223 protein-coding genes, 2 tRNA genes, 1 pseudogene and 1 riboswitch (2 of these 227 cut by a window edge) are annotated in these 224,183 nt (G+C 65.9%); of the genes and pseudogenes, 120 read left to right on the top strand and 106 right to left on the bottom strand.

The genetic code is table 11. The annotated features are described in order from the left end of the window. Positions 1-1,419: the 3' portion of an acetolactate synthase large subunit gene (locus QX128_RS13310; protein ID WP_316177445.1), read on the top strand. It extends 129 nt beyond the left edge of the window; only the last 1,419 of its 1,548 coding nucleotides appear in the window; its start codon lies beyond the left edge, outside the window; its stop codon occupies positions 1,417-1,419. Between the two features lie 138 nt (positions 1,420-1,557). Further along, a complete protein-coding gene (locus QX128_RS13305) occupies positions 1,558-2,073 on the top strand; it encodes a hypothetical protein (RefSeq protein WP_316177447.1) in 516 nt (171 codons plus the stop codon). Positions 2,074-2,250: 177 nt separating this feature from the next. On the opposite strand, the gene QX128_RS13300 is transcribed toward QX128_RS13305, so the two are convergent. Further along, entirely contained in the window at positions 2,251-2,451 is a 201-nt protein-coding gene (locus tag QX128_RS13300; protein WP_315803201.1) for a hypothetical protein, read from the bottom strand. 391 nt (positions 2,452-2,842) lie between these two features. Here QX128_RS13300 and QX128_RS13295 point away from each other — a divergent pair, with 391 nt between their 5' ends. Together QX128_RS13295 and QX128_RS13290 are read left to right on the top strand one after the other, a co-directional pair. Beyond that, the gene (locus tag QX128_RS13295; protein WP_315803202.1) at positions 2,843-3,070 is read left to right on the top strand and encodes a hypothetical protein; all 228 of its coding nucleotides are present in this window, start codon (positions 2,843-2,845) and stop codon (positions 3,068-3,070) included. A gap of 131 nt (positions 3,071-3,201) precedes the next feature. Further along, the gene (locus QX128_RS13290; protein ID WP_316237653.1) at positions 3,202-4,551 is read left to right on the top strand and encodes a ferric reductase-like transmembrane domain-containing protein; all 1,350 of its coding nucleotides are present in this window, start codon (positions 3,202-3,204) and stop codon (positions 4,549-4,551) included. Positions 4,552-4,647: 96 nt separating this feature from the next. Here the strand turns inward: QX128_RS13290 and QX128_RS13285 are convergent, their stop codons facing one another. From QX128_RS13285 to QX128_RS13215, 15 genes are all read right to left on the bottom strand, one after another. Further along, positions 4,648-5,706, bottom strand: a complete 1,059-nt coding sequence (locus QX128_RS13285; RefSeq protein ID WP_316237652.1) for a nickel/cobalt efflux transporter — start codon at positions 5,704-5,706, stop codon at positions 4,648-4,650. A 7-nt stretch (positions 5,707-5,713) separates the two neighbouring features. Next, positions 5,714-5,992 (bottom strand): metal/formaldehyde-sensitive transcriptional repressor, encoded by a 279-nt coding sequence (locus tag QX128_RS13280; protein ID WP_315714001.1) that lies wholly within the window; start codon positions 5,990-5,992, stop codon positions 5,714-5,716. 275 nt (positions 5,993-6,267) lie between these two features. Beyond that, a complete protein-coding gene (locus QX128_RS13275) occupies positions 6,268-6,798 on the bottom strand; it encodes a hypothetical protein (protein ID WP_316237651.1) in 531 nt (176 codons plus the stop codon). Positions 6,799-6,840: 42 nt separating this feature from the next. Further along, entirely contained in the window at positions 6,841-7,656 is an 816-nt protein-coding gene (locus tag QX128_RS13270) for a TIR domain-containing protein (protein ID WP_316237650.1), read from the bottom strand. Between the two features lie 301 nt (positions 7,657-7,957). Beyond that, positions 7,958-8,380, bottom strand: a complete 423-nt coding sequence (locus QX128_RS13265) for a hypothetical protein (RefSeq protein ID WP_316237649.1) — start codon at positions 8,378-8,380, stop codon at positions 7,958-7,960. Between the two features lie 576 nt (positions 8,381-8,956). Beyond that, complete coding sequence (locus QX128_RS13260; RefSeq protein WP_316237648.1) at positions 8,957-9,388, bottom strand: helix-turn-helix transcriptional regulator; 432 nt, start codon at positions 9,386-9,388, stop codon at positions 8,957-8,959. 12 nt (positions 9,389-9,400) lie between these two features. Then, positions 9,401-9,649 (bottom strand): type II toxin-antitoxin system RelE family toxin, encoded by a 249-nt coding sequence (locus QX128_RS13255; RefSeq protein WP_316237647.1) that lies wholly within the window; start codon positions 9,647-9,649, stop codon positions 9,401-9,403. 318 nt (positions 9,650-9,967) lie between these two features. Further along, positions 9,968-10,684 carry a Spy/CpxP family protein refolding chaperone gene (locus tag QX128_RS13250; RefSeq protein ID WP_316237646.1) on the bottom strand — a complete coding sequence of 239 codons (717 nt, stop codon included), beginning with the start codon at positions 10,682-10,684 and terminating at the stop codon, positions 9,968-9,970. A gap of 146 nt (positions 10,685-10,830) precedes the next feature. Continuing rightward, positions 10,831-14,001: a CusA/CzcA family heavy metal efflux RND transporter gene (locus QX128_RS13245; protein WP_316237645.1), complete on the bottom strand. Its 3,171-nt coding sequence runs from the start codon at positions 13,999-14,001 to the stop codon at positions 10,831-10,833. Continuing rightward, entirely contained in the window at positions 13,998-15,422 is a 1,425-nt protein-coding gene (locus tag QX128_RS13240) for an efflux RND transporter periplasmic adaptor subunit (protein ID WP_316237644.1), read from the bottom strand. The genes QX128_RS13245 and QX128_RS13240 overlap by 4 nt, the downstream gene beginning before the upstream one ends. 76 nt (positions 15,423-15,498) lie before the next feature. Beyond that, positions 15,499-15,891 (bottom strand): FixH family protein, encoded by a 393-nt coding sequence (locus QX128_RS13235; RefSeq protein ID WP_316237643.1) that lies wholly within the window; start codon positions 15,889-15,891, stop codon positions 15,499-15,501. A 96-nt stretch (positions 15,892-15,987) separates the two neighbouring features. Then, positions 15,988-16,353, bottom strand: a complete 366-nt coding sequence (locus QX128_RS13230; protein ID WP_316237642.1) for a hypothetical protein — start codon at positions 16,351-16,353, stop codon at positions 15,988-15,990. A 171-nt stretch (positions 16,354-16,524) separates the two neighbouring features. Continuing rightward, positions 16,525-16,599 (bottom strand) — tRNA-Val (locus QX128_RS13225). Positions 16,600-16,839: 240 nt separating this feature from the next. Then, complete coding sequence (locus QX128_RS13220; RefSeq protein WP_316237641.1) at positions 16,840-18,126, bottom strand: hypothetical protein; 1,287 nt, start codon at positions 18,124-18,126, stop codon at positions 16,840-16,842. Positions 18,127-18,258: 132 nt separating this feature from the next. Continuing rightward, entirely contained in the window at positions 18,259-18,903 is a 645-nt protein-coding gene (locus QX128_RS13215) for a DUF1134 domain-containing protein (RefSeq protein ID WP_316177471.1), read from the bottom strand. A 119-nt stretch (positions 18,904-19,022) separates the two neighbouring features. Between QX128_RS13215 and QX128_RS13210 the strand changes: the two genes are divergently transcribed. Further along, entirely contained in the window at positions 19,023-19,529 is a 507-nt protein-coding gene (locus QX128_RS13210; RefSeq protein WP_316237640.1) for a YHS domain-containing (seleno)protein, read from the top strand. 19 nt (positions 19,530-19,548) lie between these two features. Here the strand turns inward: QX128_RS13210 and cysQ are convergent, their stop codons facing one another. After that, positions 19,549-20,382, bottom strand: a complete 834-nt coding sequence (gene cysQ / locus QX128_RS13205; RefSeq protein WP_315803215.1) for a 3'(2'),5'-bisphosphate nucleotidase CysQ — start codon at positions 20,380-20,382, stop codon at positions 19,549-19,551. Positions 20,383-20,619: 237 nt separating this feature from the next. Between cysQ and chpT the strand changes: the two genes are divergently transcribed. From chpT to QX128_RS13160, 9 genes are all read left to right on the top strand, one after another. Continuing rightward, complete coding sequence (gene chpT, locus QX128_RS13200; protein ID WP_315752676.1) at positions 20,620-21,282, top strand: histidine phosphotransferase ChpT; 663 nt, start codon at positions 20,620-20,622, stop codon at positions 21,280-21,282. Positions 21,283-21,524: 242 nt separating this feature from the next. Then, positions 21,525-24,299 (top strand): hybrid sensor histidine kinase/response regulator, encoded by a 2,775-nt coding sequence (locus QX128_RS13195; protein ID WP_316237639.1) that lies wholly within the window; start codon positions 21,525-21,527, stop codon positions 24,297-24,299. 26 nt (positions 24,300-24,325) lie between these two features. After that, entirely contained in the window at positions 24,326-24,796 is a 471-nt protein-coding gene (locus QX128_RS13190; RefSeq protein ID WP_315714012.1) for a chemotaxis protein CheW, read from the top strand. A 68-nt stretch (positions 24,797-24,864) separates the two neighbouring features. Next, complete coding sequence (locus QX128_RS13185) at positions 24,865-25,230, top strand: PleD family two-component system response regulator (protein ID WP_006613312.1); 366 nt, start codon at positions 24,865-24,867, stop codon at positions 25,228-25,230. A 74-nt stretch (positions 25,231-25,304) separates the two neighbouring features. Continuing rightward, positions 25,305-26,495, top strand: a complete 1,191-nt coding sequence (locus tag QX128_RS13180; protein WP_316177476.1) for a chemotaxis response regulator protein-glutamate methylesterase — start codon at positions 25,305-25,307, stop codon at positions 26,493-26,495. Beyond that, positions 26,492-27,361 (top strand): protein-glutamate O-methyltransferase CheR, encoded by an 870-nt coding sequence (locus QX128_RS13175; RefSeq protein WP_316237638.1) that lies wholly within the window; start codon positions 26,492-26,494, stop codon positions 27,359-27,361. The genes QX128_RS13180 and QX128_RS13175 overlap by 4 nt, the downstream gene beginning before the upstream one ends. 220 nt (positions 27,362-27,581) lie before the next feature. Next, positions 27,582-29,336 (top strand): circadian clock protein KaiC, encoded by a 1,755-nt coding sequence (gene kaiC, locus QX128_RS13170; protein ID WP_316237637.1) that lies wholly within the window; start codon positions 27,582-27,584, stop codon positions 29,334-29,336. Beyond that, complete coding sequence (locus tag QX128_RS13165) at positions 29,333-29,629, top strand: circadian clock KaiB family protein (protein WP_315803219.1); 297 nt, start codon at positions 29,333-29,335, stop codon at positions 29,627-29,629. The genes kaiC and QX128_RS13165 overlap by 4 nt, the downstream gene beginning before the upstream one ends. Positions 29,630-29,640: 11 nt before the next feature. Continuing rightward, a complete protein-coding gene (locus tag QX128_RS13160; protein ID WP_316237636.1) occupies positions 29,641-31,128 on the top strand; it encodes a sensor histidine kinase in 1,488 nt (495 codons plus the stop codon). 31 nt (positions 31,129-31,159) lie between these two features. Here the strand turns inward: QX128_RS13160 and QX128_RS13155 are convergent, their stop codons facing one another. The 6 genes from QX128_RS13155 to QX128_RS13130 all read right to left on the bottom strand — a co-directional run bounded on the left by QX128_RS13155 (position 31,160) and on the right by QX128_RS13130 (position 35,937). Then, on the bottom strand, positions 31,160-32,272 hold the full coding sequence (locus tag QX128_RS13155; protein WP_316237635.1) for a DUF2252 family protein: 1,113 nt from the start codon (positions 32,270-32,272) through the stop codon (positions 31,160-31,162). A 36-nt stretch (positions 32,273-32,308) separates the two neighbouring features. Continuing rightward, positions 32,309-32,701 carry a hypothetical protein gene (locus tag QX128_RS13150; RefSeq protein ID WP_316237634.1) on the bottom strand — a complete coding sequence of 131 codons (393 nt, stop codon included), beginning with the start codon at positions 32,699-32,701 and terminating at the stop codon, positions 32,309-32,311. Positions 32,702-32,809: 108 nt separating this feature from the next. Then, a complete protein-coding gene (locus QX128_RS13145; RefSeq protein WP_316237633.1) occupies positions 32,810-33,970 on the bottom strand; it encodes a glutathionylspermidine synthase family protein in 1,161 nt (386 codons plus the stop codon). Between the two features lie 339 nt (positions 33,971-34,309). Next, positions 34,310-34,705 carry a hypothetical protein gene (locus QX128_RS13140; protein ID WP_316216658.1) on the bottom strand — a complete coding sequence of 132 codons (396 nt, stop codon included), beginning with the start codon at positions 34,703-34,705 and terminating at the stop codon, positions 34,310-34,312. A gap of 2 nt (positions 34,706-34,707) precedes the next feature. Continuing rightward, entirely contained in the window at positions 34,708-35,112 is a 405-nt protein-coding gene (locus QX128_RS13135; RefSeq protein ID WP_315757399.1) for a DUF350 domain-containing protein, read from the bottom strand. A 69-nt stretch (positions 35,113-35,181) separates the two neighbouring features. Then, entirely contained in the window at positions 35,182-35,937 is a 756-nt protein-coding gene (locus tag QX128_RS13130) for a GntR family transcriptional regulator (protein ID WP_316216659.1), read from the bottom strand. A 204-nt stretch (positions 35,938-36,141) separates the two neighbouring features. On the opposite strand from QX128_RS13130, the gene QX128_RS13125 reads away from it, so the two are divergent. From QX128_RS13125 to QX128_RS13100, 6 genes are all read left to right on the top strand, one after another. Further along, positions 36,142-37,143, top strand: coding sequence for an ABC transporter substrate-binding protein (locus QX128_RS13125; protein ID WP_316237661.1), 1,002 nt, complete (start codon positions 36,142-36,144; stop codon positions 37,141-37,143). Position 37,144: 1 nt separating this feature from the next. Next, positions 37,145-37,954, top strand: a complete 810-nt coding sequence (locus QX128_RS13120; protein ID WP_316237632.1) for an ABC transporter permease — start codon at positions 37,145-37,147, stop codon at positions 37,952-37,954. 2 nt (positions 37,955-37,956) lie between these two features. Then, positions 37,957-38,727, top strand: a complete 771-nt coding sequence (locus tag QX128_RS13115; protein ID WP_316237631.1) for an ABC transporter ATP-binding protein — start codon at positions 37,957-37,959, stop codon at positions 38,725-38,727. Positions 38,728-39,067: 340 nt separating this feature from the next. Further along, a complete protein-coding gene (locus QX128_RS13110) occupies positions 39,068-39,796 on the top strand; it encodes an aspartate/glutamate racemase family protein (RefSeq protein ID WP_316177496.1) in 729 nt (242 codons plus the stop codon). A gap of 19 nt (positions 39,797-39,815) precedes the next feature. Then, positions 39,816-41,219: a dihydropyrimidinase gene (gene hydA, locus QX128_RS13105; protein ID WP_316237630.1), complete on the top strand. Its 1,404-nt coding sequence runs from the start codon at positions 39,816-39,818 to the stop codon at positions 41,217-41,219. 526 nt (positions 41,220-41,745) lie between these two features. Then, positions 41,746-43,830 carry a phospholipase D-like domain-containing protein gene (locus QX128_RS13100; protein WP_316237629.1) on the top strand — a complete coding sequence of 695 codons (2,085 nt, stop codon included), beginning with the start codon at positions 41,746-41,748 and terminating at the stop codon, positions 43,828-43,830. A 1,276-nt stretch (positions 43,831-45,106) separates the two neighbouring features. Here the strand turns inward: QX128_RS13100 and ctrA are convergent. After that, positions 45,107-45,808 carry a response regulator transcription factor CtrA gene (gene ctrA / locus QX128_RS13095; protein ID WP_012046382.1) on the bottom strand — a complete coding sequence of 234 codons (702 nt, stop codon included), beginning with the start codon at positions 45,806-45,808 and terminating at the stop codon, positions 45,107-45,109. Between the two features lie 440 nt (positions 45,809-46,248). Between ctrA and fliI the strand changes: the two genes are divergently transcribed. The 4 genes from fliI (at position 46,249) to QX128_RS13075 (ending at position 49,905) form a co-directional block, all read left to right on the top strand. Beyond that, entirely contained in the window at positions 46,249-47,571 is a 1,323-nt protein-coding gene (gene fliI, locus QX128_RS13090; RefSeq protein ID WP_315803231.1) for a flagellar protein export ATPase FliI, read from the top strand. Positions 47,572-47,680: 109 nt separating this feature from the next. Then, entirely contained in the window at positions 47,681-48,100 is a 420-nt protein-coding gene (fliJ, locus tag QX128_RS13085; protein ID WP_315714036.1) for a flagellar export protein FliJ, read from the top strand. 153 nt (positions 48,101-48,253) lie between these two features. After that, the gene (locus QX128_RS13080) at positions 48,254-48,802 is read left to right on the top strand and encodes a sigma-70 family RNA polymerase sigma factor (protein ID WP_315714037.1); all 549 of its coding nucleotides are present in this window, start codon (positions 48,254-48,256) and stop codon (positions 48,800-48,802) included. Positions 48,803-48,855: 53 nt separating this feature from the next. Further along, positions 48,856-49,905 (top strand): anti-sigma factor domain-containing protein, encoded by a 1,050-nt coding sequence (locus tag QX128_RS13075; protein WP_316237628.1) that lies wholly within the window; start codon positions 48,856-48,858, stop codon positions 49,903-49,905. 131 nt (positions 49,906-50,036) lie between these two features. Here the strand turns inward: QX128_RS13075 and QX128_RS13070 are convergent, their stop codons facing one another. Then, entirely contained in the window at positions 50,037-50,237 is a 201-nt protein-coding gene (locus tag QX128_RS13070; protein ID WP_315803233.1) for a hypothetical protein, read from the bottom strand. 361 nt (positions 50,238-50,598) lie between these two features. Beyond that, complete coding sequence (flhA, locus tag QX128_RS13065; RefSeq protein ID WP_316237627.1) at positions 50,599-52,725, bottom strand: flagellar biosynthesis protein FlhA; 2,127 nt, start codon at positions 52,723-52,725, stop codon at positions 50,599-50,601. A gap of 1,005 nt (positions 52,726-53,730) precedes the next feature. Between flhA and QX128_RS13060 the strand changes: the two genes are divergently transcribed. Both QX128_RS13060 and QX128_RS13055 read left to right on the top strand, forming a co-directional pair. Beyond that, positions 53,731-53,898: a hypothetical protein gene (locus QX128_RS13060; RefSeq protein WP_315803235.1), complete on the top strand. Its 168-nt coding sequence runs from the start codon at positions 53,731-53,733 to the stop codon at positions 53,896-53,898. Between the two features lie 82 nt (positions 53,899-53,980). Continuing rightward, positions 53,981-54,496: a cytochrome family protein gene (locus QX128_RS13055; RefSeq protein ID WP_315803236.1), complete on the top strand. Its 516-nt coding sequence runs from the start codon at positions 53,981-53,983 to the stop codon at positions 54,494-54,496. Between the two features lie 225 nt (positions 54,497-54,721). Here the strand turns inward: QX128_RS13055 and QX128_RS13050 are convergent, their stop codons facing one another. After that, positions 54,722-55,732, bottom strand: coding sequence for an NAD(P)-dependent alcohol dehydrogenase (locus tag QX128_RS13050; protein ID WP_316237626.1), 1,011 nt, complete (start codon positions 55,730-55,732; stop codon positions 54,722-54,724). An 85-nt stretch (positions 55,733-55,817) separates the two neighbouring features. On the opposite strand from QX128_RS13050, the gene QX128_RS13045 reads away from it, so the two are divergent. Continuing rightward, positions 55,818-56,165 carry a MerR family transcriptional regulator gene (locus QX128_RS13045; RefSeq protein ID WP_316177507.1) on the top strand — a complete coding sequence of 116 codons (348 nt, stop codon included), beginning with the start codon at positions 55,818-55,820 and terminating at the stop codon, positions 56,163-56,165. 33 nt (positions 56,166-56,198) lie between these two features. After that, positions 56,199-56,870 (top strand): maleylacetoacetate isomerase, encoded by a 672-nt coding sequence (gene maiA / locus QX128_RS13040; RefSeq protein ID WP_316237625.1) that lies wholly within the window; start codon positions 56,199-56,201, stop codon positions 56,868-56,870. 83 nt (positions 56,871-56,953) lie between these two features. On the opposite strand, the gene QX128_RS13035 is transcribed toward maiA, so the two are convergent. Then, positions 56,954-58,123: a TAXI family TRAP transporter solute-binding subunit gene (locus tag QX128_RS13035; protein ID WP_316237624.1), complete on the bottom strand. Its 1,170-nt coding sequence runs from the start codon at positions 58,121-58,123 to the stop codon at positions 56,954-56,956. A 350-nt stretch (positions 58,124-58,473) separates the two neighbouring features. Continuing rightward, on the bottom strand, positions 58,474-60,705 hold the full coding sequence (locus QX128_RS13030; RefSeq protein ID WP_316237623.1) for a tetratricopeptide repeat protein: 2,232 nt from the start codon (positions 60,703-60,705) through the stop codon (positions 58,474-58,476). 868 nt (positions 60,706-61,573) lie between these two features. On the opposite strand from QX128_RS13030, the gene QX128_RS13025 reads away from it, so the two are divergent. Together QX128_RS13025 and QX128_RS13020 are read left to right on the top strand one after the other, a co-directional pair. Continuing rightward, positions 61,574-61,867 (top strand): DUF1493 family protein, encoded by a 294-nt coding sequence (locus QX128_RS13025; RefSeq protein WP_316237622.1) that lies wholly within the window; start codon positions 61,574-61,576, stop codon positions 61,865-61,867. 98 nt (positions 61,868-61,965) lie between these two features. Next, positions 61,966-62,421, top strand: a complete 456-nt coding sequence (locus tag QX128_RS13020) for a hypothetical protein (RefSeq protein WP_316237621.1) — start codon at positions 61,966-61,968, stop codon at positions 62,419-62,421. A gap of 304 nt (positions 62,422-62,725) precedes the next feature. On the opposite strand, the gene QX128_RS13015 is transcribed toward QX128_RS13020, so the two are convergent. From QX128_RS13015 to QX128_RS13000, 4 genes are all read right to left on the bottom strand, one after another. Beyond that, complete coding sequence (locus QX128_RS13015) at positions 62,726-63,367, bottom strand: hypothetical protein (protein ID WP_316237620.1); 642 nt, start codon at positions 63,365-63,367, stop codon at positions 62,726-62,728. A 218-nt stretch (positions 63,368-63,585) separates the two neighbouring features. Next, on the bottom strand, positions 63,586-63,879 hold the full coding sequence (locus tag QX128_RS13010; protein ID WP_315803244.1) for a DUF1330 domain-containing protein: 294 nt from the start codon (positions 63,877-63,879) through the stop codon (positions 63,586-63,588). Between the two features lie 190 nt (positions 63,880-64,069). Continuing rightward, entirely contained in the window at positions 64,070-64,279 is a 210-nt protein-coding gene (locus QX128_RS13005) for a 4-oxalocrotonate tautomerase family protein (protein WP_315803245.1), read from the bottom strand. 56 nt (positions 64,280-64,335) lie between these two features. After that, the gene (locus tag QX128_RS13000; protein WP_315803246.1) at positions 64,336-65,076 is read right to left on the bottom strand and encodes an SDR family oxidoreductase; all 741 of its coding nucleotides are present in this window, start codon (positions 65,074-65,076) and stop codon (positions 64,336-64,338) included. Positions 65,077-65,179: 103 nt separating this feature from the next. Here QX128_RS13000 and QX128_RS12995 point away from each other — a divergent pair, with 103 nt between their 5' ends. Then, a complete protein-coding gene (locus QX128_RS12995) occupies positions 65,180-66,073 on the top strand; it encodes a LysR family transcriptional regulator (RefSeq protein ID WP_316237619.1) in 894 nt (297 codons plus the stop codon). Positions 66,074-66,207: 134 nt separating this feature from the next. Here QX128_RS12995 and QX128_RS12990 read toward each other — a convergent pair whose 3' ends face one another. From QX128_RS12990 to QX128_RS12965, 6 genes are all read right to left on the bottom strand, one after another. Next, a complete protein-coding gene (locus QX128_RS12990) occupies positions 66,208-66,504 on the bottom strand; it encodes a copper-binding protein (protein WP_316237618.1) in 297 nt (98 codons plus the stop codon). Between the two features lie 133 nt (positions 66,505-66,637). Beyond that, positions 66,638-67,099, bottom strand: coding sequence for a cupredoxin family protein (locus QX128_RS12985; RefSeq protein WP_316177525.1), 462 nt, complete (start codon positions 67,097-67,099; stop codon positions 66,638-66,640). A 43-nt stretch (positions 67,100-67,142) separates the two neighbouring features. Beyond that, entirely contained in the window at positions 67,143-68,477 is a 1,335-nt protein-coding gene (locus tag QX128_RS12980) for a copper oxidase (RefSeq protein ID WP_316237617.1), read from the bottom strand. Positions 68,478-68,490: 13 nt separating this feature from the next. After that, positions 68,491-69,903 (bottom strand): TolC family protein, encoded by a 1,413-nt coding sequence (locus tag QX128_RS12975; protein WP_316237616.1) that lies wholly within the window; start codon positions 69,901-69,903, stop codon positions 68,491-68,493. A gap of 10 nt (positions 69,904-69,913) precedes the next feature. Next, on the bottom strand, positions 69,914-70,204 hold the full coding sequence (locus QX128_RS12970) for a hypothetical protein (RefSeq protein ID WP_316237615.1): 291 nt from the start codon (positions 70,202-70,204) through the stop codon (positions 69,914-69,916). A 70-nt stretch (positions 70,205-70,274) separates the two neighbouring features. Beyond that, complete coding sequence (locus QX128_RS12965) at positions 70,275-70,739, bottom strand: hypothetical protein (protein ID WP_316237614.1); 465 nt, start codon at positions 70,737-70,739, stop codon at positions 70,275-70,277. A gap of 167 nt (positions 70,740-70,906) precedes the next feature. On the opposite strand from QX128_RS12965, the gene QX128_RS12960 reads away from it, so the two are divergent. Together QX128_RS12960 and QX128_RS12955 are read left to right on the top strand one after the other, a co-directional pair. After that, the gene (locus QX128_RS12960; protein ID WP_316217530.1) at positions 70,907-72,145 is read left to right on the top strand and encodes an MFS transporter; all 1,239 of its coding nucleotides are present in this window, start codon (positions 70,907-70,909) and stop codon (positions 72,143-72,145) included. Between the two features lie 309 nt (positions 72,146-72,454). Continuing rightward, positions 72,455-73,771 carry a TAXI family TRAP transporter solute-binding subunit gene (locus QX128_RS12955; protein WP_315803255.1) on the top strand — a complete coding sequence of 439 codons (1,317 nt, stop codon included), beginning with the start codon at positions 72,455-72,457 and terminating at the stop codon, positions 73,769-73,771. A gap of 19 nt (positions 73,772-73,790) precedes the next feature. Here QX128_RS12955 and proC read toward each other — a convergent pair whose 3' ends face one another. Further along, on the bottom strand, positions 73,791-74,618 hold the full coding sequence (gene proC, locus QX128_RS12950) for a pyrroline-5-carboxylate reductase (protein ID WP_316237613.1): 828 nt from the start codon (positions 74,616-74,618) through the stop codon (positions 73,791-73,793). A 163-nt stretch (positions 74,619-74,781) separates the two neighbouring features. Next, positions 74,782-75,282: a YbjN domain-containing protein gene (locus QX128_RS12945; protein WP_316237612.1), complete on the bottom strand. Its 501-nt coding sequence runs from the start codon at positions 75,280-75,282 to the stop codon at positions 74,782-74,784. A gap of 394 nt (positions 75,283-75,676) precedes the next feature. Then, a riboswitch (FMN riboswitch) is annotated at positions 75,677-75,870 on the top strand. Between the two features lie 77 nt (positions 75,871-75,947). On the opposite strand from QX128_RS12945, the gene QX128_RS12940 reads away from it, so the two are divergent. From QX128_RS12940 to QX128_RS12905, 8 genes are all read left to right on the top strand, one after another. Next, positions 75,948-76,553, top strand: a complete 606-nt coding sequence (locus tag QX128_RS12940) for a 6,7-dimethyl-8-ribityllumazine synthase (protein ID WP_315803257.1) — start codon at positions 75,948-75,950, stop codon at positions 76,551-76,553. A 296-nt stretch (positions 76,554-76,849) separates the two neighbouring features. Next, positions 76,850-78,058 (top strand): MHYT domain-containing protein, encoded by a 1,209-nt coding sequence (locus QX128_RS12935; protein WP_316237611.1) that lies wholly within the window; start codon positions 76,850-76,852, stop codon positions 78,056-78,058. Positions 78,059-78,386: 328 nt separating this feature from the next. Beyond that, positions 78,387-79,250, top strand: coding sequence for a xanthine dehydrogenase family protein subunit M (locus QX128_RS12930; protein WP_316237610.1), 864 nt, complete (start codon positions 78,387-78,389; stop codon positions 79,248-79,250). Between the two features lie 283 nt (positions 79,251-79,533). Beyond that, positions 79,534-80,034: a (2Fe-2S)-binding protein gene (locus tag QX128_RS12925; protein WP_008961550.1), complete on the top strand. Its 501-nt coding sequence runs from the start codon at positions 79,534-79,536 to the stop codon at positions 80,032-80,034. After that, positions 80,031-82,451 carry an aerobic carbon-monoxide dehydrogenase large subunit gene (locus QX128_RS12920; protein WP_316237609.1) on the top strand — a complete coding sequence of 807 codons (2,421 nt, stop codon included), beginning with the start codon at positions 80,031-80,033 and terminating at the stop codon, positions 82,449-82,451. Before QX128_RS12925 ends, QX128_RS12920 begins: the two co-directional genes overlap by 4 nt. A gap of 313 nt (positions 82,452-82,764) precedes the next feature. Beyond that, positions 82,765-83,634, top strand: a complete 870-nt coding sequence (locus QX128_RS12915) for a MoxR family ATPase (RefSeq protein ID WP_316237608.1) — start codon at positions 82,765-82,767, stop codon at positions 83,632-83,634. Continuing rightward, positions 83,631-84,836: a VWA domain-containing protein gene (locus QX128_RS12910; protein WP_316237607.1), complete on the top strand. Its 1,206-nt coding sequence runs from the start codon at positions 83,631-83,633 to the stop codon at positions 84,834-84,836. Before QX128_RS12915 ends, QX128_RS12910 begins: the two co-directional genes overlap by 4 nt. Before the next feature lie 214 nt (positions 84,837-85,050). Next, positions 85,051-85,866, top strand: coding sequence for an XdhC/CoxI family protein (locus QX128_RS12905; protein WP_316217519.1), 816 nt, complete (start codon positions 85,051-85,053; stop codon positions 85,864-85,866). 6 nt (positions 85,867-85,872) lie between these two features. Here QX128_RS12905 and QX128_RS12900 read toward each other — a convergent pair whose 3' ends face one another. From QX128_RS12900 to QX128_RS12880, 5 genes are all read right to left on the bottom strand, one after another. Then, entirely contained in the window at positions 85,873-86,967 is a 1,095-nt protein-coding gene (locus tag QX128_RS12900) for an HWE histidine kinase domain-containing protein (protein WP_316237606.1), read from the bottom strand. Positions 86,968-87,240: 273 nt separating this feature from the next. Further along, positions 87,241-88,065, bottom strand: coding sequence for a carbohydrate ABC transporter permease (locus tag QX128_RS12895; protein ID WP_315803265.1), 825 nt, complete (start codon positions 88,063-88,065; stop codon positions 87,241-87,243). Continuing rightward, positions 88,062-88,997, bottom strand: a complete 936-nt coding sequence (locus tag QX128_RS12890) for a sugar ABC transporter permease (RefSeq protein WP_316177547.1) — start codon at positions 88,995-88,997, stop codon at positions 88,062-88,064. Before QX128_RS12890 ends, QX128_RS12895 begins: the two co-directional genes overlap by 4 nt. After that, positions 88,994-90,313, bottom strand: coding sequence for a sugar ABC transporter substrate-binding protein (locus tag QX128_RS12885; protein WP_316217516.1), 1,320 nt, complete (start codon positions 90,311-90,313; stop codon positions 88,994-88,996). Before QX128_RS12885 ends, QX128_RS12890 begins: the two co-directional genes overlap by 4 nt. 124 nt (positions 90,314-90,437) lie before the next feature. Continuing rightward, a complete protein-coding gene (locus tag QX128_RS12880; protein ID WP_316237605.1) occupies positions 90,438-91,670 on the bottom strand; it encodes a benzoate/H(+) symporter BenE family transporter in 1,233 nt (410 codons plus the stop codon). A 237-nt stretch (positions 91,671-91,907) separates the two neighbouring features. Between QX128_RS12880 and QX128_RS12875 the strand changes: the two are divergent. Beyond that, positions 91,908-92,438, top strand: a pseudogene (locus tag QX128_RS12875) (REP-associated tyrosine transposase). Positions 92,439-93,491: 1,053 nt separating this feature from the next. On the opposite strand, the gene QX128_RS12870 reads toward QX128_RS12875, so the two are convergent. The 5 genes from QX128_RS12870 to lgt all read right to left on the bottom strand — a co-directional run bounded on the left by QX128_RS12870 (position 93,492) and on the right by lgt (position 98,139). Next, positions 93,492-94,445: a ribose-phosphate pyrophosphokinase gene (locus QX128_RS12870; RefSeq protein WP_315803270.1), complete on the bottom strand. Its 954-nt coding sequence runs from the start codon at positions 94,443-94,445 to the stop codon at positions 93,492-93,494. Between the two features lie 186 nt (positions 94,446-94,631). Then, a complete protein-coding gene (locus tag QX128_RS12865) occupies positions 94,632-95,264 on the bottom strand; it encodes a hypothetical protein (RefSeq protein WP_316177552.1) in 633 nt (210 codons plus the stop codon). A gap of 126 nt (positions 95,265-95,390) precedes the next feature. Continuing rightward, positions 95,391-96,137: a peptidoglycan editing factor PgeF gene (gene pgeF / locus QX128_RS12860; protein ID WP_410053148.1), complete on the bottom strand. Its 747-nt coding sequence runs from the start codon at positions 96,135-96,137 to the stop codon at positions 95,391-95,393. A 20-nt stretch (positions 96,138-96,157) separates the two neighbouring features. Next, entirely contained in the window at positions 96,158-97,285 is a 1,128-nt protein-coding gene (locus QX128_RS12855; RefSeq protein ID WP_316237603.1) for a class I SAM-dependent methyltransferase, read from the bottom strand. Next, positions 97,282-98,139: a prolipoprotein diacylglyceryl transferase gene (gene lgt, locus QX128_RS12850; RefSeq protein WP_315803274.1), complete on the bottom strand. Its 858-nt coding sequence runs from the start codon at positions 98,137-98,139 to the stop codon at positions 97,282-97,284. The genes QX128_RS12855 and lgt overlap by 4 nt, the downstream gene beginning before the upstream one ends. Before the next feature lie 256 nt (positions 98,140-98,395). Between lgt and QX128_RS12845 the strand changes: the two genes are divergently transcribed. The 4 genes from QX128_RS12845 (at position 98,396) to ychF (ending at position 101,385) form a co-directional block, all read left to right on the top strand. Continuing rightward, complete coding sequence (locus QX128_RS12845) at positions 98,396-98,686, top strand: accessory factor UbiK family protein (RefSeq protein WP_315714079.1); 291 nt, start codon at positions 98,396-98,398, stop codon at positions 98,684-98,686. Positions 98,687-98,881: 195 nt separating this feature from the next. Further along, entirely contained in the window at positions 98,882-99,571 is a 690-nt protein-coding gene (locus QX128_RS12840) for a 50S ribosomal protein L25/general stress protein Ctc (protein WP_315714080.1), read from the top strand. A gap of 72 nt (positions 99,572-99,643) precedes the next feature. Continuing rightward, the gene (gene pth / locus QX128_RS12835; RefSeq protein WP_316177557.1) at positions 99,644-100,249 is read left to right on the top strand and encodes an aminoacyl-tRNA hydrolase; all 606 of its coding nucleotides are present in this window, start codon (positions 99,644-99,646) and stop codon (positions 100,247-100,249) included. Between the two features lie 38 nt (positions 100,250-100,287). Beyond that, complete coding sequence (gene ychF, locus QX128_RS12830; protein ID WP_315803277.1) at positions 100,288-101,385, top strand: redox-regulated ATPase YchF; 1,098 nt, start codon at positions 100,288-100,290, stop codon at positions 101,383-101,385. Between the two features lie 14 nt (positions 101,386-101,399). Here ychF and QX128_RS12825 read toward each other — a convergent pair whose 3' ends face one another. Beyond that, entirely contained in the window at positions 101,400-101,690 is a 291-nt protein-coding gene (locus tag QX128_RS12825) for a DUF4282 domain-containing protein (protein WP_315714083.1), read from the bottom strand. A 220-nt stretch (positions 101,691-101,910) separates the two neighbouring features. Here QX128_RS12825 and QX128_RS12820 point away from each other — a divergent pair, with 220 nt between their 5' ends. The 3 genes from QX128_RS12820 to QX128_RS12810 all read left to right on the top strand — a co-directional run bounded on the left by QX128_RS12820 (position 101,911) and on the right by QX128_RS12810 (position 103,110). Then, positions 101,911-102,372, top strand: coding sequence for a MaoC family dehydratase (locus QX128_RS12820; protein ID WP_316237660.1), 462 nt, complete (start codon positions 101,911-101,913; stop codon positions 102,370-102,372). Continuing rightward, a complete protein-coding gene (locus QX128_RS12815) occupies positions 102,372-102,851 on the top strand; it encodes a MaoC family dehydratase (RefSeq protein ID WP_316237602.1) in 480 nt (159 codons plus the stop codon). Before QX128_RS12820 ends, QX128_RS12815 begins: the two co-directional genes overlap by 1 nt. A 109-nt stretch (positions 102,852-102,960) precedes the next feature. Continuing rightward, entirely contained in the window at positions 102,961-103,110 is a 150-nt protein-coding gene (locus QX128_RS12810) for a hypothetical protein (protein WP_315714401.1), read from the top strand. A 56-nt stretch (positions 103,111-103,166) separates the two neighbouring features. On the opposite strand, the gene QX128_RS12805 is transcribed toward QX128_RS12810, so the two are convergent. The 6 genes from QX128_RS12805 to QX128_RS12780 form a co-directional block, all read right to left on the bottom strand. Further along, positions 103,167-103,304, bottom strand: coding sequence for a hypothetical protein (locus QX128_RS12805; protein ID WP_315803280.1), 138 nt, complete (start codon positions 103,302-103,304; stop codon positions 103,167-103,169). 157 nt (positions 103,305-103,461) lie between these two features. Then, on the bottom strand, positions 103,462-103,875 hold the full coding sequence (locus QX128_RS12800; protein WP_315714086.1) for a hypothetical protein: 414 nt from the start codon (positions 103,873-103,875) through the stop codon (positions 103,462-103,464). Between the two features lie 151 nt (positions 103,876-104,026). Further along, positions 104,027-104,956, bottom strand: coding sequence for a hypothetical protein (locus tag QX128_RS12795; protein WP_315803281.1), 930 nt, complete (start codon positions 104,954-104,956; stop codon positions 104,027-104,029). 130 nt (positions 104,957-105,086) lie between these two features. Further along, positions 105,087-105,527, bottom strand: a complete 441-nt coding sequence (locus QX128_RS12790; protein WP_315803282.1) for a nuclear transport factor 2 family protein — start codon at positions 105,525-105,527, stop codon at positions 105,087-105,089. A gap of 192 nt (positions 105,528-105,719) precedes the next feature. Continuing rightward, positions 105,720-105,986, bottom strand: coding sequence for a hypothetical protein (locus tag QX128_RS12785; protein ID WP_315803283.1), 267 nt, complete (start codon positions 105,984-105,986; stop codon positions 105,720-105,722). 134 nt (positions 105,987-106,120) lie between these two features. Next, a complete protein-coding gene (locus QX128_RS12780) occupies positions 106,121-106,567 on the bottom strand; it encodes a nuclear transport factor 2 family protein (RefSeq protein WP_316237601.1) in 447 nt (148 codons plus the stop codon). 328 nt (positions 106,568-106,895) lie between these two features. On the opposite strand from QX128_RS12780, the gene QX128_RS12775 reads away from it, so the two are divergent. The 5 genes from QX128_RS12775 (at position 106,896) to QX128_RS12760 (ending at position 110,158) form a co-directional block, all read left to right on the top strand. After that, positions 106,896-107,117, top strand: a complete 222-nt coding sequence (locus QX128_RS12775; RefSeq protein ID WP_316237659.1) for a hypothetical protein — start codon at positions 106,896-106,898, stop codon at positions 107,115-107,117. Between the two features lie 153 nt (positions 107,118-107,270). Further along, complete coding sequence (locus tag QX128_RS12770; RefSeq protein WP_316237600.1) at positions 107,271-107,663, top strand: hypothetical protein; 393 nt, start codon at positions 107,271-107,273, stop codon at positions 107,661-107,663. Positions 107,664-108,420: 757 nt separating this feature from the next. Continuing rightward, positions 108,421-108,594: a hypothetical protein gene (locus tag QX128_RS12765; RefSeq protein WP_316217505.1), complete on the top strand. Its 174-nt coding sequence runs from the start codon at positions 108,421-108,423 to the stop codon at positions 108,592-108,594. A 341-nt stretch (positions 108,595-108,935) separates the two neighbouring features. Then, on the top strand, positions 108,936-109,529 hold the full coding sequence (locus tag QX128_RS33235; RefSeq protein ID WP_410051438.1) for a papain-like cysteine protease family protein: 594 nt from the start codon (positions 108,936-108,938) through the stop codon (positions 109,527-109,529). A gap of 26 nt (positions 109,530-109,555) precedes the next feature. Further along, positions 109,556-110,158, top strand: coding sequence for a hypothetical protein (locus QX128_RS12760; protein WP_316237599.1), 603 nt, complete (start codon positions 109,556-109,558; stop codon positions 110,156-110,158). A gap of 79 nt (positions 110,159-110,237) precedes the next feature. On the opposite strand, the gene uvrB is transcribed toward QX128_RS12760, so the two are convergent. From uvrB to QX128_RS12740, 4 genes are all read right to left on the bottom strand, one after another. Further along, on the bottom strand, positions 110,238-113,642 hold the full coding sequence (uvrB, locus tag QX128_RS12755; protein WP_316237598.1) for an excinuclease ABC subunit UvrB: 3,405 nt from the start codon (positions 113,640-113,642) through the stop codon (positions 110,238-110,240). A gap of 164 nt (positions 113,643-113,806) precedes the next feature. Continuing rightward, the gene (locus QX128_RS12750; protein ID WP_315714095.1) at positions 113,807-113,989 is read right to left on the bottom strand and encodes a hypothetical protein; all 183 of its coding nucleotides are present in this window, start codon (positions 113,987-113,989) and stop codon (positions 113,807-113,809) included. Positions 113,990-114,192: 203 nt separating this feature from the next. Beyond that, positions 114,193-114,405, bottom strand: a complete 213-nt coding sequence (locus tag QX128_RS12745) for a hypothetical protein (protein ID WP_315803493.1) — start codon at positions 114,403-114,405, stop codon at positions 114,193-114,195. 66 nt (positions 114,406-114,471) lie between these two features. After that, positions 114,472-115,395, bottom strand: a complete 924-nt coding sequence (locus QX128_RS12740) for a LysR substrate-binding domain-containing protein (protein WP_315803292.1) — start codon at positions 115,393-115,395, stop codon at positions 114,472-114,474. A 90-nt stretch (positions 115,396-115,485) separates the two neighbouring features. On the opposite strand from QX128_RS12740, the gene QX128_RS12735 reads away from it, so the two are divergent. From QX128_RS12735 to QX128_RS12725, 3 genes are read left to right on the top strand one after another with little or no spacing between them, the layout of a single operon-like run. Beyond that, on the top strand, positions 115,486-116,247 hold the full coding sequence (locus QX128_RS12735; RefSeq protein ID WP_316237597.1) for a sulfite exporter TauE/SafE family protein: 762 nt from the start codon (positions 115,486-115,488) through the stop codon (positions 116,245-116,247). A 7-nt stretch (positions 116,248-116,254) separates the two neighbouring features. After that, the gene (locus tag QX128_RS12730; RefSeq protein ID WP_316177581.1) at positions 116,255-116,494 is read left to right on the top strand and encodes a hypothetical protein; all 240 of its coding nucleotides are present in this window, start codon (positions 116,255-116,257) and stop codon (positions 116,492-116,494) included. A 30-nt stretch (positions 116,495-116,524) separates the two neighbouring features. Then, complete coding sequence (locus tag QX128_RS12725) at positions 116,525-117,220, top strand: glutathione S-transferase family protein (protein WP_316237596.1); 696 nt, start codon at positions 116,525-116,527, stop codon at positions 117,218-117,220. On the opposite strand, the gene QX128_RS12720 is transcribed toward QX128_RS12725, so the two are convergent. Beyond that, complete coding sequence (locus QX128_RS12720; protein ID WP_316237595.1) at positions 117,217-118,005, bottom strand: crotonase/enoyl-CoA hydratase family protein; 789 nt, start codon at positions 118,003-118,005, stop codon at positions 117,217-117,219. The two genes, QX128_RS12725 and QX128_RS12720, sit on opposite strands and share 4 nt — an antisense overlap. A gap of 92 nt (positions 118,006-118,097) precedes the next feature. Between QX128_RS12720 and QX128_RS12715 the strand changes: the two genes are divergently transcribed. Beyond that, positions 118,098-118,727, top strand: coding sequence for a helix-turn-helix domain-containing protein (locus tag QX128_RS12715; protein ID WP_316237594.1), 630 nt, complete (start codon positions 118,098-118,100; stop codon positions 118,725-118,727). Here the strand turns inward: QX128_RS12715 and QX128_RS12710 are convergent. From QX128_RS12710 to QX128_RS12695, 4 genes are all read right to left on the bottom strand, one after another. Further along, complete coding sequence (locus QX128_RS12710) at positions 118,702-119,184, bottom strand: hypothetical protein (RefSeq protein ID WP_316237593.1); 483 nt, start codon at positions 119,182-119,184, stop codon at positions 118,702-118,704. The two genes, QX128_RS12715 and QX128_RS12710, sit on opposite strands and share 26 nt — an antisense overlap. Positions 119,185-119,198: 14 nt before the next feature. Further along, entirely contained in the window at positions 119,199-119,696 is a 498-nt protein-coding gene (locus QX128_RS12705) for a hypothetical protein (RefSeq protein WP_316217496.1), read from the bottom strand. 342 nt (positions 119,697-120,038) lie between these two features. Then, on the bottom strand, positions 120,039-120,722 hold the full coding sequence (locus tag QX128_RS12700) for an HAD family phosphatase (RefSeq protein WP_315803300.1): 684 nt from the start codon (positions 120,720-120,722) through the stop codon (positions 120,039-120,041). Beyond that, positions 120,719-120,940 carry a cysteine-rich CWC family protein gene (locus QX128_RS12695; protein WP_315803301.1) on the bottom strand — a complete coding sequence of 74 codons (222 nt, stop codon included), beginning with the start codon at positions 120,938-120,940 and terminating at the stop codon, positions 120,719-120,721. Before QX128_RS12695 ends, QX128_RS12700 begins: the two co-directional genes overlap by 4 nt. 145 nt (positions 120,941-121,085) lie before the next feature. On the opposite strand from QX128_RS12695, the gene QX128_RS12690 reads away from it, so the two are divergent. From QX128_RS12690 to QX128_RS12675, 4 genes are all read left to right on the top strand, one after another. Further along, a complete protein-coding gene (locus tag QX128_RS12690) occupies positions 121,086-122,606 on the top strand; it encodes a DUF1800 family protein (protein WP_316237592.1) in 1,521 nt (506 codons plus the stop codon). Next, positions 122,603-123,826, top strand: a complete 1,224-nt coding sequence (locus QX128_RS12685; RefSeq protein ID WP_316237591.1) for a DUF1501 domain-containing protein — start codon at positions 122,603-122,605, stop codon at positions 123,824-123,826. Before QX128_RS12690 ends, QX128_RS12685 begins: the two co-directional genes overlap by 4 nt. Before the next feature lie 134 nt (positions 123,827-123,960). Next, a complete protein-coding gene (locus tag QX128_RS12680) occupies positions 123,961-124,281 on the top strand; it encodes an antibiotic biosynthesis monooxygenase (RefSeq protein ID WP_315803304.1) in 321 nt (106 codons plus the stop codon). Positions 124,282-124,384: 103 nt separating this feature from the next. Next, the gene (locus QX128_RS12675) at positions 124,385-124,828 is read left to right on the top strand and encodes an endonuclease domain-containing protein (protein ID WP_316177599.1); all 444 of its coding nucleotides are present in this window, start codon (positions 124,385-124,387) and stop codon (positions 124,826-124,828) included. 264 nt (positions 124,829-125,092) lie between these two features. Here QX128_RS12675 and QX128_RS12670 read toward each other — a convergent pair whose 3' ends face one another. The 5 genes from QX128_RS12670 to QX128_RS12650 all read right to left on the bottom strand — a co-directional run bounded on the left by QX128_RS12670 (position 125,093) and on the right by QX128_RS12650 (position 128,400). Further along, complete coding sequence (locus tag QX128_RS12670; protein ID WP_316177600.1) at positions 125,093-125,554, bottom strand: GNAT family N-acetyltransferase; 462 nt, start codon at positions 125,552-125,554, stop codon at positions 125,093-125,095. A gap of 61 nt (positions 125,555-125,615) precedes the next feature. Then, positions 125,616-125,810: a hypothetical protein gene (locus QX128_RS12665; protein WP_316237590.1), complete on the bottom strand. Its 195-nt coding sequence runs from the start codon at positions 125,808-125,810 to the stop codon at positions 125,616-125,618. 67 nt (positions 125,811-125,877) lie between these two features. Continuing rightward, on the bottom strand, positions 125,878-126,129 hold the full coding sequence (locus QX128_RS12660) for a hypothetical protein (RefSeq protein WP_316237589.1): 252 nt from the start codon (positions 126,127-126,129) through the stop codon (positions 125,878-125,880). A 194-nt stretch (positions 126,130-126,323) separates the two neighbouring features. Next, on the bottom strand, positions 126,324-126,974 hold the full coding sequence (locus tag QX128_RS12655) for a glutathione S-transferase family protein (protein ID WP_315803309.1): 651 nt from the start codon (positions 126,972-126,974) through the stop codon (positions 126,324-126,326). A gap of 193 nt (positions 126,975-127,167) precedes the next feature. Further along, entirely contained in the window at positions 127,168-128,400 is a 1,233-nt protein-coding gene (locus QX128_RS12650) for a glycosyltransferase family 87 protein (RefSeq protein ID WP_316237588.1), read from the bottom strand. A 192-nt stretch (positions 128,401-128,592) separates the two neighbouring features. Between QX128_RS12650 and QX128_RS12645 the strand changes: the two genes are divergently transcribed. The 8 genes from QX128_RS12645 to QX128_RS12610 all read left to right on the top strand — a co-directional run bounded on the left by QX128_RS12645 (position 128,593) and on the right by QX128_RS12610 (position 137,371). After that, positions 128,593-129,795 (top strand): pyridoxal phosphate-dependent aminotransferase, encoded by a 1,203-nt coding sequence (locus QX128_RS12645; protein ID WP_315733933.1) that lies wholly within the window; start codon positions 128,593-128,595, stop codon positions 129,793-129,795. Between the two features lie 121 nt (positions 129,796-129,916). Further along, complete coding sequence (locus QX128_RS12640; RefSeq protein ID WP_315803311.1) at positions 129,917-130,441, top strand: DUF992 domain-containing protein; 525 nt, start codon at positions 129,917-129,919, stop codon at positions 130,439-130,441. A 183-nt stretch (positions 130,442-130,624) separates the two neighbouring features. Beyond that, complete coding sequence (locus QX128_RS12635; protein ID WP_315803312.1) at positions 130,625-131,098, top strand: DUF992 domain-containing protein; 474 nt, start codon at positions 130,625-130,627, stop codon at positions 131,096-131,098. 176 nt (positions 131,099-131,274) lie between these two features. Continuing rightward, positions 131,275-133,323 carry an elongation factor G gene (locus QX128_RS12630; RefSeq protein ID WP_315803313.1) on the top strand — a complete coding sequence of 683 codons (2,049 nt, stop codon included), beginning with the start codon at positions 131,275-131,277 and terminating at the stop codon, positions 133,321-133,323. A gap of 206 nt (positions 133,324-133,529) precedes the next feature. Further along, positions 133,530-133,832, top strand: coding sequence for a helix-turn-helix transcriptional regulator (locus QX128_RS12625; protein WP_315757334.1), 303 nt, complete (start codon positions 133,530-133,532; stop codon positions 133,830-133,832). Positions 133,833-133,925: 93 nt separating this feature from the next. After that, positions 133,926-135,689, top strand: coding sequence for a SulP family inorganic anion transporter (locus QX128_RS12620; RefSeq protein WP_316177611.1), 1,764 nt, complete (start codon positions 133,926-133,928; stop codon positions 135,687-135,689). Positions 135,690-135,805: 116 nt separating this feature from the next. Continuing rightward, the gene (locus QX128_RS12615; protein WP_316237587.1) at positions 135,806-136,648 is read left to right on the top strand and encodes a shikimate dehydrogenase; all 843 of its coding nucleotides are present in this window, start codon (positions 135,806-135,808) and stop codon (positions 136,646-136,648) included. Positions 136,649-136,792: 144 nt separating this feature from the next. Further along, positions 136,793-137,371, top strand: a complete 579-nt coding sequence (locus QX128_RS12610; protein ID WP_316237658.1) for a hypothetical protein — start codon at positions 136,793-136,795, stop codon at positions 137,369-137,371. Between the two features lie 315 nt (positions 137,372-137,686). Here QX128_RS12610 and QX128_RS12605 read toward each other — a convergent pair whose 3' ends face one another. Further along, positions 137,687-138,823 carry an alpha-hydroxy acid oxidase gene (locus QX128_RS12605; RefSeq protein WP_316237586.1) on the bottom strand — a complete coding sequence of 379 codons (1,137 nt, stop codon included), beginning with the start codon at positions 138,821-138,823 and terminating at the stop codon, positions 137,687-137,689. Between the two features lie 404 nt (positions 138,824-139,227). On the opposite strand from QX128_RS12605, the gene glmM reads away from it, so the two are divergent. The 4 genes from glmM (at position 139,228) to QX128_RS12585 (ending at position 143,326) form a co-directional block, all read left to right on the top strand. Next, complete coding sequence (gene glmM, locus QX128_RS12600) at positions 139,228-140,580, top strand: phosphoglucosamine mutase (protein ID WP_315803317.1); 1,353 nt, start codon at positions 139,228-139,230, stop codon at positions 140,578-140,580. A gap of 397 nt (positions 140,581-140,977) precedes the next feature. Further along, positions 140,978-141,820 carry an outer membrane protein gene (locus tag QX128_RS12595; protein WP_316217483.1) on the top strand — a complete coding sequence of 281 codons (843 nt, stop codon included), beginning with the start codon at positions 140,978-140,980 and terminating at the stop codon, positions 141,818-141,820. Positions 141,821-142,014: 194 nt separating this feature from the next. Next, positions 142,015-142,842, top strand: coding sequence for an outer membrane protein (locus QX128_RS12590; RefSeq protein WP_316237585.1), 828 nt, complete (start codon positions 142,015-142,017; stop codon positions 142,840-142,842). A gap of 28 nt (positions 142,843-142,870) precedes the next feature. After that, on the top strand, positions 142,871-143,326 hold the full coding sequence (locus QX128_RS12585; RefSeq protein WP_316237584.1) for a GNAT family N-acetyltransferase: 456 nt from the start codon (positions 142,871-142,873) through the stop codon (positions 143,324-143,326). On the opposite strand, the gene QX128_RS12580 is transcribed toward QX128_RS12585, so the two are convergent. Continuing rightward, positions 143,327-144,178: an amidohydrolase family protein gene (locus tag QX128_RS12580; protein ID WP_316237583.1), complete on the bottom strand. Its 852-nt coding sequence runs from the start codon at positions 144,176-144,178 to the stop codon at positions 143,327-143,329. Further along, on the bottom strand, positions 144,175-145,161 hold the full coding sequence (locus tag QX128_RS12575) for an aldo/keto reductase (RefSeq protein WP_316237582.1): 987 nt from the start codon (positions 145,159-145,161) through the stop codon (positions 144,175-144,177). Before QX128_RS12575 ends, QX128_RS12580 begins: the two co-directional genes overlap by 4 nt. Before the next feature lie 106 nt (positions 145,162-145,267). Here QX128_RS12575 and QX128_RS12570 point away from each other — a divergent pair, with 106 nt between their 5' ends. The 6 genes from QX128_RS12570 to QX128_RS12545 all read left to right on the top strand — a co-directional run bounded on the left by QX128_RS12570 (position 145,268) and on the right by QX128_RS12545 (position 154,318). Next, the gene (locus QX128_RS12570; protein ID WP_315803323.1) at positions 145,268-145,558 is read left to right on the top strand and encodes a hypothetical protein; all 291 of its coding nucleotides are present in this window, start codon (positions 145,268-145,270) and stop codon (positions 145,556-145,558) included. 144 nt (positions 145,559-145,702) lie between these two features. After that, entirely contained in the window at positions 145,703-146,875 is a 1,173-nt protein-coding gene (locus QX128_RS12565; protein WP_316237581.1) for a phosphoserine transaminase, read from the top strand. A 202-nt stretch (positions 146,876-147,077) separates the two neighbouring features. Next, positions 147,078-148,667, top strand: coding sequence for a phosphoglycerate dehydrogenase (gene serA, locus QX128_RS12560; RefSeq protein ID WP_316237580.1), 1,590 nt, complete (start codon positions 147,078-147,080; stop codon positions 148,665-148,667). Between the two features lie 192 nt (positions 148,668-148,859). Next, entirely contained in the window at positions 148,860-150,527 is a 1,668-nt protein-coding gene (locus tag QX128_RS12555) for a mucoidy inhibitor MuiA family protein (RefSeq protein ID WP_316237657.1), read from the top strand. A gap of 130 nt (positions 150,528-150,657) precedes the next feature. Next, a complete protein-coding gene (gene ftsH, locus QX128_RS12550) occupies positions 150,658-152,514 on the top strand; it encodes an ATP-dependent zinc metalloprotease FtsH (RefSeq protein WP_316237579.1) in 1,857 nt (618 codons plus the stop codon). A gap of 118 nt (positions 152,515-152,632) precedes the next feature. After that, positions 152,633-154,318 (top strand): methyl-accepting chemotaxis protein, encoded by a 1,686-nt coding sequence (locus QX128_RS12545; protein WP_316237578.1) that lies wholly within the window; start codon positions 152,633-152,635, stop codon positions 154,316-154,318. 24 nt (positions 154,319-154,342) lie between these two features. On the opposite strand, the gene QX128_RS12540 is transcribed toward QX128_RS12545, so the two are convergent. The 3 genes from QX128_RS12540 to mgtA all read right to left on the bottom strand — a co-directional run bounded on the left by QX128_RS12540 (position 154,343) and on the right by mgtA (position 159,022). Further along, positions 154,343-155,275 (bottom strand): DMT family transporter, encoded by a 933-nt coding sequence (locus tag QX128_RS12540; RefSeq protein WP_316177627.1) that lies wholly within the window; start codon positions 155,273-155,275, stop codon positions 154,343-154,345. Positions 155,276-155,389: 114 nt separating this feature from the next. Beyond that, positions 155,390-156,313 (bottom strand): DMT family transporter, encoded by a 924-nt coding sequence (locus QX128_RS12535; RefSeq protein ID WP_316217476.1) that lies wholly within the window; start codon positions 156,311-156,313, stop codon positions 155,390-155,392. A gap of 147 nt (positions 156,314-156,460) precedes the next feature. Next, positions 156,461-159,022: a magnesium-translocating P-type ATPase gene (mgtA, locus tag QX128_RS12530; RefSeq protein WP_316237577.1), complete on the bottom strand. Its 2,562-nt coding sequence runs from the start codon at positions 159,020-159,022 to the stop codon at positions 156,461-156,463. A gap of 210 nt (positions 159,023-159,232) precedes the next feature. On the opposite strand from mgtA, the gene QX128_RS12525 reads away from it, so the two are divergent. From QX128_RS12525 to QX128_RS12500, 6 genes are all read left to right on the top strand, one after another. Next, the gene (locus QX128_RS12525; RefSeq protein ID WP_316237576.1) at positions 159,233-160,501 is read left to right on the top strand and encodes an efflux RND transporter periplasmic adaptor subunit; all 1,269 of its coding nucleotides are present in this window, start codon (positions 159,233-159,235) and stop codon (positions 160,499-160,501) included. Further along, positions 160,498-161,724 carry an ABC transporter permease gene (locus tag QX128_RS12520; RefSeq protein WP_315803332.1) on the top strand — a complete coding sequence of 409 codons (1,227 nt, stop codon included), beginning with the start codon at positions 160,498-160,500 and terminating at the stop codon, positions 161,722-161,724. Before QX128_RS12525 ends, QX128_RS12520 begins: the two co-directional genes overlap by 4 nt. Continuing rightward, complete coding sequence (locus tag QX128_RS12515; protein WP_316237575.1) at positions 161,717-162,400, top strand: ABC transporter ATP-binding protein; 684 nt, start codon at positions 161,717-161,719, stop codon at positions 162,398-162,400. The genes QX128_RS12520 and QX128_RS12515 overlap by 8 nt, the downstream gene beginning before the upstream one ends. A gap of 347 nt (positions 162,401-162,747) precedes the next feature. Next, a complete protein-coding gene (locus tag QX128_RS12510; RefSeq protein WP_315803334.1) occupies positions 162,748-164,040 on the top strand; it encodes an adenylosuccinate synthase in 1,293 nt (430 codons plus the stop codon). A 36-nt stretch (positions 164,041-164,076) separates the two neighbouring features. Further along, positions 164,077-165,729: a hypothetical protein gene (locus QX128_RS12505; protein WP_316237574.1), complete on the top strand. Its 1,653-nt coding sequence runs from the start codon at positions 164,077-164,079 to the stop codon at positions 165,727-165,729. A 54-nt stretch (positions 165,730-165,783) separates the two neighbouring features. Continuing rightward, positions 165,784-166,221, top strand: coding sequence for a DUF5413 family protein (locus tag QX128_RS12500; protein ID WP_316237573.1), 438 nt, complete (start codon positions 165,784-165,786; stop codon positions 166,219-166,221). Positions 166,222-166,249: 28 nt separating this feature from the next. On the opposite strand, the gene QX128_RS12495 is transcribed toward QX128_RS12500, so the two are convergent. Then, positions 166,250-166,498 (bottom strand): GCG_CRPN prefix-to-repeats domain-containing protein, encoded by a 249-nt coding sequence (locus tag QX128_RS12495; protein ID WP_315803337.1) that lies wholly within the window; start codon positions 166,496-166,498, stop codon positions 166,250-166,252. Positions 166,499-166,530: 32 nt separating this feature from the next. After that, positions 166,531-166,776 carry a hypothetical protein gene (locus QX128_RS12490; RefSeq protein WP_316177639.1) on the bottom strand — a complete coding sequence of 82 codons (246 nt, stop codon included), beginning with the start codon at positions 166,774-166,776 and terminating at the stop codon, positions 166,531-166,533. 260 nt (positions 166,777-167,036) lie between these two features. On the opposite strand from QX128_RS12490, the gene QX128_RS12485 reads away from it, so the two are divergent. Next, positions 167,037-167,996 carry an AraC family transcriptional regulator gene (locus tag QX128_RS12485; protein ID WP_315803339.1) on the top strand — a complete coding sequence of 320 codons (960 nt, stop codon included), beginning with the start codon at positions 167,037-167,039 and terminating at the stop codon, positions 167,994-167,996. 63 nt (positions 167,997-168,059) lie between these two features. Further along, complete coding sequence (locus tag QX128_RS12480; protein WP_316237656.1) at positions 168,060-168,611, top strand: DUF4112 domain-containing protein; 552 nt, start codon at positions 168,060-168,062, stop codon at positions 168,609-168,611. Positions 168,612-168,711: 100 nt separating this feature from the next. On the opposite strand, the gene QX128_RS12475 is transcribed toward QX128_RS12480, so the two are convergent. The 3 genes from QX128_RS12475 to msrA all read right to left on the bottom strand — a co-directional run bounded on the left by QX128_RS12475 (position 168,712) and on the right by msrA (position 170,587). Beyond that, positions 168,712-168,996: a hypothetical protein gene (locus tag QX128_RS12475; RefSeq protein ID WP_315733902.1), complete on the bottom strand. Its 285-nt coding sequence runs from the start codon at positions 168,994-168,996 to the stop codon at positions 168,712-168,714. Between the two features lie 396 nt (positions 168,997-169,392). After that, complete coding sequence (gene msrB, locus QX128_RS12470; protein WP_315803340.1) at positions 169,393-169,803, bottom strand: peptide-methionine (R)-S-oxide reductase MsrB; 411 nt, start codon at positions 169,801-169,803, stop codon at positions 169,393-169,395. A gap of 70 nt (positions 169,804-169,873) precedes the next feature. Further along, the gene (msrA, locus tag QX128_RS12465; protein ID WP_316237572.1) at positions 169,874-170,587 is read right to left on the bottom strand and encodes a peptide-methionine (S)-S-oxide reductase MsrA; all 714 of its coding nucleotides are present in this window, start codon (positions 170,585-170,587) and stop codon (positions 169,874-169,876) included. A gap of 1,027 nt (positions 170,588-171,614) precedes the next feature. Between msrA and QX128_RS12460 the strand changes: the two genes are divergently transcribed. Both QX128_RS12460 and QX128_RS12455 read left to right on the top strand, forming a co-directional pair. After that, complete coding sequence (locus tag QX128_RS12460) at positions 171,615-171,872, top strand: hypothetical protein (protein WP_316237571.1); 258 nt, start codon at positions 171,615-171,617, stop codon at positions 171,870-171,872. A gap of 158 nt (positions 171,873-172,030) precedes the next feature. Beyond that, positions 172,031-172,282: a hypothetical protein gene (locus tag QX128_RS12455; protein WP_315803343.1), complete on the top strand. Its 252-nt coding sequence runs from the start codon at positions 172,031-172,033 to the stop codon at positions 172,280-172,282. Positions 172,283-172,292: 10 nt separating this feature from the next. Here QX128_RS12455 and ppk2 read toward each other — a convergent pair whose 3' ends face one another. The 7 genes from ppk2 to napE all read right to left on the bottom strand — a co-directional run bounded on the left by ppk2 (position 172,293) and on the right by napE (position 179,167). Continuing rightward, complete coding sequence (gene ppk2, locus QX128_RS12450) at positions 172,293-173,447, bottom strand: polyphosphate kinase 2 (protein ID WP_316237570.1); 1,155 nt, start codon at positions 173,445-173,447, stop codon at positions 172,293-172,295. Positions 173,448-173,593: 146 nt separating this feature from the next. Continuing rightward, on the bottom strand, positions 173,594-174,703 hold the full coding sequence (locus QX128_RS12445) for an ATP-dependent RecD-like DNA helicase (RefSeq protein WP_315803345.1): 1,110 nt from the start codon (positions 174,701-174,703) through the stop codon (positions 173,594-173,596). Positions 174,704-174,989: 286 nt separating this feature from the next. Then, the gene (locus QX128_RS12440; protein ID WP_316182347.1) at positions 174,990-175,652 is read right to left on the bottom strand and encodes a NapC/NirT family cytochrome c; all 663 of its coding nucleotides are present in this window, start codon (positions 175,650-175,652) and stop codon (positions 174,990-174,992) included. Further along, the gene (locus QX128_RS12435) at positions 175,649-176,101 is read right to left on the bottom strand and encodes a nitrate reductase cytochrome c-type subunit (RefSeq protein ID WP_316237569.1); all 453 of its coding nucleotides are present in this window, start codon (positions 176,099-176,101) and stop codon (positions 175,649-175,651) included. The genes QX128_RS12440 and QX128_RS12435 overlap by 4 nt, the downstream gene beginning before the upstream one ends. Before the next feature lie 23 nt (positions 176,102-176,124). Next, positions 176,125-178,629: a nitrate reductase catalytic subunit NapA gene (gene napA / locus QX128_RS12430; protein ID WP_316237568.1), complete on the bottom strand. Its 2,505-nt coding sequence runs from the start codon at positions 178,627-178,629 to the stop codon at positions 176,125-176,127. A gap of 15 nt (positions 178,630-178,644) precedes the next feature. Next, the gene (locus QX128_RS12425; protein ID WP_316182352.1) at positions 178,645-178,965 is read right to left on the bottom strand and encodes a chaperone NapD; all 321 of its coding nucleotides are present in this window, start codon (positions 178,963-178,965) and stop codon (positions 178,645-178,647) included. A gap of 16 nt (positions 178,966-178,981) precedes the next feature. Continuing rightward, positions 178,982-179,167, bottom strand: a complete 186-nt coding sequence (napE, locus tag QX128_RS12420) for a periplasmic nitrate reductase, NapE protein (RefSeq protein WP_316182353.1) — start codon at positions 179,165-179,167, stop codon at positions 178,982-178,984. A 374-nt stretch (positions 179,168-179,541) separates the two neighbouring features. Between napE and QX128_RS12415 the strand changes: the two genes are divergently transcribed. The 6 genes from QX128_RS12415 to QX128_RS12390 all read left to right on the top strand — a co-directional run bounded on the left by QX128_RS12415 (position 179,542) and on the right by QX128_RS12390 (position 184,209). Further along, entirely contained in the window at positions 179,542-180,498 is a 957-nt protein-coding gene (locus QX128_RS12415) for an aliphatic sulfonate ABC transporter substrate-binding protein (protein ID WP_316217465.1), read from the top strand. Between the two features lie 35 nt (positions 180,499-180,533). After that, the gene (ssuD, locus tag QX128_RS12410; RefSeq protein ID WP_316237567.1) at positions 180,534-181,709 is read left to right on the top strand and encodes an FMNH2-dependent alkanesulfonate monooxygenase; all 1,176 of its coding nucleotides are present in this window, start codon (positions 180,534-180,536) and stop codon (positions 181,707-181,709) included. Then, positions 181,706-182,512 (top strand): aliphatic sulfonate ABC transporter permease SsuC, encoded by an 807-nt coding sequence (ssuC, locus tag QX128_RS12405; protein ID WP_316182359.1) that lies wholly within the window; start codon positions 181,706-181,708, stop codon positions 182,510-182,512. The genes ssuD and ssuC overlap by 4 nt, the downstream gene beginning before the upstream one ends. Before the next feature lie 10 nt (positions 182,513-182,522). Continuing rightward, positions 182,523-183,383, top strand: coding sequence for an ATP-binding cassette domain-containing protein (locus QX128_RS12400; protein WP_316237566.1), 861 nt, complete (start codon positions 182,523-182,525; stop codon positions 183,381-183,383). Positions 183,384-183,397: 14 nt separating this feature from the next. Then, positions 183,398-183,973, top strand: coding sequence for a flavin reductase family protein (locus QX128_RS12395; RefSeq protein ID WP_315803355.1), 576 nt, complete (start codon positions 183,398-183,400; stop codon positions 183,971-183,973). A gap of 80 nt (positions 183,974-184,053) precedes the next feature. Next, positions 184,054-184,209 carry a hypothetical protein gene (locus QX128_RS12390; protein WP_284421132.1) on the top strand — a complete coding sequence of 52 codons (156 nt, stop codon included), beginning with the start codon at positions 184,054-184,056 and terminating at the stop codon, positions 184,207-184,209. Positions 184,210-184,653: 444 nt separating this feature from the next. Here QX128_RS12390 and QX128_RS12385 read toward each other — a convergent pair whose 3' ends face one another. The 8 genes from QX128_RS12385 to QX128_RS12350 form a co-directional block, all read right to left on the bottom strand. Further along, positions 184,654-186,033, bottom strand: coding sequence for a sigma-54 dependent transcriptional regulator (locus QX128_RS12385; RefSeq protein WP_316237565.1), 1,380 nt, complete (start codon positions 186,031-186,033; stop codon positions 184,654-184,656). A 53-nt stretch (positions 186,034-186,086) separates the two neighbouring features. Then, the gene (gene fliN / locus QX128_RS12380) at positions 186,087-186,434 is read right to left on the bottom strand and encodes a flagellar motor switch protein FliN (protein ID WP_015669138.1); all 348 of its coding nucleotides are present in this window, start codon (positions 186,432-186,434) and stop codon (positions 186,087-186,089) included. Between the two features lie 30 nt (positions 186,435-186,464). Continuing rightward, positions 186,465-187,088 (bottom strand): FliH/SctL family protein, encoded by a 624-nt coding sequence (locus QX128_RS12375; protein WP_316182367.1) that lies wholly within the window; start codon positions 187,086-187,088, stop codon positions 186,465-186,467. Further along, positions 187,088-188,182, bottom strand: coding sequence for a flagellar motor switch protein FliG (gene fliG, locus QX128_RS12370; protein WP_315714167.1), 1,095 nt, complete (start codon positions 188,180-188,182; stop codon positions 187,088-187,090). Before fliG ends, QX128_RS12375 begins: the two co-directional genes overlap by 1 nt. A 44-nt stretch (positions 188,183-188,226) precedes the next feature. Beyond that, the gene (gene fliF, locus QX128_RS12365; protein ID WP_316182368.1) at positions 188,227-189,825 is read right to left on the bottom strand and encodes a flagellar basal-body MS-ring/collar protein FliF; all 1,599 of its coding nucleotides are present in this window, start codon (positions 189,823-189,825) and stop codon (positions 188,227-188,229) included. Positions 189,826-190,160: 335 nt separating this feature from the next. Beyond that, positions 190,161-190,436, bottom strand: coding sequence for a DUF1153 domain-containing protein (locus tag QX128_RS12360; RefSeq protein WP_002714638.1), 276 nt, complete (start codon positions 190,434-190,436; stop codon positions 190,161-190,163). A 249-nt stretch (positions 190,437-190,685) separates the two neighbouring features. Then, positions 190,686-191,384: a flagellar hook capping FlgD N-terminal domain-containing protein gene (locus tag QX128_RS12355; protein ID WP_315803359.1), complete on the bottom strand. Its 699-nt coding sequence runs from the start codon at positions 191,382-191,384 to the stop codon at positions 190,686-190,688. 12 nt (positions 191,385-191,396) lie between these two features. Beyond that, the gene (locus QX128_RS12350; protein WP_316237564.1) at positions 191,397-193,001 is read right to left on the bottom strand and encodes a flagellar hook-length control protein FliK; all 1,605 of its coding nucleotides are present in this window, start codon (positions 192,999-193,001) and stop codon (positions 191,397-191,399) included. Here QX128_RS12350 and QX128_RS12345 point away from each other — a divergent pair. The 5 genes from QX128_RS12345 (at position 192,988) to QX128_RS12325 (ending at position 195,960) form a co-directional block, all read left to right on the top strand. Beyond that, the gene (locus QX128_RS12345) at positions 192,988-193,215 is read left to right on the top strand and encodes a hypothetical protein (RefSeq protein WP_316237563.1); all 228 of its coding nucleotides are present in this window, start codon (positions 192,988-192,990) and stop codon (positions 193,213-193,215) included. The two genes, QX128_RS12350 and QX128_RS12345, sit on opposite strands and share 14 nt — an antisense overlap. A 142-nt stretch (positions 193,216-193,357) precedes the next feature. Then, positions 193,358-194,554: a tRNA 2-thiouridine(34) synthase MnmA gene (gene mnmA, locus QX128_RS12340; protein WP_316182371.1), complete on the top strand. Its 1,197-nt coding sequence runs from the start codon at positions 193,358-193,360 to the stop codon at positions 194,552-194,554. A gap of 27 nt (positions 194,555-194,581) precedes the next feature. Continuing rightward, the gene (locus QX128_RS12335; RefSeq protein WP_316217459.1) at positions 194,582-195,217 is read left to right on the top strand and encodes a class I SAM-dependent methyltransferase; all 636 of its coding nucleotides are present in this window, start codon (positions 194,582-194,584) and stop codon (positions 195,215-195,217) included. A gap of 76 nt (positions 195,218-195,293) precedes the next feature. Then, entirely contained in the window at positions 195,294-195,644 is a 351-nt protein-coding gene (locus QX128_RS12330) for a hypothetical protein (RefSeq protein WP_316237562.1), read from the top strand. A gap of 239 nt (positions 195,645-195,883) precedes the next feature. Continuing rightward, positions 195,884-195,960, top strand: a tRNA-Met gene (locus QX128_RS12325). 77 nt (positions 195,961-196,037) lie between these two features. Here the strand turns inward: QX128_RS12325 and QX128_RS12320 are convergent. Continuing rightward, entirely contained in the window at positions 196,038-196,889 is an 852-nt protein-coding gene (locus QX128_RS12320; RefSeq protein ID WP_315803365.1) for a LysR family transcriptional regulator, read from the bottom strand. A 134-nt stretch (positions 196,890-197,023) separates the two neighbouring features. On the opposite strand from QX128_RS12320, the gene QX128_RS12315 reads away from it, so the two are divergent. Both QX128_RS12315 and QX128_RS12310 read left to right on the top strand, forming a co-directional pair. Beyond that, positions 197,024-198,013, top strand: coding sequence for a zinc-dependent alcohol dehydrogenase family protein (locus tag QX128_RS12315; protein ID WP_316237561.1), 990 nt, complete (start codon positions 197,024-197,026; stop codon positions 198,011-198,013). Between the two features lie 244 nt (positions 198,014-198,257). Then, the gene (locus QX128_RS12310; RefSeq protein ID WP_316182395.1) at positions 198,258-198,587 is read left to right on the top strand and encodes a hypothetical protein; all 330 of its coding nucleotides are present in this window, start codon (positions 198,258-198,260) and stop codon (positions 198,585-198,587) included. Positions 198,588-198,729: 142 nt separating this feature from the next. Here QX128_RS12310 and QX128_RS12305 read toward each other — a convergent pair whose 3' ends face one another. From QX128_RS12305 to QX128_RS12295, 3 genes are all read right to left on the bottom strand, one after another. Next, positions 198,730-199,473, bottom strand: a complete 744-nt coding sequence (locus QX128_RS12305) for a response regulator transcription factor (RefSeq protein ID WP_316237560.1) — start codon at positions 199,471-199,473, stop codon at positions 198,730-198,732. Beyond that, on the bottom strand, positions 199,470-200,291 hold the full coding sequence (locus tag QX128_RS12300; protein ID WP_315803369.1) for an alpha/beta hydrolase: 822 nt from the start codon (positions 200,289-200,291) through the stop codon (positions 199,470-199,472). Before QX128_RS12300 ends, QX128_RS12305 begins: the two co-directional genes overlap by 4 nt. 189 nt (positions 200,292-200,480) lie before the next feature. Next, positions 200,481-201,380, bottom strand: coding sequence for an AraC family transcriptional regulator (locus QX128_RS12295; RefSeq protein WP_315803370.1), 900 nt, complete (start codon positions 201,378-201,380; stop codon positions 200,481-200,483). A gap of 238 nt (positions 201,381-201,618) precedes the next feature. Between QX128_RS12295 and QX128_RS12290 the strand changes: the two genes are divergently transcribed. After that, a complete protein-coding gene (locus tag QX128_RS12290; protein ID WP_315803498.1) occupies positions 201,619-202,584 on the top strand; it encodes an MBL fold metallo-hydrolase in 966 nt (321 codons plus the stop codon). Between the two features lie 20 nt (positions 202,585-202,604). On the opposite strand, the gene QX128_RS12285 is transcribed toward QX128_RS12290, so the two are convergent. After that, positions 202,605-203,594 carry an AraC family transcriptional regulator gene (locus QX128_RS12285; RefSeq protein WP_316237559.1) on the bottom strand — a complete coding sequence of 330 codons (990 nt, stop codon included), beginning with the start codon at positions 203,592-203,594 and terminating at the stop codon, positions 202,605-202,607. 85 nt (positions 203,595-203,679) lie between these two features. On the opposite strand from QX128_RS12285, the gene QX128_RS12280 reads away from it, so the two are divergent. The 5 genes from QX128_RS12280 to QX128_RS12260 all read left to right on the top strand — a co-directional run bounded on the left by QX128_RS12280 (position 203,680) and on the right by QX128_RS12260 (position 207,809). Then, positions 203,680-205,053 carry a PLP-dependent aminotransferase family protein gene (locus QX128_RS12280; protein WP_316182401.1) on the top strand — a complete coding sequence of 458 codons (1,374 nt, stop codon included), beginning with the start codon at positions 203,680-203,682 and terminating at the stop codon, positions 205,051-205,053. A gap of 93 nt (positions 205,054-205,146) precedes the next feature. Beyond that, positions 205,147-206,424 (top strand): sulfite dehydrogenase, encoded by a 1,278-nt coding sequence (gene soxC, locus QX128_RS12275; RefSeq protein ID WP_316182403.1) that lies wholly within the window; start codon positions 205,147-205,149, stop codon positions 206,422-206,424. Then, positions 206,411-206,950, top strand: coding sequence for a cytochrome c (locus tag QX128_RS12270; RefSeq protein WP_315803374.1), 540 nt, complete (start codon positions 206,411-206,413; stop codon positions 206,948-206,950). Before soxC ends, QX128_RS12270 begins: the two co-directional genes overlap by 14 nt. A 104-nt stretch (positions 206,951-207,054) precedes the next feature. Then, positions 207,055-207,468 carry a DUF302 domain-containing protein gene (locus QX128_RS12265; RefSeq protein WP_315803375.1) on the top strand — a complete coding sequence of 138 codons (414 nt, stop codon included), beginning with the start codon at positions 207,055-207,057 and terminating at the stop codon, positions 207,466-207,468. A gap of 11 nt (positions 207,469-207,479) precedes the next feature. Then, positions 207,480-207,809, top strand: a complete 330-nt coding sequence (locus QX128_RS12260) for a hypothetical protein (RefSeq protein WP_315803376.1) — start codon at positions 207,480-207,482, stop codon at positions 207,807-207,809. 350 nt (positions 207,810-208,159) lie between these two features. Here the strand turns inward: QX128_RS12260 and QX128_RS12255 are convergent, their stop codons facing one another. Then, positions 208,160-208,858, bottom strand: a complete 699-nt coding sequence (locus QX128_RS12255) for a helix-turn-helix domain-containing protein (RefSeq protein WP_316217453.1) — start codon at positions 208,856-208,858, stop codon at positions 208,160-208,162. Between the two features lie 197 nt (positions 208,859-209,055). Here QX128_RS12255 and QX128_RS12250 point away from each other — a divergent pair, with 197 nt between their 5' ends. The 11 genes from QX128_RS12250 (at position 209,056) to QX128_RS12200 (ending at position 222,824) form a co-directional block, all read left to right on the top strand. Then, complete coding sequence (locus QX128_RS12250; protein ID WP_316217452.1) at positions 209,056-211,797, top strand: MFS transporter; 2,742 nt, start codon at positions 209,056-209,058, stop codon at positions 211,795-211,797. A gap of 11 nt (positions 211,798-211,808) precedes the next feature. Continuing rightward, complete coding sequence (locus QX128_RS12245; protein WP_316237558.1) at positions 211,809-215,561, top strand: nitrate reductase subunit alpha; 3,753 nt, start codon at positions 211,809-211,811, stop codon at positions 215,559-215,561. Next, on the top strand, positions 215,558-217,078 hold the full coding sequence (gene narH, locus QX128_RS12240; protein WP_316237557.1) for a nitrate reductase subunit beta: 1,521 nt from the start codon (positions 215,558-215,560) through the stop codon (positions 217,076-217,078). The genes QX128_RS12245 and narH overlap by 4 nt, the downstream gene beginning before the upstream one ends. Then, on the top strand, positions 217,078-217,788 hold the full coding sequence (gene narJ, locus QX128_RS12235) for a nitrate reductase molybdenum cofactor assembly chaperone (RefSeq protein WP_316182414.1): 711 nt from the start codon (positions 217,078-217,080) through the stop codon (positions 217,786-217,788). The genes narH and narJ overlap by 1 nt, the downstream gene beginning before the upstream one ends. A gap of 11 nt (positions 217,789-217,799) precedes the next feature. Continuing rightward, complete coding sequence (narI, locus tag QX128_RS12230) at positions 217,800-218,522, top strand: respiratory nitrate reductase subunit gamma (RefSeq protein WP_316217448.1); 723 nt, start codon at positions 217,800-217,802, stop codon at positions 218,520-218,522. A gap of 63 nt (positions 218,523-218,585) precedes the next feature. Next, positions 218,586-219,350 (top strand): peptidylprolyl isomerase, encoded by a 765-nt coding sequence (locus tag QX128_RS12225; protein WP_316237556.1) that lies wholly within the window; start codon positions 218,586-218,588, stop codon positions 219,348-219,350. Between the two features lie 11 nt (positions 219,351-219,361). Beyond that, entirely contained in the window at positions 219,362-219,655 is a 294-nt protein-coding gene (locus QX128_RS12220; protein WP_316237555.1) for a hypothetical protein, read from the top strand. A gap of 45 nt (positions 219,656-219,700) precedes the next feature. After that, positions 219,701-220,306, top strand: a complete 606-nt coding sequence (locus QX128_RS12215) for a DUF2478 domain-containing protein (RefSeq protein ID WP_316217446.1) — start codon at positions 219,701-219,703, stop codon at positions 220,304-220,306. Between the two features lie 349 nt (positions 220,307-220,655). Next, positions 220,656-221,993, top strand: a complete 1,338-nt coding sequence (locus QX128_RS12210) for a hypothetical protein (RefSeq protein ID WP_315803385.1) — start codon at positions 220,656-220,658, stop codon at positions 221,991-221,993. A 10-nt stretch (positions 221,994-222,003) separates the two neighbouring features. Then, the gene (locus tag QX128_RS12205; RefSeq protein WP_316182423.1) at positions 222,004-222,513 is read left to right on the top strand and encodes a DUF2249 domain-containing protein; all 510 of its coding nucleotides are present in this window, start codon (positions 222,004-222,006) and stop codon (positions 222,511-222,513) included. Beyond that, a complete protein-coding gene (locus QX128_RS12200) occupies positions 222,510-222,824 on the top strand; it encodes a metal-sulfur cluster assembly factor (RefSeq protein WP_316182424.1) in 315 nt (104 codons plus the stop codon). Before QX128_RS12205 ends, QX128_RS12200 begins: the two co-directional genes overlap by 4 nt. 168 nt (positions 222,825-222,992) lie before the next feature. Here QX128_RS12200 and QX128_RS12195 read toward each other — a convergent pair whose 3' ends face one another. Next, entirely contained in the window at positions 222,993-223,625 is a 633-nt protein-coding gene (locus tag QX128_RS12195) for a UbiX family flavin prenyltransferase (RefSeq protein WP_316182426.1), read from the bottom strand. Further along, positions 223,622-224,183, bottom strand: the 3' portion of a protein-coding gene (locus QX128_RS12190; protein WP_316237554.1) for a UbiD family decarboxylase. The gene runs 965 nt beyond the window's last position; 562 of the gene's 1,527 nt are visible here — the last part of the coding sequence; its start codon lies beyond the right edge, outside the window; the stop codon is at positions 223,622-223,624. The genes QX128_RS12195 and QX128_RS12190 overlap by 4 nt, the downstream gene beginning before the upstream one ends.

Genomic DNA, 224,183 nt, shown 5'->3' with positions numbered 1-224,183 from the left:
CTCGGCCTGTTCGAGGGCGTGGTCACCGGCGCCGCCGACGGCTATTTCCGCATGAAGGGCACGCCGGCCTCGACGCTTCTCCATCTCGGCCCCGGGCTCGCCAACGGCCTCGCCAATCTGCACAACGCCAAGAAGGCGCGCTCCGGCATCGTCAACATCGTCGGCCAGCACGCCACCTACCACATCGGCTTCAACGCGCCGCTGACCTCGGACATCGAGGGCCTGGCGCGGCCGATGTCGGACTGGGTGCGGACCTCGCCGAGCGCCAAGGCCGTGGCCGCCGACGGCGCCGCGGCGATCGCCGCCGCCAAGAGCGCGCCGCCGCAGATCGCGACCCTGATCCTGCCCGCCGACACCGCCTGGAACGAGGCCGACGGCATCGCCCAGGTTCCGGCGGAGACGCAGCGCCCGAGCTACTCGGCCGATGCGGTCGAGAAGGCCGCCAAGATCCTGCATGCCCACGGTCCCGAGACCCTGGTGCTGATGACCGCGGGCGCGCTGACCGAGCAGGCGCTGACCTTCGCTCAGCAGATCGCCGGCAAGACCGGCTGCCGCGTGATGGGCCAGACCTATCACCCGCGCATGGCGCGCGGCGCCGGGCGGTTCTCGATCGACCGCATTCCCTACGTGATCGAGCAGGCGCTGCCGATCCTGAAGAACTACAAGCACATCGTGCTGGTCGAGGCCAACGACCCCGTCGCCTTCTTCGCCTATCCGAACAAGCCGAGCATGCTGAAGGCCGAGGGCACCGAGGTCCACCGCATGACGGCGTGGGGCGAGAACTCGGCCGCCGCGCTCGAGGCGCTCGCCGGCCATCTCGGCGCCAAGGCCGCGGACGTCAAGCCGCAGCCGCTCGCCGAGCTGATCAAGCCCACTGGGGCGCTCAACCACGCCACCATCGCGCAGGCGATCGCCTATGCGATTCCGGAGAACGCGATCGTGGTCGACGAATCCATCACCACGGGTCGCGGCTTCTTCCCGCCGACGGCGGCCGCCAAGCCGCATGACTGGCTGCAGAACATGGGCGGCTCGATCGGCTTCTCGACCCCCGTGGCGACCGGCGCCGCGGTGGCCTGCCCGGATCGCAAGGTGATGTGCCTCGTCGGCGACGGCAGCGCCATGTACACGATCCAGTCGCTGTGGACCCAGGCGCGCGAGAACCTCAACGTCGTCACGGTGGTGTTCGCCAACAGGATCTATCAGATCCTGCGCGGCGAGTTCGACGGCGTCGGCGCCGGAGAGCCCGGCCAGCGCGCCCAGGACATGCTCAAGATCGACCGCCCGACGCTCGACTTCGTCGCCATGGCCAAGGGCATGGGCGTCCCCGGCCGCGCCGTGACCTCGGCCGACGAGTTCAATGCCGCGCTGGCCGAGGCCAATGCCGAATACGGTCCGCGCCTGATCGAAGTGCAGATGTAGGTTCCTCCGCCCGCAACCCGGCGGCCGCAAATCGGCCGCCGGTTGATGGCAGCGTCATGTCAGCATTTATGTGGTTGGCGACTCAGCACGATCGCGTGTTGATGGTGACGTCTCCATCGTTTGTTTTGTTTGGGCGGCATGCACAGCGAATTGAACCGGCTGATCTCCGCGTTGCAGGAGTTCTATGCGCGCGAGCGCTTCATCCTCGACCGCGATCTCGGTGAGCGCGCTTTGACGCACCGGCTCTCGGTGCATCTGGAGCGCAACTTCCTCGGCTGGGACGTCGATTGCGACTACAACCGGCTCGGCGACCGCGCCATGCTGCTCCCGCGCGGCACCATCGTCTCGACCGACGACGAGCTGGGAAAATCGATCTACCCCGACATCGTCGTGCACAAGCGCGCCGTGCCCGACAATCTGCTGGCGATCGAGGTCCGCAAGGCCGGCAACCACCAGCCATTGGCGCACGACCGCCACAAGCTGATGGCGCTGACCGACCCGCATCTGTGGTTTGCCTATTGGATCGGCGTGCTGGTGATTCTCGACCGCCGCCACGTGATCACGCCGGAGGTCTATGTCGGGGCCCGAATCGACCCGGTACTGTCGGCCTGGTTCGCGGGGCGATTGCAGCAGATGGGGCTGGCGGCCGCATAGACACGTCAGATCACGGGCGCTGAGACCCGCATCGTGAGAGGCGCCGCCAGCGGCGCGTCCATGAGGCGCGGGAAGAAGAGATCAGACGCGATTGCGCTCTCCAGACGGGACCGGGACCGACCGGTCCGAGCCACTGGCAGCGCCGGGCGTGCCCCTTGAGGCACGCCCGCGCTGGATCTACTTCGACATGCCGTCGCCGGACGTCTTCTTGGCCGACTTCTTCTTCGTCTTGCTCATCTTCATGGTGTCGCCCCCGCCCATGGCGTCGCCGCTCTTCGCCGACTGGCCGGTGGTCGTCATCGGCTTCTCCGTGGACTGGGCAAGAGCGGCCGACGAGACGAACGCGAGGGCGGCGGTGGCGATGATCAGTTTACGCATGCGGAAAACCTCCGTGGGTTGGAAACGCGCCGGACCATAGGCGAATTCGACCCGCGGCGTTCTGACGCAGGAATCAGGAAAACGTGAGAGTTCCGCCCCGCAAAAGCCGACTTGACCGGCGGCACGGGCAGCGGCGAGGGCGTTCTGTGACGATTGTGCCGGGCGCAGGGAGCCCATGCGCGGGTGAGCGAGGCCAATTTGGCCGAGTGCATCTACGCAGCAGCCTCCACCTGCGGCTGCGGGCTTCGGGCTCGCATCGCGATGCGGTGGCCTCGTGGCGTCATGGGAATGAATGTCATGCCAAAAGGTTTAGCGCCCGGTTCTCTCTTCCAAGGAGATCGCGAGGTTCGCGCACCGCGCTCTCGCTGACGCTCAGGCGGAGCGCCGTGACATGGCGGTGCCGACGCTCGCGCCCTTGCGGACGGCGCAGTCTCGCCAGCCCGAAGCGGCCATGGCGCTGCTATGGATCGTCGATCAGTTCTGCCTGCAGCGCGACGTCGCAGCCGAGATCCCGGCCGAGGTTGCTCGAGCCCACGATCAGGCATCGGCATTCTCGCCAAGCTCGGGCGCTGCCTCGAGGCCTTCCGGATCAGCTATCAACGGTCATCAGCCAAACTAACTGAACGAGAACACCCTGCGAGCCCTGTTGAAGTTGGCTTGCAGCTCATGACGATCAGCCTTGAGCCAGCTCAAGGCTGCGCCGCTTAATCAGTCCAGGATTGCGTCGATGTCGTCGTGAGAGAAGCCCGCATGCAAAATCTCAAGCGAGCATTTTGGGGGACCCTGGCGGTTCTCTCGCTGCTGTGGCTGGTTGCGGAACCAGATCCATTTGGACCGGGCGCCTTCTTTCCACTCCGTGAAAGGATGGTGCAGCTGAGTGGCGTCCTGGCAATCGGTTGCATGAGCATGGCGATGATCCTCGCATTGCGACCGCGCTGGCCGGAGGCATGGCTGGGCGGCCTCGACAAGATGTACCGCCTGCACAAATGGTTCGGCATCGCGGCCCTTGTGACCGCCATCGTCCACTGGCTCTGGGCCAACGGTCCGAAATGGGCGGTCGGCTGGGGTCTGCTGGCGCGGCCGGAGCGTGGGGCAAGGCCGCCCATCGCGAATCCCGTCGAGTCTCTGTTTGCGAGCCTGCATGGATCGGCCGAGGGGCTCGGCGAGTGGGCCTTTTACGGCACGGTGGTGCTGATTGCCTTGGCGCTCGTTCAGTCCTTCCCGTATCGGCTGTTCTACAAGACACATCGGCTTCTCGCCCTGGCGTACCTGGTGTTGGTCTTTCATGCGGTCACGCTGACAAAGTTCAGCTACTGGATGTCGCCGCTCGGCTTGACCATGGCGGCGATGCTTGCCTGCGGGACGTGGGCGGCCGCGATTACGCTGCTGCAACGCGTCGGCGCCGGGCGGCAGGTCAAAGGCAGGATCACGTCGCTCAAATACTATCCCGGCGTCAGAGCCATGGAGACCGAAATCGAGGTGTCCCATGGCTGGCCCGGGCACAAGCCGGGCCAGTTCGCCTTTGCCACGTCGGACGTCTCCGAGGGCGCACATCCGTACACAATTGCGTCCGGCTGGAACGGTGAGGATCCCCGGATCACCTTCATCACCAAGGAGCTCGGGGACCACACGAGCCAGTTGCGGGAGAAGCTCCATGTCGGGCAGGAGGTGAAGGTCGAAGGCCCCTATGGCTGCTTCACCTTCGACGACGATTGCACACACCAGATCTGGATCGGTGGTGGCATCGGTATCACGCCTTTTGTCGCCCGCATGAAAGAGCTGGCTATGCGGAAGGGGAGCCCCGATTGCCCCGTCGCGACGGTGGACTTGTTTCACACCACGGCGGATGTCGACGAGGAGGCATTGGGAAAGCTCGCTGCGGACGCGCGTTCAGCCAATGTCCGCCTGCACGTTCTCATCGACGCCCGCGACGGGCGGCTGACGGGCGATCGTGTTCGCCGGGCAGTGCCGGACTGGCAAAACGCAAGCATCTGGTTCTGCGGTCCGACCGCCTTCGGCGAGGCGCTCAGGCGCGATTTCGCTGCGCAACACTTTCCTATCAGAGAGCGCTTCCACCAGGAGCTCTTCGCGATGCGCTGACAGAGAGGGCTGCGCTCAGGGCATGTCCTTGGCGCAATTGGACCCGCTGCGAACGTGCTGCTGCTCGGGCTTTGCCCCCCCCGGCGCGCCTCCGCCTCAGATCATCAGTTCGTGCAGGCCCAGCCAACCCGTATAGGTCCCCACCAGCACGATCAGAGCAGCCGAGAGATAGGGCGCCCGGTGCGCGAAGCGGCTGAAGCCGGACCAGTGGCGTTCGACATGCCGAAGGCTGAGTGCGGCGAGCACGCCGGCGGACACCATGGTGATGGCCAGGCCGATGCCGAAGCAGAGCACCAGGACGAAGCCCAGGCTGAACTGCTTCAGTTGAATGCACAACAGCAGGACCGTGATGGCGGCGGGGCAAGGGATCAGGCCGCCGCTCAGTCCGAAGAGGACGATCTGTGCGGTCGTGACCGTACGGCCGGCGAAGCGCCTGCGAATGTCGTCGGCGTGGGCGCGCGCATGGGCATCGTCCTCGTCGCCGAGGTCCATGTGATCGTGCGTGTGCTCCTCGAACAGCATCTCCACGGAGTCCCCGGCAAGCGTGATGCGTGCCTTGAAGGCGTGCGGCTCCGGGATCTCCTCGATGCTCTCCAGGACGTCGCCGCTGGTCCGGAAGCTGAACCGCTGCTCGCGGCCGTCGTCGCGGACGGTCGTGACGTGGAGCGTGTCGGCGGCCGGGAGTGCGGTCTCGTCCCGGATCCGCCAACGCGGCGGCACGCCGTCTTCGAAGATCTCGACCGACAGCGCGTGGCCGGCGAGCGCGACCGATCGCGGCTCGTCGTGATGATGATGGTGATGGTGCCCATTCTGGTCGCGCCAGGTGCGCCAGACCATCCAGGCCGCGATGCCGATGATGATGACGGCCGAGATCAGTTGCAGGAAGGCTTCGCTGCGCTCGCCCGAAAGCTCCCGGCCGAAGTGAAGGCCGGCGAGTGCGACCACCCATACGATCGCGGTGTGGGAGATGGTCGCTGAGAGGCCGAGCAGAACGGCCTGCAGGACGGTGCCGCGGATCGCGACGATGAAGGCGGCCATCATGGTCTTGGAATGGCCGGGCTCCAGGCCATGCAGCGCACCCAGGGCAATCGCGCTGGGCACGAACAGCCACGCATGCGCGCTGCCTTGCTGGAGCAGTTGAGCCAGATCGGTCATGCCAGTCTCACTTCAGATAGGTCCGCACGACCTCGATCAGGTCGGCGGCGCCCTTGGCCTTGTCGGGATCGCTTTCGTGGGCGGGGTCCACGACATGGTGCCGGATGTGATCTTCCAGCAGCTCGGTGGTCAGGCCTCCGATGGCGCCCCGGACCGACGCGACGAGCATCAGCACGTCGGCGCAGCCGAGCTCCGCCTCGAGCGCGCGTTCCACCGCGTCGATCTGGCCCTTGATGCGCCGGACGCGCGCGAGAAGCTTGGACTTGTGCTTGATGGTATGCGACATTGAGATAATATAGGGGGGTACCCTATATAGGTCAACGTCGCACGGCGGCCGGCGAGCGAAAATGGCGCTTGCGGCAACCGAAAAGCCGATGCTGATGACAGCTTCGCGCCGGCAGTGGTCTGGAGAAGAAAGAGACCGTTGGCCACGCTTGAGAACGGAACACAGCTCCGACAAGTCCCAAGTGTTCTGAAGCGTATCCCGGTGAGGACAGATGGTGGGCGCACAAGGGATCGAGCCTTGGACCTCTCCCGTGTGAAGGTAGGGGAGGTCTTAGGCTATCGTTTTGTTATTGCGTTACTTTCGTCGTGTGTTGTGGCGCCTGGGCGGATTTCGGGCGGCTCTGGCTCCGGAGGGGAGCCATATTGGACGTGTAGAGGAAAGCCGCCACGTATCGCGGCCCGGACCGCAACGAGCAGCTTGACGACGCACGGCTCGAACGGCTCGATGAGAAAGACTGGGCCTGCTTCCTTCATTGGATATCGTGGCCAATAGCCTGTATGGGCTGCGTGCAGCTTTTCCAACTCGGCTCGTTCTTGAGGTCCAATCTCTAGCCCGCGCTCATCCGCCTCCTTTAGCAGGGCGTCGAGTTGATGTCCGAATATCTGATTGCTTTCGAGGTCCTTGAGCGGCACGCCGTGAGCGAGCAGAAAAGCCTTGAGCGCAAGTTCGACTGCATGGCAGAGCATGAAGTAGCGCGGCCACGAGATTGGAAGCCCCGAGGGCGCCTTTTCCGGGAGGTCTCGGAAAGCTTGGTAGAAGTCTTCCGCCAAATCCAGAAATCGGTGAGATTCGATGGGGCTCGTCATCTGATCGCGATGGCTCTCGTGAGGAGGTGCTTTGCTGGCTAACTAACCCCATGCCTTGTTTGCGTCGAAATCCATGCCTGCCGCCTTTAGCTCCTTTACGAGCTTCATTTTCCAACCGTCCGCCGGATCAAAATCGGAATAGATGACCCCGAAAAGGTCCGACGGAATTTCGACATCGCCTCTGCGCAAAAGGCAGGTGCGACCACGGCCGAGCTTGCCGGCAAAATAGCCGAGCTCAAAGATCACGTTTTGACGAGCGCGAGCCGCAGGGGCTGATGCGCTTCCTGCGACATCGTCCGGAGTGAGTAGCACAACTGCAAAACCTACCCGGTTGGCGCAATCTTCGAATTTCTCGATGATTGTACGACCCTCGTCAGGCTGCTCACGCAGGACGATGGCCTGCAATTCGAGCCGTTCGAGGAAGCGAGCAACGGCTTGCAGCGCCGCCTCGTCGTGGCCGTGCACGACAAAAACCTCATTCTTTGGAGCCCGCCGGATCTCCTTAATATTCGAGGGTGGGAGCTCTTGTTGATCGGCAATTTCGTCTTCAAGAAAGCGGATCGCCTCGCCGAGAAGCGCGATCGATTTCGCTTTCCCTTGGGTTAGATAGTGCCGCACTTTGTTCAGTTCCGCTGGATCTGGACCCAGCATGCGCCGCCCCACGACAATGGGCACGCTCATTGGGCCGTTATCCAGCCGCGTGGCTGCGCTGTAGCGCTTGTATTCGATCGTATCGTGCCCAAAGGCCGAAGAGAGTGTTCCCTCGATAGCGGTTTCAAGTGCCAACACGCTGGGGTCAAAACGGATTTCTATTGCCTGTGGATCGAAGGCTTCGAGATCGGCGATCCGCTCGCGCAACCGACTTATGCATCGTCGCCGCTGATCGTTCGATAGAGAAGGACGTGGAGTAGGTGGGGGTGGTTGTGTGGGGCGAGCCATTCGATCATCCCAACTAATATAGTAATAACGAGGGCTATATCAGACATTGGAAGTTGCGGGGGCTATGATTATGCCATCACCTCGCGGGACCGGAAACCCGCAATTCGATGTCTGTAGCTAAATTGAACGGAATCGATGCAAGAAGGCCCCGTCGAACTACGGATTTCCTTTCTCTGGTTCACGCGGTCTTTCAGCCTACGGTGCCTCCTTGCGGCCGGCCTCATAGGCATCGCGAAGCGCTGCAGAGCTCGCCGCACGCCTCGGGAGAGAGCAACGGCAAGCCGTGCTCACGCTTCCACGCCGCGACGATGGCGGCCGCCTGGTCGATCGTGGTGCCGGTGGGTTCGTCTTCGAACAGGCCGGCGGCGATCGCCTCGCCGAGGGTGATGCTGTTTTGATTGGGCGCGCTCGCCGGCCGCTCGTCTGCCGTGCAAAACTCGATTGGCGATCGTTGGCTCGTCCGCGGGCTCGCGGCGCGAGCGAAGGCTTGCGCCGCCGATTGCGCCGCCTTGCGATCCGGCCGGCCGTTGATCGACCGCCGGCCGGCGTTGTCGTCAAAGTAGAAATAGCGACTGATCCGCACATCGAAACTCTCCTCGTGCGGAATCAACCGTACCGTCGTTTGCTCTAGGGTGGCCTTCATGATGTGGCCCAATGAGTTGATTACGCTTGAATGATGCGGTCGAGACTCTGCGTCTGGCGACGTTGCAGGTCAGATGCAGCGACACTCCCGATCATCAATCATCGAGATCTATTTCCTGTCTTACACAGGGACTGGTCGGATGTTTGGGCATCCAAAATCCACCCCTGTATCCGGGCGCCCATTCTTTCATGGATACGGCGAATAGCGATATCTGCTATCTCTTCTCGCTCCCAGTGAGCATCCGTTCTGCTCGGATCGTTAAGTACTGACTGCCTGACCTGCTCCTCGAAATTATTGCAGCCTCCGAATACTGACCCCACTAAGGTTGATGGTGGGTCGCACTTGCTCGCGCCGGCCACAATGGCCCTCGTCCAATAGCAGATAACGATGGGAGGACTACCTTCCTCTGGAGGAGGCGTCAGAGCCAAGCAGCTTGTCGCCCACAACAGCCCAAACAGAAGTCCGAGACAAACCCTCAACATGACGCTCTCTCCGACGGCGCGCCCCCCCTGCTCGCTCAAGAGCTACCCGACGGCCCGTGTGAACATAGCTAAGTAGTGGGGATCTCGCGTGTTCTCATATTGCCTTGCGTTTTTTGGCAGTCCGGCGCGGTGCGTCTTCCTCGCTTGGCCCATCTGACACCAAACTATCGATTGTCACTTTCAGCGCATCCGCCAGCTTGCGCAACGTTTGAACGTCGCCGCTTTTGCGTCCGACCTCGATCTCGGACAGGTAGCCTTGCGTGATGCCCGCGCGTTTGGCGAGTTCATCTTGGCTCAAGCCGCGCTTCTTACGGAAGAATGCAAGCGGCGTTTTCGCCGCAAGGAATGCATCAACCTCGGCGCTGCTAAAGGTCTCTTCCTCACCGCTCTCCACGCGAGCGATCGAGCGGCGCAGGGTTTTCGCGTCAGCGGCGTCTTCATTGGCTGCGGCGAGCAGTTCATCGTATTCCTTGCGGGACAAGATCACGATGTCGTCGCCTTGCGGGGTTTTGGTCATCACGGGCATGTCGGTTTGTCCTTAGTCGTAGATCCCGCCGCGCGGGCCGATGTCGTGAATGGTGATGGTGTCGGCAGTCTCCGTAAACAGGATGCGGAAATCCTGAACGCGCAACCGCAAACGATCGCTTCCGACTAGCGCTTTGACGTTGCGGGCCTGCGTTTCCGGGTTAGCCGCATACTGTTCGATCTTAGCGCGGATCAGCTTAGCTTTGTTGGCGTGACGCTTGAGGGCGGTCATCGCGGTGAGGGTGTAAGCGATCGCTTTCATGACCCTAATATCGCCTATAGCAATATAGCCGTCAATTGCTATGAGCGATAATTTCGGATGTTGGCCAGGCGTTTATTCCGGCTGGTCCAAAGTTCGGTCTCACTGCAAAACCCACTCGGACTCTAAATGCTGCTGGATGAAACTTCGGTGGCAGGTCACTCCTTGCCGTCTTGGCCGCAGACACCTTCAGCGCCTTCGCCTTGCTGGTCCCAATTGACGGCATCTTGTCGTTGCACGAAACCCACGAGCGCAGCGGATCCCCCGTTCGGATCGAGGACTGCCAAGTGGGGGCGACGGCTTCACGCAGCGGATCCTCTCCTAATGGCCCCGCTGCATCCGCATGGAGCTCATTCGGCCGCCCCGCGTCCCCATCGGCGGCATGCCGAGATTGGGCGCGAGCAGTTCGTCGGCCACCTTTCGCTGCTCGTCGGAAAAGGTTGCGACGAGGTCGCTCAGGGTGGTCTTGATCGCTCGCGTGGCGTCGAGGCGAGCCGATAGCGATTTTTCCTTTGCGGTCAGCTGGTCGAGCACCGTCTCCGAGCCGGACTGCGACATCATCGCAATCCTGAGATCACCGAGCGTCTTCGCACGCGCGCGAAACGCATCGGCGAAACCGTTCCATGCCGGCATCTGGGCGTCCGTGATCTTGAGCTCCGCCCGCAGGAACGCGATCCGTCCCTCCACATGATCGAGCACCTCCATGCCGCCCATGCCATCGTCGGACGGCCGCGTCATGCCGGACATCATCGGCATCATGTTGGACATCGGCATGCCGTCCATCATCTTCATCATGCCGCCGCCCATCATGGTCTGTGACGAACTCGCCCCGCTGGTCGATTTGCCGGCATCCGTTGCTGGCGCTTCCTTCTGATCAGGATGATGGGCCGAATGGTCAGTGGAGGATTGAGCAAAGGCGGGATGCGCCAAAGCCGAAAACGCCAACAGAAAAGCCAGGGGCAATCTTTGCATGACCAAGTCCTCCTTCAGGGGGCGATCAACAATGGCCGGACGTAGGCCATTCAGGTTGATCCACATCAACGACCGGCGGGCTCAGGGGGGACGATCGTTCGTCTTCAGCGCCGGTACGGCTAGTCGCTGACCATGATCGGGCGCCTTCGCCTGCGACCACCGGGGCTCCTGTCGCGAAATTTTTCATCGTCTCTCCTCTCGCTGTCGGTGGATCAGGCTGCCCTTTGCACGCCCTGCGACCCGCTTAAGGCGTCCGCCGTCGTCCCTGTTCTGGTCGACAGGCTGCGTCCCTTCACCAGACCGAAGATGGCCGGAATCACGATCAGGGTGAGAAGGGTCGACGAGATCATGCCGCCGATCATCGGCACGGCGATGCGCTGCATGATCTCCGAGCCCGTGCCGGTGCTCCACATGATCGGCAGGAGGCCCGCCATGATGGCGACGACGGTCATCATCTTCGGGCGCACACGCTCGACCGCGCCCTCCATGATCGCGTCCTGGAGATCCTGCCGGTTCAGGGGGCGACCTTCGGCATCGCGCCTCGCCTTCACCGCAGCCAGCGCGTGATCGAGATAGATCAGCATCACCACGCCGGTCTCTGCGGCGACGCCGGCAAGCGCGATGAAGCCGACGGCGACGGCGACCGACAGATTGAAGCCGAGCCACCACATCATCCAGATGCCACCGACGAGCGCGAAGGGCAGCGACAGCATCACGATCAGGGTCTCGGTCATGGCCCTGAAGTTCAGATACAGCAGCAGGAAGATGATGGTGAGCGTCACCGGAATGACGATCTTGAGCCGGGCCGCCGCGCGCTGCAGATACTCATACTGCCCGCTCCAGAGCACATAGGTGCCGGCCGGAAACCGGATGCTCTCGGCGACGGCACGCTGCGCGTCCGCGACGTAGCTGCCGATGTCGCGGTCACGGATGTCGACATAGATGTATGTCGCGAGCTGTCCGTTCTCGGTCCGGATCGACGTGGGACCCCTGGCCGGCTCGACCTTCGCGACCTCGCCGAGCGGCACGGCGCCGCCGGACGGCATCGGCACCAGCACCTCGCTGGCGATGGCCTTCGGATTGTCGCGGAGATCGCGCGGATAGCGCATGTTCACGCTGAAGCGCTGGCGGCCCTCGACGGTCGTGGTGATCGTCTGGCCGCCGAGGGCCGCTGCGATCGTATCCTGAACGTCCTGGACCAGGAGGCCGTAGCGGGCGAGAGCCTCGCGATCGGGCGTGATCTCGAGGTAATAGCCGCCGATGCCGCGCTCGGCATAGGCCGAGGAGGTTCCGGGAACGGTCTTGATCACCCGCTCGATCTGCTTGGCCAGACGATCGATCTCGGCGAGGTCCGTGCCCATCACCTTGACGCCGATCGGCGTGCGGATGCCGGTCGAGAGCATGTCGATGCGCGCCTTGATCGGCATCGTCCAGGCGTTGGAGACGCCAGGGAATTGCAGCGCCTTGTCCATCTCGGCAACGAGGCCGTCGATGGTGACGCCGGGACGCCACTGCTCCCTCGGCTTGAGGTTGACGACCGTCTCGAACATCTCGGTCGGCGCAGGGTCGGTGGCGGTCGCCGCGCGTCCGGCCTTGCCATAAACCGAGGCGACCTCCGGGAACGACTTGATGATCCGGTCCTGCATCTGCATCAGCTCTGCCGCCTTGGTCACGGAGATGCCGGGCAGGGTGGTCGGCATGTAGAGCAGCGTGCCCTCGTTCAGGCTCGGCATGAACTCGGTGCCGAGCTGGCGCGCCGGCCAGATGGAGACGGCAAGAACGACCATGGCTGCGAGGATCACGAGCGTTTTCGCTTGCAGCACGCCCTTGATGACCGGACGGTAGATCCAGATCAGGAAGCGGTTGATGATGTTGCGATGCTCAGGAACGATCCTGCCGCGCACGAAGATCACCATCAGCGCCGGTACCAGCGTCACCGAGAGCAGCGCCGCTGCCGCCATCGAGAACGTCTTGGTGAAGGCGAGCGGACTGAAAAGGCGTCCTTCCTGCGACTCCAGCGTGAAGATCGGCATGAACGACACCGTGATGACCAAGAGGCTGAAGAACAGGGCGGGGCCGACCTCCGCGGCCGCGTCGATCAGGATCTGGACGCGTGATGCGTCGGGCGCGGCGCGCTCCAGATGCTTGTGTGCGTTCTCGATCATGACGATCGCGGCATCCACCATGGCGCCGATCGCAATTGCGATGCCCCCCAGGCTCATGATGTTCGAGCCAAGTCCGAGCAGCTTCATTGCGCCGAACGCCATCAGCACGCCGACCGGCAACATCAGGATCGCGACCAGGGCGCTGCGCACGTGCAGCAGAAACACGATGCAGACGAAGGCAACGACGATGCTCTCCTCAAGCAGCGTGTGCTTGAGCGTGCCGATCGCGGCATAGATCAGGTTCGAGCGGTCATAGACCGGAACGATCTCGACCGATTTGGGCAGACTGCTCGCGATGTCCTTGAAGCGTTTCTTGACGTTCTCGATCACGTCGAGCGCATTGACGCCGAAGCGCTGCAGCACGATGCCGCTGGCGACCTCGCCCTCGCCATTGAGCTCCGCGATGCCGCGCCGCTCGTCGGGACCGAGCTCGACATGGGCGACGTCGCGCAGCAGCACCGGCGTTCCGCCGGACGTCTTGAGCACGATGTTGCTGAGATCGTCGATGCTCTTCAGATAGCCCTTGCCGCGGATGACGTATTCGAACTCGGACAGCTCGACCGTGCGGCCGCCGACATCGGCATTGCTGGCGCGGATCGCGTCGCGGATCTTCTGCAGGCTGATGCCGCGGTCGCGCATGCGCTGCGGGTCGAGCACGACGTTGTATTGCTTGACGAAGCCGCCGATGCTGGCGACCTCGGCGACGCCCTCGGCCCTGGCGAGCGCGAATTTCAGGTTCCAGTCCTGGATCGTGCGGGTGTCGGCGAGATTGAGCTCCTTCGACATGACCGCATATTGATACACCCAGCCGACCCCGGTCGCGTCCGGGCCGATCGTCGGTGTCACCCCCGCCGGAAGCCTCGAGGCCGCGCTGTTCAGGAATTCCATCACGCGCGAGCGTGCCCAGTAGATGTCGGTGCCGTCCTCGAAGATGACGTAGACGAACGACACGCCGAAGAACGAGAAGCCGCGTACGACCTTCGACTTCGGCACCGTGAGCATGGCGGTCGTGAGGGGATAGGTGACCTGGTCCTCGATGACTTGAGGCGCCTGACCGGAATATTCGGTGTAGACGATCACCTGGGTGTCCGACAGATCGGGGATCGCGTCGAGCGGGAGGTGAATGAGCGCGTAGAAGCCGGCCGCGGCGGCGAATCCGGTGCCGAACAGGACCAGCAGCAGGTTGCGTGCCGACCAGGCGATGACGCGGGCGATCATTTGTGCTCTCCCATGCCGGCGTGGTCGCCGCCGGCGGATTGCGCTCCGTCGGCGTCCGCGAAGCTCTTCAGCGCGGCCTTCAGGTTGCTTTCGGCGTCGATCAGGAAGTTGGCGGAGGTAACGACCGCCTCGCCATCCGACAGGCCGTCGCGCACCTCGACATAGCTGGCATCGCGGCGGCCGAGCCTCACGGCGCGCGGCTCGTAGCGACCGTCGCCCTTGTCGATCAGGACAGCCTGGCGGCTGCCGGTGTCGAGCACGGCATCGGCCGGCACGGCCAACAGCGGCGCCGGATCCGCGGTGTCGATCTCGGCGTCGACATACATGTCCGGCAGCAGCGCGAGGTCGGGGTTGGTGAGCTCGATCCGCACCCGCGCGGTACGCGTATCCTTGTTCACCTGGGGATAGATCACCGCGATGGATCCGGCGAAGGTCCGGCCCGGGAAGCTGCGCGCGCGGATGGTCACGGGCTGCCCCACCGCGATGCTGCCGAGGTCGCGTTCGGCCACGTCGACGAGCGCCCACACCACGGATATGTCGGCGATCCGGAACAGCACGTCGCCCGGATTGGCGCGCATGCCTTCGATCGCGTTGCGCTCGAGCACGATGCCGTCGCGGGGCGCCGACCATTGCACCGTGACCGGCGCGATGCGCGACTTCTCCATGGCGGTGATCACCGGCTCCGGGACATCGAGATTGGTCAGGCGCTGGCGCGAGCCGCGTCCGTAGACTACATTGCTGCCGACGATGTTCGAGTTGATCGTCGAGAGATATTCAGCTGCGGCGGCAGCGATCGCCGAGCTGTAGATTTCCATCAGCGGCTGGCCCGCCTTCACGCGCGTGCCCGTGGTCACGTCGGCGACCTTCTGTACGAAGCTCTCGGCCCGCATCGCGATCACCGAGATTCGCCGCTCGTCGAGCTGGATCGTACCTGGCGCCTTGACCGCGATGCGAAGCGTGCGCCGTTCGACTGGCGCGGATCTCACGCCCGTCCGCTGGATCCTGCCGGGCGACAGCTTGACCACGCCATCCTCGGCATCGTCCCCTTCGTAGACGGGAACGTAGTCCATCCCCATCGGGTCCTTCTTCGGGGAAGGGGACGTGTCCGGCAGGCCCATCGGATTGCGGTAGTAGAGAATCCGGCGCGAGGAGTCGGCCTGCTGCTTCGGCTTGGCCGGCTCCGGCGCGGCCTGATCGTCGTCGTAGACCGGCAGGTAGTCCCGCCCGCGATCGTCTTTCCTGGGGCCCGCCGACCAGGCAGGGGCGCCGCTGGGATCGCGGTAGTACAGCGGCATTCGCTCTGCCGCCGCCGCGGCGTGATGGGTACGAAGCGACGGGAGCGAGCTCTCGATCGACCAGAGACCGGCCATACTAATTCCGGCGCCGAGTGTGACGGTCGCGAGCAGGCGAAAAATGGTCATGGCATCACCGTGAGGCGCGCTGGCGCGCGCTATCCATTGGAAGGGTGGGGCGCCCGTCGGGGAGCGCCCCGCAGGCTCACTTGGTCGCCTTGACGATGACCTTGCCGGTGACCGTCTCCGGCTCGCCCTGCACCTTGGCGGAGAGCGTGACCTGGTAGCGCCCGGCCATCGGCAGGTCGGTCTTGAAGGCGTAGACGCCGGGCTCCCTGGACGGCAGCGGCGCCACGTCCGACACCATGTCGGCCATCCCGTCCGGCGCCATGTCGACGCGGGTCTTGAAAATGACCGCGTCGGTGACGGCCTTGCCGGTCTGCTTGTGGGTGAGACGAACGGCGACCGTGACGTCGTCGCCCTTCTTCATCTCGGCCGTGACGGGCTCGAAGCTGTAGTCGGCAGCGCCGGCGATGGCGGCCGTTGCGGCGAGCGAAAGGGTGGCGGCGAGCGCCGCGGTGCTGATTCTGGAAGGCATGGTCCTGTCCTCATGAATGGATCTCGGCCGTGGCGCTTCGCGGCGCGCACGTCGGTCATCGGCGCGCAGGCGTTGCGCGCGTCGGCTCGTGCGAGATCAGATTCGAGGAGGTCGGAACGGAGGACTGCCGCTGTGAAGAGCAGCGACCTGGTCGGCGGGAATGGCGATCCTGGTCGCGCTCACGGCGAGCGGCGCGAAGGCAACGGCCCTGACATCGCCGAGCGCAACCGTCCCGCCCGCGCAGCAGAAGCCCATGCCGCATTTGTAGTCATGCGAAGGAGACCCGGTCCCCTTCATGTCGTCGGGACAGCATTCGTCCATCGACATGCCGGCCCCGTCGTCCACCTGCATGTCCGTCTGCATCGTGTCCGACGACGCCATCGCAGCCGCCGATGCGCCGATCGGCAGCATCGCCAGCGACAGCGCAATCGCAAACGCCAGGATGGTACGGACGAGCCGCATCGAGATGGAGATACCTTTCGGGCCGCGGAACGAGACGACTAACATAAGCGAGGCGCCGACGCAGTCGTTGATCCCGCTCAATCCTGCGTGACCATCGCGTCGCCCGAGGCATGACGACAGGCCAGACCAGCCCAAGCGATCGCATGAAAGGAAAGGGGGGGCGGCGGCAAATGGTGGGCGCACAAGGGATCGAACCTTGGACCTCTCCCGTGTGAAGGGAACGCTCTCCCGCTGAGCTATGCGCCCGGTTGCCGGTGGCGGTCGTGGCTGTGAGCCAGCGAGGCGCCCGAAGCAGTCCGTCGGAGCCCGCGATTTACGAAGCGCGGGCAGGGGGTGTCAAGGATTTGCGGCGGAGATGGCGAGGAAAACTGCTGGAGCGCGGCGGGCTGTCCTCGCTGGGGGCCGAAACCGGCGCCATGGCGTGCCGGCTTCCATGCTGAACCGAGGGGCAGATCCGCTGCTCTCGGAGCCCGCTCCGGCCCGTTCTCAGGCCCCGATCTGCCTTGCCCGCGAGGCGTGCGACTGCAACGCGCGGATGCGGTCGGCCAGGGTGCCGCCCTGGGGCGCACCGCCGGCCGCGGCAGCCGGCGCCGCGGCGACGCCATTGGCGTTGGCGGGCTTGGCAGGGGCCGGTTCGGCGGCCAGCATGGCCTCGATGGTCGAGTTCGGGCCCTCGATCTGCATCGCGAGCTTGGCGACCTCGGCGGCGATGTCGTTGATGCGCTCGCGCAGCAGCGCGTTCTCCATCCGCTCCTGGGCCCAGGTGCTCTCGGCCTGCTGCTGGATGGCGTTCATCTCGCGCTGCAGCTTGGTGCGCTCGTCGCGGGCGGCCTGCAGCTGCTGTTCGAGGGTGGCCTTCTCGGATTTGAGCCGCTCGAACGCGGCCGACTTGCCGCTGCCCATGCCGGCCAGCTCCTCGCGCAGCTCCTTCAAGGCGCGGTCGGCGGCCACGTTGGCCTCGCGCAACTGGTTGTTCTCGAAGTCGCGCTCGGCGAGCAGCTTGCCCTGGGTCGACAGCCGGCCCTCGAGGTCGGCGACGCGCGTCGCCAGCATCTCGGCTTCCTTGACCTGCACGATCAGCTGGCGGTCGAGCTCGGTGACGCGCTGGCTGAGATTCTCGACCCGCGCGCGGGCGTCGTTGAGCGCCTTGGTCGCGGTGTCGGATTCGTCGCGCTCCAGCGCGAGGCGGGCCTGGGTCGCGGAGAATTCCTTCTCGGCGTCGGAGACGCGGCTGCGCAGCTCCTCGACCTGGGTCCTGACCGAGACCAGCTCGACCTGGCGGCTGTCGGCCAGCAGCGCCTTGTCGTTGAGCTCGGCGGTGAGGCGGACCTGCTCGGCCTGCTTCTCCTTCAGCGCCTGCTCGGCGGCGCGCAGCGCCTCGGTCTTGGCGGCGAATTCTTCCTCGGTGGCGCGGAGCTGGTCCTTGAGCGCCTTCTCGCGCGCCTCGAGGGCGAAGATCGCGGCGTTCTTCTCGCCGAGCTCGATCTTCATGCGGTTGATGGCGTCGGTCTTCTTGCCGAGGTCGGCGAGCTGGCCGGTGGCCTTGTTCTTGAGCGCGTCGACGCTCATCTCCAGCCGCCGCGCCGACATCGCGAACTCCGCGCGCAGCTGGTCCTTGTCGGCCTGGATCTCGGCCATCGACAGCGGCGTCGCCGCCTCGAGCCGTCGCGTCGTCAGCCGCACCGCACGATTGTGCACCAGCGGCACGACCATGAGGGCACAGAGCATGGCGATCAGAAAACCGATCGCAAAATACATGATCGGCTCGACCATGACGCACAACTCCCGATCCGAAATGATTAACGGAATCACAATGCACGGCGGGCTGATTCATTGCCAGCCCAATGCCGTGTTAACCTTGATCCGTCACGGGAGAACGTGTCCTGGCGGTATCAGCCAGCGCCGTCAGAACGGGTTCCAGGTCGCGCTCGGCGTGAACTTGAGGTAGCCGACATTGGCGCCGAGCCGCAGGCCGATGCCGGACCTGATCGGCACCAGCACGATGTTGTTGGCGGTCAGCGCCGTCATGCCGAAGCCGCCGACGATGTAGGCCGAGCCGTCGATGCCGACGAAGCGCTGATAGATCGCGCTGGTGGCCGGCAGATTGTAGACCAAGGTCATGGTGCGGGCGCCGTCGCCGCCCCAGTCGAAGCCGAGCGAGGGGCCCTGCCAGTAGACGCGGAGGTCGCCGGCGTTCTTGGTGTAGAGCGTGCCTTCGCCGTAACGGAGACCGGCGACGAAGGCCCCGGCACCTTCCTCACCCAGGATGTAGCCATTCGGCAGGCCCCATTGGCTGACGGCGCGCTCGATCACCGAGGCGAGGCCACGCGAGACGTTGCCGAAGAAGCGGTGGCCGGCATTGACCAGCTCGTCCGGATTGAAGCTGTCCGGGCTGGGCGCAGGGCGCGGCGGCGGTGCGGGCTGCTGATACGGCGGCGCGGCCTGGTAGGGCGGCGCGGCAGGCGGGGGCGCCTGCTGCGCGGCGACCGACGCGGTCATGGCCAGCACGGCCGCGAGCGTCGTGGCGGCAAGGCGGGATGCGAAACTCATCGATGGAAATCCCCTGCTATCGGCTGCCCGAGCCTCGCCTTAACCTGACGCCAACCACATCGGGCGATTGTCGGGCGAGGGGCGATGCCCCTGCGACTCCCATGTTATCGGCACCAACTATGACCGCACAACGGCAACAACCGCCCCAGACCGGGTCAAAGTCGCTGTTTCGCCTTGTAATTGCCGCTATCACGCTCGCCGCGCTGCCGCCGGTCGGCGCGCCGGCGGCCACGACGCAGCGCATCATCTCCGACCGCTTCAGCGGGCTGGCGATCGACGGCTTCGATCCTGTTTCCTATTTCGTGGATGGCAAGGCCATGCCGGGGCTGCCGGATTTCGAGGCGTCCCAGGGCGGGGTGGTCTGGCGGTTTCGCAACGAGGGCAATCGCGCTTCGTTCCTGGCCCATCCGGAGGTCTACGGCCCGCAATTCGGCGGCTACGACCCGACCGACGTGGCCCGCGGCGTGACGGTGGCCGGCAACCCGCGCTTCTTCGTCGTGGTCGAGGAACGGCTGTTCCTGTTCAACCGTGAGGCGAGCCGCGACGCTTTCGCGGCCGACCCGGGCCGCTATCTGCCGCGTGCGGAGGCCCGTTGGCCGGAGCTCGAGGAGAACCTGGCCGAATAGCGCGCGCGGCAGGGCTGTCTCACACCTTCACCGCAGCCGGGTCGCCCCAGGCGATGAAGGACGGCACGATGAAGCCGTCGGGGCGCTCGCCATAGCGCAACGGCGCGCCGGTCTCGCTGGTGACGGTGCCGCCGGCGGCTACGACCACCGCATGGCCTGCCGCCACGTCCCATTCCGAGGTCGGGCCGAGCCGCGGATAGATGTCGGCCAGACCTTCGGCGAGCCGGCCGAACTTCACGGCCGAGCCGAGCGGCAGGCGCACGGCGCCCGGCCGCGCCGCAATGAAGGCTTCGGTGCGGGCATCGCCATGCGACCGGCTGACCGCGGCGACCCATGCCGCGCCTTGCGGCGGCATCGGCCGGGTGCGGATCGGCTCGGCGGCCGCCAGACCCGCCTCCGTGAACGACAGCCGCTCGGCGCCACGGCCGACCAGCCCGCGCCAGATCTGGCCGATGGCCGGCGCGCAGACGATGCCGAGCAGCGGGCTGCCGCCGGTGACCAGCGCCAGATTGACCGTGAACTCGCCGCGCCCGGCGACGAACTCCTTGGTGCCGTCGAGCGGATCGATCAGGAAGAAGCTGCCCTTGAACGGTCCTGCGCTGGCTCCGACCCGCTCCTCCGACAGCGCGGGAATCGCCGGCGCCAGCCGGGCCAGCCCCTCGGCAATGACCCGGTCGGCGGCAAGATCGGCCTCGGTGACCGGCGAGCCGTCGGACTTGTCGGTGACGGCCATGGCGCGGCGGTTGACGGCGAGGATCGCGTGGGCCGCCTCGACGACGAGCTCCGTCAGGGGCGCCATCAGCGCCGCGGCGGCCTCGACCTCGACGGTTCCTGCAGTCGGTGCCGTCGTCATTGCGCGGTGCTCCTTCCGGCCGGTCCGTACGCAGCTTGCATCATCGTATCCCTGTTCTGGCGTCCGGCGCATCCGGGTACGGCCGTTCGCATGGTCGTTGAGCCGCGGCTGCCGGGAAGACCGCTACGTACTTTCCCGTGTCCCGCCCTCAGTCCGGTGGCGGTCCCTGCTTTCGCAGTGTATCAAGCGTTAACGCAAGCATGATTCGCCCAGGTTCGCGGATTTCAGGAACATCGAATGTCCGGCACGTCCTCTCCCGAGATCGCCAATCCGATTCCCGCTCCCGATACGCTCGAACTTGCCGCTCTGCTCTGCTCGAAGGTCTGCCACGACCTGATTAGTCCGGTCGGCGCCATCGTCAACGGGCTCGAGGTGCTCGACGACAATCCGAAGCCGGAGGATCGCGACTTCGCGCTGGAGCTGATCCGCAAGAGCGCCAAGACGGCGTCGGCCCGGCTGCAATTCTGCCGCCTCGCCTTTGGTGCGGCGGGCTCGGCGGGCGCGCAGATCGATCTCGGCGACGCCCAGACCATGGCGCGCGGCCACATCGAGGACGCCAAGACCTCGATCACCTGGAATCTGCCGCGGCTGCTGTTGCCCAAGAACCGGGTCAAGCTGCTGCTCAACATGATGGTGGTGGCGCAGCAGACGATCCCGCGCGGCGGCATGCTGACCGTCGACCCGATCGGCGATGGCGAGACCATGAGCTTCCGCGTCGCCGCCACCGGGCTCAATGCCCGGCTGCCGCAGAACATCGTCAATCTGCTCGGTGGCGACCTGCAGTCGACCATCGATGCCCACGCGGTGCAGCCCTACTACACCCGTCTGCTCGCCGATGCCTGCGGCCTCAAGGTGACGCTCACCGCCGACGGCAATGCGATGGTCGTGCAGGCGGCCTGATCGGGCGGACGTCCTGCCGCGCCGGTGCTGCGACCTCTTGTCGTGGGACAGGCGCAAGAATCCGTTCACCACGGTTAATCAAGCCTTGCCGATGTGTCCGAATTCGTCCGGATGCATCTTATCTCTTTGTTGAGTCCGTTCATTTGCGCTTACTCAACTAATATTAAACGCTTTGCACCGAAACTGGCCACGGTTTGAAGGGCGCGTCATGTCGCGTTCCGTTGCGTGCGAAGGCCAGTTTCATGGATGACCTGTTGCGTGAGTTCCTGACGGAGACCAGCGAGAGCCTGGATACCGTCGACAATCAATTGGTGCGGTTCGAGCAGGAGCCGAACAACGCCAAGATCCTCGATAACATCTTCCGGCTGGTGCACACGATCAAGGGGACCTGCGGTTTCCTCGGCCTGCCGCGGCTCGAGGCGCTGGCGCATGCCGCCGAAACCCTGATGGGCAAATTCCGCGACGGCATGCCGGTCACCGGCGAGGCCGTGACGCTGATCCTCACCACCATCGACCGCATCAAGGACATCCTGGGACAGCTCGAGGCCAACGAGGCCGAGCCGGAGGGCGAGGATCGCGACCTCATCAGCGAGCTCGAAGCCATGGTCGAGCGCGGCATGGCGGCCATGGCCGCCGGCGAGGCCGCGCCACCGCTCGCGCCCGCGGCGCCCGAACCGCCGCCCAAGCCCGCGGTGACGCACGGCTCGCTGATCGACCAGACGCTGGAGCGTCCGCTGCGTCCGGGCGAAGTGTCGCTCGACGAGCTGGAGCGCGCCTTCCGCGAGACCGCGATCGAGATGCCGCCCGCGCATGAGAAGGCGCCTGAGCCCAAACCCGCTGCCCCGGCGCCGGTCGCCAAGGCCGGGCCTGCCAAGGCGGAAGCAGAGAAGGCCGAGCCGAAGAAGGCGGCGCGGCCGAAGGCCAATGCCGACGGCGAGGTGCACGAGAACGACAAGGTCGCCAACCAGTCGATCCGCGTCAACGTCGACACGCTCGAACATCTGATGACGATGGTCTCCGAGCTGGTGCTGACGCGCAACCAGCTGCTCGAGATCGCCCGCCGCAACGAGGACACCGAGTTCAAGGTGCCGCTGCAGCGGCTGTCCAACGTCACCGCCGAGCTGCAGGAGGGCGTCATGAAGACGCGCATGCAGCCGATCGGCAATGCCTGGCAGAAGCTGCCGCGCATCGTCCGCGACCTCGCGACCGAACTCGGCAAGCAGATCGAGCTCGAGATGCACGGCGCCGACACCGAGCTCGACCGCCAGGTGCTCGACCTGATCAAGGACCCGCTCACCCACATGGTGCGCAACTCCGCCGATCACGGCCTGGAGACGATGGCCGAGCGCGCCGCGGCCGGCAAGGCCGAGCAGGGCACGATCCGGCTCTCCGCCTATCATGAAGGCGGCCATATCATCATCTGCATCGCCGACAACGGCCGCGGCCTCAACACCGAGCGCATCAAGGCCAAGGCCCTGGCGAACGGCCTCGTCACCGAGGCCGAGCTCGAGAAGATGACGGAAGCGCAGATCCACAAGTTCATCTTCGAGCCGGGCTTCTCGACCGCGGCCGCCGTCACCTCGGTCTCGGGCCGCGGCGTCGGCATGGACGTGGTGCGCACCAACATCGACCAGATCGGCGGCACCATCGACATCAAGTCGGTGGTCGGCGAGGGCACCTCGGTCACCATCAAGATCCCGCTGACGCTCGCGATCGTCTCGGCGCTGATCGTCGAAGCCGGCGGCGACCGCTTCGCGATCCCGCAATTGTCGGTCGTCGAGCTGGTGCGCGCGCGCGCCAACTCCGAGCACCGCATCGAGCGCATCAAGGACACCGCGGTCCTGCGCCTGCGCAACAAGCTCTTGCCGCTGATGCATCTGAAGAAGCTCCTGAAGATCGACGACGGCTCGTCGACCGATCCGGAGAACGGCTTCATCGTGGTGACGCAGGTCGGCAACCAGACCTTCGGCATCGTGGTGGACTGCGTGTTCCACACCGAGGAAATCGTGGTCAAGCCGATGTCGACCAAGCTGCGTCACATCGACATGTTCTCGGGCAACACCATCCTGGGCGACGGCGCCGTGATCATGATCATCGATCCGAACGGCATTGCGAAAGCGCTCGGCGCCGCCGGCTCGGCCTCGCAGGCGGTGTCCGACGAGCACGCCGCGCATCACGCCATCGGCGGCGAGCAGCTCACCTCGCTCCTGGTGTTCCGGGCCGGGACGGCGCAACCCAAGGCGGTGCCGCTGGCGCTGGTCACGCGGCTCGAGGAGATCGCGGCCGACAAGATCGAGATCTCCAACGGCCGCTACATGGTGCAGTACCGCGACCAGCTGATGCCCTTGGTGCAGATGGAAGGCGTGTCGGTGCAGACGTCGGGCTCGCAGCCGATCCTGGTGTTCGCCGACGAGACCCGCGCGATGGGCCTTGTGGTCGACGAGATCATCGACATCGTCGAGGAGCGGCTCAACATCCAGGTCTCCGGCGCCAAGGACGGCATCCTCGGCTCGGCGGTGATCAAGGGCCAGGCGACCGAGGTGATCGACGTCGGCCACTTCCTGCCGATGGCGTTCGCCGACTGGTTCATCCGCAAGGAGATGGCCACCGAGTCGCAGACGCAGTCGGTGCTGCTGGTCGATGACTCCCCGTTCTTCCGCAACATGCTGGCGCCGGTGTTGAAGTCGGCCGGCTACAAGGTGCGCACCGCGGCCTCGGCGCTCGAGGGCCTGGCCACGCTGCGCTCCGGGCACAGCTTCGACATCGTCGTCACCGACATCGAGATGCCGGAGATGAACGGCTTCGAGTTCACCGAGGCGATCCGCGCCGACCAGAACCTGAACCAGATGCCGGTCATCGCGGTGTCGTCGCTGGTGTCGCCGGCGGCGATCGAGCGCGGCCGCCAGGCCGGGCTCTACGACTACATCGCCAAGTTCGACCGGCCCGGCCTGATCGCGGCGCTGAAGGAACAGATCGAGGAACGGGCCCGCGCCGAAGCCAACCGGCGGGCCGCGTGACAGCAAGCGGACAGGAGTAGCGTGCGATGAGCAGCAAGATCGAAACCACCGAGGGCGCCGCCGTCGAATACGTCACCGCGATGATCGGCGGCCAGCTGTTCGGCCTGCCGATCTCCCGGGTCCAGGACGTGTTCATGCCGGAGCGGGTGACGCGGGTGCCGCTGTCATCGGCGGAGATCGCAGGCGTCCTGAACCTGCGCGGCCGCATCGTGACCGTCGTCGACATGCGGGCGCGGCTCGGCCTTGCCCGCGCCGAGGACGGCAAGCCGCCGATGGCGGTCGGCGTCGATCTGCGCGGCGAGTCCTATGGTCTCCTGATCGACCAGATCGGCGAGGTGCTGCGGCTGCCCGAGGAGGGCCGGGAGGAGAACCCCGTCAACCTCGACCCGCGCATGGCGAAGCTTGCCGGCGGCGTGCACCGCCTCGACGGCCAGCTGATGGTCATTCTCGACGTCGATCGCGTGCTCGAGCTCGCCGCCGACAAGATGGCGGCCTGAACACTGCAACGTGAGGGCAGCGGCGCATCAGGCGTCGTTGCATTGGACCCTGATCTCGTGAGGCTGAAATGAGAACTTGTCTGGTAGTTGACGATTCCAGCGTCATTCGAAAGGTGGCGCGACGCATTCTGGAAGGTCTGGATTTCCAGATCGTGGAAGCGGAGGACGGCGAGCAGGCGCTGGAGATATGCAAGCGGGGCCTCCCGGATGCGGTGCTGCTCGACTGGAACATGCCCGTCATGGACGGCTACGAGTTCCTCGGCAACCTCCGGCGCATGCCGGGCGGCGACGCGCCGAAGGTGGTGTTCTGCACGACCGAGAACGATGTCGCGCACATCGCGCGCGCGCTGCACGCCGGGGCCAACGAGTACATCATGAAGCCCTTCGACAAGGACATCGTGACCGCGAAGTTTCAGGAAGTCGGGCTGATCTGATCTCCGTCGCGTGCGTCGGTCCCGTGGTCATCCGGGCTTGCCGTCACCCCGTGCCTCTGTCCTGTTGGTGAACTATGAGCGTCGCGTTGGCCAGTTCTTCGATCCCAAGTTCGACCAGGCAGGAACCTCTCCGGGTGATGGTCGTGGACGATTCCGTGGTCATCCGCGGCATGATCTCGCGTTGGATCGCGTCTGAGCCCGACATGGTCGTGGCGGCGTCGCTGCGCACCGGCCTCGAAGCCGTGAACCAGATCGATCGCGTCAATCCCGACGTCGCCGTGCTCGACATCGAAATGCCCGAGCTCGACGGCATCGCCGCCCTGCCGAAGCTGCTTGCCAAGAAGAAGAACCTCGCCGTCATCATGGCGTCGACGCTGACCCGCCGCAACGCGGAGATCAGCTTCAAGGCGCTGTCGCTCGGCGCGGCCGACTACATCCCGAAGCCCGAGAGCACGCGCGAGGCCTCGGCGGCCGACAATTTCCACTACGATCTGATTCAGAAGATCCGCAATCTCGGCGCCAAGGCGCGCCGCGCCGCTCCCGCTCCGCATGCGCCGGCCGCCTCGCCGATCGTCCCGCAAGTCCAGGGGCTCCGGCCTGCGCCCACGGCGCGGCCGATGGTCGCCCCCGTGGCGCCCGCCGTGCCGACCCAGCTGGCGCGCCGCTCATTCAGCTCGCAGATGCCGAAGGTGCTGCTGATCGGATCGTCGACCGGCGGCCCGCAGGCGCTGATGTCGCTGGTGACCGAGCTCGGCCCCGTGATCGATCGCTTTCCGGTGCTGATCACCCAGCACATGCCGCCGACCTTCACCACCATCCTCGCCGAACATCTGGCGCGCTCGAGCCGCCGGCCGGCCCACGAGGCCGTCGACGGTGAAGTGGTGAAGCCGGGTCAGATCTACCTTGCGCCCGGCGGCCGCCACATGCGTGTGGCGCGCCATGGCGCCGATGTGGTGATCGCGCTCGACAACGGTCCTCCGGTCAATTTCTGCAAGCCCGCCGTCGATCCCTTGTTCATGTCGGCGATCGAGGTCTGGCAGGGCTCGACCCTGGCCGTGATCCTCACCGGCATGGGATCCGACGGCATGCGCGGCGGCAAGGACATCGTCGCCGCCGGCGGCAGCGTGATCGCGCAGGACGAGGCGACCAGCGTGGTCTGGGGCATGCCGGGCGCAGCCGCCAATGCCGGCATCTGCGCGGCCGTCCTTCCCTTGAATCAGATTGGACCGAAGCTGGTTCGTCTGTTTGCTGGAGACCGTTCGTGACACCCCTGGACTATGAGTTCTTGCGTAAGGTCCTGAAGGATCGCTCCGGCCTCGATCTGTCGGCCGACAAGCAGTACCTGGTCGAAAGCCGGCTGCTGCCGCTGGCCCGCCGCTCCAACCTGCCGGGCATCACGGAGCTGGTGCAGAAGATCAAGAGCGGCGCGGAGCAGCTCACGACGCAGGTGGTCGAGGCGATGACCACCAACGAGACGTTCTTCTTTCGCGACAAGATTCCGTTCGATCATCTCCGCGAGGGCATCCTGCCGGCGCTGATCCAGTCGCGCGCCAATCGTCGTTCCCTGCGCATCTGGTCGGCCGCCTGCTCGACCGGACAGGAGCCGTATTCAATCGCGATGTGCCTGCGGGAGCATGGCGCGGCGCTGGCCGGCTGGCGCATCGAGATCGTCGCCACCGACCTGTCGCAGGAGGTGCTGGAGAAATCGAAGGCCGGCCTCTACAGCCAGTTCGAGGTGCAGCGTGGATTGCCGATCCAGCTGCTGGTGAAATATTTCACGCAGCTCGGCGAGCTCTGGCAGCTCAGCGCCGACATTCGCGGCATGGTCCAGCACCGCCAGCTCAATCTGCTGCAGGACTTCTCGCATCTCGGCAAGTTCGACATCATCTTCTGCCGCAACGTGCTGATCTATTTCGACCAGGATACCAAGGCCTCGATCTTCGAGCGGATGGCCAAGGTGATGGAGCCGGACGGCACGCTGTTGCTGGGAGCCGCCGAATCGGTCGTCGGCATCACGGACGCGTTCAGGCCCAACCAGGAGCGGCGGGGTCTGTACCAGATCAATCCGGTGCGCAGTCCGCGCGGCGGCGCGGCGCTGCTGCCCGGCCTCAAGGTGGTCGCGGCGCGCTGAGGCCGGCCAGCACCGTCTATGACCGGGGCGCTTCGACCGGTCGTGCGGCCGGCCGTTCCGTCCCGCGTGCGTCCGTCCCGCGCGGGCGGCCAGCCGTTTCTGCGCCCGCAGGCCGCCTTTCGGAGCAAATCTCGCCGGCCCCATGGAACTTTTAGGTTCCCGACGCGTTTACTCGCCTTGGTGCGGGCTCATGCGTGTTGAATTGATGGCGGGGGATTGGATGAAAACGAGTGTGCGTCCTCGAATCGTGACGCGGGATCTCCCTGTCATCGCCAAATCGCCGACCGGGATCGACGGCCTCGACGAGGTCACCTTCGGTGGCCTGCCGCAAGGGCGGCCGACGCTGCTGTGCGGCGCGGCCGGCTGCGGCAAGACGTTGTTCGCGATGACGTTTCTCTATAATGGCGCAGTCGCCTATGACGAGCCGGGCGTGTTCATCGCGTTCGAGGAGCAGCCCGAGGACCTGATCAAGAACGTCGGCTCGCTCAGCTACGACATCGACAGGCTGATCGAGCAGAAGAAGATCGTGGTCGACCACATTCATCTCGATCGCAACGAGATCGAAGAGGCCGGCGACTACGATCTCGACGGCCTGTTCATCCGCATCGGCTTCGCGATCGATTCGATCGGCGCCAAGCGCGTCGTGATCGATACGATCGAGACCCTGTTCGGCGGCCTCGACAACCAGGCGGTGCTGCGCTCCGAGTTGCGCCGGCTGTTCGAATGGCTGAAGAGCAAGGGCGTCACCGCCATCATCACCGGCGAGCGCGGTGACGGTACGCTGACGCGCTACGGCCTCGAGGAATACGTCGCCGACTGCGTCATCCTGCTCGACAACCGCGTGCACGATCAGCTCTCGACCCGCCGGCTGCGCGTCGTGAAGTATCGCGGCACGGCGCATGGCACCAACGAATATCCCTTCATCATCGACCAGGAAGGCATCACGGTGATGCCGATCACCTCGTCGGGCCTCGCGCATGATGCGTGGACGGAGCGGGTCTCCACCGGCATTGCCGATCTCGACGAGATGCTCGAAGGCCAGGGCTACTACAAGGGGTCGAGCATCCTGATCTCGGGCATGGCCGGCTCGGGCAAGTCGACGGTGTCGGCACACTTTGCCAATTCGATCTGCAAGAGCGGGCAACGCTGCATCTATTTCGCGCTGGAGGAATCCCCGCAGCAGATCATCCGCAACATGAGGTCGGTCGGGCTCGACCTGCAGCAATGGGTCGATCGCGGCCTGCTGCGGTTCTCGGCGCGGCGCCCCAATCTGTACGGACTGGAAACGCACCTCGCCGCGATGCATCGCGAGGTCAAGGAGTTCGATCCCGCCGCTGTCGTGGTCGATCCCATCTCGGCGCTCATGGGCGCCGGCGTTGCCGGCGACGTGCATTCGATGACGCTGCGCCTGATCGACTTCCTGAAGGCGCGCGGCGTCACGGCGCTGTTCACCAATCTCGGCGCCGGCGGCGCCGAGACGGCGACCACCGAGATGCAGATCTCATCGCTCACCGACACCTGGCTGCTGCTCTACAATCGCGAGAGCAACGGTGAGCACAATCGCCAGCTCTACCTGTTGAAGTCGCGCGGCATGGCGCATTCCAACCAGGTCCGCGAATTCCTGATGGGTGCCGACGGCATCTCGCTGCGCGAGGTCTATGTCGGCCCGGAGGGCGTGCTCACGGGATCGGCCAGGGTGGCGCAGGAGGCGAGAGATCGCGTCGAGCGCCTTCTGCGCACGCAGGAGACGGAACGCCGCACGCGCGAGATCGAACGTCGCCGCCGCGACCTCGCGGCGCAGATCGAAACGCTCAAGGCTCAACTGGCCAACGAGGAAAGCGAGATGGAGCTCATCAATCTGGAAGGTGCGGCTCGCGACGATCAGCGTGAAGCCGCTCGCCGGGCGCAGGTCGAGAGCCGCTCGTCCCGGCGCGGTCCGCGCTCCCCCGCCAACCCGCTGACATCCAGCAAATGATGGCCGCTCCGATGGAACAGGATGGCTACAATCTCCGGCTCTATGTCGCCGGCCAGACCCCGAAATCGCTGGCGGCGCTCGCCAATCTCAAGAAGCTGTGCGAGACGCATCTGCCGGGCCGCTATACCATCGAGGTGATCGACCTGATGAAGGATCCGGCCCTCGCGCAACGTGACCAGATCGTCGCGATCCCGACCTTGATCCGTCAACTGCCCGAGCCCCTCAAGCGAATCATCGGCGATCTCTCCAATGCGGAGAAGGTGCTGGTTGGTCTGGACATCGCACCGAGCTGAACGGAGGACGCGTGGCATCAACAGACGCGATGCAGGCGGGACGGCCGCGTAACGAGGCGGAAGAGACGGTCGAGGCCATTCATCGCGGCAACGTCGATGCCGTGGTGGTGCAGGGCCCGACCGGACCCCAGGTCATCATGCTGCAGGGCGCGGACGCGCCCTATCATGTGCTGGTCGAGCGCATGAGCGACGGCGCGCTGACGCTCGATGCCGACGGCGGCATCGTCTATGTCAATTCCAGGCTCTGCGCGCTGACCGGCCTCGACGCCCAGGAGCTGGTGGGACGCAGCTTCGCCTCGCTGTTCGCTGGAGCAGTGCCCGAGCAGCGCGCCGACGATGCCATGACCGACGCGCAGCTGCGCCGCGCCGATGGCGGCCAGCTGCCAGTGTCGGTCTGGATGCGGCAGATGGCGATGGGCGGCGTCGTCGCCACGCTCGTGACCTTGACGGACATGTCGATTCAGCGGCGCGCCGAGGAGGTCGCCAATGCCGAGCGCTTCGCGCGCTCGATCCTGGAGCAGGCGACCGATGCGGTCGTGGTGCTGGCGCTCGACGGCCGGATCACCCATGCGAGCTGGGTCGCCGAGCAGCTCGCGGAACGACCGCCGGTCGGCCAGTTGTTTTCTGAGGCGTTCCCGCTCGATGGGCAGAGCGCCAGCCAGCAAGGCACGTTGACGCGCTTCTCGCGCGAGAGTCTTGATCAGGCGCTGGCGACCAAGCCCTTCCATGGCGTCGAGGTCGCCTTGCGCAATGCTCAGGCGTCGGGGCGGTCGTTCCTGCTGTCGGGCGGGCCCCTGGTGAACGATCTCAAGGAGACGGTCGGCTCGATCGTCACCCTCACCGACATCACCGAACGCAAGCGCGCGGAAGAGCAGCAGACCGTGCTGGTCGCCGAGCTCAATCACCGGGTCAAGAACATCCTGGCGATCGTGCAGTCGGTGGCGGGGCAGACCTTGCGGACCTCACCGTCGCTGCCGGCCTTCAACAAGGCGTTCTCCGGGCGCATCCAGGCGGTCTCGATCGCGCATGACATCCTGACGCAGACCCGCTGGATCGGCATCGGGCTGAACGAGCTGCTCACCACCGTGCTGGCGCCCTATGGCATCGGCGAAGGGCGCATCGCCATCGACGGCCCGCCGGTTCTGCTGGAGGCACGGCTCGTGCTGCCGCTCTCGATGGTGCTGCACGAGCTTGCGACCAACGCCTCCAAATATGGCGCGTTGTCCGCCCCCCACGGCCGGGTCACGATCTCCTGGCGCTTGCGCGACGATCGCCGCCGGCTCGAGCTGGTCTGGCTGGAGCGCGGCGGACCGCTGATCGAAGGCGGCGGAGCGCGCGGCTTCGGCACCACGCTGATCGACCGCGTCGTCCGCTTCGATCTCGATGGCGAAGCCCTGCTGGACTTCGAGCCCGCCGGAATTCGCTGCTCGCTGACCTTTGCGCTGACCGCGGAGACGACCCCCGAACATCTGCCGGCATCGGCCGTGCAGCCGGACTGATGACCTGAGCGGTCGCGTCCGGATCCCTGCCTCAGCGCGCGGTCGGAATCGAGCCTGGCGCCTTGCGGCGCCATACATCGTGATCCCTTTCCGTCGCCTCACGCGCGGCGCGCGCAGCTCGACGCAGCCAGCCGGAACCGCGCTTCCCGAGGTCCGCCGCGATCTCGGCGCCGGCGCGGCGGTCGGCGGCATGGATGGAGGCGAGGTCGGTGCCCATGCCGCGCAGGAGCTCGAGCTTGAGATCGGCGCCGGCCTCCTTGCCGAGATCGATCTTGCGCGAGTCCGCAGACAGGCGCCGGACCACGTAGTCCCCGTCGTTGGTTCTGTGAACGTGCAGGAATGGATCGGGCGCGCGATAGGTCCCGGTCGACAGCGCGACGAATCTGTGTGGCGGCGCCGGCCTTGGCTTCTCCGTCCTGTTCTTGGCCCAGGTCCAGGCCGAAGGGACCAGCGCCTTGGCCTCGCGGACGATGCGGCCGCCGCGCCAGGTCGCGACGACGACGTAGCGCGGACGTCCCCGGCTGCCGCCGCCGGCGAAGCGATGGAAGAATGCGGCAGTCTCCACCTGCTCCGGAAGGCTGGCGGTGAGCAGCTTCCGCACCGCGGGTGGAATCGCATCGGCGGCCGCGAGGCCGTCGATCTCGTTCCAGAACGCGCGGCGGCAATCATCCGAGCATTTGACGTAGCGCCTGATCCAGATCTCGTGCTCGTCGAGCAGCGCCGGCCGCGGGTTCTCGAGACCGTCGCGATAGCCTTGGAGAATCGCGTCCGCGGCGTCGCGGCTGTCGATTGCCATGTCGGGCGCGAGCTCGATGCTGGTCGTGAGCCGGACCAGGTCGAAGGCGTAGGGCATCCTCGCGGCCTCGTCGAAATCGTTGACACCCCACACCCAGCGCCCGTCGGCGTCGCGCCACGTGCCGAAATTCTCCAGATGGATGTCGCCGACGCAAAGCGCGACCGGAGCCTCGGCCAGCTCCGGGCAGATCTCCTCGATGCGCCGCGCCCAGCGATAGTAGCTGGCGCGCAGCAGGGCAAACGGCGACTTTCGCATGCGCCGGTGCTTGGTGAGGAGGTCGTCCTCGATCACCTTGCATTGGCTGCGAAGCCAGGCCTCGTAGGCCACGGTATCCTCGATGATGGACACGCGATGCCTCCCGATGCACGGGGCGTGAGCGAAGCGTTATGAGTTGCGTTGACGGCGAACGAACGTGGCCTCGCACATCGCGCGCAGCGCGCGCTCGTCGAACGGCTTGGCGAGCCGGGCCAGACCGCGGAACTCCGGCGGAAACAGCGTCGCGTCGTCATAGCCGGAGGTGATGACGATCCTGAGCTCGCGCGCCATCAGCTGCGGCAGCACGGCGAAGATCTGCTCGCCGCGCAGGTTGACGTCGAGCAGCGCGCCGTCCAGGCCGCCGCGCTCGGCCTCGCGCAGCACGTCGCCGACGCGCGAGACGGGACCGACCACCTCGCAGCCGAACCCCTGCAACACCGTTTCCAGCTCGAGCGCGATCAGGCCCTCGTCCTCGGCGACCAGGATGCGCAAGCCTTCGAGTTCGGTCTTGTCCGTCGCCATGCCTCGTCCCGGCCATGCGCGCCCAATCGCGCAGGGAATTCGCCCTCGGTCCTATCTAATGCTCTCGACCGGCGTGTCGAGGCGTTTTCGCCGGCCGTCGTTAATATCCTACAGGATGGCGTGCGGCAAAAAGCGCGAGCGGTTGCCGGTGATCGGGCTCGTGTCCTCGCGGATCGACAGGCCGCAGGGCTGATGGTCGACGAGCCAGCTGCCGATCACCGGGAACACACCGCCGAAATCCGGCAGCGGCGCCAGCGCCTGGCGGATGAAGCCTTCGGCGCCGTAGGGCCCGTCCTGCGCCGAGACGGCGACGCCGTCGGACACCAGGCTGACATTGGCGCCCTCGCGCGAATAGATCGGCTTGCGCACGAAGCTCGGGCCGAGGCTGGCGGCCTTCGGATCGTCCTCGAAATAGGCCGGCAGCAGGTTCGGATGGCCTTCGTGCATCTGCCAGAGCAGCGGCAGGATGCCCTTGTTGGACAGGATGGCCTTCCACGGCGGCTCGATCCATTGCGTCGGCGCCTGCGCGAGCTTGGCGCCGAACGCATCGCGAAACATCCATTCCCAGGGATACAGCTTGAAGGCGAGCGCGATGTCCTCGTCGTCGAGATCGACGAAGCCGCCGGTCTCGCGCCAGCCGATGTCGGCGACGTCAAGGATGGTTGTCGTCAGGCCTCCTTGGGCTGCCGTGTCGGCCAGATAGGCCAGGGTCGTGGCGTCCTCGGCGTTGGCGGTCAGCCCGGCCAGATGCACGCGGCGCCGGTTGCCGAGGGCGCACCAGCGCTCGATCAGGCGCTCATGGATCGAGTTGTACTGGTCCGCGCGCCCCGGCAGGATGCGGAGCTCGATCGCCTGCTCGAGCCAGGTCCATTGGAAGACCGCGGCCTCGAAGATCGAGGTCGGCGTGTCGGCATTGTATTCGAGCAGCTTCGCCGGCGTACGGCCGCCCTGATAGCTGAGGTCGAACCGCCCGTAGAGGCTGCCGTCCCTCCGGCGCCAGCTCTCCGCCAGCAGGGGCCAGACCGCTTGCGGGATCTTCAGCCGGCGCAGCAGCGCCTCGTCGCCGACGACACGCGCGACCAGCGCGAGGCACATCTGCTCGAGCTCCGCCGTCGGCTCCTCGATGCCGAGCTCGATCTCGGCGATCGTGAATGCGTAGTAGGCGCGCTCGTCCCAATAGCGCTCGCCGTCGAGCTCGCAGAAGTCGAATCCGCACCGCGCCGCGGTCTCGCGCCAGTCGTCACGCTCGGGACAGGAGATGCGCTGCATCGGCGTCAGCCCCGGGCATCGGCAGGCATGCCGTGCCCATTGCAACAGGGCGCAGCACGGCCGCGGCCGTCATCGATGATGCGGCCATGATCACGCCCGCGCGGTCCCGCCGCCGTCCCGCGTCGGTGACCACGCGATCGCTTGCCAGCAAGATGATGCAAGGCGGCGGCGGTCACCGCGGCCCTGATCGTCGCCCGCACCACCTGGTGCGGACGTTGCATCGGATCATTTCCGATGAGTCGGTAGGCCAGTTTTTTATGATTTTGAGTCTGTGTCAAAGATCCGAATCCAAGATAGCAGCATGAACGCGGTGTTTTCACGGCGCCGGCGCGACGAAAATCAGCCGCCGCCTCCGAAGCCGTGTCCGAACGAGCCGAAGCCGCCGCGCGAGACATGGGTGGAGGAGGCCTCGGCGACATGGCCCGAGCCGCTGCTTCTGGAATCACCGTCGCTGCTGGAGAATCCCCAGCGGCCGGAGCCGCTGCCGCCGCTACCGCCGCCGCTCGAGCGGCGTGTCGTGCATTCGCCGGTCTGCGGCTGGCCGGCCATCGTCGGCGTCTCGGCGCCTGGCTGCGGGCAGCTCTGCTGCCGCGGCATCAGCGCATAGGCCGTGCTGCCGACGGCGAGCGTGCCCATCAAGAGCAGCGCAACATGGCCGGAGCGCTTCACCGGCGGCGTCGCGGGCGGGGGCGGCATCGGCCGGCGCTTGCCGAATTCGCGGCGTTTCTCGGCCATGGTCAGATGATCATCGAGGCGGCGTTCAGCGCGCCGGCGGAGAGCGATGCGAGACCGAGCCAGATCGCCGAAGCCAGCTCGCCGGCGACGATGCGCTGGGCGAGATCCGGCACCGGAATGCGGACGAGATAATAGACGATCACCTGGACGATCAGCGCGACCAGCGCCCAGATCAGGCAGTCCAGCACATTGGCGGAATGGGCGATGGCGCTGACCAGCGGCAGGGTGAAGCCGAGCAGGCTGAGGCCGAGCGCGATCGCGGCCGAGGGGTGATTGTCCCGGATCAGCTGGAATTCATTGTAGGGCGTGACGCGGGTGTAGACGAAGAGGTAGGCCGTCACCGCGACCAGCGCGGTACAGAAATAGACCAGGAAGGCCGGCAGGCCGGCGAGCGATTGCAGGATCATGATCGGGCCAGGCGTGAGGAGCTCTCATCTGTCGCGATGCCAGCATGCCCGGTTCGACGTGAACAAAGTCTATCCGCCCTTCGCCAGGTCCTGCCTGGCCTGGTCCAGCATCTGCAGCACCGAATCGCCGGTCTTGCGGGTGTGCTCGGAGAGCGCCTGCGCGAAGCCGGCGCCGTCTCGGGCCCGCAGCAACGCCATGAAGGCCTCGTGCTCCCGGATCGACTCGTCCCAGCGCCGCGCATCGTAATTGGCCACGGCGCGGGCGCGGAAGACGCTCGCGTGCAGCGTGCTCCACATGTTGAGCAGCACGGCGTTGCCGGCGAGCCTGGTGATCTCGGCATGGATCTGCTGGTTGAGCCGGAAATAGGCGGCGCGCTCGGCGGCACGATGCAGCGCCACCAGCTCGGCATGTAGGGCGTCGAGCCTGGCAAGGTCGTCCGCCGTCGCACGCGCGGCCGCGGCGCGGCCCGCGGCGGCATCGAGCGACACCATCACGTCGAAGATCTCGGCAATCTCGTTTGCGTCGATCGGCGTCACCACGGGCGTGCGATGCGGCCGCAGCTCGATGAGGCCTTCGGCGGCGAGGATCTTGAAGGCCTCGCGCAGCGGCGTGCGCGACACGCCGAAGGTCTCGCACAGCATGCGCTCGGGCAAGGCAGCGCCGGCGGCGAGCTCGCCGTCCACGATCATCTCGCGCACCCTGGCGACGACCTGATCGTGCAGCGACAGCCGCTCGAGCGGCCGCTTGGAGTGGTCGGACGACAGCTTCAGCCGGGCCGGCTTGAAGCGCGTCTTCAGTCTGGGCCGGGGTGCCGGTGGGGTCATGGGGGCGCGGCTGCTCCGCTGCGAGATGCCTGAAATTCGGGCGATGCGCCCGCGGATCAGGCAGGTTCTTCAAAATTGGAGTGTCATTATATACTGATTTTATTGTATAAAATCAACATTGCATATCGCATCCAGTTGGCACGTCGCTTGCTGATGAGAGCCCAAGCCATGAGAGACAAGCCCGTGGATCGACCTGCCCTGGAGATGGATGTGAAACGTTTCGTGCTGCTCATTCTTGCCCTGTTGGCGCTGCCCTCGCTCAGCTTCGCCGACGACGTCCCCAAGATCAAACTCGGCTACGCCAAATGCGCGCATTGCACGCCGATGTCGCTGACGCCGCAATTCGCGGAGGGCGTCGCGATCGATGCCGTCAGCTTCAACACCGGCACGGACGCGCTGACCGCCCTGGTGTCGAAGAATATCGACGTCGCGCAGGTGACCTATCTGCACTACGCCATCGCGCTCGACAAAGGTTTTGACGTCGTCGCCATCTCCGGCCAGGTCAATGGCGGCTCGGCGATGCTGCTCGCCAACGACATCGAGATTCCGCAGGGCGACTGGAGCGCCTTGAAGGCGCTGATCGCCAAGTACAAGGCCGACGGCAAGCCGTTCCGCGTCGCCGCCTCGCGCGGCAATGCGCAGGACATCCACATGCGCGGCGCCTTCGCCAAGCAGGGCATCGACATCAACAAGGACGTGCAGTTCGTCAACATTCCCAATCCGTCCGATCATCTGCAGGCGCTGCGCCGCGGCGAGGTCGAGCTGATCTGCACGGTCGAGCCGTTCGCCACCCAGATCATGCAGGCCAAGGCGGCGAAGTTCTTCGGCTTCCCCTATGATCAGGCCGCCGGCAAGCTGACTAATTTGATCCTGACCCGCTCCGACGTCATCGCCTCCAATCCGAAGGCGCTCGAAGGCGTGGTGCGCGCGGTGGTCAAGGTCGACGCGCACATCGCCGCCGACAAGCCGGCGCTGATCGAGGTGATCTCCAAGGTCACCGGCCTCGACAAGGCGATCGCCACCGGCGCGGTCGAAAACCTCGATCCCGATCCGAAGATGTACCGCGCCTCGGCGCTCGCGATCGCATCGATGATGCGCGACCTGAAATACATCAACTCGGACGTCACGGCCGCCGTCGAGAAGAATCTCGACTACCGCTTCCTGGAAGCGGCCACCGGCAAGCCGAAGACCGAGCTCGGCTACTGAGATGACGGCGCTCGCCCAGCTCAGGAAGCTCGACCGCGCCATCGTTCCCGTGCTGGTGCTCGCCGGCTGGGAGGCGTTCTCGCGCTCGGGGGCGCTGCCGGCAGCCTTGCTGCCGGCGCCGTCGACGGTGGTGTGGGCGTGGGCGGACTGGCTGGTCGGCACCGACGGCAACACCCAGACCTACAGCGCGCACTGGCTGGCCGACATGCTGGCCAGCCTGTCGCGCGTCGCCGCCGGCTTCGCCATCGCCACGGTGCTCGGCGTCGCGCTCGGCGTCGCCATCGGCTGGTCGCGCAAGATCGAGCTCATCATTGAGCCGACCTTGCAGATGCTCCGGCCGATCCCGCCGGTGTCGTGGATCCCGCTCGCCATCATCTGGTTCGGCATCGCCAACAAGCCGGCGATCTTCCTGGTGTTCCTCGGCGCGTTCTTTCCGATCCTGCTCAACACCATCCACGGCGTGAAGACCTGCGACCGCAACCTCATCCGCGCCGGCGCCATGGTCGGCGGCAGCGAGCGCAAGCTGCTGCGCTACATCGTGGTCCCAGCGGCCATGCCGAGCATCTTTGCAGGTCTGCGCATTGGCATCGGCTCGGCCTGGATGCTGACGGTCACGGCCGAAATGGTCGCGGTGAAGAGCGGGCTCGGCTACGTGCTGTGGGACAGCTACTACTTCCTGCGCTACGATCTGGTGCTGGCGGCGATGGCGAGCATCGGCCTGCTCGGCTTTTGCAGCGACCTCGCCATCCGCACCGTGATGGCGCGGGTGCTGCATTGGCAGCGCAACACCACGCTTCGCGGCGGAGAGTAACGATGGCCACGATCGAGATCTCCGGCGTCTCCAAGATCTTCACCGACAGGAAGCGCAACGCCGACGTCACCGCGCTTAGCCAGATCAATCTGTCCATCGCCCGCAACGAATTCGTCTGCCTGCTCGGGCCCTCGGGCTGCGGCAAGTCCACGCTGCTCAACATGATCGCCGGCTTCGAGCAGCCGAGCGCCGGCAGCGTCACGGTCGACGGACGGCCGGTCACCGCGCCCGGCGCCGACCGCGGCGTGGTGTTCCAGCACGCCAACCTGATGCCGTGGCTGCCGGTGTGGGAGAACGTGGCCTTTCACCTCCTGCTCGGCGGCGGCCAGAAGGCTGAGCGCCGCGCCCGCGCGCAGGTCTATATCGACATGGTCGGGCTCACCGGCTTCGAGAACCACTATCCGTCCGAGCTGTCGGGCGGCATGAACCAGCGCGTCGGCATCGCGCGGGCGCTGCTGATGAACCCGCAGGTCATCCTGATGGACGAGCCGTTCGGTGCGCTCGACGAGCAGACCCGCATGGACATGCAGACCGAGCTGGTGCGGATCTGGCAGCAGCACCAGGGCACGATCGTGTTCGTCACCCATGGCATCGACGAGGCGCTGACCTTGGGCACCCATGTGGCGGTGATGAGCGCACGGCCGGGGCGCATCGTCGAGATCATCCCGATCGATCTGCCGCGGCCGCGGGATATCACCAGCCCGCAATTCAACGCGCTCAAGCGGCATATTCTCGCGTTGCTGCGTGGGGAGTGGGAGAGGGCGCTGGCATGATTGGCGCCTGTCTCCATGGTGCGGAGATTCTGAACCTACTCTCACAGTGGCGCCGAACCGCCGCATCACCGATGACGCGTGCTGTCGCGGCACGGGCGGTGCACCCTCTCCCCTTGTGGGAGAGGGTGGTTTCTCACGAAGTGAGAAACCGGGTGAGGGGTCTCTCTCCGCGGTCTCATCTGTCGAGGCAGACCCCTCACCCGAGCGAGGCCGCTGCACGTTCGTGCATGCCCTCTCCCACAAGGGGAGAGGGCATAGTCACCGGCGGATCGCCCGCTTCTGCTGTTCAAGTATTTCCCGATGGGCCGGAGTTGGCTATGGCAAAGGGATTCACTCACCCATGACCAAACGCACGCTTCTCGGCATGCTGACGCCGTCGTCGAACACCGCGCTGGAGCCGATCACCTCGGCGATGGTCGCGAGCCTGCCCAACGTCTCGGCGCATTTCTCCCGCTTCAAGGTCACCGAGATTGCGCTGTCCACCGACGCGCTGGCGCAGTTCGACATCAGCAACATCCTGCGTGCCGCCGAGCTGCTCGCCCATGCCAAGGTCGACGTCATCGGCTGGAACGGCACCTCCTCGGGCTGGCTCGGCTTCGAGACCGACGTCCGCCTGTGCGAGCAGATCACCGCCGCGACCGGCATTCCCGCGACCACCTCGATGCTGGCGCTGAACGAGATCCTGGCGTCATCGAACGCCACGTCGCTCGGCCTCGTCACCCCCTATCGCGACGACGTGCAGGCGCGCATCATCGCCAATTATGCAAAGCTCGGCATTGCCTGCCGCGGCGACCGGCACCTCAATCTGCAGGACAATTTCTCCTTCGCCGAGGTGACGCCCGCGGAGATCGAGACCATGATCCGCGAGGTGGCGCGCGAGAAGCCGGATGCCATCGCGGTGGTCTGCACCAACATGCGCGCCGCGCCGCTGGCGGCGCGGCTCGAGCTGGAGACCGGCATTCCGATCCTCGACACCATCGCCACCGTGGTATGGAAGTCGCTGAAACTGGCGGGTACGGATCCCCGCGGCGTCAGCGGGTGGGGATCGCTGTTTCAGAGATTCGCCTGAGATTGGGAGAGCGCGTCACATGGCTGCATTCGACACCGTCATCCGCAACGGCACCGTCGCCACCGCGAGCGACACGTATCAGGCGGATGTCGCCATCAAACAGGGCCGCATCGCCGCGATCGGCGAAGCCATCACCGATGCCGATGAGATCGTCGATGCATCGGGCCTGCTGGTGCTGCCCGGCGGCATCGACAGCCACGTCCATATCAGCCAGCCGTCCGGCCCGGGCATCGTCATGGCCGACGATTTCGAGAGCGCGACGCGCGCCGCGGCGTTCGGCGGCAACACCTTCGTGATGCCCTATTGCCTGCAGGAGAAGGGCCAGCCGCTACGCGCGGCGCTGAAGGACTATCACGCGCTGGCCGAGCAGGCCTGCTATGTCGACCACTCCTTCCACCTCATCATCGCCGATCCCTCGGAGTCCGTGCTCGGCCAGGAGCTGCCGGCGCTGGTCGCCGACGGCTATTCGTCGCTGAAGATCTTCATGACCTATGAGGGTCTCGCGCTCAACGACTACGAGATTCTCGGCGTTCTTCAGGTCGCGCGCGAGCGAGGCGCCCTGGTGCAGATCCACGCCGAGAACTACGACGCCATCCGCTTCCTCACCGATCGCCTGGAGCGCGCCGGCCACATCGCGCCGTACTATCACGGCAAGTCGCGCCCGATTGCGGTCGAGCGCGAGGCCACCCATCGCGCGATCTCGCTGGCCGAGCTGATCGACGTTCCCATCGTCATTGTCCACGTCTCCAACCGCGAGGCGATGGAGGAGATTCGCCGCGCGCAGGCGCGCGGCCTGAAGATCCACGGCGAGACCTGCCCGCAATATCTGGTGCTGACCGAGGAGGACATGCAGGGCCTCAACATGGAAGGCGCCAAATATGTCTGCTCGCCGCCGCCGCGCGATCACGCCAGCCAGCAGGCGTGCTGGGAAGGATTGCAGACCGGCGTGTTCTCGCTGTTCTCGTCAGATCACTGCCCGTTCCGCTACGACGACGAGGCCGGCAAGCTGACGCCGAAGGGCCGCACCAGCTTCCGCTGGGTGCCGAATGGCATCCCCGGCGTCGAGACCCGGCTGCCGATCCTGTTCTCCGAAGGCGTCAGCAAGGGCCGCATCACCCTGAACCAGTTCGTCGCTTTTACTGCGACCAACCACGCCAAGACTTACGGCCTGAAGGGCAAGGGCTCCATCGCCATTGGCTACGACGCCGACATCGCACTGTGGGACCCGAACAAGACGGCGACCATCAGCCAGGCCGGTTTGCACCACGGCTCCGACTACACGCCGTATGAAGGCATCGAGATCACGGGCTGGCCGGTCGCGACCATGCTGCGCGGCAAGTTCGTTGTGCGCGACGGCGAGTTGGTCGGCGCCAAGGGCGACGGCCGCTACGTCAGCCGCGGCAAGCCCGGCGCCGTGGCCTAACGCACGCTCGATCCTCGCGTCGTCGCGAGCGAAGCGATTTGTGGGCCGTAGCTCGCAGAGCGAAGGCGGAAGCAATCCACTGTCGCGGGCGTAGCCCTGGATTGCTTCGTCGCTTCGCTCCTCGCAATGACGCGAGGATGGATCGCGCCGAACTCATCGCCGTCTGGCGCCAAACTCTCGCGGCAGCGTCGGTGCGCCCCCCTTGCGGGGAGAGGTCGAGGGTGGGGGTCCACGCATTCCGCTCTCTCGGTGAGAGCACGTGTCGTGCAAGCGCCGTCAGCATTCCACATGAACACCGGGATCCATAGCGCGTCCCACGACCTTCAGCGCTGGCGGACCCCCAACCCCAACCCCCTCCCCGCAGGGGGGAGGGGAGCTGACCTCGCGTGCCGCGTGAGCTCGCAGGTCACGATCCTCGCCCTCCCGCACCGCACTGCCGTGCCCTCGATTTCCCTTTCCTGCCCCGGATGCATCGAACCGTTGTTGCAACCCGGCGACATATCCTTGTCAGACGAGGAGTGCCGCCATGCCCGCGCTTGCATTTTCCAACAACGATATCGCCGTCGTCGCCTGGACCTTCGACCGCCGCCTCGATGGCTGCCTGGGCTTCGCCATTCACCGCATCGACATCGCCGATAACACCGACACGGTGCTGCCGGCGCTGGCGCGGTTTGCCGGGCAGACCGCCGACAGGCTCGCCACCGACCAGGCGCCGGTGCAGAAGTTCTGGTGGAAGGACCTCTATGCCAAACGCGGCGGCACCTACAAATATCGCGTCGTGCCGATGGGCGGCACGCCCGGCCAGACGCTGACGCCGCTCGCCGGCGTCGCGCCGCTGGAGAGCAATGCGGTCACGCTGACGCCGGAGCGGCCGCCGTTCCACGTCTATTTCAACCGCGGCATCACCGCGACCCAGGCGCTGAGCCATGCGCTGAACGACAAGCCGAGCGTGTCGGCGCTGGCGCCGCACATCCTCGATCCCGCCGATCCCATTCGCATCCGCCTGATGGGCCAGCTCCAGGACGGCCTGACCTCACTGCTGGCGCGCGCCGATGCCGGCGGCGGCACCATTCATGCCGCGCTCTACGAGCTCAACGATCCCGACGGCCTGGAGAAGCAGCTCCACCAGAACCCGGCGAGCCGTAGCGTCATCCTCGGCAACGAGCAGGGCAAGGACTCCGACGATGCCGATGCCGAGAACCGCGCCAATCTGAAGGCGGCCGGCGTCGCCGTGATCGACCGCATCCTCGGCAAGGGCAGCATCCCGCACAACAAGTTCATGGTGCTGACCGAGAACGGCAAGCCGAGCGCGGTGCTGTCAGGCTCGACCAACTGGACCTCGACCGGCCTGTGCACCCAGACCAACAATGCGCTGGTGGTGGAAAGCCCCGTGTTGGCGCAGCGCTATCTCGGCTATTGGAACGCGCTGAAGGCCGACGTCGCCGCCGCCGCCGGCAACAAGGCGGCACTGCAGTCGCAGACCTTGCGCGACTTCGCCCATGCCAACAATGCCGACGCGATCCAGGCACCGGTCGACCTCGGCCACGGCGTCACCGTCGAGCCGATGTTCTCGCCCAACACCCACGGCAAGCTCGGCAAAAATCCCGATACGCCCGGTGACATGGGCCGCGTGTTCGAACTGATGAAGGGCGCCAAGCACGCCGTGCTGTTCCTGGCCTTCGATCCCGGCAATAACTCGATCCTCGACGTCGCCGGCCAGTTGCTCAAGGACAAGCCCGATCTGTTCGTGCGGGGCGCGCTGACCAGCCCGGTGCGCGCGACCAACTTCTCCGCCGCGCTGCATTCCGGCGGTCATTCGGAACGTCCGGCGGAGGCGGGCGTGGAGGATACCGCGCCCCAGGTGACGGTGGTCGGCGAGGCCGGCAAGCCGAAGCAGCCGGGCGCCAAGGGCAGCATCGACTTCCGTGCGGTGCCGGCCGGCGCGGTGCAGGACGCGTTCGGCAAATGGGAGCGGGAGCTCGGCAAATACGGCTTCGCCATCATCCACAGCAAGATCGTGGTGATCGATCCGTTCAGCGACGACTGCGTCGTCGTCACCGGCTCGCACAATCTCGGCTTCCGCGCCTCGCACAACAACGACGAGAACATGCTGATCATCCGCGGCCACCGCGGTCTCGCCGAGGCCTATGCCTGCCACGTCCTCGACCTCTACGACCACTACGCCTGGCGCTTCCTGTTGCAGCAGCACCCCGACATCTTCGGCAAGCCGCTGCAGGGCGATGACAGCTGGCAGGACCGGTACATCAAGGGCGCCGAGGAGAAGTCACCGGAGCTGCGGTTCTGGCTGTCGGCGGCGGGTGGGAGTGGGGCTCCGGCCGCGGGGACGGTGCCGGCGAAGAAGCCGGCTGCAAAGACGAACCCTTCGACGACGTCCGACAAGCCCGTCAAGAAGACCGCGAAGAAGGCTGCCGCTGCAGCGAAGACCGTGGCAGGCGGCAAAAAGACGACGAAGAAAAAAGCCGCAAAGACGGCGACGAAGAAGGTCGCTGGAAAGAAGGCCAAAGCGAAGGCGAGCAAGAAGGCGGCCAAGAAGAAGACGGCAAAGAGCGCTAAGCGAGCAACGAAGAGCGGGGCGAGGAAGGGGCGCTGATGGCACTCGGCCTGCGCTGCGAGGTGCCGACCATCTCGATCCTTGCGACCGGCTCCTTGGCTTCGATGCTGCCGTCGGCCTTCTCGTAAGCTGTTCCCACTTCGGCGTCGGGTGAAAGGTTGCTTCCGACGCCGATGAGTCTTCTGTACATGGGCCGATGCAGCGAAAACCGGCAGGAAACTTTCGCGGACACGGCTTGCGGTCTGCGCTGACCCCAACGCAAGCCTGTCAATTCGTGCTCGACCGGACGAATTTCGGCTTCTCAAAAATTCTTCTTTCGCTTTTACAGAATTTGTGTTTTACTCGCTCCGTCCCGCCCCAACGAGGGGACGCTTCGCGGTCGTCACGGACGTCGGGTGTGGGATGCGATGGGCGTTGGAGATCGCAGCATGGCTTGGCCGTGCCGACGAACGATCCCTGGCGCACGGTGAAATCGCGTGGTCCTGGCCTCCCGGTGCTGAGGCCAAGCGCGTGGGCGTTGCGGTCAAGCGCTGCCTGCGGGTGATGGGGGCAAGACAGCCGGTCCCCAGGGAGATCGCGTATAAATCGTAAAGCCATCGCGCGGGGAGGGCCGGGTGTTACGGCCAGACCTGTGGTGACTGCCGCCTGCTTTCTTTTCTGCAGGCGGGCCACGGGCGCGGCCAGCGCCCGGCCTTCCCTGCGCCCTCAGTTAGGTAGAGGGCGGTGAGAATGGCACATCACTCGGGCGCGGGGCGCTGCGAGATCGCGATGACGTGGGATGATGGATTTTGGAGAGATCGATGGCGCGCGAGGGCCAGGCGCCCTTTGCCTGATGAAAGGCGAGGGCGGCCGTGTCCGGTCGTTTGAGGCGTGCGAGCGCGGCGCGCTCCCCTCCCCCTTGCGGCAGGGCGATCGCATATGGTTTTCCTGGGCGGACCTTTCATGGCCTCATGGTTCGAGACGCGTCGCAAGAGCGACGCTCCTCACCATGAGGATCAACAGCTTTGCGGCGGAGAAGGCCCTCATCCTGAGGAGCCCGCCGAAGGCGGGCGTCTCGAAGGATGGTCGCGGAAAGACTGCGCGCCCTGCCTCTTTCACCAAATGCGATCGCCCTCCCCGCAAGGGGGAGGGGAGCGCAGCGGGCGCGTGGCGAGAGCTTGGCTCCATCGCCGATTGCCAGGCGCGAGGCGCTCGTTCCGTCGGAGGCGCCCGCTCCATGAACAACCACCCCCACAAACAAAAACCCCGCCATTTGCGGCGGGGCCCAGTCTGGGAGGAGCAAGCCGTGAGGCCTGCCGGAGGACCCAGTGAAAGATCAGGCGGGGATGCGCTCGTCCATGTCGTGCGGCTCGCGCAGCACGTAGCCGCGGCCCCAGACGGTCTCGATGAAGTTGCGGCCCTCGGAGGCGTTGGCGAGCTTCTTGCGCAGCTTGCAGATGAAGACGTCGATGATCTTCAGCTCGGGCTCGTCCATGCCGCCGTAGAGATGGTTGAGGAACATCTCCTTGGTGAGGGTGGTGCCCTTGCGGAGCGAGAGCAGCTCCAGCATCTGGTATTCCTTGCCGGTCAGGTGCACGCGCTGGCCGCCGACTTCGACCGTCTTGGTGTCGAGGTTGACGACGAGGTCGCCGGTCTGGATGACCGACTGGGCGTGGCCCTTGGAACGGCGGACGATCGCGTGGATGCGGGCGATCAGCTCGTCCTTGTGGAACGGCTTGGTCATGTAGTCGTCGGCGCCGAAGCCGAGACCCTTGACCTTGTCCTCGATGCCGGCGAGGCCGGACAGAATGAGGATCGGCGTCTTGATCTTCGACACGCGCAGCTGCTTGAGCACGTCGTAACCGGACATGTCGGGCAGATTGAGGTCGAGAAGGATGATGTCGTAGTCGTACAACTTGCCGAGGTCGACGCCTTCTTCGCCCAGGTCAGTCGTGTAGACATTGAAGCTTTCGGACTTCAACATCAGTTCGATCGACTGCGCGACGGCGCTGTCATCCTCAATCAGCAAAACGCGCATGCCAGTTCCCCATAGTCGCCGCTCCGGGCGTCAGGTCGGCCGCCATCTGCGGCACTCAAAACGCCTTTGAACAACTGATTCGGATCCTGACGAGAGATGGTTAACAAATCCTGATTCCCCTCCGCAAGCTCTATCCGTGCAATTTTTATCGAATCGCCGTAAGGTGTTGCGATGAAGCAGTTTTTCTTAGCCGCTCTCGTTCAAGCTCCATGTTAAGAGATGGACCTAACCGACTCTCGGATCTCACCGCTTTTTGAGGGCGGCAAAGCGAAGCACGTCAGTCACTCCAGACCATGACGTAATGATTAATGATGCGAGTAAACACAGAGTTAAACCGACGACGCGAATCTGCCCCTACTTAAGGTTTTCGCAATGAAGGCTCTGGTGCAATGCCCTCTCTCTCGCAATGAAGGCGCTTTGGCAATGAAGGCTCTTCCGCAATGAAGGCTCTGGCCGAGCAGATCAGCGACATCGACGCCGTGAACACCTATGGGCGTGTCGTCGGCGTGAAGGGACTCATGGTGGAGATCGCCGGGCCGATTCATGCGATGTCGGTCGGCGCGCGCATCGTGATCGAGACCGGCAACAATTACATCCCTGCCGAAGTGATCGGGTTCTCCGGCAAGAACGCCGTGGTGATGCCGTTCGCCGGGCTGGAGGGCGTGCGCCGCGGCTGCCGTGCCGTGATCGCCAATGCCGCCAATCAGGTGCGGCCGTCGCCGGCCTGGCTCGGCCGCGTCATCAATGCGATGGGCGAGCCGATCGACGGCAAGGGGCCGCTGCCGCAGGGCGCCTCGCCGGTTCCCTATCGGAACAATCCGCCACCGGCGCATTCGCGACGGCGTGTCGGTGCGCCGCTCGATCTCGGCGTTCGCGCACTCAACACCTTTCTCACCTGTTGCCGCGGCCAGCGGCTCGGCATCTTCGCCGGCTCCGGCGTCGGCAAATCGGTGCTGCTGTCGATGCTGGCGCGCAACGTCGATGCGGCAGTGTCGGTGATCGGACTGATCGGCGAGCGCGGCCGCGAGGTGCAGGAGTTCCTGCAGGACGATCTCGGCGATGAGGGCCTCGCGCGCTCCGTCGTGGTGGTCGCGACCTCGGACGAGCCGGCGCTGATGCGAAGGCAGGCGGCGTATCTGACGCTCGCGATCTCCGAATATTTTCGCGACGAGGGCAAGGATGTCCTTTGCCTGATGGACTCGGTCACGCGCTTTGCGATGGCGCAGCGCGAGATCGGGCTGTCGGCCGGCGAACCGCCGACCGCGAAGGGCTACACGCCGACGGTGTTCACCGAGCTGCCGAAACTGCTCGAGCGGGCGGGGCCGGGCAGCGGCGAGGGTACCATCACCGGAATCTTCACGGTGCTGGTCGATGGCGACGATCACAACGAGCCGGTGGCGGATGCGGTCCGCGGCATTCTCGACGGCCACGTCGTGATGCAGCGTTCGATCGCCGAACGCGGCCGCTATCCGGCAATCAACGTCCTGAAATCGGTGTCGCGGACGATGCCGAAATCGGCCGACCCCGTATTCTTGCCGACGATCATGCGGGCGCGCCAGGTGATGGCGACCTATGCCGACATGGAGGAGCTGATCCGGCTCGGCGCCTATCGCGCCGGTTCCAGCCCGGAGGTCGACGAGGCGATCCGGCTGCACGAGCCGCTGGAGGCGTTCCTGCGCCAGCGCAAGGACGAGGTCTCGACGCTGCAGAGCGGGTATCGGGAGCTGGAACAGATCCTGGGGCGCTTGGAAACGGAAAGCTAACTTTGTCGGGTAATCATCCCCTCCATGTAACGAGCCTAGTCGGCGAGCCCAGCACGGGCGGCCGGCCCTGTCCCGCGCCGTATACGGGACTTCTGGGGAGTATGAGTCGATGAAGTCGCGCGAAACGCTGATCCGTCTGAAGAAATTTCAGGTGGATGAGAAACGCCGCCGGGTGACGCAGATCGAGGGCATGATCGCTGACTTCCAGCGCATGTCGGCCGAGCTCGAGCGGGAGATCCAGACCGAGCAGGAGCGGGCCGGCATCAACGACCCGACCCATTTTGCCTATCCGACCTACGCCAAGGCCGCGATCCAGCGCCGGGAAAACCTGACGCGCTCGGCCGACGAGCTGCGCACCCAGCTCGAGGACGCCAAGGCCGCGTTGTCCGAGGCGTTCGAGGAGATGAAGAAGGTCGAGCTGCTCGACGAGCGTGACCAGGCCCGCGAGAAGGCCGAGGAGAGCGCCCGCGAGCAGGCGGACATGGACTCGATCGGCCTGATGCGCGCCCGGCTCGGCGTCATCGCCTGAGCCCGTCGCCGTCACGGCTTTAGCTTTCGAAAACCCGGGCCGCGAGGTCCGGGTTTTTCGTCGCGCCCGCCCCGGTGGAGAGTTGCCCAGGACTTGTGCTACGGGAGGACGTAGGCTCGAACGAGGGAGTGGGGCGATTTTCGGGGACGCTGAATGCTGACGCCGGCAGAGCTGGTCTGGTTGCTTGCCGCTGTTGCCAAAGGGGACGAGGCCGCCTTCGAGCGCCTCTACGCGGCGACGCGCGCGAAACTCTATGGCGTCGTGCTCCGTATCTTGCACCGACAGGACCTCGCCGAGGAGGTCGTCCAGGAGACCTATGTGAAGGTCTGGAACAACGCCGCGCAGTTCAACCCGGCCGTGTCGTCCCCGATCACCTGGATGGCCGCCATCGCCCGCAACCGCGCCATCGATCTGGTGCGCAAGCGCGGCGAGCTGTCGTTGGAGGATGAGCCCTCCGCGCTCGAGGTGGCTGCCGAGACGCCGGACCCGCTGGCGCGCCGCGAGATGTCGGAGGAGCTCAAGCGTCTTTTGGAATGCGTCGGCCAGCTCGAGCCCGACCGCCAGAAGCTCGTGCTGCTTGCCTACTACAACGGCTGGAGCCGCGAGCAATTGGCGACCAAGTTCGAGGCGCCGGTGAACACGGTGAAGACCTGGCTGCGGCGGAGCATGATGGACATCCGCCAATGTCTCGGTCTCGGATGAGGTGCTGTTCGAGCCGGCGAGAGATCTTGTAGGTGACGTGACCTGGACCTGTGATGGCGTATAGCGAAGACCATATCGCGCTGGCGGCGGAATATGCGCTCGGGACGCTCGACGCCGCCGAACGGGCGCAGGTCGAGACCATGATGGCGGTCGACACCGATTTTGTCGCGCTGGTCCAGGCGTGGGAATTCCGTCTCGGTCCGCTCAACCAGATGGTCGGGCTGGTCGAGCCGCGCCCCGAACTGTGGGAGCGCATCAAGGCCGAGATCGCGCGGTTGCGCGCGAACGCCGCGGCCGAGCCTGCGGCGGTTGTCGAGGTTCCGGTCGTCGTCGCTCCGCCGGAGCCGGAAACTGCCGAGGCTCCAGCGCTCGTCGCCGAAGCTCCGCCGGCCGATGTACCCAAGCTCGAGGCGCCAACCGTCGAGGTTGCCGAGATCGAAGCCGCGAAGATCGGCGCTCCCGCGATTCAGGTCGCTCCGCAAGACATCGGTGTCGAAGCCCCGGCCATCGCAGCCCGGCGAAATGCGCCTGCGACGGACGAGGTTGCGAACGACAACGCGAACATCGTTCGCCTCTCGTCCAAGGTCCGGCAGTTGCGCGCGGTCGCCAACATCATGACCGCGATCGCCGCCGTGCTGCTTGCGCTGGTCGGTGTCCAGGTCTACCGCCCCGACCTGCTGCCGCGGCCATTGCAGCCGAAGCCGCGAATCCAGACCGTCGAGGTCAAGGTGCCGGCCGTGCAGCCCTCGGCCCAGTTCGTTGCCCTCCTGCAAAAGGACGCGGCGTCGCCGGCGTTCATCTTGACCGTCGATGCCGCCAGCAAGAGCTACACCGTGCGCCGGGTCGGCGCCGCGCCGGAGCCGGGCAAGAGCTTCGAGTTGTGGCTCGTGTCCGACAAGCTGCAGAAGCCGCGCTCGCTCGGCGTGATCGGCGGCAGCGACTTCACCAGCCGTCCCGTTCTCTCGTCCTACGACGCGGACACAGTGAGTCGCGCGACCTACGCGGTCACGGTCGAGCCGGAGGGCGGGTCGCCGACCGGGCAGGCGACCGGGCCGATCGTGTTTACCGGCAAGCTGATCGAGACCGTGCCGCCGGCGCGTTGAGGCAAGCGGCCAAATAGAAAACGCCCGTGGGGAGCGGGCGTTTTCAGTAGTCGACTTGGGGTTGGGTCTACTACATATCCACGCGGCCAGTTGGGGGGCTGTGAGAACCGCGTGAATTCCGGGAATTCCTGTCAGCGAACCAGCGAAGTCTCCGAGCTCGTCACCGCAATCGGCTTGCCGGCCTTGATGACCTTTGCCGTCTGCGTGTAGTTCGGCTCCGCGTTGAGACGGGCCGAGATGCCGAGGCCGGCCACCGCGATACCAGCCACGAGCGCAACCACCACGATCTTGAGGTGGGTCGTCCGATCCGCGCTGTAAATCGAGTGGTTCATGGAAGCCTCCTGCCGTCTTCCGTCCTTCGCTGATTCGTGTGAGCCGGGAGCGTTCCGGTTCATCGTCTCGCGTCAACTAACGTAGGAAACCTCAATTCTGTTTCGTAGGCCGCATCACAAGTGTGTGATAATGCGTGATGTCTCGCGATCGAAAATCGCTGAAATGTCACTTTTTATAGCTATATCAATAATTTAAATGGTTGTTCGGTGTACGGATGAAACTTCGGCCACCTAACGCAAAATTAAGAAAACGTTTGCCTGTGGCGGTAAAGCAAGGGGTGGTCCTGCCGGTAAAAACGGCACAAGCCGGCGCCTAGCGCCGGCTCCCCGGATGAAACGCGCTCGGGAATCCTCGGTTCCGTCACACGCTGCCCACCGTCTTCAGCCGCGCCCGCGGATGAATCTCCGCCTGCGACAGCACCGTGGTCTGGGCGCGGAAGCGCTCGACCAGCGAGCGGACGAAGGGCCGGATCGCCGCCGACGTCACCAGCACCGGCGACTCTCCTTCGCGTGCGGCGCGCTCGAAGGCGTCGCGCGTGGCGGTCATGAACTCCGACAGTTTCGACGGCTGCATCGCGAGGCTGCGCTCCTCGCCCTGGCCGATCAGCGATTCCGCGAACGCCTGCTCCCATTTCGCCGACAGGGCGATCAGCGGCAGGTAGCCCATCGGCGAGGTGTTCTGCGCGCAGATCTGGCGTGCCAAGCGGGCGCGGACATGCTCGACGATCGTGGCCGGGTTGCGCGAGAAGGCCAGCGCGTCGGCGATGCCTTCGAGAATGGTCGAGAGGTCCCTGATCGAGATCCGCTCCGACAGCAGCAGTTGCAGCACGCGCTGGATGCCGGAGATCGTGATCTGCGTCGGCACGATGTCCTTGACCAGCTCGCTCTGCTCCTTCGGCAGCTCCTTCAGGAGCTTCTGCACCTCGCCGTAGGACAAGAGGTCGCTCATATTGGCCTTCAGCAGCTCGGTCAGATGCGTCGACAGCACGGTCGCCGCGTCGACCACCGTGTAGCCCTTGAGCGTCGCCTCCTCCTTCAGGCCGGCGTCGACCCAGGTGGCGGGCAGGCCGAAGGTGGGCTCCGTGGTGTGGATGCCGGGCACCGCGACCTGGTTGCCGCCGGGGTCCATGACCATGAACTGGCTCGGCCAGATCTTGCCGGAGCCGGCGTCGACCTCCTTGATCTTGATGATGTAGGTGTTGGCCTCGAGCTGGACGTTGTCGAGGATGCGCACCGACGGCATCACGAAACCCATCTCGATCGCCAGCGACCGGCGCAGCGCCTTGATCTGGTCGGTGAGTCGGTCGGTACCGTCGGGCGCGTTGACCAGCGGCAGCAGCGCGTAGCCGAGCTCGATCTTGAGGTCGTCGATCTTGAGCGCGGCGGAGATCGGCTCTTCGGCGGCTGCGGCCGCGGCGGCGGCAGGGGCCGCAGCTTCTGCGGCGGCTTCCTCCGCCCTGGCCACGTCCTTCTGCTTGCGCGCCTGGAAGGCGAGCACCGCAGCGCCGCCGCCGAGCGCCAGGAACGGAAGGGTCGGGATGCCCGGCAGCGCCGCCAGCACCAGCATGACCGCGGCGGACATGCCGAGCGCCTGCGGATAGCCGGAGAACTGCTTGATCAGCGCCTTGTCGGCAGCGCCGCTGACGCCGGCCTTGGAGACCAGCAGGCCTGCGGCGGTCGAGACGATCAGCGCCGGCACCTGGGTGACGAGGCCGTCGCCGACGGTCAGCGTGGTGTAGGTGCGGGCGGCCTCGGCAAAACCCAGGCCCTGCTGGGCGACGCCGATGATGATGCCGCCGATGATGTTGATGAAGACGACGAGCAGGCCGGCGACCGCGTCGCCGCGGACGAACTTCGACGCACCGTCCATGGCGCCGAAGAAGCCGCTTTCGTCCTCCAGCTCCTTGCGCCTGACCTTGGCGACCTTCTCGTCGATCAGGCCGGCGGAGAGGTCGGCGTCGATCGCCATCTGCTTGCCGGGCATCGAGTCGAGGTGGAAGCGCGCCGCGACTTCGGCGATGCGGCCCGAACCCTTGGTGATGACGACGAAGTTCACCGTCACCAGGATCGCGAACACGATGATGCCGATGACGAAATTGCCGCCCATCACGAAGTTGCCGAACGCCTCGATGACGTGGCCGGCGGCATCGGTGCCCTCGTGGCCGCGCGACAGGATCAGCCGGGTCGAGGCCAGGTTGAGCGACAGCCGCAGCATCGTCGATATCAGCAGGATGGTCGGGAAGGACGAGAATTCCAGCGGCGCCTGGATGAACAGGGCGGTCATCAGGATCAGGATCGACAGGGTGATCGAGATCGCCAGGAAAAGATCGAGCACCAGCGAGGGCAGCGGCAGGATCAGCACCACCAGGATGGTGAGGATGCCGAGCGCCAGCGCGATGTCGCCGCGCAGGACTGCTGTCTTGAGGTCAGCGAATGAGAACCCGCCGGCCGGAGACCCCGCGCCTTGACCCGCCGTGACGTCGACCATGGCTTTCGCCCCTTCCCGCGGGCCGCGTCTGCCGGCCCCAAACGACTGCGCGGCGGCCGATGGGCCGCCGTTCCGAACCTGAGGTACCGCGCCGGCGTCCACGGAAGCTCTCCTCCGTCAACCGCACCCAACCACGACACGCACGTTCCGCTCGGCAATTTTTGCCCGGTGTATGGTTAGCGTTCGGTTAATGGCGGTTAACAAAAGGTTGCGGGAGGGGATGGGCTCTCCCGCCGCATCTTCGATGGGCCGCCGCGGTCGGGGGCCTCGCCCTTCGAGACGCCCGCCTTTCGGCGGGCTCCTCAGGGTGAGGGGAGGCGCTGTCAGGCTGCACGCCCGCCGACAAGCTCCGGTCCAAGCGCACGCTGAGCACGGTCGATGTCCAGCGCCGCTCTCGGAGCTCACCCCTCTCCATGAAGATGCTGTGAGCGTGTTCATGGTCAATGTGCAGCACCGCCTTTGGTGCCAGACCCTCATGGTGAGGAGCCGCGCAGCGGCGTCTCGAACCATGAGGCCCCCGCCGCGCCCGACACCAAGCTGCACGAATGAGCGTGTTCTCGCAGACATGAGCGATCGTCTCCCGCGGCGCATCGCGCCCGAGCTGTGCATCAGGTCCGCCCTCGAAACAAATGGAGGGCGCAGGGAAGGCCGGGCGCTGGCCGCGCCCGTGGCCCGCCTGCAGAAAAAAAGCAGGCGGCAGTCACCACAGGTCTGGCCCGGAACACCCGGCCTTCCCTGCGCGACGGTTGGAACGGCTTATACGTGGTCTCCCTGGTGCGCCGGGCTTGTTGGCCACCATCCCTGGCGCAATGCGTTTGCATTGCGCCACGTTGATACCAGCGTCGGGGTATCAGGACCGCACGATTTCGCCGTGCGCAACGAACCGTTCGTCCGCGCGGCACGAGGCCACGCTGCGATTCGCTGCGCCCATCGCATCCCACCTCCCACGTCTCGTGACGGTCGCGACACGCCCCTCCGGCGGAAGCAGGACGGGGAGAGATATACATGATTTCGGAAAAAATGAAAGAGGAATATTTCGTCAAATCGAAATTCAGGTTTTCGGGTTCACCCGGTAGAGCTCCGCGCTCGCGCGTGGGACGGCTGCGCGCGTCGCGCAAAGCAATGTGGCCGTATCGTGCGGGTGGCACGGCGGGCGGCATCAAACTTTTCTGATCGCTGCGATCAGCGTTTGCGATTGGCGGTGAGGCACGTCGCTCTTTAGAAGTCTTCTAAATTAAATTCAGGAGAACCGAAGATGCATCCAACGAAGCTCCGCCGTCGTCTGCGGCTTACAGTGACAGCCGCTGGCCTCGTCGGGCTTGCATCGCTCATCGGGGTCGCTGCGCCCAAGGCGGAGACGCCGACACCTCCCCCAGCGCCGGCCTACCTCCCGACCATCAGCGACCTGATGATCGCGACCATCCAGCCGCGCCACCTCAGGCTTTGGATCGCCGGCCATAGCGGCAATTGGGCGTTCAGTGCCTATGAGCTCGGCAATCTCAAGGGCGCGTTCAACCGGGTCGGCCGGGCGCAGCCGCTGGTCGAGGGCAATTCGTTCGCCGACATGACGACGGCCGTGACGCAGCAGCCTTTCGACGAACTGGCGCAGGCCATCAAGCAGAAGGACATCGGCCGTTTCGAGCGCTCCTATGCCGACCTTACGGCCGCCTGCAATTCGTGCCACCAGGCGCTCAATCGCGCCGCCGTGGTCATCAAGGTGCCGCAGACCGCCAGCGTTGCCGACCAGGATTTCACGCCCGGCTCGGAGTGATCGCGGGCGGACAGTGAGACAGGATCAGAGTCGTCCGGCGTTGCTGCCGGCCGGGGGCCAAGGGACGCGCGTGCGGATCAGCGAAGCGTGATCCCCCTCTCGGTTTGTCGCCTGGGTTGAGGCTGACCGGAAGAGATTTCCGGCCGGTCTTTGTCGGCAGGTGGCAACTCCGCGGCGATGCGCTTTCCGGCGTCGCAGATCGGCGCAGCGCTCACATCCTCTCGCTCATAGTTTCAAAACGATCTTGCCGAAGTGCGAGGCGGTTTGGAGATGGGCGAACGCTTCGGGAGCGTCGTCGAAGTCGTAGACCCGATCGACGATCGGATGGATCGCGTGGTCGCTCAGGAATCGAGTCATGGCCGTGAAATGGTCGACCGAACCCACGGTGACGCCGATGATGTCGGCATTCTCCCATTGCAGGCGGGCCAAGTCGGGCTTGGGGCCGAACCCCGTCAAGACGCCGATCTGGACGATCTTGCCACCTGACGCGACCGACCGCAGCGAGCGGTCGTAGGTGCCGGGGCCGCCGAGCTCGAGGACATGACTGGCGCCTTCGCCATCGGTCGCTGTCATCACGGCGACGTCCCAATCGGGCGTGTCGCGGTAGTTGATCAGGATCGAGGCGCCGAGCGCCTGGGCACGGGCGAGCTTTTCATCCGAGGAGGAGATGACGATGGCGCGGGCGCCCAGCGCGGCGGCGAACTGAAGGCCGAACAGCGCGACGCCGCCGGTGCCCTGGACCAGCAGCGTGGCGCCCTTGCCCATTCCGCCACGGGTGACGAGGCCGTGCCAGGCCGTCACGGCGGCACAGGGCAGGGTCGCGGCTTCGATCGACGTCAGGTGCGCCGGCGCCGCGACCAGCGCCGTCGCCGGCAGCACCACGTACTCCGCCAGCATGCCATCCATCGTGCTGCCGCCGAGGGATGACGGAACATAGCTCGCCTTGAACGGCCCGGAGATCCAATCGCGAAAGAACGATGCGGCCACGCGGTCGCCGGGGCGCCATTGAGCCACATCGGAGCCGACCGCATCGACGACGCCTGCGCCGTCGGACAGCGGAACGCGGCCGTCGAAGCTGCCTTCACCTGCTCGGTCCAGGATCAGGAGGTCGCGGTAGTTGAGACTTGCCGCCTCGACCCGGATGCGGACCTCGCCGCTGGCGGGTTCGGGCTTGATGATTTCGGTGCGCACCAGGCGACCCGCGCCCGCATGGCCCTTCAAATGATAGGCTTTCATCGTTGCTCCCTTCACAAGCGGACTCCACTTGGATGAGCACGATCTGTAAGGTCTGACAGCACTGTCAGGGTCAAGAGGGTTTCAGATGAAGATCGGCGAACTCTCCCGGAGGACGGGAGTGAGCATCCGGATGCTGCGATACTACGAGGACGAGGGCTTGCTTGCGCCGCAACGGACCGCGTCCGGCTATCGCGACTACGGGCCGGCGGACGAAGAAGCCGTGCGCCGGATCAAACTGCTCGGCGCCGCCGGGTTGACCCTCGAGACGATCAAGCAGTTGCTCCCGTGCGTGCGCAACACCCGTCCGGACTTCCGGCCTTGCGACAATCTGCGACGCGTGCTGGCGCAGCAGGTCGGCCTCATCGATCAACGCATCGCGGCGCTCAGCCAGAGTCGGACGGTCCTCGCAGGCTTTCTATCGAGCGTGAACTGATCGCCATTCACCCGCCTGCCCAGGAGAGCCCGCATGAAGCTCTATTCGTTCTGGCGGTCGCTCGCGAGCTTTCGCGTCCGCATCGCGCTCAACCTGAAGGGCGTCGCCTACGAGCAGGTGGCGGTCGATATCGACCGGCAGCAGCATCGTGACGGCGGCTATGCCGCGCTCAACCCGCAGATGGCGCTGCCGGCGCTCGTGCTCGACGACGGCACGGTGCTGACGCAGTCGCTGGCGATCCTCGATTATCTCGACGAGGCCTGTCCTGGCGCTGCGCTGCTGCCTGGCGACGCCAAGGGGCGCGCGCGGGTGCGGGCGCTGGCGGCGATGATCGCCTGCGATGCGCATCCGCTGACGACGCCGCGGGTGCAGCGCTATCTCACCGAGGTGCTGCACGTGGACGACGCGGCGCGCGCGGCCTGGCTCAGGCACTGGGCCGCGGAGATGCTGGCCGCAGTCGAGGCCCAGCTCGCCGGCCATGCCGCGACCGGCCGGTTCTGCCATGGCGATGAGCCGACGATGGCCGACATCTGCCTCGCCGGCCACGCCGTCTTCGCGCGTAATCAAGGCCTCGACCTCGGCGCGACGCCGACGGTGCAGCGCGTGTTCGAGGCGGCGATGGCGCTGCCGGCCTTCGCCTCCGCCCATCCGCTGGCGCAGCCGGACACGCCGGCAGCGCTACGCGGCAAGCCGGCGGCGTCGTAGCCTCCTCTCTTTGTTGAGCATGATCCTTTCGGAAAACCGGTTTCCACTTTTCCGGATCATGCTCTACGCCACCACCAGCAGCGCTATCGCGCCGGCTGGCTGCCGTCCCGTTTCATCCAGTCGCGGAACTGCTCGAACAGGACCCTGGTCTCGTCCTCGCTCATCCGCCGGCCGCCGGTCGGCGCCCGCGTGCTCATCCACGCGTCGAACTGCTGCTTGACGGCGGCGCCGTCGGCCTGCGGCGGGCGCGTGCTGGCCAGAAGCTCCTCCGCGGCGCGGAAGCGGGTCCAGCCGGGCAGTGAGGAGGCGAGGTTGATCTCATTCCATTTCGGGTGGAACGGCGGCTGCTTGAACTGGTCGAACCGCTTGAACAGATAATCGACGAAGCGCGCGACGCGGCGGTAGCGTTCGGTCTCCGGCGGCCAGTTGTAGACCGCCAGGACTTGCGGCACGCCGATCGTCTCGACGCTCTCGCCGGGCTTGAGCAGATTGGGATAGTCCTGCGAGGTCAGCTTGGTCGGCACGTAGTAGTCCTGCAGGCTGCGCGCGAACGGAATCGGCAGGAAGTGAAAGCCCGGCTCGGGCTTGAACTTGGCGAACAGATCGGTCGGCTTGCCGGTGACGTGGACGACGCCGGCGATCTCGCCGCTGCGCATCTTCTCCAGCGCCAGCGAATTGTTGATGAACACCTTCTCCGCGCCGATCTTGAGCCGGTCGAACACGATGCCGCCGGTGAGGTTGGCGGCGCTGCCCACGGTGTTGAAGGAGACCTTCTTGCCGGCGAGATCCTCCAGCGTCCTGATCTCCGGGCGGACATAGACATGCATCTCGTTGATGTAGAACGAGCAGATGTAGCGGATCCGGCTCTTGATGTTGGCGAGCGTGCCGTTGCGGACGAACTCGTCGAGCACGTCGGCCGAGGTGATCGTGACGTCGACGCCGCGCAGATAGAGCAGGTCCTCGATGTTCCCCAGCGCGCCGTAGGTCACCATCGGCAGCACGCGCAGGTTCGGCCGGTCGTCGAGCACCTTGGCCATCTCGGCGGCGAAGCGGATGTTGGTGCCTTCGAGCAGGCCGCCGGCGATGCCGACCGTCCATTCGTTGGACTCCTGCAGCTTGCCGCCTTCGCCGGCCGCGACGGCCGTCGCCGCCGCCGGCCTTCCGGTCCGCGCCGTCTGTGCCATGGCTGGCAGCAAAGGTGCCGCCAGACTCAATCCCGCCGCAACGACGCAACTCAACACCGCGACCCGCATGCCCCAAATTCCTCCGTTGCCGGCCACACGGCGATCGTGAGGCACGGCCGATTTTCGCGCATTATCTCCTTGGTTGACGAATGAGGTCTACTACTCGCCGGTTGGTCGCAGCCGGGTCTGCTGCGAGGCGCATCATCGCCACCAAAAAGCCATAGGCTTGATTGCGCCTCGGTCTGGACGGAGAAACGCCGCGGTATCAGTCCGCGAGTCGTCGCCTGATCGCACCCGGCCGAAATGGCACAGTGGAAACCGGTGCAGCTTGCGGTTGTGGGGCCGTTTGTCGCTGGACGTTCGTGCGGCGGAGCTTCCCGGCCTGCTGCGAGATGCCGACCTCGGCGATGCCGGCGCGATCAGGCGCCGGTCTTGCCGGCCTTGGCGCAATAGTCCCGCCAGAACTGCCGGTAGCCGGCCTCGACGCAGCGCGTGTAGTTGGCGACGTCGCCGGCCGGCGAGCGCGCGACCAGGCCGGGCAGCTCGGGCCGCAGCTTTGCCAGCAGCTCGGGCTGCGCGGCAAAGCGCTTGGCGATCCGGATGTAGCCGTCGTCATCGCCGGCGACCCAGTCGGCGAGGCCGGCCGCGGTCAGGATGCCGCCCGCGGCGCGCGATGCCGCGCCGGCGCCGAGCTTGGCGACGACCGGCACGCCCATGTAGAGCGATTCGAACGTCGAGATGCCGCCGTTCTGCGGGAACGGATCGAGCGAGATGTCGATGCGCTCGTAGGATTTGAGATGCTCGATCCGCTCGCTGGCGCCGAGGCAGAGGATGCGCGCCTCGGGCACGCCCTGGGCGACGAAGCGGGCGAGCAGCCCGTCGCGCACCGCGGGATCGTTCAGCGCGAGATGCTTGATGACGAGCTTCGCGTCCGGGATCTCGGCGAGCAGCCGTGCCCACAGCGCGATCGCAGCGTCGGAGATCTTGTCGATGCGGTTGTAGACGCCGAAGGTGACGTGGCCGTTCGTCAGCATCGGCAGCGGCGACGGCGGAACGTCGCGCACCGGATCGATCGTGATCACCGAGGGCAGGTCGTGGACGTGCTCGGCGAACAGCGGCCGGACGCTCTCGGGCACCGTGACCGGATCGGCGAAGAAGTAGTCCATCGTGGCAAGGCCGGTGCCGGTGCCGCTGCCCCAGGCCGTGACCTGGATCGGCGCCGGCTTGCGCGCGAACACCGGCATGCGCGTGCCCGTGGTGTAGCCGGAGAGATCGACCAGGATGTCGACGCCGTCGGCCTGGATGCGGTCGGCCAGCTCGTCGTCGGAGAGGCTGGAGGCCTCGACCCAGACGTCGGCAATCGACTGGAACGTCGCGGTGTAGGAATCGTGCCGCGGCGAGGTCGAGTAGCAGTTGACCTGGACCTGCGTCTTGTCGTGGCCGCGCAGCACGGGCAGGAAGGCGAAGGCCGCCGAATGCATGCGGAAATCGGCCGAGACGTAGCCGACGACAATGCGCCTGTCGGGATCGAGCGAGCGCGGCGCAAGCTTGCGGCGGGGGAATTTCGAGCCGACCGCCATCCACCAATATTGCCGCGCCGCCTGCTGGACGGCGAAATCGGCGCCGGGCAGGAAGTCGAGATAGAAGATCTTCTTGGTGATCGCCTCGTCATAGTCGGGCTGCACCGCGAGCGCCTGGTCGAATTGCGCGATGGCGCCGGTGACGTCGCCGAGCCGGCCGCGGCAGGCGCCGAGCAGGGTGAGCGCGACCTGCGCCTTCGGATTGGTGTCGAGCACGCGCTTGCAGGCGGCCATCGCCTGCGCGACGTTGCCGTTGAGGATGCAGATCTGCGCCTTGCCCTGCCATCCGATCTGCAGATGAGGATCGAGCGTCACGGCGGCATCGAAATCGGCCTCGGCTTCCGCCGTGCGGCCGGAGATCATGTAGAGCCGGCCGCGATGCGCCCGCAGCTCGGCATGGGCCGGGCGTGCGGCCAGCGCCGCATTCAAGGTCGCTTCCGCCAGCTCGTAATGGTGCAACTCGAGATGCGCGAGACCCTTGTTGACCGTGGCCTCGAAATGGTTCGGATTGAACGCCAGCGCGCGCTCGGCGCTGGCGGCGGCGGCGTCCCAGCGCCGCAGCATCAGCTCGGCGACGCTGCGATTGCACCAGGCGTCGACGTCGTCGGGCTTGAGCTCGAGGGCGCGTGTCGCTGCGGCGAGCGAGGCCTCGCCCTGTCCGAGCCGCAGCAGCGCGATGGCGTGGTTGCGCAGGGTGATCGGCGCGTTCGGCCGCAGCGCCAGTGATCGCTCCAGCGCGGCGCGCGCCTCCGCGTAGCGCTCGCAATTGATCAGCGCCCAGCCGAGATTGGACTGCGCGTCGGCGGAATTCGGCTCCATCGCCACGGCCTGGGTCAGGAAGGCGGTGGCCTCGGCGAAGCGCGCCGACGACACCAGCGACACGCCGAGCAGATGCATCGCATCGAAGCAGCCGGGGACTTCCTGCAGCAGCTGCGCGCACAGCGCCTGCGTCTCCGCCTGGCGCCCGGCCTGGAACGCCTTGTACGCCGCCGCCAACTGCGTCTCGACGAGCTTCTTCTGCTTCTTTTCCTGCCGTGCCTTCTGGAAGGCGCGCGAACCGACGGTGCTCAAGGACTTGGGTCTCCGGACAGACAGGACGGCAGGGCGTCGGATGCAGCGACGCGCTGCGGCCGGCAACCGGGCCGCCGCCATGCCCGGCGGCAGCAAAGCCCAGGATGTCCTGTGGTCGTCCGGTCGCCGGCCACGCGCAGGCGCGACGCGGCAAAGCTTGCCCGCGCCATGGTTAGCAAATGGTTAACGCCGGCGGCCGGAGCGCCGCGGGCGTCTGATCGGGACGAGGTTGCCGAGCGCGAGTTTGCATCGATCGCCTTTCTGTTTCAACGGACGCAGACTTGCCTTCCCGCGGCGCATGGCGCCCGGGCTGTGCATGACGTCCGCCCTCGAACTCCAGGAGGGCGCAGGGAAGGCCGGGCGCTGGCCGCGCCCGTGGCCCGCCTGCGAAAAAATGCAGGCGGCAGGTACCACAGGTCTGGCCGAACACGCCCGGCCCTCCCTGCGCAACGGTTGGAACGGCTTATACGTGGTCTCCCTGGTGCACCGGGCTTGTTGGCCACCATGCGCGACAACGCGCTTGCGCACGCCGCCGCGGGACACCAGCGTCGGGGTGTCAGGACCGCACGATTTCGCCGTGCGCAACGAACCGTTCGTCCGCGCGACCATAGGCCACGCTGCGATTCCTTGCGCCCATCGCATCCCACCTCCCACGTCTCGTGACGGTCGCGACACGCCCCTCCGGCGGAAGCAGGACGGGAGGAGATATACATGATTTCGGAAAAAATGAAAGAAGAATCTTTGGATAGCCAAGCTTAATTCACCTTTATGGTGGCCAGCCCGCATTGTGCCCAGTCGACATGAAGCCGCCCAGGCTCGCGCCGATCTTGCAGATCGACTAAAAATGAATGTGGAGATGGAGACGGACTTGCAAATCAAGGTCGAAGATCCCGTACACAGCTATCTCTTGAAACTAGATTATTCGGAGGCTGACATCGCCCGGATGAGCATGAACACGCGCATGTTTCATGACCTTGGAGTCTACGGCGATACGTCTGAGGATCTGATGTGGGTTCTCAAGCAAAAATTTGCCGTCGACCTGTCGAGGCTTCGTCTCGATCGATATTTTCCGCCAGAGTTTGAATGTGCGAACAAATGGGATGCATTCGTCCGCAACCTTGCCACTCCGCTTCAATCGAGATTGGCGCGAGATCGCGACTGATACCCGCCGCTCACGCTTGGCGTGGTCAACAGCGTCAAAGGGCTATCAGTAACTTTCGGAGTTTGTGGCCCAGCCGCACTTGAGAAGGTGATCAGAGCATGACAGGCAAGAAGCCGGTAGAACTATTGGCTCCGCACGCCAGAGCCAATCCTACTTTGGAGTCAGCCGAAGCTGAGGCAATGTTTCGAAAATTCATGTCGGAGGAGTTCTCCTATGATGAGATATCGAATCGGCCCGATTCCCCGGCGTATGCTTCTGCAGAAGTGCTAGCCACAATCCTGCCTCTGATGATCGACGAAATGTTAGCTCGGGACGATATGGAGAACTTTCTCGTTTATCCGATGCTCGCTGCGGTCGATCCCGAAGGGGAAGGGCGAAACTGGAAAGCAGAAAGAACGCAAGAATTGACAAAGCTCGTTGATCACGAAGCGGTGGAGAAAATTCTAAAACTACTGGCTGCTGTACGAGCCGACCCTCCTATACCAATGGACGGGTTGGATCGGATTGCAGCGTTTTGGAGCAGCAAGCTTGGCTCTTGTGCTTCTCCAGCTTAGATATTCAGGTCGCTGCTCGATCGCCGTTGGAGCGATAGCCATCAACCGCGAGATCGCGGCCGGGTTCTATCGGTTGTGGGCTTGCGCGCTTGCTGCGCAGGATCGACTCGATGTCGTTGCCCGCGTCGCCCTCGCATACAACGAAGATTGGTCGGTGGCACAAGCGGGATTGCCGGTTAGTTGATCGTCATGCCCGGGCTGACCCGGGCATCCACGTCTTTCTTCCTGGCAAGCGTAGGGCGGATCAGCGCAGCGTGGTCCGCCCTGGTCGAGCAACGGCCAATGCGCAGATGTGCTCTCGAATTCATCGGCTGATTGGTGCCGATTGGGCCGGCGTGACCGCCGAGCCCGTGCTGATCTCACCATTCGGGCGCTTGAGCTGCCAGCCCTGCGCTGTCCGCGTCAGGTCGGTCGGCGCCTCCTTGTTGGTGTCGCTGCTCGCCTGCAGGCGTACGCGATTGTCGCCGATCCAGGTGTCGACCTCATATTGTTCGAGACCCTCCGGCTTGTAGCTCCATTCCAGTCGCGGCGTGTCGCCGTATGAAAACATGCCAATCCGATAGTCGATGCCGCAATTGCCATCGTCGCGCGGATCGATGGTGATGAAGCGCTTGCCGTTCGGCGACAGGAAGGGACCGCTGCCGATGTTGAGCTCGGCGCCGGTGCGTCGGTTGACCAGCATCACGTAAGAGCACTCATAGGGCGTGACCAGCACGATGTAGTGCCGGTCGCCGACATGGCCGACCAGCCGGTAGCTGATGCAGGCGGCCTCGGGCCCCTCGGGCTCGCATTCCTTGGCATCGGTGATGACCTTGGTCTTGCCGTTGGCGAGCGCCAGCGTCAGCTTGCGGCCGTCACGCCGGGCGATGGCGGGCTGCTCCTTCAGACAGGCGCTCTCCTCCGGCGCTCCATCGCGGATTTCGAGCGGCCGACACAGCGTACGCACGTCAAAGAATCCCGCGCCCGCGATCGCGGCGCGGGGCATGAGCGACGGCAGTGCGACGGCGATGCCAAGTGCCAGCACCGCGAGCGTCCGAAAAGAAGCGAGTTGCATCTGAGATATTTGGTGCACGCGGCGGGTGGCCCTGTCCTGCGACGGAGGAGCGATCCGTTGCACGCGCTCTCATATGGATCAAGCGCGAGGTGAAGGCGTGCAATGCGCGTTCACTCGGTGCACCCATCGACCAGCAACAACCGGCTGGTCGTGGTGCGGTGCCGGATCGCGAACAGGTCCTGGATCTCCGGATCAACGAGAAAGTCGGTGGCGTTCTGGCGCGACGGGAATTCCAGGATCACGATGCGCTCTGGCATCCAGCCGCCTTCGACCGGGGTGGGCACCGCGCCCTGGGCGATGTAGCGGCCGCCATGCCTCGCGATGAAGGCGGGGATTTTCTCCATGTAGGTCTTGAACGCCGGGAAGTCGTGAACGGCGAGATCGAGGACGAGATAGGCTTTCATGGCATGCTCCGCGGGACGCGGCGCATCATACGATCGGAATAGCGGCGCAACCATCTCCGGCGGACAGGTCGGTGTGCGCTTCGTCTGCCGCGATTCCCGAGCATTCATGTCGGTGAGAGGGCGGATGATGCTGGTGCTCATCCGCCTTGCTGGCCGCCCGGCGCGGGCCGGGCGTGCGGCCACGAGCTGCTCACGTCGCGCGATAGGCCTGCGGGATGACGAACACCTCGTCGGCGCGGCCGTAGCCGCCATCGGGCACCTCCTCGATCAGTACCATCGTGTGAGGGCGCGCGGCCTCGCTGAAATAATCGACGAACAGCGCGGTCACGCGATGCACGATCTCTTCCTTCTGCGCCTTTGTCAGCGCGGCCTGCGGCACCTTGATGTTGGCGAACGGCATGGGAGACTCCTCTGGTATTGGGCCGGCATCGGCCGGCGGGTGAAAACGGCGCGGCGTCAGATCACGCCGCCATTGACGCGCACGACCTGGCCGTTGACCCAGCCGGCCTCCGGGCTCGTCAGGAACGCCACCACGTCGGCGATCTCGCGCGGCTGTCCGAAGCGGCCGAACGGGTTCGCGGCCGCCATCGCGCGCAGTTGCTCGTCGGTCTTGCCGTTCAGGAACATTTCGGTCTCGGTCGGGCCGGGTGCCACCGCGTTGACCGTGACGCCGCGCCGCGCCAGCTCCTTGGCGAGCACGTGGGTCATCGCCTCCGTCGCGGCCTTGGTCGCGGCATAGGCGCCGTAGCGCGGCTGATACAGCCCGACCACGCTGGAGGAGAAATTGACAATGCGGCCGTCGTCGCGAAGCCGCCGCGCCGCCTCGCGCAGGGTGCGGAACACGCCTGCGACATTCACCTCGAACTGGCGCGCGAAATCGGCGTCGCTCAGCTCCGCGAAGGCGCCGAGCACCATGGTGCCGGCATTGTTGACCAGGATGTCGACGCCGCCGAACGCCTGCTCGGCGGCATCGAACAGCGCCGCCGCGCTGGCGGGATCGGCGATATCGGCCTGCACGGCGCGCGCGCGGCCGCCGGCCGCTTCGATCCGTTGCACCATCTGCGCCGCGGCCTGCCCGGCCCGGGCATAGTTGATGACGACCGCGACGCCGTCAGCGGCGAGGCGTTCGGCGATGGCCGCGCCGATGCCGCGCGAGCCTCCGGTGACGATCGCGACCTGGGTTGACGTGTTGGGCATGGTCGGTCTCCCTCGTTTCAATGCGAGAGGACATAGCTGATCGCTCGGTCCGTATAATCGCCGGTAGCTTGACATCAGATGTCGGCACGGGCGAACAATCGCCATGGATCGCCTGGATGCCATGCGTCTGTTCGTTCGCGTCGTCGAGCGCCGGAGCTTCACGGCCGCGGCGGCCGATCTCGGCCTGCCGCGCTCGACCGCGAGCGAGGTGCTGAAGGAGCTCGAAGCGCGGCTCGGCGTCCGGCTGATCGAGCGCACCACGCGCCACGTCACCCCAACGTTGGACGGCGAGGACTATTACCGGCGCTGGATCGGCATTCTCGCCGACATCGAGGAGGCCGAAAGCGCGCTGCGCGACGCGAGCCCGCGCGGCCTGCTGCGGATTGACGCCCACCCGTTGCTCACGCGGACCTTCCTGCTGCCGCACCTGCCGGCGCTTCTCGCCGCGCATCCGCAGCTCGACCTGCGCATCGGCCAGGGTGACCGCCTGGTCGATCTGGTGCGCGAGGGCGTCGATTGCGTCATCCGCTCCGGCGAGCCGGAGGCGAGCGGCATGGTCCAGCGCCGGCTCGGCACGATCGAGGAGATCACCGTCGCCAGTCCGGCCTATCTGCGGGCGCACGGCACGCCGGCGAGTCCCGACGATCTCGACGGCCATCGCATGGTCGGCTTCATCTCGTCGCGGACCGGCGAGGTGCTGCCGCTCGAATTCACCTGCGACGGCCGGCTGCGCCATGTGGTGCTGCCGAGCCGGGTCACGGTCAACAATTCCGACACGATGAGGGACCTCGCCCGGCTCGGCCTCGGACTGGTGCAGGCGCCGCGCTATCGCTTTGCGCCGGATCTAGCCGACGGCAGCCTGGTCGAGATTCTCAGCGACTGTCCGCCGTCGCCGACGCCGCTGCACGCGCTCTATCCGCAGAACCGGCAGATGACCTTGCGGCTGCGCGTGTTCCTCGACTGGATCACGGGGATATTCGCGCGGGCGAGGCTGTAGGCGAAGCCGCTCATGCGCGCTTCGCATCCCCTTCGTTTATGGCGACGTCATTCCGGGGCGACGCGCGAAGCGCGGCGAGCCCGGAATGACGGCGGAGGGGGATGCTAGCCCACGCAAGGCGCGCGTAGCGGCTGCTACTTGCTCTTCTCGATCTTCGTCACCGTGTAACCCGAGGAGTTCTCGACGGCCTCGAACTTCACCTTGTCGCCGACCTTGACCGTGCCGAGCAAAGCGGGGTCCTTGACGCCATAGACCATGGTCATCGGCTCGTTCATGCCGAGGCTCTTGGCCGGGCCGTGCTTCAGCGTGACCTTGCCGGCGGCGGTGTCGATCTTCTTGACCTCCCCGCTGATCATGTCGGCGGCGAAGGTGGGGGCAACAAGCGCAAGGGCCAGCGCGGCAGCGGTCGTGAGCTGAGCGAATGTCTTCATGTGTCGTTCCTTCTGCTTCAATTGACTCGATGCGTAGGGCGGATCAGCGAAGCGTGATCCGCCCCGTTTCTGAGGCGGTGCCGAATGGCGGATTACGCTTCGCTGATCCGCCCTACGAACTACGAACCTGCCGTCACTTGACGGTGACGTGGCCGGTCATGCCGAACTCGCGGTGGTCGGGGATCAGGCAGGAATATTCGAACGTGCCGGGCCTGGTGAACCGCCACAGCAGCTCGGCGGTCTTGTTCGGCGCGAGCCGGGTGCCGTTGGGCTCGTCGTGCTCCATGTGCGGGTGCTTCTTCATGACCGCGGCGTGCTTCAGGTTCTCGGCCTTGGTGGCGAGCAGGAACTCGTGATCCTCCTTGCCGGTATTGCGCAGCACGAAGCGGATCTGCTCGCCGCGCTTCACCTCGATGCGCGCCGGCGTGAACTCCATCTCGCTCAGCAGCACCTCGATGGTGCGCGACGGCTGCTTGGGATCGCCCGGCTCGCCCGCGGAATAGCCGCGCGATCCGTGCGCCTCATGGGCATCAGCCGGTGCGGCGATGATCATGGCGGTGGCCAGCGCCGCGCTGATCGCGATCGGAATCTTCATTCGTAGTCTCCAGTTCGTTGTGTGGCGTTTAGTGCATCTGTCGTCAGCGTTGTGTTCGGATTTGCGTCGCGGCACTCCCGGTTCGCTGCGGCGGCTCCGGCGCGCTCGCGACCTCATAGGCCACGGTGCCCTTGGGGAACTGATAAGGGCCGGGATCGCTGTAGTCGTCGCGGGCGAGGCCCTCGCGCACCTTCACGACCGTGAACATGCCGCCCATCTCGATCGGGCCGAACTGGCCGCTGCCGGTCATCATCGGCAGCGTGTTGTCGGGGGCCGGCATCTCCATGCTGCCCATCGCCATGCCGGTGTTGCCCATCACCATGCCGTCGGGCGCGAGCTTGCCGACCGCGGCGGCCAGCTCCTTGCGCGGCACGCCGATCAGGTTGCGCATGTCATGGCCCATCGCATTCATGGTGTGGTGCGACTTGTGGCAGTGGAACGCCCAGTCGCCGGGATTGTCGGCGGTGAAGTCGAGCACGCGCACCGCGCCGACCGGCACGTCGGTCGTCGTCTCAGGCAATTGCGCCGTTTCCGGAAGCCAGCCGCCGTCGGTGCCGATCACCTTGAACTTGTGACCGTGCAGATGGATCGGGTGGTTGGTCATGGTGAGATTGCCGATGCGGATGCGGACGCGATCGCCGAGTCGCACCGGCAGGGAATCGATGCCGGGAAACACCCGCGCATTCCAGGTCCACATGTTGAAGTCGGTCATCTCGTTGACCTTCGGCAGATAGCTGCCGGGCTCGATGCGGTAGGTCGACATCACGAACACGAAGTCGCGGTCGACCGGCGGCGGCACATGGTCGCGCGGATGCACGACGATCATGCCCATCATGCCCATCGCCATCTGCACCATCTCGTCGGCGTGCGGGTGATACATGAAGGTGCCGGCATGCTTCATCTGGAACTCGTAGACGAAGGTCTTGCCGGGCTTGATGTGCGGCTGGGTCAGGCCGCCGACGCCGTCCATGCCGCAGGGCAGGATCACGCCGTGCCAGTGCACGGTGGTGTATTCCGGCAATTTATTGGTGACGAAGATGCGGAGCTTGTCGCCTTCGACCGCCTCGATGGTCGGACCCGGCGACTGGCCGTTGTAGCCCCACAGATGCGTGGTCATGCCGGGCGCGAACTCGCGCGTGACCGGCTCGGCGACGAGATGGAATTCCTTCCAGTCGCCGTTCATGCGGAACGGCAGTGACCAGCCGTTGAGCGTGACCACCGGCTGATAGTCCGGGCCGGCGCTGGGATGCAGCGGCGGCTGCATCACCGCCTTGTCCATGGTCGGCGCCTCCGGAATCGTGGCGGCCTGGACGCGGCCGGAGACGGCGGCGGCGCCGGCCAGCGCCGCGGAGCCGAGCAGGGTTCGGCGTGAAAACATGCATGCTCTCCTGTCAGTCATTGCCCGGCGCCAGCGCGCTCGCGGTCTGCTGTGTCGTGTCCTCGCCGCCGGTGCCGCCGCCATTGACCGCGGCGGACAGCTCGGCGTCGGCGAGGAAGAAGTCCCTGACCGCATCGATCGCGGCGCGGCGCGAGGCCAGCCGCTGCCGCGCCTCGACCAGCAGCGCGAAGATGTCGACCTGCATGCTGGAATAGCGCAGCTGCATCTCCTCGCTGATGATCCGGCGCAGCGGCAGCACCTCGCGGGCGTAGTGGCCGGCGATGTCGAAGGCCGCGCGGTAGCTGCGATAGGCGTCGCGCGCCTCGGAACGGACAATGACGGCGCGTTCGGTGAGGCGGTTGAAGGCGATGTTGTAGCTCTCCGCCGCCTGCCGCACCCGCACCTCGCCGCCGTCGAAGATCGGGATCTGGAACTGCACGTCGTAGCCGCGCTCGCGGATGACGCGGCCGTCCGGCTCGACGGTCTTGCGGTCGAGGCCGGCGAGGTCGAGCAGCGTGACGAAGCGCGTGGCGTCGGTGAGCTGCAGCGAGGCGGCGAGCGCCGTGAGCTCGAGGCGGGCGATCTGCAGATCGATGCGATGGCCGACGGCATCGGCCTCGACGAAGGGCTGGCTCAGCGGGCGGCGCGGCAGCGCGGGCAGCCGGTCGGGCAGGCGGAAAGCGAGGTCGTCGCCCCACAGCCCCATCAGCCGGATCAGCCGCTCGCGGGCGCTTCCCGCCGCCCGGCGCGCGGTGGCGAGCTCGGCGGTGGTCTCGGCATAGAACACCTGCTCGCGCGCCTGATCGAGCCGGTTGAGCGCGCCGGTCTCGCCGAGCTTCGAGGCGAGCTTCGCGGTTGCCTCCGCGGCCGATTGCGCCTCGACCAGCAGCGACACCAGTTCGTTGGCGGCGACGGCGCGCACATGCGCGCGGCGCACCTCCGCGGCGAGCCGCAGTGTCGCCAGCGCCGCCTTCAATTGGGCCTGCCGAAAGCGCTCGCGCGCGATCTCCGAGCGCAGCGGCAGGGTGGCGAGCGCCAGGATGTCGCCGGCGACCTGGCGCTCGGCCTCCAGCGCGCCGTCGCCGCTGATGCGCATCAGGGAGAAGGTCGGGTTCGGCGGCAGGCTGGCCTCGACCATGTCAGCCTCGCTGAGCGCGAGCGCGTTGTAGGCGGCCTGCAGGCCCTTGTTGTTGAACAGAGCGACCTGCACGGCGGCATCGGCCGATAAGGGCCGGGCGAGCAGGCGGCGCGTCGCAGCGCGGACGCGCTCGGCGTCGTCATCGCCTCTCACGGAGGCGACCTCCTTGCCGGTGGTATGGCCGGTGATGTCCGCGACCGCGCCCATGCCGCCGTCCGGCGAGAACGAGGCACAGCCTGCGAGCGCAAGTGCTGCAGCGAGCGCCGCGAGCCTGATGATCCCCTGCATGTGGCGCTCCCTAGCGGCTCGGCTCGGGGCGCGGTGCGCCGGGGTCGGTGCGCTGGCCCCAGGCGGCCGGCGCGGCCGGGCGCAGCGGCGTGTAGGGTCCGACGACGCCCGACACGCGCACCGGCGCGACGCTCGCCGCCGGATCGGCCGGATCAGCCCCGGCCAATGCGATCGTGCGCGGCTGGCAGGCGGCGAGGCTCGTCGCGGCAAGCAGTGTCAATGCGCTGGCGACGATGGAGAATGGCAGGATGCGCCGCGCCGGACATGCGGCAGCGGGCGTCGCTATGGATTGCGACAACATGAGGTATCCTTGGTCTGTCGATGAATCGCGAGCGGCCGCGCCACCTGGGCGCGAAGCCGGCGTTTTTCGCTCAGGCCAGGACGATGGGGGGGCGATACAGGCGCTGCGGCGTGCGACCGGGCAGGCCTTCGTCGCGCGGCGTCACGCTGGTGGCGGCGAGCGAGGCGGGGAGGGCGACCGCCGGCAGCGCGGCAGCCAGACCCACCGCGCACATCATGGCACAGCAGGGGCCTGGCATCTTGTCATGATCGTGGTGCGACGGCGCGGGAGCTGGAGTGTGCATCGCGACGTCGGCGACAGGGTGATCATGATGATGGGCGTGCGCCGCCATGGTCTGCGGCATCGCCGTCATGACCATCTCGTGGCGAGTCGCGTCATGAGGGGAGACCACAGCGGCAACGACGGGCTCGTCGAGACAGGGCGCCCCACTGCCGAGCGCGAGCGCCACACCTGGGCTGACCACGCAGATGATGTAGGCCAGGACGAGCAACCGTCCTGCCACCAGCAGCATCTTCCGGGTCAGTCCCAATGACATCCGCGCAAATCTCTCCAATCCCGCGCAACGTAATGACAAAATGTCGCGCCGCCAAGAGGGCCGAACCCTGACCGCGCAGGTCCCTCCTGTTGCGCTGCTTCTGCATGCCCAATGCCGCAGCAATGTGGCTTGACCTGATGCGGTGCGGCAACGAAGTTGCAGGCATCGTGCACGGACCCCAGACAAGATTCGAGGAAGCGCCTCACTTCATTCCGGACTCGCGCCAGGCTTGGGCGCGGCTGGCGCTTGCGCTCGTCATCGGCTCCATCGGCGGCGCCGGGATGTGGACGGTGGTGGTCGTGCTGCCGGTCGTGCAGGCCGAGTTCGCCGCCAGCCGCGGCGCCGTCTCGCTGGCCTATACGCTGACGATGTTCGGCTTCGGCCTCGGCGGCGTCATCGTCGGCCGCATCACCGACCGCTTCGGCATCGTCACCGCGATGGCGCTCAGCATCGCGACGACCGCCGCGGCCTATCTGCTCGCCGGTGCGTCGGTGACGCTGTGGCAGTTTCAGGCGGTGTATTTCCTGATCGGGCTCGGCTCGTCCGTCACATTCGCGCCGCTGATGGCGGAGGCGTCGCACTGGTTCGTGCGCTATCGCGGCCTCGCCGTCACCATCGTCGCCTCCGGCAACTACGTCGCCGGCACGGTGTGGCCGCCGCTGGTGAATTGGGGCGTGCAGCAGATCGGCTGGCGCGCCAGCCATGTCGCGCTCGGCGTCTTCTGCGCGGTGACGATGAGCGCGCTGCTGCTGGTGCTGCGCGCCCGCATGGACGGTGCCGGAGCGCAGAACCATGCCGGCGCGGCGCCGCCGCAACTGGAGCTGCCGATCTCCACCAATGCGCTGACTGTGCTGCTCAGCATCGCCGCGATCGCCTGCTGCGTGGCGATGGCGATGCCGCAGGTGCACATCGTCGCCTATTGCGGCGATCTCGGCTACGGCGTCGCCGTCGGCGCGCAGATGCTGTCCTTGATGATGGCGCTCGGCATCGTCAGCCGGATCGGCTCCGGCTTTCTCGCCGATCGCATCGGCGGCATGCGCACGCTCCTGATCGGCTCGGTGGCGCAGGGTTTTGCGCTTCTGTTCTATCTGTTCTTCGACGGCCTGACGTCGCTCTATCTGATCTCGGGCATGTTCGGCCTGTTCCAGGGCGGCATCGTGCCGAGCTATGCGATCATCGTGCGCGAGGCGATGCCGGCGCGCGAGGCCGCCACGCGGGTCGGCATCATCATCTTCGCCTCGGTGTTCGGCATGTCGTTCGGCGGCTGGGTCTCGGGCGTCATCTTCGACGCCACGGGGTCCTATTCAGCGGCCTTCGCCAACGGCATCGCGTGGAATGGCCTGAACCTGGCGATCGTCGTGACGCTGCTGATCCTGGCGCGGCGGCAACACCGGTTGGCGGCCTGAACGCAACGCGTTGCACGGGAGCTACAGCCGGAGTCCGATATCCGGTTTATATGCACGTCGTCATACAAAATCCCGGCGGCCGCCGCAAATCCATCGAATCACCTCCCGCAACTATCGACCTCGATCGGAGCCGATCGTGGCCATTTGGCCTCGGGCGCGCTCCGCATCGCGAGGTTGGTTGTCGCGAGGTCTCAGCCGAGGCCGCGGTCGCCCGTCGCATGCCTGACGCAGGCAGGCCTCGAGGTGAATGCTCCGGACCGGTCGAGAACGCTGCGGCGGCATCGCGATGGTGCAGGAGGCCGTTGCGCTATGTCCATCGTTTCGAAGGCAGCTTCGCAAGTCGCGCTCGCCGCGCTCGCAGCCGGACTCATGATGAGCCAGGTGTCCGCGCAGGCGTGGCCGCAGCTCCAACAACAACCGCCGCAGCCGCCGCGCCCGGCAGCGACCCGCTCCATCATCGTGCCGGTGGCGCCGGCCGCCCGGCCGAACGGCGCGCCCGTGATTCCGGCGCCGCCACGTCCCGCGGGCCTGCCGGCGTCGCTGTCGCCCGCGCCCGGCAGCGGGCCGGACGTGTGGCGGCTGCCCAACCCGACCGACGTCAACGACGGCACCGTCACCATCATCACGGCGCCGGCCGGCGGCGCCACCTCCGTGTTCGGCTCGGACATGGCGCGCGTCCTCGACGACCAGACCAACGTCCGCGTTCTGCCGGTGCTCGGCAAAGGACCGGTGCGCAACGTCTCCGATATTCTATTCCTGAAGAGCATCGACATGGGCGCGGTCGCCGCCGACGTGCCCGAATTCTACCGCCTGCAATACGGCATCCCCGACATCACCTCGCAGCTCCGCTACATCGCGCGGCTCTATCACAACGAGATCCATGTCATCGCGCGGTCCTCGATCCGCTCGATCTTCGATCTGAACGGCAAGCGCATCATCGCGCCGACCGATGTCGGCTTCTATTCCGCGCGCGTGATCTTCCACCGTCTCGGCCTCACGGCGTCGTTCGACTACGCGACCGACGACGCCAAATCGATCCAGAAGCTGATCGATGGCGACGCCGACGCCTACATCGTCTCCACCGGCAAGGTGTTCCAGCTCGCCCGCAACATCAGGAACGACAACCGCGCGCTGCACCTTGTGACGATCCCCTACGACCGCCGGCTGCAGGACCTCTATCTGCCGACGACATTGTCCTCCGAGGAATATCCGAACCTGCTCAACCCCGGCGAGACGATCGAGACGGTGGCGATCGGCATGCTGCTCGTCAGCTACAATTGGCCGGAGCATACCGAGCGCTACCGCAAGGTGGCGCGCTTCGTCGACGCGTTCTTCGCCAACTACGACGAGTTCATGAAGCCGCCGCGGCATCCGAAATGGCGGGAGTCGAGCATCGTCGCCGCCATCCCGAACTGGAAGCGGTTCAAGGCCGCGGAAGACTGGCTGCTGGCGCACAACATGGTGCCGCGGCCGCAGGTCGCCGACGTGCAGCAGACCCAGTTCGAAAGCTTCGTGCGCCAGAGCGGCGGACAGCTGTCGAACGATCCAACCGAGCGCAGTGCCCTGTTCCGCCAGTTCCTGCAATGGCGCCAGCAGCATGGCGGGCCGCCGACGCCATCGCGCTGAGCTGTCAGCTCGCCGTTGTCTATTTCGCGAGCTCTTTCGAGCGCGCCGTGGCCGCGGCGACCGCCTTGGTCAGCAGCGGCTGGAATCCGTCGGCTGCCATCAGCACCGACAGCGCCGCGGCGGTGGTGCCGCCGGGCGAGGTGACGTTCTGGCGCAGCGTGGCGGACGGCAGGTCCGACTGGCGCAGCAGCTCGCCGGCGCCCGACACGGTGTGGCGCGCGAGCGTCGTCGCCAGGGACTCGGGCAGGCCGGCGGCGACGCCGGCGCGGGCGAGCTCCTCGGCGAGCAGGAACACATAGGCGGGACCCGAGCCGGACACGGCGGTCACCGCGTCCATCAGCGCCTCCTGGTCGACCCATTCCACCGCGCCGGTGGCGCGCAACAGCGCGTCCGTCAGCAGGCGCTGCGCGGCGCTGACGTTGCCGGCCGGCACCGCCACGGTGATGCCGCGGCCGATCGCGGCCGGCGTGTTCGGCATCGCGCGCACGACCGCGCCGCCGACGGCCCGCTGCAGGCTCGCAATCGTCGTGCCGGCCATGATCGACAGCACCAGCGTCCCGTCGCCAACCCACGGCTTCAGCGCCGGAGCGGCGTCAGGAAACATCTGCGGCTTGACGGCGACGATGACGACCTCGGCCGGCGCGCTGCTGGCCGGATTGAGCCGCACGCCCTTGGCGACGAGCGCGGTGATCTCGGCCGAGGGCATCGGCTCGATGATGACGACGCGCTTCGGATCGAGCCCGCCGGCTAGCCAGCCGGCCAGCATCGCGCCGCCCATCTTGCCGGCGCCGGCCAGCACGATAGTGCCGGTGAGCTGATGAAGCAGGTTGTTGTCCGCTGATGTCACGACGAACTCCACTGTCGTCCCGGCGAACGCCGGGACCCATAACCACCGGCGGTTCTAGTGGGGCGAGGGCAGAGCGACAAGCGTCTCGGCTCACACATGCATCACGCGGTATGGGTCCCGGCGTTCGCCGGGACGACACCGAGTGTGTCGAGGCCACGGCGGCTTACGCCTCGCCTTCCGTATCGAACAGCGCGGCGGCCATGGCCTCCTTGGTCGACTTGCCGGCCCAGACCACGAACTGGAAGGCCGGGAAATAGCGCTCGCAGGCGTGGATGGCGCCGGCCAGCATGCTCTCGCATTGCAGTCCCGACGCGGTGATGCCGCCCGGCAGCACCAGGGCCTGACGGTGCATCACCATGCCGGTGTGGGTCCAGATGTCGAAATGGCCGAGCCAGAGCTGCTCGTTGATCGCTGCGATCAGCCGCTGCACCTCGGCGCGGCGGGCCTCGGGAATCTTCATGTCGAAGGCACAGGCCAGATGCAGCGCCTCGATCTCCGCCATCCAGGTGAAGGAGAGCTGGTAGTCGGTCCACTGGCCCTTGGAGGCGATCGTGATCTCGTCCTCGCCGGAGCGCTCGAACATCCAGTTGTTGTCGGCCGCAATGGTCTCGACCACGCTCAGCGGATGATCGGCGGAATCGATAGTGCTTTCGAGCAGGGACATGCCGTCTCGACCTCGTCTTCTTGATCTCGTTGGTACATACGCGGCGACCCGGCCCACGCCCTCGCGGCGCTTCGAGACCCGGCTTGCAGTCCCGGAGGTAACCCGGGCGTGCGAGGACAAACTGATGTGATTTGCGGAATCTGCGCAACGGGGGGGCGAGTCCGTCCACAGCCAAACACCGCTTCGTCCACAACTCCTGTCCGGCCTGTGGAATCATCGCCGAATGAGAACAAAACGGAATCGGATTCGCCGCAGCCGCTCCGTCCGGGCCGATCCGGCCGTGGGAACGGCCGCGGGCGACTGCATGGCCGCCCGTCGCGGACTGCGGGCGTGAGGCCTTGCCGCAGCCGCCGGCCGCCTGCATAGTTCGTTCAGGCCGTCCATCCCGGGCGGCCGATGTTCTCAGGGCGGGGCGAAATTCCCCACCGGCGGTAAGCGTTCCCGGTCGAGCGCGAGCCCGCGAGCGCCTTGTCGGCAAGGCATGGTCTGGAGAATTCTGTTCTCCGGAACGCGCCGCGCAGAGAAGGGTCAGCAGATTCGGTGCGATTCCGAAGCCGACGGTCACAGTCCGGATGAAAGAGAACGGGTCCCGGCACCCCGCGCATGTCAGCGTGGGGGCGTCGTCGTTCCGTATGCCCTGATTCTGGTCTCTGACGAGGATAACCATGAATCAGATGTTGCAAGACGCGCCTACCGATACTCCCACCGACACCCTTACCGCAGCCACGTCGCCGCCGGCGGACATGCCGGCCGCGTCGCCGCCCGACGAGTCGCCACCGGCGCCGTCGCATCCGCGCTTCAGCAAGCCGCAGCGCATCGCCTTCGTGCAATCGGCCTGGCATCGCGACGTCGTCGCCGAATGCCGGGTGGCGTTCCTCGACGAGATCGAAGCACGGAATATCCCGCGCGACCGCGTCGACATCTTCGAGGTGCCGGGCTCGTTCGAGATCCCGCTGCATGCGCAGTTGCTGGCGAAGACGCGGCGCTACACCGCGATCGTCGCGGCCGGTCTCGTCGTCGACGGCGGCATCTACCGCCACGAGTTCGTCGCCGACACCGTCATCAAGGCGCTGATGGACGTTCAATTGCGCACCGAGGTGCCGGTGTTCTCCGCGGTGCTGACGCCGCAGCAATTCCACGAGACGCAGGCGCATTTCGAGTTCTTCCGCAAGCACTTTGCGACCAAGGGCATCGAGGTGGCGACCGCCTGTGCCGAGACCTTGCTGAGCCTGGAGCGGCTGCGCGGCCAGGTCGCGGCGGGGATCATCTGAGGCTGACGACGTGTGGCCGGTTGACGCCGGCCACACCTGATTCGACGTTCGAACTCAGCTCTCACCGCGACGGCAGTCGGCTCCCCTCCCCGCAAGGGGGAGGGGGGCCCACCGCCGCTGCGGTAAGAGTCCCGCATCTCACTGTCGCGGAAGGGTCGCTAGGCGCTCAGCGCTCACGCAACCCCAGCGACATCACGCCCCCTCCCGCTCCCCGCCTTGTGTTGTCAATTTCCTCGCCGCACCTGTAAAACATCCGCGGGAGGAGGCTGGCCCGTGGCGACGGGCGGCCGGCAAGGATGATCGAAGGATACGATCCTTATCTCGTCGCGCTCTCGGTCGTGATCGCGAGCCTGGGTGGCTATACCGGTTTCAGTCTCACCGCGCGCATCCGCAGCGGGCCGGGAGAGAACGCGCGCGTGCTGCTGTCCGGCGCCGCCGGCATTCTGGCCGTGGGCATCTGGACCATGCATTTCGTGGGCATGATGGCGGCGCCGCTGCCGGCCGATGCCGTCTATCTGGTGCTGCCGACCATCATCTCGTTCCTGATCTGCGCGCTCGTGATCGGCATCTCGCTGTTCTTCGTCAGCATCGGCGATCCCTCGCCCCGGCGCGTCGTTCCTTCCGCGCTGCTGCTCGGCGCCGGCATCGCCAGCATGCATTATGTCGGCATGCACGGCCTGTCCGGCTCGTTCGGGCTGACGCATGATCCGGCGCTGGTGGCGCTGTCGGTGGCGATTGCGATCGGCGCCGCCTATGGCGGCCTGCGCATCTTCCTGGCGCGGCAGGACGGCCTGCGGCTCGCCATCAGTGCGGTTGCGTTCGGCATCGCCGTGTCCGGCATGCATTACACGGCGATGCTGGGAATGCATGTCGTGCCGATGGGCGAGGGACATCATCACGCCGCACCAGGACTTGCTGCGTCGCCGCAAGCGCTCGCGATCGTCGTCGCCGTGCTGTGCTTCGTCATCGCCGCCGGATTTTTGCTGTCGCTGGTGCCGGACCCGCGCCGTCAATCGCAGCCCATGCCGGCCGTTGCCGAGGCTGCGCCTCAATTGGCGCCGGAACCGGCCGCGCCGGCGGCCGAGCCCGTGGTCGAGGTCGCCGCCATGAGCCGGGCAACGGCCGCGCCGCTGGGGGGCATCGGCCAGCCGCCGCGCGCGACCGCGGCGCGATTGCCGCTGGAGGGCGCCAACGGCACCCATTTCATCGATGCCGGGGACGTGCGCAGCGTGCGCGCCGATGCGCACTACACCCGGATCCACGACGGCACCCGCGAGCGGATGTGCCCCTGGTCGATCTCCGAGGCTGAGGCGCAGCTCGATCCCGGCCGCTTCATCCGCGTGCACCGCAGCCACATCGTCGCGATCGAGCATGTGATCTATGTCGGCCGGGAAGGCGAGGGCGCGATCATCGAGCTCGATGGCCCCTCGAAGCCGCGCGTGCCGGTGAGCCGCGCCAAGGTCGCCGAGGTCAAGGCGCGGCTCGGGCTGCGGCGGCCGGCCTGAGCTCAGCGTTCATTTCGCGGCCGCAACAGAGCGCCGCCATTCTTCGCAACGCATCCAACACCGGGCGCGCGTCTCGCGCGGCCGCGCATGCCGTCACTCGCGCGATTGGGTCGCGCTCGCTGACGCAATTCGTGCGCGGCCAGCCGCATTTCGTGCGATTTCGCCGCTCTCCGTGCCGGCTTCGTTGCGCGGCCGGCTGTCACGATCGACGCTCCGCGCCAATCCGCGATGCGTCCGCGTTCGCACTTCGCTCTCGCAGCACGAACGCCCGCCGCAACAACGCGACGGCCTTGCCGGCAAGGCAGGCCAGCACAGGAGAGGACACGTCATGATTCCTGGCCCGTTCGACTATCACCGGCCGGCGAGCGTCGGCGATGCGATCAAGCTGCTCGCCGACCTCGGCGACGATGCGCGACCGCTCGCCGGCGGCCACAGCCTGCTGCCGATGATGAAGCTGCGGCTGGCGACGCCAGCGCATCTGATCGATCTGCACGGCATCGCCGGGCTCAAGGGCATCCGCCGCGACGGCGACCGCATCGTCATCGGCGCGATGACCACGCAGGCCGAGCTGCTGGCCTCGACTGAGATCGGAGCCAGCCTGCCGATCCTGCACGAGACCGCGCTCTTGATCGCCGATCCGCAGGTGCGCTACCGCGGCACGCTCGGCGGCAACGTCGCCAATGGTGATCCCGGCAACGACATGCCGGCGCTGATGCTGGCGCTGGACGCGACCTACCGGCTCGAAGGTCCGAACGGCGCCCGCGAGGTCGCGGCGCGGGAGTTCTACCAGGGCGCCTATTTCACCGCGCTCGAGCCCGGCGAGATCCTGACTGGCGTGAGCATTCCCGTGCTGCCTGCGGGACACGGCTACGCCTACGAGAAGCTGAAGCGCAAGGTCGGAGATTATGCGACTGCGGCGGCCGGTGTCGTGCTGACGATGGCCGGCGGCAAGGTCGCGACGTGCGTGATCGCGCTCACCAATCTGCACGAGACGCCGCTGCTGGCGACCGACGCGGCGAATGCGGTGATCGGCACCACGCTGGATGACGCCGCTCTGAAGGCCGCGGCCACCGCGGCGCGCGCGATCATGCAGCCGGCCTCCGACGCGCGCGGCCCGGCCGAGTATCGCATCCATGTCGGCGGCATCATGGTGATGCGCGCGCTGCAGCGCGCGGCGAGCCGGGCGAAGTAGCAGAGTTTGGCACACTGTCGCCGCGTGCGGGATGCACCTCGCCCCACGGCACGCCCTCTCCTCTCCCTCCCCCCTTGTGGGGGAGGGGCGGGGAGGGGGGAAGCCCCAAGCGAGACCGCCGCCGTGGACCCCCACCCGCAGCCGAAGCTTTGCTTCGGCGTTCTTCAAAAAAGCCGGCCGCGAATGCGGCCGGTTGCCCTCCCCGCAAGGGGGAGGGGAGCGCATCGAGATCGCGGTTGATAGCTCGGCCGAAAATTCAAAGACGTTCTTCAGGGAGCACCGAATGCCCAAAACCCACGTCACGATGAAGGTGAACGGCAGCGAGGTCGAAGGCCTCGCGGAGCCGCGAACGCTTCTGGTCCATTTCCTGCGCGAGCAGGCGCAGCTCACCGGCACCCATATCGGCTGTGAGACCAGCCATTGCGGCGCCTGCACTGTTGATATCGACGGCATGAGCGTGAAGAGCTGCACGATGCTCGCGGTGCAGGCCAATGGCGCCGAGATCACCACGATCGAGGGCATGGCCAATGCCGACGGCACCTTGTCGCCGCTGCAGGAAGGCTTCCGCATGATGCACGGACTGCAATGCGGCTTCTGCACGCCCGGCATGATTTTGCGCGCGCATCGGCTGTTGAAGGAGAATCCGCAGCCGACGGAAGCCGAGATCCGCGCCGGCATCTCCGGCAACATCTGCCGCTGCACCGGCTATCAGAACATCGTCAAGGCGATCCAATACGCCGCCGCCAAGATCAACGGCGTGGAATTCCAGGAGGCCGCGGAATGAACGACATGACTCCCACGCGGGAACAACGCGAAGCCGCCCTCGAAGGCATGGGCTGCCGGCGCAAGCGCGTCGAGGACATTCGCTTCACGCAAGGCAAGGGCAACTACGTCGATGACGTCAAGCTGCCTGGCATGCTGCACGGCGACTTCGTGCGCTCGCCGCATGCGCATGCGCGGGTGAAGGCGATCCACACCGAGGAGGCGCTGAAGGTGCCGGGCGTGCTGGCGGTCATCACCGCCGAGACGCTGAAGACGGTCAACCTCGCCTGGATGCCGACCTTGGCCGGCGACGTGCAGATGGTGCTCGCCGACGGCAAGGTGCTGTTTCAGAACCAGGAGGTCGCGTTCGTCGTCGCGACCGACCGCTACGCCGCCGATGACGGCGTCTCCAAGGTGGTCGTCGAGTACGAGCCGCTGCCGGTGCTGGTCGATCCGTTCAAGGCCATGGACCCGGACGCTCCCGTTTTGCGCGAGGACCTCGCCGGCAAGACCTCTGGCGCACACGGCCCGCGCAAGCATCACAATCACATCTTCGAATGGAGCGTCGGTGACAAGGAGCTGACCGAGGCGGCGTTCAAGAAGGCGGATGTGACGATCAAGGAGATGATCTCCTATCACCGCACCCATCCGTCGCCGCTCGAGACATGCCAGTGCGTCTGCTCGTTCGACAAGATCAAGGGCGAGCTGACGATCTGGGGCACGTTCCAGGCGCCGCATGTCATCCGAACCGTGGTGTCGCTGATCGCGAAACTCCCCGAGCAGAAGATCCACGTCATCGCGCCCGACATCGGCGGCGGCTTCGGCAACAAGGTCGGCGCCTATCCCGGCTACATCTGCGCCGCCGTCGCCTCCATCGTGACGGGCAAGCCGGTGAAATGGGTCGAGGACCGCATCGAGAATCTGACCGCCACCGCGTTCGCGCGCGACTATCACATGACCACGGAGATCGCGGCGACCAAGGACGGCAAGGTCACCGGCCTGCGCGTCCATGTGCTTGCCGACCACGGTGGCTTCGACGCCTGCGCCGACCCGTCGAAATGGCCGGCCGGCTTCTTCAACATCGTCACCGGCTCCTACGACTTCCCGGTCGCGCATCTCGCGGTCGATGGCGTCTACACCAACAAGGCACCGGGCGGCGTCGCCTATCGCTGCTCGTTCCGCGTCACCGAGGCGGCCTATTGCATCGAGCGCGGCATGGACATTCTCGCGCAGAAGCTCGGCATGGACCCGGCCGAGCTGCGGCTGAAGAATTTCGTCAAGCCGGAGCAGTTTCCCTATCACTCGGCGCTCGGCTGGGAATACGATTCCGGCGACTATCACACCGCCATGCGTAAGATGATGGAGAGCGTGGACTACGCGGGGCTGCGCAAGGAGCAGGCCGAGAAGCGCGCCGCGTTTAAGCGCGGCGAGACCCGCGAGATCATGGGCATCGGCGTCTCCTTCTTCACCGAGATCGTCGGCGCCGGTCCGTCGAAAAATTGCGACATCCTGGGCATCGCGATGTTCGACTCCTGCGAGATCCGCCTGCACCCGACCGGAGCCGGCATCGCGCGGATGGGCACCAAGAGCCAGGGCCAAGGCCACGAGACCACCTGGGCGCAGATCATCGCCAGCGAGATCGGCATACCCGCCGATAACATCATGGTCGAGGAGGGCAACACCGACACCGCGCCTTACGGTCTCGGCACCTACGGCTCGCGCTCGACGCCGGTCGCAGGCGCGGCCATCGCGATGGCCGCGCGCAAGATCAAGGCGAAGGCGCAGATGATCGCGGCCTACAAGCTCGAGGTCCACGAGGACGATCTCGAATGGGACATCGACGGCTTCCGGGTCAAGGGCCTGCCGGAGAAGGCGATGTCGATGAAGGACATCTGCTGGGCGGCCTACAACTCCGTGCCGCCGGGCATGGAGCCGGGGCTGGAGGCCGTCAGCTACTATGATCCGCCCAACATGACCTATCCGTTCGGCGCCTATCTCTGCGTGATGGACATCGATGTGGATACCGGCGTGTACAAGGTCCGGCGCTTCTATGCGCTGGACGATTGCGGCACCCGCATCAACCCGATGATCATCGAGGGCCAGGTGCATGGCGGCCTCACCGAAGCCTTCGCCATCGCGATGGGGCAGGAGATCCGCTACGATGCCGAGGGCAATGTCGTGACCGGTTCGTTCATGGACTTCTTCATGCCGACCGCGGTCGAGACGCCGCATTGGGAGACCGACTTCACGGTCACGCCCTCGCCGCATCATCCGATCGGCGCCAAGGGCGTCGGCGAAAGCCCCAATGTCGGCGGCGTGCCGGCGTTCTCCAACGCGGTCAACGACGCCTTCTCGTTCCTCGGTGCGACGCACATCCAGATGCCCCACGATTTCTGGCGCAATTGGCAGGCGGCGAAGAACCTGGGCGTGGTGGCGTAGGCTATATCCAAGTGCACCTTCGTCATTGCGAGGAGCGAAGCGACGACGCAATCCAGAGTCCCGCCCACCACCCTGGATTGCTTCCGCCTTCGCCCTGCGAGCTTCGGCGGACACGTCGCTTCGCTCGCAATGACGCGGAGAGGATGGAGCTATAACGGCATCGGCAGTGCGCTCCCCTCCCCCTTGCGGGGAGGGGGTGGGGGTGGGGGTCTTCGGCGGCGGTGTCGCCTGATGCTACCCCCCTCCCTAGCCCTCCCCCACAAGGGGGGAGGGAACGCACTGGCTTCCCGGTGAGATCGAGAATCGAACGCTGATGAAAGCCCGCGACGACATCGCACAATCGCTCTCCGCTTGCGGCTATATCGCCGACGGCGAGCTGGCGACCGCAATCGCGCTGATGCAGCTGCTCAGGCGGCCGCTGCTGCTCGAAGGCGAGGCCGGGGTCGGCAAGACCGAGGTCGCCAAGGCGCTCGCCTGCGTGCACGGCACCGAGCTGATCCGTCTGCAATGCTATGAAGGCCTCGACCAGAGCTCCGCGCTCTACGAGTGGAACTACCAGCGCCAGCTGCTGGCGATCGAGGCGCATCGCGGCCAGCCGGACACCATCGAGGATCAGATCTTCTCCGAGAAATATCTGCTCGAGCGGCCGCTGCTGGCGGCGATCCGCCGCGCCATGCCGCCGGTGCTGCTGATCGACGAGATCGATCGCGCCGACGACGAGTTCGAGGCGTTTCTGCTGGAGCTGCTGTCCGACTTCCAGGTCTCGATCCCCGAGCTCGGCACCATCAAGGCGATCAGCATTCCGCATGTGGTGCTGACCTCGAACGGAACCCGTGAGCTATCGGATGCGCTGCGCCGGCGCTGCCTCTACCACTACGTCGACTATCCCGATGTCGACCGCGAGGCGCGCATCATCCTGACCAGGATCGACGGTGCCTCCGCCTCGCTCGCCTTGCAGATCGCGCGCATGGTCGAATCCCTGCGCAAGGAGGAACTGCGCAAGGTGCCCGGCGTCGCCGAGACGCTGGACTGGGCGGCGGCACTGGTCGGGCTCGACGTACGCGATCTCAAGGATCAGCCGGAGGTCGTGCACGACACCTTGATGTGCCTGCTCAAGACCCATGAGGACCGCGCGCGCATCACCCGCGAGGTCGCGGCGCGGCTGCTGGGGAAGGTCGCATGAGCTGCTGTGGCGCCACACCCGACCACCAGGACTTGGACGCGGTGGCGCGGCTCGTCGCGGGCCGCCTCGGTGCGTTTCTCAAGACGTTGCGCGACAACGGCTTTGCGGTCGGCCTGGCGGAGGGGCAGGACGCGGCGGCCGTGATGAGTGCGGGCTATGCCGATAAGCCCGGCCTGCTGCGCGCCGCATTCAAGCATCTGTTTTCGGCGCGCAAGAGCGAGTGGGATCGTTTCGACGGCCTGTTCGACGCGTTCTGGCTCGGCAGGCGCGTGCGCTCGCGCTCGCTGGTCTCCGGCGCGACGGCGAGGGCGAACAGCCCGTCCCTGAAGCGTCTGCAGGATGCGAATGCCGCTCAGCCGGGGCCCCACGGCGCGACCGATCAGATTCCCTCTGACGAAACCCCCCGCGACGCGGGCGGCGAGGGCCTGCGCGAAGGGGCATCGCGCGTCGAGTCCATCAGCGATACCGATTTCCGCAAGCTCGCCGATCCCGATCAGGTCGCTCTGGCGCACGAGGCCGCGGCGCGGCTCGCCCAGGTGATGCGGACACGGCTGACGCGCCGCGATCAGTTGCGCAGGAAGGGCGAGCGGCTCGACCTGCGCCGCACCATCCACCGCAACATCAGCCACGGCGGCGTGCCGATTGCGCTGGTGCACCGGCGACGCAAGCACAAGCCGTTGCGGCTGGTGGTGCTGCTCGACGCCTCCGGCTCGATGAGCCCCTACACCGCGGTGTTCCTGCGCTTCATCCACGGCGTGCTCGACGCGTTCCGCGAGGCCGAGGCGTTTCTGTTTCACACGAGGCTCGCCTACGTCTCCGATGCCATGAAGGAGAAGGACGCCGCGCGGGCGCTCGACCGTCTCTCGATGATGGCGCAGGGCGCCGGCGGCGGGACGCGGATCGGCGAGAGCCTGCAGACCTTCAATCGCTGGCACGCGCCGCGCGTCATCCATTCGCGGACCTGCGTGATGATCGTCTCCGACGGCTACGACACCGGTGATCCCGCCTTGCTCGGCCGTGAGATGGCACAGTTGAGCCGCCGCTGCCGCCGCATCGTCTGGCTCAATCCGATGCTCGGCTGGGACGGCTACGCGCCGGACGCACGCGGCATCAAGGCCGCGCTGCCGTTCGTCGATCTCTACGCGCCCGCGCATACGCTGAATTCGCTGGCCGCACTGGAGCCGTATCTGGCGAGGTTGTGAGGATGGCGAATAGCCTGATCGATCTGACCATAAGGCACTCTGCTACGGCATCGGCAGTGCGCTCCCTCCCCCCTTGTGGGGGAGGGCTGGGGAGGGGGGTACCACGGGCACCGGTGCCAGCCGCCCCCCTCCCTAGCCCTCCCCCACAAGGGGGGAGGGAACAGACTGCCCTCGCGGTTGCACCGCGCCTCTCACGACGACACAGGAGGCAATCATGACGGCAACTGTCGAACTGCTCGATCTCGCCGCGCAGCTCAAGGCCGCCGAGGAAAGCTTCGTGCTCGCCACCGTCGTCCGCACGGTGTCGGTGACGGCCGCGAAGGCCGGCGCCAAGGCGATCATCCGCCCCGACGGCAGCATCGTCGCGGGCTGGATCGGCGGCGGCTGCGCCCGCGGCGCGGTGCTGAAGGCGGCGCGTGAGGCGCTCGCCGACGGCATCCCTCGCATGGTCTCGGTGCAGCCTGAGAACCTGCTCGCCGAGCTCGGCGTCAAGCCGGGCGAAACCAAGGAAGGCGTGCGCTTCGCCGCCAACATGTGCCCGAGCAAGGGCACCATGGACATCTTCGTCGAGCCGGTGCTTCCGCATCCCGCGCTGGTCATTCTCGGCGCGAGCCCGGTCGCGGTCGCGCTCGCCGCGCAGGCCCGGCCGCTCGGCTATCACGTGACGCTGGCGGCGCCGGCGTCCGATCTCGTCACGACACCGCAGGCCGATGTGCTGATCGATGGCTTCGCGCTAGGCCAACCGGCCGGGAGCAGCCGCTTCGTGGTCGTGTCGACGCAAGGCAAGGGCGACGAGGCGGCGTTGCGCGCCGCGCTCGCCTGCGATGCGGCCTACCACGCCTTCGTCGGCAGCCGCCGCAAGATGGACAGCCTGCGCGACAAGCTGATCAAGGACGGCATCGACGCCGGGCTGCTCGACGAGGTCAAGGCGCCGGCCGGGCTCGATCTCGGCGCCATCACGCCGGAGGAGATCGCGATGTCGATCCTGGCCGAGATCACGCAGGTGCGCCGGCGCGGCCAGCGCGGCTGAATTCGGTCATGGCGCGAGCGGCAGGTCGAACGAGACCCGGAGCCCATCCGGCGCGAAGTCGCGCGTGACCTCGCCCTTCAGCGCGGCGCCGAGAATGCGCTCGAACAGCAGCGAGCCGAAGCCGTTGCTCGCAGGTGGGGAGACCTGCGGCCCGCCGTTCTCCTCCCAGGACAGCTTGAGCCGTCCGTCGGCATGGGTCCAGCTCAGCGTCACCTGTCCTGCATCGTTCGACAGCGCGCCGTATTTCACCGCGTTGGTGACGAGCTCGTGCAGCCCCATCGACAGATACAGCGCGACGCCCGGCGCAAGCGGCACGGCCGGGCCGTCGACCGCGACGCGGTCGCCTTGCAGCGGCGCCAGCTCGGCGCAGACCAGCTCATCGAGCGCGATCGCCTCCCGGCCGCGATCCAGCGCCAGCGCGTGGCTGCGCGTCAGCGCGGCAATGCGGCCGCGCAGCACCTCGCCGAACTCGGCCAGCGCCGAATCGGCGCGGATGCTGAGCGCGATCACGCTGTCGACCAGCGCCAGCGTGTTCTTGACACGGTGATTGAGCTCATGGACCAGCACGCGGTGGTGCTGCTCGATCGTTCGCCGCCGTGCATTCTCGGTGCGCAGCGCGATCTCGTCCATCACGATCTCGCTGAGCTCGGTGAGCTGGGCGATGTCGTCGTCGCTCCACGGCCGCGGCTCGTGATCGATGGCGCAGAGCGCACCGATCACCTCGCCGCTCGGCAGCCGGAGGGGGACGCCGAGATAGGCGATCACGCCGAGAACCGGCACCGCGAGATTGTCCTTCACCAGCGGATGCTCGTTGGCGTCGCGGATCACCAGCGGCTGCGCCGAGGTCACGACGTGCTGGCAGAAGGAGTGGCTGAGCGGCGTTTCGCGCAGCGACGCCCACGGCTCGCACAGGCCGACCGAGCTCTTGAAGAACTGCCGGTCGCGATCCACCAGCGCGATGATCGCCGCCGGGGCCTGCAGCAGCCGCGAGGTCAAACGGGTGACGCGATCGAAGCCCGGCTCCGGCGGCGAGTCGAGCAGCTCGGTCTGCAACAGGGCAGTCAATCGGTCTGGCGCGGAGGCGTCGCGATCGGACGTCATGAAGCTTTCGTCGGTCTGGCGTTCAGCCGGTGATGGGTTGCACGACGGGCCGGGCGGAGCGCAGATCCGGAGCCGGTCGATCGTGCGGCGCAGTGGTATTCGGCTGGAACGAAGCCGGCACGGAGACGAGATGAAACCGTCAACGCGGTCACCGCCGCGCCGCAGGCGCGGGGCGAATCCCGGTTCCACGCAGGTAACCAAGTGGCAGACTATGGCCTGACCAAGGCAAGTTTGGCATTCCGTCGCGGTTCTCTTTGGTATGCATTATACCCGTCAGCCGCCCTTGACCGCACCCGCCGTCAGGCCGGCCACGATCTGCCGCTGCGCGAACACGGTCAGCAGCAGCACCGGCAGGGTCACGATCAGCGCGGCCGCCGCGAGCGGCCCCCAGGAGAGCTGATCGAACGAGATCATGTTGTAGACCGCGACCGGCAGGGTGCGGGTCTCGCGCCCGGCCAGCACGATGCCGAACACGAAATTATTCCAGGAGAAGATCACCGCGAGGATGAAGGCGACGGCGAGGCCGGGCTTCGCCACCGGCAATGCCACGTGGCGGAAAACCTGCCAGCGCGTCGCGCCATCGATCCGCGCGGCTTCCTCGAGCTCGATCGGCGTGGTCTCGAAATAGCCGATCATGATCCAGATCACGATCGGCACGGTGACGACGAGATGGATGATGATCTGCGGCCACAGCGTGCCGAGCAGGCCGAGCCACTGGAACAAGAGGAACAGCGGGATCAGATAGGACAGGCCCGGCGTGATGCGCGCGATCAGGATCACGATCGCCGACTTGTGCGCGGCCATGCGGGCGATGCCGTAGCCGGCGGGCACGCCGACCAGCATCGCCAGCGCCGTCGCGCCGCCGGTCACCAGCAGGCTGTTCCTGAAGTAGGTGAAGAAACGGTTGGACGACAGCACGTCGGCATAGTTCTTCCAGGCGAAGTGTTCCGGCCAGAACACCGGCGGATAGGCGGCGTTGTCGACCTCGAACTTGACCGACAGCGAGATCATCCAGAGGAAGAACAGGATCGCCGGCGAGACGATCAGGAAGACGCCGAGCGCAAGGGCGAGCCGGCCGAGGATGGTCTGCGCGCTCATGTGTCGCTCCCCAGCGCATTCCACTGTGCGCGCCGGCGCAGCATCAGCAACAGTGCGGTCAGCGCCACGATCAGCGCGAAGAACACCACCGCGATCGCCGAGGCATAGCCGAGGTCGTAATAGACGAAGGCGACGCTGTAGAGGTAGAGGTTGATGGTCTCCGACGCCGAGCCCGGACCGCCTTGCGTGATTGCGAAGATGATGTCGAAGCTCTTGATCGCGTCGATGGCGCGGATCATCGCGGCGATGAACAGGAACGGCATGATCAGCGGCAGGGTGATGTAGCGGAACATCTGCCAGGTGCTGGCGCCGTCGATCTGCGCGCTCTCGTAAGGTTCGGTCGGCAGCGAGGCGATGCCGCCGAGCACGATCAGCATCACCAGCGGCGTCCATTGCCAGGTCTCGACCAGCACCAGCGACGGAATCACGGTGGCCGGATGGAACACCCAGAGCTGCGGCGGCAGGCCGACGAGCGACAAGAGATAGTTCAGGATGCCGAGCTGCGGGTGGAACATCATCGTCCACACCAGCGCGATCGCGACCGGTGTCGCCATCATCGGCATGATGAACAGCGCGCGCAACAGCCCGCGTCCGGGGAAACGCGCATGGAAGATCACCGCCGCGAAGGTGCCGAGCACCAGCGGCAGCAGCACGGAGAGAGCCGTGTAGGACAGCGTGTGCCCGACCGACTCGACGAAGCGCGGGTCGGCCGGCAGCCGGATATAGTTCGACAGCCCGACGAAGGTCGTGGGCGAACCGACCTTCCACTCCTGGAAGCTCATCCAGATCGTGAACAGCCAGGGAAAGATGATCACCGCGAGCACGGTGACCAGCGCCGGCACCACGAACGGCCAGTAGGACGGCGGTCGCAATGCACGTTCCGGCGCAGCAGTGTCCGCTGCCGCGCCGGCCTGTTCGACGATCGTGCTCACGCTTTCTCGCTGCGCTCCAGGATCGGGCGGAACTGCTCGTGCGCCTTCTTCAGCTCGGTCGCGGGATCGGCGCCCGACAGCGTGGCGGTCAGCGCCGCACCGACGAGATCGCGGAATTCGGCGACGGGAATGATCACAGGCAGGCCGAGCTTGCTGATCTTGCCGGAGTCGATCGCCGACTGCAGCCACTCCTTCGGCATCTTCACGCCGCCCTGCACCCCGGGGTCGTTGAGCACCGAGTTGCGGAACGGCACGCCGCCGCCGGCCTGCACCAGGCGGGCGCCCTGCGGCTTCGACACCAGCCACTGGCACAGCAGCCAGGCGGCTTCCTTGTTCTTGCTCGCAGCCGCAATGCCGATGCCGTCGCCATAGGTCGCCGAGTACTGTCCCTTCGGTCCGGCGGGCACCACGGTGTAGCCGACCTTGCCGACCACGCGCGAAGCATTGGGATCCTCCAGCGGCGGCGCCCAGCCGACGCCGTCGATCCACATCGCCGAGCGCCCTTGCGTGAACGAGGCCATCGACTCCATCCAGTTGAAGCCGGCGACGCCCGGAGGCGCGCAGGTCGTCAGCAGCTTCTGATAAAGCTTGGTGGCTTCGATGGCTTCCGGGCCGTCGGTCAGGATGTTGCCCTTGGCGTCCAGGAACTCGCCGCCATAGTTGAGGAAGAAGTTGGTCCACAACGTCATGTTGGCGTTGCGCAGGCCGCGGCCGACGAAGCCGAAGATGCCGTCCTTGGCATCCGTCAGCTTCTGCGCCGCCGTGACCATCTCGTCGAGCGTCTTCGGCACCTCGATGCCCTTCTTCGCGAACAGCTCCTTGTTGTAGTAGAGGATGAAGTAGTCCACCGACCACGGCAGCGAGAACATGCGGCCCTTGTCGTTGCTGGCGTAACTCAGGCCGGCGGCGGAGAAATCGCTCTGCACGAGGTCCGGCGCGGTGAGGTTCGGATCCTTCATCATGTCGGTGATGTCGGCGAGCCAGCCGGCCTTCTCGAACTGCCGCTTCTGCACGTGATAGCTGAGATGGACGACGTCGAAGCTCGGCTTGCCCGACGACAGTTCGATCACGACCTTCTGCCGCTGCTGCTGCTCCGGGATTTGCTCGGATTCCACCTCGATGCCGGTCAGTGCGGTGAATTCCTTGATGTTCTTCTGCAGATTGTCGCCGCGCGGCCCCTTGGCGAGGATCACCTCGAGCCTGGTGCCGGCATATTTCTTCCACTGCGGCTCCGACCAGGCGGGCTGGCCGGTAAGCGCAAGCGCGCCTGCTGCTGCCGTACCCGCAAGCATGTTGCGGCGCGTGATCGCGGTCATCATATCCTCCCAGAAGACTTTTTGTTTGGTCGTGAAGTGTAGCGCGATCCAGCGACGCTGCAACAGCATGGTGCCCGTTCGGCTGGGGATGCGACGACAGCGCGTGGTGCGCCGCGGCAATCCGTTATGCGCCCGATGCGGCGGTGAAATCCGCCCGCTCCAGCAGCCACGAGATTGCAAAGCCTGCCACGAGTCCCCAGAACGCCGCGCCGATATTGAGCAGGGGCACGTCGGCCACGGTGACGAGGAAGGCGATCAGCGCGCCGAGGGAGAAGTTGGTCCTGAACGCGGTCACGAACGCGGTCTGCAGCACGCGCAGCATGGCGAGGCCCGCCAGCGCGGTGATCAATGATTTCGGCGCGATCAGCAGCAGCGTGGTGAAGGTCGGCGCCAGCAGGCCGAAGCCGAGCGCAAGCACGCCCACGACCATCGCCGCGGTATAGTGGCGCTTGCGCTCGCCGCCGGAGACGACGATCGCGTTGGTCGGTCCGGTCAGGCAGGTCGACACGCCGCCCACCATCGCCGCGAGCGCCGAGCCGATGCCGCAGGCGACGGTCACCACATTGACCGGCGGCTTGTGGCCGGCAGCGGTCAGCACCGCAAAGCCCTGGCCGTTCTGCACCACCAGCACGGTGACCGCGAGCGGCACGATCAGCTCGATCATGGCCGCGAGCGACCAGGATGGCGTCGGGATCACCGGATGGATCAGCGCGATCTGCAGCGAGGCATTCTGATCATACTTGCCGAACAGGAGAGCCGCGAGCGTGCCGATGACGAGCGCGCCGATGATCGGCAGGCAGCGCCGGCCCAGCGCAGGGAGTGCGGTCAGCAGCAGCCAGAGCACGACCATCGGCCCGGCGATGGCGAAGTCGGTGAACACGGCGCGGACGAGATCGAGGCCGAAGCGCAGGAATACGCCAGCGACCATGCCCATCACGATCGGCATCGGCACCAGTTGCATCGCGCGCTTGACCCAGCCGGTGAGCCCGAGCACCAGCATCAACAGCGCGGTGCCGTAGAAGGCGCCGACCACCTGCGGGAAGCTCAGATGCGTCAGCGACTGGCCGACCAGGACGGTGCCCGGAATGGTCCAGAACAGCACCAACGGCTCGCGATAGCGCCACGACAGCGCGAGCGTGATCAGCCCGTTGATGAAGAATACGCCGAAGATCCACGACGCGATCTCCGCCTGCGACAGCCCGCCATTGGCGCCGACCGACAGGATGATGGCGACCGGCCCGGTAATCGCGAACAGCCAGCCGATGAAGCCGTGCGAGGCATACAGCGGGCCGAAATCATCGGCGATCTGGCTGATCGGCGGCGGCGGGCTCGCGGGGCGTTCGATGGCGCTGAACATGGATGGCAGGGGCTCGGTGTTCTTGTTGTTGTCCTTGGCGTCGTAGGGGATGTTTTGGCCGAACGGGGCGAGCTGTGCAAGGCGTTGGGCTGATCGGCGGATTACGCTGCGCTAATCCGCCCTACGGGTTTTGAGCGTAGGGCGGATTAGGCGAAGCCGTAATCCGCCGCAAATCTTGAATCCATACATCCTCAGCGAGTAGGCTTACGTCGGTCATCTCGACGCGGACCATGCTCCATGCCCAACTATCGACGCGCATTCGTTCCGGGCGGATCCTGGTTCTTCACCGTGAACCTTCTCGACCGACGTCAAGCTCTGCTGATCGAGCACATCGACGTCCTGCGGTCTGCCGTCGCCGCTACCAGGCGCCGTTTTCCATTCGAAATCGATGCCTTCGTCGTCATGCCGGATCATCTTCATGCGGTCTGGACTTTGCCTCCCGAAGATGCGGATTTTTCAACGCGTTGGCGCTTGATCAAAAGCCGTTTCGCACGAGCGCTTCCAAAGACGGAGTACCTCAGCGCCGCTCGGATAGCGAACCAGGAACGCGGCATCTGGCAGCGCCGGTTTTGGGAGCATCTCATTCGCGACGAGGAAGATTATGCCCGGCACGTGGAGTATTGTTACATCAATCCGGTGAAGCATTCGCCTGGTAAGTCGAGTGGAGGACTGGCCGCATTCGTCCTTCCACCGAGACGTGCGTGAAGGAGTATTTCCGCAGATTGGGCTGGCGATGTCGATGTGAACGGGACTTACGGCGAGCGTTGACCGGATCAGGCTGTCTTGAAACTCTCGCGCTGGACAACGGCGGATTACGCTGCGCTAATCCGCCCTACGGGTTTGAGCGTAGGGCGGATTAGGCGAAGCCGTAATCCGCCGCGTCTCTCCGCGTCAGTGTCCGTTCGGTCCAGCGCGTGCCCGTCGCCCAAATCACGTTTCTCTCCGCAAATCCTGTCCAGCCCTTCGGATAAAAATAAATCGCTGGAGGTTTCGCAAACTCAGCAGTATGGTCCCGCTCGTTCCGTTGCGTCGGAAGGGGACGTATCGCGGTCGTCACGGACGTCGGCAGCGGAATGCGATGGGCGGGTCGGGTCGCAGCGTGGCGGATGCCGCGCCGACGAACGATCCGGCACGCACGGTCAAGTCGCACGGTCCTGACACCCCGACGCTGGTGTCACGCCTGTGCCGGCGCTCACGCGCCGCGCGGGCAACGGTGGCCAGAAAGCCCGGTGCACCGGGGAGACTGCGAAGCAGCCGTAAAGCCATCGCGCAGGGAGGGCCGGGTGTGTTCGGCCAGACCTGTGGTACCTGCCGCCTGCATTTTTTTGAGCAGGCGGGCCACGGGCGCGGCCAGCGCCCGGCCTTCCCTGCGCCCTCCACCAAGAGGGCGATGCTGTGATCAAAGCTCGGACGCAACACGCGCCGCGAGATCGCGGAGGCTTATGCGGAAGTCCTGTCGGATATTGTCCTGATGAAAGATACCACAGGCGTCATTGCGAGCGGAGAGAAGCAATCCAGGATCCTTCAGAGGAGGCAGTCTGGATTGCTTCGTCGCTGCGCTCCTCGCAATGACGGGAGTGTGGGGCAGGCCCTTTGCCCAAACACCAGCGTCATCGCCCGGCTTGCCGCCTTCGCTGAAGCTGCGGCGCGCCCAAAGTGCTCTTGGCCGCGTCAAAGCCGAAGGCGAAGACGGGACCGGGCGATCCAGTAAAGGGAGATGGCTGTGATTGATCGAGGCGCCGCGGCGTACTGGATTCCCCGCTTTCGCGGGGAATGACAGTGGAATTTGATGATGACGTTCTTGCCGTACGAGAGACGATATCAGTCGAACAGGCTCGACACCGACTCTTCGGCAGCGGTTCGCCCGATCGCCTCGGCGATCAGCGGCGCGATCGGCAACGTGCGGATGTTCGGCGCGTTGCGGACGGCTTCGGTCGGCATGATGGAGTCAGTGATGACGAGCTCCTTCAGGCGCGAGGAGGTGATGCGGCTCGCCGCTCCACCGGAGAGCACGCCGTGGGTGATGTAGGCGTAGACATCCTTGGCGCCGTGCTTGAGAAGCGCATCGGCTGCGTTCACCAGGGTGCCGCCGGAGTCGACGATGTCATCGACAAGGATGCAGGTGTGGCCGGAGACTTCGCCGATCACGTTCATGACCTCGGACTCGCCGGGACGCTCGCGGCGCTTGTCGACGATGGCGAGCGGCGTGTTGATGCGCTTGGCGAGGCCACGCGCGCGCGCCACGCCGCCGACGTCGGGCGATACGACCATGAGGTTGGAGAGATCGAACCGATCCTTGATGTCGCGCACCATCAGCGGCGAAGCATAGAGATTGTCGGCCGGGATGTCGAAAAAGCCCTGGATCTGCAAGGCATGCAGGTCGAGCGTCATGACGCGGTCGACGCCGGCATGGGTGATCAGGTTGGCGACGAGCTTGGCCGAGATCGGCGTGCGCGAGGCAGATTTTCGATCCTGCCGCGCATAGCCGAAATAGGGCACCACGGCGGTGATGCGGCGCGCGGAGGCGCGGCGCAGCGCATCGGTGATGATCAGGAGCTCCATCAGCAGGTCGTTCGCCGGATAGGACGTCGATTGAATGATGAAGACGTCGGAGCCGCGGACGTTCTCCTGGATCTCGACGAAGATCTCCATGTCGGCGAAGCGCCGGACCACCGCCTTCGTCAGCGGCAGCCCGAGCTCAGCGGCGATGCCGGCGGCGAGAGCCGGATTGGAGTTGCCGGCGACGAGTTTGATGGAGCCGTTCTTGGCCGACATCGTGAATTCTCCTCGCGTCTCGCTGGAGACCTTGTTCAGCATATCGGGCGATCCATGGAACCGGCAGTTTTGCACGGGCGAGGTGATATCAAGGACACCGCGCGCATGGCAACCCGCCGCAAGTGTTTTTCCCGGTCAAACGGCTGTTTTTCCCGGTCAAAAACGGCGCAAAATGCGCCTCCTTGCCTAACGGTCGGTGTAGCCGAGGGCCGCGACGCTGGTGCCGCCGGACGCCGGCGATGCGGGCTCGGCCACGGCGACCGCAGGGCCGCGGGTGGCCGGTGCCACCGGGGGCGCGCCGTCGACGGGCGCGGTGCCGTTCAGCATGTTCGAAAGTCCGCTGAAGCCGGCCTGCGCGATTTTCCGAAGCACCATGTCGTCGACATTGTTCCACGGATCGCGGCCGCCGCGTCCGACCGGCTCTTCGCCCGACAGCCGCAGCGCGCGCTGCTGATTGCGATCGTAGACGTCGAACACCCAGGCGATCACGCCCTTGCCGCCGACGACCTGGGCGGAGAGATAGGTGCGGACACGATACGCTGCAGGGGCCTCGCGCGACACGATGGCGAGGCTGCGCAGCTTGGACTCGCTGTCGAGCACGCTGACCATGCGGTCGAAGATTTGCGGTGGCGGGCCGTCGATCTGCTCGAAGGCGATCGTGGCGTTATCCGATGCAGGCGCCATCGCGTAGGCGTTGGACGGACCGCCGCTGGTCGCGCAGCCGCCGAGCGCTGCAGCGGACGTGATCAGCAAAACGGCAACGCAGGCGTGCTGCGCAGCGCGGCTGATCCGTCGAAGTGGTGTCGGCGCTCCCCTCATCGTCGGGAGCGATATCGTTAAAATCGATTAACGTCTAGGTCGCGGCTGCCACAGATTGGGACAGAGTGCATTCAGTTGTACAGAAAGGGTTAAGCAATCCACATGCGGCCACAATCGCGCCCAGCTTCAGCCTTCGAGCATGATGGCATGGACGTGCCGGCCATAGTCCGGCTCGCTGCGATGGACCGAGCGGCGGTAACTGAAGAAGCGCTCGTCGACATAGGTGTCGAGGCCGATATCGTCGATCAGCAGCACGCCGGCGTTTTCCAGCCGCATCCGGATGAAGCCGGCCAGGTCGAACATCGCGTGGCCGTCGCGCGTCGACGGCAGGAAGAAGCGCGCGTGCTCGGCGTCGTCGTCGAGGAAGCGCGTGACGAACTCGGCGCCGACCTCGTAGCTCGGCTGGCGGATCAGGGGGCCGATCGCGGCAATGATCCGGCCGCGCTCTGCGCCGAGCTCCTCCATCGCCTGCAGCGTGGCTTCGAGCACGCCGGTGAGCGCACCTTTCCAGCCGGCATGGGCCGCGCCGATGACGCGCTTATGCGGGTCGACGAACAGGATCGGCCCGCAATCGGCCGTGGTGACGCCGATCGCGAGATTCGGCGTCGCGGTCACCAGCGCATCGGCCTTCGGCCTGACGGGGCCGTCCCAGGGCCCGGTCGCAACCACGACGTCGGGCGAATGAATCTGGTGCAGGCTGAGGAACTGGTCGGGCGCGACGCCGAGATGGGCGGCCATGCGGCGGCGGTTTTCACGGACGTTCTCCGGCACGTCATGCGATCCGAGCCCGCCATTGAGGCCGGCATAGATGCCGTCGGAGACGCCGCCCTCGCGGGTGAAGAAGGCATGGCGCAGGCCAGGGACCGCGGACATCACATCCGATGATACCAGCATCACGCGCCTCCCGTCTTCTCGTTGGTGTGCTCGTCGCTGATGCCCGCCAGCACCGGAATGGCCGGATCGGAGATGCCGAGCACCTTGAACAGCGACCCCATTCCGCCGCGGCCGCCGCCGGTCAGGCGCTTCAGCCCGCTCGCGATGTCCTCCGAGACTTCCGGCGAGGCCTTCTGCATCAGGGTCAGCGCGCGGGTTTCGATGCCGAGCCGCTGCAGGAACTCGCCCTGCGTGACCGGGCCGTGAACGCGCGCGCCGACGGCTTCCGCGGCCCGCGCCAGCGCGTCGAAATCGACATGGGCGGTGATGTCGGCAAGCCCCGGCGTCTTCAGGGGATCGGCGAAGCTATGGCGGGCGATGGCCTGGAAGGTGTCGCCGACGTCGCTGCGCACATGGCCGTAATCGATGATGACGGCGGCGCCGCGCTGGTCGCGGATGCGCCTGGCGATGGCCATCATTTCCATGTTCGGCCGCCATTCGAAGATCGCGCCGGCCGGCGCGGCGCGCACCAGCGGCGGCAGCAGCAGCTCGAAGCCGGGCGTTGGATCCGCAGCCGCGCCGTAGACGAAGTTCTCCTCGTCGTCGAGCTCGACCACGCGCTCGTGCCAGCCGGTCTCGCGCCTGATCATCTGGTGGATCGGCAGCACGTCGAAATACTCGTTGGCGAAGATGACGCTGGGGCCCTCCGGCACCTCGTCGAAGCTCTCGTGCCAGTTGACGTTGCGCAGGCCGGTCAGCGTCGCCTTCTGCTTTTCGCGCAGGACAGGATTGACCTCGACCAGGTGGACCGAGATCGTCTGGTACAGCGGCGGCAGCACGCGCAGCGCCCGCAGCGCATCCGACATCATGGTGCCGCGGCCGGGCCCCAGCTCGATCAGCCGGAATTGCTGCGGCGATCCCGTCGCCTTCCAGATCGAGGCCGCCCACAGCCCGAGCAGCTCGCCGAACATCTGGCTCACTTCGGGGGCGGTGGTGAAGTCGCCCTCGCGTCCGAGCGGATCGCGCGAGACGTAGTAGCCGTGCTCCGGATGCATCAGGCACAGCTCCATGTAGCGCCAGACCGGCATCGGGCCGGATGCCTTGATCAGCCGCTTGATCTCGGTGTGGAGCGGAGAGGTTTCGATCACGGATTGGCCTGCAGCGGGGGAGTGGCTTGACGACTCTCAGGCCTGCGGAGCGCCCGCGCCACCAGGATGGCGCCGATGATCAGCATCGGCACCGACAGCACCATGCCCATGGTCAGGCCACCCCAGAGAAAGCCCAATTGCTTGTCGGGCTCGCGGAACAGCTCGCTGGTGATGCGCGCCACGCCGTAGAGGGTGATGAAGCTGCCGAGGATCAGGCCGGGCCGTTTCAGCGCGCCGAACCGGATCATGATCGCCAGCACGATGAACAGCACGATGCCTTCGAGGCCGGCCTCGTAGAGCTGGCTCGGATGGCGCGGGAGGTGGGTCGGATCGCGCGGGAAGATCATCGCCCAGGGAACGCTTGCATCGGCGGCACGGCCCCACAGCTCACCATTGATGAAATTGGCGATGCGGCCGAGCAGCAGGCCGATGGGCGCGACCGCGGTGGTGACGTCGCCGAGCGAGATGATCGGCAGGCCGTTGCGGCGGGCGAACCAGATCACGGCGAGCACACAGCCCATGAAGCCGCCATGAAACGACATGCCGCCGTTCCACAGTTGGAAGATCTCCAGCGGGTGCTCGATGAAGAACGGCAGGTTGTAGAACAGCACGTAACCGGTGCGGCCGCCGAGGATGATGCCGATCGTGACCCACAGGATGAAGTCGTCGAGCTGGACCAGCGACACCGGCGCCGGGCCGCCCCACAGCCGCTCTTTCTTGAGCAGCGAGCGCGCGTAGAGCCAGCCGATGACGATGCCGCAGATATAGGCCAGCGCGTACCAGCGGATCGCGAACGGGCCGATGGCGATCGCAACCGGATCGAACACGGGGAAATCGATGAGGAGAGGCGTCATTCACTGGCTTTCGTGGGCACGGCGTCCCGCTTCCGGAAGCCCGCGGGCGATGCGGGCTTCGAACGAGCTCCGCCACATGAACGGGCGCGGCGCGATGTGATCTCAGGGCTGCTCATACCAGCGCCGCGGGCCGGCGCAACAAGTACGATGACAAGGAAACCAAGGCATGACAAGACGGCCCATCTTGCGGGCGGCGACAGGGATCGCCATTCTGTCTTCCATCATCGTGCTCGTCGCGGGACGCGGAGTTTCTCACATGACTCAGACCAACAACCGGTTTTTCGACGAACTCGGCCGCCTGATGAACGATGCCGCAGGTGCCGCCCAGGGCATGAAGCGGGAGGTCGATTCCGTCATCCGCAACCAGGCGGAAAAGATCCTGAACGACCTGGACATCGTGAAGCGCGAGGAGTTCGAGGCGGTCAAGGACATGGCCCGGCTCGCCCGCGAGGAGAACGAGGCGCTGAAGGCGCGGATCGCGGCGCTGGAAGCCAAGCTGGGTGGCGCGGCCGGCACGCCGCCGGGCGCCGGCAGCGCGGACGGCTGACCCGCGCGCGAAATACCTCCGGAGAGTTGGTGGGATGAAGGGGCCGCCGGTCCCTTCATTTCCTTGTCATTTCCCGGGTTTGCCGCTAGAACGCCGCCACGTCCGCGGCCCCCGCACCCCTGGAGGCTTGCCGAAGGACGTCCAGCAACGGGCCGCATCGCGGCCTTTAACTTTTTAAAACAAGGACTTAACACGATGGCGACCGTCAGAGAACTGAAGGCGACCGCCCGTCCGTCAGTCGGCAAGGGGGCCGCACGGGCAGAGCGTCGCGCCGGGAGAGTGCCCGGAGTGATTTATGGAGACAACCAGCCCCCGCTGCCGATCTCGGTGGAAGACCGCGAGCTGCGCCAGCGCATCCTCGCAGGCCGGTTTCTGACCACGATCTTCGACGTCACCCTCGACGGCAAGAAGCACCGGGTGATCCCGCGCGACTTCCATCTCGATCCGGTCAAGGACTTCCCGATCCACGTCGACTTCATGCGGCTCGGCCAGGGCGCGACCATTCGCGTCAGCGTGCCGCTGCATGTGGTGGGCTCGGAAGGCGCGCCGGGCGTCAAGCGCGGTGGCACCGTCAACATCGTGACCCACACGCTCGAGCTCGAGTGCCTCGCGGAGAACATTCCGCAGTACATCGAGGCCGACGTCAGCGCGCTCGAGATCAACCACTCGCTGCACATCTCCGACGTCAAGCTGCCGACTGGCGTGAAGACGCTATCGCGCGACGACGCGACGCTCGTCACCATCGTGCCGCCGTCGGGCTATGGCGAGGAGCAGAAGGCTGCTGCTGGCGCTGCCGCGGCTCCCGCCGCTGCTGCTCCGGCTGCCGCTGCGAAGGCTCCCGCGGCCGCGGCCAAGGCGCCGGCTGGCGGCGACAAGAAGAAGTAAGCCGTTCCGCTTCTGGGAAGCGCGGGCGGGTCCCGTGCTTCCCGAAGCGACGGCGGGTGCGGATGCCGCGTCATGCTGCTGTTTGTCGGCCTGGGCAATCCCGGCGCGAAATATGCGCGCAACCGGCACAATATCGGCTTCATGGCCGTTGACGAGATCGCGCGGCGTCACCGCTTCTCGCCGTGGCGGCGCAGGTTTCAGGGCGAGACGTCCGAAGGCACACTCGACTCCGAGCGCGTCATTCTCCTGAAGCCGACCACCTATATGAACGAATCCGGCCGCGCGGTGCAGGAAGCGGCCAGCTTCTTCAAGCTCGGCGTCGGCGACGTCACCGTGTTTCAGGACGAGCTCGAACTGCAACCGGGCAAGCTGCGCGTGAAGGTCGGCGGTGGCATTGCTGGTCATAACGGACTGCGTTCGATCTCGGCGCATCTGGGCAACGACTACCGCCGCGTCCGGCTCGGCATCGGCCATCCCGGCGTCAAGGAGCTGGTGCATGGGCACGTGCTGTCGGACTTCGCCAAGTCCGACATGCCGTGGGTCGAGGCGTTGTGCGAGGCGGTGGCCGACAATGCTGAATTGTTGACCGGCAAGCGCGACTCCACCTTCGCCAACAAGGTGCATCTGGCGCTGCAGGCCAAAGGTTTTCTGGACAAGGGCGACGCCGGCGCCGCGTGAGCGCTTCGGGCGTTGTCCAAAAGGATGCGGGACGGGTCATGGGATTCAAATGCGGGATCGTCGGGTTGCCCAACGTCGGCAAGTCGACGCTGTTCAACGCGCTGACGGAGACGGCGGCCGCGCAGGCGGCGAACTATCCGTTCTGCACCATCGAGCCGAATGTCGGCGAGGTCGCTGTGCCCGATCCGCGGCTCGAGAAGCTCGCGGCGATCGCCAAGTCCGGCCAGATCATTCCGACGCGGCTCACGTTCGTGGACATTGCAGGCCTCGTGCGCGGTGCCTCCAAGGGTGAGGGCCTCGGCAACCAGTTTCTTGCCAACATCCGCGAGGTCGATGCGATCGCGCATGTCGTCCGCTGCTTCGAGGATTCCGACATCACCCACGTCGAGGGCAAGATCGCGCCGCTCGCCGACATCGAGACCATCGAGACCGAACTGATGCTGTCCGATCTCGACAGCCTCGAGAAGCGGGTCGACAACCTCTCCAAGAAGGCAAAGGGCGGCGACAAGGACGCCAAGGAGCAGTACGAGCTCGTCACCCGTGCTCTCGTGCTGCTGCGCGACGGCAAGCCGGCGCGGCTGCTGGAGCGCAAGCCCGAGGAGGAGCGCGCCTTCGGCATGCTCGGACTGCTCACCTCCAAGCCCGTGCTCTACGTCTGCAATGTCGAGGAAGGCTCGGCCAAGGACGGCAACAGTTTCTCACAGGCGGTGTTCGCGCGCGCCAAGGAAGAGGGGGCGGTCGCGGTCGTGATCTCGGCCAAGATCGAATCCGAGATCGCGACGCTGTCGCGCGAGGAGCGGGTGGATTTCCTGGAGACGCTCGGGCTCGAAGAGGCTGGTCTCGATCGGCTCATCCGCGCCGGCTATCAGCTGCTCGACCTGATCACCTACTTTACCGTCGGTCCGAAGGAAGCGCGCGCCTGGACCATTCACCGCGGCACCAAGGCGCCGGCGGCGGCTGGCGTCATTCACACCGACTTCGAGAAAGGCTTCATCCGCGCTGAGACCATTGCCTATGCCGACTATGTCGCGCTCGGCGGTGAGGCTGGCGCGCGCGAGGGCGGCAAGCTGCGCCTCGAAGGCAAGGAGTATGTCGTCGCCGATGGCGACGTGATGCACTTCCGCTTCAACAACTAAGGCCGCATGGGCGGCTACATCCGCCCCTGTTCGCGGATTGCGCCGAGGTGCTCGTTGATGCGGAAGACGATCAGCACGAACTCGGCGATGATGCGCGAGAACACCATGCCGACGATGATGCCGGCGAGCGACGACAGCAGCATCAGGAAACCGCCGAACGGGCTGATCGCCATTTCGGAGAGGCCCGTGAAAATGCCGCGAATTCCCGACAGGATGATCAGCGCAATCACGAGCCAATAGAACGTCTTGATGATGGTGGGCGTGATGAAGCGGTCCCACTGGAACAAATCGCGAAATTCCAACATCCTGATCCCCCGGCCAGTCCGAATCGGTCGTCAAATCCGTCTTTAAGTCGTGCTCGAATTGCGCGCCAGACGGCATCGGCGGCAGCCGAATTCATTCCGGTATATGGCGCCTTCTGGCACTCTCTTGCGACTGGACCGGGCGTCAGCCATGCGAGCGGCCCGGTTGTGATTGCTGCAAAGTGCGGCCACAATCGGGCTTCTTTCAGCCATTCCCAACCTCATGACCCTCACCTTCGAAGATTTTCCGCAAGGCCCGTTCGGCAGCTTCGGCCCGCGACACGTCACCCGCGATGAGATCATCGCCTTCGCGTCTGAGTTTGATCCGCAGCCGATGCATCTGGACGAACTGGCCGCCTCGCAGTCGATGCTCAAGGGCCTGTCCGGCTCGGGCTGGCACCTCTGCTCGCTGATGATGCGCATGATGTTCGACGGCTTCATCGGCCGCACCGCCTCGCTCGGCTCGCCGGGCGTCAACGAGGTCAGGTGGTTGTCGCCGTTGCGTCCTGACGATGAGCTGATGCTCGATGTGGAGGTTCTGGAAGCGCGGGTGTCGCGGAGCCGTCCGTCGACGGGGATCGTCACCTTCAGGTGCAGCGTGCGCAACGAGGCGGGCTTGAGACTCTGCGAGATGGTCTCTCCGATCATCGTCGAGCGCCGCGAGAGCCGCGGGCAGGTGGGCTGATGCGCTTCTTCGAGGATATTCAGGTTGGCCAGCGCCGCGAGCTCGGCTCCTACACGTTTACGGCCGATGAGATTAAGCGGTTCGCCGTTCAATTCGATCCGCAGCGTTTTCACCTCGACGAGGAAGAGGGCCGCCGATCGCTGTTCGGCGGGCTCGCGGCATCGGGATGGCACGTCGGATCCGTCTGCATGAAGCTGATCGTCGCAGACAACCAGCGTCTCCTGGAGATCGCGCGCTCGCGCGGCGAGCCGGTCGTTCTCGGAGGTCCTTCTCCCGGCTTTCGTGAGCTGCGCTGGCACAAGCCGGTGCTTGCAGGCGATACGATCAGCTTCTCGAGCGAGATTGATTCGCTTCGCGAGTCGGCCTCGCGCCCCGAATGGGGCATCCTGCAAGCGCGCAACACCGGCATCAATCAGCGCGGCGAGCTGGTGTTCTCGGTGCTTGCGTCGGCCTTTGTCCCGAGGCGGAACAACGGTTGAGGCGAAAAGGTCACGCTTCGTAGGATTGTCGGCACGGAACGAAGTTCGCGCTAACGCATTCTGAACTCGGACTCTATAAGACAGCCAATCAGGGATCAGGATGTGGGGGATGAGTATGGCAGATCGCGGTGGTCTGAAACTCCTCGGCTTTATCTTTGCCAGCGTGACGCTCGCGGTGATGCTTGCGACGGGGATGGTCGTGAAGGGCTATGCCGACGGTTCTTACTCGCTGGAGACGTCAGCGACGATCAACGAGTAGCGCCTTAACTACTCTTTAACCAGAACGGACCGGGCGGTCCTGTTCGCAGAGGCGGTCTAGCGGCTCCAGATGAGCACCATGACCGCCATGGCCACCAGCAGCAATCCGACGAAGCGGACCATGATGATCCCGATCCGCTGAGGCTCAGGCCTCAGGGGAATCGGATCGGTGTTGTCTGGCCGGATCGTTTCCATGAAAGCGACACCCCCCTGACGCAACCTGCCCGCCGCGAGAGCGGCGGGAGTTGGTCGCGGGAGGTCCGCGGCGCGTTCAAGGACGTGGCGCTGCAAAGACGAAAACCGCCGCGCGATGGCTCGCACGGCGGTCCGCTTCAAGCTCCGGAAAGAACGATCAGCTGCTGCGCAGGCCGTCGGCGGCGCGCTTCCACTGCGTCACGTTCTCGGCGATGGCCCGGGTCGACTTCATCGCCGCCTGGCTGAGCTGCGCATAGCTCGCGATCTCGCGCTGCACCCGCTGGCCCTCGGCATGCAGCAGCTCGCGCAGGCTCTCGAGCTCCCCGATCAGGTTCTCGATCTCCGACAGCGAGGTGCCGGCGACGCGCTGGATCAGCGTGGTGACGCTGTTCACCGCTGCATCGGCGTCGATCGAGGCCTCGGCCGTGGCGGCCGCATTGGGGCGGCGCAGATAGGCGATATCGTTACGGACGAAATCACGAATGCCGGCCTCGACTTCGGAGACCGCGGCCAGATCCGTATCCAGCTCGGCTTCAGTTCCATCGATCTTGTCCGGACGAATGACATTCATCGGCTAATTCCTCATTTCGCGTTCAAGCGAGCGCGGTGTCCCCGCACGACGAACTTCTCAAAGCCTATCAGTGCGGCCAAATTGGGCCGCACCGCGGCGAAGCTGCGGCGATCGTTCGATCATTCGTGGCGGGCTGCCGCAATGGTGAACGTCACCAGCTCCGCTTGAAGCCGGCCGAGATGCTCTTGCTGGTGCCGCCCTGCGCGGTCTCGCTGACCGAGCCGGAGACGCTGAGACCATCCGATAGCTTCTGCTCGGCGCCGACCTTGCGCAGCCATTTGTCGTCGCCCGACGACAAGGTCTGTCCTGCGGTGACGCTGGTGCCGGTGTCGCCAATGGAGAGCCTGGCGGACTGCTCGGTGTCGAAGCTGCGGCTGGTCTTCGGCGCCGCGCCGGGAATCGGCACCATGCCCTGCTGGGTGACGTTGTAGCCGTTCTGCAGGGTCAGATTGTAGTGATCGATCGGCACCGCCTTGGTGATGGTGGTGCCGAGCCGGCTCTGATCCGAGCCGGGATCGACGCGGGCCTCGATGGCGGTCTTGTCCCAGATCGCGCCGGCACCCGGCGCGGTGACGGCCGCCCAGGCCGAGCCGCCGGACTCCGGAGCATTGCCGCCGTTCTCGGCCTTCTCCGCCAGCAATTCCGACATCGTGGTCGGCTGCCGCGCGACCGTCATGTCGGCGCCGACGCGGGCGTCCCAGAACGGCGACACCGACTGCTTGACCGACACGCCCGAGGCAAGGCTGCCCTTGTTCTGGTTCGACCAGTCGAGCGCGGCGGCCTTCTCGGCGGCGGCCTTGCGCTTCGCCGCGGCAGCGGCCTCGGGACGGTCGAGAAAGGTGGTGTCGTCGATCGCGAGCTGGCTCCAGTCGAGCTTCTCGACGTCGATGTCCTGCATCGGGTCGGCTGCCGCCACCTGGTCCTCGGACTTGTCCTCGTCCTCGGGCTCCGGCGCGATCTGCTGCCACGGCGCGATCTGCAGCGGCTGCGGCGCCTGCATCAGCGTCTGCGCATCGGCGGCGGACGCAAGAAGCCCGAAGCCGGCCGTGAAAACCGCCAGCGCGCAACCATACGATGTCATGAGAGCAACCCCCGCCGCCCGAACCTGTGTGCCGGAATATGGTGGAATCTTGGCGCAAAATTATGGCTGCGCCAGTCACGATGTGTTGGGTTGCCGGTGACTGTGACCACAATCCAACAGGCAGGGCGGCTCAGGCGAAGCTGCCGATGCGCGGCAGGTCGATCGGGCGGCCGAGCGTCTGCTCGACCAGGTCGAACGTATCGATCAGGATCCGCAGCCGGGCGAGCTTGCCGGCGCGGAATTGCATGAATTGCGCGAGCCGCGCCGTGATCGGCTTGTCGGAATCCTGCGCCGTCATCGCGCAGCGGACCATGGTCGCCGCGCTGGTCTCGTCCAGCATCAGGGTCTCGCGCTCGATCCGCCGGATGCTCACATGCTCGGCGATCTGCCTGACGGCGTCGAGCACGGCGGCGCGGCCGTGCCGGGCGCCGAGGAAGGGAAACATGTCGATCGGGCCGTAGATGGCCCAGTCGATGTCGTCGTCGAGAAGCGCGGCGAAATCGTCGAAATGGCGGTCGTTGATCGCGCCATGCAATGCGCGCGACAGACGCCAGAGGCTGTGCTCCGTCATCGGGTCGGGATCCTGAACTGGCTTGCGAGGGGGCGCGCCGGCCTTGAGGCGACGTCGAAACGACGTCGCGCCGGGGCGCCGAATCTATCTCTCTTACGCCTCACATAAATCAACCACCTGCGCGCGCAATGGTTGTTTTTGCATTGCACAAATGCGCGCCGCTACCGGTCCCGCGCGCGGGCGCCGGGGCCGTCAGCGTCCTTCGTGCTGCAACCGCTGCTGCGCGATCGCGACCTCGTGCTCCCGGAAGGCGGCCAGGCCGAACAGGGTCGCGCCGGCGAGACCGCCGATCAGGGCGCCGAGCGGCATGAAGGTGAAGAACACCAGCATGCCCGCATAGCCTTCGAACTCGCTGGTGTTGAACAGCTCGATCCAGGCCAGTCCAAGCCCGATTCCAATCGTCGCGCCGCCGACGACGCCCATCACCAGTCCGGCCATCGCCAGGAATGCTATTCTCATGTCACCGATGCCCCGTATACCACCGCTGATGGGGTGCGGAGCCGGGGCCACAGGTTCAAGGCAATGCAGCAGCCGTCGGTGACGTTTGCGTGATCGGCAGGCTCGGCCCGTCGTCGGCCACGGCTGCGCCGGCGTCAGGGCCGGGCGGCGCCCGCGATCAGCAGCCGGCTGAGATCGCATTCCAGCACCTGCTGCACCAGGTCGTAGGTGTCCATGATCTCGCGGATGCGGGCGACGCGGCCGTCGCGCAGCGTATAGAAGGCGGCGAGGTCGTACTGCACGATGCGGTCGTTGTCGCGCTTGCGCAGGAAGATGCGCAGATCGACGGCGACCTGGTCGGCTTCGCAGATCATGGTCTTGATCTCGTGCCGGACCTCGGCATAGCGGCTGCGGGACGTCTCCCACATCTGCCGCACCTCGGCCTTGCCCCGGCGGCGGCCGAGATGGGGGAAGATGTCGATCGGCGCCGAGGCGAAGTGCTCGATGTCGTCGGTGCACTGCGCCAGCACGCTGTCGAAATCGCCGGCGGCATGGGCCTCGAGCAGCCTGCGCACACGCTGCTTGTTGATGTGCTCGATCATCCTGTCTCCACTGACGGGACTACCCGCGTCGGCGATGTCGTTCTGGAGATGCCGGCGCGCGGCCGTCAACCACCTGTGTAACCGTCGGCCAGCTCTATGCGCCGGTACGGTGAACGGAAGCTTGGCGGGTGATCGCGTCACGATCATGTCTGGGGGGCGTCTCTCAGCTCATCCAGCTGATCTCTCAGCTTCTGGGTCATCACCGCGCGCGACAAGGTTCGCGCAACGCGTCATGCCGGTTGCGAGCCGGGAACCGGCCCGCGGCGTCGCCGTTACCCCGCACCAATCCAAGCGGAGCTCGATCATGACGATGTCGATCACGAAGACCATGCTGGCCGCCTCGGTCGCAGCGCTGGCGCTGCTGTCGACGCAGGCCGCCGAGGCCAAGGGGTGCATCAAGGGCGCCATCGTCGGCGGCGTCGCCGGCCATTATGCCGGTCATCACGGCGTGCTCGGCGCCGCCGCCGGCTGTCTCTACGGCCGTCACCGCGCCAACGAGCAGGAGCGTCAGCAGCAGCAGGGCCAGGTCAACGGGCAGGGCCGGACCTAGTCGATGCGGCGCGCCGCTCGTCTGCGGCGTGCCTCCGCCTCGGCCCGGAGACGGTGCCCGGCGTGACAGGTCTCACGGTCCGCGCCGGACGTGGCGGCTAGACGGGAGCGGTCTGGTCCTCGCCGAGGGCCGCCGCAACCGGATGTCCAGGCCATGCTCACCGTCGCCTCCCCCAGCACCTCCGCGCCGAAGGCGGCGCTGCTCAATTGGCTCGAAGGCATGGCGCTGACCGCGCTGTTCCAGGCCATCCCGACCTACGCCGGCGCCGCGCTGATCCTCAAGCTCGCGCACTGCACCGCGCTGCGGCCGGGGATCATCGGCTTCGTCGCGAGCGCGACCATCATCCACGTGCTCATGACCTCGGCGGCAGGCCCGCGCTTTCAGCGCATGCTCAGGCAGGCCTACGCGGCGGAGTTCTACGACGCAACGCTCGGCCTCGCCGACAAGGTGCTGCGCTGGCGCACGCAGCCCGAGGGATCGCTGCAACTGTTGAGCTCGACCGTGATGCTGGCGCTGCTGTCGGTCGCGGTGCTGGCGATGGGGTGACGCGGGCGCCGTCCCGCGAAGCATGGCGTCAGCTTCGGCGTAGCGCTCGTGTGCGCCCCGGCTCGTCCGACACGTCGGCGAGGACGGCGCGCGTCTGTCTCAACCAACTCCGTCGTCGTCCCGGCGAACGCCGGGACCCATACCCCCAGGGAGCGGTTTGAGGCAAATTGGTCATGGGCATTTTCCCATCACGTCCGCCGCTGCGTATGGATCCCGGATCGGCGCCGCGACCCGCTGGCGCGCGTCACGGCTTGTCCGGGACGACAGCGGTGGGTTTGGCGGATTTACGATTCAAACAGCGATCGAGTTGAAGACATGAGGACGTGATCTCGCGGCGAGATTCGCCCGAGTGATGCATCGAACACGTCCCTCGCAAATCATGCAGAGGGCGCAGGGAATGCCGGGTGAAGGCCTCACCCATGGCCCGCCTGCGAAAAAAAAGCAGGCGGCAGGTACCACAGGCAAAGCCGAACACTCCGGCATTCCCTGCGCGACGGTCTTCACGCTTATACGCAGTCTCCCTGGTGCGCCGGGCTTGTTGGCCACCATCCCCAGCGCAATGCGCTAGCATTGCGCCAGGTTGATACCAGCGTCGGGGTATCAGGACGCTGCGACTTCACGTCCGTGCCAAGCCGTTCGTCCGCGCATCCGAAGACACGCTGCGACTTGATCGCGGCCATCGCATCCCCACCTCGCGTGTCGTGACGATCGCGCGCTACGCCCCTCTGCGATGAGGCGGGATGCGGGGGAGATAATCATGATTTCCGATAAAACGCAATATGTTTTTATTTTTCGGAATAAGCGCTGGGTCTTTCGCTTGTCAGGCCGGTTATCTGGCGGAGCTGGTTCGGTTGCCTCAGGACCGCTCGGCATCCTGAGGCCAATGAAAAAATCGCTGTCTCGATTTGAGGGCGGAGTGTCGCTGAAGTGATTGCCTCGTGCCGAGCAGCCCTCTGCAGCCTTCTCGCGAGGGCAACCGTCTTGCTGGCGTTATGGCCACTGGCGGTAAGCGGTCTGCCGACTGAAATCCTCGCCTATATCTACAATGTAAGGCTTCGTCGGTCACGGCGAGGAAATCGCCTCAACAGTTAGGCGCCTCTCCCTCCCCCGACTACTCGGATAGTTTGATTTTAAAGATCTACAATCTATGATAGATTTCGGACGTTTGAAGTTGTAAAGGGCCGCCGAGGCTGTTCTTGAGATGACAGCGTCGGTCTGATGCACCCACGTCCTATTGATTTTCAGGAATGAATACTGGCGAAGGACTAACGGATGTCTATGCAGACGGTACCGTCGGGATCCACCGGTGGAGGCGCTGGTTCGAAATCATTGAGTGGCTTCGCGGTTCAGATGCAGGAACAAGAGTTCTGGTGCTGGGCTGCCGTGAGCGCGAGCGTCGCCATCTTCTACGGTGCGGTCAATCGGACACAATGCGAAGTTGCTTCAGGTGAACTGGCACCTTTGGATTGCTGTGGGGTGGATGCGAGCGGTGCATGCAATCGGGCGTGGTACCTGGACCGCGCGCTCACTCGCGTTGGTCACTTTGCCGGTCTCATTCTCTCCGACATATCCTTCGCGGACCTCGTGAGCGAAATGAATGCTGATCGGCCATTAGGTTGCCGGATACAGTGGGCCGGCGGCTTTGGCGCCCACTTTGTCGGAGTGGGCGGATGGTCCCGGGATGGTACGGGCCTGGAGTATGTGGAGGTTCACGATCCATTTTACGGCTTCGTTCAAATCGCATACAACGATTTTTGCTCGTCTTACCGTTCTCCCGGAGACACATGGACGCATACGTATTTTACTTCTGCAACTCCTAGCCCCGTGGCCGGCGGCCCTGTCGCGGACGCTCCGCTTTCGGCGTAATGGGATCGTAAAAAGGGACTCCCGATATGACTATTGTCAGTCGTCTTGGTCCGTCTGGCGGGGTGGCTGCGGTGAACGCCGCTCTCCCGCATTTGTTGTCCAGGGGCCCTCGAAGCAGCAGTTCTACGCTCGGCGGCGCCAAGAAAGTTCATAACAAAGGTGCGATCCCGCTTTTTCTGATTAGTCCAGCAGACGCACTAAAATCTGATTTTCTGCACAAGAGCGATCCCACGGCGTGGCGATATCCGATCGTTTGGGCAGGCGGCATAGCCTTGGCTGACGTCCGAGCCGATAAAGCTCCTCCAAATCTCTCAGCGCTTATTCGCGGACCTGTGGCCGAGCGCTTTTTCAAAGCGACGGAGATAGTGAAGCGGGAGTATGAATCCTCGAGTGAAGAGTATGAGGTCAGAGCGCTGGAGGTGCCTGCAATGTATGTGACGGCACTATGGCTACATGAGGCTCGCGGGTTTGAGGATATTTTCTTTCCAATAGCAGAAGGCAAAATCGAGCCAAGCATAGATGGCAGAGGTATAGAAGATGATCCGCATTTCCTCGATCGACTGAAAGAAGCGGCACAAGATCGCTTCGCTATCGCCGTCCCGTCTTCTCCTCATCGACGCGGTTTCTAGAATTGTTGCGGTCGACTCAATAGTCGCGCATGATTTGATGATCTCGTTTAATCAGTGTGGCTTTCCGTAAGGTTTGTGTTCACCGCTTCTTCCACCCGCCCCGCTTCCCCGGTGCGCCACCCGTCGACCGCGGCGCAGGGCCGAATTCGGGGCCGGACTCGCGGGAGTTGGTCGGCTGGATGATCTTGCTGCTGCTGCCGAACGGCTTTGCCGGCAGCTTGGCGTTGGGGCGGTAGGGCAGGGATTCCGGGCCGTGCATCTCGTCGAGATGGGGCTTGTGGACTTTGGAGCTGGTGCTGCGTGAGGCGCCGCCGGTGATCTCGTCGACCGAGGGCAGCAGTGGATCGTGGTCGCGAGACTTTGCGCCGCCACGACCGCCGCGACTCGCGGGCCCCCCTCCCTGACCCTCCCCCACGAGGGGGGAGGGAACGGAGGGACCGCCGGCGCGGCTTGATGAACTGCGGCTGGAGCCACCCCGGCCCTTCAAGGCCGCCGTCGGCAAATTGGCGGCGTCGCCGTATTTCTTGGTGCCGGCGTAGGCGCCGGCTTTGCCTTGGACGGTGCGCTGCTTGGCGGTGGGGTCGTCGACGACGGCGAGTTCGGTGGCGCGGAGGCGTTTAACCTCGTCGCGGAGGCGAGCGGCTTCCTCGAAGTTGAGATCGGCGGCGGCTTCGCGCATGCGGGTTTCGAGGTCGGCCAGGACGGCCTCGAAATTGTGCCCGATGGAGATGACGTCGTCGGTGGTGGTGCCGCCGCCGGTCTCGATCAGCACGTGGTCGCGCTCGTACACCGAGTTGAGGATGTCGCCGATCGACTTCTTGACGCTCTCAGGCGTGATGCCATTGATGGTGTTGTACTCGACCTGCTTCTCGCGGCGGCGGTTGGTCTCGGCGATGGCGCGCTCCATCGAGCCGGTCATCTGGTCGGCGTAGAGGATCACCTTGCCGTCGACGTTGCGCGCGGCGCGGCCGATGGTCTGGATCAGCGAGGTCTCGCTGCGCAGAAAACCTTCCTTGTCGGCGTCGAGGATGGCGACCAGCGCGCATTCGGGAATGTCGAGGCCCTCGCGCAGCAGGTTGATGCCGACCAGCGCGTCGAAGGCGCCGAGGCGGAGATCGCGGATGATCTCGATGCGCTCGATGGTGTCGATGTCCGAGTGCATGTAGCGGACGCGGATGCCCTGCTCGTGCAGATATTCGGTGAGGTCCTCGGCCATGCGCTTGGTCAGCACCGTGATCAGCGAGCGATAGCCCGCCTGCGCGGTGGCGCGGACCTCGCCGAGGAGATCGTCGACCTGGGTGCGGGCGGGCCGGATGTTGACGGGAGGATCGATCAGGCCCGTGGGGCGGATGACCTGCTCGACGAACACGCCGCCGGCCTCGTTCAGCTCCCAGCCGCCGGGCGTCGCCGACACCGCCACGGTCTGCGGCCGCATCATGTCCCACTCCTCGAACCGCAGCGGGCGGTTGTCCATGCAGGACGGCAGGCGGAAGCCGTATTCGGCCAACGTCGCCTTGCGGCGGAAGTCACCGCGGAACATGCCGCCGATCTGCGGCACCGTGACGTGGCTCTCGTCGGCGAACACCAGCGCGTTGTCGGGGACGTATTCGAACAGGGTCGGCGGCGGCTCGCCGGGCAGGCGTCCGGTCAGATACCGCGAGTAGTTCTCGATGCCGGCGCAGCTCCCCGTCGCCTCCATCATCTCCAAGTCGAAGGTGGTGCGCTGCTCCAGCCGCTGCGCCTCGAGCAGGCGGCCCTGCGCGTGCAACTGGTCGAGCCGCACCTTCAGCTCGGACTTGATCGACTTCATCGCCTGCACCAGGGTCGGGCGCGGCGTCACATAGTGCGAATTGGCGTAGACCTTGATGAACTCCAGCTCGTCCTGCTTGTGGCCGGTGAGCGGATCGAACTCCTCGATATTCTCGACGGTGTCGCCGAACAGGTTCACGCGCCAGGCGCGGTCCTCATAGTGCGCCGGGAAGATGTCGATGACGTCGCCGCGAACGCGGAAGGTGCCGCGGGTGAAATCGTGCTGGGTGCGCTTGTATTGCAAAGCGACGAGGTCGGCGATGAGCTGGCGCTGGTCGATGCGCTCGCCCTTCTTCAGCGCGAAGGTCATCGCGGTGTAGGTCTCGACCGAGCCGATACCGTAGATGCACGACACCGAGGCGACGATGATGACGTCGTCGCGCTCCAAGAGCGCCCGCGTCGCCGAGTGGCGCATGCGGTCGATCTGCTCGTTGATCGAGGAATCCTTCTCGATATAGGTGTCGGTGCGCGGGACGTAGGCCTCGGGCTGGTAGTAGTCGTAATAGGAGACGAAATACTCGACGGCGTTGTCGGGGAAGAAGCTCTTGAACTCGCCATAGAGCTGCGCGGCCAGCGTCTTGTTCGGCGCCAGGATGATGGCCGGGCGCTGCGTCGCCTCGATCACCTTGGCCATGGTGTAGGTCTTGCCGGAGCCGGTGACGCCGAGCAGCACCTGGGTGCGGTCGTTGCGCGCGATGCCCTCGACCAATTCCTTGATCGCCTGCGGCTGGTCGCCCTTGGGCTCGTAGGCCGATTTGATCTCGAAGCGGACGCCGCCTTCCGACTTCTCCGGGCGGGGCGGCCGGTGCGGCGTCCACACCTTGAGCGAGCCGTCGTCCTTGCGGAACTCGGGACGGCCCTCGCGGATCAGCGACTCCAGCGCTTCCGCCGTGGCCTTGACGCCGAGCGCCTCCATCTTGCTGCGCGGCGGGTGGGCGAGCGCTTCCTCGTCGTCCTCGGCCGTGGGCAGGCCGAGCTGCCGCGCCAACTCGGGATCGAGCGTCGGGATGGTGGCGGCGGTGCCATAATTGGCCTGCGGCGCTTCGGCGAGGCCGGAAGCGCCAGGCTTGTCAGAGGGCGCGTCCGCTTGCGCCGCGGCGCTCCCTCCCCCCTTGTGGGGGAGGGGTGGGGAGGGGGGTACTCCGGCACGAGCTGCGTCTGAGTCGTCAGCCAGCGCGGGAGGCGGCGCAGGTCGCGCTGCCACGCTCTCCTCCTCTCCCCCTTGCGGGGAGGAGGCGGGGGTGGATTCACGGGCAGTGTTGCTTGGGGCACCCCCCTCCCCAGCCCTCCCCCACAAGGGGGGAGGGAGCGCAGCGTCCTGCTGGGCTGAAGCTCGTGACGTGTCACGGACGGACGACCGCTCCCCCGCCGGCTGCGGATTCGGCCGCAGCGGCATGGGCCGCGCCGACGCGTCGCCGGTCGCGACATCCGCGCTCCTGCCCTTGGTCGACGCCCGCGCGCGATGCGCGGCGGCCTCGCCGCCGCTGCGGCGGTCCCAGGAATTGTCCGGCGGAGGCTGCAGTCCCGTTGAGGAACCGATGCCGCTCTCGCCGCGGTTGATGGCGGGATTGAGCAGCTCGGCGAGCGCGGGCCCGATCGGCTGCACGTCGGGCCGGTGCGCTTTCGATTTCGGAGTTCGGCCGGGCTTCTTGGGGGTGTCGGGGGTCTTCGCCATCGCCCGAATATGGGACGGATGAGGCCGACTTGAAAGAGTGATCGGGCGCCCCCTCCAGCCCTGCTGACAGCATGGTGGCAGCAGGACGCCGCGATGCGCATGCGCGCGGACGACCACGCGCGTTCAATGAGCGCGATGGCGTTCCCGCGACGCCGTGCCGATGGTCAATGCCGGGTCGGCTGCTCGACGATGTCGAGATGCACGCCGTGGCAGGCGACGCATTGCAGGGCCCAGTACTCGGAACCGCCGCGGCCGTTGATGACGCTCAGGACGCTCAGCTCTGCATCGCAGTCCGGGCATCGCGTACGCACCGAAAAAGCGAGGTGTTTGACGGCAGGCTCAGCCATGAATTGCAGTCCGCATTACGAATACACTCGGCATTTCGAATTGGCGTTTGGAATGTTGGCTTGGAACCGTCTGGCCGCGCGGGTGGACTCTCGGGGACTTCACTCTCGGAGATTGTTCCACGTCGCGCTATCCGTCTTTTCCCGGGGTTCGGTCGATATCCTCCGTCGCGTGCCTCAAAGTGCGCCGAATCGGTTTGCAGGTGTCAGCCCCACCGCTTGCGAAAGCGGTCGATATGGCTTTTCGCGTCGGCAATCGCCATGTCCGCATCGGACCAGGCGAAGCCGACTTCGAGCGAGGGGAACGAAACGCCATTGATCACCACCGGGGTCATGTCCGCGCGGCGGATCCGCGCGTGCCACAAGCCGCGTCCTGCTTCGAACGGCTCGATGGCGAAGTCCTCGTACAAATACGTCATTGCGCAGTCCTGGATGTCCCGAACGGCAACGACAGCATGAATTGGTCCGATCATTTGTGAACAGGTTCACACGTCCGCGTCTTTTTTGATCGCGTCCCTGCGTTGAGAATTCCGGGTCGCGGGCTGTGACGCCGCGCGCATGATCCAGCGCCGGAACGCGGCGAAATCACGTTGGCCGGCCTGGAAATGTCGGTAGACAAGATACCAGCGCTCGCCTTTCGGGACGGTCAGTGCGAACGGTGCAACCAGGCGTCCCGCGGCGAGATCGTCGTCGATATAGGGCCGGATGCCCATGGCGACGCCGAGACCGTCGATTGCGGCCTGCAGCGCATGTCCATAGTACTGGAACTCAGTGCCGCGCGCGCTGACGCGCGTGATGCCCGCGGCCTTCAGCCACAGCGCCCAGTCCTCGGCGGCGTGCGACACCCGCAGCAGGCTCGGTCCCTTGAGATCCGCCGGCTTCTTCAAGGTCGCGGCGAGCCGCGGCGTGCACACCGGCACGAGATCGGCGGCGAACAGCGGCTCGGCGACGAGGCCCGGCCAGGCGCCGTCGCCGAGCTTGATGCCGCAGCTCCAATCGTCGCCGAACGGCACCGCCGCTCCGCCGGTGGTGATGCGGACCTCGATGTCCGGCTGCTCGGTGCTGAAATCGGCGAGCCGCGGGATCAGCCATTTCATCGCGAAGGTCGGCCCGACGCCGAGCGTCAGCACCCGCATCGACGACGGCGCCATGATCTGCGCGGTCAGGCTCGACAGCGCGTCGAAGATCGGCGTCAGCCCGCTCTGATAGGCGCGGCCGGCGGCGGTCAGCGCTAGCCGGTTGGCCTTGCGCTCGAACAGCACCACGCCGAGCCGCTGCTCGAGCAGGTTGACCATGCGGCTGATCGCAGCCGCGGAGACGTTGAGCTCGCTGCCTGCCGCGGCGAAGCTGCCGGTGCGCGCCGCCGCCTCGAACGCCTTGATGCCGTTGAGGAACAGCAGCCGTCTCATCGCGCCCTCAGGAAAACTGATGGAGGGCAAGATAACTCGGTTTGTGCCGATATCGCCAGTGCGACAAATTGCATGGCGAGGAGCTCAGCCATGACACCCGCCCTGATTGCAGCGCTCGGATTGCTGATGGTGGCGACGGCGTTCCTGTCGGGCCTGTTCGGCATGGCGGGCGGGCTGATCCTGATCGGCGTGCTGCTGGCGATCATGCCGCTGCCGGCAGCGATGGTGCTGCACGCGGCGACGCAGATGGCGTCGAACGGCTGGCGCGCGGTGCTGTGGCGCCGACACATCCGCTGGCGGCCGGTCGCGGTGTATCTCGTCGGCTGCGCGCTGGCGCTCGGCCTGTGGTCGCTGATCCGCTACGTGCCGGACACGCCGATGGCGCTGCTGCTGCTCGGCATCACGCCGTTCATGGCGCGGCTGATGCCGCCGAGCCTGAAGCCCGATCCGGACAGTGTCTGGCAGGGCGCGATCTACGGCACGATCTGCATGGGGCTGATGCTGATGACCGGCGTGTCCGGGCCGCTGCTCGACACGTTCTTTCTCGGTGCGCGGTTCGATCGCAGGTCGATCGTCGCCACCAAGGCGACGTGCCAGGTCGCGAGCCATCTCACCAAGCTGATCTATTTCGGCGGCATCATCGACCAGGCCGCGGGTCTCGATCCGGTGCTCGCGCTCGTCGCCGTCGGGGCGTCGATGCTCGGCACCAGCCTGGCGCGGCGGCTCCTGGAGGCGATGAGCGAGCAGCAGTTCCGCACCTGGGCCAACCGCATCATCACGGCGGTGGCGAGCTATTACATCCTCTACGGCGGCTGGCTGCTGCTGGCCGCGCAGAGCTCGGCGGCGGAGTGAGGCGAGAATGGCCGTATCGGCAGATCCCCTGGTGCTGGACTTCGTCGAGTGGATCGCGCGCGCGCCGCGCCGCCACGCCGAGGTGGTGGCGACGTGGCGGACGAGCTGCCCGCGGCTGACGGTGTGGGAAGATGCCGCCGATCTCGGCTATGTCACGCGCGAGGCGATCGCGGGCGTCGGCATCTTCATCGTCGTCACCGACGCCGGCGCGCAGCTGCTGCGCGACAACGGCCGCGTGGTGCGCTAGAACGGTCCGGACGTGAAGGAAGGACCGGGAATGGCCGTGAAGCTGTATGAACTCGTCGGGACCGATGCGGGCCGCCCGTTCAGTCCGTTCTGCTGGCGCACGCGGATGGCGCTGGCGCACAAGGGGCTGAGCGCCGATACGATTCCGTGGCGCTTCACCGAGAAGAGCGCGATCGCCCCGCATGGCTCGGAGAAGGTGCCGGTCATGCTCGACGGCGACCGCGCGGTGGCCGATTCCTGGGCGATCGCCAACTACCTCGAGGACACCTATCCGGACCGGCCGTCGCTGTTCGGCGGCGCCGGCGGCCGCGCGATGGCGCGCTTCATGAATGCCTGGGGCGACATCGCCATCGTCGGCGGCATCTTCCCGCTGATCATCGCCGACATTCCGAAGAACCTCGCCGCCGCGGATGCCGACTACTTCCGCAAATCGCGCGAGGCGCGGTTCGGCAAGAGCCTCGAAGAGGTCATGGCCGCGCGCGACCAGGCCGTCATCGGCTTCCGCAGGTCGTTGGAGCCGCTGCGCCAGACCTTGAAGACGCAGGCCTTCATCGGCGGCGATGCGCCCGATTATGCCGACTACATCGTGTTCGGCGGCTTCCAGTGGGCGCGCGTGGTGAGCCCGTTCCGGCTGCTCGAGGAGAGCGACAGCGTCCATGCCTGGCGCGAGCGGCTGCTCGATGCGTTCGACGGGCTGGCGCGCAAGTCGCCCGGCCATCCGGTCTAGCTGGGGACCCGCGGCGGCCGGCGCTCGCGCCAGGCCGCCAGCCCGTCGGCGAGATCGCGGCTGCCGACCAGGCTCGCGAACTGCTCGCTCTCGACCTGCAGCCCTTCGCCAATCGTCATGTTGAGCCCGCGCGTCGCGGCGGTGATGATGCTCCCGACCGTGTCCGGCCCATGGCGGATGATGCGTTGCGCCAGCGCGCGCGCCGCCGGCAACAGCTCGTCATGCGGCACGACGGCGTTGACGAGCCCGATCTCCAGCGCGCGCTGCGCCGGGACAGAATCGCCGGTCAGCAGCAGCTCGAGCCCGCGCTTACGGCCGACCAGCCGCGGCAGCCGCTGCGTGCCGCCGAAGGTCGGCGGCATGCCGAGCCTGATCTCGGGCTTGGCGAAGCTGGCGCGCTCGCTCGCCACCGCCAGATGCACCGCCTCGGTGATCTCGCAGCCGCCGCCGAAGGCGAGCCCGTTGACCGCCGCGATGACCGGCTTGCGGAACGCCTCAAGCCGCGCCGTCATCGCCTGGCCGCGCCGGACGAAGTCGCGCAGCGCCGCGGCACGCCCCTGGCGGACGCTCGCGGTGAATTCGTCGATGTCGGCGCCGGCTGAGAAGGCGCGTTGCCCGGCGCCGGTGAGGATCACGGCCCTGACGCCGGCATCGGTCTCGATGCGGTCGAGCGCGGCCATCAATCGATCGATCAGCGCGTAGCTGAGCGCGTTCAGCCGCTGCGGCCGGTTCAGCGTGATCACGGCGATGCGGTCGGAGATGTCGAGCAGGATGAGGTCGGTCATGGCCTCTCGCAGGCTGAAGGGTGGAGCAGGCGGAGACTAGGCGCCGCGGCCGCCGAGGTATATTCACTGGTCAGTATACATTGGACGCCGCCATGCCCCGTTCCTCCGATCCCACGCCCGCCCGCATCGTCGCCGCCGCGAGCCGGCTGTTCTATGCCGAGGGCATCCGCGCCGTCAGCGTCGATGCGGTGGCGGAGAAGGCGGGGGTCACCAAGAAGACGCTGTACTATCATTTCCGCAGCAAGGACGATCTCGTCGCGGCCTATCTCGCCGCGCGCGACCAGCCGAACCTGGCGCTGTTCAAGCGCTGGTTCGACGAGACCGACGGCGCGCTGCCCGACAAGATCGCCGGGATCTTCAACCAGCTCGCCCGCGCCGCGCGGCATCCGAAATGGCGCGGCTGCGGCTTCCTGCGCACCACCGCGGAGCTCGCCAATCTGCCCGGCCATCCCGCCATCAGGATCGGCGCCGCCCACAAGAAGAAGTTCGAGGCCTGGCTGCAGGCGATCTTCGCAGAGCAGGGAATTGCCGAAGCGGACGCGCTCGCCCGCCAGATGCTGCTGCTGCTCGACGGCGCGTTCGCCGTCGTGCTGCTGCATCGCGACCCCAGCTACATGGAAACCGCGGGCGCGGCGGCACGGACGCTGATCGCCGCGACCCTGCCGAAGGGCAAGCGGTCCGCGTCGCGCGCAACCCTCAGCCGGCGCAGCCGCGTCCCCTGACCTGTTCGCCGCGGACGACCGTGGCGACCATCTGGCTCGCCATGCCGTCGAAATCGGATGGCTTGATGTAGCCGGCGGCGTAGGCTTCCTGCGTGAGCCGTTCGATCCTTCGATCCTCGGCGGTCGTCCATACGCCGGCGATATAGGCGGCGCCGGCCGGACCATAGGTCTCGGGGTAGCGCTCGTTCTGGTTCTGCCGATGATAGTAGTAGTGGTTGAGACCGCTGATGAAGTTGTCGCGCTTGGCGCCGCAGCGGTCGCTCCAGGCGAGGTCGAGCGACTTCAGCGCGTCTTCGCGCTGCGAGCGCCGGGCGTCCTCGGTGTATTTCTCGTGGTCCTGAAACTCCGCGCCGGTGACGGGCGGAAACGCCGCCGTGGTCGGCGCGTCTGTCAGGAACAGCCGTCCGCCGACCTGCCAGACGACGATGGCCGCAATGATGAAGATCAGCCGGTTCATGGCAGCGCCCGTTGCTATCGCCGGTCCCGTTGCGCCTGCCTCGTCCGGCACACCGCCGACTCGTCGGACCAGAAAGCGGGGCCGGCGAAGTGCGGGACCTCCTCGCGCACATCAGCCGGAAAGTCCGCCTTGGTGATGCCCTTCTCCTCGAAGGCTTCGAACAACGCCTCCTTCACGCGCTGATCGAGCGGCGTGCCGACGCTGTCGGCCGCCTCCCGAAGCGATTTGTCGGTGCAGATTTTCGCGCCCCAGAACTGCCGCTTGCAGTCCAGCTTGGCAACATAGGCCCGCGTGTAGGCCGTCAGTGCGTCGACCAGGTTCTGCTTCATGGTTGTGTCGCAGGGCGACAGCTTGTAGGCCGTCGCGGCCTGCAACGCGTCCATGCGTAAAACGTCCAGCTTGGGATTCTTGTCGCTCTGCGAGGTGTGCTGCGCGAGCCACGCCTTGCGCTCGAACTCCTTCGATTCTGGGCCGCCGAAGGTCCTGTCGACCGTCGGGGAGAGGGGAGCCACGACCGCCACGGTCCCGGGCGTCGGCGCAGCGAGATTTGATGCGGCTTCAATCGAAGCTGTCTGCATCATGCCCCGCCACGGTCCATCCGGAAGCGGAAACCCCCTGACCGCCCAACTCACACCAGCGAACGCAGCCAAGAATGCCGCACCTGCGGCGCCAATGAATCGCAACATGAAATAAGCCCATCCACCAACGCCGTGCACGGTAGGGCGTGCGGGTTAATGCATCCGATAGGGCCGTGGGCACCGGCGCAACGACGTGAACCGATTGTGACCATGTTCGGTCGCGTTTGAAGACAATGGCAAAGCTGTACGGCCGCTTCACAGGCCGCGGATCTGACGTCACATCCTGGCGGGCAGCACCGAACGGCGCGCGAGCAGCGCCATGGCGGCGTCGAGATCCGGCAGCACGGCCGCCGCATTCGCCCGCGAATGATCGTTCGGCGCCACGATGTCCGGCACCATCAAGGTGATCGCGCCGGCGGCGTACGCCGAGGCGACGCCGGGATTGGAATCCTCGATCGCGACGCAGGCTGGCGCGCGCGTCCGCAGCCGTTCCGCGGCGAGCAGATAGAGGTCCGGATGCGGTTTGGCACGGGTCACGTCGTCGCGCGTCAGCACCGCATCGAAGCGGTGGTCGATGCCGGCGAGGCCAAGGTGTTCCGCCGCCGTGCGGCGCGAGGAGGAGGTCACGACGGCCTTGGGCAGCCCGACCGCGTCGATCGCGTCGAGCAGCGCGATGACGCCGGGTTTCAGCGGCATGCCCGCCTGCAGGATCTCGATGGTCTTGGCCGCGAACAGGCGGTTGACTTCGAGCAGCGGAAAATCGTCGCCGAAATGGTCGCGCAGGGTCTGCTCGTTGTCGGGTCCGGGAATGCCGATCATCGCGTGACAGAGCTCGACGACGCCATCACTATAGCCGAGCGCATTCAGCGCTGCGATTGCCGCTTCGAGATAGACCTTCTCGGTGTCGAGCAGCGTGCCGTCCATGTCGAGCAGGACGGCTTCGACGTGCCAGCGTGTCACGAGCCCGGCTCCGGTTCGCCGGCCAGCCTCTTGAGGCAATTGATGCACAGGCAGTCCTTGAACCGGGTCTGTCCGGTCTCGGGCAGCGGCAGGCGCACGGCCTCTTCGAAGCACCAGCAGGAGCCGCCGGGATCGCAGCTGAACTCCGCGCCGCACGACTCGCAGATGAGTTGCCGCGCGGCCACGTCTGCTAAACGATTTGTCACCTTCGGAACCACGTCCGATCCACCTCTTTTCATGTCCGGTTCATCTGCGCGGGCAAGTATAGTGCGTGACAATCTGCCGCGCCATCGCAGTCTGCGGTCGCGGCAGCAAACTGCTTCGGGAGCTCCCGTGATGACGGGCCGCTGGTGAGGATGAGGCATGGCGCGTGATGCCCAGGCGGCTCTTGTCGCATTGAATCGCTTCGGCTTCGGCGCGCGTGGCGGCGCCTCGGGCGATCTCGTCAATGCGGCGTCGGACCCGCGCGGCTTCGTCAAGGCCGAGCTCGGCCGTCCCAATGGAGCGCTGCTGGAGGCGCCGGGCTTGCAGTCGACGCCCGCACTCGCCGCTGCCGTCTTCGCCTATCAGGACGAGGTCAAGCGGGCCCGCGAGGCCGCGAAGTCGGAGGCTGCGCCGCAGGACCCGTCCAGTCAGACGCGCGGCTTGTCCACGAACGGCGCGGACAAAGCCATGGCCGCGCCGCCCTCGGCAGCCCCGGCGGCCGGTGCCGACCCCGCACCCGCGATGCAGGGAGCGCCGGCAAAGCCCGCGCAGGCTCAGCAGCCGCCCAACGTCGTCCAGAAGACGTTCCGTGCTGAAGCGCTGGCGCGGCTGCAGCGCGCCGTGCTCGCCGATTGCGGCTTCACCGAGCGGCTGGTGGCGTTCTGGTCGAATCATTTCTGCATCTCAGCGGGCAAGGGCGAACTGGCGCGGATGTGGGCTGGCGCGTTCGAGCGCGAGGCGATCCGGCCGCACGTGCTCGGGCGCTTCGCCGACATGCTGAAGGCGGTCGAGCAGCATCCGGCGATGCTGTTCTTTCTCGACAACCAGGAATCGCTCGGACCGGACTCGCGCGCCGGCCAGAACCGCAAGCGCGGCCTCAACGAGAATCTCGCGCGCGAGATCATGGAGCTGCACACGCTGGGTGTCGGCGGCGGCTATAGCCAGGAGGACGTGACGTCGCTGGCGCGCATCATCACCGGCTGGAGCTTCGCCGGCCGCAACGCCCGCAACGCGGCGCCCGGCAGCTTCGTGTTCAATGCCAATGCGCATCAGCCAGGGCCGCAGACCCTGCTCGGCAAGGTCTACGGGGATGATGGCCTCGCCCAGGGCGAGGCTGCGCTCGCCGATATCGTGCGGCATCCGTCGACTGCGAAGTTCATCGCCACCAAGCTCGCGCGCCATTTCGTCGCCGATGATCCGCCGCCTGCGCTGGTCGCGCGGCTCGAGGCCGTATTCAAGAAGAGCGACGGCGATCTGAGAGCGGTGACGCTGGCGCTCGTCGATGCCGATGAAGCCTGGTCGGCACCGCTGACCAAGATCCGCTCGCCTTATGAGTTCCTGGTCGCGGGCGGCCGGCTGCTGGCGCGCGTGCCCGAGGATCCCGGCTTCTATCTCAATTCCCTGAACATGCTGGGACAGCCGCTGTGGGCGCCCGCAGGGCCGAACGGATTCGCGGATACCACCGCGATGTGGGCCGCCCCCGAGGGCATGAAGCTGCGGCTGGACATCTCCGCGCAACTCGCCGCGCGTCTCGGCAACAATCTCGATCCCCGTGATCTGCTCGATCTCGCCGCGGGAGACGCGACTTCGACGGAGACGCGGCGCACGATCGAGCGTGCGGAATCGCGCCAGCAGGCGCTGGCGCTGCTGCTGATGTCGCCGGAATTCCAGAGGAGATGACGATGGACCGGATCGCGACCTCGCTGTTGACCTCGCGTCGGCACCTGCTGCTGGCAGGCGCGTCCTTTGCCGCCTGGGGCTATCTGCCGAAATTCGCGCGGGCCGCCGATCGGCGTGATCCACGGCTGATCGTCGTGATCCTGCGCGGCGCGCTCGATGGGCTCGCCACCGTGGCGCCGGTCGGCGATCCCGACTACGCCGGGCTGCATGGCGCGATTGCGCTGACGACGGCGGGACCGAATCCGGCGCTGCCGCTCGACTCGTTCTTTGCGCTGCATCCGGCGATGCCGGAATTCGCACGCATGTATCGCGACAAGCAGGCGGCGGTGGTTCACGCGGTCGCGACACCGTATCGCGAGCGCTCGCATTTCGATGGCCAGGACGTGCTCGAAAGCGGCTTTGCCGGTCCTGGCCGCGTGCAATCGGGCTGGCTGAACCGCGCAGTCGAGGCTCTGCCACGCGGCCCCCGCGTCACGGGCGCGCTCGCGGTCGGTCCGACGGCACCGCTGGTGCTGCGCGGCGCAGCGCCCACCGTCGGCTGGGCGCCGGTGACCTTGCCGCAGGCCGATGACGACACCGCGACGCGGCTGGTGGACCTCTATGCGCATCGCGATCCCGCATTGGCGGCTGCGCTGTCGCAGGGGCTCAAGCTCGACAAGGTCGCGTTCGGCGACGACATGAAGCCGAAGCCGGGCGGCAACCAGATCGCGGCGATGCGCCAGGTCGCGCGCGGCGCGGCGAAGCTGATCGCGGCGGATGATGGTCCGCGCATCGCTGCGCTGGCGTTCGACGGCTGGGACACCCATGCCAATGAAGGCGGCGCGGTCGGCCGGCTGGCGCAACTCCTGTCGGGTCTCGATGGTGCGCTCGCCGAGTTCGAGAGCGGGCTCGGCCCGCGCTGGCGCGATACGGTCGTGATGGTCGCAACCGAGTTCGGGCGCACGGCGAAGATCAACGGCACGCAAGGCACCGATCATGGCACCGGCACCGTCGCCCTGCTCGCCGGCGGTGCGGTGAAGGGCGGGCGGGTGATCGCCGACTGGCCGACGCTGAAGATGGCCAGCCTCTACCAGGGACGCGATCTTGCGCCGACCACGGATCTGCGCGCGGTGCTCAAGGGCGTGCTCGCCGATCATCTCGGCATCGGTGAGCACGCCCTCGGCGGCGCGGTGTTTCCGGACAGCGCGGCCGTGAAGCCGATCAAGGGGCTCGTGGCGTAGGGATCGCTTGCGCCCTGTCCTGATCGGGTCCCGTAGCGTTCAACGTCGCGGCATCAGCGGCGATTGCCGCAGGCGCATTGCATCGCGAAGTCTGCTACTCCCTGGCCTGCGGCATTCATCCTCAGGAGATCAGCATGTTCATCGCCATGAATCGTTTTCGCGTTGCCAAGGGTTCGGAGGCCGCCTTCGAGCAGGTCTGGCTGTCGCGCGACAGCCATCTCGACAAGGTGCCGGGCTTCGTCGAGTTTCACTTGTTGAAGGGACCGGAAGCCGAGGACCATACGCTCTACGCCTCGCACACCATCTGGGCGTCGAAGGGGGCGTTCGAGGACTGGACCAAGTCCGAAGCCTTCCGCATGGCCCACAAGGGCGCCGGCGACAACAAGCCGCTCTATCTCGGCCCGCCGCAGTTCGAGGGCTTCGAGGTGAGGCAGACGGTGGGTGGGAAGAAGTAGGACGTTGCTCGGGATTTGGATTCGAGCTGCCGCTGCGTAGCCGGTATGCTCCCTCTCCCCGTTCTTCACGGGGAGAGGGTTGGGGTGAGGGGCAGCGGCACGGGTGGTGGTCGTCGCGCTCGCCCGGTCTCGTCAGCTCGTGCTGTATTGCAGTCTCAACGGCTTCAGCACGATGAAGACCTGCGATGAGGTACGGCACATGCGAGGACCAGATCTGAAATCCGTCGGTCTTGCTCGGCGGCTCCGCACTGCCCAGACGAACGCGGAGAACACGCTGTGGGATAAGATACGCAGCCGTCGGCTGGATGGTCACAAGTTTGTTCGGCAGCTCCCGGTCGCAGAATATATCTGCGACTTCGTTTGTCGAGAGAGGCGCCTCATCGTTGAAATTGACGGGGGACAACACAGCGAGTCTAAGCAGGATGTTGTTCGCGATCGCCGTTTAGCGGAGGAAGGCTATCGGGTTCTTCGCTTTTGGAACAACGATGTCCTAGGAAATATCGAAGGCGTTCTGACGCTGATTCAAGATGAGCTGACGCGTGAGTAGTGGGCGCTCTGGCAAGGCTGCACCGCCCGATCCGCTGCCCCTCACCCCAGCCCTCTCCCCGTGAAGAACGGGGAGAGGGAGCCCACCGATCGCACGGCAGCATCTCGCTTTCCGCTCTCAGAGGTGGCCACGCCAAAAAAATGCGGCCCCGGTCAGAGACGGCGACTGACGGGGACCGCTGAAACGCGTGACCGGTGACGGGGGATGATCAGGCGCTCGATGGAGCGTAGGCCTGCCCCGTGACGGCGGCGTGACACCGTCCGCTCACAGCGCCTTGCGGTAGACGATGAAGCCCGAGCGCTCGGCGACCTTGTCGTAGAGCGCCTGTGCCGTGGTGTTGGTCTCATGCGTCTGCCAATAGACCCGCGGCGCACCGGCCTGTCGCGCTTCGCGGTAGACCGCCTCGATCAGCGCCCGGCCGACGCCCTTGCCGCGGGCGGCCTCGCTCGTGAACAGGTCGTTGAGATAGCAGAGCGGCCCGATCGTGGTGGTGGCGCGATGAAACAGGTAGTGCGCCAGGCCGATCAGCTCGCCGCCGCTCTCGGCGACCAGGGCATGCACCGGCTCGTCGGCATCGAAGAAGCGCGACCATGTCACGGCGGTCACCTCGCTCGGCAGCGCCGTCGGCCCCGAACGGCCGTAGAAGGCGTTGTAGCCGTCCCAGAGCGGCAACCAGCGATCATGATCGTCGCGCGCGATGGCGCGCACAGTGAGGGCTTCGTGCATGAAGGCTTCGCCGTCCGTTTGAATCTCGACGGACCTTCGATACGCGCAGCCGCGCTCGCGATCAATCCGGGACGGGCGGCACCGGTTCGGCGGCGGGCGGCCGCACCAGCTCGACATAGACAGACCGATCCTCCTCGGTCAGCGGCGAGAACGAAAGCTCGCCCCGCCGCTCGATCAGGATCAGCAGTGACGCCGCCAGCAGGATCGCGAGTGCCAGGGTCACGGCAACGATTACGACCGTTGATTTCATCGCCATTTTGTGCGCGAGACAATCATCGCCTGTTGTCGCGAAAACCGCGAAGGGTTGTCAAAATGGCTTCCTGCTAAGCGGGCATCGACAAGAGGGCGCGGATCGACACCACCGCGATGGTGACGCTGACACCCAATGAGAGCGTGCTGGCCGCGATCGTTGCGACCACGGCGGTGGTCAGGCTCGGCGACAGGGTGAGCGTCGCGTCGTCGTGAAAGCCGCTGACGGGCGCCGGGAGCTCTCGGCGGAGGTCCGGCGCTAGCGGCCATGCCTGGCCGCGAACCCAACTGAACTTCGGAACGGAAGCAAGACGCCACCCGGACATGAAGTCGAAATCCCTTACCCATACATCCGCGAGCGAATCACTCGCAGAGGTAAATTCTAAGGTCGCGCTGGGCAGGATTGCGGCGGCAAATCAGAAAAAAGGGCAGAAACATGGCGTCGGCGGTGATCGTTCCCGCCATCGCGTGTATTTTCCCCGCTGTTCTACGGATAGTCGGTAGTCTTACGGTGAACGTGTCAGCCGTAGTCGGCAGCAATGCCTGCCGAATCGATCAGCGCCGGCTGCCAGTCCATCGCGACGAAGCCGGGCGTCTGCTCGACACGGCGCAGCCAGCTGCGGATCTTCGGGAAGGTCGACAGATCGAAGTCGCAGCGATCGGCGACATGGGTGTAGCCGTAGAGCGCGATGTCGGCGACCGTCAGCTGCTTCGCGGCAAAGTAGTCGTTGCTCTTGAGATGATTCTCCATCACCTGCAGCGCGGCATAGCCGCGCTCCATCCAGTCCTCCAGCGCATGGGTCTGCAGGTCGCGCCCGCCCTTGACCAGCAGCAGCCAGAAATAGGCGGCGCCGATGTTCGGCTCGAGCGCATGCTGTTCGAAGAACATCCACTGCAGCGCTTCGGCGCGCTCGATGCGCTGCTCCGGCACCAGCGGCGTGCCGCCGGCGACATACCAGAGGATCGCGTTCGATTCGGCGATGAAGCGGTCCTCGCCGACCTCCAGCAGCGGCACCTGGCCGCTGGGATTCTTGGCGAGAAAATCCGGCGTGCGGCTCTCGCCGCGCAGGATGTCGATCTCGATCGCCTGATAGGGCGCGTTCAGAAGCGCGAGCGCAAGGCGGACCTTGTAGCTGTTGCCTGACCGCTGCATCGAATAGAGCTTGTACATCCGGCCGGTTTCGAGTTCGAGGAATCAAGGGTTGGACGCATCGCGCATCCGGACGCCAGATCGTCCCGCAATGCGGCCAGACAATGATGCCGATGGGCGCAGGCTGCAAGAGCCGGCGGATGGAAAAAGTCGAAATGCGCTACTGCACTGCACTCTCGAATAACAACTTTCCAATAGATTCAAACAATCGAGATCACGCCTGCGCGATGCGCGCCTGTCCACCGATCTCGACGGCGCGATCGGTGAGTGCGCGGCGCAAGGTCAGCGCGAACAGGGCCATCAGAACGATGAGGCCCAGCGGTATCGTCGTCAGCCCTGCGACGCTGCGCGAAAGCAGCGGCACGATCCAGGCGGCCGCGAGTATGCTGAGCTCGTAGTCGCGAAAGCCGTTCGCGAGGCCGTGCCGGACGAAGAAGATGATCGCGACTGCGAGGACCACGAGGTCATAGTCGAGCACATAAGGCGTCGCCAGCAGGCTCGCGCTCGCCAGTGCCGATGCCTTGAGATCGAATGCGGCCTCGCTCTGCCACAGCCACGCAAGTGCGGCCGCGAGCGACAGCGCCAGCAGGCTCTGCAGCGCATAGGCGGACCTGACATCGGCGCCCCAATGCCGAGCGGCCGAGAACACCGACTGGATCTTCTCCCAGCCGGTGCCGCCTTGCTCGAGCACGACGCTCTGTGTGAAGGTCATCGACTGGAAGAAGGCGTGCCAGACGTCGTTGCCGAGCGCGGCGAAACTGATCGCGACCAGCGCGGCCACCGTGGCGGTTGCCGCAGCAACCGTCGGCCAGCGCGCGCCTGCGAGCAGCGCCACGGGAATGAGCACGCCGAATTGCGGCTTGTAGGCGAGCAGGCCGATCAGGATGCCGGCCGTCCACGGCCGGCCGCGCTCCATCGACAGCAGCGCGCCGCCGAGCAGCGCCGCGGTGAAGAATGCATTCTGGCCGTGACCGATGTTGACGAACACGGCGGGAAAGGCGGTCGCAACCAGCAGGGTCTCGGAGCGCGGCAGGATCGCGCGCATGACCGCGAGGTACGCGAGCAGGCTCGACACGACCCAGAGCGCGAGCCCGCCGGCATAGGGCAGCAGGGCGGTGATGGCGGCGATCGCGAAGAAGAAGGGCGGGTAGTGCCAGCCGAAGAACGGCACGTCGCGGCCGTCGAACACCGCCTTTTCCATCGCATGCTGCAGCGGCGGATCATAGGCGTCGGCCGCCTTGCCCTGAAGGGTCAGCACGCCTGCCGCATAGACGTTGGAGAAGTCGGTGCCGATCGGCTTGCCGTTGCGGTCGATCAGGCCATCGGACAGCGCGATCCAGCCGGCGATGGCCACGATCGTGACCGCGAGCAGGATCCAGCTGTAGGACTTGATCCGCGTGGCCGTCAGCCAGTCGCCGGATCGCAGGGCGTACCCGATATTGGTCATTTCGGCCTGAAACTCTGGACAATCGTGGGGGCCACGCTAGCGGGGCCGCTTTAACGTTCCCTAAAGTCTTGGGAGCCATGTGCCCAAGCTTCTTGCGATGCAGCGCCCGGGGCCTTAAAAGCAAGCGTTTCCCTGACATGACTGGTCGTGGCCCGAAAAGGGTGATCCACGACGCCTGCATAGGAGCTGATGATGTCCTTTCTCGCCGCTGCGCTCGACCGTGTGAAGCCGTCCGCGACCATCGCGGTCACGGACAAAGCGCGCGTCCTCAAAGCGGCGGGGCGCAACGTCATCGGGCTGGGCGCCGGCGAGCCGGATTTCGACACGCCCGACAACATCAAGCAGGCCGCGATCAAGGCGATCCAGGACGGCAAAACCAAGTACACCGCGGTCGACGGCATCCCCGAGCTGAAGGAAGCCATCATCGGCAAGTTCCAGCGCGAGAACGGCCTGACCTACAAGCCGAACCAGGTGATCGTCGGCGTCGGCGGCAAGCAGGTGCTGTACAATGCGCTGATGGCGACCATCAATCCCGGCGACCAGGTGATCATCCCGGCGCCGTACTGGGTCAGCTATCCCGAGATGGTGGCGCTCGCCGGCGGCGAGCCGGTGCCGGTGGTCTGCACAGCCGCGCATGGCTTCAAGCTGCAGCCGGAGGCGCTGGAGAAGGCGATCACGCCGAAGACCAAATGGCTGATCCTGTGCTCGCCGTCGAACCCGACGGGCGCGGCCTACACCAAGGCCGAGCTGAAGGCGCTCACCGAGGTGCTGGTCAAGCATCCGCATGTCTGGATCATGACCGACGACATGTATGAGCATCTGGTCTATGACGACTTCGTGTTCACCACGCCGGCACAGGTCGAGCCGTCGCTGTACGACCGCACGCTGACCGTGAACGGCGTCTCCAAGGCCTATTGCATGACCGGCTGGCGCATCGGCTATGCCGGCGGCCCGGCGCACCTGATCAAGGCGATGGCGACGATCCAGTCGCAGTCGACCTCCAACCCGTGCTCGATCGCGCAATGGGCTGCCGTCGAAGCCTTGAATGGTCCGCAGGACTTCATCCCGGCCAACAACAAGGTGTTCAAGGAGCGCCGCGACCTCGTGGTGTCGATGCTGAACCAGGCCAGCGGCATCGAATGCCCGCGCCCCGAGGGCGCGTTCTACGTCTATCCGTCCTGCGCCGGCACGATCGGCAAGACCGCGCCGTCGGGCAAGGTGATCGACAATGACGAGGCCTTCGTCACCGAGCTGCTGGAGACCGAGGGCGTCGCTGTCGTGCACGGCTCGGCGTTCGGCCTCGGCCCGGCGTTCCGCATCTCCTACGCGACCAAGACCTCCGACCTCGAGGACGCCTGCAAGCGCATCCAGCGCTTCTGCGGCAATTTGAGGTAATCGGGCAACAGCGACCTTTGAATCTCTAAAGGTCAATTTCCGCACAGAAAGGCGCCATGTTTTGAACATGGCGCCTTTCTTTTGTCCGGGATCAAGTTGCGTGGCGTAAGGTTGGAGTTCGATGCGGCTGCTTGTGCTGTCGATCGTGGCGATGGTGATGCTCGTGCCGCTCGCGCAGGCCCATCAGGGCCGCCCGATGCGTGCGGGGGTTCTGGAGTGCGAGGGCCGCCGGACGGCCGGCAAGCTCGTGATGTCACAGGCCCGTCTGCGCTGCGTCTTCCGCAGCCAGGGCCGCGCGCCGGAGCGCTATGTCGCCAAGGTCCGCCGCTACGGTCTCGATCTCGGACTGACGGATCAGACCCGGATGGCGTGGGCGGTGTACGCGCCGGTCAACGATTTCGGCCGCAGCGAGCTGCGCGGGCGCTATGGCGGATTGTCGGCCAACGCCGCCGCGCTGGTCGGCTTCGGCGGCAGCTTCCTGGTGCGCGACACCGATCGCGCCACCCAGCTGCAGCCGATCAGCCTGCAGGGGCAGACCGGCATGAACCTCGCCGCGGGAATCACCGAGGTCGAGCTGGTGCCGCTGCTGCCGATCCATCCGAGCCCGAGCCAGCCCTCGTCCTACTTCTCGCGCTACTATCGCTGAGCACGGCGACAATGCCTCGCAGCCGCGCTGTGCTGGTCGAGGCCGTGAGTCGTTCAGCCAGATGAACGGCGCGCCGCTTCTGGTGCGGCTGTAAGCCTTGTGGCATAGATGTGATGGCTCGTGATCATCAGTCCCGATCACCGAGCGCCGCATCACATGTTCATTTCAGCCGGAGTTTTATTCATGCGCTCGACCATCCTCGCCGGGCTCACCGCTGCGGCCGTCCTCTGCATCGGCGGCGCTGCCCAGGCGCAAGATCGCGTGCGGGTCGGCGTCCTCGAATGCCGCGGCGGCGCCAGCGTCGGCTTCATCGTCGGCTCGGTCACCCATCTCGGCTGCGTGCTGCGCGCCGACGGGCTGCCGGAGGATCGTTACGTCGCGACCATCCGCAAGGTCGGCCTCGATCTCGGCATCACCCAGGAATCGCTGCTGGCCTGGGTGGTCTATGCGCCGGTCGCGCGGCTCGGGCCGGGCGATCTCTCCGGCGATTATGCCGGTGCGCAGGGTTCGGCCGCGGTCGGCGTCGGTGTCGGCGGCAACGTGCTGGTCGGCGGCTCCGCCAACTCGATCGCGCTGCAGCCGCTCAGCGTCCAGGGCCAGGTCGGCATCAGCGTCGCGGCGGGGCTGCAAAGCCTCGAATTGCGCCCGGGTCGGTGATCTTCCCTTTGCCGTGAACAGCGCTCTTCCCGCCATCGTGCGGGAAGACGGTGGGATCCCCCGCACTGCAGCAACGTTTTTCGCAGGCCGCCTGCTTGCCAAAGCGGCAGCCGAGGCAGAGCATTCGGCTTTGCCGACCCAATCAAGGGCCGAGCTCCACAACGAGGAGGCGGCGAATGGGACAAGACCTGAGAAGTCCCCGAGGTCCACGGTGCATCGCGCTGGTGGGCCCTTTCCAAAGCGGTAAAACCACTCTCTTGGAGGCGATCCTGGCGCGGACGGGCGCGATCGCGCGCGCGGGCAGCGTCGACGCCGGCACATCCGTCGGCGATGCCAGCCCGGAGGCGCGCCAGCACAAGATGAGCGTCGCCATGACGGCGGCGACGACGACCTTCATGGGCGACAGCTACACCTTCCTCGACTGTCCCGGCTCGATCGAGTTCATCCACGACATGCGCGCCGCGCTGCCGGCGGTCGATGCCGCGATCGTGGTCTGCGAGGCCGATGAGAAGAAGCTGCCGCAACTGCAGATCATCCTGCGCGAGCTCGAGGAGCTGCGCATCCCGCGTTTCCTGTTCCTCAACAAGATCGACCGCGCCAATGCGCGCATCAGGGAGACGCTCGCGACCTTGCAGCCGGCCTCGCGCGTGCCGCTGGTGCTGCGCCAGATCCCGATCTGGAACGGCGAGCTGATCGAGGGCTTCGTCGACCTCGCATTGGAGCGCGCCTTCATCTATCGCGAGCACAAGGCCAGCGAGGTGATCGCGCTCGAAGGCGGCGATCTCGACCGTGAGAAGGAGGCGCGCTTCTCGATGCTGGAGAAGCTCGCCGATCACGACGATTCGCTGATGGAGCAGCTGCTGGAGGACATCCCGCCGCCGCGCGACGCCGTGTTCGATGATCTCGCGCGCGAATTGCGCGAGGGACTGATCTGCCCGGTGCTGCTGGGCTCGGCGTTGCGCGAGAACGGCGTGCTGAGGCTGATGAAGGCGCTGCGCCACGAGGCGCCCGGAATCGCCGAGACCGCGCGGCGGCTCGGTGTGAAGGACACCAAGGAGGCGCTCGGCTATGTCTTCAAGACGCTGCATCTGCAGCATGGCGGCAAGCTGTCATTGACGCGGGTGCTGTCCGGCCATCTCGACGACGGCGCGACGCTGCATGCCGCCTCGGGCGAGGCGGCGCGCGTGTCCGGCATCCTGGCTGCCACCGGCGCCTATGACAGCAAGCGCGCGGGCGCCGAGGCCGGGGACACGGTGGCGCTCGGCAAGCTCGATGCGGTCAAGACCGGCGATACGGTTGCGACCGGCAAGACGGCGCCACCGCCGCTGGCAAAGGTGGAGGCGTGCCCGCCGGTGCTGGCGCTCTCGATCGCCGCCGTGGACCGCAAGGACGACGTCAAGCTCGGCCAGGCCTTGCAGCGGCTGCATGAGGAGGATCCGTCGCTGACCATGGTGCAGAACCCGCGCACCCACGACACCGTGCTGTGGGGGCAGGGCGAGATGCATCTGCGCGTCGCGCTGGAGCGGCTGCGCGACCGTTTCGGCGTCAACGTCAAATCGCACCAGCCCGCGATCGGCTATCAGGAGACCATCCGCAAGCCGATCACGCAGCGCGGCCGCCACAAGAAGCAGTCCGGCGGGCACGGCCAGTTCGGCGACGTCGTGCTCGACATCAAGCCGCTGCCGCGCGGCGAAGGCTTCCGCTTCGCCGAGAAGGTGGTCGGCGGCGCGGTGCCGCGCAACTACATCCCGGCGGTGGAGGAGGGTGTCGTCGACGCAATGGCCCGCGGCCCCCTGGGCTTTCCGGTGATCGACGTCGAGGTGACGCTCACCGACGGCTCCTATCACAGCGTCGATTCGTCCGACCTCGCGTTCCGCACCGCGGCGCGGGCAGGCGTCAGCGAAGGCCTGCCGCAATGCGCGCCGGTGCTGCTGGAGCCGATCCATACCGTCGAGATCGTCTGCCCGACGGAAGCGACCGCCAGGATCAACGCGATCCTGTCGGCGCGGCGCGGCCAGATCCTGTCCTTCGATACCCGTGACGGCTGGCCGGGCTGGGACTGCGTCCGCGCGATGATGCCGGAGGCGGAGATCGGCGAGTTGATCGTCGAATTGCGTTCGGCCACCGCCGGCGCCGGCAGCTTCACCCGCCAGTTCGACCATATGGCCGAGGTGACCGGCCGCGCCGCCGACCACATCATCGCCTCCCACCGCGACGCCGCCTGAGCCGAACGCTCCGCGCCGAGTAACACCGGCCCGTCATCCTCGCTCGGGATGGCGGGCCGGATCGCGTCATGGCCGTCGCTCGCGCGCGCAGGGGACGGACGGCGAGGGCCGGGTTCCAGCTTGCATCCGAGCTCAGTTTATGATGTATTTTACATCATTGTCTTTGTCTCAGACATCATTTATGGTGTCTGCCACGTGAGGCCATCGTGATCACGTCGTTCCAGATGCGGGCAGCGCGAGCGCTGCTCGGGATAGATCAGAGAACCTTGGCCGAGCTGGCTGGCGTGTCGCTGCCGACGATCCAGCGGATGGAAGCCTCCACGGGCAACGTCCGCGGCGTGGTGGACTCGCTGACCAAGGTCGTCGATGCGCTCAATCGTGCGGGCGTGGATCTGATCGGTGAGCATTCCCGCAGTGAGAATGGCGGGCGTGGTGTTCGCCTGAAGGACCCGGGGCCGCCTCGCCGCATGGGCCGTCAAACTGACATTGTGCGCGATGACGCGAGCTAGGCTCATCGCGCGCCACGGGGCTCCTGAGCGCTTCGTGTGGGACGCATCGTCGGCTGCGCCGCGGTCCGATGAGGCGACGGGAGCGTGGTCGGCATGAGCATCGCAAACGAACACCGTTCGCACGGGCGGGTCGGACATCATGAGCCGACCTTCGCCGAGCTTTATTCCCCCAAGCTCCTGACGGTCTTGCGCGAGGGCTACGGCCTCAGCGACTTTCGTGCCGACGCGCTGGCGGGCCTGACGGTAGCGATCGTGGCGCTGCCGCTGTCGATGGCGATCGCGATCGCCTCCGGTGTCTCGCCGGGGCGCGGCCTCTACACCGCCGTGGTCGGCGGCTTCCTGGTTTCGCTGCTCGGCGGCAGCCGCTTTCAGATCGGCGGTCCCGCGGGTGCCTTCATCGTGCTGGTCGCTGCGACGGTCGATCGCCAGGGTCTCGATGGCCTGCTGATCGCGGCGATGATGTCCGGCGTGATGCTGGTGATCGCCGGATATCTGCGGCTCGGCACCTACATCAAGTTCATTCCCTATCCGGTCACGGTCGGCTTCACCGCGGGCATCGCCGTCATCATCTTTGCCAGCCAGCTGAAGGATCTGTTCGGTATCACGCTTGCGGGCAAGGAGCCGGGCGAGCTGATCCCGAAGCTCGCTGCGCTCGCGCATGGCGCGCCGACCGCGACCATGCCTGCGGTCGCGACGGCCGCGCTGTCGATCGCGATCATCGTCGGCCTCAAGCATCTGCGGCCGACCTGGCCCGGCATCCTGATCGCGGTCGTGGTCGCCGCCATCATCACCTACGCGCTGCAGCTTCCCGTCGAGACCATCGGCACCCGCTTCGGCGGCATCCCGCGCGAGCTGCCGGCACCGGCGCTGCCGGCGTTTTCGCTTGCCAAGATCCAGGCGGTGTTTCCCGATGCGATTGCCTTCACGCTGCTCGGGGCGATCGAGTCGCTGCTCTCGGCCGTGGTCGCCGACGGCATGACCGGCCGCCGCCATCGCTCCAACTGCGAGCTGGTGGCGCAGGGCTTTGCCAATATCGGCTCGGCCTTGTTCGGCGGCATCTGCGTCACCGGAACCATCGCGCGCACCGCGACCAACGTCCGCGCCGGCGCGCGCGGGCCGGTGTCGGGCATGCTGCATTCGCTGTTTCTTTTGGTGTTCATGCTGATCGCGGCGCCGCTGGCGAGCTACATCCCGCTGTCGGCGCTGGCCGCGGTGCTCGTCGTTGTCGCCTGGAACATGGCCGAGAAGCACGAGTTCGCCACCCTGATCCGATCGTCCTGGGGCGATGCCACGGTGCTGCTCGCAACCTTCGGGCTGACGATCTTCCGCGATCTCACCGAGGGCATCCTGGTCGGCTTCGCGCTCGGCGCCGTGCTGTTCATCAACCGCATGGCGCAGATGACCGGCGTCGAGGGCGGGTCGCCTCTGGCCGCAAAGGACCGCGCCGACTTCGAGGATGAGGCGCGGGTGCCGTACAATCCGAAGCTCAGCGCCGACAAGGACGTGCTGGTCTATCGCATCACCGGCGCGTTCTTCTTCGGCGCCGCCTCGACCGTCGGCACCGTGCTCGACTCGATCGCCGACCGCCGCAAGGCCTTCGTGGTCGACTTCGCAGCGGTGCCGTTCCTGGATTCGACAGCCGCCAACGCCATGAGCCGCGTCGCCGCCAAGGCCAGGCGCCAGGGCATCCGCCTGTTCATCACCGGCGCATCACCGACCGTGCGCCGGGCGCTGCTGACCCACGGCGTGCGGCCGCCACTGGTGCGCTTCCGCGAGACCATCGAGCGCGCGGTCGCCGACATCAAGGGCAAGGAGACGCCGCAGGAGGACATCTCCGACGGGCTGGCGGCGAGCTGAGTCCGGCCTCGCGCGCCGGTCTCCACCGAGGCGCACCGACGGCCGGCTTCGTCGTCGCGGCCGGTTCGACTGCCCGCAGCATTGACTCCGGCCGGAGCTTGTCCGATGTCACGGCCATGACCGTCGCCGCCAAACCCCGCGCCGCGTGCCTGATCGGCTGGCCTGCCGCGCATTCGCGCTCGCCCCTGATCCATCATCATTGGCTGCACGAGCTCGGCATTGCCGGCGGCTACACCATCGAGGCGGTGCCGCCGGAAGAGCTTGCGGATTTCGTCACGCATCTCGACCGCCGCGGCTTCGTCGGCGCCAATGTCACCATTCCGCACAAGGAGCGCGTGCTGGAGCTGACCGAGCCGGACGCGCGCGCCCGTGCCGTCGGCGCCGCGAATACGTTGTGGTACGAGGACCGCATCCTGCGGGCCACCAACACCGACGTCGAAGGCTTCATCGGCAACCTGGATGCCGCCGCCCCGGGCTGGGACCGCACCGACGAGGCGCTGGTGCTCGGCTCCGGCGGCTCGGCGCGGGCCGTCGTGTTCGGTCTGCTCGAGCGCGGCATCGGCCGCGTCCATGTGGTCAACCGCACCGCTGCGCGCGCGCAGGCGCTGGCCGATCAGTTCGGCGACCGGGTCGTTGCCGAAGGCTGGGATCGCGTCGGCGCGCTGCTGCCGCGCGCGGGCCTGTTCGTGAACACCACCTCGCTCGGCATGCACGGCCAGCCGCCGCTCGAGCTCGACGTCGATCTGCTGTCGCCGCACGCCGTGGTCGCCGACCTCGTCTACGTGCCACTGGAGACGCGATTGCTCGGCGCCGCGCGATCGCGGGGCCTGCGCAGCGCCGATGGGCTCGGCATGCTGCTGCACCAGGCGGTGCGCGGCTTCGAATTGTGGTTCCACCGCCGCCCCCAGGTCACGCCCGAACTGCGCGCGTTGGTCGAGGCTGATCTCACAAGGGCTTGAGTGTGGAATGAGCGGCCCTCTCCGGCGTTTCACTCGTCAGATGCCCGCGTCTCCGATACGAGCGCGGAACGCGTCTCTCGAGCCCTCGGAGTTTTCAGCATGTCTGCCCGTCTCGTTCTGATCCGTCCGGTCGCCGCGCTCGCAATGGTTGCGGCGGCGTCGCTGACCGCCATCGCGCAGCAGGCGCCAGTGCCGACGCGCGTGCGCGGCGCCATCGAAAGCGTCGACGCCGATACCATGACGGTTAAAGCCCGCAGCGGCGAGATCTTCAAGCTCCGCATGGCCGGTGATCTGCGCGTCTCGGGTGTCGTCAAGGCGCAGCTTTCCGACATCAAGCTGGGCTCGTTCATCGGCGCCACCACGGTGCCCGGTCCGGACGGCGCGCCGAAGGCGGTCGAGATCCACATTTTTCCCGAGGACATGCGCGGCACGGGCGAAGGCTCGCGGTCGTGGGACCTGAAGCCGAACTCGAGCATGACCAACGCCACCGTATCCGAAAGCTCGGTCTCGACCGACGGCCATACGTTGCTGGTCAAGTACAAGGGCGGCGAGAAGCGCGTCGACATCGCGCCGGACACGCCGATCGTGACCTTCGTGCCCGGCGACAAGACCGAGCTGAAAGCCGGCGCCAAGGTGATCGCGATCGTCAAGCCGTTGCCTGACGGTTCGCTCGAGACCAGCCGCGTCAGCGTCGGCCGCGACGGGCTGACGCCGCCGATGTAGGCGGCGCCGCGAGCACGGTGCGCTCCCTCTCCCCGTTCTTTACGGGGAGAGGGGCAGCGGCACGGGTGGTGCAGCTAATAGCAGCGAACTGATGTTCTGACGGCCTGGCAAATGCCTGTGAGTACGTCCCTTCCATTGCAACGGAAGTTGGAGGCGTTGTGCCCGCCCGATGGACTGATCGGAGCTTCGTCGGTGCCATGCCCCCCACCCGGATTGCTGCGCAATCCGACCTCTCCCCGCAAAGAGCGGGGAGAGGTTGCACCGTCAGCGCCGACAGGGATTGCCTAACAACTTAGACCCTCGACCCAACTCCGCCTAATCCGCCAGCACCTTGCGGTCGATTTCGGCCACCGTGTTGACGCCGCACAGGCCCATCGTCGTCAAGAGCTCGTTGCGGATGATGTCGATGGCCTTGGCGACGCCGGCCTGGCCGCCGGCGCCGAGGCCGTAGGCATAGGCGCGGCCGAGCATGCAGGACTTGGCACCGAGCGCGAGCGCACGCATCACGTCCTGGCCGGAGCGGATGCCGCCATCGAACATGATCTCGATCTTGTCGCCGACCGCTTCCGCAATGCCGGGCAGCACGTGGATCGAGGACGGCGCGCCGTCGAGCTGGCGGCCGCCGTGGTTGGAGACGACCATCGCCTGCGCGCCGGTCTCGACCGCGAGCTTGGCGTCTTCGATGTCGTGGATGCCCTTGATGATCAGCTTGCCCGGCCAGATCGAGCGGATCCAGTCGACGTCCTTCCAGTTCAGCGAGGTGTCGAACTGCGCCGCGGTCCAGGCCGAGAGCTTGGTCAGGTCCTCGGTGTTCTTCACGTGGCCGGCGATGTTGCCGAACGTCCGGCGCTTGCCCTGCAGCACGCCCTGCACCCAGGCCGGCCTGATCGCGAAATCGAACAGCTTCGACAGCGTCCATTCCGGCGGCACGCTCATGCCGTTCTTGATGTCCTGGTGACGCTGGCCGATCACCTGCAGGTCGACGGTCAGGCATAGTGCGCTGCACTTCGCGGCGATCGCGCGCTCGACCAGGGCCTTAATGAAGCCGCGGTCCTTCATGACGTAGAGCTGGAACCAGAACGGCTTCTCGACGCTAGCAGCGATGTCCTCGATCGAGCAGATCGACATCGTGCTCTGCGTGAACGGGATGCCGGCGGCCTGCGCCGCGCGGCAGGCGTGAATCTCGCCGTCGCCATGCTGCATGCCCAGGAGGCCGACCGGCGCCAGGATCAGCGGCATCGACGCGGGCTCGCCGAGGATCGTCGTCGACAGATCGCGCTTGGACACGTCGACCAGGATGCGCTGGCGGAATTTGATCTTCTGCAGATCGTCGCGGTTGGCGCGCAGCGTCTCCTCGGCATAGGAGCCGCGATCGGCGTAGTCGAAGAAGGCTTTGGGCACGCGGCGCTTGTGCAGCAGGCGCAGGTCTTCAATGCAGGTGACGTGTTTCATCGCGGTCTTCGGCTCCCCACCGGCGTCTCGTTTCTTAAGGCTGGGGCAGTCATCTAGCATCTTTGCGGCGCCTGCCAAATCCAACTTGGGAACCGCAACGGCGTCTGGGCAAGGCAGGGCAAACTGCGCGCGTCACGCAACACGACGTCGGGGCTGCCGGAGCGAGCACATTCCGGCTGCGGCGGGCTCCGGCGGGCGAGCCCTCCGGAGCCGTCAGGTCGAATGAAAAATTAGCCTTAACAACGGCTTACAGAGGCTATGGCGGTTTCGTGGTAATGATTCATCATATTTTTTGAAGCCATCTTAGCCTTAAGGCGACTATAACCCGCGGGCTGACCGGCAGGGCGGCTCCCGTGATTCGCACCCGCCGGTAACGAAATCCAGAAGCCGTTGCTGGGGGTCATATGAGCCGTAACTATTTCGGGACCGATGGGATTCGTGGCCGCGCCAACGGCCTGATCACGCCGGAACTCGCGCTCAAGGTGGGGCAGGCCGCAGGTCTTCTGTTCCAGCGCGGCGAGCACCGCCACCGCGTGGTGATCGGCAAGGATACGCGCCTCTCCGGGTACATGATCGAATACGCCATGGTGGCCGGCTTCACCTCGGTCGGCATGGACGTGCTGCTGGTCGGCCCGATGCCGACGCCGGCGGTCGCGATGCTCACCAAGTCGATGCGCGCCGATCTCGGCGTCATGATCTCGGCTTCGCACAATCTGTTCGAGGACAACGGCATCAAGCTGTTCGGGCCGCAGGGTTTCAAGCTGTCCGACGATGTCGAGAGGCAGATCGAGCAACTGCTCGATGAATCGCTCGACAAGAAGCTGGCGCAGAGCGCGAGCCTCGGCCGCGCCCGCCGCATCGACGGCGTGCACGATCGCTACATCGAATTCGCCAAGCGCACCCTGCCGCGCGACCTCTCGCTCGACGGCCTGCGCGTCGTGGTCGATTGCGCCAACGGCGCGGCCTACAAGGTCGTGCCCGAGGCGCTGTGGGAGCTCGGCGCCGACGTGATCTCGATCGGGGTCGATCCGGACGGCTTCAACATCAACAAGGAATGCGGTTCGACCTCGCCGGAGGCGCTGTGCCGAAAGGTACGGGAAATGCGCGCCGACATCGGCATCGCGCTCGACGGCGACGCGGATCGAGTGATCCTGGTCGATGAGCGCGGCCACATCGTCGATGGCGACCAGCTGCTTGCCGTCATCGCGCAGAGCTGGAAGGAGGACGGCCGCCTGGCGCGCGCCGGTATCGTCGCGACCGTGATGTCCAATCTCGGTCTCGAGCGCTTCCTGCAGGGGCAGGGGCTCGAACTGGTGCGCACGCCGGTCGGCGACCGCTACGTTCTCGAGCGCATGCTGGCCGACGGCTACAATCTCGGCGGCGAGCAGTCGGGCCATATCATTCTCTCGGACTACGCGACCACGGGGGACGGCTTCGTCGCCGCGCTGCAGGTGCTGGCGACGGTGCAGAGGCTGCGCCGTCCGGTGTCCGAGGTCTGCCACCGCTTCGATCCGCTGCCGCAGATCCTCAAGAATGTGCGCTATCGCAGCGGCAAGCCGCTCGACGCGGACGAGGTGAAGTCGGCGATCGATACCGGACAGAAGCGCCTCAACGGTCATGGCCGACTGCTCGTGCGCTCCTCCGGGACCGAGCCGGTGATCCGCGTGATGGGCGAGGGCGACGACCGCGACCTGGTCGAGGAGGTCGTCGACGAGATCGTGGCCGCGGTGGGCAATGCGGCGGCTGCTGCCGCCTGATCGCCGGCGATCATATTTTCGATCATGGCCTGTCATCGTCAGATGGCAGGCCTTTTTGCTGGCTCACGATCTTCTCGCGTCCGAGTACGTCGCCAGGATGCTTCTGATCGCGTCGTTCAACCATTTCGTACGGCGGATCGGTATTTGGAAGGCATGGCTTCGCCATGAGCCGGGCCGGTCGACTAATTAGTTCGCATTGCCTGCATCGCCCGGCGCAGCCGCTAACGATCTGTTAGGATGAGTTGTCCGGCCGTTAACGGTTCCCACTCGCTCATGGAAAATCAACCTTAATTATTAGGGTTAAGCGCCGCTTAAGCATTTGGTGCGATTGTAGGGCCGTCAGTTGTGATGTGGGGCCAGGTTCTCGATTGCCTCACCGGCCAAAGGGACGAAGCCAATGCGTAGCGTTATGTCTTTGATCGCCGCCGGAGCGGCCTCTCTGTTTTCCACTCTGGCCTTTGCGGCCGACATGCCCATCATGCCGCCTCCGGTCTACGCGCCGCCGCCGGCGGCCGATTTCGGCGGCTGGTATCTGCGCGGCGACATCGGCTTCAGCAATCAGAAGGTCAAGGACGTTCACTATTCGCGCGAATCCGCCTACACGCCGATGACGTCGTTCAATCAGACCTCGGCGTTCGATACCGCGGGCATCTACGGCGTCGGCGTCGGCTATCGCTTCAACAGCTGGTTCCGCGCCGACGTCACCGGTCAGTATCGCGGCAATTCGAACTTCAAGGCTACCGACCGCTTCAACGCGACGGCGGGCGGCGTGCCCTATAGCGGCATCGACAATTACAGCGGCAGCAAGTCGGAATGGCTGGTGCTCGCCAACGCCTATGTCGATCTCGGCACCTGGTGGTGCGTGACGCCGTTCATCGGCGCGGGCGTCGGCGGTGCGCGGGTGACGGTCTCGAACTTCACCGACACGGGCATCAACAACCTGCCGTTCACGACCACGAGTTTCGCGACGGCGCCGACCTCCTCGAAATGGAATTTCGCGTGGGCGGCCCATGCCGGTCTCGCCTACAACGTCAATCCGAACCTGGTGCTGGAGCTGGCCTACAGCTACGTCGATCTCGGTCAAGGCCAGACCGGCGTCCTGTCCGACTATGTCGGCAACACCACCGGCAACGTCTTCAAGTTCAAGGACATCACCTCGCACGACCTGAAGCTCGGCGTGCGCTGGAATTTCGACCAGCCGCCGCCGCCTCCGATGCCGGCGCTGATCCGCAAGGGCTGAGCCGAGCGGTCGCCAATCACTGCAATCGAACGAGCGGCGCGGGTCTTCCCGCGCCGTTTTTACGTTTCTGATCCGGCGCAGCGTGCTGCGTCTTCGCGGAAAGAATTTCCGCGCAGGGCGCTGCGACAACGAATGATTAAGGTTAACGCGCGATGATCGGAACAGAGAGTTCAAGTGCTGATTGGAGCGTTGCAATGCGTAGCCTGGTGGTGGCGGTCTCGGTGTGCGGCATGATCTCGGCAGCGCAGGCCGCGGATTTGTCCGATCTGCCCATCCTGAGGGGCAGCATGACCGAGGGCCTGAACAATTCGCGGGTCAACTGGGACGGCTACTATGTGGGCGTCCAGGGCGGCTACGGCTCGTCCGATGAGAATTTCAACGGCTCGACCAAGAACATGACGGCGGCGGTGTTGGCCAACACGCTGATCGAGAGCCAGATGCAGGTCTCGTCCTGGAACCCGAACCTCGGCAAGCAATCCTCGCGCGCATCGGGCTTCGGCGCCTTCGTCGGCTACAACAGCCAGTGGGACGACGTCGTGCTCGGCGTCGAGGCGAGCTATCTGCATGGCAAATACGGCGGCATGGCCTCTTCGAGCCGGACGCTCGTCAGCACGGCCGCACTGACCGACGGCAACTTCCACGCCGTGACGTCGACGCAGTCCTCGCAGATCTCGATCACCGACATGGCGACGATCCGCGGTCGTGCCGGCTATGCGATGGGCTGCTTCCTGCCCTACGCATTTTTCGGCCTTGCACTCGGCAACGCAGATATCGGCCAGTCCGTGACGGTTCAGGACCGGGTCAGCACGACCTTTCTCGGCACCTACACGCCGCTTGCGCCGCTCAGCGCCAACAACCTTCAGCACAATCACCTGATCTACGGCTACAGCGCCGGTCTCGGCGTCGACGTCAATCTGGTCGGCGGCCTGTTTGCGCGGGCCGAATACGAATACGTCCGCTTCACCTCGACGGTCGACACCAGCATCAATACGGTGCGCGCGGGCCTCGGCTACAAGTTCTGAGCTGATTGCAAGCCTGTCCTGTATGCCGATGTCCATCAGCATCCGTCCTGCGCAGCGCGACGACGTCGCTGCCATTGTCGCCATGCTCGCCGACGATCATCTCGGCCGGGCGCGCGAGCGCCTCGAGCAGCCGTTGCCGCAGTCCTACTACGGCGCGTTCGAGACGATCGCGCGGGATGGGAACATCACCCTGATCGTTGCCGAGGAGGCGGGCCGGGTGGTCGGCTGCCTGCAACTCTGCATCCTGCCCGGGCTCAGCTCGCAAGGTGCGTCGCGCGCGCTGGTCGAGGATGTTCGGGTCGCCACCGACCGCCGCAGCCGCGGCATCGGCGAGCAGCTGCTGCAATGGGCGATCGCCGAGGCGCGCAAGCAGCGCTGCAATCTGGTCGAGCTGATGACGCATCAGAGTCGCACCGACGCGCAGCGCTTCTACGAGCGGCTCGGCTTCGCCAAGAGCCATTTCGGCATGGTGATGCGGTTCTGATCAGCGCGGCAGGCGGTAGGCCGCGACGGCGTTCGGGCCGAACGCCTTGTCGCGGATGTCCGAGCCGAGCCGCATCAGGCACTGCTCCAGCGCCTGCTTGATTTCGCCGTAGCCGCCGGCGAGCAGGCACACCGGCCAGTCCGAGCCGAAGATCAGCCTGTCGGTGCCGAAGCAGCGCGCCACATATGTCACATAGGGCTGCAGCCGCTCCGCGTCCCAGTCGGTCCAGACGGCTTCCGTGGCGAGCCCCGACACCTTGCACCAGACATTGCCGCAGGCCGCGAGCTCGGCGATGCGATCGGCCCAGTCCTGATCGAAGCCGGTGGCGATCGGCGGCTTGGCCGCGTGGTCCAGCACGAAGCGCGCTCTCGGAAAAGCGCGCACCGTCGCAATCGCCGCCGGCAGCTCTCGCGTGCGCACCAGCAGATCGTAGGTCAAATCGCGGGCGAACACGATGTCGAGGCCGCGCCTGACGTCGCCGCGAAAGATCCATGCCGGGTCGGCCTCGTCATGGACCTGGTGGCGGATGCCGACCAGCCTGTCCCCGCCGGGCAGGCCGCGCAGCCGGTCGATCGTTGGTCCCACCGATGGATCGGTCAGGTCGACCCAGCCGACGACCCCGGCGACGAACGGCGTCGCATCGGCAATGCGCAGGAATTCCTCGGTCTCGTCGAGCGACGACCGGGTCTGCACCAGGATGCTGGCGTCGAGACCGTTCTCGGCCAGCAGCGTGGCGAGATCGGCGGGACCGAACGGCCGGCGGATCGGCGCCAGCGCGTCACCGGCCATCCATGGATAGTCGGCGCGACCGGGATCCCAGAAGTGCTGATGCGCATCGATGACGCGGCTCATGGCGCCTCTCCCGGCAGCGGCGCGCGGGCGTCGACCAGGTCGCTGGCGCGCAGGTCGCGCCAGAACGCGGGCGGGAGCGGCGCGTGCGCCAGCGCGATGTTGTCGGCCGCCTCCTGCGCATTGCGCGCGCCCTGCAGGCCGACGGTCACCGCGGGATGGGCCAGGCAGAACTGGATCGCGGCCGCCTTGAGCCCGATGCCGTGCTGCCTGCACAGCACATCGAGCTGGCGCGCCCGCGCCACCAGGGCGGCATCGGCATCCTCGTAGTTGAACTTCGCCGGCCCATGAGGGTTGGCGAGGATGCCGCTGTTGTAGATGCCACCGAGAATGATGGCGACGTTCTGCCTCTCGCAGATCGGAAACAGCGCCGTCAGCGCGCCCTGGTCGAGCAGCGTGTAACGGCCCGCCAGGAGAAAGCAGTCGACCGGAACGGCTTCGGCAAAGCGCGCCAGCATCTCGGACTGGTTCATGCCGGCGCCGATCGCCTTGATGCTGCCGTCGTCGCGCAGCCGCTGCAGCGCGCGAAAGGCGCCGGCCACGGCCTCGTCGTAGTGATCGTCGGGATCGTGCACGAGCAGGATGTCGATGCGATCCAGGCCGAGCCGGACCATGCTCTCCTCGACCGAACGCATCACGCCGTCATAGGAGTAGTCGAATTGTGGCCGCAGCGGCGGCGTGCCCTTGTAGTGCGGGTCTTCGCCCGAGGCCGTCGCGTCCGGCCGCAACAGCCGGCCGACCTTGGTCGAGATCACGTAGCTGTCGCGCGGCTGCCGGCGCAAGAACGCGCCGAGCCGCTGCTCGGCGAGGCCGAAGCCGTACAGCGGCGCGGTGTCGTAGAAGCGCACGCCGCGCGACCACGCCGCGGCGATCGTGGCTTCGGCATCGCCATCGCTGACCGGCGCGAACAGGCCGCCGAGCGGCGCCGTGCCGAGGCCGAGACGGGTGATGTCGAGCGAGCTCCTCCCGAGACGGACGCGTTCCATTCTTCTATCCTTGTTGTTCGGCGCGTGCAGATCGCGTCATTGTGCATGGATGCGTTCGACGAAACAATGACGTCGCATGGTGCAGCACAACGAAGAGGAGGGGACGATGTCGGCGATCAATCCACTGACGGCCTTCGGAGTCGTGCTGGCGACGGCGGCGACCGACGCGGTCTACGTGATGTTCACGTCGGCGGTCGTCGCCAAGCGGCGCGTATCGGCCGCGACCTGGAGCTCGATCTGGTACATGCTCTCGTCATTCGCCGTGATCAGCTACACGGAGAACTGGATCTACGTCGCGTTCGCTGCGGTCGGCTCCTGGATCGGCGCCTACGCCTCGATGACCTTCCTGCATCGTCCTCCGGCTGGCCAGTCGCCCGTCGGTGCCGCGCCGGAATGAATTGCATTCGCTTGCATGCCAGCACGACTGCGTGAACGCCGGCGCGAGCGCGCGAAGTTCCTTGACGCGGAACGACCCTTCCCGTAATCACCGGGGCGGGACACCTCCCCCCAACGGGAGGCTTACTATCTGGAAGGATAGACGATGACTGCAGCGAAGCCCTCGCAGCGGCCTGTTGTGCCGCATTTCTCCTCCGGCCCCTGCGCCAAGCGTCCCGGATGGACCTCCGAAAATCTCAAGGACGCTCCCCTCGGCCGCTCGCATCGCGCGAAGGTCGGCAAAGCCAAGCTCAAGCAGGCGATCGAGCTGACGCGCGACGTTCTCGAAGTGCCGGCCGACTACAAGATCGGCATCGTGCCCGCGTCCGACACGGGTGCGGTCGAGATGGCGCTGTGGTCGCTGCTCGGTGCGCGGCCCGTCACCACGATCGCCTGGGAATCGTTCGGCGAGGGCTGGGTCAGCGACATCGTCAAGGAGCTCAAGCTCAAGGATGTCACCAAGCTGCATGCCGGCTATGGCGAGATTCCGGATCTGTCGAAGGTCGATCCGGCCAGCGACGTCGTCTTCACCTGGAACGGCACCACCTCGGGCGTCCGCGTTCCCAACGCCGACTGGATCAGCGCGACGCGTGAAGGCCTGACCATCTGCGATGCGACCTCCGCTGCATTCGCCCAGCCGCTTGACTGGCCGAAGCTCGACGTCGTTACCTTCTCCTGGCAGAAGGCGCTCGGCGGCGAGGCCGCGCATGGCATGCTCATCCTGTCGCCGCGCGCAGTCGAGCGTCTCGAGACCTACAAGCCGGCCTGGCCGCTGCCGAAGATCTTCCGCCTCACCAAGGGCGGCAAGCTCAATGCCGGCATCTTCGAGGGCGAGACCATCAACACGCCGTCGATGCTGTGCGTCGAGGACTATCTGGATGCGCTCACTTGGGGCAAGTCGATCGGCGGCCTGAAGGCGCTGATCGCCCGCGCCGACGCCAACACCAAGGTGCTGGCCGACTGGAAGGCGCGCACGCCCTGGATCGATTTCCTGGCGCAGGATCCCGCGATCCGCTCCAACACCTCGGTGTGCCTCAAGGTCATCGATCCCGCGATCACATCGCTGTCGGCCGATGCCCAGGCGGAGTTCGCCAAGAAGCTGGTGGCGCTGGTCGAGAAGGAAAACGCCGGCTTCGACTTCGCACACTATCGCGATGCGCCGGCTGGCCTGCGCATCTGGTGCGGCGCCACGGTGGAAGCCAGCGACGTCGCGCTGCTGACGCAGTGGATCGACTGGGCGTTCGCCGAGGCCAAGGCCGCGCTGCCGAAGGCCGCCTGAGGCGCTCCGCGTAGGGTGGGCAAAGGCGCAACGCGCGGTGCCCACCAATTATCTCACCTGACGCGAGAGAGCGGTGGGCACGCTCCCGCCTTCGCTCGAAGAGCTACGGCGGGCAAGTCGCTTTGCCCACCCTACGAGCTTTCACCTCATCCCGGCGCATCGCGCCGCCCCTCCGTGATGGAGGGCGTGAAGGAACATCGTCATGTCCAAACCCAAAGTTCTCATTTCCGACGCACTCTCCCCGGCTGCCGTGCAGATTTTCAAGGATCGCGGCATCGAGGTCGACTTCCAGCCCAATCTCGGCAAGGACAAGGACAAGCTCGCCGACATCGTCGGCGACTATGACGGCCTTGCGATCCGCTCCGCCACCAAGGCCACGGCCAAGATCATCGAGCGCGCCAAGCGGCTCAAGGTGATCGGCCGCGCCGGCATCGGCGTCGACAATGTCGAGATCCCCGCGGCGACCGCCAAGGGCATCATCGTGATGAACACGCCGTTCGGCAATTCGATCACGACCGCCGAACATGCGATCACGATGATGCTGTCGCTGGCGCGCGAGATCCCGCAGGCCGACGCCTCGACCCAGGCCGGCAAGTGGGAGAAGAACCGCTTCATGGGCGTCGAGATCACCGGCAAGACGCTGGGCGTGATCGGCTGCGGCAATATCGGCTCGATCGTCTGCGACCGTGCGCAGGGCCTGCGCATGAAGGTGATCGGCTTCGATCCGTTCCTCACCGAGGAGCGCGCGCTCGATCTCGGCGTCGAGAAGGTCGAGCTCGAGGAGCTGCTGAAGCGCGCCGATTTCATCACGCTGCACACGCCGCTGACCGACAAGACCCGCAACATCATCGATGCCGCGGCGATCGCCAAGATGAAGCAGGGCGTGCGCATCATCAATTGCGCCCGCGGCGGCCTGATCGACGAGCAGGCGCTGCTCGCGGCGCTCAATAGCAAGCATGTCGCGGGTGCCGCGCTCGACGTGTTCGCCGAGGAGCCGGCCACCAGCAATCCGCTGTTCGGCCATGCCAACGTGATCTGCACGCCGCATCTCGGCGCCTCGACCACGGAAGCGCAGGAGAACGTCGCGCTGCAGATCGCCGAGCAGATGTCGGACTACCTGCTCACCGGCGCGATCTCGAACGCGATCAACTTCCCGTCGATCACGGCCGAGGAAGCGCCCAAGCTGAAGCCGTTCATCGCGCTCGCCGAGAAGCTCGGCTCGTTCGCGGGCCAGCTCACGGAAAGCAGCATCACCAAGATCCAGATCACCTATGAAGGCCACGTCGCCGAGATGAAGACCCGGGCGCTGACCTCGGCGGTGCTGGCCGGACTGCTGCGGCCGATGCTGGGCGAGGTCAACGTCGTGTCGGCGCCGGTGATCGCCAAGGAGCGCGGCATGATCGTCGACGAGGTGCTGCGCGCCGGCGAGAGCGACTATGAGAGCCTGATCACGGTCGCGGTCACCACCGAGCACCAGGAGCGCGCGGTGTCGGGCACGGTCTACGCCGACGGCAAGCCGCGCCTCGTCGACATCAAGGGCATCCGTGTCGACGCCGAGTTCGGCAAGTCGATGATCTACGTCACCAACGAGGACAAGCCGGGCTTCATCGGCAAGTTCGCAAGCCTCCTGGGCGATGCCAAGATCAACATCGCGACCTTCCATCTCGGCCGCGTCGCGCCGGGCAGCGACGCGATCGCGCTGGTCGAGGTCGACGGTGCGGTGCCGGCCGATCTGCTCGCCAAGATCCAGGCGCTGCCGCAGGTCAAGCAGGCCAAGGCGCTGGCGTTCTGATCGTCCGATGAGATGAGTTGCAACGGCGGCGCGGCCTCTGGCCCTGTCGCCGTTGCGACTCTGAAGGGCCATCGAGCGACCGGCCCTTCAAGCCGTCGATTGAACCCGGCTTTCTTTCCCTGCGTCTAACGCCCGATGAAGGACCGGCTGACCCGGTCCCGTGGGCGTTGGGCTGCGGAGAAAGTGATGACCATGCGAAACAAGGGCCTGCTTGCCACGGGTCTCGTCCTGGGTGCTGCGCTGACGGCGGTGCCCGGCCATGCGGCAAACGTCGATACGACCTCCACCGTCGATGCCGTGACGGTCTATCCGGATGGCGCGACGGTGACCCGGGTCATCTCGCTCGACCTTCCCGCAGGTGACAGCACCGCGATCGCCAAGGACTTCCCGCTCGGCCTCGATGCGTCCTCGCTGCGCGTGGAAGGCGAGGCCGGCACCAAGCTCGTGATCGGCACCGTCGACGCCAAGCCGCCGCGTGCGGCGCCGCCCGTCAACCTGCCCGACATCGACAAGCGCATCGAAGCGCTGCAGGACGAGCGTGCCAATCTCGACGGCGCGATTGCAGCGGCTGTTGCGCGCAAGAAATTTGCCGAGCGTTTTGCCGAGGCATCGCCGGCCGGGCTCGGCGAGAAGGGCGAGGCGCGTCCGATCACGGAATGGCGTGCCGCGTTCGCCGCCGTTGCCGACGAGGTCGGACAGGCCGACGCGGCGATCCGTGATGCGGAGCGCAAGCAGCGCGACATCGATCGCGAGATCGCGCGCCTGCAGGACAATCTCACGACGAAGCCCCCGAGCAAGCTGGAGGTGCGGATCGAATTGTCGGCGGCGGCAGCGACCAAGGCGACCTTGCGCGTGACCTACGCGGTGCGCAATGCCCGCTGGGTGCCGCTCTATGACGCGCGTCTTGACATGTCGGCGAAGGACCGCAAACCGGCTCTCGAGCTGGTGCGACGCGCCGAGATCCAGCAGGCCACCGGCGAGGACTGGCCCGAGGTCGCGCTCACGGTTTCGACGGTGCGGACCGGACGCGGCGGCAGTGCGCCCGAGCTCAGGACGATCATCGCGCAATATCCGCCGCCGCCACCGCCAGCGCCGAAGCCGGCCGCCGTGAGCGCGGCACGAGGACTCATGGAGAGCCGGCAGGAGTTTCGCTTTAACGGAGGGACGACGTTCGGAGATGTCGCGGACAAGGCCGTCGAGCAGCAGACGGTCGCGGAGATCAGCGCCTTCCAGACCGTCTTCCGTCTTCCCGGACGCGTCAGCGTCGGTGCCAATGATGGCGCGAAGAGCCTGCGCATCTCCACCGCGACGATCACGCCCGAACTGACGATCCGTTCCGCGCCCGTCATCGATCCCACCGCCTATCTCGAAGCGAGCTTCCCACAGGCGGAGGACGCGCCGCTGCTGCCGGGCAAGGTCTCGATCTATCGCGACGGCATGTTCGTCGGCACCAGCAAATTGGCCGCCGCGGGCAAGGATGAGCCCGTTCGTCTCGGCTTCGGGGCCGACGACAAGGTCAAGGTCGAGCGTAGTGTCGTCAAGCGCAACGAAGGCTCGGCCGGCCTGATCGTGACGACGGCGAAGATCGACGAGCGCGCCTTCAAGACGACGGTCCGCAACGTGCATGATTTCCCGGTCAAGGTCGCGATCCAGGATCAGCTGCCGGTCAGCGAGAACGAAGAGATCACGGTCGAGATGCTTCCTGCGACCACGCCGCCGGTCTCGACCAACGTCCGCGACCGGCGTGGTGTCGTCGAATGGGTGATCGACGCCAGACCCGGCGAGGCCAAGGATATCGCCTTCGCCTGGCGTGTGCGCTGGCCGAAGGACAAGTCGATCGTGATGCAGCCGTCGGGCTGATTGCCCGGCGTGGGATCGGCGCCGTTTGATCCATGACAAGCCGCCCGGTCCCGGCCCTGTTATGCGCGAGTGGGACCCCGTTCGATCACGTCCTGTTCGGCCGTGATCGATCTCGACCGAGAGCGCCGACATGGAATCCGACCCGAACACCCGCAAGCAGGCCGTCGCCGTCGGCTACATCTTCCTCGCCGGTGTCGGCATGCTGCTGCTGCAATGGCTGCTGACGACCTACAACACGGTCGAGACGATTCCCTATAGCCAGTTCGAGCAGCTGATCGAGCAGGGCAAGATCTCCGAGGTGTCGGTCAGCCAGGACACCATCCAGGGCAAGTTCAAGGACAAGCAGTCCGACGGCAAGACGTCGTTCATCACCGCGCGCGTCGATCCGCCGCTGGCCGCGAAGCTTGCCGCGAAGGGCGTGACGGTGACCGGCGTGCCCTCGGGCGGGCTGATCCAGACGCTGCTGTCCTGGGTCGTGCCGGCGCTGATGTTCTATCTCATCTGGGTGTTCCTCGGCCGCAAGGTGATGGACCGCCAAGGCTTCGGCGGTCTGATGTCGATCGGCAAGTCGCGCGCCAAGGTCTATGTCGAGACCGACACCAAGGTCACCTTTGCCGATGTCGCAGGGGTCGACGAGGCCAAGTTCGAACTGCAGGAGGTCGTGCAGTTCCTGAAGGATCCGAAGAGCTATGGCCGGCTCGGCGCACACGTCCCCAAGGGCATCCTGCTGGTCGGCCCGCCCGGCACCGGCAAGACCCTGCTCGCGCGCGCGGTGGCGGGCGAAGCGGGGGTGGCGTTCTTCTCGATCTCCGGATCCGAGTTCGTGGAGATGTTCGTCGGCGTCGGCGCTGCCCGCGTGCGCGATCTGTTCGAGCAGGCCCGCAAGGCCGCACCTTGCATCATCTTCATCGATGAGCTCGACGCGCTCGGCCGCAGCCGAACCGCGGGTGGCCAACTCGGCGGCTACGATGAGAAGGAGCAGACGCTCAATCAATTGCTGGCGGAGCTCGACGGCTTCGACCCAAGCTCCGGCGTCATCCTGCTCGCCGCCACCAATCGGCCGGAGATCCTCGATCCCGCGCTCATGCGCGCCGGCCGCTTCGATCGCCAGGTGCTGGTCGACCGTCCTGACAGGGGCGGGCGGCTCGCAATTCTCAAGGTGCATGTCCGCAAGATCACGGTCGCCGACAGCGTCGATCTCGACAAGGTCGCGGCACTGACGGCCGGCTTCACCGGCGCCGACCTCGCCAATCTGATCAACGAGGCGGCGATCGCGGCGACCCGCCGCAAGGGTCACGAGGTGACGTTCGACGATTTCACGATGGCGATCGAGCGCATCGTCGCCGGCATCGAGAAGAAGAGCCGCGTGCTCAGTCCCGCCGAGCGCCGCCGTGTCGCCTATCACGAGATGGGCCACGCGCTGGTCGCGGCCAATCTCGTCGGCGTCGATCCGGTGCAGAAGGTCTCGATCATTCCGCGCGGCGTCGGCGCGCTCGGCTACACGATGCAGCGCCCGACCGAGGATCGCTTTCTGCTCGCGGTCAGCGAGCTGAAGAACCGCATCGCCGTCCTGATGGGCGGCCGCGCCTCGGAGCAGTTGATCTTCGACGGCGACGTGTCGACCGGCGCCGCCGACGATCTGCAGCGCGCGACCGAGATCGCCATCGAGATGGTCACCAAATACGGGATGGATGCGACTGTCGGGCAGCGCACTTACGCGCCGCGTCCACAGATCTCGTTCCTGCAGCCGCAGGATCAGATCGTGTCGGCGGCCGAGGAGACCGGGCGCGAGATCGACCTCGCGGTGCGGGATCTGATCGCAGACGGCGATGCCCGTGCCAGGGCGATTCTCGAAAGCCATCGCCCGGACCTCGAGCGCGGCGTCGCCCTCCTGATCGCCAAGGAGACGCTGACCGCCGAGGAGTTCGCGCCATTGCGGCCCGCCTCCGCCGCGGTCCCGGCCCCGGATGCCGTTGTCCCGAGCTGATCCGGGTTTCTACGGGGGCGCGTTCGCAACCGAACTCTAACCATCACCTGATCAGTTAACCGGCAGCTCACCTTGACAGATCGAGGCCGTCGATCGGGGACCGGGCGGAGTTCTTTGCGTGCTGCTGAACAACCTGAAGATTGCCCCCAAGCTCGCCATCGTCGTCGGCGTCGCGATGCTGGGCCTTGCCGCGGCCGGTACGTTTGCCGGCACTCTGATGCAAAAGGAGATGGTCAATGCCCGCATCGAACAGTGCCGGGCGATCGTCGAGACCGCGCGTAACATGGCCCTCGGCCTCATCAAGGATGTCGAAGCCGGCAAATTGACGAAGGAGGCTGCGCTCGACGAGTTCGTCGATCGCGGGAGAACGATGACCTTCGACAAGGGCACGGGCTATCTGTTCGCCTATACGATGGACGGCAATGTGGTGCTGTCCCAGGATCCGAAGCAGCGCGGCTCGAACGTGATCGATTTCGAGCTCAACGGCCGCAAGCTCGTCGTCGAGCTGCGCGACGGCGTTGCCAAGGATGGCGAAGTCACCTTGCACTACGAATATCTGCGTCCCGGTCAGGAGCAGCCGACCCGCAAGATCTCCTATGCGGTGATGATTCCCGGCTGGAATACGTTCGTGGGCACCGGCGTCTATGTCGACGATCTCGACGCGAAGATGAAGCCGTTGAAATGGCTGATCTGGATGGCCTGCGCAGGCATCGCGGTCGTCGCCGGCGGGATCGCCTGGCTGATCAGCCGCAGCATCAGCGTGCCGCTCGATCGTCTCGGCGTCCGCATGCGCGAGATCGCCGACGGCCGGCTCGAGGGCGAGATTCCCGGTGTCGGCCGCGGCGACGAGATCGGCGGGATGGCCGCGACCGTCCAGATCTTCAAGGACAACGCGCTGCGGATGCGCGAGCTCGAGCAGGCCGACGCCGCCACCCAGCAGCGCGCGGCCGCCGAGCGGACCGCGGCCATGCAGAACCTCGCAGCCGACTTCGAGCGCAGCGTCAACGGCATCGTCCGCTCGGTGGCGTCGGCGGCCGAGGGCATGCAGCACACCGCGCAGTCGATGACCTCGACCGCGAGCGATGCCAGCTCGCGCGCTTCGACCGTCAGCGCCGCCACCCAGAGCGCCAACGACAATGTCGGCACGGTTGCCGCCGCGGCCGAGGAGCTGTCGAGCTCGGTCAACGAGATTTCGCGCCAGGTCGCCCGCTCCAGCGAGATCGCGAGCAAAGCCGTGGGCGACGCGGAGCGCACCAATGCCACCGTTCAGGTGTTGTCGACCGGTGCCGAGAAGATCGGCGAGGTCGTCAAGCTGATCCATTCGATCGCAGCGCAGACCAACCTGCTGGCGCTGAACGCCACGATCGAAGCCGCCCGCGCCGGCGAATCCGGCAAGGGTTTTGCGGTCGTCGCTTCGGAGGTGAAGGCGCTCGCCAACCAGACGGCGAAGGCGACCGAGGAGATTTCGGCGCAGGTCGCGGCGATGCAGACCTCGACCCAGGATGCGGTCACCGCCATCAGCGGCATCACCCAGACCATCGCGCAGATGAGCGAGATCACCAATTCGATCTCGACCTCGATCGCGCAGCAGGGCGACGCGACGCGCGAGATCGCGCGCAACATCCAGTCGGTCGCGGCCGGCTCCAACGAGATCAGCGCCCATATCGGCGGCGTCACCAAGGCGGCGGAAGCGACGGGCATGGCCGCCTCGGAAGTGCTGTCGAGCGCACGTGAGCTCGACAGCCAGTCGGGCCTGCTGCAGCAGGCCGTCGATGGCTTCATGACAAAGGTGCGAACGGCCTGAGGCGGCTTGGAACGGACCCCACGCTCAGGCCATCTTGGGGCCGCCCGTGCGCGAGGCGATGATCACGCCCGCGATGACCAGCGCATAGCCCATGAGGTGGAACAGCCTGAGCTCCTCGCCGAGCAGCAGGATCGCCAGCACCGAGCCGAACAACGGGACCAGGTGCAGGAACGGCGCGGCGCGGTTCGGTCCGATCAGGCTGATGCCGCGGTTGAAGAACAGATAGGCCAGCGTCGAGGCGAAGACGACGACGTAGCCGAGCGTCGCGATCGAGAGCAGGTCGGGCGCGAGCACGAACCCGGAGGAATATTCCCAGACCGCCAGCGGCAGCAGCAGAACGGCGCCGAGCGCCGTGCAGGACGAGATCAGCGACAACTGGTGCACCGCCGGCCGCCGCGTCATGGCGGCGGAGTAGAGGCCGAACACCAGCAATGCGCCCGCGAACATCAGGTCGCCGCGGTTGAACTGGATGCCCGCGAGCGCACCGAGATCGCCGCGCGTCAGGATCACCAGCACGCCGCTCAGCGACATCGCGATGCCTGCGAACTGGGCCAGGCTCAGCCTGACGCCGAACAGCAGCAACGACCACAGCGCCACGAACAGCGGCGTCGACGATTGGATCAGCAGCCCGTTGAGCGCCTGGGTGTATTGCATGGCCCAATAGGACAGCGCGTTGTTGATCGCGAATCCGGTCAGCGCCAGCAGCAGCAGAAGCGGCCAGTGCGCGAGCAGCGTGCGCCAGTCGCGCGCCAGGTGCGTGCGTGCGAACGGCCACAGCATCAGGAAGGTCCCGATCCAGCGGATGCACGACAGCGTCAGCGGCGGCACGTGCCCGGCGACGTAGCGCGCGAGCACGATGTTGCCGGCCCAGAACAGCGAAGCCAGCGTGAGCAGCACGTAAGGCTGGTTGTTGAGCCAGGCGAGCGGCGATGATGGCTTGATGTCGTCGGCGGGCAAGGGAGGCGGGACGCTCTGGCGGGGGGAGGACGCAAGGTGGGCCAAATCGCGGCGCTGCGCAATGCGCCGCCGAGGATTGGTGCCATGCAGGCGCCGTCGCCCGGGAGCAGCGTCTCACGTCGCCTGTTTGCGCGACGCCACGAACACGCCGGCCAGCACCAGGGCAAAGCCGATCACGTGGAAGATCTGCGGCTGCTCGCCGAGGAACACGAAGGCCATGATCGAGCCGAACACCGGCACCACGTGAAAGAACGGCGCGGCGCGGTTGGCGCCGATCAGGAGCACGCCGCGGTTGAAGCAGAGATAGGCGATCGTCGAAGGAAAGATCGCGACGTAGAGCAGCGACAACAGGTTCTGCGCGTCGAACGCCATGACCGGCCGCGCGTGGAGTTCCCAGATCAGCAGCGGAATGAGGCTGGCTGCACCGCAGCCGAAGGTGAAGGCGACCATCGACAGGCCGTGGATCTGCGGCCGCTTGATCGTCAGCACCGAGTAGAAGCCGAACACCGCCATCGCCAGCAGGAAGATCAGGTCCCCTCTGTTGAAGCTGATGTCGGCCAGCGCGGTGGGGTGACCGCGGGTCAGGATGAGCAGCACGCCCACGAGCGACAGCACGATGCCGATGGCCTGCGCCAGGGTCAGGTGCACGCGCAGCAGCAGCATCGACCAGATTGCCACGATGAGCGGACCAGCCGACTGCAGCAGCAGGGTGTTGAGGGCCTGCGTATATTCGAGCGACCAGTATTGCAGCGTGTTGAAGGCGCCGATGCCCGTCACGGACAATGCGATCATGATGCCGAGCCGCGACCGGATCGCGGGCCAGTCCTGGCGCAGCTGTTTCCAGGCGAGCGGCAGGATCAGCAGGAAGGCCAACGACCAGCGCAGGAACGACAACGTCACCGGCGGGATGTGGCCGGCGGCGAGCCGGCCGACGATCGAGTTGCCGGCCCAGCACAGTGCCGTGATGCTCAGCAATACGTAGGGCTGGTTGGCGATCCAGCCGGGCGCGGCGGACGCGGTGCGGTCGGCGGCAGACATGCGGCGCTGTAGGACCCGGTTGATGCGCCGCGGCAATCGGCCCGGCGATCCCAGGCCGAAGTTTCTCCCCGGCTGTGTCGACAGACACCAATTGCAGCTGCCTATCAAGAGGGCAGATGCATCGCGACCATGCAGCGATGATCGTCTTCAGGAGCCGGCATGCGGGGCATGTCCACGGTGCCGTCGCCGGGGTCCGGATTGGACCGCGACGGATTTGAGACGCTCCGCACTCAGCAGATAGACGATGACGAGAGCGGCGATGGCGGCCAAGACGATGGCAGGCGGCGCAACGAAGCCGAACCAGGCGCCGGCCGGGGTGAAGGGCACGACCAGCGCGACGGCGAGCGCAGTCAGTGACGACGCCGTCAGCATCGGATCGGCGCGGTTGCTCCATGGCCGTCCGTTGGTCCGGATGATGAAGATGACGAGGATCTGGGTCGCCATCGATTCGAGGAACCAGGCGGTCCGGAACTCGTCGGGCGTCGCGTGGAACAAATACAGCAGTGCGCCGAAGGTGAGAAAATCGAACAGCGATGACAGCGGGCCCATGATCGCGGCAAAGCGCAGCAGCCGCTTCATGTCCCAGCGCTGCGGCCGCGCGGTGGCCTGCGGACTCACACGATCGAACGGGATGCCGAGCTCGGAGAGATCGTAGAGCAGGTTGTTGAGCAGGATCTGCGTCGGCAGCATCGGCAGGAACGGCAGCATGATCGAGGCGACCGCCATCGACAGCATGTTGCCGAAATTCGAGCTCGCGCCCATCCGCACGTATTTCAGGATGTTGGCGAAGGTGCGCCGTCCTTCCTCCACGCCGTCGGCGACCACCTCGAGATCGGAGGCGAGCAGGATCATGTCGGCGGCCGATTGCGCCACGCCGGTCGCCCCGTCGACCGACAGGCCGATGTCGGCCACCTTCAGTGCCGGCGCGTCGTTGATGCCGTCACCCAGGAAGCCGACGACGTGGTCCGAGGCCTGCAGCGCCTTGACGATGCGCGATTTCTGATCGGGGGCGAGCCGGCCGAACGCATCGGCCGAACGCACCTGCACCGCAAGCGCATCGTCGCTGAGCTCGGCGATGTCGCTGCCGGACAGCACGCGATCCGCTCTCAGCCCGACCAGCCCGGCCAGTCGCTTGACCACGACCGGATCGTCGCCGGACAGGATCTTCAGCGCGATGCCGGCGCGCGCAAGCTGCGCGATGGCCGCGGCTGCGGTCGGCTTGGGCGGATCGGCGAACGCGCACAGACCCTCGAAGATCAGCTCCTGCTCGTCATCGGTCTCGATCTCGCGCGGCACGCCGGTCCAGGGCCGTGACGCGATGGCGACCGTGCGCAGGCCCTCGCGCGCCAGCGCGTGGACGCGCTCGCGCATGTCGGTGCGGCCGCTGTCGTCGAGCGGCGCGACGGTGCTGCCCTGCCGCTGCTGCGTGCACAGTTCGATCACCGCCTCCGGCGCGCCCTTCACGATCAGGATCTGTTCTGCCCCGCGGGTCGCCAGCACCGAGCCGAGCCGGCGCGAGAAGTCGAAGGTCTGCTGTCCGCCCAGTGTCCATCCTGCCACCTCAAGGTCCGCGCCGGCGATGAGCGCGGTGTCGAGCGAACCACGATCACCGCCGAGTGCGGCAGCGATCGCGCCGAGCTCCGCGGCTCGCGGGTCGTCGCTGCCGTCGGGCGCGATGCTTCGGGCCAGCGTGATCTCGGCTGAGGTCAATGTTCCCGTCTTGTCGGTGCACAGCACCGACATCGCGCCGAGATCATGGATCGCCGCGAGCCGCTTCACGATCACCTTGCGCTTGGCCATGCGGAGCGCGCCGCGCGACAGCGTCACGGTCGTGATCATCGGCAGCAGCTCGGGCGTCAGTCCGACGGCCAGCGCCACCGAGAACAGCAGAGAGTCGAGCACATCGCGTCCGAATACGACGCGCACCGTGAGCACGATCACGACCAGGGCCAGCGTCAGCCGCGCGATGACGAGGCCGAATTCGTGCAGGTCGCGCTCGAACGGCGTGCGGGCCTGCGCTTCGGCCAGCGCCGAGGCGGCAGCGCCGAACATCGTGTTCGGCCCGGTGTTGACGACGATCGCGACGGCCTCTCCGGTCTGGGCCACTGAGCCGCGAAACAGCACATTCGACGTGTCGTTCTCATCGCCGGGGATGCCGGCCTGTTTCGTCACGGGATAGGGCTCTCCCGTCAGCGCCGCCTCGCCGGCAGTGAAGGCCTTGCTTTCGATGATCAGCGCATCGGCAGGAACGATGTCGCCCGCGCGGACGCGCAGGATGTCTCCGGGAACGACGGCGTCGACGTCGATCTCGCGATAGGCGCCGTCCCGCTTGACCTCGGCCTTCAGGGCCACGGAGCGGCGGAGCTCCTCGGCCGCCTTGACGGCATGCCCCTCCTGAACCGTATCGAGCCCGATCGACAGCGTGAGGATGAGGACGATGATGGCGCCGCCGATCACGTCGCCCGTCACCATCGAGATGATGCCGGCCACCAGCAGGATCAGCGATAACGGCTCGAGCAGGCGGCGAAGCACGGCGCGCATCGGCCCCACGACATGGGATGGGGAGTCGGCATTCCGGCCGTAGCGTTGCAGCCGCTGCCCGGCGTCGGCCCCGCCGAGGCCGTTCAGGTCGCAGCCCAGCGCTGCGGCTGCCTGCGCAGGCGACAGCCGCCAGAACCGGTGCAGGCCGGGGCTCGTATCGGTGCTCACATGCATCCGTTCATGTTCGTGGATGATTGGTGATGGTCATCTTGTCTGATTTGCATGAAGGATCGTGCGCCGGTTGACCTAGCGCAACATCCTGCTGCCGCGATCCCCTAGCTTTGCGGGCAATGCGCCGCGGGCTGACGGCCGCACCCGAGGAATGGATGGCGCCCGTCGCCGGGCATCATCCGCATTGACGAGTTTGTATTGAGGACCATGGCCGAACAAGCCGCAGCTCTCCCATCCCCCACCAAAGCCGCCGCTGGTCCGACCGTCCTGGCGGCGGTCTGGGCGCATCGCTGGTTCGCTCTCGCCATCATCGTGCTGCTCGGCCTTGGCGGCTGGCAAAGCGTCCGCGTCATGCTTGGGCCTGCCATCGTGGTCGATCAGGTCCGGCGCGGCGACCTCGTCGAGACTGTCGTCGCCAGCGGTCACGTCGAGACGCCGTTCCGCGTCGAGATCGGCAGCCAGATCACCGGCACCGTCGAGGAGGTGCTGGTGCTGGAAGGCCAGCATGTCACCAAGGGCCAGCCGCTGATCTCGCTGGAGTCGCGCGAACTGAAGGCCGCGGTGGTGCAGGCACAAGGGCAGGTGGCGCAGGCCGAGGCGCGGATGCGCCAGCTCGCCGAGCTGACCTTGCCGTCGGCGAAGGAGGCGTTGCGCCAGGTGCAGGCGACCTTGCTCAATGCCCAGCAGACCTATGACCGGACGTCGCAGCTGACCGGCAACGGCTATGCGACGCGCGCTGCGCTCGACGAGGCCCAGAAGACGCTCGATGTTGCGCTGGCGCAGAAGCGTGCCGCCGAATTCCAGGTCTTCACGGCGAGCCCCGGCGGCAGCGACTACGTCATGGCCGAGACGCAGCTGAACCAGGCGCGCGCCAATCTCGACACCGCGCAGTCGCGTCTCGGCTATGCGACGATCTCGGCGCCACGCGACGGCGTGCTGATCACGCGCAGTGTCGAGCGCGGCACCGTGGCGCAACCCGGCAAGACGCTGCTCGTCCTGGCACCTGCCGGCGATCTCCAGCTCGTCCTGCAGATCGATGAGCGCAATCTCGGCAAGCTGGCGCTCGGCCAGACGGCGCTGGCGTCGGCCGATGCCTATCCCGACAAGCGCTTCCCCGCCGTGGTCAGCTACATCAACCCCGGCATCGATATTTCCCGCGCGTCCGTCCAGGTCAAGCTGATCGTCAAGGACCCGCCCGACTATCTGCGCCAGGACATGACGGTGTCTGTCGACATCGAGGTCGCCTCCCGCAAGGATGCGCTGGAGCTGCCGGTGCGCTCGGTTCACGATATCACCTCGGGACAGCCCTGGGTGCTCGGGGTGAAGGACGGCCGCGCCGCCAAGCAGCCGGTGCGCGTCGGCATCCGCGGCAACAGCCATGTCGAGATCGTCGACGGCCTGAATGCCGGTGACATCGCCGTGCCGCAGAGTTCCGGCATCTTGACCGGCCAGCGCTTCCGTCCGGTGCTGCCGTGAACCGCTGGCTGCCCTTCGAGTGGATCGCGGCGGTACGCTTCCTGCGCGAGGGCCGGCTGCAGACCTTGTTCATCATCGGCGGCATCGCGATCGGCGTCGGCGTCATCGTGTTCATGTCGGCGATGCTGGCCGGCCTCGAGGCCAATTTCATCAAGCGGGTGTTGACCTCGCAGCCGCAGATCCAGCTGCTGACGCCGGATCAGGTTGCGCGTCCCCTGCGCAACGACAATGGCGTGATCGAGGATGCCATCGTGCAGCGTCCGAGCCAGCGCGTGATCTCGATCGATCAATGGCCGAAGATCCGCAATCAGATGCTGGCGATGCCGGAGATCTCGGCGGTGTCGCCGACCATCTCCGGCTCCGCCCTCGCCATTCGCGGCGACGCCAGCCGCGCCGTGACGCTGTCCGGCATCGAGCCGGAGAGCTACTTCAGAATCGTGCGCGTGCCGGACTACATCGTCGCCGGCGAGCCGCGGCTGACCAGCGAGGACATCATCATCGGTACCGAGCTCGCCAGGGATCTCGGCGCCATCGTCGGCGACAAGCTCAATGTTCAGGCCGCCTCCGGCGCCAACCGCGTGCTGATCGTGACTGGCCTCGTCGACCTCGGCAGCAAGGGCGCCAATCAGCGCTCCGCCTATGTCGCGCTGCGCACGGCGCAGTCGCTGCTCGGCATGGTCGGCGGCGTCACCACGATCGACATGACGGTACGGGACATCTATGCCGCTGAGGACATTGCGCAGCGCATCCAGGCCGCCAATCGCGTCAAGGCCGACAGCTGGATCAAGACCAATGCCCAGTTCTTCACGGCGGTGCGCGCGCAGGCGACATCCAACACGCTGATCCGCGTGTTCGTCGCGCTCTCGGTCGCATTCGGCATCGCGGCCGTGCTAATCGTCTCGGTAATCCAGCGCTCCAAGGAGATCGGGATCCTGCGTGCGATGGGTACCTCGCGCGGACAGATCTTGCGCGTGTTCCTGCTGCAGGGCGGGCTGCTCGGCTTCGTCGGCTCGCTGTTCGGCGCGGCGATGGGCGCGGGTGCGCTGATCTATTGGCATGCGGTGCAGCGCCAGGCCGATGGCTCGGAGTTGTTTCCGTTGATCCTCGAACGCCGATTGTTCGTCATCACGGCCCTGCTCGCGACGGTGACGGGCCTGCTCGCCGCGACCGCGCCGGCGCTGCGCGCGGCCAAGCTCGATCCGGTGGTGGCGATCCGTGGCTGAGGTCCTGCTGCGACTGGAGAAGGTCTGCAAGGCCTACAATGTCGGGCTGTCGACCGAGACCGAGGTGCTGCACGATATCGACATCGAGGTTGACCGCGGCGAGTTCGTCGCGCTGATCGGCCCGTCCGGCTCCGGCAAGAGCACTCTGCTGAACATCGTCGGTCTCTTGGACCGGCCGACCTCCGGCCGGCTGACGATCAAGGGCCAGGATACGGCATCGCTCAATGATACCGAGCTCACCCATCTGCGCGGCCATACCATCGGTTTCATCTTTCAGTCTCATCTCCTGATCTCCGCCTTCACGGCCAAGGAGAACGTGATGATGCCGCTGCTGGTCGATCGCGGCTTCCCGGGTCCCGAGATCGAGGCGCAGGCCTCGAAGCTGCTCGACCAGGTCGGGCTGGCGAAATTCGCCGACCATCTCGCGAGCAACATGTCGGGCGGCCAGCAGCAGCGCGTCGCGGTGGCGCGGGCGCTTGCGATGAACCCCGATCTGGTCCTGGCGGACGAGCCGACCGGCAACCTCGACACCAAGTCTGCCGAGGCGGTCTTTGGCCTGATGCGCGACGTCAATCGGACGGTCGGCACGAGCTTCCTGCTCGTCACCCACAACCTTGATCTGGCCCGGCGCTGCGATCGCATCATCGAGGTTGTCGACGGCCGCATCCAGAGCTGAGAGCTGGCCGCTTCGATCGTAGATTCGCCGCCGTTCGGGTGCTCAATGGAACTGCCCGGCTCGATGCGCCGCCAGAAGCGCACGGCCGGGTCGCCCGATCCGCAGCCGGGGCGGCTTGAAATTTTGGGGCTTATCAAAGGCTTGGTGGCGCTGTTGTGTGCTCCGAAGGCCCGTTCTCGCTTGCCTAGCCCGGCGGCTTCCTTTATCCGGTGGATCGCCTCGCAAGCGAGCGGTCCTGGCCGCGATTTGGGCTGGGCGCATGGTTGGCCAGGCTGGCCCCGCATCGGAAGCGATTTCGTCCGAACCGATCGTGCTGTTTTGGATCTTGGCAGAGGAAAGAGCTGCGAATGGCTAACGTGGTCGTCGTCGGCGCCCAATGGGGTGACGAGGGGAAGGGCAAGATCGTCGACTGGCTGTCGGAGCAGGCCGACATCGTTGTGCGCTTCCAGGGCGGCCATAATGCCGGTCATACCCTCGTCATCAACGGCGCGACCTACAAGCTGGCGCTGCTGCCGTCGGGCGTGCTGCGCACCGGCAAGCTGTCGGTGATCGGCAATGGCGTCGTGTTCGATCCGCAGGCCTTTCTCGACGAGGTCGGCAAGCTCCAGTCGCAGGGCGTCGCCATCAGCCCGGACAATCTGCGCGTTGCCGAGAACGTCACCTTGATCCTGCCGCTGCACCGCGAGCTCGACGCGCTGCGCGAGTCCGCGAGCGCGGCGACCGCGATCGGCACCACCCGCCGCGGCATCGGCCCGGCCTATGAGGACAAGGTCGGCCGCCGCGCGATCCGGCTGATGGACCTCGCCGATCTCGATACGCTGCCGCACAAGATCGATCGCCTGCTCGCCCATCACAACGCGTTGCGCCGGGGTCTCGGCCTCGAGCCGATCGACGGCCAGCAGATCCTGCGCGAGCTGACGGCGCTGGCGCCGAAGCTGCTGCCCTACGCGGAGACCGTGTGGCGGCTGCTCGACATCAAGCGCCGCGAAGGCAAGCGCATGCTGTTCGAGGGCGCCCAGGGTGCGCTGCTCGACGTCGACCACGGCACCTACCCTTACGTGACCTCGTCCAACACGGTGGCGGCGCAGGCGGCGACCGGCGCCGGCCTCGGACCGGGCGCGATCGGCTACGTGCTCGGCCTGTGCAAGGCCTACACGACCCGCGTCGGACAGGGGCCGTTTCCGACCGAGCAGGACAACGAGACCGGCCGCAAGATCGGCGAGCGCGGCCGCGAATTCGGAACGAATACCGGCCGGCCGCGTCGTTGCGGCTGGTTCGATGCGGTGCTGGTTCGCCAGGCGGTGCGGACCTGCGGCATTAACGGTCTTGCGCTGACCAAGCTGGACATTCTCGATGGTTTCGACACCATCGAGGTCTGTACCGGCTACAGGCTGGACGGCAAGGAGATCGATCATTTTCCGGCAGGTGAGGGCGCGCAGTCCAGGGTCGAACCGATCTACGAGACGATCGAAGGCTGGAAGCAGCCGACGGCGAACGCGCGCTCCTGGGCCGATCTGCCGGCTCAGGCCATCAAATACGTCCGGCGCATCGAGGAACTGGTGGGTTGCCCGATCGCGCTGCTTTCCACCAGCCCCGAACGCGAGGATACTATTCTGGTCCAGAATCCCTTCGAGGCATGACGGGACCCGACAGCTGAGCGCGCGAATTGAGTTGATATGGCCGACTACTACCCGCTGATAGCCCGTGCCATTGCCGGATTGGACCCCAACGCTCCCGGGGAAAGCCGGCGTGCGCTTTACGAGCGGGCGCGGGCGGCGTTGATCGCGCAGCTGCGCAGCGTCCAGCCGCCGCTCAGCGAGTCCGAGATCACGCGCGAGCGGCTGTCGCTCGAGGAGGCCGTGCGCAAGGTCGAGGCGGAAGCAGCCCAGCGTGCCCGCGAGGCGCAGCGGGCGTCCAGTGGCGCCGCTCGCCCAGGTGATGCGCTCCGACGGGCCGGTGCGCGGAGTTCGGATGCTCCGGCACCCCCCTCGGCTCAGCCCACTCCGACTCCAGACCAGGCCGCCACGGCCGCCCCCCGGCCGCGACCGGCGGCCCCGGCTGCTGCCCGGGCCGACCGGCCGCCGCTCGCCGGCGGCGAGACGGCCGAGCTGCGTCCGGCGCGCAATCAGCGACCGGAAGCGCCGCCGGCTGCGGCTGGCGCACCAGCCGTGCCACCGCGGCCCCAGCCGCCTCAAACGCCTCCACAGGATGGGGCGGCGCCTCCCGTGCGCGAACGTCCGGCTGCCGCTCGCCGCGGTGCTCAGGACAACGGCAATCCGGCAACGCCGCCCGCCATGCGCGGCTTCCGCGACATCACCGCTGATGTCGACGATCTCGGCAAGGCCACCGCTCAGGCCAACCGCGCGGCGCGCAAGACCTACGCCAACGTTCCGGCCACCGATCTCGACCGGCTCGAGGGCGACGACGATGACCGGCCGCCGCTGCCCGAAGCGCCGTACTCCTATGACGAGTCGGTCCAGGAGGCCGAGCGCTACGCGCTGCCGGCCACCTCGACCCGTCAGCGTGGCGCCGCTCCGGATCGCGAGGGCAAGAAGAAGTCGGAGCGCAGCGGCTCGACCTTTCCGTTCAAGGCCGCCATCGCCGCCGGGATCGTGCTGATCCTGATCGGCGCCGGAATTCTGTGGGGCCGGCCGCTGGTCGGCATGGTCAACGGCCTGTTCAAATCTTCCTCGACGGTCGAGGCGCCGAAGGACACCGGCGCGCCGCTGAGCAAGCCGAAGATCACCGACCGCGTCGGGCAGTCGCCGTCCTCGGACCAGATCGCGCCGGTCGCGCAGCGCGTCGTGCTGTATGACGAGGATCCGTCCGATCCGAAGGGCAAGCAATATATCGGCTCGGTGGTCTGGCGCACCGAGCAGATCAAGGCGACGGCCACGCAGAAGGCCGACATCGCGGTGCGCGCCGACATCGAGATTCCGGATCGCAAGTTCAAGATGACGATGTCGTTCCGCCGCAACACCGACACGTCGCTGCCGGCGAGCCACACCGCCGAGCTCACTTTCATCCTGCCGCAGGATTTCAACGGCGGCGGCGTCGGCAACGTGCCGGGCATCCTGATGAAGTCCAACGAACAGTCGCGCGGAACGCCGCTGGCGGGCCTCGCGGTCAAGGTCACCGACGGCTTCTTCCTGGTCGGCCTGTCCAACGTCGACGCCGATCGCGCCCGCAACGTGCAGCTCCTCAAGGAGCGCTCCTGGTTCGACGTTCCCTTGGTTTACACCAATCAGCGCCGGGCGATCATCGCGATCGAGAAGGGCGCCCCGGGCGAGCGCGCCTTCAACGACGCTTTCGCGCTGTGGGGTGACTGAGGAATCAGCACGGGCTTGGCCCGATCGGCGGGCCGGTGAGGCAGGAGATTGGGCATGAAGCGATATCTCATCTTCGTTGCCGTAGGCCCGGCGCTGGGCGGCTTCGCGCTGCTCCTGGTCACGACCTACATGTCCGGCTATTGGACCAACACCAATCCGGGCGAAGTGGCCAAGCTGTTCAAGGTCTTCGTCACCTCGCTGCAATACAGCTATCTGTTCGGCTTCCTGCCGGCGCTGATGATGTGCGCGATCGACGACATCCTGTTCCACGTCAGGCGCATCGGGCCGACGTTGCGGATGCTGCTGGTGGGAGCCATCGCCTTCCTGCTCGCGGCCTTCAACTACGCCTCGCACGGCTCCGAATACGGCATCATCCAGTGGATCCTGTACGGGCTGGTCGGCTTCATCCCGGCGACGGTGTCATCGTGGCTGGTGCACAGATTCGTCGAGGAGCCGCAGCCGGCGGTCGCCACCGAGCCGCCGACTGCGTAAGCAAGCTGAACACACGAGCAGCTCGGCCCTACCTGCCGTTGCCGCGGCAGCGGCCGCCGGGGCCGATGTGAAACCCGCGCGGGCAGGCGTGCGCCGCCGGATTGGCATAGTTGCGCAGGCATCCGCCATACGGACCGCGGTGCCAGCCGGGGCCGCAGCCGCCGGCGACCTGGATCACCTCCGGCTTGGATCCGGCGTCGATCGAAGCCAGCGGCATCGCAGATGCGCCGACGGTCAGAATTCCCAACAGGAGCGTGCTGGTGAGGATGGTTCGCATCGATGGTCTCCCTGGTTTGATTTGCGAATTGGTCAGCCGCCCGCCGCGAACGCGATGCCGGCACGCACCTCGGTGATGGCCTGATCGATCAGCCCCAGCGCGCGTTCGCGATGGCCGCCCTTGTTCGGTGTCGCCTGAGCCAGCTCGGCTCGCGCCGATTGCAGCATGGTGACGGTCGCGGTCATGTGCGGCTGCGCGCCGAGCGCGTAGCCGATCCCGATGCAACCCGCGAGGGCGGCGCCGAGGCCGAGCTTGCGGGCCGCGGAAGACATGGTCATTTCAATCTCTCCTCGGACTCATGGCTGTTCGACTTGGAGGATGCAGGCCGCAACGCATGTCGGCGTGCGTCCATCCGCATCGCTAGTTGAACCCGTTGCCGCTGTCTTGGACTCATCGGCATGAACGGTCGCGCGACTTGGACTGATCGGCGCTCCCGATCCGTCCTGATGAGCTTTGCCGACTTCAGCGGCCGTTCATCCCGCCGCTGCCACATTGATCGCGTTGCTTCGGAAATTCCTTTGCCTCGGATCTGATTTCGATGACCATCGTCAGGAAAATGCTGTCGACCGACATGCTGCCGAAAGGGCTCGACGACAGGCAGCGCTTCTTGTGCTTTGCGGAATTGTTCGAGCACTTCTCCAACACGGGCGAGCTCGATCCGGCCGAGGACGTGCCGTTTCGCGCCGTAATGAACGCCATCCACATCGGCACCACCCTGCTCGGGCGCTGCGACGGCACCTTCACCCGTGTCAGGCGCGAACGGCGCCAGGTGCTCGCGACCAACGACGACCGCTATTGCCTGGCGCGCAACGCCGGCAGTCGCGAGGCGATGGTCGTTCATCGCGGACGCGAGTTCGCTCTGCGGCCGGGGGCGATGGTGCTGCTCAAGCTCGATGAGCCGTTCTTCAGCGCCGATGGCGCCAATCACAAGCGCTTCGTCAACGTGCATCTGCCGATGATGACGCTGCGCTCGATGGTCTCCGGTGTCGATGACCTGGTCGGGCGCGAATTGGCGCCCGGCGGCGCGCTGTCGCTCGCGATGGACTACAGCGAATTGCTGCTCGCCCATCCCGCCGCGGCCGACGAAGCTGGCCCGGCGATCGCGCAGCATCTGCTCGATCTGGTGGCGCTCGGGCTCGGCGTCCGCGGCGACGCGATGCGCAAGGCCGGCCGCGGCGGCCTGCGCAGCGTTCGCCTCGCGGGGCTGCTGACCATTCTGAACAGCCGCTTTGCCGAGCCGGATTTTTCGGCGCAGAAGCTTGCGGCCGCGGCCGGCCTGTCCGAGCGCTACGTCAATGACCTGCTGCACGAGGCCGGCGCCGGCTTCTCGGCCCGGCTGAATGAGCTGCGCCTGCGCAAGGCCATGGACCTGCTGGCCGGTGGCGGACGCCGCATCAGCGATATCGCGTTTGCCTGCGGCTTCAACGACCTGTCCTATTTCAACCGCTGCTTCCGGCGCCGCTTCGGGCTGACGCCGACCGGCGCCCGGGGCCGCTAGGCGAGACAAGGCGGCGGTTCGACGCAACTTGTGCCGGGCCCCGCGCGTTGCCATCTCATGGGTATGCAAGACCAGATGTCCACCTCGCCCCGCCGCGCATCGGGACGCGCCTCGCAGGCGCGCTTCAACGCCGATGAGGCGCGCGGACCGATCATCGACCAGGACGGACGAGAGATCCCGCAAGGGGCGTTCTGGTCCTCGTTCAATGGCGCCTTCGTCGGCCCGGATGGCGTGCGGTTCGATTTCAACACCGCCAATCCGTTCGGCAACCTGACCCGCGAGCAGCGCATCGCGCGGCTCGAGGCGGTGGCGAAGCTGCTCGACGTCGCCTTCGTCCTGCCCGGCACCAACATCCGCTACGGCATCGACGGCATCATCGGCCTCATCCCGGTGGTCGGCGACCTCATCGCGACCGCGCTGTCGCTGTGGCTGGTGCGCGAGGCCCGGGCGCTGGGCGCGCCCTGGCACGTCATCACGCGGATGCTGGGCAATGTCGCGGTCGAGGGCGTGATCGGCATGGTGCCGGTGGCGGGCGACGCCTTCGACGTGCTGTTCCGCGCCAACATGCGCAACGCCAAGATCCTACGGCGGTGGCTGGATACCCAGCCGCGCTGACGTGCGACGGGACCGGGGCAACAAACGGACAAACAGACCCCCATAAAAAAACTGCCCCGCACGAGGCGGGGCAGGGTATCGAAGAATGCTCTGGCAGCCGTCAGGCCGCATCGGCGTCCGGCGCCTTGTCGACCACGCGGCGCGGCAGCGGAAACGCCTCGCTCTCATACAGGGTGCGGATGCCGTTCTGGTCGAACCGGGCCTCCTCGACCTGCAGGTAGGCGCCATTCAGCGAATCCGCAGGCAACTCCTCCATGGCGAAGCGCACGGCTTCGGCCGCGGTGCCGAACCGCCGATAGGCGAAACCCGCCCGCTTCTTCTTGCGGATGGCGGCGGGAAACAGTTCGGCAGAGGTGTTGAAGTTGAACGGACGCAGTGGACGCATGGTCTGAGACCTCTTCTTGTCGGCTGGAAGCGCTGACGCGAGCTTTCAAAACATTCAGCTTGGCAATGACGCCAGCGATTGCGGGGGTGGAGGGCGGGATTTGCCGCTCCAGGCGGCCCGGCCCTGCATAGTCAGTTACGACCCCTAATATAGGCCGATTTGGCAGAAATGCGAATCCTGCACGCTCACATCGTAAATCCGGCCCGCTGTGGGCCGCCTTGAAACATGCTGTCTTTTCAGTAGCTTAATTGATCCGCAACTTGTGAATGCAGGAGAGCCCGATCTGCACGGCTAAAATCTCACCCCCTGTGGCCGGTTTTGGCCGCCCGCGCCTCGCCCGCCGCAAGCCAGCGGCCCCGAGTACCCTCGATGACGGGACCGGGGCCGGGCGTGCCATCAGCGCGGTTTCAGCTTCAGCGCCGCCGAGTTGATGCAATAGCGCAGGCCGGTCGGCCCCGGGCCGTCGGGAAAGACGTGGCCGAGATGGCCCGAGCATTTCGAGCACAGCACCTCGGTGCGAACCATGCCATGGGTCGTGTCGGTCTCCTCGTCGACGTGGCTCTCCGTCGCCGGCCGGGTGAAGCTCGGCCAGCCGCAGCCGGAATCAAACTTGGCGTCGGACTCGAACAGGGTCTGGCCGCAGCCGGCGCAGACATAGGTCCCGGCGCGGTGCTCGTGCTCATACTCGCCCGAGAAGGGGCGCTCGGTCGCCTTCTCGCGCAGCACGGCGTACTGCATCGGCGTCAGCTCCTTGCGCCATTCCGCCTCGCTCTTGACGACCTTGTTGTTCGTCTTGGTGTCGCTCATCCTGTGGTCCTCCAGGCGGACCCGTATGGTCCGCCCCTGTCATGGCGCTGGTCGGGCCGAACGCGACGCCTCAGTTCGTCGCCTTGGCGTCCCGGACCAGCGTCGGCTTGTCGATGTAGTTCTCGGCAAATATCTTCTTCAGATTGTCGATCTTCGGCAGGTCGTTATAGGCGATATAGGGTTGGCTGGGGTGCAGCGTCAGGTAGTCCTGGTGATAGTCCTCGGCCGGATAGAACGCCTCGAGCTTGCCGATCTTGGTGACGATCGGCTTGCCGAACACCTTGGCCTTGTCGAGCTGCGCGATATAGGCCTCGGCGACCTTCTTCTGCGCCTCCGAGGTGGTGAAGATCGCCGAGCGATATTGCGTTCCGCTGTCCGGGCCTTGGCGGTTCAACTGGGTCGGATCGTGCACGACCGAAAAGAAGATCTGCAGGATCTTGCCGTAGGAGATCTTCTTCGGATCGTATTTGATCTGGACCGATTCCGCGTGGCCGGTCGTGCCGCTCGACACCGTGCGGTAGTCGGCCGTGGCCTTGGTGCCGCCGGCATAGCCGGAGACAGCGCTGACCACGCCGGCGGTGTGCTGGTAGACGCCCTGGACGCCCCAGAAGCAGCCGCCGGCGACCACAGCGGTGTCCAGCGCGTCGGAGGCCGGCTGGTCCTGGGCCGGCGGCGGGATCACAACGGCCTGCTCGGCGGCATGCAGCGGCTGCCAGGCCAGGATGCCGGCCGCCATCGCACCGAGCACGGCTGTCTTGACGAAAAGGGAGCGGGTGAGGCGCATCTTCGAATCCTCGTGAGGGGGCTTGTCTCGTCTCGCCGGCCGGAAACACTGGCCCGGCCCGGCCTCTGCTGCAAGATACGTCCGTGCCCGTCCGGCGTTACGGGGGAAGTGACACGACTGCGTGAACAGGCGGGGGGCGGCGGCACGTGCGCAATCGCCCAATGGATGCCGGGACGACGCTGGGAGTTGTGGCGAGACCGTTCCAGGCATGACGATGTGGTCTCGCGGCCCGAATTGCCCGAGGGATGGCGGTTCATCGGCCCTCCGAAGTGGAGGGCGCAGGGAAGGCCGGACCTCGACTGAGGCCCGTGGCCCGCCTGCTTAAAAAATGCAGGCGGCAGGTACCACAGGTTCAGCCGGACAGATCCGGCCCTCCCTGCGCGACGGTGTTAACGCTTATACGTGCTCTCCTCGGGGACCGGCTGTCTTGCCCCCGTCGCCGGCGGATCATCACCGCCAGCTTGGCCTCAGCGTCGGGAGGCCAGGACCACACGCTTTCGCCGTCCGCGCCATGCCGTTCGTCGGCAGGTCCAGGACCCGCTGCAACATGCCGCGTCCATCGCATTCCGCTGCCAACGTCCGTGACGATCGCGATACGTCCCCTGCCGTGCAACGAAACGCAGGCATGATAAGTCTGATTTGGGCAGAGCGCGAAATGATTTATGTTTTTCAGAAGGCCTTGACAGCTTTTGTCGCCGCCGGCCGATTTGCCCGACGGGCTGCAGGGCGGTGCTGCGCGCCGTCGATCCTGCATCGTCGGCAGCTATCAAATTCGCGACGACGGGGGGGAGGTCATCGGATGCGCGCCATCTCGTCCGCGAACTCACGATACGTCACGCTTCGTCGATCCTCGAATGATGATGTGGTTCAGGTCTCGCGGTCGTGATCCCGGCAAGGCGACGACGCCGCGAATATTTCGTTTCCTCTGCGGTCAATACAGAGGCGGTCGCGCCTCGCTGATGACGGCTCTGACCAGAGCATCAATCGCGTGCGTGGTCTCCGCATCCTGAGAACCTGGAGAACAATCATGACATCCTGGAAATCAAAGGCGGCAGCCTTGCTGCTGTCGATGGCCACTGTTGCGCCAGCATCGGCGCAGGGCTGGTTTTTCGGCGAGCAGGAGCCCGGGGCGTTTCAGGCGATGTATCCTGATCGCGACGTGCTCAACGGCGGCGCGCTGACTCCGGCGGGGAAAATGGGCATGGAGCGCGCCTCCGGCGCGGTGCTCGTGTTTCCGCCGCGGGCCCGCCTCAGCCCGTATGATCGGCTGCCGCTGCGGCGGTGACGCGTCGGACCGTCGGTAGGAACGATCCTTCGCCAGCTCTGAGATATGAGCGCGCTCACGAAGGGTTATCGGCTCGCGCAGTCGTGATAGGGGGGCAGCCTTCGCCCGCCTACATGATCGCAAGCGTGAATTGATGCACCACAGAGGGAAGACCGATCATGATCATATTCAGGAGCCTGGCGGCAGCTCTGCTGATGTCGACGCTGGCGGTGACCGCGGCATCGGCGCAATTCTCCGAGCCGGCGGCCTATGAGGCCATGCATCCCGAACGCGACGTGCTCAATGGCGGCACGCTGACGCCGGCGGCACAGGCGGAGTTGGCCCGTCGCGGCGCGCCGGGCCTTCCGAATGCCAATGCAGCGATGCGGCCGGCCGATATGGCGAGGCCGCACCGGCGTCATCGGCGCTGAGCGGGGTGGCTCAGCTCGCGTGCTCCTCGCGCTCGTGGATCACGCTGGCGCGGCCGACGATGAGGTCGTCGACCTGGCCGATGCGCGAGACGTCCTTGCCGGCATAGGGCAGCGAATGCAGCACGCAGCGCATCGCGTTCAGCCGCGCACGCTTCTTGTCGTCTGACTTGATCACGGTCCACGGGCAGTCGGCGGTGTCGGTGGAGAAGAACATCGCCTCCTTCGCGCGGGTGTAGTCGTCCCATTTGTCGAGCGAGGCGGTGTCGATCGGCGACAGCTTCCACTGCTTCAGCGGATGCGCCTCGCGCTCCTTGAAGCGGCGGCGCTGCTCGTCGCGGCTGACCGAGAACCAGAACTTGATGAGGTGGATGCCGCTGCGCACGAGGTTGCGCTCGAACTCCGGCACCTGGCGCAGGAACTCGTCGTACTCGACCTGCGAGCAGAAGCCCATCACGCGCTCGACGCCGGAGCGGTTGTACCAGGAGCGGTCGAACAGCACGATCTCGCCCGCGGTCGGCAGATGCTCGACATAGCGCTGGAAGTACCACTGGCCGCGCTCGACGTCGCTCGGCTTGTCCAGCGCCACCACGCGGGCGCCGCGCGGATTGAGATGCTCCATGAAGCGCTTGATGGTGCCGCCCTTGCCGGCGGCGTCGCGGCCTTCGAACAGCAGCACCAGGCGCTGGCGCGCATCCTTCATCCAGTTCTGCAGCTTCAACAGCTCGGTCTGCAGGATGAATTTCTGCTCCTCATAGTCCTTGCGGTACATGCGGAATTTGTAGGGGTAGCCGCCCTGGCGCCAGTTGTCGGCGAGCTCGTCGGAGGTGTGGCGCTTGTCGGGCTTGGCCTTGCCCTCGATCAGCGCCTTCATCAGCCTGGCATCGTCCGGCGCGGCGCCGTCCAGCATCGCCCTGACCGGCGCGGAGTTGGGGTCGAGGGCCGGCGGACCGTTGAGCACGGTCTCGAACGCCGACAGCTCGGTGATCTGCGCGGCCTGCATCGATTCGTCCACAAGCGACTGACCGATCGGATCGAGCTTGGCTGCGGACTGCCGGCGCGCGACACGCGCCGTGGCGCTCGCGCGCTTGCGGCGCTGACCGTTGGAAGCCTTGTCTTTCGTCGACTTGCCTTTGGTCTTGCCTTTCGTGGTGTTGGACTTTGCCATACGATCCCGCCGTCTGCTGCTGGTTTAACAGAGATGTGAATCAATCTTTATCCGCCAAGGACCCTGCATCAGGTTGACGTGGATCAACCTGCCGCAGGTGGGTACCAGCGAGGCGAGCAAAATCGTCTCGCGCGGTAAAGCCGGCGTTACACCACGATCGACAGCCGCTTCGCGGCGCGGGTGATGCCGGTGTAGAGCCAGCGAGCGCGGCTTTCCTGGAAGGCAAAGCTCTCGTCGAACAGCACGACGTCGTCCCATTGCGAGCCCTGCGACTTGTGCACGGTCAGCACGTAGCCGTAGTCGAACTCGTCATAGGGCTTGCGCTGCTCCCACGGGATGTCCTCGATGCCGCCGGCGAAGCATTCGCCGCGCACCGAGACTTTCGTGACCTTGCGTCCGAGATCCTCGTCGGGCGCGACCCGCATGGTGACGATCTTGGACTTCGAGGTCGCGCGCGACTTCACCCGCCACAGCCCGCCATTGAACAGGCCCTTCTTGCGGTTGTTGCGCAGGCAGACCAGCTTGTCGCCGGCGACAGGGAGGGCGTCCTCGATGTCGAGGCGCTGCCGGAAGCGGTTGTTGTAGGCGCGTCGGGTGGCGTTGCGGCCGACCAGCACCTGGTCGGCCTCCATGACGCGGGACGGATCGAGCTCGCGGCGCTCGACCACCTCGCTCTCGCCGTAGCGGCCGACGTCGAGCGTGTTGCCCTCGCGCACGTCCATCGACATCCGCACGATCGGATCGTCCTTGGCCTGGCGGTGCACCTCGGTCAGCATCACGTCCGGCTCGCTGTCGGTGAAGAAGCCGCCCCCCTTGACCGGCGGCAGCTGCGCGGGATCGCCGAGCACCAGCAGCGGGCAGTCGAAGGACAGCAGGTCGCGGCCGAGATCGGCGTCGACCATCGAGCATTCGTCGATGATGATCAGCTTGGCCTTGGAAGCCGGCGCGTCGTCCCACAATTCGAAGTTCGGCTGCTCCTCGCCGGTTTCTTGCGCGCGATAGATCAGCGAATGGATGGTGGAGGCGTTGTCGCAACCCTTGCTGCGCATCACCAGCGCCGCCTTGCCGGTGAACGCCGCGAACTTGACCTCGCCGTCGACGCCCTCGGCGATGTGGCGGGCCAGCGTGGTCTTGCCGGTTCCGGCATAGCCGAACAGCCGGAACACTTGTGGCGTGCCGCTCTGGCCGGGCTTGGCCTTCAGCCAATCGCCGACGGCCTTCAGCGCGGAATCCTGATGCGGGGAGAAGGTGGTCATGGCTCACAGGGATGGAGCCGCGCGGCGACTCGGGGACATTCCGTGAACCTAAGGGCTGATGCGGGGAGATCAAGCGCTAGCTAAGGCAGGGGTGCCTCGCTTCAGAGAATGGAGGCCGAAAGCGTGCGGCGCGTACGGTGTGCTCCCTCCCCCCTTGTGGGGAGGGGTTGGGGAGGGGGGCTCCGGGCGACACCGCCCGTGTGGGCCCCCTCCCCAACCCCTCCCCACAAGGGGGAGGGGAGCCGACTGCGCGCGCGGCGACGGCTCGGCCATTCAGAGAAGTCGACTACTGCCAGCCCGGCACGCCCCGCATGTCCGGCAGGTGGTGCGCGATGCCCTTGTGGCAGTCGATGCAGGTCTTTTCGCCGGTGAACAGGAAGCGTTGATGCGCTTCGACGGCGCGCGGCGACTGCTTGGTGATGTCCATCGACTGGGAGCTGTGGCAGTTGCGGCATTCGAGCGAGTCGTTCGCCTTGAACCGCGCCCACTCATGCAAGGCGAGCTCCAGTCTGCGGTCGGTGAACTTCTCGCGGGTGTTGATCGAGCCGAACAGATGGCCCCAGACCTCCTTGGAGGCCTGCATCTTGCGCGCGATCTTATCGGTCCAGTTGTGCGGCACGTGGCAGTCCGGGCAACTGGCGCGCACGCCGGAGCGGTTTGAGAAGTGAACGGTCGACTTCAGCTCGGCGAACACGTTGTCTTTCATCTCGTGACAGCCGGTGCAGAACTTCTCGGTGTTGGTGATCTCCAGCGCGGTGTTGAAGCCGCCCCAGAAGATCACGCCGGCGAGGAAGCCGGCGAGCACCAGCACGCCGAGCCCGAACACGGAGCTCGGCTTCAGCAGCACGTCGATGAGGTCGAGAATGAACTGCCAGGCGCGGCCGGCAAGGCCGAGCTGCTGCTCGGGGACGGGTGCCTTGGCGCCCTCCGGGATGTCGGCGCTGCTCATCGCTTGCCACCCGGCTTGTCGTGCGCCAGCAGCGTGTCGATGTCGACGAAGTCGTTGCTGACAGGCGGATTGGCGACACTCTGCGGCACGTGGCACTGGGTGCAGAAGTAGCGGCGCGGCGACACCGACGCCAGGAACTGGCCGTCGCGGTCCATGAAGTGGGTGATCGACAGCATCGGCGCCTTCGACTCCGCGATGCGAGCACGGGCATGGCAGGACAGGCATTTGTTGCCCTGCATGTCGACCTGATAGCCGTCGATCGAATGCGGGATCACCGGCGGCTGCTCCGGATAGTTGCGCACCTCTTTCTCGGCGGTGTTCTTCGTCGGCTGCATCGGCGGCGCCGGGCCTTCGTCATTGAGCGGCGTGGGGCCGCGCAGCGACGAGGAGACGCTCTGGGCGAGCAGGGCGCTCGAGCCGGCCGCAAGGCTGGCCGCGAGCAGCATCATGGCAAGTCTCTTGATCATAATCGTCACACCCGCTCGATGCGCACGGCGCATTTCTTGTAATCGGTCTGCAGCGAGATCGGGTCGGTGGCGTCGAGCGTCACCTTGTTGATCAGCTTGGACTCGTCGAACCACGGCACGAAGACGAGCCCGCGGGGCGGCTTGTCGCGGCCGCGGGTCTCGACGCGGGCGCGGATGAAGCCGCGCCGCGAGGCGACCTTGACCTCGTCGCCGCGCCTCAAGTTCGCGGCCTCGGCATCGTCCGGATGCATGAAGCAGACGGCTTCGGGGAACGCCTTGTAGAGCTCGGGCACGCGGCGCGTCATCGTGCCGGAATGCCAGTGCTCGACCACGCGTCCGGTCGACAGCCAGAACGGATAGTCCTTGTCCGGCGATTCCGCCGGCGGCTCGTAGGGCAGGGCGAAGATGCGCGCCTTGCCGTCGGGGAAGCCGTAGAACTGCACGCCGGTGCCGGACTTGACGTAAGGGTCGGAGCCCTCGCGGAAACGCCAGCGCGTCTCCTTGCCGTCGACGACAGGCCAGCGCAGGCCGCGCTCTTTGTGATAGGCCTCGAACGGCGCCAGGTCATGGCCGTGGCCGCGGCCGAACGAGGCGTATTCCTCGAACAGGCCCTTGTGGACGTAGAAGCCGAACGCCTTGGATTCGTCATTGGCATAGCCCGGCTCGATCTGGTCGACCGGGAATTTGTCGACCTGGCCGTTCCTGTAGAGCACGTCGAACAGCGTCTTGCCGCGAACCTCCGGCTTCTTGGCGATCAGCTCCTCGGGCCAGACCTCTTCGATCTTGAAGCGCCTGGAGAACTCCATCAGCTGCCAGAGGTCGGAGCGCGCCTCGCCCGGCGCCGAGACGAGCTGGTGCCAGAACTGGGTGCGGCGCTCGGCATTGCCATAGGCGCCTTCCTTCTCCACCCACATCGCCGTCGGCAGAATGAGATCGGCGGCGAGCGCGGTCACCGACGGATAGGCGTCGGAGACGACGATGAAATTGTCGGGGTTGCGGAAGCCCGGATAGGTCTCTTCGTTCGCGTTGGGGCCGGCCTGCAAATTGTTGTTGACCTGCACCCAATAGGCGTTGAGCAGGCCGTCCTTCAGCATCCGGCTCTGCAGCACCGCGTGATAGCCCGGCTTGTCCGGGATCGTACCTTCCGGCAGCTGCCAGATGTGCTCGGCCTTGGCGCGGTGCTCCTTGTTGGTGACCACCATGTCGGCGGGCAAACGGTGCGAGAAGGTGCCGACCTCGCGCGCGGTGCCGCAGGCCGAGGGCTGCCCGGTCAGAGAGAACGGGCTGTTGCCGGCCTCGGCGATTTTCCCGGTCAGAAGATGGATGTTGTAGACGAGGTTGTTGCACCAGACGCCGCGGGTGTGCTGGTTGAAGCCCATGGTCCAGAACGAGACCACCTTGGTCTTCGGATCGGCATAGAGCTCGGCGAGCGCCTGCAGCCGGTTCAACGGCACGCCGGACATCTCGGCGGCCTTCTCAAGCGTGTAGTCCGAGACGAACTTCGCATACTCGTCGAACGAGATGTCGGTGGCGTCGTTCGGGTTGGCGGCGCCCTTGGCCTTCTTCTGCAGCGGATGCTCCGGCCGCAGGCCATAGCCGATGTCGGTCTGGCCCTTCTTGAACACCGTGTGTGCCTGGACGAAGTCCTTGTTGACGCGGCCTGTCGTGATGATGTGGTTGGCGATGGCGTTGAGGATGTAGAGGTCGGTCTGCGGCTTGAACACCATGCCGATATCGGCGAGGTCGAACGAGCGGTGCTCGAAGGTCGAGAGCACGGCGACCTTGACATGCGGCGTCGACAGTCTCCGATCGGTCACGCGGGTCCACAGGATTGGATGCATCTCCGCCATGTTGGAGCCCCACAGCACGAACGCGTCCGTGGCCTCGATGTCATCGTAGCAGCCGGGCGGCTCGTCGATGCCGAAGGTGCGCATCATGCCGGCCACGGCCGACGCCATGCAGTGCCGCGCATTGGGATCGATGTTGTTGGAGCGGAAGCCGGCCTTGAACAGCTTGGAGGCCGCATAGCCTTCCCAGATCGTCCACTGGCCCGAGCCGAACATGCCGACGCCGGAGGGCCCGCGCTTCTTCAGCGCCTCCTTGTACTTCTGCGCCATGATGTCGAAGGCTTCGTCCCACGTGACCGGCGTGAACTCGCCGTTCTTGTCGTACTTGCCGTTGGTCTTGCGCAGCATCGGGTGCGTCAGGCGATCATGGCCGTACATGATCTTGGACAGGAAATAGCCCTTGACGCAGTTCAGGCCGCGATTCACCTCGGCCTTGATGTCGCCATGGGTGGCGACGACGCGGTTGTCCTTGGTCGCGACCATCACGCTGCAGCCGGTGCCGCAGAAGCGGCAGGCGGCCTTGTCCCATTTCAGCTCGCTCTGCTCGCGCTCGGTGACGAGGTTCGCCGCGAGCGAGGCGCTCGGCATGCCGGCGGCGGCCGCGGCAATCGCGGCGGCTTCCAGCTTCAGCATCTGGCGGCGATCGATCTTCATGTCGGTCATTGGAGTCTCGTGTGATTAGCCGGCGTCGATGGCGTGGAAGACGAGGCAGGCGGAGTGCACGTGCGGCAGCAGTCCGATCCGGTTCATGGTGGCGCCGAGCGCGCCGGCATCGGGCGCATCGACGACGACGATCAGCTTGCCTCTGATATCGCGGCCGTGGATCTCGCAGCCGGACAGCGCGAGGATGTCGGCTTCGACGCGGTCGAGCTGCTCGGGCCGGGTCTGCACGATGATCGAGGCGATCTCGCCCTTGGCTGGTGCGACGACGGGATCGGCGGTGAGGACGCGGCCGGTGATCAGCGCGCGCCGGTCGAGGGAGGTGCGGTGTGAGAGCACGGCGGGGTCCTTCCGATCAGTGCGCCGCGGGCGGCCCGGGCGGTCCGGCCATCATCTGGTAGACCCACACCGTGAGTCCGTAGGAGCCGACGGTGGCGACCGCGAGCGCAGGCATCAGCACGGCAGTGAGAAACAGGAAGGCAAAAATTTCCATGCGTCTGCGACGCGCACGCGCGTTCGCATCGCCGCCAATGAGCGACATGAGAGAATTCTCGGCTAGGGGGAGGTTCAGGAGGGGTTGCGGCATCCGGGCCGCGCCTGTTCCAACGTTAAGCAAGGAAGCCTTGTCAAAGGCTTGACCTGGATCAAGCGGCGGAACCGCGGGGACAATTGGTCGCGGATCGGCGAGCATGCCGGTGCGATCGTGGTTGATGGTCTGTGAAGACCCGTGATCGCGTTGTCGATCGTGAGAGATTCTCGCTGCTTTGCACGGGCGTCTCGATACGAACATCCCTTCGCCGTGTGACGAAACAGGACCGGCATCGCTATTTTTCCGGGGTGCTCGACACGCGTTTCGCCCGCCACCATCATCCCTTGCATCGCATCAATGCGGATGCGCAAGGGTCGGAGAGGGCAATGAAGCGTCGCGATTTTCTCAAACTGTCATTGGCATCAGCTGCGGTGATGAGCTGCGCGGCGCCGCTGCGCGCCGAGGACAGGCCGAAGGAGATCCGCATCGGCACCCAGAAGGGCGGCTTCTTCCCCGCCGTGAAGGCGCGCCGCACCATCGAGGAGACGTTCAAGCCTCTCGGCATCGAGATCGTCTGGGTCGATTTCCAGTTCGGTCCGCCGCTGCTTGAGGCCATCAATGTCGGCAGCGTCGATTTCGGCTATGTCGGCGACGCGCCGCCGATCTTCGCGCAGGCCGCGGGCGCCAAGATCCGCTACGCCGCCGCCGTCAAGCAGAACGGCAGCAGCCAGGCGATCGTGGTGCAGAAGGATTCGCCGATCAGGACGCTTGCCGATCTCAAGGGCAAGCGCGTCGCCTTCGGCAAGGGCTCGAGCGCGCACAATCTGCTGGTCGCAGCACTCGAGAAGGCGGGCCTGTCGTGGAGCGACATCACGCCGGCGCCGCTCGCGCCGGCCGATGCCACCGCGGCCTTCGTCAAGGGCTCGGTGGACGCGTGGTCGATCTGGGATCCGTACCTCGCGCTCGCCGAGCTGAAGGAGAATGCACGGGTGATCGCGTGGGACAAGGACGTGCATAAGCCGAACTCGTTCTACATCGTGGGCTCCGACTTCGTTGAGAAGTATCCCGCCATCGTCGCCAGGCTGAACGCCGCGTTCGCCGCCGAGGGCATCTGGGCCAACAGCCATCACGACGAGGTGGCCAAGGCGCAGGCCGAGGCGACCGGCGTCGACATCGCGGCGGTCAGGCGCTTCGTCGACCGTTCGGTCTACAGCGTCGTGCCGCTCGACGACGACATCATCAGGAGCCAGCAGGCGGTGGCGGATCGGTTCGCCCGCGTCGGCCTCATTCCGAAACAGGTCAACGTCAGCGACATCGTCTGGAAGTGGACGCCGTCCACCTGACGCCTGATCGCCATCCCAATCCGAAAGAGACTGACATGAGTAACGCTTCGAAGCCCAACGTGCTGTGGTTCCTGCCGACCCATGGCGACGGCCGCTATCTCGGCACCTCGCAGGGCGGCCGCGAGGTCAACTTCAACTATCTGCGCCAGGTCGCGCAGGCCGCCGATCAGCTCGGCTATTACGGCGTGCTGATCCCGACAGGACGGAGCTGCGAGGATTCCTGGATCGTGGCCTCGGCGGTGGCGCCGTTCACCGAGCGGCTGCGCTATCTCGTCGCGGTGCGGCCCGGCCTGCAATCGCCGGCGGTGGCCGCGCGCATGACCGCGACGCTCGACCGCGTCAGCAACGGCCGGCTGCTGGTCAACGTCGTCACCGGCGGCGATCCGGTCGAGAACAAAGGCGACGGCATCTTCCTGTCGCATGAGGAGCGCTACGAGGTCACGCGCGAATTCCTGACCGTCTACAACGCGCTGCTCGAAGGCGAGGCGGTCAACTTCAGCGGCAAGCATATCACGGTGGAGGACGGCCGGCTGCTGTTCCCGCCGGTGCAGTCGCCGCGGCCGCCGCTGTTCTTCGGCGGCTCGTCGGATGCCGGCATCGACGTCGCGGTAGACACCGTCGAGAAGTATCTCACCTGGGGCGAGCCGCCGGCCGATGTCGCGGCCAAGATCGCCAAGGTGAAGGCCGTCGCCGACAGTCGCGGCCGCAAGCTGTCGTTCGGTATCCGCTTGCATGTGATCGTGCGCGAGACCAATGACGAGGCGTGGGCGGCCGCCGGCGACCTGATCAAGCACGTCACCGACGACACCATCGCCTCGGCGCAGAAGATTTTTGCCCGCATGGATTCGGTCGGGCAGCAGCGGATGTCGCAGCTTCACGGCGGCCGACGCGACAAGCTCGAGATCAGCCCGAACCTGTGGGCCGGCGTCGGCCTGGTCCGCGGCGGCGCCGGCACGGCGCTGGTCGGCGATCCCGACACGGTGGCGGCGCGCATCCGCGAGTACCAGGATCTCGGCATCGATACCTTCATCCTCTCGGGCTATCCGCATCTCGAGGAAGCCTACCGCTTCGCCGAGCTGGTGTTTCCCAAGCTTGGCTTGAATGTGTCGGAGCGGACGGGCAACGTCACCAGGCTCTGCACCAATACCGGCCCGTTCGGTGAGACCATCGCCAACGAGCACCGTCCGTTGCAGAGGGCCTCGCAATCATGAGTCTGATCGAAAGTGTTCCCAAGGTCCGCAGGCTCGCGGTGCCGCGCGCGGATGGGCTGATCCCCTGGCTGGTGCCGCTCGCGATCATCCTGATCTGGCAGGCGGCCTCGGCCGCCGGCCTGGTCTCGCCACGCGTGCTGCCGGCGCCGAGCGACGTGGCGCGCGCCGGCTGGAAGCTGCTGTGGTCGGGCGAGCTCGGCCGCAACATCTGGGTCAGCTTCTGGCGCGCCTCGATCGGCTTTTTGATCGGCGGCGGCATCGGCTTCGCCTTCGGTCTGGCCAACGGCCTGTCGCAACTGTCGGCGAAGCTGACCGACACCACTCTGCAGATGATCCGCAACGTGCCGCATCTGGCGCTGATCCCGCTGGTCATCCTGTGGTTCGGCATCGACGAGAGCGCCAAGCTGTTTCTGGTGGCGCTCGGCGTGTTCTTTCCGGTCTACCTGAATACGCTGCACGGGATTCGCACGGTCGATCCGCAACTCATTGAAATGGGCCGCGTCTACGGCATGTCCGACCGCGAGCTGTTTCGCCGGGTGATCTTCCCCGGCGCACTGCCGTCGATCTTCGTCGGCCTGCGCTTCGCGCTCGGCATCATGTGGCTCACCCTGATCGTCGCCGAGACGATCGCGGCGTCCTCGGGCCTCGGCTACATGGCGATGCAGGCGCGCGAGTTCATGCAGATCGATGTCGTCGTGCTCTCCATCCTGATCTACGCCCTGCTGGGCAAGGTCGCCGACAGCGCCTCGCGGGTGCTGGAGCGGCTGACGCTGTCCTGGCATCCGGCCTTCAGCAAGCATTGAGGTTCTGGAAATGCAGCAAGCGCTCCGAATTCCCGTCTCCGGTGTGGAGGCGATCGACGGCCCCGATGTGATCGGGCATGCTGAGGCTTTCCGCCCCGTGAGGAAGCACAGCGTGAGTCCGGCCAAACCCGAGACACGCGGCCTGCCGCTCGTGATCCGCGATCTCCGCAAGGCGTTCGGCGACAACGAGGTGCTGCGCGGCATCGAACTGGAGATCGCGGCCGGCCAGTTCGTCGCCGTCGTCGGCCAGAGCGGCTGCGGCAAGAGCACGCTGCTGCGGCTGATTGCCGGCCTCGACAAGCCGACGTCGGGCACGATCAGCTTCGGCGAAGCGGCCGCGCGGCCCGAGGACGTCCGCGTCATGTTCCAGGAACCGCGGCTGCTGCCATGGGCGCGGGTGCTCGCCAATGTCGAGGTCGGGCTCGGCCGCGAGCGCAAGGCCGCCGGTGCGCATGAGCGGGCGCGGCGGGCGCTCGAGGAGGTGGGTCTCGCCGACAAGCGCGACCAATGGCCGGCGGTGCTGTCCGGCGGTCAGAAGCAGCGCGTCGCGCTGGCGCGCGCGCTGGTCAGCGGTCCGCGCCTGCTGGCGTTCGACGAGCCGCTCGGCGCGCTGGACGCGCTGACGCGGATCGCGATGCAGCGGCTGCTGGAGCGGGTCTGGGCCGATCAAACCTTCACCGCAATCCTGGTCACCCATGACGTTGCGGAAGCCGTGGCCCTCGCTGATCGCGTCCTCGTCATCGAGAGCGGCCGGATCGCCGAGGACATCAGCGTCGATCTGCCGCGCTCGCGCCAGCGCGGCTCTGCCGAGCTTGCGGCGCTGGAAGGCTCGATCCTGGGCCAGTTGCTTGGACCGGGCACGACGGGGTAGGAAAGGTCAACGCAATGAACTCCATCGTCCGTCACATGCCTGATGCCACGGCGCTCCAGCCGGATTTTCGCTCTGCGATGCGCCAACTGGTCGGAGGCGTCAGCGTCATCACGGTCGGACGCGGCGATGAGGTCACCGGCATGACGGTGAGCTCGCTGTCGTCACTTGCGGTCGAGCCTCCCTCCATCATCGTCAGCCTCAACCGCAACGCCTCGTCCTGGCCAATTCTGCAGCGGGAGGGCGTTTTTGGCGCCAATCTGCTGGCGGCGGATCAGATCGGCGTGGCCGAACGGTTTGCGGGTAAGGGTGGCTTGCGCGGCGTCGAACGTTTCGCAGGGGCCGAGTGGCGCAAACGGGTCACCGGTGTGCCGCTCCTCGTCGGAGCGCTCGCGACGCTGGATTGCGAGGTCGAGGAGATCATCGAGCGGCACTCCCATGCCATCGTGATCGGCAAAGTGGTGCATATCGATGTGGCGCCGCAGTCGGCGGCCCTGGCGTATTGGCATGGCAGCTATGTCGGGGTTGATCGCGACGACGGTCACGGTCGGCTCGCGGCCTTCAGCGTCCCGGATCCGCGGCTGACGCCGTAATGTTCCGACGCTCCCGGGGCGAGCTGGCAACTTTCCTGCGGACGCCTTAAAAGCCGCTGTCGGCGTCAGCAGCGGAAATCATGAAGCGGATCGGAACCTGGGCTCTGTATGCGATCGGCACGGTCGCCATCCTCTATCTCGCGCTGTATGCGTACGCGGTCCTGACGCAGCGCGAGTTCACGCCCGGCGATCCCATTCACATCTTCCGCAATCCCGAGGCGCCGAACTATTCGTGAGGCTGTGCCCGGCGACGCCGCGCCGGCGTATTCTCGCGAACCCACGGATCCGCGGACTGTTCACAGTCCTGTAGCTGCATCCAATCGTCGGTCAGAAACTGCACGCGGCAGCGGCGCCACACTTTGATGTGTCCGCCATCCGGCGACGTCTCGACGTCGGATAGCGACAGCGTGGGCGGCCGCCAGCGATAGCTGCGTTCATTGTCCCAGCCGTCGCAGCCCTCCCTGCCACAGGCGATGGTTCGCGAGATCAGCTTGCCTTTTCCTGCGAAGCACCAGCTCCGGACGCCCCATTCCTGACTCGACGATGGGGTGACGAGCGGTGCGTGCGACGTCTGCTCCCAGCAGCCTGACAGCACGCCGCGCGTGGCGGCACCGGCCGGCGAAACGGCAAGCGGCGCGCCGAGGGCCAGCGCGCCGCCGAGAACGATCCGGATGGGCAGATTATACGGGGCTCGGCATGCGCGGCGTGTCGCCGGAGCCCGGCGGCGGGATCGGCACGCCGCCGTCGGCATATTCGTTGAGCTTGTTGCGCAACGTGCGGATCGAGATGCCCAAGATATTGGCCGCATGTGTCCGATTGCCCAGGCAGTGCTTCAGGGTCTCCAGGATGAGGTCACGTTCGACATCGGCGACCGTGCGGCCGACCAGGGCGCGCGTGACCTGTTCCGCCGCCATCGTAGCATGCGCGACGGCGGGTTGGCTCTTGCCGATGTCGAGGCGGGCGCCGTCGGGCGTGAGGATGGCATCCGGCCCGATCTCGTCGCCCTGTGCCATCAGCACCGCGCGATGCATCGTGTTCTCCAGCTCGCGCACGTTGCCCGGCCAGCGGTTGGTGGTGAGGATGCGCTTGGCCTCCGCCGAGATCGGCCGCAGCGGGACGGCATTGGCCTCGGAATATTTGCGCGCGAAATGCTGCGCCAGTTCGAGAATGTCGGCGGGGCGCTCGCGCAGCGGCGGGATCTTGAGGTTGACGACGTTGAGCCGGAACAGCAGGTCCTCGCGGAACGTGCCCTCGCGCACGGCGTCGGCTAGGTTGCGGTTGGAGGTCGCGATGATGCGGATGTCGACAGGGACGGGACGGGTGCCGCCGACGCGGTCGATCACGCGCTCCTGGATCGCGCGCAACAGCTTCGACTGCAGCCGCACGTCCATCTCCGAGATTTCGTCCAGCAGGAGCGTGCCGCCATTGGCCTCCTCGAACTTGCCGATGCGGCGGGCGACGGCACCGGTGAAGGCACCCTTCTCGTGGCCGAACAGCTCGGACTCCAGCAGGTGCTCAGGGATTGCGGCGCAGTTGATCGAGATGAAAGGACGCTTGGCGCGGGCCGAGCGGCTGTGGACGTAGCGCGCCAGCACCTCCTTGCCGGTGCCGGATTCGCCGGTGATCATCACCGAGGCGTCGGAGCCGGCGATCTGCTGGGCGAGCTTGATCACCTTGGCCATCGCCTCGTCGCGATAGACCAGATCGCGGCTGTCATTGGCGACAGCGGCGAGCACCGCCGCGATCAGCTCAGGATCCGGCGGCAGCGGAATGTATTCCTTGGCGCCGGCATGGATGGCGGCGACCGCGGCGCGGGCATCGCTGGTGATGCCGCAGGCGACGATCGGCACGTGGATGTGCTCGGCATCGAGCCGCATCACCAGGTCGCGGATGTCGAGCGCGACGTCGACCAGCAGCAGGTCGGCGCCCTTGCCGCCGCGCAGCACCCGCATCGCCTGCTCGTTGTCCTCGGCATGGGTGACGGTGGCGCCGTTCTCCATGGCGATCTTGGTGGCCGTCGTCAGCTGGCCCTTCAGCGTTCCGACGATGAGAAGCCGCATGTTGGTCTCCTATTCGGTCGTGCCGCTCTCGATCGGCACGCAGGTCATGTCTGTCAGTTGCGGTCGGACTTGATGATTTCGGTCATCGTCACACCGAGCTTGTCTTCGACCAGAACCACCTCGCCGCGTGCCACGAGCCGGTTGTTGACGTAGATGTCGATGGCTTCGCCGACCTTGCGGTCGAGTTCGAGCACGGTGCCGGGCCCGAGCTTCAGCAGCTCGCCGACATCCATCTTCGAGCGGCCGAGCACGGCCGAGACCTGAACCGGGACGTCGAACACCGCTTCGAGGTCGGCCGCGATGCGCGCGGCATGCTCTTCTTCATTGTAGCCGACGTCCCCGCCCAGCGGAGGCGCGTCCGCCGCATTGAGGTCGGGAAGCGGGATCTCGTTGTCGCTCATGACTTAAACTCCCTCGGCCACCACGGCGGCCTAGTTCTTCTTGGACGCCATGTAGCGTCCGACCAGCTCGTTGATCTTGGCGTCGATCGCAGCGCGCTCCAGCACGACCCCGCCATCGGCCCATTCGATACGGCAGTCGCCGGTCGCGATCTCCGGCTCGGCGAGGATCACGAGGCGTCCCTCGAAGCCGCTCTGCTTGGCGAGCTTCTCGATCTTCTCGCGGGCGAGCTCGTACAGCGCGTCGTTGATGCGCAGCACGAGGTGCGGCGTCGCCACCAGATGCGCGAAGCAGTCGTGCACGAGTCCGGAGATCTCGCCGAGCGGCTCCGCCTCGACCAGCGCCGCGCACAGCTTGCGGGCGACGGCGACCGCGACATCGACGGCCTCGGTTTCCATCCGCTGCTCGATGCCTTCGAAGCGTGCGGAGATGCCCTGCAATTGGATGTTGATCTGCTCCAGCGCCGAGGCGACGCGGCGGTCGGCCTCGACCTTGGCTTCGCGCTGCGCCGCCTCGTAGCCGTTGCGATAGGCGGCGGCTTCGGCGGCCGCGACCTTCTGTGCGATCTCGGCGGAGGTGGCGGCAGCGCGCTCCCGCGTCGCCTTCTCCGGCGCGGCGAAGTCGGTATCGAACAGGAATTTCGCGGGCTGAGCCATCAATACACCAGTTCGTCGTCGGCGCGGTTCTTGCTGAGCATGATCTCGCCCTTGGCGGCGAGATCCTTGGCGAGGTTGACGAGCAGGGCCTGCGCCTCGTCGACGTCGCGCAGCCGCACCGGCCCCATCGCGGCCATGTCGTCCTGCAGCATCTTGGCGGCGCGCGACGACATGTTGCCGAAGAAGAAGTTGCGGACCTCCTCGTTGGCGCTCTTGAGGGCCACGCCGAGCTTGTCCTTGTCGACATTGCGCAGCAGGGTCTGCGCCGAGGCGGAATCGAGCTTGATCAGGTCGTCGAAGGTGAACATCAGCGCCTTGATGCGCTCGGCCGATTCGCGGTTCTCTTCTTCGAGCGACGTGATGAAGCGGGTCTCGGTCTGGCGGTCGAAATTGTTGAAGATCTCGGCCATCACCTCGTGGGCGTCGCGGCGTCGGGTCTGCGACAGGTTCGACATGAACTCGACGCGCAGGGTCTGCTCGACGCGCTCGATGACCTCCTTCTGCACCGCTTCCATGCGCAGCATGCGGCCGATGACGTCGAGCGCCATGTCCTCGGGCAGGATCGCGAGCACGCGGGCGGCATGCTCCGGCTTCAGCTTGGACAGCACGACCGCGATGGTCTGCGGATATTCGTTCTTGAGGTAGTTGGCGAGCACCTCTTCCTGGACGTTGGAGAGCTTCTCCCACATGTTGCGGCCGGCGGGGCCGCGGATCTCGTCCATGATGCCGTTGACGCGTTCCGGCGGCAGGTATTGCTGCAGCAGGCGCTCGGTGGCGTCGAAATTGCCCATCAGCGCGCCGGAGGCCGACATGCGCGAGACGAATTCGAGCATCAGGTCCTCGACCACGTCGGCTTCGATGGTTCCCAGCGTCGACATCGCCAGCGACAGTTCACGCACCTCGTCGTCATCGAGCTGCTGCCAGATCTTGCCGCCGTACTGCTCGCCGAGGGCGAGCATCATCACCGCGGCGCGGCGCGGGCCGCTCAAGGGCTCGGTCTTCTCGCGCTGCGCCTGGCGGCTCGCCAAGGTCGCGATGACCGTGGAAATGTCGTTGTTGTTGGCGTTGGCGTTCTGGGTCTGCGGCAGCGACATGGCGTCTACGTTCTTTTCAGTTCAGGCGGTTCACGTCGATCGGGTCAGCTCTGCGGCTCGGCGAGCCACTGGCGGATGATGGCGGCGGCTTCGCCCGGGTTGCGGTCGGCCAGCTCGCCCACCCGGTGGACGGACTGAGCGTGGACCTGGCCCTGGACCTGGGCGACGTCGATCATGTTGGCGGTCTGCTGGGCGTGAGCGGCTGCCTGGATGGTTTCGTCGGTGAGCGCCGGCAGGCCGCCGCCCGGGACGGCGATCTCTTCGGTGGCGATGATCTTCTTCACCAGCGGCCGCACCACCATGAACACGACCACGATGCCGAGCAGCATCATCACCGCGAGCTCGATGACGTACATGACGTCATCCTTGGTGAAGTGGAGCATCCCGAGGAAGCCGGTGGGCTCGTTGATCTGCGGCACCGCGGGAGCGTCGGCGAATTTCAGGTTGACCACCTCGACCTGGTCGCCACGCTTCTGGTCGAAGCCGATGGCGGAGCGGACCAGTGCGGCGATGCGGTCGAGCTCGTCCTTGCTGCGCTCCTGATAGACCAGCTCGCCCTTCTCGTTCTTGGAATAGGCGCCGTCGACCAGAACCGCGACCGAGATGCGGTTGACCCGTCCGGCCTCGGTGACCTCGGTCTTGGTGGTGCGGGAGATCTCGTAATTGTTGGTCTCTTCGGTCTTCTTGCTCTGGTCCCGCGGCTGCTGCGGCGACTGGTTCTGCTGGTTGCCCGGCAGCTCGTTGTTGACCGTGACCTGGCCGTTGTTCTCGTTGGTCGCCGACTGCTCTTCGCGTGTCTGACTCGAGCGCAGCACGCGGCCTTCCGGATCGTAGCGGTCGGAGGTCTGGGTGATGCGGTTGTAGTCGAAATCGGCGGAAAGCTGGACGCGGGCGCGGCCCGCTCCGACCACCGAGGAGACGATGTCCTCGACCTGCTTGCGCATCCGCTTCTCGAAGGCGTTGCGACGCTCGTCGCCGACCTGCTGGTCGATGTCGGTCTGGGTGCCGTCGGCGAGCAACTGTCCGGCCTCGTCGACGATCGACACCCGCTGCGGCTTCAGGCCGTTGACGGCGGAGGCGACGAGGTGGCGGATGGCGCGGATCTGCGCCGGCTCGAGGGTGCCGCGCACGCGCACGACGATCGAGGCGGACGGCTCCGGGGTCTCGCGCGAGAACAGCGGCCGCTCGGGCAGGACGAGATGGACGCGCGCGGCCTGGACACGGTCGATGGCGCGGATGGTGCGGGCAAGCTCGCCTTCGAGCGCGCGGAGATGGTTGATGTTCTGGACGAAGCTCGTGGTGCCCAGCGCGTCCGACTTGTCGAAGATCTCGTAGCCGACGCCGCCGCCCTTGGGCAGGCCGCCCTCGGCGAGCTTCATGCGCAGCCGGGTCACCTTGTCCTTGGGCACCAGGATGACGCTGCCTTCATTGCGCATCTCGAAGGGAATGCCCTGCCGCTCCAGATCCTTGATGATGCTGGAGGAGTCTTCCATCGTCAGGTCGGTGAAGAGGGTGGTCATCTGCGGCGCGGTCACGCGCATGATGACGAAGCCGAAGAAGCCGATCAAAGCAGCGGTCACCGCGATCATTGCGGTGAGCCGCGCGGCGCCCAAACCCTTCAGGAAGTCCAAGAGACCTTGCAAGCAACTGCCCCATAGTTCGGCATTCGACGGGTGGCCGCTGAAAGGCGATGTGAGCTTCGCGGGCCTTTACGGCCGGTTGCATAGATCGCGAAATTCAATCCTTAACCTTCACCAGCACCCGCATTCCAGGTGGCGATCCGATGTCAGCCGCCACGTCCGCCAGTCGCAGAGGGGGCGCGGAGGTTGGATCGAACCGCTGGGCAATTATTGCCTATGGGAAGGTTTCGATATGGTTAACGATGGTTAAAGGGTCCTAACAAAGTGTAGACATGCAAAAAATCGGCTTGGCGGGGCCAAGCCGATTTTCGAACAAATCCCGTCGCGTCGGTAACGTCTTATTGGCGATATTGCTGAATTCGGGTGGTGCGCAGGCCGGCGAGACCATGCTGGTCGATCGAGAACTGCCACGACAGGAATTCGTCGACGGTCAGGGTGTAGCGGCTGCACGCTTCCTCGAGGGACAGCAAGCCGCCGCGAACGGCGGCAACGACTTCAGCCTTCCGGCGAATGACCCACCTCTTGGTGCCTGGCGCAGGCAAATCCGCGATGGTGAGCGGGCTGCCGTCAGGCCCGATGACGTATTTCACCCTCGGGCGATGGGGTTCTGTCATGGCGTACTCACAAACTCTTAACCACTGAACTCACGGTAAGACCCTACGCCGCCTCGCTTAAAATTTGCCTAAGCGAAGGGCGCGAATCCGGCGCTATGCGCGAACGCCGCCACTTCCGGTGGCGCTGCGCCCCGGGAGCGGAATCGTGGTAAATGATTGGTTAAGAATTTCCGGCGCTTACGCTGACATGTCGCCGCGGCGGCTGAGCTTGTTCGAGTTCAGCCGGGATCGGTTCAGACGGGGCGGGAGCTAGCTCACGATCCGCTGGATCTGGTTCACCGTATAGGTCTGGCCGCCGATCGACAGCAGCGGCGGCTGCTGGGTCAGGTCGACCGAGGATACGGTGCCCTTGACCTGGGTCGAGATGGCCACCGGCGAACCGTTCGTTGCATCGGTGCCGACCACCGTGATCTTGTATTGCCCGTCCGGCCATTGGGTGCCGTCATTGCCCTGGCCGTTCCAATTATAGGTCTGGTTGTCGCCGGCGCTCGCCGAATATTTGCCGCTGAAGACGGTCTGGCCGACGCTGTTGGTGATGCTCACCGTCAGGTTGCTGTCCTTCGGAATGCTGAGATCCCAGCTCGCTTGCCCGTTGGTCATGGTCGTCGTCGAGCCGTTCACCACCGCTGTCTTGCCGACGAAGGCGAGCGCCTGGGTCGCCTGCGTCGTCTGCTGCATCGTGAGCAGCGATGCGAGCTGGTCGTTGGTCTTGAGCTGCTGCTCGACGCCGGCGAACTGCACGAGCTGCTGGGTGAACTGGTTGGTGTCCAGCGGATCCAACGGATTCTGGTTCTGCAACTGCGTCGTCAGCAGCGTCAGGAAGGTCTGGAAATTGCCGGCAATGGTCGAGCCTGCGCTCGAGCCGAGGCTGCTGTTGCCGGTTGACGAATTGGTGTTGGTCGTGCCCGAGACCGGCGGGGGTGCCGTGATCGCGTCGCCGATTGCCATGGAAGCCTCCTGTTAAACCCTGATATCCACGCCGCCTTGCGCGCCGAACATCCGTCCATAGGACCGTCCGGCGAGCTGGACCGGGACGTTTTCGTCCTCGGTCACGATCAGGCGTTGTGCGTTGCCATTCTGTTGATAATCGCCGCCATTCTGGCCGGACGAGTTCTGGTCGCGCAGCGAGAACTGCAATCCGCTGTTGTTGCTCTTGAGGCCGGCGTCCTGCAGCGCCTGCTGGAGCTGCGGCGCCGTCTGCTGCAGCATCGCCAGCGTCTCCGGCTTCTCGACCCGCAGATGCGAGGTCACCTGGCCATTGCGGTCGACGTCGATGCGGACGTCGATGCGGCCGAGCTCGGCCGGATCCAGTCGGATCTCGAAGCGGCTCTTGCCGTTGAGCGCGGAGGCTGCGATCTCGACGGCAAGCCCATGAAGCGGCACAGCGGCCGCCGTGGCGGCTGTCGCGGTCAGGTTGGCCGAGGTGATCTGGCTGGTCGATGCGGCCGGCGTCGACAGCTGGGGCTGCAACGCGGCCGTGGCCTGTGCGCTCGGATCCGGCGCCGGCCCGTTGGTCTGGCTGGTCGTCGGCGCGGCGTTGCGATCATGTGAGGCCGGTGCCTGCACGTTGCCATTCGCCTTCCCATCGCCGGCCTCGACGGAGTCCGGCTTGGCTGCAACAGCGGGCTGTTGCGCGAGCGCGCCATGGCCCGGCTGCTGAGTGGACTGGACGTTGCCATTGCCCGTTTCGGTGACCTTGCCGGCTGCGCCGTCGGCGAGCCCCGTCTTGGTCTGGGTGCCCGGCTTGCCCGTCGTCTTGGTGCTGCCGGGAACGGCCGCATCGAGCGCGGCGGCGACGCTCTGTTCGGCAGATGCGGCAGCGTCGCCGGAGGCCGCCGCTGCCGTCTCGGGCGTCGTCGCGGTGGATCCGGCTCCGTCGGCATCCTTGGCCGCCGCGGAGGATTTGGCTGCGGCCGCCAGCAGGCCTGCCGCGGTATCGACCGAGCCCTGCGGGCCAACACCGGGCACTCCGACGGGAGCGGCCGCACCGGGCGCATTGGTTTTGCCGTCGCCGTCCGCCGTGCCATCGCCGCTGGCGGGGTTGGCGAGGGTGATCTCCGGCTGGATGGCGACGGCGACCGGCGTCGGCACGGCCACGGTCGGCCCGGCTCCAGCGGTCGTCGCGGCGCTCGCATCCGTGCCGGCCTGATCGCCGTCCTTCTTGTCGCCCGTCTTGCCGTCGCTGGTCTTGCCGTCGGCGGTCCCAGCCGCATCGGTTTTGGTCGACGTGCCGGCGGTCGCGTCGGCCGGGGTATCCGAACCGCTGTCGTCGGCGCGCGCGGTGCTGCCGTCGGCCTTGTCCGCCGGCTTGTCCTGCGACCTGGCCTGGGTGGTGCGATCGGCGTCGCCGGCCCGCGCCGGCTCGCGGCTCGGGGTGGAAGCGCTGGCGGCGCGCGGCGACGGCGACGCGGAGGTGGGCGGCGACGCTGTCGACGGATCCGGAGTCGCGGCGTCGACCAGCGCCGAGAAGCTGTCGGACGGCTGCGGAGCGTCCTGACGGGACTGTCTCGGCGCCGTGGTCTTGAGAACCGTGCCTGCCTGGATGTCTGACGTGACGCTGAACACCTTGGACCCTCTCGCGATGAACTCGACCAAGCAGTTCAGCAAGGAGCGGGCCAAGCCGGGGTTGCAGAAAATCGCCAACAAATTCAGGTTCTTATGGAATCAATCGGGGCGCGGGCCGCAGCCCTCGTCCTCGCCATTTCTGCCCGGCCGGCAAGATTTGCCGCCGCCATCTGCGACCGGCGCAATTGCTTCGCAGGAAGTGCGCCTATATTAGAGACGTATGCTTTCGTGTTGTTTCCGATCAGGACATGCTGTCCGGAGATCGCCCGAAGCAAGCCATCCGCAAAGACGGCGCATGCGAGGCGTTCCCGCGCCGGGAACCCGTTGCCTGACGCCGCGATCGCAGTGACCGGATCATGCTCAACAGTCTCGATCTCGAAGGCCGTCCCGAAGACACCAGGGTCGTCGTCGCCATGTCCGGCGGCGTGGACTCCTCGGTGACGGCCGCGCTGTTGAAGTCGGAAGGCTACGACGTCGTCGGCATCACTCTGCAGCTCTACGATCACGGCGCGGCGACGCACCGCAAGGGCGCGTGCTGCGCCGGCCAGGACATCCACGATGCCCGCAACGTTGCCGAGCGCCTCGGCATCCCGCATTACGTGCTGGACTACGAAGATCGCTTCCGCGAGTCGGTGATCGACAATTTCGCCGCCAGCTACGCTTCGGGCGAGACGCCGGTGCCGTGCATCGAGTGCAACCGCGCGATCAAGTTCGGCGATCTCCTGAAGACCGCGCGCGAGCTCGGCGCCTCCGTGCTCGCCACCGGCCATTACGTCGCCTCGCGGCGGCTGGCGGACGGATCGCGCGCGCTCATCTGCGCGGCGGACAGCGATCGCGACCAGAGCTACTTCCTGTTCGCGACCACGCGCGAGCAGCTCGATTACCTGCGCTTTCCGCTCGGCGACATGACCAAGCCGGAGGTGCGCGAGCTCGCGCGCCGTTTCGGCCTGGAGGTCGCCGACAAGCACGACAGCCAGGACATCTGCTTCGTGCCGACCGGCCGCTACACCGACATCATCGGCAAGCTGCGCCCGAACGCGATGGAGCCGGGCGAGATCGTCGATCTCAATGGCCGCGTGCTCGGCGCGCATCACGGCATCGCCAACTACACGATCGGCCAGCGCAAGGGCCTCGGCATCGCTGCCGGTGCGCCGCTCTACGTCGTCAAGCTGGACGTCGCCACCCGCCGCGTCGTGGTCGGCCCGCGCGAGGCGCTGCGCACGCATCGCATCACGCTCCGCGAGGTCAACTGGATCGGTGATGGCGCGCTCGACGCGGCCGCGCGCGAGGGCCTCGAATTGTTCGTGCGGGTGCGCTCGACGCGGCCGCCGCAGCCGGCCTGGCTGCGCGGTGCGGACGGCCGTTACGAGGTCGAGCTCGTCGCCGGCGAAGAGGGCGTCTCGCCGGGCCAGGCCTGCGTGTTCTACGATGCCGCGTCCGGCCGCGCCCGCGTGCTCGGTGGCGGCTTCATCCAGAGCGCTGTTGCGGAAAGCAGCAGCTTGGGCGGCAACGCGATCAGGCCGCAGCGCGTGGCCGAGCCGGTCCGCGGCTGATCAGCATCCATCATTCAGGGCAGGGGCATGGGGGACATCGACCGCGCGGGGGTCGAAAAGGCCTATGAGCGCTGGGCGCCGATCTACGATCTGGTGTTCGGCAAGGTCTTCGATCAGGGCCGCCAATCGACCATCGCGGAAGCCGATCGCATCGGCGGCCGCATTCTCGACGTCGGCGTCGGCACCGGTCTGTCTTTGTCGGACTACGCCCGGACCACGAGGATCTGCGGCGTCGATATCTCCGAGCCGATGCTGCGGCGGGCGCAGGCCCGCGTCCGCGAGCTGAAGCTCTTCAATGTCGAGACGCTCGCGGTGATGGATGCCAAGCATCTCGCGTTCGCCGACAATTTCTTCGACGCGGTGGTCGCGCAATACGTCATCACTGCGGTGCCGGATCCCGAAGCGACGCTCGATGATTTCATCCGCGTGCTGAAGCCGGGCGGCGAGCTGATCCTGGTCAACCATATCGGCGCCGAGAGCGGCCCGCGCCGCATCTTCGAGCTCGCCTTCGCGCCGATCGCGCGCCGACTCGGCTGGCGGCCGGAGTTCCCCTGGGCTCGGCTGGTGAACTGGGCTGCAAAGCATGGCGGCGTCACCTTGGCCGAGCGCCGGCCGATGCCGCCGCTCGGACACTTCTCGCTCATTCGCTACCGCAAGGGCTGATCACCGGATACCCTGGCCGTGCGCTTTGCCAGGCCATCCGCGCGGAACGCGAACGCGCGGTTTGCGTTGCCCCGCCATGAGCATCAGGCAAACCTTGTTCCTCTCGTTCGCACTGGTCTCGGCCGCGGCTGCGGCCCGCGCCCAGGCGCCGCCGACGCCGGCCACGCCGCCGCAGGCAACGGCGCCGGCCCCCAACGCGAATGCCGCTTGTGCGCCGAATGCCCGCGCGACGGCGACGCCTGACGGCATCACCACCGGCCGCGCCGGCGAGCTGCTCGGCGACAAGCTGGCGAAGACCAACGGCGTGTTGTGTCCGCCGAGCGGGGTCGATCCGGAGATGCACGCGCCGACCCCGGAGGGCGGCACGACCCCGGTGATCCCGCCGCCCGGCAGCCCCGGCGGCAATCCGAACGTACAGCCGAAGTGAGCCTCTTGTGATCCGCATTGCCGAGCAGCTGCTGTTGGTCGCACACGTCGGCGTGTGACCCCCGACGAGCGGCGGATACATGCGCAAGGCCTTGGAGAGTCGTCCGGAAATCCCCTCGTGCGAAAACCGCTGCTGCCCGCGAGCTTTGCTTGACAGGGGCGGAGACGCCTCCTTATATGCCGCCCGTTCACAAGGCCCGGCGGCCCGCTTCGACCGGTCTTGCCTTGATCGAACACCGTGGCGGGGTAGCTCAGCTGGTTAGAGCACGGGAATCATAATCCTGGGGTCGGGGGTTCGAGTCCCTCCCCCGCTACCAACGGTCACCCCTCCACCCGAACGCTTCGTCCCCATTCTCCCGGTCCGCAAGGCTGGCGCGCCACGCCACGGCGCGGCCTACGATGCCAGCCGCGCGATCACCAGATCGAGCACAGCCCGCAGCCGCGCCAGCCGGCGCAGATCTCGATGATAGCCGAGATAGGTGTCCCGCCCCGGCGGCTGCTCGCCGACGTCGACCTGCTGGAGGCCGGGCGTAGCGTCTCCGAGCGGTCGGGGCAGGACGGCAAGGCCCGCTCCCTGCGCGCAGAGAATGGCCTGAACGTCCCGGTTGTTGCTCCGCATCGCGACCTCCGCCTTCGGGAGTTTCTTCGCCAGCCAGCGCGCGTCGGGCATGTCGGCGAAGGCCGTGTCCATGGTGACGACCCTGATCCCTTCGCCGTCGCCTCCGACGTTCCGGGGGCCGTGAACCGGGCCGTACACAGCATAGGGAATGTGCAAGAGCCGCCGCGAGATCACCTCCGGCTCGTCGAACGACCGAATGCGGAACACGAGGTCCGCCTCGCGGCGGGGAAGGCTGTAGAGCCGAGCATCGGTCAGCAGCTCGACACAAACGCGCGGGTGGAGACGGCCGAACTCGGCAAGGACAGGCGCCAGCATCAAGCGGCCAAACCAGTCCGACGATGAGATCCTGAGGAAGCCGTCGAGTTGCGCCTGCGTTCCGGCCAGGCGTCGCTCGAAGGCGAGCGCTTCCTCCTCCACGCGCTCGGCGTGGGCCAGCACGGCCGTGCCTTCGTGTGTGAGCACGAAACCCTCGGACGTCCGCTGGAACAGCGTCTGGTTCACGGCGGCCTCAAGGGCTGCGAGGCGGCGTCCCATGGTCGGTTGAGACAGGCCGAGCCGACGCGCTGCAGCACCGAGCGTGCCCTCGCGCGCAATGGCAAGGAAGATCCGCAGGTCGCTCCACTCCATGCCGGTCCTTTCAAAAACAGCCCGACGGGATCGCTGGACACCTATTCAGAACTGAATGAATTACGTACAAATTCGATGATGTCCATTCAGAACATGAGGGATCATGGTCTCCGCCATCACAGCAGGAGGTCTCAATGACCCATTCGATGATGGCTGCCGTCCTCCACGAAACTGGCGCGCCGCTCCGCGTCACCCCGATCAGCCGCCCGACGCCGGGGCACCGTGAGGTCCTTGTGCGCATCGCCGCGGCGGGCACCAACCCGTTGGACGCCAAGATCCAAGCCGGCCAGGCCACGCATGCCAAGCATCCCGCGCCCGCCATCCTCGGGCTGGACATGGCTGGGACGGTCGAGGTCGTCGGCCCCGGCGTCACCCGGTTTCGCCCTGGCGACGAGGTGTACGGCATGGTCGGCGGCGTCGGCGGTCATCCCGGAACGCTGGCCGAATATGTCAGCGCCGATGAGGATCTGCTTGCGGCCAAGCCGGCCAACCTCTCCATGCGCGAGGCCGCGGTTCTGCCCCTCGTGACGATCACGGCCTGGGAGGGTCTTGTCGATCGCGTCGGCATTCGACAAGGACAGACGCTCCTTGTGCTGGGCGGAGCCGGTGGCGTCGGTCACATCGTGGTCCAGCTGGGGCTCGCATTCGGTGCAACGGTCCATGCCACGGGAAGCGCGGAGAGCAGGCCCGTGATCGAGCGCCTTGGCGCGACCTTCATCGACCGGCACGAGCCGATTGCCGAAGCGGTCGGCCGCGTGACGGGAGGGCGTGGCTTCGACGTCGTGTACGATACGGTTGGCGCTCTCGACGTCGCCTTCGCCGCGGTGGCGAGGTTTGGTCACGTGACCTCATCGCTGGGGTGGGGCACCCATCCGCTCGCGCCTCTCTCGTTCAAGGGCGGCACCTATTCCGGCGTTTTCACCCTCCTGCCGCTGATCGAGGGTGAAGGACGGCGGCACCACGGCGAGATTCTCGAGAAGGCCGCGCAGATGGTCGAGGCCGGCAAGCTCACGCCGCTGCTCGACCCGCGCCGGTTCGCACTCGAGGACGTCGGCGCGGCCTATGACGCCCTCAAGAAGGGGGGTGGCGCAGGCAAGATTGCGGTCGACATCGGGGCGGCGTGAGCTTGCTCGACCAATCACGGCTGCACAGGTTTCACTCGCAAATGGCAACGCCAAGGGATCGCGCGATGAGAGTCTGGTGCCGCGCCCGCTTCGACCACCTTGTCGACAAAGCCGGAGCAGGCCTCTTCGCCACCGTCGACCAGGTGACACCCGAGATGTTCGATAACCTGCTCGCCACGCATCTCAAGGGTTCGTTCTTCCTCGATCGAGGTCTCCGGTGGGGACCATATCTGAGAGGCGAGACATGGTGACGGCCAGCGAGACACGTCACGCGCGGGGCTTGCCTCAGGCGGCGGAAGTCACCTCGTTCCGCATGAAGCCGGGGATTGCGGCGAAGCAGGCCGTCGAAGCCGGCCGTGACATCGATGCTTGGCTTCGTCAGCAGCCCGGCTTCGTCTCCCGGCTCATGATCTCCAACGCGGATGGCTCGATCACCGACATCGTCGTCTGGAGGTCTGAGCGGCACGGTCAGAATTCGTCGAGAAGGCTAATGGCCGAGACCGCGTTCTCGCCCTTCCACGCAATGGTCGATGGCAAGTCGGTCGACTGGAGATTCGCTGCCGTCCTGATCTGAACGCAGGCGAGGACATGCGCAGCACGCCTGCAGTTGCCCGCACATTCACGGGTGAACGTGTCGCTCGCACCGGATTGCGCAAGGCGGGCTTCGACCTATTCTCTATCGACACCACCCAGACGACAACTCCACGGCGCCCTCGCTAGCACCGCCCGAGCTCGAGGTCGCGGACCTTCTGAACCATGTCCGTCACGGATGTCGCCTCGAGCTTTCTGAAGGCATTGCTTCGATGCATCTTCACCGTGATGAGGGAGATCCCGAGTTCGGCCGCGATCTGCTTGTTGACCAGGCCGCGATCGAGAGCCGTCAGGACCTCCATCTCTCGCGGCGTCAATCGGGTGGCGCGATCCCTCAAGTGATCCTTCGCGCGCTCCTCCTTCTGCCGTCGCGCCTCGATGTCAATGGCTTCGTGGATCGCCGTGAGGAGGTTCCGCGGCTGGAATGGCTTCTCCACGAAGTTGATTGCGCCGGATCGCATGGCGCTGACAGCGGTCGACACATCCGCGTCGCGGGCGCTCATGATGATCGGGGTTCGGACGTTGCGTGCAAAGAGATGCTGCTGCAGCGCCAAGCCGCTCTTGCCCGGCAACCGGACGTCGATCAGGAGGCAGCCGACTTCGCGATCAACGCCCCTGGTGAGCAGCGAAGCTATCGAATCGTGCCACCTGGACTCGAGACCCGCTGACATCAAGATGGCATCGAGTACGTCTCGCGACGTCGTGTCGTCATCGACGACAGCGACGACATGAGGTGGTGGGATCTCCGGCCTGGCCAACCTGAGATGGTGCAACTCGCCGCGGCCACGCGTCCGCGCACCGTGCTGCAGGAGAGGGGAGTCCGCAGCCGAATGCGAGGATGTTCGACGGCGAGGAAGCTCTGCCGTCATTCTGCGATGAACGCGAGAATGTCTGCGTTGAGGACGTCGGCATGGATCGTCAGCATGCCGTGCGGAAAGCCCTTGTAGAGCTTCAAGGTGCCATGCTTGAGCTGTTTGGCCGACAGCAGCGCGGCGTCTTGATAAGGCACGATCTGATCGTCATCGCCGTGCATGACCAGCGTCGGTACATCGATGAGCTTGAGGTCCTCGTTGAAGTCCGTTTCCGAGAACACCCTGATGCATTCATAATGCGCGTGGGCTGCGCCCATCATGCCCTGACGCCACCAATTGTCGACGACACCCTCGATGAGGCGCGCGCCCGGCCGGTTGAAGCCGTAGAACGGAATCGGCACATCGCGATAGAACTGCGCCCGGTTGGCCGCGAGCTGGGCGCGGAGATCATCGAATACGGCGAGCGGCGTGCCGTCTGGATTCGCTGACGTCTTGAGCATGATCGGAGGGATCGCGCTGACCAGAACGGCCTTTGCAACGCGCCCCTGGCCGTGACGGGCGACGTAACGCGTGACCTCGCCGCCGCCGGTCGAGTGTCCGACGTGGACGGTATTGCGCAGATCGAGCGCGCGTGCGAGCTCCGCCACGTCGGCCGCATAGGTGTCCATGTCATGGCCGGTCGAGGACTGGCTCGACCGGCCGTGACCGCGCCGATCGTGCGCGATCACGCGATAGCCGCGATGCAGAAAGAATAGCATCTGGGTGTCCCAATCGTCGGCGCTGAGCGGCCAGCCGTGATGAAACAGGATCGGCTGTCCGTTGCCCCAATCCTTGTAGAAAATCTCGGTTCCGTCGGTCGTCGTGATGAAGGGCATGGATGCATCTCCAGTTGAGACCCGTCGAGGATTCCGATTGCAGCGCGGGCTACGGCGCGGCCTCGGACGTGAGCATTCGTTCGACAACGACTTAAAAGAGACCCACCGGAGAAGTCTTCCGTGCGGACTTCCAATCTTGAAAGAATGCACGAGCACGCGCTGGGCAGCTGCAGCGGATGGAGCTACGGTTCAGCTTGTTCGATTGCGGGCGCCCAGCCGCCAAAGCGCCGGGGAGTTTCCGGTCATTCGCCGAAAGGCGGTGGTGAAATGGGCCTGACTGCTGAAGCCGAGATCGAAGGCGATCGAGACGACTGGCTGTTCCGTCGCTCGAAGCCTCTCCTGGGCGCGGACGATCCGGCGGTGCAGGATATAGGCATGGGGCGGATGCCCGGTGGCGGCCTTGAACTGGGCGGCAAATCGAGATCGGGGAAGGCCAGCGATGTCACTGAGTTGCGACAGGGAGATCGTCCTACCAAGGTGCGCATCGATATAGTCGAGGGCGCGGCCGATACGGTCGGCCGCGGGCTTCGCCGCGTCGCCGGCGCTGATCGTGCGGCCATGATGTCGTTCGATCAAGCGCGAGCCGAACGCCAAGGCGAGCCCTTCCACGAAGGAGGGTCCCGCGATTCCGTCATAGAGGTCCGCGGCCCTGAATGCCAAGGCAAGCTGTCGGAGACCGTCGTCGACGATCCGGTCGGTCTCGAACAGACAGATGTCGCCCGATGGCAAACGCCCGAGCACGCTGTTCATGCACTCGCGCAGCAGATCCTGCGAGAGAAAAACCCTGAGATTGTCGAGCCGGCCCCTGGCCACCCCGCGCCAACGTCCCTGCCGCGGGCCGGTGATCAGCATGGCATTCGGCTCCTCGCCGCCGCTCCAGACGCTGCGTCCGGAGATCAGCAACTCTTGTCGCGCGCGCCGCTGCACCAGCGTCACGACGTGTGAATCATCCTCGCAATCGGAGCAGACTTCGATAGGACCGTTGTGCTCGCTTCGCCAGCGCGACAGGCCGACTTGAAGATGGCGGCCGTTTGCGAGCGTGGCGGGGGCAGGCTTGGCGCGCCATTGAGTTTCGTCGTGCACCAGCATGGAGAGACCTCGTCGAGAAATCGTTTAGTTAGACAGCGCCGACCGGATGCGAAAGAGGCCGTAGGCCGCAGCGCCATCGATTGACGTGCGAATTGGAAAGTCATTCGCACTTTCAGGAAGCAAGCATGGTCTCTCGTCCGCTAGATGTCGTGACCAGCCGTCGCAACGCTGCGCCGAGGCCAGATTGTGGTGGCTGCCGGGAGACGTTGCTGCCGAACGGGCAATGGGAGATCGCAAGATGACACTGGCTGAGAACCATTCCCGCCGAACGTTCTGCATCTGCTGTATCGCCGCAGCCGGTGCAGTTGCCGCGGGAGGCTGGCTCACGCCATCGCAGGCGTTTGCCGAAGCCCGCAACATCGTGGATACGATCCGCGACGCGGCGGCGCATGCGCCGATCAAGGTCCACGCGCTACGCGGCGATGTCAGCATTCTCGAAGGATCCGGCGGCAACATCGCGGTTCTCTCCGGACGCGACGGCAAGCTGCTTGTCGATGCAGGCATTACGGCGTCGCGTCCGAAGCTGCTGCAGAGTCTGAATACCATTGGCCGCGGCCCTGTGACGCGCCTGATCAACTCGCACTGGCATTTCGACCATACTGACGGGAATGCGTGGTTGAACGGCGAGGGAGCGGCGATCGTCGCCCACGCGAACACCCGCAAGCATCTGTTGTCAGCGCAGCGCGTCGAGGACTGGGACTACAACTTCCCGACATCGCCGCTCGCCGCAGTTCCGAGCGAGACCGTCAGCGCCGAGACGACGCTGAAGCACGGCGGCGCGACGGTTGTGCTCCGGCCCTACGGCGCTGCGCATACCGATTCCGATTTGTCGATCACGTTCACCGAGGCCGACGTCCTGCACTGTGGCGACACGTACTGGAACGGAATCTATCCTTTCATCGACTATTCGACCGGCGGCAGCATCGACGGCATGATCAAGGCCGCCGATGCCAATCTGGCCGCGGCGGGCGACAGGACGATCGTCGTTCCCGGACATGGCGCGCCCGTGAGCAACAGGAAAGAGCTCGCGGTTTATCGGGACATGCTCTCCGCCATCCGCGACAATGTCGCCAAGCTGAAGCAGCAGGGACGTTCGGTGGAGGAGGCCATCGCGGCCAAGCCGACCACGGCCTTCGACAGCCGCTTCGGCCAATTCCTGATCACGCCGGCGTTCTTTACCCGACTGGTCTACCAGGGCGTCTGACGTCCGCGGCCGAGACGAAATCATGGCACAGCGCGGCGCCAGCGTCCGGGCGCTTCTCCGACCAGGCGCCGGAACACATTGATGAAATGCGTTTCGCTCTTGAATCCGACGGAGATGGCAACATCCCGGATCGATCGCTCGGGATCGAGCAGCAGCCGCTTCGATGCATGAACCCGGCACTGGAGGACATACATGTGGGGCGACATGCCGGTGGAGGCCTTGAACTGAGCTGCGAAATGCATGCGGCTGAGACCCGCGGCGGCGCTCAGATCCGCCAGCGCGATCGGCTGTTGAAGATGAGCATCAATGAAGGCCTTTGCCCGATTCAGCCGCCACGGTGTCAGCGGCGACAGCTTTCGCTTCGGCGAATGCTCCTGCTTCAGGTGGTAGCGCCCGATCAGGTGGGCCGCGAAGCTGATGCTCAGGCTGTCGAGGAACAACCGGCTCGGGGCGGCGTCATCGGCGAAGGCGCGCATCAGCGACGTCATCAGGTGACGCAGCACCTTGTCGTCCGCTTCCTGCGGGCCGAACAACTCCATCGAAGGGTTGGCGGGCCTGCCGCTGATGTCCTCGTAACATTCCGTCACGGTGGCCGGAGAGACGAACGCCCGCAGGATCGCGTAGTCCTCGCGATAGATTGCCCGCGCATTGGGAAGCGCGGGCCCTGTCAGGACGATGGTGCCTGGAACGACGTCGCCATCGATCACGGACCGTCCGGCAATGGAGAGCGACAGGTTCGTGCACCGCACGGCGTAAGACACCGTGTAGGGCAGGTCGGCCAGATCGGCTTGCACCTCGAGTGCGGCTCTGTCGATCCTTCCGCTCCACATCGAGACCGAGAGTCGTGCTCCGCCGTCCGCGGTCAGCGATGGTGAGTGCGGTGGCTCGCGCCAGCGTCGTTCGGCAGGGATGTGCGCCAGGCTTGGCAGCGAGGTGACCAGGGCCGGCACATGTCGGCCCGTGTGCGATAGTCGCGTCGCCGTGTTGGCTTCTCTGGCCTCGTTGTCCATTGCGCGCCTCCGTCCTTGACCGAGGGGGATGATCCATACAATCTGTCAGAAGAAGCATGCAATCAAAGGAATTGCGGAGAATTGCATGGATTGGCTCCCTACACTTTCCGAATGGCAAGGGCCGCTGTTCGTCCGCATCGTCGATGCGCTCGCCGCGGATATCGCGAGCGGACGGCTGCTGCGTGGGCAGCGGCTGCCGACGCACCGCAGCCTCGCGGCGGAGCTGAGGATCGATCTGACGACGGTCACACGCGCCTATAGCGAGGCGCGTCGTCGAGGCTTGATCGAGGGGCGCGTCGGGCAGGGGACGTTCGTGTCCGAGACCACGGCGCGTGCGTCTCCGGACCAGCCGGCCACGGTCACCATCGACCTCTCGATGAACCTGCCGCCACAGCCGGTCGAGGCGCAGCTCGAACGGCGGATCGAGCAGGGGCTTTCGACCATTCGCACGGAGGCCGGCTTGAGCGCGTTTCTGAGCTACGCGCCGCCGGGCGGCAGCGTGGACCAGCGCGAAGCTGCCGCCCTCTGGCTGCAACCGCGGCTGTCTCATGCCTCGCCCGAGCGGATCGTGATCTATCCGGGATCGCAAGCGATCATCTTCAATGCTCTGCTGGCGCTGACGCAGCCGGGCGATGTCGTCGTGACGGAGGCGCTCACCTTTCCCGGAATCAAGGCAGCCGCTGCGCAGCTCGGTGTGCGTCTCATCGGGGCTGCCATGGATCTGGAGGGGGTCCGGCCCGACGCGCTGGATGACGCCGTGCGCAAGCACCGGCCGAAGGCGGTCTATCTGGTTCCGACACAGCAGAATCCGACTACCGCGACGATGAGCGCCGGACGGCGGCAGGCAATCGCCGACATCATCCGCAAGCGCAACACCGTGCTGATCGAGGATGATGCCTATGGCCCGCTGGAGCCGCGCGTCGCGCCGATCGCGACCTTGATCCCCGAGCGAACCTATTACGCGGCCAGCATCGCCAAATGCATCGCGCCGGCCCTGCGTGTCGCCTATCTGCTGGCGTCCGACGACAAGGCCGAGCAGATGATGCGCGTCAACCTGCAGGCAACGATGCAGATGCCGGCGTCGCCGATGGTTGCGCTGGTCACGCACTGGCTGAAGTCCGGTGTCGCCGACGAGATCATCCGCGCCATCCGCAACGAGGCCGCCGCCCGTCAGCAGCTCGCGTCGCGTCTGCTGAAGGGAGTGACCTATGCCGCGCGTCCCGCCAGTCATCATCTTTGGATGCCGCTGTCGCCGCAGCTCGACGGCACCGACCTGCTGTCGCATCTGATGCGGAACGGCCTGGCCGTCGTCGGTGAGGTCGCGTTCGCGGTCGGCCAGCCGGCACCGCGCGGTCTGCGTCTCTCTCTCGGAGCGGCACGCAACCGGGCCGAGCTCGGCCAGGCATTGCAGGTGCTGTCGCGCGCAGTCACCGCGCGCCCCGTCAGACAGATCGTATAGCGCGATCCCCGGGCGTTCACATCCCCCGGTATAATGGAGGCGCCACCGAATTGCAGATAAGCCTCTGCGACCTCCGTCATCCTGAGGGCACGCATGAGCATCGAAAAGCCGTCTCACACCTGGCTCCGGTCCGATGAGGGAGGCGGCATCTCGCGTCGACGCTTCGTCAAGGCGTCGGCGGTCGCCGTCAGCGTCTCGATAGCCGGCGAAGCGCTCGCCGACGATCTGGCCGACGTGCCGGCGCGGGAGCCGGGTGATGCGTTGTCCGCCTTCAGCGCGCGCTCGCCCTATGTTCACATCGGACGGATTCCGGAGGCGACGCCCGGCAAGCGGAATGTCGATCCCGCCGATGCGATCAACTCTAAGACGCCACTCGACAGGCTCGTAGGCACGATCACCCCGTCGGATCTGCACTATGAGCGCAGCCATTCCGGTGTTCCGAACATCGATCCGGCCAGGCACAGGCTGCTCATCCACGGCATGACACGCGAGCAGCTTGTGCTGACGCCCGATGACATCGCGCGAATGCCCTCGATCTCGCGCGTCGTTTTCATCGAGTGCACCGGCAATGGCTGGGAGAACTGGAAGAAGGCCGACCCCAATCTGACGGTGCAGAATACCCATGGTCTCGTCAGCAGCAACGAATGGACCGGTGTCCCGCTTCGCCATCTGATCGAGCTGGTCGGCAAGGATCATCGCTCCGCCTGGATGCTGGCCGAGGGCGGCGACGCGGCGGGCGTTGCACGAAGCATCCCGCTCACGGATGAGATCATGGACGAGGCGTTCGTCGCCTATGGCCAGAACGGCGAGCCGCTGCGGCCGGCCCATGGCTTTCCGTTGCGTCTCATCATGCCCGGATTCGAAGGCAATCTGAACATCAAATGGCTGCGCCGCCTGAAATTCGGCGACGCGCCCTGGATGACGCGCTGGGAGACCGCGCGCTACACCCAGCTGCTGGCCAACGGCAAGGCGATGCAGTTCCAGCTCAGGATGGAGACCAATTCCGTCATCACCTCGCCCTCGGGGACGATGACGATCCGCCCCGGCTACAACCGCATCACCGGCCTGGCCTGGAGCGGCCATGGTCGGATCGCAAAGGTCGAGGTGAGCACCGACGCGGCCCGAACCTGGCAGCAGGCCCGGTTGAACCATCCCGTGCTGCCGAAGGCGCAGGCGCGCTTCCAGCTCGACTGGCAGTGGGACGGCAAGCCCACCAGGATCGTCAGCCGCTCGACCGACGAGAAGGGCAATGTGCAGCCCGATCGCAAATCGTTCATCGCGAAGACCGGGACCAACGCGCTGTTCCACTACAGCGCCCAGCAGACATGGAGTATCAGCGGCGATGGGAAGGTCAGCAATGTTCTCGCCTGAGCGCCTTTTCGCTACCGCGCTGGCCGCGGCGCTTCTCGTCTGTCCGGCACATGCGGCCGAATTCGGACGCCCGGCAACGGCGCAGGAGATCAGGCTATGGGACATCGACGTCCGTCCCGACGGCAAGGGCTTGCCAGAGGGCAGCGGCACGGCCGCGCGTGGCAGGGAGCTGTTTGCCGAGAACTGTGCCGCCTGCCATGGCGAAGGCGGGCAGGGCGGCATCAAGGATCGTCTGGTGGGCGGTCAGGGGACGCTCGCCTCTGGCAATCCGGTGAAGACCGTCGGCAGTTTCTGGCCTTATGCCACGACCTTGTTCGACTACATCCATCGCGCCATGCCGTACCAGGCTCCGGGCTCGCTCAGCGTCGACGACTACTACGCATTGTCGGCCTACATCCTCAGCCTGAACGGCATCCTGCCGCCGGACGGCCGTCTCGATCAGGCCTCGCTTCCGAAGGTTAGAATGCCGAACCGCGACGGCTTCGTTCCCGTGCCGGAGTTCAGCAGGGTGCGGGCGCCAAAATGAGCGGATCAGGCTGCCGGCAATCCGCCGGCCGGGGCCTCGTGATCGGGTGGACGCTCGCTCTGCTCGGCCTTCTGACATTGTCGACAACGATCGGAGCACAAGCCATGGACCCGAACGGGCTGATCACGATTCAAAGCCATAATGATCCGAGCACCACGATGCGGAAGCTGCAGGACGCGGTCACATCGAGGGGACTGACGATCTTTGCTCATGTCGACCATCGGGCCGGCGCCGTCGAGGCGGGCATGACGCTGCGCCCGACCGACCTGCTGATCTTCGGCAGCCCCAAAGGGGGAACGCCGCTGATGCAGGCCGCACAGACCAGCGGCATCGATCTGCCCCTGAAGGTCCTCGTGTGGCAGGACGCCGAGGGCCGCACCTGGTTGTCCTACAATGACCCGGCCTGGCTGCTGGGGCGTCACGGCCGACCGGCGGCGGCCGAGCCGGCCGTGCGGGCCATGACCGGCGCGCTCGAGGCGATTGCCGGAGCCGCGGCGTCCGAAGCGTCGCCGCAATAGGGGCGCATGCCATGCCGCGCATATCCTGGCGTTCGCTGTGGGGAGAGATGGCGTCGGATGCCCGCACCATGGGGGCCGGCGCCTATCTGCTCGTCGCAGCATTGCTGTCGATGCTGGTTGCGGTGATCGTCGTCGCGGTTCTCGGCTGGTCGTCCGCAGAAGGCACCGACGTGCCGTCGTCAGGCTATGCCGCGATGGCCATCGGCGTGCTGTTCTCGCTCGTATGCGGCATCGGGCTGATGGTGCTGGTGTTCTATAGCAGCCGTGCCGGCTATGATGAGCCGCCGACGATCGTGTCGCGGGACGCCGACGATCAGCCAGGTCCGCCGGGCCTGGTCTAGGCGGATGTTGCGGCGTGGCAAGATAGAGGCGGGGCTGATTAACCTCACACTGGACAACGTCCAAGCCCTGGCAGTAGCGCCCGGCGTTGAGCCCGCCGATATGCTGAAGTGGCCTCGTCAAATCTAAAAGCAGTCACGTTTAGAGGAGGGCTGGTGAACCCCTGGCATTGGCAATGCCGATCGCGCAAAACCAGATCACCGACGCAGCGGCCGATCGGTTTCGGGCCGTCTCAGCGACTGCCACGCGGAGTGGGTGTGGCGGCGGAGAAGAACCATATCGACGGCTCCGATTCCGGACTCTGCTGATTGACCGTTCCCAACAGAGGGGCAGGACCGATCGCAAGAGGAGCCTACGAGCCGGGATCGTCGATCAGCGGCTTTGGCCGGGCAAACAGCTCCAACTTCTCCTTGCGGTCGATGACGATCTCTCGTCCGCGGATGCGAACCCCATGGCTCGTAAGTTGGGCAAGACTGCGTGACAGGTTTTCGCGCGTCGTGCCGATGTGGGAGGCCAGCGTGCCGCGGTCGAATGGAATGACGATATTCGCCTGCGCCGGTTCGCGCTGGGCTTCGGCAAGTATCCAGTTGGCGAGGCGCTCGATGCTCGACCGGGCCAGGGTGCCCTTCAGCTTCTTGACAGAAGCGCGATAGGCATACGCCAACTCCTGAGCGACAATCCGTGCGAATGCGATGTCTTCGTCGAAGAGTGCCCTTACATCGCGGGCCGGGATCAGCAGCACCCGCGACTCGGTCAGTGTGCGGGCTGAATTGAGATACGCCTGATCGACCACGACTGCAGCAAGTATGAAGGTCGACACGGGACGAAGCAGCGAGATGCCCCACTCGGCCTCATCCTGCTCGGTGTAGATTTCCACCAATCCGCCAATCAGCACATGCAGGAAGTCGGCCTGATCTCCCTCGCGAGCCAACCGCACTCCGGCCGGAAATTGCTGCAGTAGAGCCGCGCCGAGCAGCCGCTTCAAATTCTCGTCGCTGAGGTCCGCGAACAGCGGCAGCGTCTTCAACTGGGCGAGTTCGTCGGGGCGCAAGCGAAGCTCCAGCGGTTACTCATCTGCTATCGCCCCGAACTGTGACAAAAGTCAATTGCATACGTGCGGTCTGATAATCCGATCTGGAGCATTTGGCAGATTGTGGCCGACCGGGCCGTCCGGTTGATGCATCGCAAAACCTTTCCCGGGTGCCCCGAATAACTGCTGTGGCGTCGAATTCATACGTCGAGGCCACCATGGACGCCGTAGATTCTAGCCCTGAGCACCGAACGCGAGCACTCTGGCTCTCAACAATCTCGTTCACGATCTGCTTCGCGGTGTGGACGATCTTCTCGATCATCGGCATCCGGATCAAGCAAGAGCTCGATCTGAACGAAACCGAGTTCGGCCTCCTGATCGGCACCCCGATCCTGAGCGGCTCGCTGATCCGGCTGATGCTCGGCATCTGGACCGATCAGTATGGCGGACGCCGCGTCTATACCGTCGTGATGCTCGCTGCCGCGGTCGCGACCTATCTTCTGACCTGGGCGCATACCTATCCGCAATTTCTCGTCGCCGCGCTCTTCGTAGGAATCGCCGGTGGCTCGTTCGCGGTCGGTGTCGCCTACGTGTCGCGGTTCTATCCGACGGCCAAGCAGGGCACTGCGCTCGGAATCTTCGGCGCCGGCAATGTGGGCGCCGCCGTCACGAAGTTCGTGGCGCCGTTCGTGCTGGTCGCCTATGGCTGGCAGACCGTGGCCCAGGTCTGGGCGCTCGCGATCGGCGTCATGGGAATCGTCTTCTGGCTGTTCTCCGAGGAGGACCCGGTGGTCCGTTCGCGAAGACAGCGCAACCAGAAGGCCGGCAGCGCCTGGCTCGAGCTCGCGCCGCTCAAGAACATCCAGGTCTGGCGCTTCGCGCTGTACTACTTCTTCGTCTTCGGCGCCTTCGTCGCGTTGTCGCTGTGGCTGCCGCAATACCTGATCAAGGTCTACGGCGTTGGAATCCAGTCGGCCGGCATGATGGCCGCCATGTTCTCGTTTCCGGCCAGCGTATTTCGCGCCTATGGCGGACACCTGTCCGATCGGTTCGGCGCCCGTCGCGTGATGTACTGGACTTTCCTGGTGGGTGTCGCCGCGACCTTCCTCCTGTCCTATCCGCCGACGGACTATGTCGTGACGACGGTGAACGGAAAGGTCGGCTTCCATCTGGAGATGGGGCTGGTCCCGTTCGTCGTCATCGTCTTCGTGCTCGGCTTCTTCATGGCGCTCGGCAAGGCTGCGGTCTACAAGCACATTCCCGTCTACTATCCGAACAATGTCGGGGCCGTCGGCGGCCTGGTCGGCATGATCGGCGGGCTCGGCGGATTCGTGCTGCCGATTGCGTTCGGCGCGCTGGTCGATCTCACCGGTCTGCGAACCAGCTGCTTCATGCTGCTGTTCCTGCTGGTCGCGGTCGCGCTGGTCTGGATGCATCTCTCGATCCGGCAGATGGAGCGCGGCGTCGCCGGCGAAGCGCTGAAGAGGCTGCCGGAGCTGCCGGAAATGGAGGAAATTCACCGGCCCGAGCACATCGGAGCTCTGTCCGGCGCGATCCTCACCGATTGGCGGCCCGAGGACGACACGTTCTGGAGAGAGAAGGGCCGAGCCATCGCGCGACGCAACCTCTGGATCTCCATTCCGGCACTGCTGTTGTCCTTCGCGGTCTGGCAGGTCTGGTCTGTCGTGGTTGCGAAGCTGCCTTCGGTCGGCTTCAAGTTCACGACCGATGAACTGTTCTGGCTGGCGTCGCTGCCTGGGATCTCCGGTGCAGTTCTGCGCATCTTCTATTCCTTCATGGTGCCGATCTTCGGCGGCCGGCTGTGGACCACGCTGGCCACGTGGTCGCTGCTGATACCCGCGATCGGAATCGGCTATGCGGTGCAGAATCCGGCGACGCCCTATCCGGTGTTCCTGATACTGGCTCTGTTGTGCGGCTTCGGCGGCGGCAATTTCGCCTCGTCGATGGCCAACATCTCCTTCTTCTTTCCTCGCGCCGAGAAGGGCAACGCGCTCGCGCTCAATGCCGGCCTCGGCAATCTCGGCGTCAGCGTCGTCCAGTTCGTGGTGCCGATCGTGATCACGGTCGGAGTCTTCGGCTGGTTCGGCGGAGATCCGGCGATGACGAGTGGGTCGCAGCCGACGCCGATCTGGCTGCAGAATGCCGGCTTCGTCTGGGTGCCGTTCATCGTCGCCAGCGCTTTCGCCGCCTGGTTCGGGATGAACGACATCGCCTCCGCGAAAGCGTCCTTCGCCGATCAGGCCGTCATCTTCCAGCGGCGGCACAACTGGATCATGTGCTGGCTCTACACCGGCACGTTCGGCTCGTTCATCGGCTATTCTGCGGGCTTCCCGCTGCTGGCAAAGACCCAGTTCCCGGCCGTCGACGCGTTGCAGTTCGCGTTCCTCGGGCCGCTGGTGGGTGCCTTGTCGCGGTCCGCGACGGGCTGGATGGCCGACAAATGGGGCGGCGGGCGGGTGACCGTCGGGGTGTTCCTGCTGATGATGGCCGGTGTGCTCGGGGTGCTCTACTTCCTCGGCATCAAGGATCAGCCCGGTGCATTCTGGGGCTTCTTCGCGATGTTCCTGCTGCTGTTCTTCGCGACCGGCGTCGGCAATGCATCGACCTTCCAGATGATCCCCAACATCATGCGCCAGGAAATGATCCGGCTCATGCCGACTGCGGACGCGGAGACGCGGCTGCGCCAGGCCGAGAAGGAATCCGCTGCCATCACCGGCTTCACCTCCGCGATCGCCGCCTTCGGCGCATTCTTCATTCCCAAATCCTACGGCACCTCGATTGACCTCACCGGCGGCGTGCAGGCCGCCCTCTGGGGCTTCTTCGGCTTCTACGTCACCTGCGTGCTGATCACCTGGGCCGTCTACACCCGCAAGGGCGGCGTCCTGCACGACGTCGAACGGCGCCGAGCGATCGCGACCGCTGCCCAACCCGCTGAATGAGGACGTAAACGATGAGCCATTTTCTCGATAGGCTGACCTTTTTCACCCGGGCCAAGGAGGAGTTCGCAGACGGACACGGCGTGACGACGACCGAGGACCGTTCCTGGGAGGAGGGCTATCGCAAGCGCTGGCAGCACGACAAGATCGTGCGCTCGACGCATGGCGTGAACTGCACCGGCTCCTGCTCGTGGAAGGTCTACGTCAAGGGCGGCATCGTCACCTGGGAGACCCAGCAGACCGACTACCCCCGGACGCGCCCTGATCTTCCCAATCATGAGCCGCGCGGCTGCGCCCGCGGCGCGAGCTACAGCTGGTACCTCTATTCCGGAAACCGGGTGAAATATCCGCTGGTGCGCTCGCGGCTGCTCAGGCTGTGGCGCGAGGCGCGGGCGCGGATGACGCCGGTCGCGGCCTGGAAGTCGATCGTCGAGAATCCGGACAAGCGCTCGGACTACGTGCAGAAGCGCGGACTGGGCGGCTTCGTGCGGGCGAGCTGGGCCGAGGTCAACGAGCTGATCGCGGCGGCCAATGCCTATACGGTCAGGGCCTATGGTCCGGACCGGGTGTTCGGGTTTTCGCCGATCCCGGCGATGTCCATGGTGAGCTACGCGGCCGGCGCGCGCTATCTGTCGCTGCTCGGCGGCGTCTGCATGTCGTTCTACGATTGGTATTGCGACCTGCCGCCGGCCTCGCCGCAGACCTGGGGCGAGCAGACCGACGTGCCCGAAAGCGCGGACTGGTACAATTCGGGCTTCCTGATGCTGTGGGGCTCCAACGTGCCGCAGACGCGTACGCCGGACGCGCATTTCTATACGGAGGTTCGCTACAAGGGGACCAAGAGCGTCGTTGTCTGCCCGGACTATTCCGAGGCGGCGAAATTCGCCGATCTCTGGCTGTCGCCGAAGCAGGGCACCGACGCCGCGCTCGCGATGGCGATGGGTCACGTGATCCTCAAGGAGTTTCACATCGACCGGCAGACGCCATACTTCAACGACTATGCGCGCCAGTATACGGATATGCCATTTCTGGTGCGGCTGGTGAAATCCGAGGGACGGCTCGTTCCTGAGCGGTTCGTGCGCGCCTCGGATTTCGCCACATCTCTCGACGAGGCCAACAATCCCGAATGGAAGACCGTCGCCTATGACGAGATCAGCGGCGCCATTGTCGTACCCAAGGGATCGGTCGGCTTCCGCTGGGGCGAAAAAGGCAAGTGGAGCCTGGAAGAGAAGAGCTCGGCGAACACCGACACCCGGCTGCGGCTGTCCCTGGCCGGCATCGAGGACGACATCGCGCCGGTGGGATTCCCTTATTTCGGCAACCGTCAGCACGATCACTTCAGCGGCACCAATCATCCGGACGTGCTGACCCGCAACGTGCCGGTGAAGCGACTTCGTCTTGCCGATGGCGAGGCGATCGTGGCCACTGTCTTTGACTTGTTCGCCGCCAATTATGGCGTCGATCGCGGCTTCGGCGGCGACCACATCGGCAAGAGCTACGACGATCTGGAACCGTACACCCCGGCATGGGCCGAGGCGATCTGCGGCGTGCCGCGCGGCGAGATCATCGCGGTGGCCCGCGAGTTTGCCTCGAATGCGTCGAAAACCAGGGGGCGCTCGATGGTCATCGTCGGCGCCGGTCTGAACCACTGGTACCACATGGACATGAACTATCGCGGCATCATCAACATGCTGGTGATGTGCGGCTGTGTCGGCCAATCCGGCGGTGGCTGGTCGCACTATGTGGGCCAGGAAAAGCTGAGGCCGCAGTCGGGCTGGACGCCGCTCGCCTTTGCGCTCGATTGGGGACGCCCGCCCAGGCAGATGAATTCGACTTCGGCGTTCTACGCCCACACCGACCAATGGCGCTACGAGACGGTCAATGTCAGCGAGATTCTCTCACCGACCGCACCGGCCGGTTCTTGGGACGGCGCGCTGATCGACTACAATGTCCGCGCCGAGCGCATGGGATGGCTGCCGTCCGCGCCGCAACTGCAGGCCAATCCAATCGAGGTATCCAAGCGCGCAGCCGCCGCCGGCCTGGAGCCGAAGGACTACGTCGCGAAGGCCTTGAAGTCGGGCGAGCTGAAGCTCTCCTGCGAGGATCCCGATCAACCGAAGAACTGGCCCCGCAACCTGTTCGTCTGGCGCTCGAACCTGCTCGGTGCCTCAGGCAAGGGCCACGAATACTTCCTCAAGCATCTGCTCGGCACCAAGCATGGCGTGCTCGGCAAGGACCTCGGCGATCAGGGCCACAATAGGCCGGTCGAGGTCACCTGGCATGAGGAGGCTCCGGAAGGAAAGCTCGATCTGCTGGTCACGCTCGACTTCCGGATGTCGACCACCTGCATGTATTCGGACGTCGTGCTGCCGACCGCCACGTGGTACGAGAAGAACGACCTCAATACGTCCGACATGCATCCCTTCATCCATCCGCTTTCGGCGGCGATCGATCCGGTGTGGGAATCGCGCAGCGATTGGGACATCTACAAGGGGATCGCCGAGGCGTTCTCCAGGGTCGCGCCCGAAGTGCTGGGACTCGAGAAGGACGTCGTGCTGACGCCGATCATGCACGACAGTCCGGGCGAAATCGCGCAGGCGTTCGACGTCAAGGACTGGAAGCAGGGCGAGATCGATCCGATCCCCGGCAAGACCATGCCGGCGGTGACGGTGGTCGAACGTGACTATCCGAATCTCTACAAGCGCTTCACCTCGCTTGGTCCGCTGATGAACAAGCTCGGCAATGGCGGCAAGGGGATGGCCTGGAACACCGACCATGAGGTCGAGCTCCTGAAGCGCCTCAACGGCGTCGTCGCTGAGGACGGGCCGACCCAGGGGCTGGCTCGCATCGACAGTGCGGTCGACGCCTGCGAGGTGATCCTCAGCCTGGCGCCGGAAACCAATGGCGAGGTCGCGGTCAAGGCGTGGTCGTCGCTGGAGCAATTCACCGGCCGCGACCATGCTCATCTCGCCATTCCCAAGGAGGATGAGAAGATCCGGTTCCGCGACGTCGTCGCGCAGCCGCGCAAGATCATCTCGTCGCCGATCTGGTCGGGGCTCGAGTCCGAGAAGGTCTGCTACAACGCCGGCTACACCAACGTCCACGAGCTGATCCCCTGGCGGACGCTGACCGGCAGGCAGCAGCTCTATCAGGATCACCTGTGGATGAGGGCTTTCGGCGAGGGCTTCTGCGTCTACCGGCCGCCGATCGATACCAAGACCGTCAAGCCGGTGATCGATCGCAAGCCGAACGGCAATGCGTCCGTCGTCCTGAACTTCATCACGCCGCATCAGAAGTGGGGCATCCACTCCACCTATACCGACAACCTCCTGATGCTGACCTTGTCGCGCGGCGGTCCCATCGTGTGGATCAGCGAGATCGACGCAAAGGCTGCCGGCATCGCCGACAATGACTGGATCGAAGCCTACAACACCAATGGTGCGCTGGTTGCGCGCGCAGTGGTCTCGCAGCGGGTCAAGCAGGGCATGTGCATGATGTATCATGCGCAGGAGAAGATCGTGAACGTGCCGGGCTCCGAGCAGACCGGGCAGCGCGGCGGCATCCACAATTCGGTCACGCGTGTCGTTCCGAAGCCGACGCACATGATCGGGGGCTACGCTCAGCAGGCCTATGGCTTCAACTACTACGGCACGGTCGGCGCCAACCGCGACGAGTTCGTCATCGTCCGGAAGATGTCGAAGATTGATTGGCTGGACCAGCCGACTGCTGACCGGTCGGCCACGACCCCCTCGGAGGCTGCAGAATGAAGATCCGTGCTCAAATCGCCATGGTGCTCAATCTCGACAAGTGCATCGGCTGCCACACCTGCAGCGTGACCTGCAAGAACGTCTGGACGAGCCGCGAGGGGATGGAATACGCGTGGTTCAACAACGTCGAGACCAAACCGGGCGTCGGCTATCCCAAGGATTGGGAGAACCAGTCTCGCTGGAAGGGCGGCTGGTCGCGCAATCGCGACGGGTCGATCCAGCCGCGGATCGGCGGCAAGTGGCGGGTTCTGGCGAACATCTTCGCCAACCCTGATCTTCCTGAGATCGATGACTACTACGAGCCGTTCACCTTCGACTATCAGCACCTGCAGAGTGCGCCCGAGGCATCGGCGATGCCGACCGCGCGGCCGCGCTCGCTGGTGTCCGGAGAGCGGATGGAAAAGATCGAGTGGGGGCCGAACTGGGAAGAGATCCTGGGCGGCGAATTCGCCAAGCGCTCTCGGGACATCAATTTCGACGGCGTGCAGAAGGAGATCTACGGCCAGTTCGAAAACACCTTCATGATGTATCTGCCGCGGCTGTGCGAGCACTGCCTCAATCCGGCCTGCGTCGCATCCTGCCCGTCCGGCGCGATCTACAAGCGCGAGGAGGATGGCATCGTCCTGATCGATCAGGACAAGTGCCGCGGCTGGAGAATGTGCGTCTCCGGCTGCCCCTACAAGAAGATCTATTATAACTGGTCCTCGGGGAAATCGGAGAAGTGCATCTTCTGCTATCCCCGGATCGAGGCGGGGCAGCCGACCGTGTGCTCCGAGACCTGTGTCGGGCGCATTCGCTATCTCGGTGTCGTGCTGTATGACGCGGACCGCATCGCCGAGGCCGCGTCCAAGCCCGACGAGGGCGATCTCTACCAGGCCCAGCTCGACGTCTTTCTCGATCCGAACGATCCCAACGTCCTTGCAGAGGCCGAGCGCCAGGGCATTCCGCATGCCTGGCTGGAGGCAGCGATCCGGTCGCCGATCTGGAAGATGGCGATGGAATGGAAGGTCGCCTTCCCCTTGCACCCGGAATACCGGACCTTGCCGATGGTCTGGTACGTGCCGCCGCTGTCGCCGATCACGTCGGCGGCTTCGTCCGGCAAGATCGGGCACGATGGCGAGATGCCCGACGTCAAGTCCTTGCGCATTCCCATGCGGTACCTCGCCAATCTGCTGACTGCGGGCGACGAGAAGCCGGTGACGCTGGCGCTCGAGCGAATGCTGGCCATGCGTGCCTATATGCGGGCCAAGACCATCGATGGCGTGGTCGACGAGGCGATCGCGAGGCGCGTCGGCCTGAGCGGCGCGCAGATCGACGACATGTACCACATCATGGCGATCGCCAACTACGAGGACCGCTTCGTGATCCCGACCGCGCACCGCGAGCTCGGTGGCGACGCGTTTGATATCCGCGGCTCCTGCGGCTTCTCGTTCGGCAACGGCTGCTCCGGGGGCGAGAGCGAAGTCAACCTGTTCGGGTCGCCGCGCAAGACCAAGAATCCGATGGAGGTCGCCTGATGAAGACGTTCAAGGTGCTGTCGGCGTTGCTGAACTATCCGAGCGGGGAATTGATCGCGGCCATCCCGGAGCTCGCGCGGGTGCTCGACCAGGAAGGCCTCGTCCAGCCTGGCATTCGCCGGGAGCTCGACGTGCTGCTGCAGGAGATCGCCACGAGCGACGTCTACGACCTGCAGGAGCGCTACGGCCTGCTGTTCGACCGCAGCAAGACCCTGGCGCTGCATCTGTTCGAGCATGTCCATGGCGAAGGCCGCGACCGCGGCCAGGCCATGGTCGACCTGCGCGCCATGTATGACAAAGCCGACCTCGTCATCGCCGGCAACGAGCTGCCTGATTATCTGCCGCTGTTCCTCGAATTCCTCGCCATCCGGGAGCTTGCGGATGCGCGCGAGTTGCTCGGCCAGACCAGCCACATCATCGCCGCGCTCGCGGAACGATTGGGGCGGCGGCAGTCGAGCTATCGGGCGGTGTTCGACGCGCTGCTCCAGATCGCCGCGGACCAGCCCCGCGCGGAGATCGTCGATGAGCTGCTGAAGGCGGCGGACGTGGATCCGATGGACCTGCACGCGCTCGACGCGGCCTGGGAGGACGAAGAGGTCAGGTTCGGCCCGGGAGGCGGCGACCAGGCAGCCTGTGGGCACGACAATCTGATCGCAAAACTGCGCCACGCCAAACGTGCGGTCAACGCGCCGCCGTCACAGTTGCAATGAGGGGATTGGCCATGCAAACGCTCAATGCCATCGTCTTCGGCTGGTATCCCTATCTCTGCCTGACCGTCTTTCTGATCGGCAGTCTGATTCGATTCGACCGCGAGCAGTACACGTGGCGCTCGGGCTCGAGTCAGCTGCTTCGGCGGCGCCAACTGATCTGGGGCTCGAACCTTTTCCATGTCGGGATCCTTTTCATTTTTGCGGGGCATTTCGTCGGGCTGCTGACGCCGATCTGGGTGTTTGACATGCTCGGCGTGTCGCACGGCTTCAAGCAGATGCTCGCGATCGTCGCCGGTGGCGGCGCCGGACTGATGTGCCTGGTCGGCATTTCGCTCCTCGCGCATCGCAGGCTCTTCGATCCCAGGATCCGCGCGACGTCGTCTTTTGCTGACACGGGTATCCTTCTGGTGCTGTTCGTCCAGCTGCTGCTTGGCTTGGCGACCATCCCCGTGTCGCTCGGTCATCTCGATGGTCACGAGATGGTCAAGTTCATGGCCTGGGCGCAGGGCATTCTCACGTTGCAGCCTGGAATCGCCGCCAACATTGTCGACGTCCATCCGATCTTCAAGGCGCATCTGGTCCTGGGAATGACCATCTTCCTGCTCTTCCCCTTCACCCGCCTGGTCCACATCTGGAGTGCGCCGGTGTGGTATCTCGGCCGCCGCGGCTATCAGGTGGTGCGCAGCCGCGACGGACGCCGTCATCTTGTGCAACCGATTCAGCCTGCGGAGTAACCGATGGACTGTTCATTGGGCGCGGCGCTTCCAAAGCCGAAGATGGTCAGTGTGAACGGGGTCGTGATCGAACGCGACGTCATTGCCCGGGAAGTTCAGAACCATCCGTCGGACAAGCCGATCCTCGCCTGGCAAGCGGCGGCGCGCGCGCTTGCGGTGCGCGAATTGCTGAGACAGGAGGTCAGGAGGCTCGGCGTAACGGCCTCCCCTCTGCGTGATGCCGAAGGTCGCAGCGAAACCGAGGAAGAAGCGGCGATGCGGGCGCTGATCGCGCGCGAGGTTCTGATACACGAGCCGGACGAATCGACGTGCCGTCGCTTCTACGATCAGAACAGGCAACGGTTCCTTGTCGGCGAGCTCTACGAAGCGTCGCACATCCTGCTGATCGCGCCGAGCAGCGATTCGCTGGCTCGATCGGCTGCGCGAGACGAGGGGCGGACGATCATGGAGGCCGTGCGGAGAAGCCCGGAGGTGTTCGAGACCATCGCGCGCGATCGCTCCGACTGCAGGGTCTCGGCGGAGAATGGTGGCAGGCTCGGGCAGCTGTCGCGTGGGCAGACGACCGCCGAGTTCGACGCCGCGCTGGCCCGGATGTCGGTTGGAGAGGTTGGTCTGATTGAGACACGCTTTGGTATCCATGTCGTGCGCCTTGACCGGCGGGCCCCCGGACAAGTCCTGCCGTTCGACATGGCGAGGGCGCGCATTTCGCAATATCTCACCGAGCGTGTCCGGCACCAGGCGCTCGCGAAATATGTCGCCGATCTGGCAGGCCGCGCGGCGATCGTTGGCGTGACTTTGCCGGCGCCGCAATCGGCGCTGCCGCAGTAGAGGGGGCGATCATGCTGCTCGGGGATCTCATTCACGATCTCAGCGACGACGCGAAGTCGAGTGCGGTGTTGCAGGGGTGTGGCGACCTTACGCTCCTGGTGCGCGTCAGCTCTGTCGCGGATCGCCTCGGCGAGGATGTCGGTGAGTATGCGTCGGCTGCTGTCCGGCGCTTTGCAAATCTCGCCAAGAACGAGGATTGGCTCGGGTTGATGAGCGCCATCGACAGAGCCGCCGATCCCGCGATCGTCTGTCTGACGTCCATGATCAAATGGTCGCTGCAGAGGGATGAAATCGATCACTCCTAGGCCGGGTCCGCCACAGGCTATCTGTGCTGGAGGAGTGGGTTGGACATGTCGAAGCATCAAGCTGATGTTGGGATTCGCATGCACGATGAGATGGTAGAGAAGGTCGGTGTTGAGGCCGCGCCGCTCGTGGCGCTCGTCTACGACGACGGGAAATATCCCTACGAGACGTTCGATCACCTCGTGGATCACTCGCGTCGAGTGCGATTGAAGGTCGCCGGCGCACTGCAGCGAAGGCTGTTCCTCGACGAAAATCGCCGGTGCGACGTCCTGCTCGAGGAGATCGACACGGCCAATCAAACCCCGATCTTCGAGGATCGTGGATCGGGAGCGAGAGGTTGCCGGCTGGATGAATCGGCGCTGGCAGAGGTGACGGTTCGAGTCCTCGCCAGCCTGGATGCGCGTCCAAACATCCTGGTGTTGAACAAGTTTGGAAAGGCAGAGTGCGAGGGACGCGGAACGCTTGATCTGATTGCCCGCGCGCTGGACCTCGCGATACCGACGATTGTCGGCGTGCCGCGCAGCAATATCGATGCCTGGAGAGATTTCTCCGGAGATATGGGGATTGAGCTCGAAGCCCGCGGAGACGTGGAGCGGTGGCTGGAAAGTGTTCGGCAGGATCGAACTATAAACTCAGCCAGCCAGCTGCGCTGATCGCGATTGCGAGCAATCGACGGGTCGGGGGACACAGAACTGCCGAGCCGGGCCGCCGAAGATATCTGCCGGCTGACATGGATGTTCCTCGACGCGACAGGGAGTCCGCCGGTCGTGCTGGAGTCGTCATCACGACGCTGATGACGCGAAATGTTGCGCTCCGACAAAGAATGGCCGGTCGGGCCCGACTAGCATCTTTCCGATGGTCGGGAGATTGTATGGCGCAAGCTCATCGTTCGCGCTTCCTTCGGGCGTGAGGGGACTGTGTTCCTCCGGGCGCCACGGCAATTGCCGAATGGCGCAGCGTCGTCGCGAGTGCTGCGTCCGCGATCAAGAACTGGAGCCGCTCATGATTGGAGCGAAAATCTCGCGCTGGACGATGAGCTATTTCGCGGCAGCGCTGGGGTGGCTGCTCGTTGCCTTGGCAATGCTGGTCGGCGGACTCGGTTACCCCGCTGCAGACCTCGGCGCTCCCGATACGCTTGTCGTTGTGCATGCGGTCTGCATCGGTTGGCTCAGTCTCTCGGTATGCGGCGCCTTGTTCCAGTTCGTTCCCGTTCTCGTCGCAAGGCCGCTCCCCTTCGACAAATGGGCCTTGCCGGCCTTGTTCCTCATCAACGTCGGTCTGGTCTGCCTGATATCGGGTTTCCTCTCACTGGCCGGACGAATTGCTCCAGCCGCTTGGCTTCTGCCGGCCGGCAGCGTGGTGCTCGGCGCCGGTCTGGCGATGGTCGCGCTCGATCTGGGCCTGACGCTCTTCAGCCAGCCGAAGGGGTCTGCTCTATTTGTCATCGCCGGACTTGGCTCGTTATGCGCGACTGTCGCGCTCGGCGCCGCGTTCTCGTTTGCTCTCGCCGGATCGGCGGGCACCTTCGGCGCCGCGCTCCTGGCCGCGGCGATTCCGATCCATGCGATTGCCGGGCTGGGAGGCTGGCTGACCCTGACCGCCATGGGGGTGAGCTATCGCCTGCTGGCCATGTTCATGCTCTCGGCGGACCTCGGCGATCGACAGAGCACATCCGCGCTGAAATTTGGTGCGCTCGCGCTATCGGTGGCAGTCGTGGGCGGATTGTTCGCAATCGGCCTCGCAGCCGAGCTCGGAGCCGTGCTCATCCTCGCTGCTGGTCTTGGGGTGATCTCGCTTGCGCTGTATGGACGGGACATCGCGACGATCTATCGCTCCCGCAAACGGCGCCAGCTCGAGCTGAACATGCGGATGGCAACCGTGTCTTTCGCCAATCTGGCGGCGACGGTGGCGCTCGGCACCGTCATCATCGTCACCGGAAAGGTCGGCGTTCATGTCGGCGCGTTCGCGTTCTTGGCCGTGTTCGGCTGGCTGTCTGGTCTCATATTCGCGAAGCTCTACAAGATTGTCGCCTTTCTGACCTGGCTCGAAACCTACGGTCCCGTGATGGGGCGCGGCCCGACGCCACGGGTTCAGGACCTGGCGGTGGAACGCCGGTCCGAGAAGTGGTTCATCATCTATTTTCTAGGCGTCTGGGCGGCGACCATCATGTTGATGATGGGCGAGGACCAGGCGTTTCGCGGCGCCGCGGCGGTCATGGCCGTGGGCAGTATTGGAATCATACACGAGCTTGTGCGAGTCCGACGTCTTTCCGATGTTGCGGGCTCCCGGAGGCTTCCGGCCGGAGCCATCGCGCCAAGCCTGTTGTTCGCCAGAAACTAGGAGGGAAGCCATGATCGCGTACATTGACGTCGACGTCCGACCGATTCTCAGGGCCGGAGGCGAGCCGTTCTCCGTCATCATGGACGCGGTTGGCCGGCTGGCGCCAGGCCAGGGCGTGCGGCTGATCGCGAGCTTCAGGCCGATTCCGCTGCTCTCCGTCATGGCAAAAAAGGGCTTCGCCCACACCGATCGACCGCTCGACGATGGCGACTGGGAAGTGCTGTTTTCGCCGCTGGCTGCCGAGGACGCCGGTCAGGAAGACGCAGGTGCCAGCCTCGCATTCGAGCGATGGCCAGATCCCGTGGTCACGCTCGACAACCGGGAGCTCGACCCACCCGAGCCGATGGTGCGCATCCTTGCGGCCGCGGAGGAGTTGGCCCCTGGAGAGACCTTGTCGGCACTTCTGGGCCGCGAGCCGGTGTTCCTGTTCCCTGAACTTGAGAAACGTGGCTTTCGCTGGCTCGGCGGGTTTACGCCGGATGGATCGACCTACGAACTGTCGGTGAGGGCTCCGCTATGAGCCGCGATGTCATCGACCGCATCCGCGACGCCATGCGCGTGGTCATCGATCCGGAGCTGGGAGAAAACGTGGTCGATCTCGGCTTCATCTACGACATCACGGCGACGGATGGCGTTGTGCATGTCACGATGACGGCCACGACGCCCGGGTGCCCCGCAACAGGTTTTCTCAAGGAAGGGGTCGCATGCAGCATTGCGGAGATTGCGGGCGTCGAAGCCGTGGACGTGACGATGACATTCGATCCGCCTTGGACCCCATCCAGAATTGATCCGGCCGTTCGTGCTGCGCTGGGTTTCGACAACGTCAATTGACCGAACGAAAGCGAAAAGCTGGTGGCTGCTCGGCCGGGAACAGTCCAGGTTCGCGCGGCAGCACGGAGAGGCGGCGTCTGTACTCCCGCTCGTCGAAGAACACGTCAACCGTCGCAGACGCCTTCGGCTCATCGCCCGAGTGCGTCTGTCGTGTTCTGTCTTCAAGTCCTATCGTCTGTCTTGCTTCGCTACCTCAGCAAGATTGCTTGCTTCGGTCGTCCGGTCCGGAAGCCACTCCCGCGCGTTGGCGCGGAGCCCGGGGACGTCGAGCAGGTTGATCGCGCGGCAGGCGATCTGCTCGATGACGTCATCGAGCGACTGGGGCTTCAGGTAAAACGCCGGCACTGGCGGCGCGATGATCGCGCCGATCTCGGTGGCCTGCGTCATCGCTCGGAGATGACCGAGATGCAGCGGGCTCTCCCGCACCAAGAGGATCAGCCGGCGGCGCTCCTTGAGTTGAACGTCGGCGGCGCGGACCAGGAGGTTGTCGAGCTGGCCCCAGGCGATCGCCGAGAGGGTGCGGATCGAGCAGGGCGCCACGATCATGCCGGCTGCAGAAAACGAGCCGCTGGCGATGCTCGCGCCGATGTCGGCGACATCATGAGCATGCGCCGCCAGATCACGCAGCCGCGCCAGGCTGCCCTGGCCGACCTCCTCGTGCAAGGTGCGCACGGCGGCGTCAGATACCACGAGATGGACCGTGCATTGCGGTTGCTCCGCGAGCCGTTCGACGATGCGCACACCGATCGCGGCGCCCGAGGCGCCGCTGATGCCGACGATGACGTGGTGCCGTCCGCTCATGCCGAGGCCACCCGACCGGCCCCGCCCTCGCCGAGGCCGAGGCTCGGCCACATCGCGTCGATGCGTGCCGCTACGGCGGGGTCCATCGCCAGCACCTCGCCCCAGGCGCGCTCGGTCTCGGCGCCGAGCTTGGTTGTGGCGTCGATGCCGAGCTTGCCGCCGAGGCCGGATTTTGGCGAGGCGAAGTCGAGATAGTCGATCGGCGTGTTGGCAAGCGGCACGAGATCGCGCGAGGAGTCGCTGCGCGTCGCGACGGCCCACATCACCGCGCGCCAGTCGCGGACGTCGATGTCCTGGTCGACCACGATGAGGAGCTTGGTGTAGCTGAACTGCGGCAGCATCGACCACAGGCCGAGCATGATGCGGCGGGCTTGGCCCGGATAGCGCTTCTTGATCGCTACGACGGCGATTCTGTAGGAGCAGGCCTCTGGCGGCAGATGGCAGTCGACCACCTCCGGGAATTGCTGCCGGATCAAAGGGACGAACAGCGTATTCAGCGCCTCGCCAATTCGAGACGGCTCGTCCGGCGCGCGTCCCGTGAACGTCGACAGATAGAGC

The organism is Bradyrhizobium sp. SZCCHNR1015, from assembly GCF_032489875.1.
GTDB lineage: Bacteria > Pseudomonadota > Alphaproteobacteria > Rhizobiales > Xanthobacteraceae > Bradyrhizobium.
The sequence above is the reverse complement of the archived record's forward strand: the minus strand, read 5'-3'. Positions and strand labels throughout refer to the sequence as shown.

Excerpts from the sequence above, each read along its gene's own strand:
- msrB (WP_315803340.1), bottom strand. The coding sequence starts at position 169,803 with ATGAGCGACACCAAGACGAACAACAAGGTCGTCAAGAGCGAGGCGGAA.
- QX128_RS13050 (WP_316237626.1), bottom strand. The coding sequence starts at position 55,732 with ATGAAAGCCTATCATTTGAAGGGCCATGCGGGCGCGGGTCGCCTGGTG.
- QX128_RS12975 (WP_316237616.1), bottom strand. The coding sequence starts at position 69,903 with ATGCAGGGGATCATCAGGCTCGCGGCGCTCGCTGCAGCACTTGCGCTC.
- QX128_RS13235 (WP_316237643.1), bottom strand. The coding sequence starts at position 15,891 with ATGCCTTCCAGAATCAGCACCGCGGCGCTCGCCGCCACCCTTTCGCTC.
- QX128_RS13130 (WP_316216659.1), bottom strand. The coding sequence starts at position 35,937 with ATGACCCCACCGGCACCCCGGCCCAGACTGAAGACGCGCTTCAAGCCG.
- QX128_RS12980 (WP_316237617.1), bottom strand. The coding sequence starts at position 68,477 with ATGTTTTCACGCCGAACCCTGCTCGGCTCCGCGGCGCTGGCCGGCGCC.
- QX128_RS12885 (WP_316217516.1), bottom strand. The coding sequence starts at position 90,313 with ATGACCGCGATCACGCGCCGCAACATGCTTGCGGGTACGGCAGCAGCA.
- QX128_RS12915 (WP_316237608.1), top strand. The coding sequence starts at position 82,765 with ATGAAAGCCCGCGACGACATCGCACAATCGCTCTCCGCTTGCGGCTAT.
- QX128_RS12245 (WP_316237558.1), top strand. The coding sequence starts at position 211,809 with ATGAGCCATTTTCTCGATAGGCTGACCTTTTTCACCCGGGCCAAGGAG.
- QX128_RS12280 (WP_316182401.1), top strand. The coding sequence starts at position 203,680 with ATGGATTGGCTCCCTACACTTTCCGAATGGCAAGGGCCGCTGTTCGTC.
- QX128_RS12355 (WP_315803359.1), bottom strand. The coding sequence starts at position 191,384 with ATGGCAATCGGCGACGCGATCACGGCACCCCCGCCGGTCTCGGGCACG.
- narH (WP_316237557.1), top strand. The coding sequence starts at position 215,558 with ATGAAGATCCGTGCTCAAATCGCCATGGTGCTCAATCTCGACAAGTGC.
- QX128_RS12395 (WP_315803355.1), top strand. The coding sequence starts at position 183,398 with ATGAACTCCATCGTCCGTCACATGCCTGATGCCACGGCGCTCCAGCCG.
- QX128_RS12710 (WP_316237593.1), bottom strand. The coding sequence starts at position 119,184 with ATGAACCGGCTGATCTTCATCATTGCGGCCATCGTCGTCTGGCAGGTC.
- QX128_RS13180 (WP_316177476.1), top strand. The coding sequence starts at position 25,305 with ATGAGCGTCGCGTTGGCCAGTTCTTCGATCCCAAGTTCGACCAGGCAG.
- QX128_RS12415 (WP_316217465.1), top strand. The coding sequence starts at position 179,542 with ATGAAGCGTCGCGATTTTCTCAAACTGTCATTGGCATCAGCTGCGGTG.
- QX128_RS12440 (WP_316182347.1), bottom strand. The coding sequence starts at position 175,652 with ATGAGCAGCGCCGACATCCCGGAGGGCGCCAAGGCACCCGTCCCCGAG.
- QX128_RS12725 (WP_316237596.1), top strand. The coding sequence starts at position 116,525 with ATGGCCGTGAAGCTGTATGAACTCGTCGGGACCGATGCGGGCCGCCCG.
- fliN (WP_015669138.1), bottom strand. The coding sequence starts at position 186,434 with ATGAGCGACAACGAGATCCCGCTTCCCGACCTCAATGCGGCGGACGCG.
- fliG (WP_315714167.1), bottom strand. The coding sequence starts at position 188,182 with ATGTCGCTGCCGCAGACCCAGAACGCCAACGCCAACAACAACGACATT.
- QX128_RS12615 (WP_316237587.1), top strand. The coding sequence starts at position 135,806 with ATGACCGTCGCCGCCAAACCCCGCGCCGCGTGCCTGATCGGCTGGCCT.
- QX128_RS13120 (WP_316237632.1), top strand. The coding sequence starts at position 37,145 with ATGACGGCGCTCGCCCAGCTCAGGAAGCTCGACCGCGCCATCGTTCCC.
- QX128_RS12650 (WP_316237588.1), bottom strand. The coding sequence starts at position 128,400 with ATGACCAATATCGGGTACGCCCTGCGATCCGGCGACTGGCTGACGGCC.
- QX128_RS12610 (WP_316237658.1), top strand. The coding sequence starts at position 136,793 with ATGGTTGCGGCGGCGTCGCTGACCGCCATCGCGCAGCAGGCGCCAGTG.
- QX128_RS12605 (WP_316237586.1), bottom strand. The coding sequence starts at position 138,823 with ATGAAACACGTCACCTGCATTGAAGACCTGCGCCTGCTGCACAAGCGC.
- QX128_RS13135 (WP_315757399.1), bottom strand. The coding sequence starts at position 35,112 with ATGATCCTGCAATCGCTCGCCGGCCTGCCGGCCTTCCTGGTCTATTTC.
- fliI (WP_315803231.1), top strand. The coding sequence starts at position 46,249 with ATGAAGGCTCTGGCCGAGCAGATCAGCGACATCGACGCCGTGAACACC.
- hydA (WP_316237630.1), top strand. The coding sequence starts at position 39,816 with ATGGCTGCATTCGACACCGTCATCCGCAACGGCACCGTCGCCACCGCG.
- QX128_RS13100 (WP_316237629.1), top strand. The coding sequence starts at position 41,746 with ATGCCCGCGCTTGCATTTTCCAACAACGATATCGCCGTCGTCGCCTGG.
- mnmA (WP_316182371.1), top strand. The coding sequence starts at position 193,358 with ATGCTCAACAGTCTCGATCTCGAAGGCCGTCCCGAAGACACCAGGGTC.
- QX128_RS13210 (WP_316237640.1), top strand. The coding sequence starts at position 19,023 with ATGACCGCACAACGGCAACAACCGCCCCAGACCGGGTCAAAGTCGCTG.
- QX128_RS12970 (WP_316237615.1), bottom strand. The coding sequence starts at position 70,204 with ATGTTGTCGCAATCCATAGCGACGCCCGCTGCCGCATGTCCGGCGCGG.
- QX128_RS12285 (WP_316237559.1), bottom strand. The coding sequence starts at position 203,594 with ATGGACAACGAGGCCAGAGAAGCCAACACGGCGACGCGACTATCGCAC.
- QX128_RS13230 (WP_316237642.1), bottom strand. The coding sequence starts at position 16,353 with ATGCGGCTCGTCCGTACCATCCTGGCGTTTGCGATTGCGCTGTCGCTG.
- QX128_RS12435 (WP_316237569.1), bottom strand. The coding sequence starts at position 176,101 with ATGATGCTGCTCGCGGCCAGCCTTGCGGCCGGCTCGAGCGCCCTGCTC.
- msrA (WP_316237572.1), bottom strand. The coding sequence starts at position 170,587 with ATGCGCCTCACCCGCTCCCTTTTCGTCAAGACAGCCGTGCTCGGTGCG.
- QX128_RS12990 (WP_316237618.1), bottom strand. The coding sequence starts at position 66,504 with ATGAAGACATTCGCTCAGCTCACGACCGCTGCCGCGCTGGCCCTTGCG.
- ssuD (WP_316237567.1), top strand. The coding sequence starts at position 180,534 with ATGAGTAACGCTTCGAAGCCCAACGTGCTGTGGTTCCTGCCGACCCAT.
- QX128_RS12745 (WP_315803493.1), bottom strand. The coding sequence starts at position 114,405 with ATGACGTATTTGTACGAGGACTTCGCCATCGAGCCGTTCGAAGCAGGA.
- QX128_RS12575 (WP_316237582.1), bottom strand. The coding sequence starts at position 145,161 with ATGGAACGCGTCCGTCTCGGGAGGAGCTCGCTCGACATCACCCGTCTC.
- QX128_RS12335 (WP_316217459.1), top strand. The coding sequence starts at position 194,582 with ATGGGGGACATCGACCGCGCGGGGGTCGAAAAGGCCTATGAGCGCTGG.
- QX128_RS13005 (WP_315803245.1), bottom strand. The coding sequence starts at position 64,279 with ATGCCGTTCGCCAACATCAAGGTGCCGCAGGCCGCGCTGACAAAGGCG.
- QX128_RS12985 (WP_316177525.1), bottom strand. The coding sequence starts at position 67,099 with ATGAAGATTCCGATCGCGATCAGCGCGGCGCTGGCCACCGCCATGATC.
- QX128_RS12620 (WP_316177611.1), top strand. The coding sequence starts at position 133,926 with ATGAGCATCGCAAACGAACACCGTTCGCACGGGCGGGTCGGACATCAT.
- QX128_RS12205 (WP_316182423.1), top strand. The coding sequence starts at position 222,004 with ATGATCGCGTACATTGACGTCGACGTCCGACCGATTCTCAGGGCCGGA.
- QX128_RS12635 (WP_315803312.1), top strand. The coding sequence starts at position 130,625 with ATGCGCTCGACCATCCTCGCCGGGCTCACCGCTGCGGCCGTCCTCTGC.
- QX128_RS13300 (WP_315803201.1), bottom strand. The coding sequence starts at position 2,451 with ATGCGTAAACTGATCATCGCCACCGCCGCCCTCGCGTTCGTCTCGTCG.
- QX128_RS12940 (WP_315803257.1), top strand. The coding sequence starts at position 75,948 with ATGAATCAGATGTTGCAAGACGCGCCTACCGATACTCCCACCGACACC.
- QX128_RS12270 (WP_315803374.1), top strand. The coding sequence starts at position 206,411 with ATGTTCTCGCCTGAGCGCCTTTTCGCTACCGCGCTGGCCGCGGCGCTT.
- QX128_RS12690 (WP_316237592.1), top strand. The coding sequence starts at position 121,086 with ATGGCGCGTGATGCCCAGGCGGCTCTTGTCGCATTGAATCGCTTCGGC.
- QX128_RS12485 (WP_315803339.1), top strand. The coding sequence starts at position 167,037 with ATGACCATCGTCAGGAAAATGCTGTCGACCGACATGCTGCCGAAAGGG.
- QX128_RS12200 (WP_316182424.1), top strand. The coding sequence starts at position 222,510 with ATGAGCCGCGATGTCATCGACCGCATCCGCGACGCCATGCGCGTGGTC.
- QX128_RS12320 (WP_315803365.1), bottom strand. The coding sequence starts at position 196,889 with ATGGAGTGGAGCGACCTGCGGATCTTCCTTGCCATTGCGCGCGAGGGC.
- narI (WP_316217448.1), top strand. The coding sequence starts at position 217,800 with ATGCAAACGCTCAATGCCATCGTCTTCGGCTGGTATCCCTATCTCTGC.
- QX128_RS13045 (WP_316177507.1), top strand. The coding sequence starts at position 55,818 with ATGAAGATCGGCGAACTCTCCCGGAGGACGGGAGTGAGCATCCGGATG.
- QX128_RS12250 (WP_316217452.1), top strand. The coding sequence starts at position 209,056 with ATGGACGCCGTAGATTCTAGCCCTGAGCACCGAACGCGAGCACTCTGG.
- QX128_RS12300 (WP_315803369.1), bottom strand. The coding sequence starts at position 200,291 with ATGCCCTTCATCACGACGACCGACGGAACCGAGATTTTCTACAAGGAT.
- QX128_RS13290 (WP_316237653.1), top strand. The coding sequence starts at position 3,202 with ATGCAAAATCTCAAGCGAGCATTTTGGGGGACCCTGGCGGTTCTCTCG.
- QX128_RS12215 (WP_316217446.1), top strand. The coding sequence starts at position 219,701 with ATGTCGAAGCATCAAGCTGATGTTGGGATTCGCATGCACGATGAGATG.
- QX128_RS13255 (WP_316237647.1), bottom strand. The coding sequence starts at position 9,649 with ATGAAAGCGATCGCTTACACCCTCACCGCGATGACCGCCCTCAAGCGT.
- QX128_RS12565 (WP_316237581.1), top strand. The coding sequence starts at position 145,703 with ATGACTGCAGCGAAGCCCTCGCAGCGGCCTGTTGTGCCGCATTTCTCC.
- QX128_RS12445 (WP_315803345.1), bottom strand. The coding sequence starts at position 174,703 with ATGACCACCTTCTCCCCGCATCAGGATTCCGCGCTGAAGGCCGTCGGC.
- narJ (WP_316182414.1), top strand. The coding sequence starts at position 217,078 with ATGAAGACGTTCAAGGTGCTGTCGGCGTTGCTGAACTATCCGAGCGGG.
- QX128_RS12400 (WP_316237566.1), top strand. The coding sequence starts at position 182,523 with ATGCAGCAAGCGCTCCGAATTCCCGTCTCCGGTGTGGAGGCGATCGAC.
- QX128_RS12390 (WP_284421132.1), top strand. The coding sequence starts at position 184,054 with ATGAAGCGGATCGGAACCTGGGCTCTGTATGCGATCGGCACGGTCGCC.
- QX128_RS12630 (WP_315803313.1), top strand. The coding sequence starts at position 131,275 with ATGGGACAAGACCTGAGAAGTCCCCGAGGTCCACGGTGCATCGCGCTG.
- QX128_RS12720 (WP_316237595.1), bottom strand. The coding sequence starts at position 118,005 with ATGACCGACCTCATCCTGCTCGACATCTCCGACCGCATCGCCGTGATC.
- QX128_RS12375 (WP_316182367.1), bottom strand. The coding sequence starts at position 187,088 with ATGGCTCAGCCCGCGAAATTCCTGTTCGATACCGACTTCGCCGCGCCG.
- QX128_RS13265 (WP_316237649.1), bottom strand. The coding sequence starts at position 8,380 with ATGAAGGCCACCCTAGAGCAAACGACGGTACGGTTGATTCCGCACGAG.
- QX128_RS12590 (WP_316237585.1), top strand. The coding sequence starts at position 142,015 with ATGCGTAGCCTGGTGGTGGCGGTCTCGGTGTGCGGCATGATCTCGGCA.
- QX128_RS12665 (WP_316237590.1), bottom strand. The coding sequence starts at position 125,810 with ATGGCGATGAAATCAACGGTCGTAATCGTTGCCGTGACCCTGGCACTC.
- QX128_RS13245 (WP_316237645.1), bottom strand. The coding sequence starts at position 14,001 with ATGATCGCCCGCGTCATCGCCTGGTCGGCACGCAACCTGCTGCTGGTC.
- QX128_RS12775 (WP_316237659.1), top strand. The coding sequence starts at position 106,896 with ATGCTGGCCGCCTCGGTCGCAGCGCTGGCGCTGCTGTCGACGCAGGCC.
- QX128_RS12505 (WP_316237574.1), top strand. The coding sequence starts at position 164,077 with ATGGCCGACTACTACCCGCTGATAGCCCGTGCCATTGCCGGATTGGAC.
- QX128_RS13220 (WP_316237641.1), bottom strand. The coding sequence starts at position 18,126 with ATGGTCGAGCCGATCATGTATTTTGCGATCGGTTTTCTGATCGCCATG.
- QX128_RS12930 (WP_316237610.1), top strand. The coding sequence starts at position 78,387 with ATGATTCCTGGCCCGTTCGACTATCACCGGCCGGCGAGCGTCGGCGAT.
- QX128_RS12490 (WP_316177639.1), bottom strand. The coding sequence starts at position 166,776 with ATGACCATGTCTTCCGCGGCCCGCAAGCTCGGCCTCGGCGCCGCCCTC.
- QX128_RS12585 (WP_316237584.1), top strand. The coding sequence starts at position 142,871 with ATGTCCATCAGCATCCGTCCTGCGCAGCGCGACGACGTCGCTGCCATT.
- cysQ (WP_315803215.1), bottom strand. The coding sequence starts at position 20,382 with ATGACGACGGCACCGACTGCAGGAACCGTCGAGGTCGAGGCCGCCGCG.
- QX128_RS12595 (WP_316217483.1), top strand. The coding sequence starts at position 140,978 with ATGCGTAGCGTTATGTCTTTGATCGCCGCCGGAGCGGCCTCTCTGTTT.
- flhA (WP_316237627.1), bottom strand. The coding sequence starts at position 52,725 with ATGGTCGACGTCACGGCGGGTCAAGGCGCGGGGTCTCCGGCCGGCGGG.
- QX128_RS12680 (WP_315803304.1), top strand. The coding sequence starts at position 123,961 with ATGTTCATCGCCATGAATCGTTTTCGCGTTGCCAAGGGTTCGGAGGCC.
- QX128_RS12735 (WP_316237597.1), top strand. The coding sequence starts at position 115,486 with ATGACACCCGCCCTGATTGCAGCGCTCGGATTGCTGATGGTGGCGACG.
- QX128_RS12955 (WP_315803255.1), top strand. The coding sequence starts at position 72,455 with ATGTCCATCGTTTCGAAGGCAGCTTCGCAAGTCGCGCTCGCCGCGCTC.
- uvrB (WP_316237598.1), bottom strand. The coding sequence starts at position 113,642 with ATGGCGAAGACCCCCGACACCCCCAAGAAGCCCGGCCGAACTCCGAAA.
- QX128_RS12905 (WP_316217519.1), top strand. The coding sequence starts at position 85,051 with ATGACGGCAACTGTCGAACTGCTCGATCTCGCCGCGCAGCTCAAGGCC.
- QX128_RS13195 (WP_316237639.1), top strand. The coding sequence starts at position 21,525 with ATGGATGACCTGTTGCGTGAGTTCCTGACGGAGACCAGCGAGAGCCTG.
- QX128_RS12800 (WP_315714086.1), bottom strand. The coding sequence starts at position 103,875 with ATGAATGTCATTCGTCCGGACAAGATCGATGGAACTGAAGCCGAGCTG.
- QX128_RS12920 (WP_316237609.1), top strand. The coding sequence starts at position 80,031 with ATGAACGACATGACTCCCACGCGGGAACAACGCGAAGCCGCCCTCGAA.
- QX128_RS12480 (WP_316237656.1), top strand. The coding sequence starts at position 168,060 with ATGCAAGACCAGATGTCCACCTCGCCCCGCCGCGCATCGGGACGCGCC.
- QX128_RS12825 (WP_315714083.1), bottom strand. The coding sequence starts at position 101,690 with ATGTTGGAATTTCGCGATTTGTTCCAGTGGGACCGCTTCATCACGCCC.
- QX128_RS13075 (WP_316237628.1), top strand. The coding sequence starts at position 48,856 with ATGGCGTATAGCGAAGACCATATCGCGCTGGCGGCGGAATATGCGCTC.
- QX128_RS12645 (WP_315733933.1), top strand. The coding sequence starts at position 128,593 with ATGTCCTTTCTCGCCGCTGCGCTCGACCGTGTGAAGCCGTCCGCGACC.
- QX128_RS12330 (WP_316237562.1), top strand. The coding sequence starts at position 195,294 with ATGAGCATCAGGCAAACCTTGTTCCTCTCGTTCGCACTGGTCTCGGCC.
- QX128_RS12580 (WP_316237583.1), bottom strand. The coding sequence starts at position 144,178 with ATGAGCCGCGTCATCGATGCGCATCAGCACTTCTGGGATCCCGGTCGC.
- QX128_RS13035 (WP_316237624.1), bottom strand. The coding sequence starts at position 58,123 with ATGCGGGTCGCGGTGTTGAGTTGCGTCGTTGCGGCGGGATTGAGTCTG.
- QX128_RS12310 (WP_316182395.1), top strand. The coding sequence starts at position 198,258 with ATGGTGACGGCCAGCGAGACACGTCACGCGCGGGGCTTGCCTCAGGCG.
- serA (WP_316237580.1), top strand. The coding sequence starts at position 147,078 with ATGTCCAAACCCAAAGTTCTCATTTCCGACGCACTCTCCCCGGCTGCC.
- QX128_RS13260 (WP_316237648.1), bottom strand. The coding sequence starts at position 9,388 with ATGCCCGTGATGACCAAAACCCCGCAAGGCGACGACATCGTGATCTTG.
- QX128_RS12805 (WP_315803280.1), bottom strand. The coding sequence starts at position 103,304 with ATGGAAACGATCCGGCCAGACAACACCGATCCGATTCCCCTGAGGCCT.
- QX128_RS12880 (WP_316237605.1), bottom strand. The coding sequence starts at position 91,670 with ATGTTCAGCGCCATCGAACGCCCCGCGAGCCCGCCGCCGCCGATCAGC.
- QX128_RS13250 (WP_316237646.1), bottom strand. The coding sequence starts at position 10,684 with ATGTGGATCAACCTGAATGGCCTACGTCCGGCCATTGTTGATCGCCCC.
- QX128_RS12385 (WP_316237565.1), bottom strand. The coding sequence starts at position 186,033 with ATGCGGCTTCTCATCGTCGGAACGCTGAAGGGCCAGCTGACGACGGCC.
- ctrA (WP_012046382.1), bottom strand. The coding sequence starts at position 45,808 with ATGCGCGTTTTGCTGATTGAGGATGACAGCGCCGTCGCGCAGTCGATC.
- ssuC (WP_316182359.1), top strand. The coding sequence starts at position 181,706 with ATGAGTCTGATCGAAAGTGTTCCCAAGGTCCGCAGGCTCGCGGTGCCG.
- QX128_RS12655 (WP_315803309.1), bottom strand. The coding sequence starts at position 126,974 with ATGTACAAGCTCTATTCGATGCAGCGGTCAGGCAACAGCTACAAGGTC.
- QX128_RS12535 (WP_316217476.1), bottom strand. The coding sequence starts at position 156,313 with ATGTCTGCCGCCGACCGCACCGCGTCCGCCGCGCCCGGCTGGATCGCC.
- QX128_RS13305 (WP_316177447.1), top strand. The coding sequence starts at position 1,558 with ATGCACAGCGAATTGAACCGGCTGATCTCCGCGTTGCAGGAGTTCTAT.
- QX128_RS12460 (WP_316237571.1), top strand. The coding sequence starts at position 171,615 with ATGACATCCTGGAAATCAAAGGCGGCAGCCTTGCTGCTGTCGATGGCC.
- QX128_RS13055 (WP_315803236.1), top strand. The coding sequence starts at position 53,981 with ATGCATCCAACGAAGCTCCGCCGTCGTCTGCGGCTTACAGTGACAGCC.
- maiA (WP_316237625.1), top strand. The coding sequence starts at position 56,199 with ATGAAGCTCTATTCGTTCTGGCGGTCGCTCGCGAGCTTTCGCGTCCGC.
- lgt (WP_315803274.1), bottom strand. The coding sequence starts at position 98,139 with ATGACGCCTCTCCTCATCGATTTCCCCGTGTTCGATCCGGTTGCGATC.
- QX128_RS12840 (WP_315714080.1), top strand. The coding sequence starts at position 98,882 with ATGGCGACCGTCAGAGAACTGAAGGCGACCGCCCGTCCGTCAGTCGGC.
- QX128_RS12315 (WP_316237561.1), top strand. The coding sequence starts at position 197,024 with ATGACCCATTCGATGATGGCTGCCGTCCTCCACGAAACTGGCGCGCCG.
- QX128_RS12765 (WP_316217505.1), top strand. The coding sequence starts at position 108,421 with ATGATTTCCGATAAAACGCAATATGTTTTTATTTTTCGGAATAAGCGC.
- QX128_RS13275 (WP_316237651.1), bottom strand. The coding sequence starts at position 6,798 with ATGACGAGCCCCATCGAATCTCACCGATTTCTGGATTTGGCGGAAGAC.
- QX128_RS12760 (WP_316237599.1), top strand. The coding sequence starts at position 109,556 with ATGACTATTGTCAGTCGTCTTGGTCCGTCTGGCGGGGTGGCTGCGGTG.
- QX128_RS12935 (WP_316237611.1), top strand. The coding sequence starts at position 76,850 with ATGATCGAAGGATACGATCCTTATCTCGTCGCGCTCTCGGTCGTGATC.
- QX128_RS12945 (WP_316237612.1), bottom strand. The coding sequence starts at position 75,282 with ATGTCCCTGCTCGAAAGCACTATCGATTCCGCCGATCATCCGCTGAGC.
- ppk2 (WP_316237570.1), bottom strand. The coding sequence starts at position 173,447 with ATGGCAAAGTCCAACACCACGAAAGGCAAGACCAAAGGCAAGTCGACG.
- QX128_RS13215 (WP_316177471.1), bottom strand. The coding sequence starts at position 18,903 with ATGAGTTTCGCATCCCGCCTTGCCGCCACGACGCTCGCGGCCGTGCTG.
- QX128_RS12795 (WP_315803281.1), bottom strand. The coding sequence starts at position 104,956 with ATGACATCGTATGGTTGCGCGCTGGCGGTTTTCACGGCCGGCTTCGGG.
- QX128_RS12210 (WP_315803385.1), top strand. The coding sequence starts at position 220,656 with ATGATTGGAGCGAAAATCTCGCGCTGGACGATGAGCTATTTCGCGGCA.
- QX128_RS12555 (WP_316237657.1), top strand. The coding sequence starts at position 148,860 with ATGCGAAACAAGGGCCTGCTTGCCACGGGTCTCGTCCTGGGTGCTGCG.
- QX128_RS12570 (WP_315803323.1), top strand. The coding sequence starts at position 145,268 with ATGTCGGCGATCAATCCACTGACGGCCTTCGGAGTCGTGCTGGCGACG.
- QX128_RS12770 (WP_316237600.1), top strand. The coding sequence starts at position 107,271 with ATGCTCACCGTCGCCTCCCCCAGCACCTCCGCGCCGAAGGCGGCGCTG.
- QX128_RS12455 (WP_315803343.1), top strand. The coding sequence starts at position 172,031 with ATGATCATATTCAGGAGCCTGGCGGCAGCTCTGCTGATGTCGACGCTG.
- QX128_RS13110 (WP_316177496.1), top strand. The coding sequence starts at position 39,068 with ATGACCAAACGCACGCTTCTCGGCATGCTGACGCCGTCGTCGAACACC.
- QX128_RS13295 (WP_315803202.1), top strand. The coding sequence starts at position 2,843 with ATGGCGGTGCCGACGCTCGCGCCCTTGCGGACGGCGCAGTCTCGCCAG.
- chpT (WP_315752676.1), top strand. The coding sequence starts at position 20,620 with ATGTCCGGCACGTCCTCTCCCGAGATCGCCAATCCGATTCCCGCTCCC.
- QX128_RS12295 (WP_315803370.1), bottom strand. The coding sequence starts at position 201,380 with ATGCTGGTGCACGACGAAACTCAATGGCGCGCCAAGCCTGCCCCCGCC.
- QX128_RS12780 (WP_316237601.1), bottom strand. The coding sequence starts at position 106,567 with ATGATCGAGCACATCAACAAGCAGCGTGTGCGCAGGCTGCTCGAGGCC.
- QX128_RS12870 (WP_315803270.1), bottom strand. The coding sequence starts at position 94,445 with ATGTCGGCCAAGAACGGCTCCATCAAACTCGTCGCCGGCAACTCCAAT.
- fliJ (WP_315714036.1), top strand. The coding sequence starts at position 47,681 with ATGAAGTCGCGCGAAACGCTGATCCGTCTGAAGAAATTTCAGGTGGAT.
- QX128_RS13185 (WP_006613312.1), top strand. The coding sequence starts at position 24,865 with ATGAGAACTTGTCTGGTAGTTGACGATTCCAGCGTCATTCGAAAGGTG.
- QX128_RS13140 (WP_316216658.1), bottom strand. The coding sequence starts at position 34,705 with ATGGCCGAGAAACGCCGCGAATTCGGCAAGCGCCGGCCGATGCCGCCC.
- QX128_RS12925 (WP_008961550.1), top strand. The coding sequence starts at position 79,534 with ATGCCCAAAACCCACGTCACGATGAAGGTGAACGGCAGCGAGGTCGAA.
- QX128_RS13240 (WP_316237644.1), bottom strand. The coding sequence starts at position 15,422 with ATGACCATTTTTCGCCTGCTCGCGACCGTCACACTCGGCGCCGGAATT.
- QX128_RS12640 (WP_315803311.1), top strand. The coding sequence starts at position 129,917 with ATGCGGCTGCTTGTGCTGTCGATCGTGGCGATGGTGATGCTCGTGCCG.
- soxC (WP_316182403.1), top strand. The coding sequence starts at position 205,147 with ATGAGCATCGAAAAGCCGTCTCACACCTGGCTCCGGTCCGATGAGGGA.
- QX128_RS12475 (WP_315733902.1), bottom strand. The coding sequence starts at position 168,996 with ATGCGTCCACTGCGTCCGTTCAACTTCAACACCTCTGCCGAACTGTTT.
- QX128_RS13165 (WP_315803219.1), top strand. The coding sequence starts at position 29,333 with ATGATGGCCGCTCCGATGGAACAGGATGGCTACAATCTCCGGCTCTAT.
- napE (WP_316182353.1), bottom strand. The coding sequence starts at position 179,167 with ATGTCGCTCATTGGCGGCGATGCGAACGCGCGTGCGCGTCGCAGACGC.
- QX128_RS13020 (WP_316237621.1), top strand. The coding sequence starts at position 61,966 with ATGACAGGCAAGAAGCCGGTAGAACTATTGGCTCCGCACGCCAGAGCC.
- ftsH (WP_316237579.1), top strand. The coding sequence starts at position 150,658 with ATGGAATCCGACCCGAACACCCGCAAGCAGGCCGTCGCCGTCGGCTAC.
- QX128_RS12810 (WP_315714401.1), top strand. The coding sequence starts at position 102,961 with ATGAGTATGGCAGATCGCGGTGGTCTGAAACTCCTCGGCTTTATCTTT.
- QX128_RS12740 (WP_315803292.1), bottom strand. The coding sequence starts at position 115,395 with ATGAGACGGCTGCTGTTCCTCAACGGCATCAAGGCGTTCGAGGCGGCG.
- QX128_RS13150 (WP_316237634.1), bottom strand. The coding sequence starts at position 32,701 with ATGGCGACGGACAAGACCGAACTCGAAGGCTTGCGCATCCTGGTCGCC.
- QX128_RS12525 (WP_316237576.1), top strand. The coding sequence starts at position 159,233 with ATGGCCGAACAAGCCGCAGCTCTCCCATCCCCCACCAAAGCCGCCGCT.
- QX128_RS12260 (WP_315803376.1), top strand. The coding sequence starts at position 207,480 with ATGCCGCGCATATCCTGGCGTTCGCTGTGGGGAGAGATGGCGTCGGAT.
- QX128_RS12670 (WP_316177600.1), bottom strand. The coding sequence starts at position 125,554 with ATGCACGAAGCCCTCACTGTGCGCGCCATCGCGCGCGACGATCATGAT.
- QX128_RS12845 (WP_315714079.1), top strand. The coding sequence starts at position 98,396 with ATGACTCAGACCAACAACCGGTTTTTCGACGAACTCGGCCGCCTGATG.
- glmM (WP_315803317.1), top strand. The coding sequence starts at position 139,228 with ATGAGCCGTAACTATTTCGGGACCGATGGGATTCGTGGCCGCGCCAAC.
- QX128_RS12685 (WP_316237591.1), top strand. The coding sequence starts at position 122,603 with ATGACGATGGACCGGATCGCGACCTCGCTGTTGACCTCGCGTCGGCAC.
- QX128_RS12360 (WP_002714638.1), bottom strand. The coding sequence starts at position 190,436 with ATGACAGAACCCCATCGCCCGAGGGTGAAATACGTCATCGGGCCTGAC.
- QX128_RS13145 (WP_316237633.1), bottom strand. The coding sequence starts at position 33,970 with ATGCAGCGCATCTCCTGTCCCGAGCGTGACGACTGGCGCGAGACCGCG.
- QX128_RS13280 (WP_315714001.1), bottom strand. The coding sequence starts at position 5,992 with ATGTCGCATACCATCAAGCACAAGTCCAAGCTTCTCGCGCGCGTCCGG.
- QX128_RS13190 (WP_315714012.1), top strand. The coding sequence starts at position 24,326 with ATGAGCAGCAAGATCGAAACCACCGAGGGCGCCGCCGTCGAATACGTC.
- QX128_RS12500 (WP_316237573.1), top strand. The coding sequence starts at position 165,784 with ATGAAGCGATATCTCATCTTCGTTGCCGTAGGCCCGGCGCTGGGCGGC.
- QX128_RS12305 (WP_316237560.1), bottom strand. The coding sequence starts at position 199,473 with ATGACGGCAGAGCTTCCTCGCCGTCGAACATCCTCGCATTCGGCTGCG.
- QX128_RS13285 (WP_316237652.1), bottom strand. The coding sequence starts at position 5,706 with ATGACCGATCTGGCTCAACTGCTCCAGCAAGGCAGCGCGCATGCGTGG.
- pgeF (WP_410053148.1), bottom strand. The coding sequence starts at position 96,137 with ATGTCCGCGGTCCCTGGCCTGCGCCATGCCTTCTTCACCCGCGAGGGC.
- QX128_RS12910 (WP_316237607.1), top strand. The coding sequence starts at position 83,631 with ATGAGCTGCTGTGGCGCCACACCCGACCACCAGGACTTGGACGCGGTG.
- QX128_RS12965 (WP_316237614.1), bottom strand. The coding sequence starts at position 70,739 with ATGTCATTGGGACTGACCCGGAAGATGCTGCTGGTGGCAGGACGGTTG.
- QX128_RS13125 (WP_316237661.1), top strand. The coding sequence starts at position 36,142 with ATGGATGTGAAACGTTTCGTGCTGCTCATTCTTGCCCTGTTGGCGCTG.
- QX128_RS13000 (WP_315803246.1), bottom strand. The coding sequence starts at position 65,076 with ATGCCCAACACGTCAACCCAGGTCGCGATCGTCACCGGAGGCTCGCGC.
- ychF (WP_315803277.1), top strand. The coding sequence starts at position 100,288 with ATGGGATTCAAATGCGGGATCGTCGGGTTGCCCAACGTCGGCAAGTCG.
- QX128_RS12995 (WP_316237619.1), top strand. The coding sequence starts at position 65,180 with ATGGATCGCCTGGATGCCATGCGTCTGTTCGTTCGCGTCGTCGAGCGC.
- QX128_RS12660 (WP_316237589.1), bottom strand. The coding sequence starts at position 126,129 with ATGTCCGGGTGGCGTCTTGCTTCCGTTCCGAAGTTCAGTTGGGTTCGC.
- QX128_RS12865 (WP_316177552.1), bottom strand. The coding sequence starts at position 95,264 with ATGAGGGGAGCGCCGACACCACTTCGACGGATCAGCCGCGCTGCGCAG.
- QX128_RS12220 (WP_316237555.1), top strand. The coding sequence starts at position 219,362 with ATGCTGCTCGGGGATCTCATTCACGATCTCAGCGACGACGCGAAGTCG.
- QX128_RS12820 (WP_316237660.1), top strand. The coding sequence starts at position 101,911 with ATGACCCTCACCTTCGAAGATTTTCCGCAAGGCCCGTTCGGCAGCTTC.
- QX128_RS13115 (WP_316237631.1), top strand. The coding sequence starts at position 37,957 with ATGGCCACGATCGAGATCTCCGGCGTCTCCAAGATCTTCACCGACAGG.
- QX128_RS13080 (WP_315714037.1), top strand. The coding sequence starts at position 48,254 with ATGCTGACGCCGGCAGAGCTGGTCTGGTTGCTTGCCGCTGTTGCCAAA.
- QX128_RS12195 (WP_316182426.1), bottom strand. The coding sequence starts at position 223,625 with ATGAGCGGACGGCACCACGTCATCGTCGGCATCAGCGGCGCCTCGGGC.
- QX128_RS13010 (WP_315803244.1), bottom strand. The coding sequence starts at position 63,879 with ATGAAAGCCTATCTCGTCCTCGATCTCGCCGTTCACGACTTCCCGGCG.
- QX128_RS12785 (WP_315803283.1), bottom strand. The coding sequence starts at position 105,986 with ATGAGAATAGCATTCCTGGCGATGGCCGGACTGGTGATGGGCGTCGTC.
- QX128_RS33235 (WP_410051438.1), top strand. The coding sequence starts at position 108,936 with ATGTCTATGCAGACGGTACCGTCGGGATCCACCGGTGGAGGCGCTGGT.
- QX128_RS12510 (WP_315803334.1), top strand. The coding sequence starts at position 162,748 with ATGGCTAACGTGGTCGTCGTCGGCGCCCAATGGGGTGACGAGGGGAAG.
- pth (WP_316177557.1), top strand. The coding sequence starts at position 99,644 with ATGCTGCTGTTTGTCGGCCTGGGCAATCCCGGCGCGAAATATGCGCGC.
- QX128_RS12790 (WP_315803282.1), bottom strand. The coding sequence starts at position 105,527 with ATGACGGAGCACAGCCTCTGGCGTCTGTCGCGCGCATTGCATGGCGCG.
- QX128_RS12815 (WP_316237602.1), top strand. The coding sequence starts at position 102,372 with ATGCGCTTCTTCGAGGATATTCAGGTTGGCCAGCGCCGCGAGCTCGGC.
- QX128_RS12730 (WP_316177581.1), top strand. The coding sequence starts at position 116,255 with ATGGCCGTATCGGCAGATCCCCTGGTGCTGGACTTCGTCGAGTGGATC.
- napA (WP_316237568.1), bottom strand. The coding sequence starts at position 178,629 with ATGACCGACATGAAGATCGATCGCCGCCAGATGCTGAAGCTGGAAGCC.
- QX128_RS12715 (WP_316237594.1), top strand. The coding sequence starts at position 118,098 with ATGCCCCGTTCCTCCGATCCCACGCCCGCCCGCATCGTCGCCGCCGCG.
- QX128_RS12265 (WP_315803375.1), top strand. The coding sequence starts at position 207,055 with ATGGACCCGAACGGGCTGATCACGATTCAAAGCCATAATGATCCGAGC.
- QX128_RS12900 (WP_316237606.1), bottom strand. The coding sequence starts at position 86,967 with ATGACGTCCGATCGCGACGCCTCCGCGCCAGACCGATTGACTGCCCTG.
- QX128_RS12290 (WP_315803498.1), top strand. The coding sequence starts at position 201,619 with ATGACACTGGCTGAGAACCATTCCCGCCGAACGTTCTGCATCTGCTGT.
- QX128_RS12495 (WP_315803337.1), bottom strand. The coding sequence starts at position 166,498 with ATGCGAACCATCCTCACCAGCACGCTCCTGTTGGGAATTCTGACCGTC.
- QX128_RS13070 (WP_315803233.1), bottom strand. The coding sequence starts at position 50,237 with ATGAACCACTCGATTTACAGCGCGGATCGGACGACCCACCTCAAGATC.
- QX128_RS12750 (WP_315714095.1), bottom strand. The coding sequence starts at position 113,989 with ATGGCTGAGCCTGCCGTCAAACACCTCGCTTTTTCGGTGCGTACGCGA.
- QX128_RS12895 (WP_315803265.1), bottom strand. The coding sequence starts at position 88,065 with ATGAGCGCGCAGACCATCCTCGGCCGGCTCGCCCTTGCGCTCGGCGTC.
- kaiC (WP_316237637.1), top strand. The coding sequence starts at position 27,582 with ATGAAAACGAGTGTGCGTCCTCGAATCGTGACGCGGGATCTCCCTGTC.
- QX128_RS13060 (WP_315803235.1), top strand. The coding sequence starts at position 53,731 with ATGATTTCGGAAAAAATGAAAGAGGAATATTTCGTCAAATCGAAATTC.